The following is a 223,433-nucleotide window of genomic DNA, read 5'->3' as shown; positions in this document are numbered from 1 at the left end:
GCCGCGCTTCGGGGGCCAGCAGTTTACCGGCCAGCGCGCGCATCGCCTCGCCGCTCAGATCCCCGCCCGAGACCACCGTGAACCCCGCCGCCGTCAGCGGCGCCACCGCATCCAGCGCATCCTCGGCCGCCGCCACCCGCGGCGCATCCGCGTAACGGGCATTGCCGATCACCAGCGCCCGGTCCTCCGCCGCGGCCATCGGGGCCAGCAAAAGCGCCAGCACCCCAGCCCCCAGCGCCCCTGACCCCTGCCCCCATCGCGCGGCACGATGCCGCCCGGAAACACCCACGCCAGCGCGCAGCTTCTGGCCTGCAACCGTCAATTTCCGCATTTTGCATCCTCCCGTCGGGCGACACGCCGCCCCGTCCTGCATCTGGTCCGCAGGCCCAACGCGCGGCGCTGCGGTTTCGGTTCCCTGCCCCCCCGTTCCCATGGCGCGCCCAACAGGCGCCCGGCCCCCGTGCAACCGTGGCGGCGGGCCAGCGGCGGCGGGGCGGGTCTGCGCGCCCATGCCGCTTTCCCCCCGCCGCCGTCTGGTGCAAGACTGGCATGAATCGCCCCAACCGGAGGTTTCATGCGCCTGTTGCTTGTCGAAGACGACCCCACCGCTGCGGCCTATCTGATCCGTGGCCTGCATGAGGCCGGACACCATTGCGACCATCTGGACAATGGCCATGATGCACTGTTTCACGCCGCGCGCGAAGCCTATGACGTGCTGATCGTTGACCGGATGCTGCCGGGGCTCGACGGTCTCTCGCTGGTCAAGGCGCTGCGGGCCGCCGGGCAACGGGTGCCGGTGCTGTTCCTGACAGCACTCGGCGGGATTGAGGACCGCGTCGACGGGCTGGAAGCGGGCGGCGATGACTACCTCGTGAAACCTTTCGCCTTTGCCGAGCTGATGGCCCGCGTGCAGGCGCTCGCCCGCCGCCCGCCAGTGCAGCAGCAGCAAACCGTTTTGCAGGTGCTCGACCTTGAGATGGACCTCTTGCGCCGTCAGGTCCGCCGAGGTGGGCAAAAGCTTGACCTGCTGCCGCGCGAATTCATGCTTCTGGAGCTGCTGATGCGCCACGCGGGCCGGGTCGTCACCCGCACGATGCTGCTCGAACAGGTCTGGGAATTCCATTTCGACCCCAAGACCAGCGTCGTCGAAACCCACATCAGCCGTTTGCGCGCCAAGATCGACCGGCCCTTTGCGGTCGCCCTGCTGCACACCGTCAAGAACGCCGGATATTCCCTGCATGCGCCGGATTGAAGCCCTTCGCAGCACCCCGGTCCGGCTGGCATTGACCTTTGCCGGGCTGATGCTCAGCTCAACCATCCTTGTCGGCGCCATCGCCTATGCCACGATGAGCACGCAGCTGGCACAGCGGCAGGATCAGCATATTGACGAAACCTTCAACCTGCTGTCGGAGGCCGCGCGGGAGCATGGCAGCGCCGAACTGATCGAAGAAATCGAGGCGCGGATCAGTGCCAACCCCGAAAGCGGCAATGTCTATCAGCTTGTGGACGCCACGGGGCAGATCCGGGTGGGCAACCTTCAACGCCGCCCCAGTGACCTGCCGCCCGGCTGGAGCAGTCTGCGGGGCCAGCAACTCGGCCTGGCGTCCGACATGCAGTACCGGGTTTTTATGGGCACTGCGGGGGCGTTCACGCTGATCGTCGGCCAGGATCAGATGGAACTGCACGAACTGCGCGAAGTCTTCCTCGGCACGCTGGGATGGTCGGTTATTCTGGTGTTGTTCACTGCTCTCGCGGCCGGGCTGACGCTGGCCCGTCGGGTCCGCGACCGTATTGACGCGATCGAAACCGCCATGAGCCGGGTGGCCGAGGGCGATCTGGGGGCGCGCATCGCTCTGTCGCGGAACCATGATGACATCGACCGGCTGGGCCAGCAGATCAACGCCGCGCTGTCGCAGCTGGAGCAACATGTCGAGGCTGTGCGGCAGGTCAGCGCCGATATCGCCCATGATCTGCGCACCCCGCTGAACCGGCTGCATCTGCGTCTGGAAACGGCCCAGCGGCGGGTCGAGGCCGCGGGCCAGCCCCCTGAACTCGCGGCAGAATTGCAGGAGGCCCTGCAGGAAAGCGACCGTATCAGCGAGATCTTCGCGGCCCTTCTGCGCATCGCCCAGATCGAGAGCGGCAGCCGACGCGCGCATTTCGCGCCGCTGGATCTGGCCGAACTGACGGCACAAGTCACCGAGATCTATACCGAAGTCGCCACCGATGCCGGGATGGTGCTGCACTATATGCCCCCCGCTTCGCCACAATGGCTGGAAGGTGACCGCGATCTGCTGATGCAGCTGCTGGCCAATCTGATCGAGAACGCGCTGCAACATTGCCCGAAGGGCACCGAAATCACCGTGGCCCTCGCGCGCGACGGGCAGCAGGTGCGGCTTTCCCTCACCGACAATGGCACCGGCATCCCCGAGACGGAGCGGAACCGGGTGTTGCAGCGCCTCTATCGGTTGGAAAAAAGCCGCACCACACCCGGCTCGGGCCTTGGCCTCAGCCTCGTCAAGGCGGTGGCTGATCTGCATGGCGCCAGCTTGCGGCTGGAGGATGCCGCGCCGGGGTTGCGGGTGGAGCTGCTGTTTACAGCAGCACCCCCGGGACAGGGCCGGCCAGCGCCGGCCTCCCCGGGTCGGCCGGTTGGGTCAGCGGGTGCGGATCAGCCGCGCAGCGACCACATGGAGCCAAGCGACAGGCTGCGCAACAGGTGATGCAGGACAGCAAGGCTGGCATGGGCGATCAGATAGACCCAGACCAGATTGGCCAGTGCGAAATGCACCAACATCACCGGCATGTCGTCCGGCTCGGCCGAATGCAGCCCCAGATTGACCTGAATGAAGTAAAGCGTGCCGCTCAGCGCCATTGCCGTCATCAGCAACAGGCCCAGCCCATGCACCGCCGAAGCCAGCGGGCTGTCGATGTCCGGCTCGGGCAGGCGCAGACGGGTGATCGCTTTGAGATAATGACCGATATCGCGGAACACCGCCGCCCGGCGACTGCCCGAGAACCACGGGAACAGCGCGCCGAAGGCCGTGCCCTGACGGCGGCCCAGAATGACCAGCCAAAAGCCCAGCGCCAGCGCCATCGCCGTCAGCCCCGCATAGCGGTGCAGCTGAAACAGGGCGTCCCCGGCGGATTCCTCATCCGGGCCGTCCATCACCAGGCTGGTGACCAGCTGGGTGATGATCGCGAGGGCCAGCGCCCCGTGAAAAAACCGCGTCGCCAGATTGTGGCGCGGCGCGGTGGCATTCAAACCGTCAGTCATTGTTTTCCTCATGCACAGGCCCGTGGGGCGATAGCGGCACCCTGAGCGCGCGACCTCACCACCACCTTGCCGGGGGGTTACAAAATTGTAAGCCAAACGGTTTTATCTGGCCGTGCACGCCGTTTTCGTGGTTTTGCGGAAACATCAGGGGTCTGGTGTGCCGGGTCCCCCCTCACCGACCCTGGCGCCCGGCTGCCGCCGAGCGCCCCCAGGAAGATGTACGGAGCTTCGATGCGCCTGAGCACCCGCTACCCTTTGCTGATTGCTCTGGCGATCTTTCTCGCGCTCGCGGTGGCGATGCTTCTGCTGCGCCCGCTCCTCGCGATTGACGAGACGCGCTATGTCACCGTCGCCTGGGAGATGTGGCAGGGCGGCTCCTCGCTCGTGCCGCATCTGAACGGCGAGATTTACGGGCATAAACCGCCGCTGCTCTTCTGGCTGATCACCCTTGTCTGGCAGGGCACCGGGGTCAGTGAGACCGCCGCCCGGATGGTGGGGCCCGCCTTTGGCGCATTGGCGATCTGGCTGACCTACCGGCTGTCGCTGGCGCTTTGGCCGCGCGGCGGCGCGGCGGAGGATGGCGGCACCATCGGCACCGAGCGGGCGGGGGCGGCCGCGCTCATCCTTGCGACCGGCGGGATTTTTCTCCTCTACGGCTCGATGACCATGTTCGACACCATGCTGACCTGCGCCACGTTGATCGGCATGCTGGCGCTGGTGGCGATGCGGCGGGCGGACACCGCGCGCAGGGCGCTGCCGCAGGCGCTGCTCCTTGGCGCGGCCATCGGCTTTGGCGTCTATGCCAAAGGGCCGGTGATCCTGCTGCATCTGATGCCCGCCGCCCTTCTGATGCCGCTCTGGGCCACCGACGTGCCGCGCCCGCCGCTGCAACGCTGGTATCTGCATCTGGCGCTGGCGATCGGCGTGGCACTGGCACTGGTGGCGCTCTGGCTGGCGCCCGCACTGATCTTCGGCGGGGCGGAGTACCGCGAGGAGGTGCTCTGGCGGCAAAATGCCGGGCGGATGGTCTCGGCCTTTGATCACCGCAAGCCGTTGTGGTTCTTCCTCGCGCTCAGCCCGTTCTACCTCTGGCCCTGGGGCTGGAGCCGGGCGGCATTGTCGCGTCTGTCCCCGCTCCGGCTGATCCGCAGCGAGACCGGACGCCTGCTCAGCCTGTGGATCCTCGCGGCCTTTGTGGCCTTCAGCCTCATCAGCAGCAAACAGGCGCATTACCTGATGCCCGAACTGCCTGCCCTCGCCCTGCTTCTCGCCCCCGCCATGCCCTACCGCACCGGCCCGACGCTGCGGCGGCTGCTGCTGTTGATCCCCGCCGCCATCCTGCTTGTTGCCGGGGGCGCGCTCGCCACGGGCATCGTCTCGCCCGACCAGACCGAGGGCGTCGCCGTGCCGGTTCTGCGCTTTCTGGCCGGGGCGGCGGTCTTTGTCCTCCTCGCGCTTTTCCTGTGGCGGGCGGCAAGCGACCGCGCGGCCGTGATGCTGGTGGCCCCCGGCACCCTTTTGATGCTGCACCTTCTGGTGGCCTTGCCCAGCGGTCAGCCCATCGCCGACTGGCTTAAGGCGCATGAAGCCACCGGCATTGCACTGACCGAGGGCGATTATCAGGGCGAATTCACCTTTCTCGGCCGTCTGACGCAGCCGATGCCGGTGCTGGAAACGCCGGAGGCACAGGCCGAATGGCTGACCACCCATCCCGCCGGAGCCTTTCTGGCGCGCAACCCGCTGCCGGGGCGGACCGCCACGCAAGAGATCCGCTTTCGCGGCGCGCTCTGGCATCTTTACGCAGCAGCCCCCTGAGGATCGCCTGCGCGGGGGGGGGGAGGGCCAGCCTCCCCGCCCCTGATAAGCCCCCTCTCCCTAAAAATCTGACCGCATGAGGCAACGAATTCAGCCTTACAGCGTTGGCCCCGGAACCCGAGCCCCCATCCGGGCCCGGACCCCGAGGAGGTGCCAATGCCCGATCCGCAAACCCTGACCGCCCCTGAAATGCCGCCCCTGCTGCCGGCGAATGATCCTGCGACGCCACTGGCCGCGGTGAACGCGGATGGCGCGGCGCGGATCTGCGTCATCGCCAATGCCGCCTCGGGGCGCAACAGCCATGACGCGGAAGCCATCACCCGCGCGATGGCGGTTTTTGGCGACCGTGCCGAATTGCGGTACTGGTCTACCGACACCGATATTGCCGAAGATGTCGAACGGGCGCTGCGCGACGGGTTCGACACCATCGTCGCGGCGGGGGGGGACGGCACGGTGATGGCCATCGCCTCGGCGATGATGGGCAAGGATGCGGCGATGGCGGTGCTGCCGCTGGGCACGTTCAACTATTTCGCCCGCGGTCTCGGCCTGCCCGAGGATCCCGAAGCCGCCGCCCGGCTGATCCTGCAAGGCGGCCACCACCGCATCGCGGTGGCCACGGTCAACGGGCAGGTGTTCCTCAACAACGCCAGCCTCGGCGTCTATCCCTCGATCCTGAAAGAGCGCGAGACGACCTATGCCCGCTTTGGCCGCCACCGGATTGCCGCCTATTGGTCTGTGGTGAAAACCTTTTTGCGATTTCAGCGGCCGATGCAGGTGGTGCTGACCGCCGATGGCGTCGAAACCCGGCTGCGCAGCCCGCTGATTTTCGTCGCCCGCTCGGCCTATCAGCTGGACTTCTTCGGCCTGAAGGGCGGCGATGCGATCTCGAACGATGCTTTCGCGCTGTTCGTGGCCCGGGACCGCGGGCGGGCGGGGCTGTTTCGTCTGGCCTGGCGGCTGATCCGGCGGCAGCTGCGCCCCGGCGACGGGCTTGAACTGATCCGCGCGCGCGACATCACCATCTCCACCCGACAGAAAAGCCCGCTGATCGCCTTTGACGGCGAGAAGGGCCGGATGCGCAGCCCGCTGACCTTCAAGATCGAAACCGAGGCCCTGACCATCATCGCGCCGGAAAACCCGATTCCCGAGGCAGAGGGGACCGCCCCCGGAGACCACAGCGGATGAGGCGGCTGCTCCATCTCTCCGACCTGCATTTCGGCCGCACCCGCGCGGATCTGCTGGAGCCGCTGATCGCGCAGGTGAATGCGCTGAAACCCGATCTGATCGCGATTTCGGGCGATTTCACCCAGCGCGCCCGCATCAGCCAATATGAACAGGCGGCGGCGTTTCTGACGCGGCTGACCGCCACGGTGCTCGCGGTGCCCGGCAATCACGACACGCCGCTGGACAATATCGCCGTGCGCTTCCTCAATCCCTGGGGCCGCTACCGCCGCTATATCCACCCCGAGACCGAACCGGTCTATCACGACGAGGAACTGGATGTGGTCGGGGTGAATACCGTCAACCGGTTTTCCTGGCAGCGCGGGCATCTGTCGCGCAAAAGGCTTGACCGGGTCTGCGCCGCTTTTGGCCCGGAATCAGCGCAGACCACGCAGGTTGTGGTGCTGCACCACCCGCTGGAGCATCAGGCCGAAACCACCAAACAGCTGATGCAGGGCGCGCGCCGCGCTCTGGGCGGGCTGAGCGGCTGCGGCGCGGATATTGTCCTGTCGGGCCATCTGCACAACACCCATGTCGGGCCCTTTACCGCACAACCGGGGCTGTTGTTCGTGCAGGCGGGCACCGGGCTCTCCACCCGCGTGCGGGGAGAGAGCAACACGTTCAATTGCCTCGACATTCACCCCGGCCGGGTCGACATCACCAGCTACCGCGCCGAGGACGATCCGGTGTTTGAGCCCGCCGAGACCGGACAATTCCGGCGCCATGAGATGGGATGGTCGCGCGCCGGTTAGACGCGCGACCCGGGGGGCCGGTCTCAGGCGGCGCCATCCCAGCCCGAGATCGACTTCACATCGAGGAATTCCTCAATCCCCCAATGGCCGCCCTCGCGCGCGCGGCCCGAGGCCTTGACGCCGCCGAAGGGCGCGCCCGCGCCGCGCCGCATGCCGTTCATCTCGACCATACCGGATTTCAACAGCCGCGCCAGACGGTTACGCCGCGCGCCATCGGCTGATTGCACGTAATTGGTCAGGCCGTAGATCGTGTCATTGGCCAGTGCCAGCGCCTCTTCCTCGCTGTCAAAGGGCATCATCGACAGCACCGGGCCAAAGATCTCTTCGCGCACCACGCTCATGTCCGGGGTGACATCGGCAAAGACCGTGGGCCGAATGAAATAGCCACGGTTCAGCCCCTCGGGCCGTCCCGGACCGCCCGCGACCAGCCGCGCGCCCTCGGCAATGCCCTTTTCGATCAGCCCCTGGATCTTGCTGAACTGCACCTCGGAGACCACCGGGCCGATATGCGTGCCGGGCGAATGCGCCGTGGCCACCTGCGTTGCTTCGGCGGTCTCGCGGGCAATCTCGACCGCCTCGTCGTAAAAGCTGCGCTCAACCAGCATCCGGGTCGGCGCGTTGCAGGACTGGCCCGAGTTGTAAAAACACGACCGCACGCCGCGCTTCACCGCCTCGGCGCCCGCATCGGCAAAGACGATGTTCGCCCCCTTGCCGCCCAGCTCCAGCGTCACTTTTTTCAGCGTCTCGGCGGCGGCCTTGGAAATCGCGATTCCGGCACGGGTGGAACCGGTAAACGAGATCATCTCGACATCGGGATGCGTCGACAGCTGCATGCCCACGCCCACGCCATCGCCGTTGACCAGATTGAACACCCCGGCGGGCAGCCCCACCGCGTGCACGATCTCGGCAAAGACCAGCGAGGAGAGCGGTGCCACCTCGGAGGGTTTCAGCACCACGGTGCAGCCCGCCAGCAGTGCCGGGATCGCCTTCAGCGTCACCTGATTCATCGGCCAGTTCCAGGGCGTGATCAGCCCGACCACCCCCACCGGCTCCAGCGCGATCATGCTGCCCGGCGCGTGATCGCCGAGCGGACGGAGGAAGGTGACATCTTTGAAAGCCGTGATGAAGTTCTCGATGTGATAGGCCCCGGCCTCGGCCTGATCGTCAAAGGCCATATCCATCGGCGCGCCCATCTCCAGGCTGATCGCCCGCGCCATATCGGGCTGGCGACGGCGGTATTCCGCGAGGATTCGCGTCACCGCTGCCAGACGTTCGGCGGGCGGCGTGGCGCTCCAGCCCGGCAAAGCGGCTTTGGCGGCGGCCACGGCGGCATTGGTATCCGGCGCATCGCCGAGCGAAATCACCGCGCAGGGCTCTTCGGTCGAGGGATCAATCACCTCGCAGGGGCGCGCGAGAGTGGGCGCAACCCAGGCGCCGTTGATGTAGAAATCGGGATAGCTGAGCATGGTGTTCCTCCATTTCGCCCATAGCGTGGCATTGCCACCGGCGACAGGCAACCGGATGGGAGATAATTCCATCCATCTGCCCTGATGCCACAGATTCTTCCCGTTTTTCTGCTGCTTTAAGGCAAGGGGGTGAAACTTCGTTCTGTATCACCTAGGTTCAGCTGCGAGAACAAAGAAGGAGACCACCATGGGTCTGCGCATCAACGATACCGCCCCGGATTTCACCGCCGACTCGACCGCCGGCAGCCTCTCATTTCACGATTGGATCGGCGACAGCTACGCCATCATCTTCTCGCATCCGCGCGATTTCACGCCAGTCTGCACCACCGAATTTGGCGCCGTGGCGCAGCTGGTGCCGGAATTCGCCAAGCGCAAGACCAAGGTGCTGGGCGTTTCGGTCGACTCGGTCGCCGATCATGAGAAATGGAAGCGCGACATCGAGGCGTTCTCGGGCGCGCCCGCCGATTTCCCGATCATCGACGACAGCAGCCTGACCGTGGCCAAGGCCTATGACATGCTGCCCGCCGATTATTACCTGCCGACCGAGGGCCGCACCCCGGCGCATTCAGCCACCGTGCGCACCGTCTTCATCATCGGGCCGGACAAGAAAGTCCGCCTGACGATGACCTATCCGATGTCGGTCGGCCGCAACTTCGCCGAGATCCTGCGCGCGCTGGATGCCGTGCAGGCGACCGATGGCGTTCCCTTCGCCACCCCCGCCAACTGGGTGCCGGGGCAGGATGTGATCGTGGCCCTCTCGGTACCGACCGATCAGGCGACCGAGCGCTATGGCCAGCTGGACATCAAGCTGCCCTATCTGCGCTTTGCCAAACAGCCGAAGGCCTGAGGCCCGCCACAGAGAATCGAAAAGGGCGGCGGATCACCTGCCGCCCTTATGCGTTCTGCCCCCTGCAGATCACTCCTCCGGGGCCACGCCCTGCCCCGGCGCGAACTGCCGGTTGTAAAGGTCGGAAAAGGCGCCACCCGCCGCCATCAGCGCCGCGACGCTGCCCTCTTCCTTGACCTGTCCGGCCTCGATCACGCAGATCTTGTCGGCATCCATCACGGTTGAGAGGCGGTGCGCGATCACCACCACCGTCCGCCCCACCGAGAGCCGCGCAATCGCATCGCGCACCAGCACTTCGGAATGGGTGTCGAGCGCGCTGGTGGCTTCATCAAGCAGCAGGATCTCGGCGTCGCGCAGGATGGCGCGGGCAATCGCCAGCCGTTGCTTTTGCCCGCCCGAGAGGAAGGCGCCGTTTTCGCCCACCGGCGTCGCATAGCCCTCCGGCAGCGCTTCGATGAACTCATGCGCATTGGCCGCCCGGGCGGCGCTGAGCACATCCGCCTCGGTCGCGCCGGGACGCCCGATGGCGATATTGTCATAGACGCTGGCCGAGAACAGGAAGGTGTCCTGCCCCACAAAGGCGATCCGCTCGCGCAGCGAGGCAAAGCTCGCCTGTTTGATGTCCTGCCCGTCGATGGTGACCTGACCGCTGTCGGGGTCATACATCCGCAGGATCAGGTTCAGCAGTGTCGACTTGCCGCCCCCCGAGGGCCCGACCAGCGCCGTCATCCGCCCCGCCGGACAGGTCAGCGACAGGCCCGAGACCACGCGCTTGTCCTCGCCATAGCTGAAGGTCACGTCCTCAAAGCGGATCTCGCCCGGTCCCGGCCGCAGCGTCACCGGGTTTTCGGCCTCGCTCAGCGTATCGGGCGCGTCGAGAAGCTCGAACATCAGCCGCACCCGCGACATGTTCGCCTCAACGCTCACCCGCATCCGCGACAGGCGCTTGGCGGGCTCATAGGCCATCAAGAGCGCGGTCACAAAAGACATCAGCTCGCCCGCGGTCGAGCGGGTGCCGCCGATCATATCCACTGCCGACAGCGCCACCACCCCCGCGATCGCAAAACCCGAGAGCGTTTCCATCAGCGGCGAGGTGATCGCCTCCAGCCGGGCGACAGCATTGGCGCGCTGCTCGACATTGGCGACAGCATCATACATCCGCCGCCGCATCTGCGCTTCCAGCCCGAATGCCTTGATGATGCGGATGCCCCGCGCGGTCTCCTGCACCACTTTGATGATTTCGGCCAGCGAGGTCATCTCATGCTGCATGATGGCGCGCACCTTGCGCAGAATGATCCGCATCCCGAAGATCGAGATCGGCCCCACCACCAGCGAGACCAGCGACAACAGCGGCTGCTGATAGACCATCACCGCGATCAGCCCCACCAGCGACAACAGATCCCGCACGAATGAGGTGACGAGGATGTCGATCACCGCCCGCGCCGCCTGCGCCGAATTGGTCACCCGCATCAGAAGATCCGAGGATTCGGTAAGGTTGAAGAAAGAGACACCCTGCCGCAGCAATTTATCAAACAGCTTGCCCTGCTGTTCCGCCACGATCCGGTTGCCCGCGCGCGTCAGCGAGATTACCTGCACATAGGTGGCGATGCCCTTGATGGTGAAGATCGCCGCCACCCCCCCTGCCACCAGAAACACCCGGTTCAGGTCATCGGAATCGGTCATCGAATCCACGATGTCCTTCATGATCCAGGCGGTCCCCGCCGTGGCCGCCGCCACCACGATCATCGCCAGAATCGCCATCCCGTAGCGCGGCAATTGCTGGCGCATGCTGTCCTTCAGCAACCGCCGCATGTGCGATTCGGCCGTTCTTCCAAATAGCGCGCGCCGCATCTTGCGCAGGGTCTCTGCCATCGTGCTTTCCATTCTATTGTGGCATCGCCGTCACAATGCCCGCATCCGGCATCTGCAGCCAGGCGCGCCCTCTGCATCCCGCCAGCGGGTTGCCACATTCGCGTGCCTCAGCTTGGGGGCAAGCTACCGCCATACATCATTCCTGCACCATGGGCGTTCAAGCCCCGGCCCTTCAGCCGCTTTCTAACCGAGCCCGCCGCTGTCTGCCAGCCAGACCAGCGCACAGCGCCGTTCTGCTGCGCCCTCCGGCCCACCTGCCGCCAGCGTCGACCCGCTGCGTTGCCGTGCGGCGCGCGCGGGAGATCAATTTTCGCCTGCATGAACGGGGTCCGTCGCATCCGCGAAGCCTTCGGTGATCCGCGCCAAAAATCAACCCGCAATTGCCCCCCTGCGGAGGGCCATCCGGCAGAAACGGGGCCTGTCCTGCGCCATCGGGATGCCCCGGGACAGGTCCGTCCGGCCACAAAAAAGGCCCGGGCGAGATGCCCGGGCCTTTTCTGACATCGTGTCGAAACTCAGGCTTCGGATTCTTCTTTCGCCCGCTCCGCCGAGATTTCCTCGCCGGTTTCCTGATCGACCATCTTCATGCCGAGGCGCACCTTGCCGCGATCGTCAAAGCCGAGAAGTTTCACTTTCACTTCCTGGCCTTCTTTCAGCAGCTCGTTCGGGTGGTTCAGACGCTTGTTGGCAATCTGGCTCACATGCACGAGGCCGTCGCGTTTGCCGAAGAAGTTCACGAAAGCGCCGAAATCGACGAGTTTCACGACTTTCCCGGTGTAAACTTGGCCTTCTTCCGGCTCTGCCACGATCGAATAGATCATGTCATAGGCCTTCTTGATGCTGTCTGCATTGGCCGAAGCGATCTTGATGATGCCGTCGTCGTTGATGTCGACCTTGGCGCCCGAGACTTCCACGATTTCGCGGATGACCTTGCCGCCCGAGCCGATCACTTCCCGGATCTTGTCGGTCGGGATCTGCATCGTCTCGATCCGCGGCGCATGCGCCGAGAATTCCTGACGACCGGCGGTCAGCGCTTTCGCCATCTCGTCGAGGATGTGCAGACGGCCGTCTTTCGCTTGCGCGAGGGCCTGCTCCATGATCGCCGGGGTGATGCCCGCAACTTTGATGTCCATCTGCAGCGAGGTGATGCCTTCGGCAGTCCCGGCCACTTTGAAGTCCATATCGCCGAGGTGATCTTCGTCGCCGAGGATGTCGGTCAGCACGGCATATTTGCCGTCATCTTCCAGGATCAGACCCATGGCAACGCCGGCCACCGGTGCTTTCAGCGGCACGCCCGCATCCATCATCGACAGCGAACCACCGCAGACCGAAGCCATCGAGGACGAGCCGTTCGATTCGGTGATCTCCGACACCACACGGATGGTGTAGGGGAAGTCGGTCGCTGCCGGCAGCACGGCTTGCAGCGCGCGCCATGCCAGTTTGCCGTGGCCGATTTCACGACGACCGGGCGAACCCACGCGGCCCACTTCGCCGACCGAATAGGGCGGGAAGTTGTAGTGCAGCATGAAGTTCGAGCGGCTGTTGCCGTGCAGCGCGTCGATGATCTGCTCATCGTCGCCGGTGCCGAGCGTGGTCACCACCAGACCCTGGGTTTCGCCGCGGGTAAACAGCGCCGAACCATGGGTGCGCGGCAGAATGCCGACTTCCGACACGATCGGACGCACGGTTTTCGTGTCGCGGCCATCGATGCGGGCACCACCATTGATGATGTCGCCGCGCAGGATCGAGGCTTCCAGCTTCTTGAACGCCGAACCGAGGTTCGCATCGGCCAGTTGCTCGGCCGAGAGCGATGCCTTGGCTTTGTCGCGGGCTGCCGAGATCGCTGTGACGCGCTCTTGCTTGTCACGCAGGGCGAAAGCCGCGCGCATTTCGGTCTCGCAGGCCGCTTTCACAGCGCCGTAGAGGGCCGAGTAATCCGCCGGGGCGAAGTCAAACGGCTCTTTCGCGCATTCTTCGGCGAAGTCGATGATCATGTCGATCACCGGCTGCATCGCGTCATGGCCGAATTTCACCGCGCCGAGCATTTCGGCTTCCGACAGCTCATAGGCTTCGGATTCCACCATCATCACGGCGTCTTTGGTGCCCGCGATGACCAGATCCAGCCGCTGCTCGGGGTTCGAGCGCAGGTGGTCCATATCGGAGACTTCCGGGTTCAGCACATATTCGCCGTTGGAGAAACCAACGCGGGCCGCGCCGATCGGACCCATGAAGGGCACGCCGGAGATGGTCAGGGCCGCCGAAGTGGCAACCATGGCAACGATGTCGGGATCATTGACCAGATCGTGGCTCAGCACGGTGCACATCACCAGAACTTCGTTCTTGAAGCCGGAGACGAACAGCGGGCGGATCGGACGGTCGATCAGGCGGGCCGTCAGCGTTTCTTTTTCGCTGGGACGGGCTTCGCGCTTGAAAAAGCCGCCGGGCACTTTGCCCGCGGCATAGTATTTCTCTTGGTAGTGCACGGTCAGAGGGAAGAAATCCTGACCCGGCTTTTGCTCGCGTGCAAAGGTCACGTTGGCCATGACCGAGGTCTCGCCCAAAGTGGCGATGACCGAGCCGTCGGCCTGACGGGCGACTTTGCCGGTTTCGAGGGTGAGCGTTTCATTGCCCCACTCGATGGATTTCCGAGTAACGTTGAACATTCGATTTCCTAATCCTGCACGGGGACCCTCCCCGCGCCTGCTATGCGATCGGCCCCATTGCCGCCGCGCCCCTGTTAACTTGCGATAGACCCCGGGGCTTCGGGTTGTACGTCATAGATGGGCTAGGCCCATACATCAGATACGGCCGTTTGGGAAGCGATCTCATCGCGCCAGCCCCATACATACGGGGTTTTGATGGCCTTTTCGGCCCGCGCAAGCCGCGCCGCCGCGCCGTGGCCCCGCAGCAGACCGCGCAGGGGCCCGCATCCCGCAGAATGCCCCAAGGCCCGGCGGGCATAAAAAAACGCCCGGTCCAGCGGGACCGGGCGTTTTCATCAGCCTTGCGGCCGGATCAGCGACGCAGCGACAGGCGCGCGATCAGCGCGGTGTAGCGGCCTTCGTCTTTGCCTTTCAGATAGTCCAACAGCTTACGACGCTGGGCAACCATCATCAGAAGGCCGCGGCGCGAGTGGTTGTCTTTCTTGTGGCCTTTGAAGTGCTCGGTCAGGGTCGAGATGCGCGACGACAGGATCGCGACCTGAACTTCCGGGGAACCGGTATCGCCTTCTTTGGTGGCGAATTCTTTGATCAGACGAGCTTTTTCTTCAACGGTGATCGACATCGGGATCTCCTTAAGGTTGAGGGTGACGGCACGAGCCGGGATGTCGTCCAGCAAGGCCCATATAACACCCGCCAAGCAGGGCGGATGCGCGCGTATAGGGGGGAATCGGCGCAAAGAAAAGGATTATTGCATCAGATGCCGCCCCATTCCTGTCCTGAATCCCGATCGTCGCCCGGAACAGACGGGCCGGGAGCGGGATGGAGAGCGAGAGGAGGAGCCCATCCTGCCTGCATGGCTGAGGCGCAGACCCGCGCTGTGGCGGACGTTTGCGCCCGGAAGGCGCCCCCACCACTCGCGCATCGGCCACGCACCGGAGCCGTCAGGCTGCCTGCGCCACCTCCGGCACAACCGACGCCGCGGGGATCAGGCTGACCTGTTCGACCGTCAGATGCGCGGCATCCATCACCTCGGCCAGACGCTCGCCGTTCAGCACGATCCAGGCGGCACCCTCGGCCGTGTCCGACGGTTCGATGGTGACCACCGGGTCCTGCAGGTGATCAGCGTCATAAATCACCGCCAGATGATCCTCGTCCGGGTTGAAATCCTGAATGACCGGCGTGTCGCCCTCATGCAGCCAATCGCCCAGAACGAAGGTATCCGCGCCGTCATCGCCATAGGCCAGATCGCCGGCACCGACCATCAGCGTGTCGTCACCCGCACCGCCCGCCAGCATGTCCTGACCGTCGGTATCATGCCCCTGCGCATCCAGCACCCGGCCATCAATCAGATCATTGCCATCCTGACCAAAGAGTTCATCCTGACCGGCACCACCCGCGAGGGTGTCATCGCCCAGACCGCCCTGCAGGCTGTCGTCGCCAGCGCCACCGTCCAGCTGATCGTCACCGCTGCCGCCGAGCAAGGAATCCGCGCCGTCATCGCCGCTCAGACTGTCATCACCCATGCAGCCCGCCAACGTGTCATCCCCGGAGCCACCTTGCAGCGTATCGGCGCCGTCATCACCGGTCAGGCTGTCGTTGCCCGCGTCGCCCATCAGGCTGTCATCGCCCGCATTGCCAAAAACCACATCGTCGCCAGCGCCCGCCTCGACCGTGTCATCTCCGGCGCCCGCATCCACCTGATCGTTGCCGCCAAGTGCCGCAACCAGATCCGCATCCGCATCGCCCGACAGGATTTCGGCATCATCGGTGCCCTGCACCAGCCCGGCCTCATCGGTATCATCCTCTGCCGCGCCCGGTTCGCCCTGCGGCGCCTCGATCACCAGCTCAAGATCGTCTCCCGACAGCGGCGGCGGCGCGTCAGGATCGTCCAGCAGATCCCCCGTGCCCGAGTTGTCCGCCACGTCGTCCGCAGCATCATCTTCGGTCTTCTCGCTTTCGTCATCCGACGAATCTTGACGGCCATCGGGCATCAGACTGACGCCCAGCCCCGCCGCCAGCAGGCCCAGAATCCCGGAGAGAAACAACATTTCAGATCACCACCAAACCACCTTCACCGACAGCAACCCTAACGCGAAACCGCGATTTTGTCGCCGCGGATCGATTCGCCTGGTTAACCTTGTCATAATAGCAACAAATTCGGCTGCGCTTCCAAGCCTCTGCGCGCTGGCCCCGGCGGCAAACCCTGCCGCCCAGCGGTGCCGGATCGCGTTTCGCAAAGCCTTGTCGCCATCCGGCAGCCCGCACGGCACCGCGCGCCGCAAACCCGCCCCGCCGCAGCCCGAATCAATGACGGGCCGGGACGGGGCGCCGCGCGCGAAAACTCTCTTACAGGTTGAAAACCCGGGTCGGATGAACCTCGCCCGAACGATAACTGCCCACCGCCAGCGGACGGCCCTGATAGGAGACCCAGACCTCATCCCCAAACTCGACACCCGAGGCGATGACCATGCCAGGATTGCCGTTCTTCAACCGCACCGCCCCCTCAGTCGTCGCCTTCAGCTCGGTCAGATCGGCCAGGCCCAGCTCCAGCGGCAGCAGTTTCTCATCCAGTTCGGGCGTGCGCGCCAGCGCATCAATATCCTCAAGGCTGAGCCCCGCGCTCGCCTCAAACGGCCCCGACCATTCGCGGCGCAGCCAGGCCACATGCCCAAGGCAGCCCAAAGCCGCCCCCAGATCCCGCGCGATCGAGCGGACATAGCCGCCCTTGCCACAGACCATCTCCAGCTCGACCGTATCCGCATCGCGCCGCGCGATCAGCGTCAGGCTGTCCACCCAGAGAGGCCGCGCCACAAGGTCCATCGCCTCGCCCGCGCGCGCCAGATCATAGGCCCGCTCGCCCTCGACCTTGACCGCCGAGAATTGCGGCGGCACCTGCTGGATATCGCCGCGGAACGCTTCCAGCGCCGCCTCGATCTCGGCATCCGTCGGCCGCAGATCGGAACGCGCAATCACCTCGCCCTCGGCATCATCGGTGGTGGTCGCAGCCCCCAGCGTGACGCAAAAGCGGTAGCATTTCAGCGCATCGGTGATGAAGGGAACGGTCTTGGTCGCCTCGCCGAGCGCAATCGCCAGAACGCCGGTTGCCGCCGGATCGAGCGTGCCCGCATGGCCCGCCTTTTTCGCATCAAACGCCCAGCGGACCTTGCCCACCACAGCGGTCGAGGTGATCCCCGCCGGTTTGTCGATGATCACCCAGCCGGAGATCTCGCGGCCCTTTTTGCGTCCCATGGTCTTTTTCCTTCCTGGCGAAGGCGCCTGCTACCGCGCGGACCCGTCCGGGTCAATCGTGCGGAGCCTCTGCGGGCGCCACAACGCCGATGATCGGCCCCATCGGCACGCCAAAATCCTGCCGTCCCAGCGCCGGCACCGCGAGGCGCGAGATCGAGCCATCCAGAAACAGCGCGTTCGGCGTGTGCAGATGGTCGCGGAACAGGCGGGCGAATTGGTGGAAATTCACCGCGCGGTTCGAAATGGCGAACCAGGCCTTTTGCCCGTCGGCCGAGACGCCCACCCCGTTGCGGATGTTGAAACTGTCGCTGTCGGGCAGAAAGCGCGGGTGCAGCTGCCCATCGATCACCAGCATCGGCCCCGATTGCGTGGCGATGCGGCAGGCGGGCGCGGTTTCCTTGAAGCTGCGGCTTTCCACAACGCGAAAACCTGCCTCACCGGCACAAAACACGCCGTTTGGCAGCAGGCCAAAATTTCCCGGCCCTTCCGAGGTCACGATCGGATGGCGCTCTTTCCCCGCGTCGATAAACAGGCCCACCGGCCCGCGATCGGCGTGGTACATGCCCGCATTCATCGCAAACACCAGCCGCTCCTCAGGGGCCAGCGCCGCCGTCACCCGCTCAAACGTGCCCAAAGGCCTGCCCGCAGCATCATCGAGCCAGAGCCGCAGGTCATCTTGCAGGGAAACTTCGCAGATCGTGTAGGGAATGCCCTCATAGGCAATGTCGCGGCAGGGGCCCGTGTGACCCGTTTCCTGCGATCCGGCCGTGCCCAGCCCCATGCCAAGCACGGTCACCCCCAACAGGGATAAAAGCGCCTTAATCCTCGGCTTCATCTGCGTCGTCGGGCGTCGCCAGATCGCGCTGCACCCGCTCATCGGCGAACAGCCGCCGCGTCTCGTCCATGCGGTCAAAGGTCTCGTCGAGCTGGAACCGCAATTCGGGCGTGAATTTCAGCGTCAGCGCCTTGGCGACATGGTGGCGCAATTCGCCCGTATGCCGCCGCAGCGCCTTCAGCATTTCCTCGCCCGGGCCCCCGCCCAAGGGCGAGACAAAGGCCGTGGCCACTTTCAGATCGTTCGACAGGCGGATCTCGCCCACGGTGATCGAAATGCGGTTCAGATCGGGGTCATGCACCTCGCCGCGCATGAGAACGTCCGACAGGGTGCGGCGCATCAATTCGCCGACGCGAAGCTGACGCTGTGAAGGGCCTTTGGCCTGAGGATAACGGTTTTGTGCCATTCCCCCCATGTAGGCCAAGCCCGCGCGCCCCGCAACGGGGCTTTCATCACTTGCGCGTTGTCAGCGACAGTTTCCCCGCCCCCTTTACCCCCGGCAGACCCGCGCGCTATGCAGGGCCAGAAACACAGGCAAGCCGACGGCAAAGGGACCAAGACATGAGCGAACTTCCGGGCATCGTGATCACCGGCGTGGCAGGCCGTATGGGCCGGATGCTGGCACAGGTGGTTGCCGCCTCCGACAAGGCACGGCTGGTGGGCGGCGTCGTGCGCCCGGGCCATGCCTGGGCGGGGCAAGATCTGGGGCTGGCCATGGGCGGCACCGCCAATGGCGTCATCGTCACCGATGAGCCGCTGGAGGCCTTTGCCCGGGCGCAGGCGGTGATCGATTTCACCTCCCCCGCCGCCACATTGGAATACGCCGCCCTCGCCGCACAGGCCCGCGCCGTGCATGTGATCGGCACCACCGGCATGGAACCCGCGGATATCGCCGCCCTCGCCCCCGCCGCGCGGCATGCGGTTCTGGTGCGCGCAGGCAATATGTCGCTTGGCGTCAACCTCTTGGTTCAAATGACGAAAAAGATCGCCGCGGCACTGGATGAAGACTGGGACATCGAAGTGGTCGAGGCACATCACCGCATGAAAGTCGACGCCCCCTCCGGCACCGCCCTGATGCTCGGCGAAGCCGCCGCCGAAGGCCGCGGCATCTCCCTCGCTGACCACAAAGACTCCGGCCGCGACGGCATCACCGGCGCGCGCAAACGCGGCGACATCGGCTTTGCCGCGATCCGGGGCGGCGATGTGGTGGGCGAACATGATGTGGTCTTCGCCACCGCAGGCGAGCGTGTGGTCCTGCGCCACTTGGCCACTGACCGCGCGATCTTTGCACGTGGCGCCCTCCGCGCCGCCCTCTGGGGCCAGGACAAAAAACCCGGCCAATACGACATGCTGGACGTGCTCGGCCTGTGAACACCAAAGGGGCGCGCCTCCCGGCCCGCCCCATTGCTTCGTTCAAAATATCCCCGGGGGTTCCGGGGGCAGGCGGCCCCCGGCCTCACCACCAGGCCGACCAGATCCTCAGGCGACCAGCCGATAGCCACCCGATTCGGTGACCAACAGCCGCGCATTCGAGGGATCCGGCTCAATCTTCTGCCGCAGCCGGTAGATATGCGTCTCCAGCGTATGGGTGGTCACCCCGGCATTATACCCCCAGACCTCATGCAGCAGCACATCGCGCGCCACCACACCATCGGTCGCCCGATAGAGGAATTTCAGGATATTCGTCTCTTTCTCGGTCAGCCGGATTTTCTTTTCCTTGGCATCGACCAGAAGCTTCATCGCCGGTTTGAACGTATACGGCCCGAGCTGGAACACCGCGTCCTCCGACTGCTCATGCGTGCGCAGCTGCGCCCGCAGACGTGCCAGCAGCACCGGGAATTTGAACGGCTTGGTGATGTAATCATTGGCACCGCTGTCGAGGCCCAGAATGGTGTCGGCATCGCTGTCATGCCCGGTCAGCATGATGATCGGGCATTTCACCCCCTGCTTGCGCAGCTTTTTGCACAGCTCACGCCCGTCGGTATCGGGCAGGCCGACATCGAGCACCACCAGATCATACAGCGCGGCTTTCGATTTCTCGACCGCTTCCGCCCCCGACCCCGCTTCGAACACGTCGAAATCCTCGGTTGCCACCAGCTGCTCGGCCAAGGCCTCGCGCAGGTCTTCCTCATCATCCACCAGAAGGATTTTCTTCAAACCGGCCATGTTCACGCCCTTTCACGTCTTGTTGCGCCTAACCTGTTCCCCCGATCCGCGCAGGACAAGGGTGATGAAAGAAACCTCACGCGGACGTGTCGCAGAGCGGTCAGATGTTTCAATTTATGTCACGCAGCGCTATCTCTGAGCCGCAAGAAGGAGATGCCGATGGCTCTTGGCCCCAGTCTGACCGAACGCCTGAACCGCGCCCGCGCCGATCTGCGCATGGGCCTGCCGGTGGTTTTGCGCGGCCCTGACGGGGACTGGCTGGCCCTGGCGGTGGAGGTCCTCACCCCGGCGCGTCTCGCCGATATGGCGGCGCTCGGCCCCCTCGATCTGGCGCTGACCGCGCGGCGCGCCGAGACGCTGAAGGCCCGCGCCTATGACGGCGATCTGGCGCGCATCGCGGTGCCGAGGGGGGTGGATTGCACCTGGCTGCGCGGCCTCGCGGATCCGGCGAATGATCTGATGATGCCGATGAAGGGGCCGCTGCAGGCGCGGCGCGAAGGCTCTGCCGCGCTGCACCGCACCGCGATTCAGCTGGCCAAATCGGCGCAGCTTTTGCCCGCCGCGCTGATGGTGCCGCTGACCGGTGACGCCCCGGAAGGACTGACCTGCCTGCCCGGGGCGGAGGCAGATACACAACTGGCCGCTGCCGCCGCCCTCTTCCCCGTGGCCGCCGCGCGGCTGCCGATGGCATTTTCCGAAGCCGGCCGGCTGCATATTTTCCGCCCCGATGATGGCGGCGCCGAGCATTATGCCATCGAAATCGGCGCGCCCGCCCGCGACAAGCCGGTTCTCGCGCGCCTGCATTCGGCCTGTTTCACCGGCGATGTTTTGGGCAGCCTGAAATGCGACTGCGGCCCGCAGCTGCATGCGGCCCTCACCCAGATGGGCGAGGCGGGGGCCGGGGTTCTGCTGTACCTCAACCAGGAGGGACGCGGGATTGGCCTCGCCAATAAGATGCGGGCCTATTCCTTGCAGGATCAGGGCTTTGACACGGTCGAGGCCAATCACCGGCTGGGGTTTGAGGATGATGAGCGCGACTTTCGCATCGGTTCTGCCCTGCTGAAACGGCTGGGCTTTTCGCAGGTCCGCCTGCTGACCAACAACCCGCGCAAGGTGGCAATGCTCTCGGCCAATGGCATCGATGTGACCGAGCGTGTGCCCTTGCAGGTCGGCCTTGGCCGCCACAACGCCGCCTATCTCGCCACCAAAGCCGCCAAATCGGGGCATCTTCTGTGAGCCGCGACGACATGCGCCTGACCCCGCAGGGGCTGCTCTGGAAAGGACGCTGCTTTCCGGTCACCCTCGGGCGCGGCGGCATTTCCACCAATAAACGCGAAGGCGACGGCGCGACGCCCGCCGGGGTGCATCGGGTGCTGGGGCTGCTTTATCGCCCCGACCGGATCGCGCGACAGGCTGTGGCGAGCTGGGCGCAACCGATCCTGCCGGGCGATCTGTGGTGCGATGCCGGCGGCGATCCGGCCTATAACAGCCATGTCCGCGCGCCCTTTGCCGCCAGCCATGAGATGCTGCGCCGCGCCGATCCGCTCTATGACATCGTGCTGATCACCGACTGGAACTATCCCGATGCCCGGCCCGGCGCAGGCTCGGCGATCTTTTTGCACCAGCGCCGCCGGGCGGGTTTTCCCACCGCAGGCTGCCTCGGTTTTCGCCGCGATCACCTGCTCTGGATCGCCCGCCGCTTGCCCCCCGGAACGAGGCTGATCATCCCGCCGCTCGCCAGCGCGACACCCCGCGGCAGCCAGGCGCAAGACAAGGCCTAAGCGTAGGCGCGGGCCCCGAAGATCGCGCTGCCCACCCGGACATGCGTGGCCCCCGCCGCAATCGCCGCCTCAAAATCACCGCTCATTCCCATTGAGAGGCCGCTCAGCCCGTTGCGCGCGGCAATCTCGCCCAGTGCGGTGAAATGCGGCATGCTGGTCTCGCCCTCCGGCGGAATGCACATCAGCCCCACCACCGGCAGATCCATGCCCCGGCAGCTGGCGATGAATTCATCCGCCCCTTCCGGCAGAACCCCGGCCTTTTGCGGCTCCGACCCTATGTTCACTTGAATGAAAAGCTCGGGCGATGTCCCCCGCGCCTGCGCCAAACCCGCCAGTTTCGTGGCGAGCGAGGGGCGGTCCAGCGTATGGATCGCCTCAAACAGCTCCACCGCCTGTTTGGCTTTGTTGGTCTGCAACGGGCCGATCATATGCACGGCCACATCCGGGAAGGCGCCGCGCCAGTCGGGCCATTTGCCCGCCGCCTCCTGCACGTAATTCTCGCCAAAGAGCCGCCAGCCAGCGTTCAGCACGTCCAGAACCCGCTCGGCTGGCTGCACCTTGGAGACGGCAATCAGCTGAACAGACCCGGCGGCGCGCTCGGCCGCTACTTCTGCCACCGCAATAGCTGCCTGAATATCTGCCAAGCCCATCTTACCCTCCGGTCTGCTGCCCGCCCAAAAAGCCACAGGCTCCGTCAAATGAAAAGCCCCGGACAAAACGGCCCGGGGCAAAAGAAAAGAGCGGGCCGAAGCCCGCTCTTTCCGTAGAACCGAAGTTCCGTTCTGATATCAGAACGAGAACTTGATGCCGAAGTCGGCAACGGTGTCTGCAGCGAAGTCGGAGTCGACGATGCCGCCAGCCAGGGTCGCGCCGCCACCCAGGTCGTAGGCAGCGCCCACACCGAAGGTGTCCCAGTTCGAGCCAGCCAGATCTTCGTAGGTGTTGTAGTAGCCCGAAACGCTCAGAGCGTTGGCTTTGTACACAGCCGACAGACCGTAGGCTTTTTCGTACGACGGCGAGTCGTTGTAGTCGAAGTAGGCCGCTTTCACGGTCACAGCGCCGAAGGTGGCCGAGCCGCCCAGACCGATTTCGGTGGTCAGGCCATCGTCAGCGTAGCCGAGCGACACCGAGTAGTCGCCCATCGAGTAGGCAGCTGCCAGCGAGTAAGCAACGTCAACGCCGGTGCCTGCGCCGTCGCTCATCGAGGCGTACAGGTCAAGCGCGCCGGTCGAGTACGAATACAGGATGTTCGGGCCTTGGTTGATGTTGTTGCCGTCAGCGGTCAGGAAGTTCCACTCGTTGTACGAGGTGATCGGGCCGTAGCCAACGCCAGCCAGGTCGCCGATTGCAGCTTCCGAAGCCGAAACCACGTCGCCCATTTCGAGTTTGCCAAAGGCGCCCGAGATGTAGACCGAACCAGCGGTGCCGTTCGATGCACGGTTGCCAATTTCGTCTTCTTGGTCAACGCGGAACGAACCGCCGAATGCCAGACCGCCATCGGTTTCACCGGTCATGGTGAACTTGGCGCGCAGACGCGAGGAGAACTGCGCGTCGTTGCCGTCGTAGTAGATGCCCATACGGCCGTCGCCGGAAACTTTAACTTCAGCAGCGGCAGCGCCGGCGGTCAGTGCCAGGGCGGTGGTCGCGATCAGAAACTTTTTCATCGTTTTCCCTCGTTGTCTCTAAGGTGGGGCCCAATTCAGGGGAATCCGAATTGGGTATGCTGCTTTTTCTCGCCTCCCCCTTCTTATTGCAACGAAAACGGTCGCCGGGGCAGTGCAAGGCCCCGGCGTGGTGCAGAGTTGCCACAGTCCCCGCATCGCCCCCCGCCCCGGATCAACCGTCAAAGTGCCTGCGGCTACAGGCAAACGGGCGCAGCGCCGTCATGTTATAGAGTACGCGCGCCCGCGCGGTGCGCGGCAGTCAAAGACAGGCCACGAGCCGCCCCGCCGCGCATTTCCCGCCCCAGCCCTGGCATAATCGCATTGCCGAGGCCTGCGCGGTCGCGGGCGTTGCCTGCCGATGCCGCCGGACATCACGGCCCGCAGGGGGAGCACAGCGGCGCGTGCCCTTCGCGGTGGCTTCTCAGGAGAGCGGAGGTGAAGGCTCCCTCGCGCGGAGGATGCGGCAGGGTCTATAGCCACAGGTCATCGCCACGAACCACAACCATCTCCCGCGCACAGGTTCCGGGCGGCGCCGCAGCGGCGCGGGGCGGGTCGCAGCAAAGCAGCGTCGGCCCATCAGGGGTCCGTCGCGTTGTGGGGGTCTGGGCTTTCTAACCACCGCTGAAAGCAGCCTTTCCCCCAAAGCGCGCGGCGCATGCCCCCCGTGGCGCTAAAAACCTTGTCGCCCTCCGGGGCTTGGGCTAGACAGCAAAGACGTAGAAATGGGGGCAGTGCCGATGACCTTTGGTCGCATCTTGCGTACATCTGGAACAGTGGCGCTTATCGCCGCGCTGGCGGGTTGCGGTGGCGGCATCGGCAGCGGCAAGCTGTTTGGCAGCCGGAAGCCTGCCGCAGCAGAGCCGGCACCGCTGGCACAGCGCGGCACCGCCAAGGCGACCAACGAAGAAACCATCTGGAGCCTGTTCTCCAACGCCGCCGACCCCAACACCACGGTCGAGGTGAACAAATACCTCTGGCAGGCCTCGCTGGAAGTGCTCGACTTCTTGCCGATCCAATCGGTTGACCCGTTCACCGGCGTCATCGTGACCGGCTATGGCACCCCGCCGGGGGGCGGCCGCTCCTACCGCGCCACGATCCTGGTGCAGGATCCGGCGCTCGATGCCCGCTCGCTGAACGTGGCCCTGCAGGGCAGCGGCGGCGGCGCCGTGGCCGCCGATACCGTGCGCGCCGTCGAGGACGCCATCCTGACCCGCGCCCGTCAGTTGCGCATCCGCGATTCGAAACTCTGATCGCCGCCGGGGCGGGGCGGCACCGGCCGCCCTCGCAGCCCCCGGCATCTGTGACGCAGATCCCAACCGGCCCAACCGCCGCGCCTGACGGTTAAATGACCAAAGGCGATGGCCGCTCTCTGGACCTCTTGCCCCCGCCCGGTGTAGTCAGGCGCGGACGAATTCCGATGAGGGGCCCGAGATGTCGCGTTACGAACCCGCTGTCACCGAAGCAAAATGGCAGGAGGCGTGGCATGAGGCCGGTGTCTTCACCGCCCGACGCGACGCCGCAAAACCCAAATATTACGTGCTCGAGATGTTCCCCTATCCGTCGGGGCGCATCCATATGGGCCATGTGCGCAACTATACGATGGGCGATGTGGTCGCGCGCTACAAGATGAGCTGCGGCTTTTCCGTGCTGCATCCGATGGGCTGGGACGCTTTCGGCATGCCCGCCGAAAACGCGGCGATGGAGCGCGGCGGCCACCCCAAGGACTGGACCTACGGCAATATCGCCGACATGCGCGCGCAGATGAAGCCGCTGGGCCTGTCGATTGACTGGTCCCGCGAATTTGCCACCTGCGACCCGGAATATTACGGCCAGCAACAGGCGATGTTCCTCGACATGCTTGAGGCGGGCCTTGTCTACCGCAAGAATGCCGTGGTGAACTGGGATCCGGTCGATATGACGGTTCTGGCAAATGAACAGGTTGAGGATGGCCGCGGCTGGCGCTCGGGCGCGCTGGTGGAACGGCGCGAGCTGACCCAGTGGTTCTTCAAGATCTCGGATATGGCCGAAGAGCTTCTTGATGCGCTGGACGGTCTGAAGGACTGGCCGGAGAAGGTGCGCCTGATGCAGGCCAACTGGATCGGCAAATCGCGCGGTCTGCAATTCGGCTTTGATCTGGTGAATGCGCCCGAAGGCTTTGACACGCTCGAGGTTTACACCACCCGCCCCGACACGCTGATGGGCGCCAGCTTTGCGGGCATCTCGCCCGATCATCCGCTGGCGAAGGCGCTCGAGGCGCAAAACCCGGCGCTGGCCGCCTTCATCGCCGAATGCCGCAAGGGTGGCACCACCGAGGAAGCCATCGAGACCGCTGAAAAGCTGGGCATGGACACCGGCATCCGCGTGCGGCATCCGCTGAACCCCGAGCTGGAACTGCCGGTCTATATCGCCAATTTCATCCTGATGGATTACGGCACCGGCGCGATTTTCGGCTGCCCGGCGCATGACGCGCGCGACTTTGAGTTTGCCACCAAATATTCCCTGCCGATTCTGCCGGTGTTCGAGCCGCTGGAAGGCGCCTATCCGAAGGGCGAATACACCCCGCTGAAATCCGAGCCCGTGCGCTATATCCGTGGCTTTGCAGGCGAGACGGTGCAGACCGGCGAAGCAGCGATTGCCGCCGCCATTGCCGTGGCCGAGGAAAAGGGCTTTGGCACCGGCGTCACCAAATTCCGCCTGCGCGACTGGGGCCTGAGCCGTCAGCGCTATTGGGGCTGCCCGATTCCGGTGGTGCATTGCGCCACCTGTGGCGTGGTGCCGGAGAAGAAAGAGAACCTGCCGGTCCGCCTGCCCGATGACGTGACCTTTGACCAGCCGGGCAACCCGCTCGACCGGCACCCGACCTGGCGCGATTGCTCCTGCCCCAGCTGCGGCGCACCCGCCCGCCGCGAAACCGATACGATGGACACCTTTGTCGACAGCTCGTGGTATTACGCGCGCTTCACCGCGCCGCATGCCGCCACGCCGACCGTGGCCGAAGATGCCGCCTATTGGATGAACGTCGATCAATATATCGGCGGCATCGAGCATGCGATTCTGCACCTGCTCTATTCGCGCTTCTTCGCCCGCGCGATGCACAAGACCGGCCATCTGCCCGCCAAAGCGATTGAGCCGTTCAATGCGCTGTTCACCCAAGGCATGGTGACGCATGAAATTTATCTGACCCGCGACGCCAATGGCCGCGCGGTCTATCACCTGCCCGAGGATGTCGAAGAACTCGTGATCGGCAATCAACGGATCGTCGGGCTCAAAGGACCGTTCTGGAATATCGGAGAAGGCGACCCGGAAGGCCTAATAGAACGGCTCCGAGCGCATAACGCCTTGGTCGAAATTATCCCCTCGGCCAAGATGTCGAAATCCAAGAAAAACGTCGTCGATCCGGTGAACATCATCACCTCTTTCGGCGCCGATACCGCGCGATTCTTCGTCATGGCCGACAGCCCGCCCGAGCGGGACGTGGAATGGACCGCCTCCGGGGCGGAGGCCACGTCGAAATTCCTCGCCCGGGTGTGGCGCATCGCGCATGAAATCTCGGAAGGTGCGGGCGGCGAGGCCTCTGCCACCAGCGGCGCCGAAGATCTGGCGCTGCTGAAAGCCGCGCACAAAGCGGTGGAAGATGTTACCCGCTCCATTGAGGGCTTTGCCTTCAACAAGGCGGTGGCGGCGCTTTATGGCCTGACCAATGCGATGTCGAAGTCCAGCGCGGCCAACCCGGCCAAGCGTGATGCGATGAAGCTGATGGCACAGCTGATGGCGCCGATGGTGCCGCATCTGGCCGAAGACATCTGGCAGGTGCTGGGCGGCGCGGGCCTCGTGGTCACCGCGCCTTGGCCCAAGGCCGATCCCGCGCTCCTGGTTGAGGACAGCGTGACGCTGCCGATCCAGATCAACGGCAAGAAACGCTCGGATGTGACCGTGCCGCGCGACATGCCCGCATCCGAGGTTGAAAAACTGGTGCTGGCGGATGAGACTGTGATCAAGGTTCTGGCAGGCCAGAGCCCGAAGAAACTCATCGTTGTCCCGGGCCGGATCGTCAATGTCGTCATCTGATCGCCGCCAGTTCCTGCGCCTGAGCGCCGCCGCCGCCCTTGTGGCGACGGTGGCGGGCTGCGGTTTCACCCCTGCCTATGCACCGGGCGCAGGCGGCACGGCTTTGTTGAACCGCGTGCGGGCGGATGATCCGAAGACCCCGGATGAATTCGCGCTGACCCGACGCCTGTCCGAGCGGCTCGGCCCGGCCAAGGCCCCGGCCTACCGCCTGGCCTATGAGGTGGAAACCAAGGCCATCGGCCAGGCGATCACCCCCGACAACGCGACCACACGCTATTCGCTTTCGGGCAGCGCCAGCTACAGCCTGCGCGACGCGGAAACCGATGCGCTCTTGCTGAACGGCGATGTGAGCTCCTTTACCTCATGGTCCGCCTCGGGCTCGACCGTGTCGACCCGCACCGCCGAAGATGACGCGCATGCCCGGCTGATGCGGCTTCTTGCCGATCAGATCGTGACCCGCCTTCTGGCCACCTCCAGCTCGCTGCCCCGGTAATGCGATGAAGCTGACCGGCCCCTCTGCCAGCCGCTATTTCGCCAAACCTGACCCCGCGCGCACCGGCCTGTTGATTTTTGGGGCCGATGCGATGCGGGTGTCGTTGCGGCGGCAGGAGGTGATCGCCCAGCTGATCGGGCCGGAGGGCGAGGCCGAGATGCGGCTGGCGCGGATCCCCGCGGGCGATCTGCGCAAAGATCCCGCCGCGCTGATGGATGCGATGAAGGCGCAGGGGTTCTTTCCCGGCCTGCGTGTCGCCTTTGTCGAAGATGCGACCGAGACCACCACCCCCGCGATCAGGGCGGCGCTGGAGGAATGGCACCCGAATGATGCGCGGCTGATCGTGACGGCGGGCAACCTGACCGCCAAAGCCGCCCTGCGCAAGGTTTTCGAAGACCACGCCAATGCCTATGCCATTGGGATTTATGATGATCCCCCCTCGCGCGAAGAAATCGAAGAGACGTTGCAAAAGGCGGGCCTGACCGCCATCGACCCCGCCGCGATGACCGATCTGGTGGCGCTGGCGCGCGATCTCGACCCCGGTGACTTCCGCCAGACAGTCGAGAAGATCGGCCTTTATAAATACGGCGACAGCACGCCCTTGATCTCGGCGGATGTTGCCGCCTGCGCACCGGCGACGATTGAGGCGGGGGTGGATGACCTCCTCTCCATCGTGGCCGAGGGCCGCGCGGGGGAGTTGGGGCCGATGATGCAGCGCCTGACCGGGCAAGGGGTGAATCCGGTGACGCTCGCCATTCAATCGCTGCGGCATTTCCGGGCCTTGCATGCGGCAGCCTCGGCCCCCGGCGGCCCGGCGGAGGGGATCGCGCGGATGCGGCCGCCGATCTTTGGCCCCCGGCGCGACCGGATGCTGCGGCAGGCGCAGAACTGGGGGATGTTCCGGCTGGAAGAGGCGCTGAAGCATCTGATTGAGACCGACCTCACCCTGCGGTCCTCCAGCCGCGCCCCGGCGATGGCGGTGATGGAGCGGGCGCTGGTCCGGTTGGCGATGATGGCGCGCAAATAATCCGCCCCTCCCCGGCGGCAGCCTGCCCCGCTACCGCCGCCCCGTACCCGCCATTCCCGATGCCCCCTTCCCCGATCCCCGCCGCCCCTGATCCGCCGTCTTTGACACCACCATAGTCCGCGCGGCCCCGCCGCTCCCCGTCTGGCACCGGCTGCCAGATCCCGTCCCCTCAAGAAAACCTGCGATGCCGAGGTGCCCATGTCTGACCCCACGCCGCCCGCCCTGCCGCCGCGCCACCTTGATGCGCTGGTCATTGGTGCCGGTCCGGCGGGGCTGATGGCCGCCGAGCAGCTTGCCTGCGCCGGACGCCGGGTGCTGATCGCCGAGGCGAAACCCAGCCCGGCACGCAAATTCCTGATGGCGGGGAAGTCCGGGTTGAACCTGACCAAGGACGAACCGCTCGCGGCGTTTTGTGACGCCTATGATCCTGATTGGATCCGCCCGATCGTGGCCGCCTTCGGCCCGGCTTCGGTGATGGATTGGGCGCAAGGGTTGGGGGTGGATCTCTTCACCGGCTCGACCGGGCGGGTGTTTCCGGTGGAGATGAAAGCCTCTCCGCTCCTGCGCCACTGGCTGGCACGGCTCGCCGGTGCGGGTGTCGTCCTGCAGCGCAACTGGCGTTGGACGGGCTGGGGCGCGGAAGACGCGGAAGGCACATCCCCGGCGGCGTCCGGCCCGGGCCGCAGCTTTGTCTTTGACACGCCCGAGGGGCCGCAAACCGTCACCGCCCGCCAGATCATTCTGGCGCTGGGGGGCGCGAGTTGGGCGCGGCTCGGCTCGGATGGGGCCTGGGCACCTCTCTTGGCGGCGCGGGGGGTGGAGATCGCGCCGTTCAAACCCGCGAATATGGGATTTCTGGTGACGTGGTCAGCGCATATGGCCCCGCATTTCGGCCAGCCGGTGAAAGGCGCTGCGCTGCAGGCAGGCGGCCCGACGGGGCCGGTCAGCCGTGGAGAATTTGTGATTTCCGCGCGGGGGATCGAGGGCGGCGGCATCTATGCGCTCTCGGCTACGGTCCGCGACGGGGCCGCGCTGACGCTGGATCTGGCCCCCGGCCGCAGCCTGACCGAGATCACCGGGCGTCTTTCGCGTGGAAGGGGCCGTGATTCCCTCAGCAACTGGCTGCGCAAATCGTTGAAGTTTGATCCGCTCCGGCTGGCGCTCTTGCGCGAATGGGGCGGGCCTTTGCCCGGCGATGCGGCCGCGCTGGCGGGGTTGATCAAGGCTTTGCCGGTCCGCCATCAGGGGCCGCGCCCGATGGATGAGGCGATCTCGACCGCCGGTGGCATCCGGCGGGAGGCACTGACCGAGGGGCTGGAATTGCGGGCCCTGCCCGGCGTCTTTGCCTGCGGCGAGATGCTGGACTGGGAAGCGCCGACGGGCGGTTATCTGCTCACCGGTTGTCTTGCCACCGGGCGGCACGCGGGGCGCGCGGCGGCGGGTTTGTCTGACTGATCAGCGGCTTGCCACGATGGTCCGCGGCATCGACGGTTCAAAAGTCGATGGCGATGCCCTTTTTCTCCCAATCGCCGTAGCGGACCGGCTCCGGCCCGTTGCGGCCGCCCAGCTCCACCGGCAGGCCGGGCTCCAGCGCGGCAGCGGCGCGGCGGGCCTCGGCCTCGGCCAGAGCGCGCTGGGCGGCGGGCGGCAGATCGCGGGCGCGTTCGGCGGCAGATTGCGGTTCAGCACCGGTTTTCGGGGTCTGGTCGGACATGGGGCATTCCTCTGAACGGTGGCATTCGCAGCCCACATGATATACGGGCGCGGGATCGGCGTCACAAGCAGCGGCGCCCGAAACATTACCACGGGGGCAAGAGGCCCCTTGCACAGGATGGATACATGGGCGCGGAACAGGCTCGGACAGCAGCACTTTCTCTGGTGGCAGGCGCAGTGATCGAAGGGGTTTCCTTTGCCGATCAGATCGCGGCGGGCCAGCTGACCGGCCTGCCGGTGCAGGAGCGCGCCCGCGCCCAGCGCCTTGCCCTCTCCACCCTGCGCAACATGGGCCGCGCCGATGCGGTGCTGAAGCCGCATATGCGCCGCGCACCCCCCGCCGATATTCAGGTGCTGTTGCAGATGGCCACGGTCGAGATGCTGGTCGAGGGGTCCGCGCCGCATGGGGTGGTGAATGCCGCCGTGGCCATCGCCCGCTCGGGCGGCAAACGCACCGAGAGCTTTGCCGGTCTGGTGAATGCCGTGCTGCGCAAAGTGGCCGAGACCACGCCCGAGACCTTTGCCGCCCTGCCGGTGCCCGCCCTGCCGGGTTGGCTGCGCGGGCGGCTGATGTCGGCCTGGGGCAAGCAGATGACGATGAAGATGGAAGTGGCGCATCTGGCCGGTGCGCCGCTGGATCTGACGCCGAAATCCGGCGATCCGGCGGCTTTGGCCGAGGCTTTGGGCGGCACCGTTCTGCCCACCGGCTCGGTCCGGCTGGCGGCGCGCGGGCAGGTCTCGGATCTGCCGGGCTATGGCGCGGGCGATTGGTGGGTGCAGGATGCCGGTGCCGCGCTGGCCGCGCGGGCGCTGGCCCCGGCACCGGGCGCGCGGGTGCTCGACATCTGCGCGGCGCCAGGTGGCAAGACGATGCAACTGGCGGCGATGGGCGCCGATGTTACCGCGCTGGATATTTCCGGGCCGCGGATGGTTCGGCTGTCGGAAAACCTCGCCCGCACCGGTCTCAAGGCCCGCTGCCTCACCGATGACGCCCTGCATTGGGAACCCGACGCACCCTTTGATGCCGTGCTCCTCGATGCCCCCTGCTCGGCCACCGGCACCGTGCGCCGTCACCCCGACCTGCCCTATTCGCGCGACCCGTCCACCATCAAGCACCTGTTTGCGCTGCAGGCCGACCTTCTGGACCGCGCGCTCAGCTGGCTGGCTCCCGAGGGGCGGCTGGTCTTCTGCACCTGCTCGCTCCTGCCGGAAGAGGGCGAGGCGCAGATCACCGCCGCCCTCGCCCGCCACCGCGATCTTGAGGTGGACCGCGCGGCTGTGACGCTGCCCGGCGTCAACCCGGACTGGATTTCGGCCGAGGGCGGGCTGCGGTTGCGCCCCGACTATTGGCCCGAACTGGGCGGCATGGATGGCTTCTATATTGCCGCTCTCCGCCGACGCGGGGCCTGAGGCGGGTTTTCGGCGGTGACAGCGCCGGACACAGGGCCTATTCTGCGCCCACGGCAAGCCTCTCCCCGTCGCGGGGACCAAAAGAAGACGCCCGGAGCAGCATGGCACGACGGTCCACGGCACAAATCGCAGGCACGAATGGGAAAGTCGCGGGCAAAAGCACGCGTCTTTTCAACCGCATGCATGCTTTCATTGCCGCTGCGGGCCGCCCGGCCTCGGGCTTTGTCAGCCAGCCGGAGCCACGCACCATCGGCTCGTTTGCGCGCGGCAAACAGCTTTTGGCGGGGAATCTCCTCTTCGCGGGCTATCTGATCGAGGCCAAGGGCCGCCCGCTCTGGGATGTGCCGATGCCCGACCCCGCTTTCGAGGAGGCCCTGCACGGCGGCGCCTGGCTGGACGATCTGGCCGCCGTCGGCGATGGCCGCGCCCGCGAGATTGCGCAGGGCTGGGTGTTTGACTGGGTCGCCCGCTATGGCGGCGGGTCGGGCCCGGGCTGGACCCCGGATCTGACCGGGCGGCGACTGATCCGCTGGATCAACCACGCGCTTTTGCTGCTCAACGGGCGCGACCGCGCCCATGCCGATGCGTTCTTCCGCAGCCTTGCCCAGCAAACCACCTTTCTCAGCCGCCGCTGGTCCGCCGCCCAGCCGGGCCTGCCGCGGTTCGAGGCGCTGACCGGGCTGATCTATGCCGGGCTGGCGCTGACAGGGATGGAGCGGCATGTGGCCCGCGCTTCGGCGGCGCTGGCGCGGGAATGCGATGCGCAGATCAGCCATGATGGCGGCATCCCCACCCGCAACCCCGAGGATCTGCTCGAGGTCTTCACCCTGCTCACCTGGGCCGCCGCAGCCCTTGGCGAAGCGGGGCGCAGCCCCACCGCGCCGCATCTGGCCGCGATCAGCCGCATCGCCCCCACCCTGCGCGCCCTGCGCCATGCCGATGGTGGCCTTGCGCGCTATCACGGCGGCGGGCGGGGCCTTGAGGGGCGGCTGGATCAGGCTTTGGCCGCCGCCGGGGTGCGCGCTTTGCCCACCGACGGGCTGGCGATGGGGTTTCAGCGCCTGCACGGCGGCCGCACCACGGTGATTGTGGATGCCGCCCCGCCCCCCGCCGGGATCGCCTCGCAAAACGCCCATGCCTCGACCTTGGCGCTGGAGGTGACCTCCGGCCGCCGCCCGCTGATCGTTTCCTGCGGCTCGGGCGCCGCCTTTGGTCCCGACTGGCACCGCGCAGGCCGCGCCACCCCCAGCCATTCGGTGCTGGGGATCGAGGGCTATTCCTCCTCGCGCTTTGGCCCCGAGGGGATGCTCGGGCGCGGCAGCAAGGGCATTCTGACCGATGTGCCCACCGAGGTTTGGGTGAAAACCGAACATGCGCTGGAGGGGACCAAGATCCTCTTTGGCCATAACGGCTATGTGCCGACGCATGGGATGACCCATGTGCGCGACCTTACCCTCTCGCTCGACGGAAGGGTGTTGACCGGCGAGGATACTCTGGGCGCGATGAGTGCCAATGACCGCCGCCGCTTTGAGGTGATCATGGAGCGCTCGGGCCTGCAGGGGATTCCCTTCGACATCCGCTTTCACCTGCATCCCGATGTGGATGCCGCCCTCGACATGGGCGGCGCGGCGGTCTCGATGGCGCTGAAGAGCGGCGAGATCTGGGTGTTCCGCCACGATGGCATCGCCGATATGACGCTGGAACCCTCGGTCTATCTGGAAAAAGGCCGGTTGCGGCCGCGCGCGGCGCGACAAATCGTACTTTCCGCCCGGGTTCTGGACTTTGCCTGTCAGATTGGCTGGACCTTGGCCAAGGCACAGGATACCCCCGCCGCCATCCGCGACATTCAGCGCGAAGACCTCTCATCTGATCCTGAAACCGAATAAGGACCCTTGCCCCGTGACCGATCTCGTCCCCCTGCGCCGCGCCCTCATCTCCGTCTCCGACAAGACCGGGCTGGTCGATTTCGCCCGTGCGCTGGCCGCGCGGGGCGTCGAGATCCTGTCCACCGGCGGCACCGCCATCACCCTGCGTCAGGCGGGGCTGAGCGTGCGCGATGTGGCCGATGTCACCGGTTTCCCGGAAATGATGGATGGGCGGGTCAAGACGCTGCACCCGAAAGTGCACGGCGGCCTCTTGGCGCTGCGCGACAATGAAGAGCATCTGGAAGCGATGCGCACCCATGCGATCGAGGCGATCGATCTCCTGGTCGTCAACCTCTACCCGTTCGAGGCCACCGTGGCCAAAGGCGCCGACTACGACGATTGCATCGAGAACATCGACATCGGCGGCCCGGCAATGATCCGCGCGGCGGCCAAGAACCACGGTTTTGTCACCGTGGTGGTGGATGTCGAGGATTACAGCGCGGTTCTGGCCGAGTTGGATGCCAACGACGACCGCACCAGCCTGAAGTTCCGCCAGCGTCAGGCGCAGATCGCCTATGGCCGCACCGCCGCCTATGACAGCGCCGTCTCCACCTGGATGGCGGCTGCGATCGGCGAGGAAACCCCGCGCCGCCGCACCTTTGCCGGCACGCTGGCACAGGGCCTGCGCTATGGCGAAAACCCGCATCAATCCGCGGCCTTCTATCTGGACGGCTCGAACCGTCCGGGCGTGGCCACCGCGAAACAGCTGCAGGGCAAGGAACTCAGCTACAACAACATCAACGACACCGATGCCGCCTTTGAACTGGTGGCGGAATTTGCCCCGGCCAAGGGCCCGGCTGTCGCCATCATCAAACACGCCAACCCCTGCGGCGTGGCGCAAGGCGCGAGCCTGCTGGAAGCCTATAAACGTGCCTATGACTGCGACCGCACCTCGGCCTTTGGCGGCATCATCGCGCTGAACCAGACTTTGGATGCGGCCACGGCGGAAGAGATCTGCAAGATCTTTACCGAAGTCGTCATCGCCCCCGATGCCGATGATGCGGCGCGCGAGATCTTTGCGGGCAAGAAAAACCTGCGTCTGCTGACCACCGGCGCACTGCCGGATGTGGCGGCGGCCTCGCTTGCCTATCGTCAGGTGGCGGGCGGCATGCTGGTGCAGGGCAAAGACAACGGCCATCTGACGATGGACGATCTGAAAGTGGTGACCAAGCGCGCCCCCTCCGAGCAAGAGCTGAAAGACCTGATGTTCGCCTGGACCGTGGCGAAACATGTGAAGTCGAACGCGATCATCTATGTGAAAGACGGTGCCACCGTCGGCGTTGGCGCGGGGCAGATGAGCCGGGTGGACAGCACCCGCATCGCGGCGCGCAAGGCGCAGGACATGGCCGACGTGCTGGGCCTGGGTCAGCCGCTGACCAAAGGCTCGGTTGTGGCCTCGGATGCGTTCTTCCCCTTCGCCGACGGTCTGATCACCGCCGCGGAGGCGGGCGCCACGGCGATCATCCAGCCCGGCGGCTCGATGCGCGACGCCGATGTCATCGCGGCGGCGGATGAGGCCGGTCTCGCGATGGTCTTCACCGGCATGCGCCACTTCCGCCACTAAACCCCCACAGGATCTTTTCCGCCGGGCAGGCCTTGGCCCCCGGCGGAAATCTGACACGAAGGAAGCGCAAGATGCGGATTGCCGTCTGGGTCACCGCGGGGATCCTGATCCTCGATCAGCTGTCAAAATACATCGTCGTGCATCTGATGCGGCTGGATCAGGTCGGGCGGATCGAGGTGTTCGACCCCTGGCTGGTGTTTCAGATGGCCTGGAACCGGGGCGTCAACTTCGGCCTGTTTGCCGGGGATGCCGCGCTGATCCGCTGGGCGCTGATCGTGCTGGCGCTGGGGATCTCGGTCTGGGTCTGGATCTGGGCGCGGCGCAACCGGCTGGGCACCCTTGGTCAGGTGGCAACCGGGCTTCTGGTGGGCGGTGCCCTCGGGAATGTGATCGACCGGCTGGTCTATGGCGCGGTGGCCGATTTCCTCAACATGTCGGTGCCGGGGCTGGCCAATCCCTATTCCTTTAACGTCGCGGATGTGGCGATTTTCGCCGGGGCACTGGCGCTCGTGCTGTTTACCGGGCAAAACCCCCGTGACGCGCGCAAGCGCATAGGCTAGAACAGGGCAACGAAGATGAGGGAGCAACGCATGCGGGCGACATTCGGCATCCACGGAACGCTGTGCGCAGCGCTTCTGGCGCTGACCGCTTGTGGCGGTGGGGACAAGGTACCCAAGCTGATGTTCCTGCATTCCTCGGGCAGCGGTCCGGATGAATTCTCGATTCTGCCGACCAAGCCCCTGCAAATGCCGCCGGATCTGGCTGCCCTTCCCGAGCCGACGCCGGGCGGCAGCAACATCACCGACCCGACGCCGGTGGCCGATGCCGTCGCGGCACTCGGCGGCAAGCCTGAACTGCTGTCCCGTCCGGGCATTCCGGCGGGCGATAGCGCGCTGGTGGCGCGCGCCGGCCGCTTTGGTCAGGATGGTGACATCCGCACGACACTGGCCGCCGAGGATCTCGACTGGCGGCGCGAGCATAATGGCCGTTTTCTGGAACGTCTCCTGAAGGTAAACGTCTATTACAGCGCCTATAAACCGATGTCGCTGGACCAACATATCGAGCTGGAGCGCTGGCGTCTTGCAGGCGTGCCCACCGTCTCGGCACCGCCGGATCCCGAACTCGTTCTCAAGTGATCAACTCCGCGTCATGCGGGTTTGCACGGGCCGGGGAACGGCGTAGCTTCCGGGCATCGAACCGGAGGCTTAGATGACATCCCATCCGCTGACCCCGCTGACCGCTGTGCTGGGGCTCTGCCTTGCGCTGCCGGTACAGGCACAAACCACCCCCCTCGCCGCACCGGCCACCCCCGAGGTGACGCAGATCCCGCAAGCGCCGGAAACCGCCGAATCCGAGGCGCCGATTCCCGCCGGGCATCCGGTGACGCATTTCACCCTGCCGAACGGCCTTGAAGCGGTGGTGATCGAGGATCACCGTGCCCCGGTCGTGGTGCAGATGGTCTGGTATCGCGCCGGGTCCGCCGATGAGCAGCGCGGCAAATCGGGTGTGGCGCATTATCTTGAACATCTGATGTTCAAGGGCACCGACACATTGGCCCCGGGCGAGTTCTCGAAAACCGTCGAATCGAACGGCGGCTCGGACAATGCTTTCACCTCCTATGATTACACCGCCTACCACCAGCGCATCGCCGCTGACCGGCTGGAGCTGGTGATGAAGATGGAAGCCGACCGGATGCGGCATCTGCAGATCTCGCCCGACGATTGGCAGACCGAGCGCGAGGTGGTGCTGGAAGAGCGCGCCCAACGCACCGACAGCGATCCTTCGGCCCTGTTTGGCGAGCAGTTGCGCGCCGCACAATATCTCAACCACCCCTATGGCACGCCGGTGATCGGCTGGCGGCAGGAGATGGAGCAGATGACGCGCGATGATGCGCTGGCCTGGTATCACCGTTTCTATGCACCGAATGACGCCATTCTGGTGGTGGCGGGCGATGTGACCCCGGAAGAGGTGAAGGCGCTGGCCGAGAAATACTATGGCGCGCTGGACCCCACCCCCGATCTGGCGCCGCGTGTCCGCCCGCAAGAGCCCGCGCAGCTGGCCGAGCGGCGGCTGACCTATACCGATCCGCGCGTGCAGCAGCCCTATGTCGTGCGCAGCTATCTCGCGCCAGAGCGCGATCCGGGCGAACAGAAAAAGGCCGCCGCGCTGACCATTCTGGCCGAGGTTCTCGGCGGCAACAGCGCCACCTCGGTGCTGGGCCGCGCGCTGATGTTCGATCAGGGCAAGGCGATCCATGCCAGCGCCTCTTATGACGGCACCTCGCTGGACGACACGACCTTCAATCTGGTCGCGGTGCCCGCCGAGGGCGTCAGCCTGACCGAGCTGGAGAGCGACATGGACAAGGTGCTGGCCGATTTCCTGAAGAACGGCATCGACCCCGCACAGTTCGAGCGGATCCGCACGCAGATCCGCGCCTCGGAGATTTACGCGCAGGACAATGTCTCGGGGCTCGCCAACCGCTATGGCGAAGCTTTGGCCACCGGGCTGACGGTGCAGGATGTGGCCGATTGGCCGAATGTGCTGATGTCGGTCAGCGAGGAGGATGTGATGACCGCCGCCCGTGAGGTGTTTGACCGCCGCCGTGCCGTCACCGGCTTTCTGGAACAGGAGGCGCAGCAATGATCCGCGCGCTTTTCGTCGCCGCCACGCTCGCGCTGGCCCCCTTTGCCGTGGCCAGCCCCGCCCATGCCGTCGACATTCAGGAGGTGACCTCGCCCGGCGGGCTGAAGGCCTGGCTGGTCGAGGACCATTCGATCCCCTTCACCGCGCTGGAGGTCCGCTTTCGCGGCGGCACCTCGCTCGATGCGCCGGGCAAGCGCGGTGAGATCAATCTGATGACCGCGCTGATCGAGGAAGGTGCGGGCGAGATGAACGCCCAGGGCTTTGCCGAGGCGGCGGAATCCCTTGCCGCCGATTTCAGCTTTGACGCCGGCTCGGACACAGTGTCGGTTTCCGCCCGCATGCTCAGCGACAACCGCGACAAGGCGGTCAATCTCTTGCGCGAGGCGCTGGTCAATCCGCGCTTTGATCAGGATGCGCTCGACCGGGTGCGGGGACAGGTGCTCTCGATCATCGCCGCCGACAGCCGCGACCCGAATGCGATTGCGGGCAATGCCTTTGCGCAGCAGGCCTGGGGCGAGCATCCCTATGGCAGCGACCAGAACGGCACCGCCGAGAGCGTGAGCAAGCTGACGCGCGAGGATATGTTTGACGCCCGCGCCCGGGTGCTGGCGCGCGACCGCATCTATGTCTCGGCGGTGGGGGACATCACACCCGATCAACTGGGCAAGATGCTGGATCATCTGTTGGGCGACCTGCCCGCCACCGGCGCACCGATGCCCCCCCGCGCCGAGCTGAAACTGACCGGCGGCACCACCGTGGTGGATTTTGACACCCCGCAATCGGTGGTGATCTTTGGTGAGGCCGGGATCGACATGGATGATCCCGATTTCTTTGCAGCCTATGTCGCCAATCAGGTCATCGGCGGCGCGGGCTTTGCCAGCCGCCTGATGGAAGAGGTGCGCGAAAAGCGTGGCCTGACCTATGGCATCGGCAGCTACCTCGTGCCCCGCGATCTGGGGGCCACCTGGCAGGGCGGTTTCTCTTCGGCCAATGAAAAAGTGGCCGAGGCGATCAAGGTGACGAAAGCGGAATGGGCGAAAATGGCCAGTGGCGGTGTGACGGACAAAGAGCTGGATGAGGCCAAAACCTATCTCACCGGAGCCTATCCTTTGCGCTTTGACGGCAATGGCCGGATCGCCGACATTCTGGTGGGCATGCAGATGCAGGGGCTGCCGCGCGACTACGTCAACACCCGCAATGCCAAGGTTGAGGCGGTGACCAAGGAAGATGTGGCGCGCGTCGCCAAACGTCTTCTGAATGCTGATGCCTTGCGCTTCGTCGTGGTGGGCCGTCCGGTTGGGGTGAAATAAACGCCGCCGATCCGCCGGAACCGGGGCTGCGAATCTATGGCTCCGGTTCCGGGTTTGTGCTAATTCTGGGGGTATGAACCAGCATACCCCCAAGATACTGACCGAACGCCCGGTGATCCGGCAATTGGATGAAACCGCCGCCAACCGCATTGCGGCGGGCGAAGTGGTGGAGCGTCCGGCCTCGGCGGTCAAGGAGTTGGTGGAAAATGCGCTGGATGCCGGGGCGCGGCGGATTGATGTGGCCTATGCCGATGGCGGCAAGACCCTGATCCGCATCACGGATGACGGCTGCGGCATGACCGCCGAGGATCTGCCGCTGGCGCTGTCGCGGCATGCGACCTCGAAGATCGACGGCAGCGATCTGTTGAACATCCACACCTTCGGCTTTCGCGGCGAGGCTTTGCCCTCGCTCGGCGCGGTGGGGCGGCTCAGCATCACCTCGCGCGTGGCGGGCGAGGATGCCGCCGAGATCACCGTGGCGGGCGGCAAGATCGGCCCGGTCAAGCCCGCCGCCCTCACCGCAGGCACGGTGGTCGAACTGCGCGATCTCTTTTACGCCACCCCCGCCCGGCTGAAATTCCTGCGCACCGACCGGGCCGAGGCGCAGAGCATCGCCGATGTGATCAAGCGGCTGGCGATGGCGGAGCCCTATGTCAGCTTTACCCTGCGCGACATGTCCGGCGACAAGGCGGCCCAGAAATCGGGCGGCCGCGAGATTTTCCGCGCCGATGCCGAGCAGGGCGAATTGTTCGACGCGCTCGCCGGGCGGTTGGGCCGGGTTCTGGGCCGCGATTTCACCGACAATGCCCTGCCGATTGATGCCGAGCGTGAGGGGCTGCGCCTGACCGGCTATGCCGCCTTGCCCACCTATTCGCGCGGCGCGGCGGTCGAACAGTTCCTCTTCGTCAACGGCCGTCCGGTGCGCGACAAGATGCTGTTGGGCGCTTTGCGGGCCGCCTATATGGATTTCCTCTCGCGCGACCGCCATCCCGCCGCCGTCCTGTTCATCACCTGCGATCCCGAGCGGGTCGATGTGAACGTGCATCCGGCGAAATCCGAGGTGCGGTTTCGCGAATCCGGGCTGGCGCGCGGGCTGATCGTCACCGCCCTGCGCCATGCGCTGGCCGGGGCCGGGCACCGCGCCTCCTCCACCGTGGCGGGCGCCACTCTGGGGGCGATGCGGCCCGAGGGGATGGGTGCGGCCCTGGGCCAGACGCCCTATCAGCCCGATCTCAGCGCCCCCCGCATTTATCAGATGGACCGACCCAGCGCGGGCGCGCTCCGCAGCGCCTATGCGGCGCAGGCCCCTGCCCCGGCGCAAGCGCCGATGCCCGGCTGGGCCGAAGCCGCCCCCAGCTACCGCACCGACCCGCTCACCGGCGAGGTTTCACCCTTCAGCCCCACCGCCCGGGCCGAGGATCTGCCGCCCGTGCCACAGGGGAGCAACCACCCGCTGGGGGCCGCCCGCGCGCAGGTGCATGAGAATTACATCATCGCCCAGACCCGCGACGGCATGGTCATCGTGGATCAGCATGCCGCGCATGAACGGCTGGTCTATGAGCGGCTGAAGCGACAGATGGCGGAAAACGGCGTGGCGGCGCAGGCGCTGCTGATCCCGGAAATCGTCGAGCTTTCGGCGGGCGATGCCGCGCGGCTTCTGGATCTGGCCGAGGATCTGGCCTGCATGGGCCTGACGATCGAGGGTTTTGGCGGCGGCGCCATCGCCGTGCGCGAAACCCCGGCGATTCTGGGCGAGATCAATGCCGCCGCACTGTTGCGCGACATTCTGGATGAGCTGGCCGATCTCGGCGACAGCCAGCGCCTGCAGGCGAAAATCGAAGCGGTGCTGAGCCGGATGGCCTGCCACGGCTCGATCCGTTCAGGCCGGCAGATGCGGGCGGAAGAGATGAACGCGCTGTTGCGCGAGATGGAGGCAACGCCGCATTCGGGCCAGTGCAACCACGGCCGCCCCACCTATGTCGAGCTGAAACTGGCCGATATTGAACGGCTGTTCGGGCGCACATGACCCTGACGCCGGATCAGATTTTGCTCGGCGGCGCCATTGCGGCGGTCCTCGTGGCGCTGGTGCTGCTCCTGACCCTCAGGGCAGCGGGGCAGGCGGCGCGGATGGCCGATCCGATCCTTTTCCAGATGAACCAGCTGGCCGGGCGGGTGCAGTCGATCTCGGACGGGCAGCAGCATCTGGCGGGCGGTTTGCACCATGTCTCGGAGGCGCAGGCGGCGCAGCAAACCCGGATGCTGGCGCTGATGGAGCAACGTCTGGCCGAGGTCAGCCGCGGCATGACCGAAACGCTGCACGGCACCGCCACCCGCACCGCGCGCAGCTTGGGCGATCTGCAACAGCGGCTGGAAACCATCGACCGCGCGCAGGCCAAGATTGAGAAACTCTCGGGCGATGTGCTGGGCTTGCAGGACATCCTGTCGAACAAACAGACCCGCGGCGCCTTTGGCGAGATTCAGCTGCATGACATCGTGATCAAGGCGCTGCCCTCGGATGCCTATACGTTTCAGGCGACGCTCTCGAACGGCAAGCGCGCCGATTGCCTGATCCATCTGCCCAATCCGCCGGGACCCTTGGTCATCGACAGCAAATTCCCGCTGGAGGCCTATGAGGCCCTGCGCCGCGCGGAAAACCAAAGCCAGACGATCGAGGCGCAGCGGATGATGCGGATCGCCGTGCGGGCGCATATCCGGGCGATTTCCGAGAAATACATCGTCGAGGGCGAGACCGCCGATGGCGCGCTGCTGTTCCTGCCCTCCGAGGCGGTCTATGCGGAACTCCACGCCAATTTCCCCGAACTGGTGCGCGAGGGGTTTGCGGCCAAGGTCTGGATCGTCTCGCCCACCACCTGCATGGCGACGCTGAACACCATGCGCGCCGTGCTGAAAGACGCGCGGATGCGCGAACAGGCGGGGGCGATCCGCAAGGAACTGGCGCTTTTGCATGCCGATGTCGAGCGGCTGGGCGGAAGGGTCGAGAACCTTGACCGGCATTTCGGGCAGGCGGCGAAAGACCTCGAAGAGATCAAGATTTCCGCCGACAAAGCGGGCAAGCGCGCCCGCAGGCTGGATAATTTCGACTTTGAAGAGATCGCGCGCGAGCCGGTGGCGGCCCCGCTGCCGATGGAAACGCTTTAGGCCAGCTGGGCGTCGATGCTGCGGGTCTGATCGCTGACCACATCGCCGGTGTGCTTGGTCGCCACCGGCTCGATCAGCACCAGCTCGCATTCTGCGAGCGCCACCGGGCGGTGCATCACCCCTTTGGGGACGATGTGGAAATCGCCCGCGTTCAGGACGACCGGCCCCGCCTCATAGTCGATGCGCAGCTGGCCTTTGACCACGTGGAACATCTCATCCTCATCGTCATGCTTGTGCCAGACGAACTCGCCCAACACCTTGACGACTTTGATATATTGGTCATTCACCCGACCAACGACCTTGGGCGACCAATGCTCGGTCACCGCCTCCAATGCGGTCTGAATGTTCACGACGGGGTTCATCGGCATCTCCCTTGTTGCGGCCCGAGGCTACCCCTGCGGGCGCGCGAGGGCCAGCGGTCAGATGCGGAAAAACGGCTGCAGCATCCGCGGCACGAGGCTGCGGAACCGCAGCGGCGCGTCGGTCACCGCGAGGCAGATGCAGGGCAGGCCCGCCTCGGCCACCGGCGTATGCTCCACGCTTTCATTGGCATCCTCGACATCGCCCACGCCGTAGCGGCCGTCCTCATCGTGGAACGCGCCTTGCAGCACCAGCGTCAACTCGCGCCCGGTATGGCCGTGATCGGGCACCGCCGCCCCCGCCGGGATATAGAGCAGCCGCACCATCGCCGATCCCGCCGTGCGCAAGATCGCCTGCCGCACGCCCATGCCGAGCGGCCGCCAGCGCACCGCCGTCAGATCGCCGCCCACGTAATCCTGCACCGGGCCGGGCAAAACCCCCTGCCGGGGCGCCAGAACCGGGCGCGGCGCCGGGGCCTCCAGCCGCGACATCACCTTGTCCAGACTGTCCGCGGCCATCGGCACCGCCAGCATATCGCCCAACACGGCACCGCCCAGCGTTTCCAGCGCCCCCAGATAGGCGCGGCATTCGTCGCAGAGGCTGATATGGCTGGCCACCAGCAGGCTGAACGCCTCGTCCAATGTGCCAGCGGCATAGCCCGACAGCAGATCTTCGCTCAGATGGTGTTTGATCGACGGCATCTTCATGGTGTCACTTCATTTCATGCCGCAGCCGGTCCAATGCCAGCCGCAGGCGGGATTTGATCGTGCCGAGGGGCAGGCCGGTCTGCGCGGCAATCTCGCTCTGCGTCAGCTCGCCCCAATAGGCTTTCTCGACCAGTTCACGTTGTTTCGGCGGGAGTTGCGCCAGCGCCTGTCCCAGCTTTTCGCAGTCCTGCCGCAGGGCAAGTGCGGCATCCTGATCGGGTTCCGCCTCCGGGCCCCAGGGCAATTGCTCAGGCTCGGGGCGGCGGGCACGGCGGATCATGTCGATGCGGCGGTTGCGCGCGATGGTAAAGATCCAGGTGGCCACGCTGGCCCGCGCAGGATCATAAAGCGCCGCTTTTTGCCACAGCGTCGCCATCACATCCTGCGCGCATTCCTCGGCCTGCGGCGCAGAGGCCCCGCCCTTCATCAGGAAGGCCTTCACCCGCGGCGCGAAATGGCCAAAGAGCGCCGCAAAGGCCGCCCGGTCCTGCCGCAGCGCGATGGCGGCCATCGCCTCTTGCCAGAACGTCTCGTCAGGGGGTCTTTGCACGGATGTCCTCGGCTGTTGCGCGGCGGCCGGAGCAACCAGCCTGCCCTCAGCATAGGGGCGCCGGAGCGCCTGCGCATCCGCATTCCGCTCCCAGGGGGGCAGAACTGCGCGGAAAGGCATCTGAAGGGCTTCTGGCGACATCATGTGGCTTCTACGCAGGCAGAAGCGGTTCGGATCACCTGATTTTTTACGCCACCGCCGTGCCTGCAAAGTGATCCGGCGGCGGCAGGGCCGCGTAGCCCTAGAACGCAACCGGAGAGAATGATGCCCTTTGAGCCGAACCCCACCCCGCCCCGCCGCATTGCTGTGATTGGCGGTGGCATATCGGGCATGGCCGCGGCGCATCTTTTGGCCGGGCAGCATCATGTGACGTTGATCGAGGCGGCCCCGCGTCTGGGCGGCCATGCGCGCACCGTGATCGCGGGGAAACGCGGCGATCAGCCGGTGGACACCGGCTTTATCGTTTTCAACAAGGTGAACTACCCGCATCTGACGCGGCTGTTCGACGCGCTCGACGTGCCGGTCACCGAAAGCAACATGAGCTTTGGGGCTTCGATCGACGGCGGGCGTTTTGAATATGCTTTGCGCAATCTGAACACGGTTTTCGCGCAGAAATGGCGGCTGGCCGATCCACGCCTCTGGCGGATGCTGCGCGACATCCTGCGGTTCAATGCCAAGGGGCTGGCCACGGCCGAGGCCGGACAGAACATGACCATCGGCGAGATGCTGACGGCGCTCGGCACCGGGGAGTGGTTCCGCGATTACTACATCACCCCGCTTTCCGGCGCGATCTGGTCGACGCCGACGCGGGGCATCCTTGATTTCCCCGCCACGGCGATGATGCGCTTCTTTGACAACCACGCGCTGTTGCAGGCCAGTGGCCAGCATCAGTGGTACACGGTGCGCGGCGGCTCGGTCGAATATGTCCGCCGCCTCTCGGCCCGGCTTCAGGCCGAGGGGGTGGAGATCCGCCTCGGCGCGCCGGTCACCGGCCTCAGGCGGGATGCGCTGGGGGCGGAGATCCGCAGCGCGGGCGGCGAGTGGGAGCGGTTTGACGAGGTGGTTCTGGCCACCCATGCCGATACATCACTGGCGCTCCTCTCGGATGCGACGCCCGCCGAGACCGCGGCCCTCTCCAAGGTGCGCTATCAGCCGAACAAGATGACGCTGCATGCCGACCCGCGGGTGATGCCGAAACGCCGCTCGGCCTGGGCCAGCTGGATCTATTCCGAAATGCCCGGCCATGCCCGCGACCGCATCGACCTGACCTATTGGATGAACTCGCTGCAACCGATCCCGCAGGACGATCCTTTGTTCGTGACGCTGAACGGCAACCGCCCGCTGGATGAGGCGCTGATCTATGACGAGACCGAGTTCCGGCATCCGGTCTATGATCTCGGCACCCTCGCCGGGCAGCAGGAAGTGCGGGGCCTGAATGGTCAGAATGCCACCTGGTTCTGCGGCGCCTGGATGCGCTCGGGCTTTCACGAGGATGGGTTTGCCAGCGCGGTGGACGTGGTCGATGCCCTGGCCGCCCGCAGCCTGACCGCTCGAACGCCGGTATCGCCATGACCGCGCCGCAGCAAATCCGGGGCGAGACCTATCATGGCCGCCGGGGGGCCGTGACGCATGGGTTTCGCTACTCAGTCGATCTTCTGCGCTTTGAGCCAGAGGCTGGGGTGCCCGGGGTGCCGCTCTTTCGGCGCAATGCCCCCGCGCTGATGTCGCTCTGGGACCGGGACCATGGCGGGCCGCCGGGTCAGGGGCGCGGGGCCGCCTGGGCGCGCGAGGTGTTGGCCGAGGCGGGCCTCGGGCCTGAGACTTTCGGCGCCCCGTTGCGGCTCGAACTGATCGCGCAGCCGCGCCTGTTGGGGCATGTGTTCAACCCGGTCTCGTTCTGGCTGGGCTGGGACGCGCAAAACACGCTGCGGGTGGTGATTGCCGAGGTGACGAATACCTTTGGCGACCGGCACAGCTATATCTGCCGCGCCGGGGATCTGACGCCGATCACCCGGCACATGCGCCTGCAGGCGCAGAAGATCTTTCACGTCTCGCCATTTCAGCCCGTCTCCGGGACCTATCATTTCCGCTTTGACATCCGCCCGGATCGTCTGGGCATCTGGATCGACTACCGCGACGGGGCCGAGGGGGTTTTTGCCAGCCTGACCGGGCATCAACGCCCGCTGACCGCCTGGGGTATCCTCGGTTCGGCTTTGCGGCGGCCGTTTGGCAGCCGCCGGGTGCTCGCGCTGATCCATTGGCAGGCGCTGCGTCTCTGGCTGAAAGGCGCGCGCTACCGCAGCCGCCCCACCCCGCCGAAAGCGGAGGTCAGCGGATGACGATCTGGGCATTTCTGGCGGGCGGTGCGGCTGCCATCGTGCTGCTCATGGTACTCAGCCGCCTGCGCGGATTTGCGGCGCAGCGGCCCGCGAATTATGCCGCGCAAGCGCCCGCAATCGACATCCGGCGGCAGCTGAACGGCAGCTATTTGTGTGAAGGGGTGATCTTTGGCCCCCTCGGCCGGGTCAGCAGCCGCTTTACCGCCCGGATGCAGGCGGAATGGCAGGGCAACAGCTGCACGCTGCGCGAGGATTTCCTGTATGACGATGGCAGCCGACAGGCCCGCGCCTGGCAGTTGCATCTGACAGAAGATGGTCAGATCCGCGCCGAAGCGGCGGATGTAATCGGCAGCGGACGCGGGCAGCAATCGGGGCCGACGGTGCAGCTTCTGTATCAGCTGCAACTCCCTGCCAAAAGCGGTGGCCATGTGATGTCGGTCACCGACTGGCTCTATCTCACCCCCGGCGGCACCTTGGTGAACCGCAGCCAGTTTCGCAAATACGGCGTGAAACTGGCCGAGCTGGTCGCCACCATCCGCCCCCTGTCCCGCGAGGAGGCCGCAAGATGACACCGGATTGGAGCGGACGCCGCTATTGGCTGGTCGGCGCGAGCGAGGGCCTCGGCCGGGCCTTGGCGCAACAGATGAGCGCGGCAGGGGCCGAGCTGATCCTCTCGGCCCGCACGGCAGAGCGGCTGGAGAGCCTCGCCGCCACCCTGCCCGGCCCGGCGCAGGTCTTGCCGATGGATGTGACCGACCCGTCCTCGGTGCAGGCGGCGGTTGAGGCGGCGGGGCGGATCGATGGGCTGGTCTGGCTGGCCGGGGTCTATACGCCGATGACGGCACAGAATTTCGACCCCGAGGTCGCCGCCGAGATGATCGCGGTCAACCTTGGCGGCGCGATGCGGGTGCTGGGGCATGTGGTGCCCCTGATGCTGGCGCAGGGGGCGGGGCATCTGGTGCTGACCGGCTCGCTCTCGGCCTATCGCGGGCTGCCGGGGGCGATTGGCTATGGCGCGTCAAAGGCGGGGATCGCCTCGCTGGCCGAAAGCCTGCAAGTGGATCTGCGCGGCAGCGGCATTCTGGTGCAGCTGGCCAATCCCGGCTTTATCGAGACGCGGCTGACCGCCAAGAACGATTTTTCGATGCCCGGTCTGATGCGCCCCGACGAGGCGGCGGGGCATATCCTGCGGCTGATGCAGACGCGCCGCGCGAGCGCAGCCTTTCCCGGCTGGTTCGCGGCCTTTTTCCGGCTGGGGCGGTTCCTGCCGCAATCGCTCTGGCTGCGGCTGGTGGGCTGACGGCCCTCAGGGTTTGGGAAACATCTTCAGCCCAATCAGGATGGCCACCACGACAACCGCCCAGCCGCCCGGGCGGCTCATCAGCCAGATGCCGATGCTGACCAGCCAAAGCACCGCGCGGGTGCTGACCGTGCCCGCCGCCGAAAAAATCAGCCCCAGCATCAGCGCGGCCCGTAGCGGCGCCAGAGCGCGATGAGCAGCATCGCCCCCAGCACCGCGCCGACAAAGCCCGCCATCCAGCCGGTGATGATCAGCAAAAAGCGCAGCAACAGCCCGCCGATCAGCGCGCCGATCACGCCCAGCGCCACGGTGGTGATGACATCGGTCTGCATCCGCATGGCGCGGGTGGCGATGAAACCGGCGGCAGCGCCGATGATCAGAAGGGCTATGATGGGCATGGGGGCTCCGGAATTTGCCCCAGTCTAGCGGGCGCGGGCCGGTTTGGGGAGGGGGGCCACGCCTTCGTGTTCCGCCCGGGCATCTGCGCGGGTCAGAGCCGCTCCGGCAGCGTCAGACCGCGCAGAACCTCGGTGGCGGGCAGCGGGCGTTTGCCCTCGCGCTGCGCCTCGGTCACGGTCAGCGCGCCCGCGCCACAGGCGATGGTGAAGCCGCCCAGAACCTGCCCCGGCGCGCCCTCGCCCTCAGTCAGTTCGGCGCGCAGAAACTTCACCCGCTCGCCCGCAATCGTGGCATAGGCCCCGGGAAACGGCGAGAGGCCGTTGATATGACGCACCAATTCCGCCGCAGGCCGCGTCCAGTCAACGGCGGCTTCGGCCTTGTCGATCTTGGCCGCATAGGTGACACCCGCCTCAGGCTGCACCTCGGGCACCAGCCCCTCCAGCCCGTCGAGGGCCCGCAGGATCAGCGCGGCGCCCATCGCGCTCAGCCGGTCATGCAGGGCGCCGGTGGTCTCAGAGGCGCCAATCGGCGTCGCTTCGCGCAGCAGCACCGGGCCGGTGTCCAGCCCCGCCTCCATCTGCATGATGCAAATGCCGGTTTCCGCATCCCCCGCCATGATCGCGCGGTGGATCGGTGCCGCCCCCCGCCAGCGCGGCAGAAGGCTCGCGTGGATATTGAGGCAACCCAGACGCGGCGCATCGAGCACCGCCTGCGGCAGGATCAGCCCATAGGCCACCACCACCGCGACATCGGCGTTGAAACGGGCAAATTCCGCCTGATCTTCGGGCGATTTCAGCCGCACAGGGTGCCGGACGAGCAGGCCCAGAGCCTCGGCCTTGGCCTGCACCGGGCTCGGGCGGTCCTTTTTGCCACGGCCCGCAGGGCGGGGCGGCTGGCAATAGACGGCGACCACATCATGCTCGGCAGCCAGGGCTTCCAGCACCGGCACCGAGAAATCGGGCGTGCCCATGAAGATGATCCGCCGCCGCATGAGCCCTACTCCTTGGCGTATTTCGCCGATTTCGCCACCAGCATCCTGCGCCGCAGGGGCGAGAGGTGGTCGACATACATCTTGCCCGCCAGATGGTCGATCTGATGCTGCACACTCGTCGCCCAAAGGCCGACGAAATCGCGCTCTTCCATCTCGCCCGCGTCGTTCAGGAACCGCACCGTCACCGCGCGCGGCCGGTCCACATGCGCCGAGACACCGGGCAGGTTGGGGCTGGCTTCCTCATGTTTGCGGATCTGGACCGAGGCATGCAGCACCTGCGGATTGGCCATCCGCACCGCCTGCCCGCGCTTGTCCGAAGCATCAACGACGGCGAGTTGCAGCATGATGCCGATCTGTGGCGCGGCAAGGCCGACGCCCGGCATCGCATCCATCGTCTGCACCATATCGTCCCAGATCATCCGCACCGATTCGGTGATTTCCGAAACGGGCTCTGCGGGCTTGTGCAGCCGCCGGTCGCTGTAGGGCAGGAAAGGACGCACCGCCATCAGCCGCGCGCCATTTCGCGTTTCAGCTTTTCCATCTTGCGCGTGATCATCTGCCGCTTCAGCGGGCCGAGATAATCAATGAACAATTTGCCATCGAGATGGTCCAGCTCATGCTGCGCGCAGGTGGCCCAGAGACCGTCGAACTGCTCTTCATGGCTTTGGCCGTCCAGCCCGGTCCAACGCATCCGCACCTCTTTCGGGCGGGTCACATCGGCATATTGCTCGGGGATCGAGAGGCAGCCCTCTTCATAGACATTCGTCTCTTCCGAGGTCCAGGTGATCTCGGGATTGATCAGCACCATCGGCTGCGGTGCGGCCGATTTGTCCTTGACGCAATCCATCACGAAAAGCCGTGTGAGCACCCCCACCTGCGGTGCGGCAAGGCCCACGCCCGGCGCATCATACATGGTGGCCAGCATGTCATCGGCCAATTTGGCAATATCTTTATCAACCCCGGCAACGGGGGCGCAAAGCTTCTTGAGCCTCGGGTCGGGATGGATCAGGATCGGGCGTATGGTCATGCCGCAGATGTAGGCGAAGCCGCGCCGCCGCGCAATGATGAGATATATATTCCAGTATTGTGAGTATTTTAGGGACGCAATCCCGCGCTTGCGGAATTTACCAGAACCAGAATCCGGCATACACCTCATGTCAGGAACAAACACGCCGGACGCAACAGGACAGCTCTGATGAAAGACAATCCCGCCATGCCAGCCGCCCCCGATTTTGATGAAGTCATCGACCGTTTCGGCACCCATTGCTCGAAATGGGATGCGATGGAACCGATCTATGGCGTGCCCGCCGCCGATGGCATTGCGATGTGGGTGGCCGACATGGATTTCCGCCCGCCGCAGGTGGTGCAGGCGGCGCTGGAAAAGATGACGGCGCATGGGGTCTATGGCTATTTCGGCGATGATTCCGATTATAAATCCGCGATCCGCTGGTGGATGCAGACCCGCCATGGCTGGACGGTTGAGCCCGAATGGATCTTCACCACCCATGGTCTGGTGAACGGCACCGCGCTCTGCGTCGATGCCTTTACTGCGCCGGGGGACGGGGTGGTGCTGATGACGCCGGTCTATCACGCCTTTGCCCGCGTCATCAAAGCCGCCGGGCGCGAGGTGGTCGAGTGCCAGCTGGCGCAGACCGAGGCGGGCTATGGCATGGATTTTGCCGCCTGGGACGCGCAGATGACCGGCCGGGAGAAGATGATGATTCTCTGCTCGCCGCATAATCCCGGCGGCCGGGTCTGGACGGGCGAAGAACTGGCGGGCGTCGCCGATTTCTGCCGCCGCCACGACCTGATCCTCGTGTCGGATGAGATCCACCACGATCTGGTGTTTGGCGGGGCGAAACATCAGGTGATGGCGGTGGCCGAGCCGGATCTGAAGGACCGTCTGGTGATGATGACGGCAGCCACCAAAACCTTCAACATCGCGGGCAGCCACACCGGCAATGTGATCATTGAAGACGCGGATCTGCGCGCGCGTTTTGCCGCGCGGATGATGGCGCTCGGGATCTCGCCGAATTCCTTCGGGATGGAGATGGTGACGGCCGCCTATTCGCCGGAGGGCGCGGCCTGGGTCGATGCCTGCGTTGCCTATATCGACGGCAACCGGCAGATCTTTGATGACGGCATTGCGACGATACCGGGCCTGCGCTCGATGCCGCTGCAAGCGACCTATCTGGCCTGGGTGGACAGTGCCGACACCGGGATGCCGGTGGCGGAGTTCAACGACCGCGTGATGAAAACCGCCCGCATCGCGGCCAATGTCGGCGCCACTTTCGGGGCGGGCGGCGAAAGCTACCTGCGCTTCAACCTCGCGACGCCGCGCGCGCGGGTCGTGGAAGCCGTTGCGCGGCTGAAAGCGGCCTTCAGCGATCTGCAATAATCGGGCGGGCGGGGCCTGACGGCCCTGCCCCTGCACGGTTCAGCGGCGGGATCAATCCCGCGGCAGATAGCCTTTCGGCGCCACCTCATCGCGGGCGAAATCCAGGGCCGGGTGATCGGCCACCGCGGTCTCGCGCTTGACGGTGCACAACAGCTCTCCCGCTTCCACTTCAGAGGCCACGATCAGGCATTGCGACACATGGCGCGGCCCGTCGTACAGATCGACAAGCCCGCGCAAATGCGTGACCTGCCCGGCATCCAGCGAAAACCCCAAACGCGAGCGGGAAAGAACCCGGTACACCTCGCCCCCCGCGTGAACGCAGAGACGCGAGCGTCGCTTGGCGTCGCGGTTGCCCGCCTCATGCAGGGCTGCCAGCATATCTTTGGGCAAAAATTCCATGATCCCCTCCCGCAGGTTCCTGTCTCCTAGGATGGACCGAAAGCCCCCAAAAGCAAGTTAACGATCCAAACTTCATATGCCGCGGCGCAGCATGCGTCCTGCGGGCCACGGGCAGATGCACGCCCAACGCCAAAGGCTTTGCCCATGCGGTCTGCGCGGCGGCGAAAACCCGCCCGACCGGTTGCGCCACAGCCAAAGCTTGCTAGGCTGGCGCGAGCCGCAAAGGAGCCATGAATGCCGCAGCTTAGCCGCCGCCTGCGCCCTCTCGCGCTTTGCCTTTTCACCCTTGCCGGGGCGGCACAGGCCGACACTCCCTGTGGCGGCCCCTTTGCTGGCTTCGTCGAGGGGCTGCGCAGCGAGGCGCGCGCCGCAGGGCTGCCGGATGCGGCGATCAAGGCCTTTTTCACCGGCGTGCAGAACGCCCCCGCCGTGCTCAAGGCCGACCGCGCGCAGGGGGTGTTCCGCAAGGACTTTCTGGCCTTCTCGCGGGCGGTCATCAGCCAGAACCGGCTGACCACCGGCGCGGCCCAGGCCAAAAAGCAGGCGGGCATTCTGGCGCAGGCCGAGGCGGATTATGGCGTCGCCCCCGGGATCTTGCTGGCCTTCTGGGCGCTGGAGACGGATTTCGGCGCGGTGCAGGGCGATTTCAACACCCGCGACGCGCTGGTCACCCTGGCGCATGATTGCCGCCGCCCGAAGCTTTTTCGCCCGCAGGTGCTGGCGGCCATCGCCCTGCAGGCGCGCGGCGATTTCGACACGAAAACAACGGGCGCTTGGGCGGGCGAGGTCGGGCAGGTGCAGATGCTGCCCGCCGATATTCTGCGCAACGGGGTGGACGGGGATGGCGACGGGCATGTCCGGCTGAAGACCTCATCGGCGGATGCGCTGATGTCGGGGGCCAAGATGCTGGCCGGGATGGGTTGGCGGCGGGGCGAACCCTGGCTGCAGGAGGTGACACTGCCCGCCGATCTCGACTGGCGGCTGACCGGGCTGGAGCAGAGCCTGAGCAGCGACGACTGGGCCGCGCGCGGCGTCCGCGCCCGCACCGGCACGCTCACGCCGGGACTGCCCGCCTCCGTGCTGCTGCCAATGGGGCGGAAGGGGCCCGCCTTTCTGGCCTATCCGAATTTTCAGGTGCTGTTCGAGTGGAACCAGAGCTTTGTCTATGTGACCACGGCCGCCTATTTCGCCACCCGGCTGTCCGGGGCACCGGTGGTTGACCCCGGTACGCCCGAACCGGGGCTGACGGCTGCGGAAATGACCCGCCTGCAGGAGAAACTCGCCGCGCGTGGCCATGATGTGGGCAAGCCGGACGGTATTCTGGGCGCCAAGACCCGCGGCGCAGTGCAACGCGAACAAGAGCGCCTGAACCTGCCCGCCGATGCCTGGCCCACCCGGCGCCTGCTCGATCAGCTCTAGCCCGCGCTGCCCATCCGGGAGCGCGCCCCAAGGCCATGCGGCCATCTGCGCGCGCTGCCATCTGCGCGCGCTCAGGTTTCGCGAAAGGCCCGCGTGAAGTAATCCGTGAACGGCTTGAGGAAATAGGCCATCGGCGAGCGGTCGCCGGTGCGGAAATACACCTCGGCGGGCATGCCGGGCAAAAGCTCCAACCCCGTCAGCCGCGCGGCCTCGCCGCTGTCCAGCACCACTTCGGCCAGATAATAGCTGACCTGCGTGCGCTCATCGATCACCGCATCCGCCGAGATCCGGGTTACCGAGCCATGCAATTCCGGTGTGGTCCGGCTGGCAAAGGCGGGAAAACGCAACACGACCGGCTGCCCCAGATGCACCTCATCGACATGCAGCGGCGAGACGCGGGCGCTGACCACCAGCGGGCGGTCCTGCGGCACCAGATAGAGCACCGGCTCCGCCGCGCGCAGCACCGAGCGCGGGGTGGTCACCTGCAGCTGATAGACGATCCCCGCCACCGGCGCACGGATCTCCAGCCGCGCGATCTGCTCCACCAGCGACCGCCGCCGCTCGGCCAGTTCCAGAACGCGCGCGCCGATGTCGCGCAGCTGCGTCTCGGCATCCTCGCGCCGGGCCGCCTCCTGCCGCACCATCTCCATGTCGAGTTCCGACAGATGGTCGGTCGCCTGCGCGCGGCTGGCCGTCAGCTCGCCCAGCTGGCCCGAGAGCCGCGCCTCCTCCCGCTCAAGGCTGAGCACGCGGGTGGCCGGTGTCAGCCCCATCTCCAGCAATTTGCGCTGATCGGTCAGTTCGCGCGCGATCAGGTCAATCTGCGTTTGCTGCGCCTGTTGCTGCGCCTCAATCCCGCCGATCTGCGCCTGGCCCTGCGCGCGCCGTTGGCGCAATTGCCCCAGAATCTGCTCAAAGGTTGCGGCGCGGGCGGCGAACAGCCGTTCTTGCCCGCGCCGCAGATCCTCGGCCAGCGCGGGGGCATCATCAGCGGTCAGCGCCGCCGGGAAAGTGACCGATTTCGCACCCCTGCGCTCGGCCTCCAGCCGCCCCTGCCGCGCCAGCAGCTCATAAAACTGCCCCTCGACGATGGCGAGTTCCGATCCAAGCATGCTGCCGTCCAGCCGGATCAGCGGCTGGCCGGTGGCGACCAGATCCCCCTCCTTCACCAGAATTTCGGAAACCACGCCGCCATCGGGATGCTGGACCACCTGACGGTTCAGTTCCACCTGCACCTGCCCCGAGGCGACCACCGCCCCCGAGATCGTGCTCAGACTGGCCCAGCCGCCAAAGCCCGCCACCAACACCACCAATGTCAGCAGCCCGACCAGCAAAGGAACGCGGGCAGACACCAAGGGGACTGCGGGGTCCGAACCACTCATATCGCGCCTCCGACACCCGGCGCGCGGGCAATTTGTTCGGCATTCTGCACCATGCTGCGCAACACCTCATCGCGCGGCCCAAAGGCCCGGCGCATCCCCCCGTCGAGCACCAGCAACAGCTCGCATTCGGCAATCGCCGCCGGACGATGCGCCATGATCAGCACCGCCCCGCCCGCCGCCTTGACCCCGCGGATCGCGGCATTGAGCGCCAGGGTGCCGTCGTTGTCGAGATTGGCATTCGGCTCGTCCAAGACCAGCAGGACCGGATCGCCAAACAGTGCCCGCGCCAGCCCGATCCGCTGAATCTGCCCCCCCGACAATTGCCCGCCCGCGGGCGAGACCCGGGTGCCATAGCCGTTGGGCAGGGCCAAAATCATGTTATGCGCATCGGCCCGCTGCGCCGCCGCCACCACCGCCGCCGGATCGGCATTTTCCGACAGGCGGGCGATGTTTTCCGCGATGGTGCCCTCAAACAGGGTTACCCGCTGCGGCAGATAGCCGATCAGCCCGCCCAGAACATCGGGCGCATATTGATCCAGCGTCGCGCCATCCAGCCGGATCTGGCCCGCCGTCGGGGCCCAGACGCCGCACAGCGCGCGCGCCAAGGTGGTTTTTCCCGCGCCCGACGGCCCGATGACACCCAGCGCCTGGCCCGGTTCGAGCCGGAAGGTGAGCAGGCGCAAGGTCGCCACATTCTGCCCCGGCGGCACGATGCTGATCTGTTGCACATCAAGCCGCGCCTTCGGCCGTGGCAGACTCATCGGGGCCTGCGCCGCGGGCGTCTGCCCCAGCAATCCTGCCAGCCGCTGCCATCCCTCGCGCGCGCGCGCCACCAGCGCCCAACCGCCGACGATCTGCTCCACCGGCGCAAGCGCGCGCCCCATCAGGATTGAGCTGGCGATCATCACGCCTGCCGACAATTCGCCGCGCAGCACCAGCCAGGCGCCCATCGCCAGCATGGCCGATTGCAAAAACAGCCGGAAGGTCCGGGTGAAGACCGAAAAGCTGCTGCCCGTATCCGAGGCCGAGATGGATTCGACCAGTGCCTGCGTCCGCGCCCGCTGCCAGCGGCGGAACCCCGCCGCGCGCATGCCGAGCGCGCCGATCATCTCGGCCTCCTCGCGCAGCTGATCGGCCACCCGCTCTGCCCGGATCCCCGCGACCGTCGCCGACTGCAACGGCTCTTGCGTCATCCGCTGGTTCAACAGCGCCGTCAGCACCAGAACAGCCCCGCCGCCGAGCGCCAGCGCCCCGAGCCAAGGGTGGAACAAAAACACCGCCACAAGGAAGAGCGGCGCGAAGGGCAGATCAAAAATTGCCAACAGCACCGGAGAGGCCAGAAACTTCTGCACCACCTCCAGATCCCGCAGCGCGGCGGCGGCGGCAGGGTCTGCCCCCGGCCCGGCGCCGATATCGGTGCTGCGCCGCAGGGAGGCCGCGAAAACCCGCGCCTCGAGGCGTGCCTGAAACCGCGCCGCGACCCGCGCCATGACCCGCGCCCGGACCAGATCGAGCACGCCCATCACCGCGAACAGGAAGATCACCAGTACGAAGAGGGCGCCCAAGGTTTCAACCGAATGCCCGCCCAGAACCCGGTCATAGACCTGCAGCATGAAAAGGGGGCCGGTGAGCGCCAGAAAATTCACAAATGCCGAAAAAATTGCCACAGCCGCGAAATACCCGCGGCTTTCGGAACGCGCCCGCCGCAACTCAGCCAAACCAATTAAAAAACTGCGCTCGCGCATTCCCCCTCCAACCGGGCATCAAATCAACACTGCAGTGAAATTCAGTGTCGCGGCCTTGTATCACCGCAAAGGCCCTATTATCCCTCTATCAAATTCGCGCATGAAACAGATTAATTTCCGCCAGAGCGGATGAAATCCATTTTGTGCCGCCCCAGCCGGAAAGTACATACCCCGTGCCGCAGATGACCTTCTCGATCCGTCCGCCCCTGATGCTGGCGCTGCTCGCTTTGACAGCCTGCGCCGCACCCAACCCCTCGCAGGAGTTCAACGACCCCTATGAGGGCGTGAACAAGCGCACCCATGCGTTCAACGTGGCGGTGGACCGGGCCTTGTTCTACCGCACGCCGGAACAGCATGCCAAAGGCCTGCCCCTGCCCGGCCCGGTCCTGACCAGCGCCTCGAACTTCGCCAGCAACCTGTCGCTGCCGGGCAAGTTCCTGAACCACATGCTGCAAGGTGAGATCGAGCCGGCGGTCAAGACCACCCTCCGCTTTGCGCTGAACTCGACCCTGGGTCTGGGGGGCCTCTTTGATCCGGCAGGCTCGGATTTCGCCCTGCCCGAGGAAGACACCGACTTTGGCCAGACGCTCCATGTCTGGGGGGCGCCGGAAGGGGCCTATGTGGTCCTGCCGATTCTCGGCCCCTCGACCGAACGCGACGCGGTGGGTGAAGTGGTGGACATGGTCCTCGACCCGCTGGGCAATGTGCTGCCCTCGAAAGAGGCCCGCGCGGTGACCGGCGCCAAGGTGACCGGCAAGGTTGCTGACAGGGAATTGAATGGCGAACTCGTCGATTCAATTCTACATGGCAGCGCAGACAGCTATGCTCAGATGCGCCTACTCTATCTGCAAAACCGGCATTACGATTTGGGCATCGCAACGGAGACCCAAGACTATGACCCATACGAAGACCCCTATGGCCGCTGACCCGAACCGCCGGACGGTGCTGGGCGGTGCGCTGGCCCTCGGGGCGGCGCTGGCCCTGCCGGGGGCAGCTTTCGCGCTGACCGATGGCGAAGCCCGTGCGCTGATCGACCGGGCGGTGGGCGAAGTGAACGCTGTCATCAACTCCGGCAAGCCGGAAGCGGCGATGATTTCGGACTTTGAGAACGTGTTCGTGCGCTATGCCGACCTCGCGGTGATCGCCCAAAGCTCGCTGGGCGTTGCCGCCCGGCAGGCCACCCCGGCGCAACTGCAGGCCTATGCTGCGGCGTTCAAAGGCTATATCGCGCGCAAATACGGCCGCCGTTTCCGCGAATTCATCGGTTCGCGCATCGAAGTCACCGGCTCGAAACAGGTGAAGAGCTTCTACGAAGTCAGCTCGATCGCCTATTTCAAGAATCAGGCCCCGTTTGAGGTGCTGTGGCAGGTGTCGGACAAATCCGGCAAGAACCTGTTCTTCAACATCATCATCGAAGGCGTGAACATGCTCGCCTCCGAACGCACCGAGATCGGCGCCATGCTGGACCAGCGCCGCGGCAACATCGACGCGCTGATTGCCGATCTGCAAAAGCTCTGATCTGCCACGGTCTTGACCAAACGAGGAACGCCGCGCCCCCGGGGACGCGGCGTTTCGCTTTTGGTGCCTGCGGCCCTGAGCTGCGCCCGGCCCTGCGCGCCGCCTGTGGCGGCGCAGACCGCGCCGCGCCAAGGCAAAACCCGCCGCCGGACCTGCGCACCTGCGCAGGATCCGGGGGGTGGCGTCAGCTGTTCCCGGCGCCTTCCCCGCGACGGGAAAGGCCGTTCGTTCGGGGCTACCTGCGACGGGGGCCGAGAATATCCTCCAGCAACCGCTCAATCGGATTGCGTGAGCGTTGCGGCTCTTCGGGCATCTGGCCGCCCTGATCGCCCTGCCAGCCCTGCTGCCCCTGATCGCCCTGCGGCATCTGCTGCCCCTGAACGCCCAGATAGGGCTGGCCGGTGCTCGGATCGATGGCCACGGCACCGCTGTCGCTGCTGACCGTGGTCGTGGGCATCTGCTGGCGCCAACTTTCGGGTGTGGCCATCGGCAGCGGGCTGGGCGCCATCCCGTCCAGCACGCGCTGCATCACCGCATGCCAGATCTCGGCGGGCAGACCGCCGCCGGTCACCCCGGTCAGCGGTGCGTTATCGTCATTGCCCATCCAGACGCCGGTCACATAATCGGCGGAAAAACCGATGAACCAGGCATCGCGCGCCGCCGAGGTGGTGCCGGTCTTGCCCGCGATCTGCCAGCCGGGAATCTTCGCCCGCCCGCCCGAGCCCTTCTCGACCACCTGATTCATCATATAGATCAGCTCATGCGCGGCCTGTTCCGAGATCACCCGCTCGCCCATGCCGCCCGCCTGGCCGATCAGCGGCTGGTCGTCGCCCTTCAGCCGCAGATCAAGAATGCCATAGGGCCGCACCGAGCTGCCGCCGTTCAGGATGCCCGCATAGGCACCTGTCATCTCCAGCAGCGTCGATTCCGAGGCGCCCAGCGCCAGCGCCGGACCGCTGGCCAGATCCGAAGCGAAGCCGAAATTCTCGGCCACCTGCTTCACCGCCTCGCGGCCCACCGCCTCCTGCACCCGCACCGCGGCAGTGTTGATCGAATGCGCCAGCGCCGTGGTCAGCGTGATCGAGCCGAGGAACTCCCGCGTGTAGTTCTTGGGCGACCAGGGCCCCGAGCCGGGCACATTGATCGTCAACGGCGCGTCCAGCACCATCGTGTCGGGCGTGTAGCCCATGTCGAGCGCCGCCGCATAGATGAAGGGCTTGAAGCTCGATCCGGTCTGCCGATGCGCCTGGGTCGCACGGTTGAACGCGCCCGAGACCTTGCTTTGCCGTCCGCCCACCATCGCGCGCACCGCGCCATCGGCGGACATCACCACAACGGCGGCCTCGGCCTTGGAGCCTTCCTTGACCTTGTTCTCGAACACATCCGCCAGCGCATCCTCGGCCGCTTTTTGCAGCCGCTGGTCCAGCGTGGTGCGGATGATCACATCCTCGGTGGTGTCGGTGGTCAGGAAATCCGGGCCGCTGTCCATCACCCAATCGGCGAAATAGCCGCCCGCCCGGGCCTGCGCCGCCGCACTCAGCACCGCCGGATGCGCCAGCGCATCGGCATATTGCTTGTCGGTCAGATAGTTCTGATCGTGCATCAGCCCGAGCACCAGCGCCGCGCGGTCCTGACTGCGCTTGAGATTGGCCGTCGGCGCGTAATAGGACGGCGCCTTCAGCAGCCCCGCCAGCATCGCCGCCTCGGCCGGGTTCACATTGGCCGCCGATTTGCCGAAATACCGCTGGCTCGCCGCTTCAAAGCCGCGCGCGCCTGCCCCCAGATAGGCCCGGTTGAAATAGATGGTCAGAATATCCGCCTTGGAATATTTCATCTCCATCGCCAGCGCATAGGGGATTTCCTTGATCTTGCGCTTCACCCCGCCCGAGCGACAGTCTTCCTCATAGGCGGCTTCGGTCTTCCATTGCTTGGGATCATAGGGCACGCCGAGACAGAGCAGCTTCGCCACCTGTTGCGTGATGGTCGAGCCGCCGTTGCCCTCCAGCGGACCGCGCCCCTCGGACAGGTTGATGCGGATCGCGCTGGCGATGCCGCGCGGGCTGACCCCGAAATGCCGATAGAAACGCCGGTCCTCGGTGGCGACGATCGCGTCACGCAGATAGGGCGAGACATTGTCCGAAGTGGTCTGACCGCCAAAGGTCTCGCCGCGCCAGGCAAAGACCTTGCCCTCATTGTCGATCAGCGTGACCGACCCCCGGGTGCGCCCGTCGAGCAGCGCCGAAAGCTCGGGCAGCTGGGTGTAGAAGTAATAGCTGCTTCCCCCCAGCACCAGCGCGATCATGAAACCAACGCGCCAGCCGATGCCCCAGACCAGCCGCCAGATCATATTGACCAGCCCGACCACCAGCGCCACCAGCGGGTTGCGTTTGGGCGCCCGTTTGCGCGGGGATGCCCGTTTCACCGGCGGCTTGCGCCCGCCGCCGGAGCCGCCACCGGTTCCGCTGCCTTTGCCCGTGCCGCCGCCTGCACCACCCCCGGAGCCACCGCCCCTTTTGGGAGCAGGCTTCTGCGTCGTGCGGGCGCTTGCCGTCGTATAGCGCCTGTCTGCCACCAACGGCCCGCGCCGCTCATCCCACTGCCCCATGCGTCCATTCCGGTTCATTGCTCGATTTTGCGACAAGATACATGGCGCGTCCGTGCTTGTGGAGGGGATGCCCATCACGATTCGGTTTTCAATAAGTTTATTTTTTAGGCACTATCTGTAGTTTGTGCATTTTTTGTGCAATCAATGTCATTTCCTGCCCCTCCCCCCCCTTGGCTTTTCTTGTCACAGCCCTGTGAAACGGGCCAATTGGCCGGGTAGACAGCCCCGGGCCACGGTCAGGGCGCGCTGCCAGAGGAAGGGACAAGTCGTGAAACTCATCATTGCAGCAATCAAGCCGTTCAAGCTCGAGGAGGTGCGCGAAGCGCTCACCACCATCGGCGTGCGCGGCATGATGGTGACCGAGATCAAGGGCTTCGGCTCGCAATCGGGGCACACCGAAATTTACCGTGGCGCAGAATACGCGGTCAATTTCGTGCCGAAGGTCAAACTGGAAATCGTCGTGGCCGACGCACTGGCCGAGACCGTTGTCGAGACGATTCAGAAAACCGCCAAGACCGACAAGATCGGCGACGGCAAGATTTTCGTGATGGACGTGGACCAGGCGGTTCGCGTGCGCACGGGCGAAATCAACGACGACGCGCTGTGACGCTTCGGGTGAGGGGAAGTGAACCAATGAAAAATCTGACGAAACTTGCAAGTCTGTCCGCGCTCGCGGCGCTTGCTGCCGCCGTTCCGGCGCTGGCGCAGGACGCGGCAACCGCCGCGACCGATGCAGCCGCAGCGGTGGCCGAAGTCGCGGCGCCGACGGTCGACAAGGGCGACGTGGCATGGATGATGACCTCGTCGCTGCTCGTGCTCTTCATGCTGATCCCGGGCCTGGCGCTGTTCTACGGCGGCCTCGTGCGCACCAAGAACATGCTGTCGATCCTCATGCAATGTACCGTGATCGGTGCGATGGTCATGGTGATCTGGGTGGTCTACGGCTATTCCTTCGCTTTCGGCGGCGGCACCTCGCCCTTCTGGGGCGGCCTGGGCAAACTGTTCCTGGCGGGCGTCACCACCGACAGCCTTGCGGCGACCTTCTCTGACGGCGTGGCGATTCCGGAATATGTGTTCATCGCCTTCCAGATGACCTTTGCGGCCATCACCCCGGCGCTGTTCATCGGTGCCTTTGCTGAGCGCATCAAATTCTCGGCCGTGCTGCTGTTCTCGGCCCTCTGGGTGACCTTCGTCTACTTCCCGGTGGCCCATATGGTCTGGGACGGCGCAGGCGTGATCTTCAACATGGGCGCCATCGACTTTGCAGGCGGCACCGTGGTGCACATCAACGCCGGTATCGCCGCTCTGGTGGCCTCGATTGTGATCGGGCCGCGCGTCGGCTTCGGCAAAGACATGATGGCACCGCATTCGATGACCCTGACCATGGTCGGCGCGGCGATGCTGTGGGTTGGCTGGTTCGGCTTCAACGCCGGTTCCAACCTGGAATCAAACGCTGGTGCGACCCTCGCGATGATCAACACCTTTGTCGCCACCGCTGGCGCGATCCTGGCCTGGTGCCTGATCGAAGGGATCTTCCGCGGCAAGGCCTCGGGTCTGGGCGCCGCTTCGGGCATGGTTGCTGGCCTGGTGGCCATCACCCCGGCTTGCGGCACCATCGGTCCTGTTGGCGCAATTGCTTTGGGCGCAGTCGCCTCGGCGGTCTGTTACTTCTTCGTCTCGGTCGTGAAAAACAAATTCGGCTATGACGACAGCCTCGATGTGTTCGGCGTTCACGGCGTGGGCGGCATTATCGGCGCGATTGGGACCGGCATTTTGACCTCGCCGAGCTTCGGTGGCGTAGGTTACGAAGCATTTGCCGGTAGCATGGGCGCACAGGTAATCGTGCAGATCAAAGCCGTGGCGATCACCATCGTCTGGAGCGGCATCGGCTCGCTGATCCTGCTCTACATCACCAAGGCCATCACCGGCCTGCGGGTGGACGTGGAAACCGAGCGCCGCGGCCTCGACCTCGCGTCGCATGGCGAAAGCGCCTACCACAACTGATCCTGCCGATCGGCAGCACGGAAAAGGCCCGGAGCATCGCTCCGGGCCTTTTTCATGTCACGGGCCTGCGGTCCGGGGCCATCGTCGCCCGCAGGGGCGTCACTCCATGTGAATGGCCTCGGCAGGGGCGCTTGTCGCCGCCTTGGGGCCGCGCAGGAAGAACACGAGGGGCATCGCCGCCAGGGTCACCAGCATCATCAGCTTGAAATCATCGACATAGGAAATCATCAGCGCCTGCGCATTGACCAGAGAATCGAGGTTCTTGTAGCTGGCCAAGGGGCTGGCCGCGTTGAGCACCTGCCCCAGATTGGGGTTGAACGGGGTGAGTTGCCCGGCCAGTTCGGCATGGTTGATCTGCACATTCCGCACCAGCATCAGCGACACCACCGAAATGCCGATGGAAGAGCCGATGTTGCGCACCAGGCTGAAGAGCGAGGTGGCATCCGCGCGATAGACCGGCGCCAAAGTCGCGAAAGCGATGGTCGAGAGCGGCACGAACACCAGCCCCAGCCCCAGCCCCTGAATGACCCCGCTGAGGATGATCAGCCGCGCATCCATCTGCGGTGAGAATCCGGTCATGATCTCCAGCGACCAAGCGGTCAGGATCAGCCCTCCCACCACCAGAATCCGGGCATCAACCATCCGCACCAATTTGCCCACGATCAGCATCGAGATCATCGTCCCCACTCCGCGCGGCGCCATGACGATGCCGGTGGTGATCACCGGATAGCCAAAGATCCCCGAGAGCATCGGCGGCAACAGCGCAAGGCTGGCCAACAGGATGATCCCGATGACGAAGATGAAGACAAGCCCGGTGACGAAATTGCGGTCCGCGAAGATGCCGGGGTCGATAAAGGGCTTCTCTGCCCCTGCGATGTGCACGCCAAACACCCAAAAGCCGGTGATCGACAGCGCCAGTTCGATCCAGATCTCGACCGAATTGAACCAATCGACCTCGGCCCCCCGGTCCAGCATCAGCTGCATCGCGCCCACGCCCAAAGCCAGCATGAAAAAGCCAAAGAAGTCAAAAGCCCGCAGACGCTTCTGGATGGCGGGCAGATAGGCCGAGCAGCCCAGAAAGGCCAGAATCCCCACCGGCAGGTTGATGAAGAACACCCAGCGCCAGTTCATCGTTTCGGTCAGCCAACCGCCCAAGGTGGGGCCGATGATCGGGCCGACCATGATCCCCGCACCCCACATCGCCATGGCCGAGCCGTGCTTTTCCTTCGGGTTGATGTCGAGCAGGAAGGTCTGCGACAAGGGCACGATGGCCGCGCCGAAAAACCCCTGCAGCATGCGGAAAAGCACCATCGTCTCGAGGCTCCAGGCAACGCCGCAGGCCATCGAGGTCAGCACAAAACCCGCGACCGAGACCAGAAACACCTGCTTGCGCCCGAACCGGTCCGAGAGCCAGCCGGTCATCGGCGTCACAATGGCGGCTGCCACGATATAGGAGGTGAGCACCCAGTTGATCGTGTCCTGCGAGGCGCCAAGATCGGCCCGCATCGACGGCAGCGCCACATTGGCGATGGTGGTGTCGAGCACCTGCATGATCGTGGCCAGCATCACTGACAGCGTGATCAGCCCGCGGTGCGGGAAATCATCGCTGTCGGCGGCCGCGGTTGCGACCGCGCCGCTCATTTCCCGGCCACCTCAGTCACATCCGAGATCAGCGCCGCGAGTTTCGTCTGCCGGTGCGTGTCCACGGTCACCGTCGCCGACATGCCCGAGCGCAGATCGGCCATCGCCTCCGGCGCGCCGTCCAGCCGCAGCCGCACCGGGATCCGCTGGGTCACCTTCACCCAGTTGCCGGTGGCGTTTTGCGCGGGCAGCACCGAAAACTCCGCCCCGGTTCCGGCCCCGATCGCCTCGATCACCGCGTCAAAGCGGCGGCCCGGAAAGACGTCAAAGGTAACTTCGGCCTGTTGCCCCGGCAGCAGGTCCTCCAGCTGGGTTTCCTTGAAATTCGCCTCCACCCAGGAATCGCCGGTCTCGACCAGCGCGAAAAGCGCGGTGCCTACCGTCACATATTGCCCCGGTTTGAACGAGGCCGCCTGATAGACCACCCCATCCGCCGGGGCGCGCACCGTGGTCAGGCCCAGATCATAGGCCGCCTGATCGCGCGCCACCTGCGCCGCAATCACGCTCGGATGGTCCTCGGGCTTGATGTCGGGCGCACCGCCCAGAGCCGCCAGCGCCGCCTGCACATTCTGATGCGCGGTGCTCAGCGCCTCCTCCGCCGCCGAAGCGGTATGGCGCGCCTCATCCAGCGTGGAGGTGCTCGACACCCCCTTGCCGGTCAGCGAGACCTGCCGCTCCAGCTCGGAGGCCTCATAGGCGGCGGTATCGGCTGCGGCTTTTTCCTGCGCCACGGCCACGGCATAGGCGGCCTTCAGCTCCGCTATCCCCATCCGCGCCTGCGCCAGCGCAGCATCGGCCTGCGCCAGTGCCAGCCGGAAGGGCTCGGCATCAACGGTGAACAGGACTTCGCCCTTGTGCACATGCTCGTTGTCCGAGAATTCGACCGCCGTCACCCGGCCCGCGATTTCCGACGCGACCGAGATCCGCGCCTGCCGCAGATTGGCATTGTCGGTCTCTTCATAGCGCCCGCCGGTCAGCCAGAAATACCCGCCGCCGATTAACAGCGCGAGCGGCAGCGACAGCATCAGCCATTTGCGGGACTTCTTCTTGGGGGTGGCGGCGGGGGCGACGGTTTCAGCGGTCATGTTCGGTCTCATTCACACAAGGAGGGAGGCAGCCGGTCTCGTCGTCCGACGCCAAATTCGCGATGATGGTCTTCAGCACCCGCATCAGGACGGCGCGTTCCTCGGCGGGGATGCCGGTCTGGGCCTGTTCATAGACCCCCTCGGCGCGGCCGCGCAGATCGGTGTACAGCGCCAAAGCCTTCTCGGTCGGCACGATCACCTTGGCGCGGCGGTCCTGCGGATCGGGCTCGCGCGTGACCCAGCCCGATTCCTGCATCCGGTCCACCAGACGCGACACGGAAATCGGCTCGATCTCCAGCCTTTCGGCCAGACGCGCCTGTGTGGCCCGCCCGATTTTTGCCAGTTGCACCAACAGGCGCCATTGCGCCGATGAGAGGCCGAGATCAGCCGCAGCGGCCTCAAACCGGCGGCGGATCAGGCGGCTTGCATCATGGAGCAGCAGGCCAAGACTGTCGGGAGCGTTGTTTTTCATAAGCGCCGTATAATATAAGCAGGCTTAGCAAATCAAGCCCGATCTGAACCCCGGAGTTCAAAATGGAAAAGCCCGGAGAAACCTCCGGGCCTTTCATTTCGTATTTTAATTTCAGCCCGTCAGAGGTCTGGACGCGGATCAGGCCCCCGAAGCGATGATCGCTTTCGCCAGAATCGGCACCGTCTCGCTGTTCAGCCCGGCGATGTTCAAACGCGAGTCGCCGACCATGTAGATGGCATTGTCCACCCGCATGGTTTCCACCTGCTCGGGCGTGGCCCCCAGGCGCGAGAACATGCCGCGGTGCTTGGCGACAAAGTCAAACCGGTCGGAGTTCGACAGCTGGCGCAGCTCGGCGGCCAGTGCCTCGCGCAGGCCCAGCATGCCCAGACGCACCTCTTCCAGCTCGGCCATCCACTCCGCGCGCAGCGCCGGATCGGTCAGCACCATCGTCACCAGACGCGCGCCGTGATCGGGCGCAAAGGAGTAGTTCTGACGGTTGAGATAGGCGAGCGTGCCCTGCGTGACATCGCGCGTCGCGGCATCGGTCAGCACCATCAGAATGCCGGTCCGCTCGCGGTAGATCCCGAAGTTCTTCGAGCAGGAGGCCGCGATCATCACTTCCGGCAGACGCGATGCGATCAGCCGGGTGCCCGCCGCATCTTCGTCCAGCCCGTCGCCAAAGCCCTGATAGGCGAGGTCGATCATCGGGATCGCGCCCTTGGCCTCCAGCAGATCGGCGACCACACCCCATTGCTCCAGCGTCAGATTGGCGCCGGTCGGGTTGTGGCAGCAGCCGTGCAGCAAGACCACATCGCCCGGTTTCACCGCGCCCAGATCCTCGATCATCGCATCAAAGCTGACCGAACGGCTGGCATTGTCGAAATAGCGGTAGAGTTTGTAGTCCTGTTTCATGAAGGACAGGATCGACAGATGGTTCGGCCAGGTCGGGTCCGAGACCCAGATCGTGCAGCCCGGATTGGCCATGCGCGCCAGTTCAAACCCCTGACGGCAGGCGCCGGTGCCCCCCACCGTGGCCAGAGCCGACAAACGGTCCTTCGGATAGTCGGCACCCAGTACCATTTCCGCCATGGCGGCGTGATAGGCAGGCTCGCCCGCCAGTGCGGTATAGGTCTTGGTGGTCTCGGTTTCCCAAAGCTGCTTTTCCGCCGCCTTGATCGCCCGCATCACCGGGGTCAGGCCGGTCGCATCCTTGTAGACGCCGACGCCGAGGTCGATTTTCGTCGGGCGCGGATCGGCTTTGAACTGGCCCATCAGCGCCAGAATTTTGTCCGGCGCCTGCGGTTTGAGGGTGTTGAACATCTGAGATCACCTGCAGAAAAGCCGCGGCCCGCGCCGCGGCTGGGGGTTAAAATCGGACAAGCCCTCAGGGCTTGGCGGTGGCAACACGCAGATCGTTATACATGCCCCATTCCGCCCATGACCCGTCATAGAGCGAATGGTTGCGGTGGCCGATCCGCTCCAGCGCGAGGCTGAGAATGGCGGCGGAAACGCCCGAGCCACAGGTGGTGATGACCGGCTTGGCCAGATCCACCCCTGCCGCCTCGAATTTCGCGCGCAACGCCTCTGGCGGCAGCAAGGTGCCCTCCGGCGTGATCAGATCGCGGTGCGGCAGGTTTTTCGAGCCGGGAATATGCCCCGCGCGCAGACCCGGGCGCGGCTCGGCCGCCTCGCCGCGGTAGCGGTTGGCGGCGCGGGCGTCGACGATGTCCCAATCGCCAAGCTTGGAAGCATGCGCCACCTGCGTCACATCCTTCACCAGATGCGCCTGCCGCTGCACGGTCATGTGACGGTCGCGGATGACGGGGGGCATGTCCTCGACCGGGCGGCCCTCGGCGCGCCATTTCGGCAAGCCCCCGTCCAGCACGGCCACATCCATCTTGCCCATCAGCTTGAACGTCCACCAGACGCGCGGCGCCGAGAAAATGCCGTGGCCGTCATAGATCACCACCTGATGACCATCGCCCACACCCATCGCCCGCATCCGGCTGATGAATTTCTCGACCGGCGGCGCCATATGCGGCAGTTCCGAGCGTTGGTCCGAAATCTCGTCAATATCGAAGAAGCGCGCGCCCGGAATATGCCCGGCGTCATATTCGGCGATGGCATCGCGCCCCATGTCGGGCAGATACCAGGAGGCGTCGATCACCCGCAGATCCGGGTCCTTGGCATGCGCCGCGAGCCAGTCTGTCGAGACCAGCACCCGCGGGTCATCTGCCTTCGCGCCATCGGTTTTCGAGCTGTCCTGAGCCATCTGCGCCTCCCGCCTGTGCCTCCCCGTGCATACAAAGAGGCCCCCGGCCACGCAAGCGCAACCGGGCAGGAATTCACTCACGATTTCCGTGTTAGCGCCCGCCTCAGCGGTTGTTTTGCTTCAACAGCCGCTGGCGGTCGCGGTCCCAGTCGCGTTTCGCTTCGGTCGCGCGCTTGTCGGCGGCCTTTTTGCCCTTGGCGACGCCGAGCTTGATCTTCACCCGGCCGCGGTCGTTGAAATACATCACCATCGGCACGATGGTCATCCCCTCGCGCCCGACCGCCTGCCAGAGCCGCGACAGCTCTTTCTTCGAGACCAGCAGCTTGCGCCGCCGCCGTTCTTCATGGCCAAAGACACCGGCCTGAAAATACGGCGCGATATAGCTGTTGATCAGCCACAACTCGCCGCTCTCGATGCTGGCATAGCTCTCGGCAATGTTCGACTGCCCGACCCGGAGCGATTTCACCTCAGAGCCGTTCAGCATGATCCCCGCCTCGAGATCGCTCTCGATGGCATAATCGAATCGCGCCCGGCGGTTCTCGGCGATGGTCTTGGAATTGGGATCGTGTTTCTTGTTCATGATCGCCCCGAGATAGTGGCCCGGCGGCCCGCTGTCCAGATGCGCGGGCCGCAGGCGGTAGCATTGACCGCGTTCAGGCGCGTATTTCGGCCCGCAACGCGTCCATCAGCTTCTGCAAAAGCTCGACGCTCTTCTCATCGTGCAGTTTGCCCGCCGCATCAAAGGCCTTGTTGGCCCCCGGGATCAGGATCTCCGGCGCGGTCAGCACGCGGGCATTGAACGGGGTCAGCATCCAGCGCAGGACATACTGGCTGCGCTCGCCGCCGGCCCTTCCCGCCGCCGAGGACATGATCGCCACCGGCTTGCCCGCGAAGGCCGCCCCCGGCACCCGGCTGATCCAGTCGAGCGCGTTTTTCAGCACCCCCGGCGGGGCCTTGTTGTATTCCGGCGTCGAGATGATGATCGCATCGGCCCCGCGCACCTGATCGGCCAGACGGGTCACCACTTCCGGAATCCCCTCCGCCTCAAGATCGCCATCATAGAGCGGCAGCCGCAGGTCGGCCTCGGTGAAATCGGCGGGGGCAAACAGCCGCGCCGCTTCGCGCATCAGCATGCGGTTGGAGGAGTCGGCCCGCAATGCGCCACAGATCCCGAGAAGCTTATGTTTCGCTAGTTCATGTTCTGGCATTCAAACCTCATTCCAAATCATCCGGGCAACAGGCTTGCCCCCGCCACGCCTCCGCGCCACTCTCGCAACGCGAGAGCGGGAGGAAAAGATGCGACATGGTGGAGAAATTCTGGTTGCGGCCCTGAAAGCACAGGGGGTCGAGCGGGTGTTCTCGGTCCCGGGCGAAAGTTTTCTGGCCGCGCTTGACGCGCTGTATGACAGCGGCATCGACAATATCGTCTGCCGCCACGAAGGCGGGGCGGCGATGATGGCCGAGGCTACCGGCAAGCTGACCGGCAAACCCGGCATTGCTTTTGTCACCCGCGGCCCCGGTGCCTGCAACGCCAGCGCGGGCGTCCATATCGCGCATCAGGACAGCACGCCGATGATCCTGTTCATCGGTCAGATCGACCGCGGCCACCGCGACCGGCAGGCCTTTCAGGAGGTGGATTACCGCGCGATGTTCGGCCCGCTTGCGAAATGGGTGGCCGAGATCGACAGCACCGAGCGGCTGCCGGAATATCTCGCCCGCGCCTTTCAGATCGCCACCTCGGGCCGCCCGGGTCCGGTGGTGCTGGCGCTGCCGGAAGATATGCTCTCGGCCCGCGCCGACACGCCCGATCTGCCGCCCGCCCCCGCCCGTCCCGCCTCGGTCAGCCCGAGCGATATTACCGCGATCACCGAAGCGCTCGCCCGCGCCGAACGCCCGCTGGTGGTGGCCGGAGGCTCGGTCTGGTCGGCAGAGGCGGCGGCGGATCTGGCACGGTTCGCCGAAAACTGGGGCCTGCCCGTCGCGGTGTCTTTCCGCCGTCAGGGGCATGTCGACAACCGGCATCCGCATTACGTGGGCGATCTCGGCATCGGCATGAACCCGAAACTGGGCGCCCGGCTGAAGGACTGCGATTGCCTGCTGGTGCTGGGCGCGCGCATCTCGGATTCGATGACGCTGGGCTATACGCTGATCGACCCCGCCGCTCCGGGCAAAACCATCCTGCATGTGCATCCCGGTGCCGATGAGCTGGGCCATGTCTACCGCCCCGACCTCGCCATCGCCGCCGATCCGCGCGCGGTGATCGCCGCGCTGGCCGCCACCCCCGCCCCGCGCCGCTGGGAGGTCGAAGTGACCGCCGCCCGCGCCGATTACGAGGCCTGGCAGCAGCCGAAACCCACGCCGGGCGCGGTGAAGATGGAGGAGGTGATCCTCTGGCTCAGCCACAATCTGCGCGAGGATGCGGTGCTGACCAATGGCGCGGGCAATTACGCCGCCTTCCTGCACCGCTATTTCCGCTACAAAACCTATGCGACGCAGGCCGCGCCCACCTCGGGCAGCATGGGCTATGGCCTGCCCGCCGCGATTGCCGCGAAGCTGCAATTTCCCGAGCGGCAAGCCATCTGCCTTGCGGGGGATGGCTGTCTGCAAATGACGGTGAACGAGCTGTCGACGGCGGCGCAACACGGGGCGGCGGTGATCGTGCTGGTGGCGAATAATGGCCGCTATGGCACCATCCGCATGCATCAGGAAAAGCATTACCCTGCCCGCGTTTCCGGCACCGACCTCGCCAACCCCGATTTCGCGGCGCTGGCGCAGGCCTATGGCGGCTTTGGCGCCACGGTGCGCGAGATGGCCGATCTCGCCCCGGCTTTCGCCGCCGCCGAAGCCTCAGGTCGCTTCGCGGTGATCGAGCTGGTGCTTGACCCCGAGGCGCTCTCGACCGCGCTGACACTGAGCGAGACGCGGGCGATAGGGCTGGCCGCTACAGGAAAAAGCTGAGCACCCAAGGGGCGAGGAACGCGGTCAAGACCGCGTTCAGCCCCATGCCGATCCCGGCAAAGGCACCGGCGGTCTCATGCACCTGAAAGGCGCGCGCGGTGCCAATGCCATGCGCGGCAACGCCGGTGGCAAAGCCGCGCGCGCGCCAGTCCTTCAGCCCCAGCGCGTTCAGCATCGGCGTGACGGTGATCGCGCCGATCATGCCGGTCAGCAGCACCAGCGCCGCCGTCAGCGTCGGCGCGCCGCCCAGCCGCTCGGAAATTCCGATCGCCACCGGTGCCGTCGCGGATTTCGGCGCGAGCGAGGCGAGGATGCCCGCATCCGCCCCCAGCGCCCAGGCAATGAGCAGCGCGGAGAAGACAGCGGTGAACGAGCCCGCCACCAGTGCCGCAATCATCGGCAGCGCCGCGCGCCGCACATGGCCAAGGTTCAGCCAGAGCGGCACGGCCAGCGCCACCGTCGCGGGCCCCAGCATGAAATGCACGAACTGCGCCCCCTCGAAATAGGTTTGATAGGGCGTGCCCGTACCCGCCAGCACCAGCGCCAGAATAATCACCGCCAGCATCACCGGGTTCATCCAGGGCTTGCGGCCCGAGCGGCGAAAACCGATGTCGCCCAGCCAATAGGCCAGAAGCGTCGCGGTCAGCCACAACAGCGGCCCCTGCGTCAGATAGCTCCAGATCAGCGCCGGATCACTCATCTTCCACCTCCGCAAAGGCCGGATCTTCGGCGGGCACCGCCCGCCCCTCGGTCAACCGCGCGACGCCGGTGAAAACCAGCGCCCCCACCACAATGGCGAGCGGGGTCGAAACCACGAGCGCCAGCCCGATGGCCAAAGCGTTCACCTCCAGCTCATGCAGATGCGCCACCACACCCACCCCGGCGGGCACGAACAGAAGCGAGAGATTGGCCAATAGCCCCTGCGCCGTGGGCCGCACCAGATCCACCAGACGCGGAAACAGGCCAAAGGCCGCGACGAGGCCCAGCATGCCGAGTACCGGGCCGGGCAAGGGCAGCGCCAGCGCCCGGCTGATCACCTCTCCCGCCAGCTGAAACCCGAGCAATGTCACCAATGCGGGGATCATCATCACCTCCTGACCGCTTTTGCGCCAAACTAGGCCGCAGGGCCGCCGCGTGATAGCCCCCACCGCTGCAAGGCAGCCTTGCGTTCTGGGTCCAAGCGCTGCGGATCGCCGCCCGCCCGCGCCGGATTGACAGCGGCCCCCATTGCACGAAAAACTCGCGCCCTGTATCAGGGCCAACCCGGCCCCGCCCGGCCCGCACGCCCCACCTGCCGCCCCCCGGCCCAAAGGACCCCGCCTTGCGCTTCACCCGCCTGCGCCTCAACGGTTTCAAAAGCTTCGTGGACCCCACCGATCTGGTGATCCACGACGGGCTGACCGGCGTGGTGGGCCCGAATGGCTGCGGCAAGTCGAACCTCCTGGAGGCGATGCGCTGGGTGATGGGCGAAAACCGCCCCTCGGCCATGCGCGGCGGCGGCATGGAAGATGTGATCTTTGCCGGCGCGGCCACCCGTGGTGCCCGGCATTTCGCCGAAGTCTCGCTCTCCATCGACAATTCCGAACGGCTGGCCCCCTCGGGCTTCAATGATCAGGACACCGTCGAGATCGTGCGGCGGATCACCCGCGATGCGGGCTCGGCCTATAAGGTCAACACCAAGGATGTGCGCGCCCGCGATGTGCAGATGCTCTTCGCCGATGCCTCTACCGGCGCGCATTCGCCCGCACTGGTGCGGCAGGGGCAGATTTCGGAACTGATCAACGCGCGCCCCAAGGCGCGGCGGCGGATTCTGGAAGAGGCGGCGGGGATCTCCGGCCTTTACCAGCGGCGGCACGAGGCCGAGCTGAAGCTGAACGGCGCCGAGCAGAACCTTGTCCGGGTGGCGGATGTGGTCGAGCAGCTGGCGGGGCAGATCGGCACTTTGGCCCGGCAGGCGCGGCAGGCAGCGCGCTACCGCGAGATTGGCGTGGATCTGCGGCGCGCCGAGGGCATGCTGCTCTATCGCCGTTGGCGCGAGGCGGATCTGGCCCGCGCCGAAGCCGAAGCCGCGCTGACCGACCGCGCCCGGCAGGCGGCGATGGCCGAGGGTGCCGCGCGTTTCGCCACTCAGGCACGCGACGGACATGAGGCTGCGCTCCCGCCCCTCCGCGAGGAGGAAGCGATTGCCGGGGCGATCCTGCAACGGCTGACGCTGCAGCGTGACGCGCTCGGCGATCAGGAGGCGCGGGCGCAACAGCTGATCGAGACGCTGCAGGGCCGCATCACCCAGCTCATCCGCGACATGGAGCGCGAGGCGGGGCTGAACAAGGATGCGGGCGAAACGATCACCCAGCTCGACTGGGAAATGGGCCAGATCCTGAAGGCGACCGAGGGGCATGAGGCGCGGCTGGCCGAGGCGGCCGCGATGGCGCATGAATCCGCCGAGGTGCTGGCCGCGCGCGAAGAAGACCTGAGCCAGCAAACCGAGGATGTCGCCCGCCTCGCCGCGCGGCACCAATCGGTGCAACGTCTGGTCACCGACAGCCGCGCGAGCCTGCAAAAAACCGAGACCGAGGCGCAGCGTGCGCAGGATGCCGCCCGCGAGGCCGCCGCCGCACAATCCCGCGCCGCCGAAGACCATGCCGCCGCCGAAGAGGCGCTGGCCGAGGCGCAGGCGGATGCCGAAGAGGCCGAGGCCGCGCTTTTGGCCGCCGAAGAGGCCCGCGCCGAGATTCAGGGCCGCGAATCCGATGCCCGCGCCATGCGCTCGGAAGCCGAAGGCGAGGCCGGGGCGCTCCGCGCCGAAGTGGCCGCCCTTGCGCGTCTGGTCGAGCGCGAGGCCGCGAGCGGCAAGCAACTCCTCGATCATCTGACGGTGGAGCCGGGCTATGAGGCGGCACTGGGTGCGGCCCTGGCCGATGATCTGCGCGCGCCGGAGGTGGATGCCAGCGCCGCCTCGGGCTGGAGCGCTTTGCCCGATTATGACGACACCGCGCCGCTGCCTGCGGGGGCCGCGCCGCTCGCGCCGCATGTGGGCGCGCCCGCCGTGCTCGACCGGCGTCTGGCGCAGATCGGCCTCGTGCCCGACCGCGCCACCGGGGCGGCCCTGCAAGCGGCCCTCGGCCCCGGTCAGCGGCTGGTGACGCTGGAGGGCGACCTCTGGCGCTGGGATGGGTTCCGCGCTGGGGCCGAGGATGCCCCCTCCGCCGCCGCCTTGCGCTTGCGGCAGCTGAACCGTCTGGTGGAACTGAAACGCGACCTCGAAGAGATCGCTGCCCGCGCCGCCGGGGCGCAACAGGCGCATGAGGTGCTGACCCGCGCGCTGGCCGAGGCGGGCCATGCCGATCAAGCGGCGCGGGCTGCCCGGCGCGAGGCAGACCACCGGGTGGCGGAAACCGGCCGCGCGCTCAGCCGTGCCGAGGCCGACCGCTCGATCGCGGGCGGCAAGCTGGAGGCCGCAGAGCGCGCCGTGGCCCGCTACCGCGACGAGGCGGAAGAGGCGCAGATCCGGCTGGAAGAGGCGGAAGCGGGCCTTGAAGACCTCGACGATCTCGACGCCGCGCGCGGTCAGGTGGAACGGATCAAGCTGACGGTGGAAGCCGCGCGGATGACAATGATCACCCGTCGGGCGGGCCATGACGAGATCCGCCGCGAGGGCGACGCCCGCCTGCGCCGCAAGCAAGAGATCACCAAGGAAATCTCGGGCTGGCGGCACCGGCTGGAGACCGCCGAGAAGCGCAGCGCCGAGCTGGCCGAGCGGCGGGCCGAGGCCGAGGAGGCGCTGGCCGAGGCGCGCGAGGTTCCCGAAGACCTCGCCATCAAGCGCGAAGAGCTGAGCGAGGCCATTGAGGCCGCCGAGGCCCGCCGCGGCGAGGCCGCCGAGGCATTGCATGCCGCCGAATCCGCCCTTCGCGCCGCGCAGGAGGCCGAGCGCGAGGCCGAGCGTCTGGCCGGCGAAGCGCGCGAGGCCCGCGCCCGCGCCGAAGCCCGTGCCGAGGCCACGCGTGAGGCGCTGACCTTTGCCGCCGAGCGGATCTTTGAGGAAACCGAGACCACGCCCCCCGCTTTGCTCGACACGCTCGCCGCCGATCCCGAGGCGATGCCGGGGATTGAGGAGCTGGAAATCGACGTGGCGCGGCTGAAACGCCAGCGCGAGGCCCTGGGCGCGGTGAACCTGCGCGCCGAGGAAGATGCGCGCGAAGTGCAGACCGAGCATGATGCGCTGGTGAAGGAGAAATCCGATCTGGAGGCCGCCATCGCCACCCTGCGCTCTGGCATCGCCAGCCTGAACCGCGAGGGGCGTGAGCGGCTCTTGACCGCCTTTGAACAGGTGAACGAGAGCTTCCGTACCCTCTTCACCCATCTCTTCAACGGCGGCGAAGCGAACCTTGTGCTGGTGGAAAGCGACGATCCGCTGGACGCGGGGCTTGAGATCATGTGCCAGCCGCCGGGCAAGAAACTCTCGACGCTAAGCCTGCTCTCCGGCGGTGAGCAGACATTGACGGCTCTGGCGCTGATCTTTGCGGTCTTCCTCGCCAATCCGGCGCCGATCTGCGTGCTGGACGAGGTGGACGCGCCGCTGGATGACGCCAATGTCACCCGCTTCTGCGACCTCCTGGATGAGATGACGCGGCGCACGGATACCCGTTTCCTGATCATCACCCACCATGCGGTGACGATGAGCCGGATGGACCGGCTGTTCGGGGTGACAATGGCGGAACAGGGTGTCAGCCAGCTGGTCAGCGTCGACCTGAAGAAGGCGACAGCCCTTGTGGCGTAATATTTTTCCGCAAAAGCAGAAAATTCAGTAACTTCAGAATAAGGATTATGGAGATGGCCGGCTTCGCCGCGAAGATCGCCGAATTGGGGTTGATTTTACCGCCGGCACCTGCGCCTTCGGCCAATTACCTGCCCTATGTCCAGAGCGGTCATCACCTCTACATCTCGGGGCAGGTCAGTCAGACCGCCGAGGGGGTGATCACCGGGCGGCTCGGGGCGGATATGGATCTGGCGGCAGGGATCGTGGCCGCGCGGGCCTCGGCGCTCGCCATCCTTGCGCAACTGCACGCGGCACTGGCAGGCGACCTTGATCGCGTGCAAAGGCTGGTGAAACTGACAGGATTTGTCACTTCCACCCCGGAATTCACCCAGATTCCGCAGGTGATCAATGGCGCTTCCGATCTGATGGTGGCAGTGTTCGGCCAGCGCGGGCGCCATGCCCGCACGGCGGTTGCCGCCCCCATCCTGCCCCGGGGGGCCGCCGTCGAAATCGACGCGATATTTGAGGTGTCCTGACATGCTTCCTGCCGACTTTTGCCGCCTGCCCATCGCCCATCGCGCCCTGCACAACCGCGCCGAAGGCCGCCCCGAAAACAGCCGCGCCGCGATCCGCGCCGCCATCGCCGCGGGCTATGGCATCGAGATTGACCTGCAACCCTCGGCCGATGGCGTGCCGATGGTGTTCCACGACGAAGAGCTGATGCGGCTGACCGGCACCGCCGGGCGCATCACCGATCTGCCCGCCGCCAAACTGCGGATGCTGCGGCTGATCGGTGGCGATGAAGGCATCCCGACCTTCGCCGAGGTGCTGGAGATTGTCGCGGGTCAGGTGCCGCTTCTGGTCGAGATCAAGGATCAGGATGGCGCGCTCGGCCCCAAGGTTGGCGCGCTGGAGGCGGCGGCGACCGAGGCGCTGAAGGGCTATCAGGGCCCGGTGGCGCTGATGAGTTTCAACCCGCACTCGGTGGCGGCATTGGCGGAGCTCGCGCCCGAGATTCCGCGCGGCCTGACCACCGAGGCCTTTGTCTCGAACGAATGGCCGATCACCGATCCGGCGATCCGCGCGCATCTGGCGGAGATCGCGGATTATGACCGCGTTGGTGCCTCGTTCATCTCGCATGATGCAGCCGATCTGGCGCGGCCACGGGTGGCAGAGCTGAAGGCGGCAGGGGCGCGTATCCTGTGCTGGACGATCCGCTCGGCGGAGGCGGAGGCACAGGCGCGGACGGTTGCCGAGAACATCACCTTTGAGGGCTATCTGGCGGCACATCCGGCCTGAAACCCTGCCACTGCAGGGCAAGTCGCGGGCTTGCCCCTTGAAATCGCGCGCTTTTGCCCCACCCTGACAGGGGGCAAGGGCGACAGACAGGAAAGTGAGCCAATGCAGGATGCGGTGGAAATCACAGTGCTGTCGTCGCTGGACGAGATCACGGCCGAAGACTGGGACGCCTGCGCCGCCCCCGAATGCGCCGATGGCGGCAGGCCCTTTGACCCTTTCACCACCCACCGGTTTTTGCACGCGCTGGAGGCCTCGGGTTCCGTCGGCCCCGGCACCGGCTGGGCACCGCATCCGATGGTGGCGCGGCGTGGCGGCCAGATCATCGCCGTGGCGCCGCTGTATCTGAAAACACACAGCCAGGGCGAATACATCTTTGACCACGGCTGGGCCGATGCGCTGGAGCGGGCGGGCGGGCGCTACTACCCGAAACTGCAATGCGCGGTGCCGTTTTCGCCGGTCACCGGGCGGCGTCTCCTGTGCCGCCCCGGGCATGAGAGCGAGGGGCGGGCCGCCCTGCTGCAGGGGATGGCACAGCTGGCGGATCAGGCCGGGCTCTCCTCGGTGCATGTGACCTTTTGCACCGAGGATGAGCTGCCCAGCGGTGAGGCCAGCGATTATCTGCACCGCGTCACCCAGCAGTTCCATTGGGAGAACCGCGGCTACCGCAGCTATGACGATTTCCTCGCCGCCCTGTCGTCGCGCAAGCGCAAGGCCCTGCGCAAGGAACGCGCACAGGCGCAGGGCTTTGGCGGCACGATCCGGCAATTGACCGGGGCCGAGATCCTGCCCGAACATTGGGATGCGTTCTGGCATTTTTATCAGGACACCGGCGCGCGCAAATGGGGCCAGCCCTATCTGACCCGCGCCTTTTTCGACATTGCCGCGCAAACGCTCTCTGAGGATTGCCTCTTGGTGCTGGCCGAGCGCGACGGGCGTCCGGTGGCAGGGGCGCTGAACCTGATCGGGCGCGAAACGCTCTTTGGCCGCTATTGGGGCTGCGTCGAAGATCACCCCTCGCTGCATTTCGAACTCTGCTATCATCAGGCCATCGACTGGGCGTTGGCGCAGGGCCTGAAACGGGTCGAGGCGGGCGCGCAGGGCGAGCATAAACTGGCGCGCGGCTATCTGCCGAGCCCGATCCACTCGTTGCACTGGATCGCGCATCCCGGCTTTCGCCGCGCCGTTGCCGATTATCTCGACCATGAAATGCGGGCCATGGACGACGAGATGGAAGCGCTCACCGCCTATGGCCCGTTCCGCAAATCGACCGAGGAGGAGATGAAATGAAGATTTCGCTCAACGACACACGGCTCTCGAACCTGCTCGCCAAGGGCTGGGCGCTGACACCGAATGCCCATGGCATGACCCGGCATTGGCAGTTCGCGGATTTCACCACCGCGTTCAGCTTTATGACCCAATCGGCGTTTTTCGCCGAAAAATGGAACCACCACCCCGATTGGCGCAATTCCTATGCGCAGGTCTGGGTCACCCTGACCACACATGACGCAGGCGGCCTGACCGAACTTGACCTGAAACTGGCAGATAAGATGGAGACGATTTCATGGACCTTTCCGCATTCACAGGCTGGCTGACCGAAGAACGGGTGACGCTGGCCATCGCGCTGGCGCTGAACGTCGTCTATGCCATCGTCATCCTGATCCTGGCACTGGCCATCGCAGGCTGGGTCAAGCGCCGGATCGAGGCATTGTCGAAAAGCTATCCCCGGCTGGACGCAACGCTGTTCGGGTTTCTGGGCAATCTGGTGCGCTATCTGATCCTCGCCATGGCGGCGATCTTTGTGCTCGGGCGCTTCGGGATTCAGACCACCTCGCTGGTGGCGTTGATCGGGGCGGCGGGTCTGGCGATTGGTCTGGCGTTGCAGGGCACCCTGTCCAACCTCGCCTCCGGGGTGATGCTGATCCTGTTCCGCCCTTTCCGGGTGGGGGATTACATCGAGGCGGGGTCCGAGGCCGGGACCGTGGTGGAAATCTCGCTCTTTTACACCGAATTGCGCAGCTATGACGGGCTGCAGCTGATCATCCCGAATTCCGACATCTGGTCCTCGTCGATCAAGAATTACTCGGCCAATGCCACCCGTCTGGTCGATCTGACCATTGGCGTCTCTTATGACAGCGATCTCAAGCGCGCCGAAGAGGTGCTGGCGGGTATTGCCGCCTCCGATCCGCGCGTGCTGGCCGATCCGGAGCCCTTCATCAAGGTCAAGGAACTGGGCGACAGCTCGGTCAATTTCGTGTTCCGCGTCTGGTCGGCCCGCAGCGATTGGTGGGCGCTGAAATGCGACCTGAACCGCGCGATCAAGGATGCCTTTGACGAGGCGGGCGTTGGCATTCCCTTCCCGACGCAAACCGTCATCTACGACGGCGGCAAGACCGAGCCGCCCGCCGGGCTGCGCACGAACTGAGCGCCCCCAAACGGCCGACGCGTGGCAATTTGATGAAATCTCGTCACGAAAAAGGGCGCCCCGAGAGGCGCCCTTTTCCCTGTCTGCGGGGCGGTCAGATCGCCGCGAGCAGCGCTTCGCCGCCCGAAATTTCGCAGGTGCCGGGGCTTTCTTCGCGGTGCAGAACCTTCACTTCGCCATCTTCCACCAGCATCGCATAGCGGGCCGAACGGCCGATAAGACCGGCGGGCGGCGCCGAGAAATCCATGCCGATCGCGGCGGTAAATGCGCCCTCGGCATCGGCCAGCATGGTGATGCCCGCCTCGGTCGCGCCGGTGCTTTCGCCCCATGCTTTCATGACAAAAGGATCGTTGACCGAGAGGCAGATCACCTCGTCCACGCCCTTGTCATCGAACTTGCCCTTGGTGCGGATAAAGCTCGGCACATGGGCGGTGGTGCAGGTGCCGGTAAAGGCGCCCGGCACGGCGAAAATCACCACTTTGCGGCCCGCGAGGGTCGCTTCCAGGTCAACGGCTTCGGGACCATTCGCCCCGATCTTCAGCAGGCTGGCACCCGGCAATTTCGAGCCTTCGGAAATCGACATGTCATTCTCCCTGTCGCGTTGCGTTCCTTGGGGGGGAAGATATAGGCTCCGCGCGCAACGGCAAGGCGCGGAACGGATTTAGGGGGGCGAAATGGAAAACGCAGGCATCGTGATCATCGGTGCGGGTCAGGCGGCCGCCTCTCTCGCGGCCCGGCTGCGCAGCAAGGGCCATGCGGGCGCCATCACCATCATCGGCGCCGAGCCGCTGGCCCCCTATCAGCGCCCGCCTTTGTCCAAGGCCTATCTGCTGGGCGACATGCCGCTCGACCGGCTGTTGCTGCGCAGCGATGACTTCTGGGCCGAGCAGAAGATCACTCTGCGGCTCGGCCAACGGGTCACCGCCATCGACCCCGCGGCCAGGACGGTGACGCTGGGCGATGAGGTGCTGGGCTATGAGCAGCTGGCCCTGACCACCGGCGCCACGCCCCGCCGCCTGCCCGCCGCGATGGGTGGCGATCTGGACGGCGTGTTCACCGTGCGCAATCTGGCCGATATCGACGGGCTGAAGCCGCTGTGCCGCGCCGGGGCGGCGATGGTGGTGATCGGCGGCGGCTATATCGGGCTGGAGGCGGCCTCGGTCGCCAGCAAACTTGGGATGATGGTCACGGTGATCGAGGCCGCGCCGCGCATTCTGGGCCGGGTTGCCAGCCCCGAAACGGCACAGGCGATCCGTGAGATGCATGATGCGCACCGGGTGCGGATTCTGGAAGGCGTCGGGATCGAGGCGCTGGTGGGCAGCAACCATGTCACCGCTGTCAGGCTGGCGGGGGGCGCGGAGATTGCCGCCGACATCGTGATCACCGGCATCGGCGTCACCCCCGACACCGATCTTGCCGAAGCCGCAGGGCTGGCCTGCGAGAACGGGATTGCGGTGGACGCTTATGGGCAGACCTCGGCCCCGGCGGTCTGGGCGGCGGGCGATTGCGCCTCGTTCCCCTATGGAGCCGGCCCCTCTGGAACGGGGCGTCTGCGGCTGGAATCGGTGGGCAATGCCATCGACATGGCGGAACTCGTGGCCGACAACATGCTCGGGGCCGGGATCGCCTATGTGCCGAAACCCTGGTTCTGGTCAGATCAATTCGATGAAAAGCTGCAGATCGCCGGGCTGAACACCGGCTATGACCGCATCGTCACCCGGATCAGCGATGTGGGGCAATCCTTCTGGTATTACGCGGGCGAGCGGCTGCTGGCGGTGGACGCGCTGAACGATTCCCGCGCCTATATGGTAGGCAAGCGGCTGATCGAGGCGGGCCGCAGCCCGGACCCGATAGCAATTGCCGATCCCGCCACCGACCTCAAAGCGCTGTTGAAAGCATGAGGATCATCGGCGGCTCCGCCCGTGGCCTGAAACTCGCCGAGGTTGGTGAGGGGGATCTGGCCGCGCATTTGCGCCCCACCACCGACCGCGTGCGCGAATCGATCTTCAACCTGCTGATCAACGGCACGCATGGCAATCCACTGCCCGGCGCGCGGGTGCTCGACCTGTTTGCAGGCACCGGCGCGCTGGGGCTTGAGGCGCTGTCGCGCGGCGCGGCGCAGGTGGTTTTTGTCGAGGATGGCGCCCCGGCGCGGGCGCTGATCAAAGCCAATGTCGAGAAGATGCGGGCGGCAGACAGGACCGAGATCTGGCGCAAAGATGCGACCAAACTGGGTCCGAACCCCGGCGCAAACGCCGAGGCGCGGGCCGCGGCCGCCTTTGATGTGGTCTTTCTCGATCCGCCCTATGGCAAAGGCCTGGGCGAGCGCGCCCTGACCCATGCGATTGCCGAGGGCTGGCTGACCCCCGGTGCGATGGTGGTCTGGGAGGAAAGTGCCCCGCCGCAGGTGCCCGCCCCCTTGGTGCAGATCGACCAGCGCCGCTATGGCAGCACGGTGGTCACCCTGTGCCGGATGCCCGCCTGAGTCGGAGAGCAAGGCTCAGCCGCTCAGCAATGCTGGGGCGCCGAGCACGGCCGGGCCACGGGCCGGGGCGCGGCTGATTACCTGCCCCCCGCCCCAGCGCCTTGCCCCCGGGGACCGGACGCGATAACCCCCATGGTACCGCCACCATCTGGAGTGCCCCATGACCCCGCCCCGCATCGCTGCCGTGATCTTCGACTGTGACGGGGTGCTGGTGGACAGCGAAACCGCCTCGTTTGATTTGATTTCCGAGGATCTGGCCTCTTACGGGCTGGTGATGCCCCGCGCCGAGCTGGAACTGACCTTCCTCGGCGGCACGATGAAAAACGTCTGGGAAACCGCCCGCCGTCTGGGCGCGGCCTTGCCCGACGATTGGGTCGCGGACTTTTACGAACGCCTCTATCAACGCCTCGCGCAGGGGATAGATCTGATCGACGGTGTGATGGAAGTGGTCGAGGCGCTGGACGCGGCGGGCATTCCCTATGCGGTGGGCTCCAACGGGTCAGACCACAAGATGCAGGTGACGCTGGGCCAGCATCCGCTGCTGATGCGGCGGCTGGAGGGGCGGCTTTTCTCGGGCCAGACTCTCGGCTGCCCGAAACCCGACCCGGGCCTGTTCCTGCATGCGGCGAAGTTTCTGGGCGTTGATCCCGCCGTCTGCGCGGTGATCGACGATTCCGTGCCCGGCTGTCAGGCCGCCGTGCGGGCGGGGATGCAGGGCTATGGCTTTGCCGAGCATGACGATGGCGCGCGGCTCGCCGAAACCGGCGTCCACGTTTTTCACAAGATGGCAGAATTTCCGGGGCTGATCGGCCTGCGCTGAACAGCCCCGGTTCTGCCAAGCTCTGGGTCGGGTTGCCCTATTCCGGCGTGATCAGCTTCAGCCCGATCACCCCCGCCACGATCAGCCCGATACAGAGCAGGCGCAACAGCCCCGCAGGTTCGCCCATAAAGGCGATGCCGAGGGCGGTGGTCCCCAGAATGCCGATCCCGGTCCAGATCGCATAGGCCGTGCCGAGCGGCAGGCTGCGCAGCGCCAGTTCCAGCAGCACGACGCTGATGATCATCGCCACGATGATGCCAAGGCTCGGCCAGAGGCGCGAGAATCCATCGGCATGTTTCAGGCCATAGGCCCAGACCACTTCAAAAATGCCGGCAAGTACCAGCCAGAACCAAGCCATGCGGCCCTCCTGTCAAACTGGGGTCGTCCCCGGAAATCAGCGGATATCCCGGGTCGTCCCGGGGCCGGGTGGATCAGGCCAGAGGCTGGCCCGAACGCTTGGTGCCGGGTTCAGCCCCAGGTGGGGTGAAAGCGGCCTGCGGGCGAGAGGGTGAAAATCTCGCAGCCATCTGCGGTGACGCCAATCGAATGCTCAAACTGCGCCGACAGCGATTTGTCGCGGGTGACCGCGGTCCAGTCATCGGCCAGCACTTTCGTCTCGGGGCGGCCCAGATTGACCATCGGCTCGATGGTGAAGAACATGCCCTCTTCCAGCACGGCACCTTTGCCGGGGCGGCCGTAATGCAGCACATTCGGCGGCGCGTGGAACACCCGGCCGAGACCATGGCCACAGAAATCGCGCACCACGCTCATCCGCTGGCCCTCGACATAGCTCTGGATCGCATGGCCGATGTCGCCAAAGGTCGCGCCCGGCCGCACCGCCTCAATCCCCAGCATCAGACTGTCATGGGTGACCTGCAACAGACGCTCGGCCTTGCGGCTGAGGTTCCCCGCCACATACATCCGGCTGGTGTCGCCGTACCAGCCATCCAGGATGACCGTGACGTCGATGTTCAGAATATCGCCGTCTTTCAGCAGTTTCGGCCCCGGAATGCCGTGGCAGACCACATGGTTGACCGAGATGCAGGAGGCATGTTTGTACCCGCGATAACCGATGGTGGCCGAGACCGAGCCCAGCTCAACCACCCGACGGGTGATGAAATCATCCAGCGCCTCGGTGGTGACGCCGGGTTCCACCAGCACCGCCACCTCGTCCAGGATGCGCGCCGCCAGATGGCCAGCGGCCTGCATGCCCTCGAAATCGGCCTGTTCGTAAATGCGGATGCCGTCTTTCGTCAGACGGCCACGGGTATCGTCCACGGGCGCTCTCCTGCTTTTGGCCGATTAGATAGTCACAAATCGGCGCTTTGGCCAGTGCCGGGCTTTCCCGGGCCGCAGGGCAGCCCTATACCTTGCCACAACAGTCCTCTTTCTGCCGGAGAAACCCCGCATGTCAAACCCCCGTGCCGCCATTCTGATCATCGGCGATGAGATCCTGTCGGGCCGCACGCGCGAGGGGAACGCCTGGTATCTGGCGGGCGAGCTGACCCGCATTGGCATCGACCTGCAGGAAATCCGGGTGGTCGGCGACGATCATGCCACGATCCGCGGCGCGGTGCAGGCGCTCTCGGGCGCGCATGACCATCTGTTCACCTCGGGCGGGATCGGGCCGACGCATGATGACATCACCGCCGATGCGGTGGCCGATGCCTTTGGCGCGCCGATCTCGGTGCGCGATGACGCCCGCGCCCTGCTGGCCGCGCATTACGCCGCCCGGGGGGTGGAGTTCAACGAGGCACGCCAGCGCATGGCCCGCATCCCCGATGGCGCGACGCTGATCGACAATCCGGTTTCGGTGGCCCCGGGTTTCACCATCGGCAACTGCCATGTGATGGCCGGTGTACCGAATGTGTTTCAGGCGATGGTCGCCTCGGTGTTGCCCACGCTGACCGGCGGCGCGCCGCTGCTGAGCCAGTCGCTGCGTGTGCAGATGCCCGAGGGCGTCGTTGCAGCGCCGCTGGGCGCGCTGGCGGCGGAATATCCCGATCTCTCGATGGGCTCCTATCCCTATTCGCAAGACGGAGTGCCGGGCACCAATCTGGTGGTGCGCGGTCAGGATGCCGCCCGCATCGACGCCGCGATGACCCGCCTGCATGCCCTGTTCGGAGCCACCGCATGAGCACCGCCGCCGATCTCTTTGAGGTCATTGACGCCACCTGGCCGGCCGCACGGCTGCATGAGGTGGGCGGCTTTGTCCTGCGCGAGGGCGCGGGCGGCGGCAAACGCGTCTCGGCGGCCAGCCTGCGCGATGCGGCAGCCTTCGACACCGCCGATCTGCCGCGGGTGGAGGCGGCGCATCGCGCACTCGGCCAGCCGCCCCTCTTCATGATCCGGGCCGGGGATGACAGCCTCGACGCCGAGCTGGAGGCCTGTGGCTATGTCATCGTCGATCCGGTGACCATTTATGAAGGGTCCTTGGCGCCGTTCACTGCCGAGCCGGTGCCGCCAGTGACCGCCTTCGACATCTGGCCGCCGCTGGCGATCATGGATGAGATCTGGCTCGACGGTCACATCGGCCCCGAACGCCGGGCGGTGATGGACCGCGCCGCCTGCGCCAAAACCGGGCTGCTGGGGCGCATCGATGACCGTGCGGCCGGGGTGGGTTATGTCGGCCTGCATGCGGGCGTGGCGATGATCCATGCCCTGCATGTTCTGCCCGAATGGCGCCGCCGGGGGCTGGCACGCTATATGCTGCAACAGGCGGGCTTTTGGGCCGAGGCGCAGGGCGCCCGCGCGATGGCCCTCGTGGTCACCTGCGCCAATCACGGCGCGATCAAGCTCTATGAGAGTTTCGGCATGCAAAAGATGGGCCAGTATCACTACCGCCTGCACCCGGATCACCTCGCATGAGGCTGCGCGGTTTTGCAGCCCGGCGGGGGGGCGTGGTGCTGGCTCTCGTGGGGGTTCTGACCTGCGGGCTGGCCCATCGTGCCGCCGCGGATATGGTGCTGGTCCTGCCCACCGGCAGTGAAAACACCGCGCGCGAGGAACAGGCCGTGGGCAGCGTCCGCCTGCCGACCGGCCCCTGGGCCGCCGCGGGTTTCGCCAATGTCGTACCCGAAGGCCGGATCGTGCAAGAGGCCTGGCGCCTGCGCGGCAGCCGCGCCAGCACCTTGCAGCTCTTGATCCCGCTGCGCGATCAAATCACGGCGGCGGGCTACCGCGTGCTTTACGATTGCGCGACGGATCTCTGTGGCGGCTTTGATTTCCGCTTCACCCTCAGCTTGCTGCCCGAACCCGAGATGCATGTCGATCTGGGCGATTTCCGCTATCTGGTGGCCCGGCGCGGCGAGGGGGCGACGGCGGATTATCTGGCGCTGGTGGTCAGCCGCTCGACCGATACCGGTTTTGTGCATCTGACCCATGTCACCCCGGCCACCGCCGCCCCAGCCCCCATGGCCACCGCCGCCCCCGGTGAGACGGCGGCCGAGGCGCCCTCCGGCGCGGACGGTTCCGCCCCCGCAAACGTGTCCGCCCCCCTCCCCCCCGCTCCGGGCACCGTCACGATGGCGGATCTCGAGCAGAAGGGCAGTGTCGTGCTCGAGGATCTGGATTTCGGCAGCGGTGCGACGACGCTGGCCGATCACGCCTATCCCTCGCTTGCCGCGCTGGCGGCCTATCTTGCCGCGCATCCGGCAAGCCAGGTGACACTGGTGGGCCATACCGACACCACCGGCAGTCTGGCGACCAATGTGGCGCTGTCGCAAAAACGCGCGCAATCGGTCCGCGCCCGGCTGCTCACCCTGCCCGGGGTGACCGCCGCGCAGGTCAGCGCCGAAGGGGCAGGCTGGCTGGCCCCCCGTGCCAGCAACGAAACGGAAGAGGGCCGCGCCCGCAACCGCCGGGTTGAGGCGGTGCTGATCCCGCAGCCCTGACCGCTGGTAGCAAAAACGCAAAAAGGGGGCACAGGGCCCCCTTATTCAGATTGTCGCCCGATCTTACCAGTTGTCGGGGCCTTTGTCGGCAAAGGTATCGGCCAGAAAATCAATGAAGGCCCGCACTTTCGGCTGCGTGAACCGACCCGGCGGATAGACGGCATAGATGCCCAGCGTCTCCATCGGCAGATCCGGGATCGCCTCTTCCACCAGCCCCTGTTTCATCGCATCGGCGTAGAGAAAGCTCGGCAGATAGGCGATGCCCAGACCCGAAGTGGCCGCATGCAGCAAGGATTGCCCGTCATTCACCGTCAGCCAGCCCGCGGAGCGGACCTGACGCCGCTCGCCCGAGGGGGCGGTGATCTTCCAGACATTCCCTGCCGCCTGATTCGAATAATGCAAAAGCTTGTGCTCGTTCAGATCGTCGATCCGCATCGGGCGGCCGTATTTCTGGAAATAGGACGGCGCGCCGATCATCCGCCGCGCGGTCTCGGTCAGTTTGCGGGCGCGCAGGGTGCTGTCCTCCAGCTCGCCCACGCGGATTGCCATATCGAACCCTTCCGAGATCAGTTCAACATAGCGGTTGTTCAACACCATATTGACCGTAATATCCGGATATTCCTGCAAAAAGTCACCCAGCACCGGTGAGAGCAGATTGACACCAAAATCGGTCGCCACCGAAATCCGCAACAGCCCCGAGGGCGCCGTCTGCATCGAGGTGACCAAAGCATCCGCCTCGCCCGCATCGTTCAGCACCCGCCGCGCGCGGTCATAATAGGCCAGACCGATTTCCGTCGGGCTGACGCGCCGCGTGGTACGGTTCAGCAGCCGCGCGCCCAGACGCGCCTCCAGCGCCGAGACATGCTTGGAGACGGCGGATTTGGAAATCCCCATCTTTTTGGCCGCATCGGTAAACCCCCCCTGGTCAACCACCATGGCAAAGGCTTCCATTTCTGTGAGGCGGTCCATTCTGTATCCTTCGCAGACATGAGGTGCTGCCCCCGTGTATCGCGGCGAAATCGGGCGCAAATGCGGCCAGCGCGGGACAATGGCGGGGAATTTCGCCGGGTTGGTTAAATACCGGAAACGATGCCGCGCCCGGCCGCCGCCGCGATTCCCGCGCGCAAACCCCCGCGTGACGCGGCGTTGCGCGTGACAAGCCCGCCGCGCCCCCGCAGATTGCGGGAGGTCAGGGAGGACGCAATGACCCGATATCCGCATATGCTGGCGCCGATCACTTTGGGCGCCGTCACGCTGCCCAACCGGGTGATGATGGGCTCGATGCACACCGGCCTCGAAGAGACCGGCGACTGGAACCGCGTGGCCGAATTCTACGCCACCCGCGCGCGCGGCGGGGTGGGCCTGATGGTCACCGGCGGCATGTCCCCCAACGCGGAAGGCGGGGTGTTTCAGGGCGCCGCCGGTCTTTTCACCCCCGAAGACATCGCCCACCACCGCATCGTCACCGACCGCGTCCACGCGGCGGGCGGCCGCATCGCCATGCAGATCCTGCACGCCGGGCGCTACGCCTATAACCCCGCCTGCGTCGCCCCTTCCGCGCTGAAATCTCCGATCTCGCCCTTCGCACCCCAGGAGCTCGACGCCGCCGGAATCGAGAAGCAAATCAACGACATCACCACCGCCGCCCTCCGCGCCCGCGAGGCGGGCTATGACGGGGTTGAGGTGATGGGCTCCGAAGGCTATTTCCTCAACCAGTTCCTGGTGCGCCACACCAACCGCCGGACCGACGATTGGGGCGGCAGCTATGCCAACCGCATGCGGCTGCCGGTCGAGGTGGTGGCCCGCATCCGTGCCGCCCTCGGCCCCGATTTCCTCATCATCTACCGCATCTCGCTGATCGACCTCGTCCCTGACGGCTCCACCTGGGACGAGGTTATCACCCTCGCCCGCGCGATCGAGGCGGCGGGGGCCGATGTCCTGAACACCGGCATCGGCTGGCACGAGGCGCGCATCCCCACCATCGCCACTTCGGTGCCGCGCGCGGCCTTCAGCTGGCTGACGGCCAGACTGCGCCCCGAGGTCGGCATCCCCGTCATCACCTCCAACCGCATCAACACGCCCGAGGTGGCCGAAGCTCTCCTCGCCTCAGGTCAGGCCGACATGGTCTCCATGGCGCGCCCCTTCCTCGCCGATCCAGACTTTGTCGCCAAAGCCGCCGCAGGCCGTGCCGCCGAAATCGCCCCCTGCATCGCCTGCAATCAGGCCTGCCTCGACCATACATTCAGCGGCAAGACCGCCTCCTGCCTCGTCAATCCCCGCGCCGCCCATGAGACCGAGCTGACGCTCACCCCCGCCCGCACGCCCAAAACCATCGCCGTGGTGGGGGCGGGCCCTGCGGGCATGACCGCCGCGATCACCGCCGCCCAGCGCGGCCATAAGGTGACCCTCTTCGACCGGGCAGGGCAAACCGGCGGCCAGCTGACCATGGCGCGCGAGATCCCGGGCAAAGAGGAATTCCACGGCCTCACCACCTGGTTCGCCACCATGCTCGCCACCACCGGCGTCACCCTGCGGCTGAACACCGAGGCAACCCCCGCCCTGCTCGCCCCCTTCGATGAGGTGATCCTCGCCACCGGCGTCCTCCCGCGCGACCCGCAGATCCCCACCGAACCCGGCGCCAATGTCGTCAGCTATATCGACATCCTCACCGGCAAAGTCACCGCAGGCGCCCGGGTGGTCATCCTCGGCGCGGGCGGCATCGGCTTTGACGTCGCCGAATACCTCACCCAATCGGGCGAGAGCGCCACGCTGCACCTGGACGACTGGCAGCGCGAATGGGGTGTCGGCGATCCGGCGCAGACCGCGGGCGGCCTGACCCCCGCCGCCCCGGAGGCCCCGGCGCGTCAGGTCACCCTGCTGCAGCGCAAAGCCGAGAAACCCGGGCGTCGTCTGGGCAAGACCACCGGCTGGATCCACCGCGCGCAACTGGCCGCCCGCGGCGTCAAAATGCTCGGCGGGATGCGCTACGACGCGATCACCGCGCAGGGCGTGCAGGTGTCACAGGGCGCCGCCGGCGAAAACCCGCAGCTGATCCCCGCGGATACGGTGGTGCTCTGCACCGGGCAAATCAGCAACCGCCAGCTTGCCGATCAGCTGACCCGGCCCTACCACCTGATCGGCGGCGCGGATCTTGCCAGCGAGCTGGATGCCAAACGCGCCATCGATCAGGCCCTGCGCCTGACGCTCACGCTCTGAACCAGAACGCCTCGCCAAACCGCTTTCTTCTTGGCAAAAATACCTCGGGGGAGGCCGGGCCCCCGGGCCCGGGCGGGGGCAGCGCCCCCCCCTTTCAACCCTCGGTTTCGACGCAATGCCGCCGAAAGGCGCGTTTGAGCATATCCAGCTCCGCGCGCAGCAAATCCACTTCGGCCCGGATGTCGTCTTCCAGCGGCACCCCGGTGACAATCGTGAACTGCGTCACCCGCTCGCCCTGCGGCCCCAGCACCAGAAAGCTCTGCACGCCATCCGACAACAGCTCTGCGGGGATCGGCAGGCTCAGCTTCCAGCGCTCGGCACCGTCCTGCACCGCCTCAAGCCCCGCCAGAGGCTGCTCCTGATGCACAATGCTGACCGCGGGTTGCTCCGGCGTCTCACTGACCACCGCTTCCCAGCGCCCGGCCTTGATGCGTGACATCTCAAGTTTCATGCGCGTCCTTTCAGATCTCTGCCCGCGGGCGGCGCGACAAGGTCAGATCCCGCAGAATCACCTGATTCATTTGGGGCCCTTCAAAGATCAGATCGACCCAGGCCTTTTCCACCCGCTTTTCGTTCAGCCGCGTATAGGCCAGATCAAATTCCACCGCCTGACCAGCGCCGTTCAGCGGCACCTCCGCCACGATCTGCTCGGTGTTGGGGCCGTGTTTGACATTCAGCCGCGCGAAGATCTCCAGCGGCTTTTCCACCTCGACCACCGCCGAGAGCCGGATCACATGCGTCAGCTTCAGCCCCCGCACCGCCTCTTCGGGCAGATCCACCACCACGGACAGGTAGCTGCCATCAAAGCGGAACACATCCATCCGCAGGCCAAAGGGCGCCAGATCGGCTTCCCGCGTGTTCCGGATCTGCCGCAGCGTCAGCTCGCTGACCGTGCAATCATGAAACAGGGTGGTGCCGTCACCCATCGTGGCCCGGTTTTGCGCGGCGGCGATTCCCGCAGGCACCACAGGTCCCGACCACAATTCCGGTCGCCAGGCCCAGTCGGTGCCCAAGGGCCGATCGATCGTGTCCTTGCCGATCAGCGGCAGGGTCAGCCGTCCCTCGGCAATGTGCAGCAACCGGTCCAATTCCCGGCGGATCTGCCGCGCATCGCCCCGCAATTGTCGCAACGACGCCAAATCCAGCCGGTCCGCCAACCGCGCCGCGCGCGACCAGCGCGCCAAGGCCCGGCGCTGCACCAGTCGATCAATAAAAGTATCGCTCTGCTTGCTCATCGGAATCCGCTCGACCTTGAAGTCATTGTTTAGTCATGAAAAACAACTCTCTACCATGCTTTCATTTTGACGCCGAATCCAAAAGCCCCCTTGGCAAATAATTCTGCCAGGCTGCGGCGCGGCAGATTACTTGCTGGCGGCCGCCGTCGGGGCGGATCCGGCCTTGTTTTGCTGGGCGATCTGTTGGGCAAACTCCACCAGCAAGGCCCGCTGATCGGCATCCCCCACCGGCGCGCTCAACACCGGCAACACCGAGATCGAGACGAGATACCCCCGCACGTCGATCACGCCGCGCCAATAATCCTGCGCCACCGGGGTGCCGGTGCTGGCGGAAGTGTCGCGCAATTTCATCGCGAACAGGCCCGGCGCCGCCCGCACGCTCAGCACCTTGACCGAGGCCGATTTGCCGTCGCGCGCCAGAGCCGCCCGGCCCGGCGCGGAGCGGAAGAATTTCTCCAGCATTGCCGTGCTTTTGTCGAGCGGCTGGCTAAGCGACGCATCGGCCCGCACGGTGGCGGTCAGGACGGCGGGCTGCCGCGCGGCAGGCCCCGCCGCGACACCGCTGATTGCCGCACAGGTGCCGAAAATGGCAAAGGCCTGGCTGGAATCCGCACGGCTGCCCTCGGTGTCCAGGCAAAAACCACTGGGGGCACTCAACGTCAGGGCGCCATTCAGCGCGGGCATGCTGCGCGGGGCCGAGCCGGTCATCACGCAGCCTGCCAGGCCAAGTCCCACCAGCCCGAGCCCGAGGAGACCGCGCAGACCTGCGGTGACGGACCCCGCGCCGCTCTTCATTCCTGTGGACATGCGTTCTCGCCTCCATCCCAAAGTCCTGCCCGCGGCCTTGTGCCAAAGCGCCTCCTGCGCCGCGCCTTCCGGCGCCGGGTCGAGGCATAGGTCCCCTAAACTGCCACGCGGTTCTCCGCGGCCTATGGATTCTGTCGCTCAGGGGAATAATCGCCTCCCCCCTGCGGAGCAAGGAAGATTGCGCCAAAGGCCCCCGACGCCTCGGTGTGGCCCGGGGCCTGCCGGTGCGTGCCGATGCCGCCCACCCGGGTTTCATGCCGCCCCCTGCGGCCCTGCCGCGCGGCGCCTCCTGACAGTTTTTCAGGCTTTCGGCCCTGCCGCCCCGGCAGATCGGGCGCGGAGTGATTGCATTTCCCGGTCCCGGCGATTATCTGGGGCCAGCTTGCTACCACGCGCTGCGACAAAAGGGCTGACAGATGAACTGGATCTCGAACTACGTCCGACCCACGATCAACTCGCTGTTCTCGCGGCGCGAAGTGCCGGAAAATCTGTGGAGCAAGTGCTCGGAATGCGGCACGATGCTGTTCCACCGCGAGCTGAAGGACAATCTGAACGTCTGCACAAACTGCGATCACCATATGGCGATCAGCCCGCGCGACCGCCTGACGGCGCTGTTTGACGGCGGCATTTTCACCGAGGTGAAAGTGCCCGAGCCGATCACCGACCCGCTCGGTTTCCGCGACCAGAAGAAATATCCCGAACGTCTGAAGGCCGCGCAGAAAAACACCGGCGAAAAAGAAGCCATGGTGGTGGCCGAGGGCGAGATGGGCCGCACCCCGGTTGTGGTTGCGGTGCAGAACTTCGCCTTCATGGGCGGCTCGATGAGCATGTATGTCGGCAATGCGATCATCGCGGGCGCCGAGCGTGCGGTGAAGCTGAAGCGTCCCTTCATCCTCTTTTCCGCCGCCGGGGGCGCGCGGATGCAGGAGGGCATTCTGGGCCTGATGCAGATGCCGCGCACCACGGTGGCCGTGCAGATGCTGAAAGAGGCGGGCCTGCCCTATATCGTCGTGCTGACGCATCCGACCACCGGCGGCGTCACCGCCTCTTACGCCATGTTGGGCGATGTGCAGATCGCCGAGCCGAATGCGCTGATCGGCTTTGCCGGGGCGCGGGTGATCGAGCAGACCATCCGCGAGAAACTGCCCGAGGGCTTCCAGCGCGCCGAGTACCTTTTGGATCACGGCATGCTCGACCGGGTGACCCACCGCAAGAAACTGCGTGAAGAGCTGGTCACCATCCTGCGCATGCTGATGAAGCAGGATCCGGCGGTCGTGGCCGATCTGGCCGCGCCGAAACCGGCCGAGCCTGAGGCGAAAACCGAATAATACCGTCGCGAACGGAATGCAGGGCTTGGCCGTTTGGCGATAGGCCCGGGGGGGCCACTGGCCCCCTTTTTCGTCCCGTCCATCCTTCCCTGCCCGAACCCCAGCGGAGCCCCCGATGCAGAGCAGTTCCGATCAGATCCTCGCCCGGCTGATGACCTTTCACCCCAAGGTGATCGACCTCACGCTGGACCGCGTCCACCGTTTGCTGGCCGCGCTGGACCACCCCGAGGCCAAGCTGCCACCAGTGATCCATATCGCGGGCACCAACGGCAAAGGTTCAACGCAGGCGATGATCCGCGCGGGGCTGGAGGCGATGGGCAAGCGCGTGCATGCCTATACCTCGCCGCATCTGGCGCGGTTCCATGAACGGATCCGGCTGGCGGGGGATCTGATCTCGGAAGAGGCGCTGAGCGCGCTTCTGGATGAATGCGATGCGGCGAATGAGGGGCAGTCGATCACCTTTTTCGAGATCACCACCGTCGCGGCCTTTCTCGCGTTTTCGCGCACGCCGGCGGATTACACCTTGCTGGAGGTGGGCCTTGGCGGGCGGCTCGATGCAACCAATGTGGTGGATCAGCCCTGCCTGACCATCATCACCCCGGTCTCGATCGACCATCAGCAATATCTGGGCGAGACCCTGCCCGAGATTGCGGGCGAAAAGGCCGGGATCATCAAGCGCCGCGTGCCCTGCATTGTCGGCCCGCAAGAGGAAGAGGGGCTTGAGGTGATCGAGGCCCGCGCCGCGCGGCTGGGCGCACCGGTTCTGGCCTATGGCCAACACTGGCAGGTGCGCGAAGAGGCGGGGCGGATGGTCTATATGGATGAGCATGGCCTTCTGGACCTGCCGCTGCCCAACCTGCCCGGCCCGCATCAGATCCAGAACGCCGGGGCGGCACTGGCCGCGCTGCGCGCGCTGGGCGCGGATGAGGCGGCCTGCGAGGCGGCGGTCACCCGCGCCGAATGGCCCGCCCGGATGCAGCGCCTGCGCCATGGCCCTCTGGTCGGGATGGCCCCGGGGGCCGAACTCTGGCTCGACGGCGGGCACAATCCGGCGGGCGGCGTCGCCGTCGCGGCCACGCTGGCGCGGATGGGCAAACGGCCGACGCATCTCATTTGCGGCATGCTGAACACCAAGGACATCGCGGGCTATCTCGCGCCCTTGGCCGGAGTGGCGGACAGCCTCACCGCCGTTTCGATCCCGGATGAGGTGAACACCCTGCCCGCCGCCACCACCGCCGAGGCCGCGCGCCGTGCCGGGTTCGCACAGGTGCACGAGGCGGCGAGCGTGGCCGAAGGCCTCGCCGCGATCATCGCCGCCGAGCCGCAGGCCCGGGTGCTGATCTGCGGTTCGCTCTACCTCGCCGGGCGGATTTTGCAGCAAAACGGCTGATCCGCACCACAGCTGCCTGCCCGGGCCTTCCGGGCGGCACAGGTTCTGTGCAGCCTTGCGCCTTTCCTGAACGGCAGAATCCCCCTACCTCTGGCGCAAAGGAGTTTCACCATGTCCCAGACTTTGGCCTTTGGCCTCGATACTTTCGGTGATGTCACCCACAACGCCTCGGGCGCGCTCAGCCATGCGCAGGTGATCCGCAATCTGGTGGATGAAGCCGAGCTGGCCGACCGTGTGGGCGTTGATTTCTTCGGCCTCGGCGAGCATCATCGCAGCGATTTCGCCGTCTCCGCCCCCGAGCCGATCCTCGGAGCGATCGCCGTGCGCACCAAGCGCATCCGCATGGGCACCGCCGTCACCGTGCTCTCCTCGGACGATCCGATCCGCCTTTATCAGCGGTTCGCCACGCTCGATGCTCTCTCCGAAGGCCGGGCCGAGGTCATCCTCGGGCGCGGGTCCTTTACCGAGAGCTTTCCGCTCTTTGGCTTTGATCTGTCTGACTACGAGACCCTGTTCGAGGAGAAGCTCGATCTCTTCTCGAAACTGCTGACGCAGGAAAAGGTCAGCTGGAAAGGCAGCCACCGCCCGGCACTGAAGGCAACCACGGTCTATCCGCGCCCCGAAAACCCGATCAAAACCTGGATCGGCGTCGGCGGCAGCCCGGAATCGATCATCCGCGCCGCCAGCCACAACCTGCCGGTTATCCTCGCGATCATCGGTGGCAGCCCGGCGCGGTTCAAACCCTATGTCGACCTTTACCATCAGGCGCATGAGCAGATGGGGACCAAGGCGCAGCCGATGGCGGTGCATTCCCCCGGCCATGTCGGCCCCAGCGATCAGGAAGCCCGCGACCGCTTTTTCCCCGGCTACAAGGCGATGCACGATCATATCGGCTCCAGCCGCGGTTGGCCGCCGCTGCGGCGCGAGGATTTCGAGCGCGAGATCGAGCATGGCTCGCTCTATGTCGGCTCGCCCGAGACGGTGGCGCAGAAGATTGCGAAGACGGTGAAGGTGCTGAACGCGGGCCAGTTCAACCTGAAATATTCGGCGGGGCCGGTCAGCCATCATGCGCTGATGGATTGCATCGACCTTTACGGCAGCAAGGTCATTCCGCGCGTGCAGGAACTTCTGGCCTGATCACGGGCCCCCAAAGAACTGGGGCAGAATCGGAAAAGGCCGGGAGTTTCCCCGGCCTTTTTCAGTCGGTCTCGCGGTCCGCACCCCACGCCGCGCCCTGCATCTCGCGCAGGCGGCTGGCGGTCCGCTCAAATTCAAACGCCCCTTCGCCCTCGACATAAAGCCGCTCGGGGATGTCAGCGGCAGAACAGACCAGCCGCACCTTGGCCTCATAAAGCGCATCAATCAGCGTGACGAAACGCTTGGCCTCGTTGAAATTCTCGCTCGACAGCAGCGGCACGTCGTCCAGCATCAGCACCCGCACCGCCTCGGCGACGGCCAGATAATCGGCAGGCCCCAGCGGGCGGGCGCAGAGATCCCAGAACCGCGCGCGCCCGACACCCGCCGCATAAAGCGGCAGCTCAACCTTGCGGCCATTCACCGTCAGCACCAGCGGCTCGCCCACGGCGCCCTGGGTCAGATCGTCCCAGACCGCGGTCATTTCGGCCCGCGCCGCCGCATTCGCGGGCGAGAAATAGACCGGGCTGCCCGCCAGACGGTGCTGGCGGTAATCGGTCTCGCTCTCCAGCGACTGCACCGTCATCCATTCGCGGATCATCCCGATGAAGGGCACGAAAAGCGCGCGGTTGAGGCCGTTTTTATAGAGATCCTCCGGCACCCGGTTCGAGGTGGTGACCACCGTCACCCCCTTCTCGTTCAGATATTGAAAGAGTCGCCCCACGATCATCGCATCGGCAATATCGGTGATCTGCATCTCGTCAAAACACAAAAGCCGCGCCTCTTCGGCCACGGCTTCCGCCACCGGACGGATCGCATCCTCGACCCCGGTCTTGCGCACCTCATGCAGGCGGTGCTGGATCTCCTGCATGAAGGCATGGAAATGCACCCGGCGCTTGTGCGGAATGTCCACCGCCTCGACGAAGAGATCCATCAGCATGGATTTGCCGCGCCCGACCCCGCCCCAGATATAGAGGCCTTTCACCGCTTCCGGCGGCTTGGCGAACAGGCCAAACAACCCGCGTTTGGGCAGCGGTGCCTCCAGCGCCACCCGCACCGCCTCAAACAAGGGCAGGCAGGCACGCTGCGCCGGATCGGGGCGCAGGGTTCCCGCGGCAACGCGGGCCTCATAGATCTCGCTCAGGCTCTGTCTCATGGCCTATGCCCTAGCCTGCCCGGATCGCCTTGAAAAGCCCCGCCGCGGCAAAATCCACCTTGGAATCGCACCCAAATCGCCTTGCCTGCTTGAGCCGCCCGCCCGCATCGCATAGTTTGCACAGACCGGCGGCACCCGTCCGCCCGCTACAGGAGCCCCCAGATGACCCAACGCCTGCACCTCGTCTTCGGTGGCGAATTGGTCGATCCCACACGGACCGAATTCAAGGACCCGACCAAGATCCATATGGTCGGCATTTACCCCAATTATGCCGCCGCGCATTCGGCCTGGAAGGCCGAGGCCCAGCGCACCGTGGATGATGCCCATACCCGCTATTTCATCGCCCATCTTCACCGCCTGCGTGACGAGGAACAGCCCGCCTCGCCGACGGAAGAGCTGGGCGGCCGCAGCTAAGCCATGGCGCGCTCCGCGGCCCTGTGGCTGCATCTTCTGAGCCGTTCGCGGCTGTTCACCGGGGCGGCACCCGCCCGCCCCGGCCCGGCCTCCGCACGCCGCGAGGGGCCGCTGATCTGGCTGCATGCCTCCAGCCCCGAGGCGCTGCCCAGTCTGCTGGAACTGGGCCAACGTCTGCGCCGCCTGCGCCCCGGTCTGACGCTGCTTGCCTCGGCCGCCGCCACGCCGGAAGTGGTGCTGACCCGGATTGCCGCCGCCCAGCCGGATGCCGGGCTGACCCCGATTGCCGCCCCCCTTGAGACACGCCCGGCGATGAAGGCGCATCTGGCCCGTTGGCGCCCCGATCTGGTGGTGCTCGTCGGCTCGGACCTGCCGCCGGTGCTGATCGCCGAAACCCATGCCTCGCGCAGGCCCATCCTGCTCGCGGATGCCAAGATTGACCGCCGGATCAGCCGCCGCTGGTCCTTTCGCGGCGAGATCGAGCGCGCCGTGCTCAAGCAATTCAAGGCGCTCTATGTACAGGATCAACCCTGTGCGACCGCGCTGGCCCGGATGCGGCTGCCCGCCGAGCGGGTTTCGGTGATGGGCCGGATTTCACCGGTTACCGATCCTCTGGGCGCGACCGAAGCGGAACGTGCCGCTCTGGCAGAACTGCTGCGCACCCGGCCGGTCTGGCTCGCGATGGCGGTGCCCGAGGCTGAAGAGGAAGCGGTGCTGGCCGCGCATGAACATGCCCTGCGCCATGCCCACCGCATCCTGCTGATCCTGATCCCGGAAACCCAGGACCGCGCCGCGCCGCTGGCCGCCGAACTGAGAGCGAAAGGCTGGGATATTGCCCGCCGCTGGGCCGATGAAGAGCCTGAGGAGGATGTGCAGATCCTGATTGCCGATGATCCGGGCGAATTTGGCCTGTGGTACCGGCTGGCCCCCGTCAGCTGGATGGGCGGCACGCTGCACCCCGGCCCGCGCCCGGCGCCGGGCAGCGCGCAATTTGCCACCCGCGAGGCGCCGCAACCGGGCAGCCTGGCCCTGCCGCCTGCGCCCCTACCCGCCGAGACCGCAGAGGCCCCTCCGGGGCGCGGACGCTCGCCGCTGGAACCCGCGGCGCTCGGCTCTGCCATTCTGCACGGCCCCGGCACCGAGGCGCATCCGATGGCCTATGGCCGGCTGACCGAAGCCCGCGCCGCCCGCGCCATCGCCACGCCGCAAGCACTGGCGGATGCGGTGGCCGATCTGATCGCGGTCGACAAGGCAGCGATGCTTGCCCATAACGCCTGGGCGGTGACTTCGGGCGGCGCCGGCGTCGCCACCGCGATTGCCAAGGCCATTCTGAGCGAACTGGACAAGAGCGGTCGCGGCCAGACACCCACGGAGGAGCCGCTGCCGCACCCCGCGCCGATGCCCCCCGCCAGCCATCAACGCGGACGGGCCGCCTGATGGGCGCCCCCCGCTTTTGGTTCACCCCGCCGAAATCCCCCAACTGGCGCGCGCGCCTGCTGGCCCCTTTGGGCCAACTCTATGCGGCAGCCACCGCCCGCCGCGTTGCCCGCCCGCCAGAAGCGCGGCTGACCCTCCCCGTGATCTGCGTCGGCAATATCAATGCGGGCGGCACCGGCAAAACCCCCACCGTCATCGCCCTGGTGCAGCTCTTGCAATCGCGCGGGCAAACCCCGCATGTGGTCAGCCGCGGCCACGGCGGCCGCCTGACCGGGCCGGTCCAGGTCGACCCGCGCCGCCACAACGCCGATGAAACCGGGGATGAACCGCTGTTGCTCGCGGCATTCGCCCCCACCTGGGTCGCGCGGGACCGCGCCGCTGGCGCACGCGCCGCGGCCGCCGCCGGGGCCACGGTGATCGTGCTGGATGACGGACATCAGAACCCGGCGCTGCAAAAGGACCTGAACCTGATCGTCGTCGATGCGGCCAAAGGCTTCGGCAATGGCCGTTGCCTGCCCGCGGGCCCCCTGCGCGAACCGGTCACCAAAGGCCTCGGGCGCGCTGACCTGCTCCTCTCGATCGGCCCCGGGACGGCTCAGCAGAGTTTCGCCGCCACCTGGGCCAAAGCCATTGCACCGCTGCCACATCTGACCGGCGCCCTGAAACCGCTGGAAACCGGGATGGATTGGCAGGGCCTCCGCGTCCTCGCCTTTGCGGGCATCGGCCATCCCGAGAAATTCTTCGCCACCCTGCGCGGCCTTGGCGCCGAACTGGCCCGGGGCGAGGCGCTGGAGGATCACCAACCCTTCACCACCGCCCTTTTGCAGCGGCTGGAAACCGAAGCCCGCCTGCTCGGCGCGCAACTGGTCACCACCGAGAAAGACGCCGTCCGCCTGCCCGAACGCTTCCGCAGCCAGGTGCTCGCCTTGCCCGTCCGCCTCGAGATCGCCAACCCCGCGCCGCTCACCGAAGCACTGGCCGCCCTCGGCCTCTGACCCCGCGCCCGGCCCCCGTTTCTTCTTGGCAAAAATACCTCGGGGGAGGCGCCGCAGGCGACGGGGGCAGCGCCCCCAGACCGCCCGCGGGATCAGCGCGCCGCCAAAGCCGCCCGCACCTCGGCATCATGCTCGCCCAAGCCCGGCGACGGCCGCGCCAGCGCCAGTTCCGCGCCCGAAAAGGCCACCGGCAACCGCACCCCCGGCACACCGCCCGGCGCGATCTGAAGCCCGCGGGCGATGATCTGCGGATCGGCAAAAACATCCGCCATTTCGTTGATCGGCCCCGCAGGCACCCCCGCCGCCTCACAGCCCGCCAACAAATCCGCCCGGCTCCAGCCCGCGGTGGCGGCCGAGAGCACCTCGGTCAGCGCGTCGCGATGCGCCACCCGGTCGGCATTCGTGCGATAAGACGGGGCGGTGGCCAGCCCCGACAATTCCAGCAAATCGCACAGCCTGCCGAACTGACCGTCATTCCCGACCGCGAGGATCACATGCCCGTCCGAGCAGGGAAACACCGCATAGGGCACCAGATTGGGATGCGCATTGCCCATCCGCTGCGGCGACACGCCGGTCGCCAGATAATTCATCGCCTGATTGGCCATGATCGAGGTGGCCACATCCAGGAGCGCCATATCGACATGTTGTCCCAGCCCCGTCGTCGCCCGCTGATGCAGCGCGGCCAGAATCGCGGTGCTCGCATAAACCCCGGTGAAGACATCGGTGACCGCCACGCCCACCTTTTGCGGCTGGCCATCAGCCTCGCCGGTCACGCTCATCAGCCCGGACATGCCCTGGATGATATAGTCGTAACCCGCCCGCGCCGCATAGGGGCCGGTCTGGCCAAATCCGGTCACCGAGCAATAGATCAGCCGCGGGTTCACCGCCGCCAGACTGGCGTAATCCAGCCCGTATTTCTTCAAACCATCCAGCTTGAAATTTTCGATCAGCACATCGGCATCCGCCACCAGCGCGCGGACAAAGGCCTGCCCCTCCGGTGTGCGGAAATCGCAGGTGACCGAGCGTTTGCCGCGGTTGGTCGCGTGGAAATAGGCGGCGCAGGGCACACCATCCTGATCAAGGAAGGGCGGGCCCCAGCGGCGGGTATCATCCCCCTCCGGCGCCTCCACCTTGATCACATCCGCCCCAAGATCGGCAAGGATCTGGCCCGCCCAGGGGCCAGCCAGAATCCGCGCCAGTTCAATGACCTTCACGCCGCCCAGAGGGGTCATTTCAGCCCGCGAGCTTGGCGTCGAGAATCTTCGCCAGATCCTCATAGGACATGTTCGAGAACTTCTCGCCATTGATGATGAAGGTCGGCGTGCCCTCGATCGCATCGGCGGTGGCGTTCTTTTGATAGGTCGCCACCATCAGCTTGGCCTGCTCATTGTCAGCCAGACAGGTCTCGAGCGCCTCTTTCGTCAGCCCGGCTTTCAGGCCGATCTTGCGCAGGTTTTCCCCGATAACGCCCGGTTCACCGCCGCCCAGCCAGTCTTTCTGGGTGTCGTAGATCATATCGGCGATGGGGAAGTATTTCTCGGTGCCGCCGCAGCGGGCGACCATCGCGGCCCAGAGGCCGAACTTGTCGAAATAGACCTCGCGGAACATGAACTTCACCTTGCCGGTGTCGATGTAGTTCTTTTTCAGCTCCGGATAGACCGTCTCGTGGAAATGCGCGCAATGCGGACAGGTGAACGAGCCATATTCGATGATCGTCACTTTGGCATCGGCGGCGCCCAGCACCATATCGGGCAGCGCACCGGCCTCGCCCACGGCGCTTGCCGTCACCTCATCGGCCACAGCGGCCAGCGACAGGCCCGAGCTGGCGCTCTGGCGTTGCGCCACATAAAGGCCCAGCGCCATCAGGCCGATTGTGCCGGCGCCGCCAAGCAGCAGGGTTCTGCGGGAAATGGTCATCAGTCAGCCTTTCTTCGGAGGGAGGCGGCGTCGCGCCTCCTTGGTCAAAACGTTTTGGGCAAGCAGTTCCAGCGCAGCGCGCAGGTCAGAATCGCCCACCGGCGCGGCGGTGGCCTGAGCCTCGCGGCAAATTTCGGGATCGGGGGGCGGTTTCACCGCTTTCGGGGCGGGGGCGAATTGCGCCTGGCCCTCGGCAAAGCCGGTGGGGGCGGTTTGGGTCAGGATCACCTTGGAAATGGCATTGTAGCCATAGCAGGCGTTCACCTTGTCGCGGATAGCGGGCAACTGCATCTGCAACATCGGCGCCGCCGCCCCGGTGGTCAGCAGCGTCAGCGTGGCGCCCATCGCGCCTTTGCCGTAGCCCACCTTGACCGGACGCGCGCGGGCGGCGATTTCCTCGCCCACCACCTCGGCCCAATGGGTCAAAAGACGCGCCACCGCAAAGCCGCGCGCCTCACCCGCCGTGCGGATCCGCTCGCGCATCAGCCCGGCTGCGGGCTCAAAGCCCCGCATCCGGCGAAACGGCGTCTTGGGTGGGGTCGGCTTGGCGGCCATCTCTACCTTTTCCTTTGTCAGGCACTACTCTAGGCATGCGGGGCGGCAATGCCAATCCGGGCAGATCAAAGGGGCCATAAAGAATGCGTGACGGCGACGAGAGCCGGGCGGGTGCCGCCCTCCTCGACTGGTATGATCGCCACCACCGGGGCATGCCCTGGCGGATGCCCCCCGCCGCCAAAGCGGCAGGCGCGCGCCCCGATCCCTACCGCGTCTGGCTGTCCGAGGTGATGCTGCAACAGACCACCGTCGCCACGGTGCGCGGCTATTACGAGAAATTCACCAGCCTCTGGCCGACGGTCTCTGACCTCGCCCGCGCCGAGGATGCCGATGTCATGGCCGCCTGGGCGGGGCTTGGGTACTATGCCCGCGCCCGCAACCTGTTGAAATGCGCCCGCGCGGTGCTGAAGGATCATGGCGGCGTGTTTCCGGACAGCGCCGAGGGGCTGCGCGCCTTGCCGGGCATCGGCCCCTACACCGCCGCCGCCGTCGCCGCGATTTCCTATGACGAGCCCGCCGTGGTGGTGGATGGCAATGTCGAGCGGGTGGTCGCGCGCCTCTGGGCCGATGAAACGCCGCTGCCGGGGGCCAAGCCGGTCTTCACCGATTACGCCACCCGGCTGACCCCCGCCGCGCGGCCCGGCGATCATGCGCAGGCGATGATGGATCTCGGCGCCACGATCTGCTCGCCGCGCAATCCGGCCTGCGCGCTCTGCCCGGTGAATGACTTTTGCGCCGCGCATAAAGCAGGGATCGCCGCCAGCCTGCCGCGTAAGATGCCAAAGCCGGAAAAGCCCACGCGGCAGGGCACCGCCTATCTGGCCCGCCGCCGCGATGGCGCGGTGCTGATCGAGACGCGCCCGCCCAAGGGGCTCCTCGGCGGCATGCCCGGCTTTCCCACCTCGGGCGGGGTCGGGCCGGAGATTCCCCCGCCTCTGCCCGCCTATTGGCAAAACCTGGGCGAGGTTCGCCACACCTTCACCCATTTCCATCTGGTCCTGCAGGTGATGGTGGCCGAGGTGGGCAATAATGCCACCCCCTGGACCGGGCAGTTTGTGGCCGGGGCCAGCTTCGATCCGGCGGTCTTGCCCACCGCGATGCGCAAGGTCTGGGATCTGGCCGCCGCCGCGCCGGCACCCTAGGGTGCGACGTTGCGTCATCCCCGATTGCGCAGGGCAGTGCAGGCCGTATCATGTGGCTGAATCCTTGGAGAAAACCCGATGTCGCGCGCCCCTTTTGCCAGCCTGACCCGCGCCCTGCCCTTCTGGCTTTCGCTCGGCATGGTGCCAATGGCCGCGCTGGCCGCATATTATGGCGGCTGGGCGCTGGTGCTGATCCCGCTCTATGGCTGGGGCCTGACCTCACTTCTGGATGCGGCCTTCGGGCTGAACGGCGAGAATGCCGATCCGCTGACCCCGGGAAAGGACCTGTTCTGGTATAATGCGATCACCATCATCTGGATGCCGGTGCAGGCGATCACCCTGTTTGGCCTGATCGCCTATGCGACCCACAGCGACCACCTGAGCCTGGGGGAAAAGCTCTGGCTGTTCTTCGGCATGGGGGTGATTTCCGGCACCATCGGCATCGTTTATGCGCATGAGCTGATGCATCAGAAGAACCGGACAGAGCGCTGGCTGGGCGATCTGTTGCTGGCGATGGTGCTCTATGGCCATTTCCGGTCCGAGCATCTTCTGGTACATCACTGGCATGTGGCCACCCCGCGTGACGCGGTTTCGGCGCGCTACAACGAGGGGTTCTACCGGTTTTTCCTGCGCGTTCTGATGTCCTGCCCGAGCTCGGCCTGGCGGGCCGAGACGCGCAAACTGGCGCGCGCCGGGCGCAGCCGCTTTCACCGCTCCAACCCGTTCTGGCGCTATGGCGCGCTGCAGGCGCTGATGCTGCTGCTGGCCTTTGCGGCGGGCGGCTGGCAGGGGATCGGCCTGCTCCTGGTGCAGGCCTTTGTCGCCATCTGGCAGCTTGAGCTGACCAATTACATCGAACATTACGGGCTGACGCGCAAATATCTGGGCAATGGCAAATATGAACATGTGCTGCCGCGCCACAGCTGGAACGCCAATCACACCGCCTCGAACTGGCTGCTGATCAATCTGCAGCGGCATTCGGACCACCATTACAAACCCGACCGCCGGTTTCCGCTGTTGCAGACCCATGGCGCGGAGGAGGCGCCGCAACTGCCGCTGGGCTATCCGGCGATGGGAATCGCCGCGATGATCCCGCCCCTGTGGCGGCGGCGGATGAACCCGCGGGTGCGGGCCTGGCGGCGGCATTTCTACCCCGAGATCACCGATTGGAAGCCCTATAACAAGGGCAGCAACCCGCTGCCCGCTTCCGCCATCTGAACGGGCCTGCGCGCAAGCCCCTGTCACCGGGAATCAAAAGACCCCGCCGAATGATCGGCGGGGCAAGGTCGTGCCCGGGGCGGACCCAGGCACTGGCGGTAACCGTTAAAGTCGGAATTTGGACAGGGCGCGGATCAGTTCATTTCCGCGCGGATCTGCTGGCGCAGAATGTCGATGGGCACCAGTTTGCCTTCGCGTTTGAAATGCCAATAGGTCCAGCCGTTGCAGGAGGGGGCCCCCTCAAGATGCGCGCCGACCTGATGGATCGAGCCCTTGACGTCATTGCCCACCAGCGTGCCATCGGCCCGTACCTTGGCCTTGAAGCGGCTGCCGATCGAATAGAGTTCTTCGCCCGGACGCAGCATCCCGCGCTCGACCACCTGACCAAAGGGCACGCGCGGTTCGGCGCGTTTCGAGCCGGTAATCTCCAGCGCTTCGGCGTCGAATTTGCGCACGCGCGCCAGACGTTCGGCGGCCACAATGCGGTAGCTCTCTTCGCGCTCGATGCCGATGTAATCGCGCCCCAGCATCTTGGCGACGGCACCGGTGGTGCCGGTGCCAAAGAACGGGTCCAGCACGACATCGCCGGGATTGGTCGAGCCGAGGATGATCCGGTGCAGCAGGCTTTCGGGTTTTTGCGTCGGATGCGCCTTGTCGCCCGCCGCATCCTTCAGACGCTCACCACCGGTGCAGATCGGCAGCACCCAATCCGAGCGCATCTGCACGCCTTCGTTCAGCGCCTTCAGCGCCTCATAGTTGAACGTGTATTTGGCGCCTTCGGATTTCGACGCCCAGATCATCGTTTCATGCGCATTCGTCAGGCGTTTGCCGCGAAAATTCGGCATCGGGTTGGATTTGCGCCAGACCACATCATTCAGGATCCAATAGCCCTGATCCTGCAGCGCCGAGCCGACGCGGAAGATGTTGTGATAGGAACCGATCACCCAGATCGCGCCATTCGGCTTCAACAGGCGGCGCGCGGCGGCCAGCCATTCGCGGGTGAATTTGTCATAGACGGAAAAGCTGGAGAACTGGTCCCAGGCATCATCCACCGCATCGACCTTGGAATTGTCGGGGCGGTGCAGATCGCCTTTCAGCTGCAGGTTGTACGGCGGGTCCGCAAAAATCAGGTCGACGGAATTTTCCGGCAACGCATTCATCAACTCAATACAATCGCCGGCCAGAATTTGGTTAAGCGGAAGCTCCGCAGTCCCTTGGGACTTCGTCGTGGTTTTTGTCATCTGCGCCTCGTTACCCTTGACGGGTCTGCCTCATAGTCCCTTGCGGGGGTCCCTCTTTGGGGTCCGGTCAGTGCCGGTTTTGTGAGTGCAAAGATGAGTCATAAGGGATTCCGCGTCAAATTCTTTTTCGAATCAGTCACTTACAGAAACGTCTTGATACAAGATATTGTGTACGGGTTTGAACGAACGTCTATGATGTGGGGTAACCCCAAGATTTAGGAGCGCGGCGAGGTGATCTTTGGTCGGGTATCCGGCGTTGCGCTCCCAGCCATATCCCGGATGCTGTTGCGCCAAATCCACCATCAGCGCGTCGCGCACTTCTTTCGCCAGGATCGACGCGGCGGCGATCGAGACGGAACGCCCGTCGCCTTTCACCAAAGCCTCGGCACTGATGGTCAGGGCTTTCGGCAGCCGGTTTCCATCCACAAGCACATGATCCGGCACGGTTTTCAGCCCCGCAAGCGCCCGGCACATCGCCAGATGGCTGGCCTGCAGGATGTTCAGCGCATCAATCTCTTCGACGCTGGCATGGGCCACGCAATAGTCGGCACTGGCCATAATCTCAGCCGCGAGTACCCTGCGCCGGGCCGCAGTCAGCTTTTTGCTGTCGTTCAGACCTTCGGGGATATGCGCGGGATTCAGAATCACCGCCGCCGCCGTCACCGGGCCACAAAGCGGCCCGCGGCCCACCTCATCCACGCCCGCGACATGCATCAGACCGCGCATCTGCGCGGCCAGTTCAAAGGAATAATCAGGTTTCTCGCTCATACCGCAGGCATCGCAAGGCGGCCCCGATGATGCAACAAAAAAGGGGCCCCGGCAGGGCCCCTCTGGCGTCCGGCCTGCACCGGGAAACGCGGCCTCAGCGGCGGCTGATCCGGTAGCCGCGGTCGCTCAGGCATTGCGCGCCATAGACCGTCTCGGTGGTGAAACGACGGCGGTCATCGTGACGGTTGTCATAGCGGTTGCCCCAGCGGTCACGCCCATGATCGTCGTGCCCGCGTCCCGAATCAACCCGCACCTCGAAGGCGCAATTGTCCGGCAGGTGCCGCAACCCGGCCGAGCGGAGGCATTGCGCCGAGAGCGCTTCGCCCCGGCCGCGCACCTCGGTCACGCAATCGCGCGGCAGGATGTGGTCGCGGCGCACCACATCATGCCCGTAGCCGTGGTTCGGCACCGGGCGGTAGCCATCCCAGCCCGGGGTCGGGGCCGGCGCCGGGCGGCGGTCGGATTTGCTCGCCTCATTCAGAATCAGGCCGAGGGTGGCCGCGCCCAGCACAAGGCCCAGCACCTTCTTGTCCTTGGACCCCAGCGCCGCGGCGGGGCTGGCAATCAGGCTGGTCAATGCGAGGGCAGTGATGGCGACGGCGGTGGTGAGTTTGAATTTCATGGTCTCTCTCCCGGACGGGGGCCCCGGTGGCTCGGGGCGGTGAAGCTGATGCCCAACCCTCGGCCCCGGCGCCGCCGCCACGCAATATCACCCCCCTGCTATCGGATAACATCGCCCCAAAAGCCCTGATCAACGGCTTGTCATTGCATAACAAAGCCGCCCGGCGCAGATTTGGCGGATGAAACAGCGCATCCCCCTTCTCCTTGCGGCCCTCCTGGGTCTTGCTCAGCCTGCCGCCGCCGAATGCTTTGCCGATTACAAGGCCAAGCAGGACGATCCGTTGCGCCTGCAATACGGCGTGGCGGCGCTTCCCGATGACGCCTGCGGATCGCCCAAGGCGGCGGCCCGCGCATTGGCACCGCGTCTGGCCCAAGCGGGCTGGACGCTGCTGACCATTGTCTCCATCTTCGGCCCCGATGGGCTAGACCAAAGGAAAGACAGTGCCGGACCCAACTACCTCCGCTACTGAGGCGCTGCGTCAGGGCAGCCGCGCGGTCACCTATGGCATCATCGCCATCGTCGTGCTTCTGGGCGTGGCGGCGGTGCTGTTGTTCCTCTCGCTGCCCGATGCCAATGCGTTCAATGCAAGGGTTGAGCGGATCTTTGTCGAGAATAACGCGCTGACTGGCTCCGGTGAGGTGCGGCTTTTGGAGATTCTGGCGCAATCGGGCACAGCGTTTTCCGAAGTGCTCTCTTCCTATCGGGTGATCATCTTCATTCTGCTGGTCTTTTCCACCGCGATGCTGCTGGCGGCGATGATCTTCCTCGTCATGCTCGGCGTGATGAACCGCCGGATGACCGAGATCACCCGCGCGGGCATCGAGGTGCGCTCCCTCAGCATCTCGCGCGGCGAGAATGCGGTTTTCCTCAACGACATGGCCTTTACCCTGACGCCTGCGGCGATTGAGACGCTCTCGGTGCTGGCCGAGGCGCGGATGGATGATGACATTTTGTCGGGGGCCGAGATCGAGGCGGTGATTTCCGGCCGCGCTGCGGCGGACTGCGATGAGGCCTCCGGCGCCACAAGGATCAAGCGATTGCGGGATGGTTTGGGCAACCAGCTGGTCGCGGAACTGCTTGTCAAAAATATTGCACGAAAGGGTTATACATTGGCCGTCGCCAAGGATGCGATCCGCATGAGCTGACCTTTCACTTGCGAAGGGGGGGTGGGGGTCCTATATCGCGGCCTTACTTTCGCCGCCCCGCTTTTGCAGACCCGGAGGTTTCCATGCTTCAGACGCCGTTTTACCTGATTGATGAGGCGCGCCTTGTCCAGAACATGGAAAAAATCCGCGCGCTTTGCGACGCTTCGGGGGCCAAGGCGCTTTTGGCGCTGAAATGCTTTGCCACCTGGTCGGCCTTTGACGTGATGCGCCCCTATCTGGACGGCAGCACCTCCTCTTCGCTCTATGAGCTGCGGCTGGGGCGCGAGAAGTTCGGCAAGGAAACCCATGCCTATTCCGTCGCCTGGTCGGATGCCGAGATTGATGAGGCGATCTCCTACGCCGACAAGATCATCTTCAACTCGCTGGGCCAACTCGCCCGCTTTGGCGACAAGGCGGCGGGGATCGAGCGCGGTCTGCGGCTGAACCCGCGGTTTTCCACCAGCGGATTTGATCTGGCCGACCCCGCCCGCCCCTTCTCGCGTCTGGGCGAATGGGATATGGAAAAACTGACCGCCGTGGCCGATCAGATCTCCGGCGTGATGATCCACTACAATTGCGAAAACCGCGATTTCGCGCTGTTTGACCAGCAGCTGACCCGGATCGAAAACGAATTCGGCGATTTTCTGGCTAAGCTGAAATGGGTCAGCCTCGGCGGCGGCATCCATTTCACCGGCGAGGACTATCCGCTGATGGATCTCGCCGCGCGGCTGAAAGCCTTTTCCGAGAAATTCGGCGTGCAGGTCTATCTGGAACCGGGAGAGGCCTCGATCACCGGTGCCGCCTCGCTGGAAGTGTCCGTGCTCGACATCATCAACAACGGCAAGGATGTCGCCATCGTCGATTCCAGCATCGAGGCGCATATGCTCGACCTCCTGATCTACCGCGAAACGGCAAAATTGCCGCAAACGGGCGATCACCCCTATCAGATTGCGGGCAAGACCTGCCTTGCGGGCGACATCTTTGGCGAGGCGCGCTTTGAGGCGCCCCTGCAGATCGGCGACCGCATCTCCATCGCCGATGCGGCGGGCTATACGATGGTGAAGAAGAACTGGTTCAACGGCGTCAACATGCCGTCGATTGCCCTGCGCAGTGCCGATGGCACCATCCGGCTCGCGCGCGCGTTTGGTTACGAGGATTACCTGTCCTCGCTTTCGTGAGGGCCCTTCCGGCCCTTGTCCTCGGGCGGCAACGCCCCCTTCCCCTGTCCTGTTGAAAAGGAGACAGCAGAAGTGAAACGTAACGTGCTGATCATCGGAGCCGGTGGCGTGGCGCAGGTCGTGGCGCATAAAGCGGCGCAACATAACGACCGTTTGGGCGATTTGCACATCGCCTCGCGCACATTGGGCAAATGTCAGGCCATCATCGCCTCGGTCCACGAGAAAAACGCGATGAAAGTGCCCGGCGTGTTCGACGCTCATGCCGTTGACGCCATGGACAGCGCCGCCGTCGCCGCCCTGATCCGCAAGACCGGCTGCCAGATCGTGATCAACGTCGGCTCGCCCTTCGTGAACATGTCGGTGCTGGAGGCCTGCATCGAGACCGGGGTGGCCTATATGGACACCGCGATCCACGAGGCCCCGGGCAAGATCTGCGAAACCCCGCCCTGGTACGGCAATTACGAATGGCAGCGCCGCGACCGCTGCAAAGCCGCGGGCGTCACCGCCGTGCTGGGCATCGGTTTTGATCCCGGCGTGGTGAATGCCTATGCGCGTCTGGCCGAGGATGAGCTGTTCGACACAATCGAGAGCATCGACATCGTCGACATCAATGCGGGCAGCCATGGCCGCTGGTTCTCGACCAATTTCGACCCCGAGATCAACTTCCGCGAATTCACCGGCACGGTGTATTCCTGGCAGCAGGGTGCCTGGCAGTCGAACAAGATGTTCGAAGTGGGTCAGGAATGGGATCTGCCGGTCGTGGGCAAGCAAAAGGCCTATATGACCGGCCATGATGAGGTGCATTCGCTCTCGGCGCGCTATCCGCAGGCCGACGTGCGCTTCTGGATGGGCTTTGGCGATCACTACATCAACGTGTTTACCGTGCTGAACAACCTCGGGCTTTTGTCCGAGCAGCCGGTGAAAACCGCCGAGGGGCTGGAAGTGGTGCCGCTGAAAGTGGTCAAGGCCGTGCTGCCAGACCCGGCCAGCCTGGCACCTGACTATGTCGGCAAGACCTGCATTGGCGATGTGATCCGTGGCACCAAGGACGGTAAACCCACCGAGGTCTTCATCTACAACGTCGCCGACCACAAAGAGGCCTATCTTGAGGTGGGCAGCCAGGGCATCAGCTATACCGCCGGGGTGCCGCCGGTGGCCGCCGCCCTCCTGATCGCGGACGGCACCTGGGACATCGGCGCCATGGCCAATGTCGAAGACCTGCCCGCACGCCCCTTCCTTGAGCTGCTGGGCGAGATCGGCCTGCCCTCGCGCATCAAGGATGCCGCGGGCGACCGCCCGATCTGAGGGCCTGATCTGGGTCCCTCGCTGCGCAACCGGAAACCGGCGCCTTCGGGCGCCGGTTTTTTCACGGGCCCGTGAGCGGAACCATTCGGCACAGCCCGCGTTCAGATTGCGCGGGATGCAGGGTCATCCTCGGGGGGTGATCAAACGTGACGCAAGTGCCGTCGAAATTCAAACGCATCGGATTTGCCCCCGGCTGGGCGGTGATCGGCATTTTTCTGATCCTGGCTTTTGCCGCGATCACGCTGGCGCGCGACTTTCTGATGCCGACCACGCTCGCGATTCTGCTCTTCTTCGTGTTCATCCCCGTGCGCCGGGCGCTGGACCGTTTCGGCATCCCGCCCGCCATCACTGCCGGGCTGATCACCCTGGCGCTGTTGGGCGGGCTGGCGCTTCTCTTGACCCTGCTGATGGGCCCCGCGGGCGAGATGATTGCCAATGGCGACCAGATCCTCGCGCAACTGAACACCAAAATGGCCGACCTGCGCGGCGCGCTGCATGACGTTCAGGCCACGATCAAAACGCTGGGCGAAATGTCAGGTGGCAATGAGGGCAAGATCGTCGCCCAGACCGACTCGGGCGGTGTGCTGTTTCAGGCGATGACCCTCACCCCGGCCCTGCTCGGCCAATTGGTCTTCATGCTGTTCTTGCTGTTCTTCCTGATCTCTTCCGGCGACCTGATCTATCTCAAGATCGTGCAAAGCTTTGACACGATGCGCGAAAAGCGCCGCGCCTATGCCGCGCTGCGCGAGATCGAGGCGAGCTTGGGCAACTACCTCGGCACGATCACCCTGATCAACGCGGCCCTCGGGCTGGCAATCGGACTGGCGATGGCGGCCTGGGGCATGCCCGCCCCGGCAATGTTCGGTGTCATCGCGTTTTTGGTGAACTACATTCCCTATCTCGGTGCGATCAGCGGCACCATTCTGGCGCTGGCGGTGGCCTTGGTCAGCTTTGACGGCTTTTGGTACCCTTGCCTCACCGCCGCGAGCTATCTGGGCCTGACAACGCTGGAGGGGCAGCTGATCACCCCCTATTTCGTCTCGCGCCGGTTGCAGATGAACACGGTGGTGGTGTTTCTGGCGGTGGCGCTTTGGGCATGGCTGTGGTCGGTGCTGGGCATGATCGTGGCCGTGCCGATGCTGGTGGTGATCTCGGTGCTGTGCGAGCACATTCCGGGCTTGGAGAAGCTGGGCAATTTTCTGGCCGGGGATACCGAACCCGCCCCCGACAGTGACCCCACCCTTGCGCTGCAACCACGCGCCGATGACCTGCCCTGACCGCCCCACGCCCGGACAACGCGGCTGACGTGGTGACCCCGGATGGATTCGAACCATCGACCTGCCGCTTAGGAGGCGGCCGCTCTATCCCCTGAGCTACGGGGCCACGCGGCCCTTAATGCGCAGAATTCCGTCTGCGTGCAAGACGCCTGTGCGGCAGCGCCATCATCGGATTTGTGCGGGAAAGTGAGGGGGAGCGCTTTGGCCCACCGCCCCCCCGAGATTGTCAACGCGCATCAATTTGCTTGCAGAGCGCGTCGGCCATCCGCAGCCTTGCGGCTGTTAGCGGTAACATGACACAGGTGTAACGCTTGCACAAGCGGAACTTTTGGCGCACATCTACGTGAAGAACATCGGAGAGCCCCCGCGTGACCAGACCCCCCGTCGATCCCCGCCGTACCTTGACCCTGCGCGATGTCTCAGAAGCTTCGGGCGTGTCGGAGATGACGGTCAGCCGGGTCTTGCGCAACCGCGGTGATGTCTCGGACAGCACCCGCGAAAAGGTGCTCGAGGCGGCGAAACGGCTGGGCTATGTGCCCAACAAGATCGCGGGCGCGCTGGCCAGCCAGCGGGTCAATCTTGTGGCGATCATCATCCCGTCCCTCTCTAATCTGGTCTTCCCCGAAGTGTTGGGCGGGATCTCCGAGGAGCTGGAAGATACCGGGTTGCAACCGGTGGTCGGTGTCACCAATTACTCGCCCGAGCGCGAAGAATCCGTGCTTTATGAGATGCTGTCCTGGCGGCCCTCGGGCGTGATCCTCGCCGGGCTTGAGCATACGGCCGCCGCCCGTGCCATGTTGGAAAACGCCGGGATCCCGATAGTCGAGATCATGGATGTCGATGGCGAGGGTGTGGATTCCGTGGTGGGGATTTCGCACCGCCGCGCGGGCCGCAAGATGGCCGAGATCATCATTCGCGCGGGCTACCGCCGCATCGGTTTCATCGGCACCAAAATGCCCGAGGATCACCGCGCCCGCAAACGGCTGGAGGGGTTTACCGCCGCTTTGGCAGAGGCGGGCCTCAGCCTTGCGGATGAGGAATATTACGCCGGTGGCTCCGCGCTTCTGAAAGGGCGTGAGATGACCGAAACCATTCTCAAGCGCACGCCTGACCTCGATTTCATCTATTACTCCAACGACATGGTCGGCGCGGGCGGCCTGCTGCACTGTCTGGATACCGGCCTTGATGTGCCGGGCAGGATCGGATTGGCGGGCTTCAACGGGGTGGAACTTCTGGACGGGTTCCGCGTGAAGCTGGCCACGATGGACGCCTGCCGCCGCGAGATTGGCAAGCGCGCCGCCGAAATCATCGCCGGGCGCAGCCATTCCGATCTGGTCGGCGGTGAAGTGGTCGAGCTGACCCCGGTGCTGCAACCGGGCGACACGATCCGCAGGCTGTAAGCGCCCCCGGTTTCGGCGGGCGGGCCAGAAGCAAAATCAGGAATGAGGTTGTCGGGCGGGCAGAGGCCCTGCCGCTTTGGCGCTCACACTTTCGGGCGGAACGCTTTGATTTTGGCGGGATCGGTCTCGATCCGCCCCGCGCCGATCAGATCGAGGCAATAGGGCACCGCCGCAAACACCGCATTCAGACAGGTCGCAATCGCCGAAGGCTTGCCCGGCAAAGTGATGATCAGCGATTTCCCGGCAATGCCCGCGCTTTGCCGCGACAGGATCGCGGTCGGCACTTCCAGCAGGCTCGCGCGGCGCATTTCCTCGCCAAAGCCCGCGAGTTCCTTCTCGATCACCTCGGCCACGCCCTCGGGCGTCTCATCGCGCGGCGCGGGGCCGGTGCCGCCGGTGACCAGGATCAGATCCGCTTCCTCCCCCACCAGCCGCCGCAGCGTCTCGGCCACGCTGGCGCGGCCATCGGGGATGATGTCACGGGTGATGCTGAGGGGCGTGGTCACCACGCCCCGCAGCCAGTCTTCACAGCCCGGGCCGCCCTTGTCCTCATATTCCCCACGGCTGGCGCGGTCGGAAACGGTGACAATGGCGGCGCGGACCGGTTTCATTTCTTCGCTGCCACACGAGCATTGCGAGTGGCGATCAGCTTGAGGCGCAGCGCGTTCAGGCGGATGAAGCCTGCGGCGTCCTTCTGGTCATAGGCGCCCGCATCATCCTCAAACGTCACGTGTTTTTCGGAATAGAGCGAATGCTCCGACCAACGGCCGACGCAGCTGACCGAACCTTTGTAGAGCTTGAGCTTCACGGTGCCGGTGACATGCTCCTGGCTCTTGTCGATCAGCGCCTGCAGCATTTCGCGCTCCGGGCTGAACCAGAAGCCGTTATAGATCAGCTCGGCATAGCGCGGCATGATGCTGTCTTTCAGATGGCCCGCGCCCGCGTCGAGCGTGATCTGCTCGATCCCACGATGCGCCTCGAGGAGCAGGGTGCCGCCCGGGGTTTCATAGATGCCGCGCGATTTCATGCCAACGAAACGGTTTTCCACGAAGTCGAGACGGCCAATGCCATGTTTGCCGCCCAGTTCGTTCAGCTTGGTCAGGATCGTGGCGGGCGACATCGCCTCGCCATTGATCGCCACCGCATCGCCCTGCTCGAAGCTCACTTCGATATATTCCGGGGTATTCGGCGCCTCTTCCGGGCTGACGGTGCGCTGGTAGACATATTCCGGCGCTTCTTCGGCCGGATTCTCCAGAGCCTTACCCTCAGACGAGGTGTGCAGGAGGTTGGCATCGACCGAGAACGGCGCTTCGCCGCGCTTGTCTTTGGCAATCGGAATCTGGTTGGCTTCTGCGAATTCCAACAGCTTGGTGCGCGAGGTCAGATCCCATTCCCGCCAGGGCGCGATCACCTTGATCGCGGGGTTCAGCGCATAGGCGCAAAGCTCGAACCGCACTTGGTCGTTGCCCTTGCCGGTCGCACCATGCGCCACGGCATCCGCGCCACATTCCTCAGCGATCCGCACCAGATGCTGCGAGATCAGCGGCCGGGCGATCGAAGTGCCAAGGAGATAGAGCCCCTCATAGAGCGCATTGGCGCGGAACATCGGGAACACAAAGTCACGCACGAATTCTTCGCGCACGTCGACGATGTGGATGTTCTCTTCCTTGATGCCCAGCGTGATGGCCTTTTGCCGCGCCGGTTCCAGCTCTTCGCCCTGACCGAGGTCGGCGGTGAAGGTGACCACTTCGCAACCATATTCGGTCTGCAGCCATTTCAGGATGATCGAGGTATCGAGGCCGCCGGAATAGGCAAGCACGACTTTCTTGGGTGCGGACATCTTGGGCTCCGGTATCTGAGTTTGAGCCGGGATAGTGTGTTTTCGCCTGTATCTCAAGGGCCACAGTGGCGCGCGCTGTCAGAGAATTGTGCGGGATACAGCCATAGGCCAAGCGCGAATTTGGTTTACCGGGTCAAAACGGAGATGCTAGCGATAGGTGCATTGCTCCATGCCTGAATTGATCGGTCACATTCTATGTTCAAAAACATACTGCTCGGCATGCTGGCTGATCTGGTCCGCAGCCCGGGAACCACCGTAAAGCTCCTGCTGTTTCCGCTGCTGACTTCGGTCTTATTCCTGCTGGCCAGCATTATTCCCTTAACCATCACTATAATTGCATTGCCGAATGCCTATTCGGTAGCGACGCTTTTTTGGGGTATTTGCCTCTTTCTCGTGGCTGTATTCGGAACGCTCTGGCAAGCAGTCCTTTGGCATCGCTATGCAATTTTACTTGAGATGCCCGGACGCTTTCGGCCCCGGTGGCACGGGACCACGACCTGTCGGTTTGCGCTGCGATCGATACAGATCTATGCTCTTTCATCTGTTGCGGGCAGCCTCGCATTGATGCCGGCAATCGTCTTGCTGCATGTTATTCCGCCAGGCCTGTCGCCCCTTGCCGTCGCCATTGCGATTATAGGCGCGATATGCCTCGTGATTGTCGCGGGGGGCATTCAGCGCCTCACAATTTGCCTGCCCGCGACAGCGGTGCGCCACCCCCTTTCCCCGGGTGCAGCATGGGCCGCGACGCGTGGCCTTTGGCCAACGATGATCGGGCTGAGCGCGATGATTTGCGGCGTCGGACTGTCGATTGAACTGCTGACTGCAGAAATGCTCGCGGATTTGAACAATGGCACCTCGGGGGGTGGACCCTTCATCGGCCTTATCCTGACCGTCTGGCTGGTGATACCGCTCGTCTTCGTGGCGCTGCTTTCGGCCACCTATCGCGAAGTTCTGGGGGCGGACAACGCGGCGCACACCCCCTTGCCAGCGCCGCCGTCGCAGGGCACGACATAAGGCATGACCGCATTCGCCGAAAACGCCCGCTCCGCCACGCTTGCCCTGCGCGATCTCTTTGATCCGACGCCGCTGCAGCGCAATGACCATCTCTCGGCGAAATATGGCGCCGAAATATGGCTGAAACGCGAGGATCTGACGCCGGTGCGCAGCTACAAACTGCGCGGCGCCTTTACCGCGATGCGCAAGGTGCGGGCGGCAGATCCGGCTCAGGGGCATTTCGTCTGTGCGAGTGCGGGCAATCACGCGCAGGGCGTGGCCTTTGCCTGCCGCCATTTCGGGGTGAAAGGCACGATCTTCATGCCGGTCACCACGCCGCAGCAAAAGATCGACAAGACCCGCGCCTTTGGCGGTGCGGCGGTCGAGATCGTGCTGACGGGGGATTATTTCGACCAGACCCTCGCAGCGAGCCAGAAGTTCTGCACAGAGGCAGGGGCGCATTTCCTCTCGCCCTTTGACGATGCCGATGTGATCGAGGGGCAGGCCAGCGTTGCCATCGAAATGCTCGATCAGCTGGGCCGCGCGCCCGATCTGGTGATCCTGCCGGTGGGCGGAGGCGGCCTCGCGGCGGGTGTTACCGGGGTTCTGCGCGATCAGGGGGTGGATTTCCGCTTTGTCGAACCCTCGGGTGGCGCCAGCATGACCGCGGCGATTGCCCAAGGCGGGCCGGTGACGCTGAAAGGCGTGAACAGCTTTGTCGATGGTGCCGCCGTGGCACGCCTGGGCGCGCTGACCTATGCGCGCCTGGCCTGGGCCAAGCCTGAACAGATCCTTCTGGCCCCCGAGGACCGGATCTGCATCACCATGCTGGAGATGCTGAATGTCGAGGGGATCGTGCTGGAACCCGCAGGCGCGCTCTCGGTCGATGTCCTGCCGGAGCTGGCGGAAAGCATCCGCGGCAAGACCGTGGTCTGCGTCACCTCGGGCGGCAATTTCGATTTTGAACGGCTGCCGGAAGTGAAAGAGCGCGCGCAGCGCTACGCCGGGCTGAAGAAATACTTCATCCTGCGCATGCCACAGCGGCCGGGCGCGCTGCGGGAATTTCTGGAGATGCTGGGGCCGGATGATGACATCGCCCGCTTTGAATATCTGAAGAAATCCGCCCGGAACTTTGGCTCGGTCCTGATCGGGATCGAAACCAAAGCGCCGGAGAATTTCGCCGCCCTGACCGGGCAGCTGGATGCCGCGGGCTTTACCTACCGCGACATCACCGAGGATTCAGCCTTGGCCGAATTCCTGATCTGAACACCAGGCAGCGGCCCTCAGGCCGCCGCTTCGCCATCTTCCGCGCAGAACTCTTCAACGCGCGTCATGAACTGCGCCTTGGACTGCGCATAATTGGCGAGGACAGCGGAGACATCCACCTCCTCGGCCTGACCCGCGGCGCAAGCGCGCTCACCGGCCTGACAGAGCCTGCCAAAGGCGGCAAAGCCCAGATTCCACGCACTTCCCTTCAGGAAATGCAGGTCTTCCTCAAGCTTGGCACGGTTTTTCCCCAAACCCATGGCCACGCCTTCGACCTCGTCCAGAAACAGCTCCAGAACTTCGCTGAAACCCTCAGCGCCAATCTCGGATCGCAATTCTGCGACCCGTTCCCAATCAATCATCTCCACCTCCACCGGGTAGTCTTCCACCTTCACCACCCTCAAAGGTAGGCGCGAAATCTTTCGGAAGCTTTAACCTCTGCCGCAGCCCCCTTTGCAGCCGCAGCATCCGGCCGGTTTTCGGGCGCGAAACGGCATCATGGTTAGCGCGCTTCACCCGCTGTTAAGAATGGCGGCGTTAGATGGCAGGGCCTTTGGGCGAGTCAGCAGGTGGAGTACCAGTGCAGTCGCAGGAAAATTCATACGGCGTTGAATCGACAGAACACCCGGGCGTCGTGCGCCGGGTGCTGGTCGTCGATGACAGCCGCATGCAGCGACGCATCCTGACAGCGCAGCTGTCGCGCGCGGGCTATGAGGTGGTTGAGGCAGGCTCGGGTGAAGAGGCTTTGGCGATCTGCGAGACGATGCAGCCCGATCTGGTGCTGTCGGACTGGATGATGCCGGGCATGTCGGGCCTCGATTTCTGCCGCGCCTTCCGGCAGATGCGCCGCGACAGCTATGGCTATTTCGTCCTGCTCACCTCCAAGAACGAAAAGGGCGAGGTGGCGCTGGGGCTGGAAAGCGGCGCCGATGATTTCCTCTCCAAACCCGTCAGCGGCGATGAGTTGCGCGCCCGTCTGGCCGCGGGCGAACGCATTTTGCGCATGGAGCGCGAGCTGAAGGCCAAGAACCGGCTGGTGACCGCCACCCTGTCCGAGCTGCAGGGCCTTTACGACAGCGTCGACCGCGACCTGCAAGAGGCGCGGAAATTGCAGCAAAGTCTGGTGAAGGAACGCCACCGCAGCTTCGGCAATGCCGAAGTGTCGCTGCTCTTGCGCCCTTCGGGCCATGTCGGCGGCGATCTGGTGGGGTTTTTCCCGATCAACGCCCGCCGCGTCGGGGTTTATGGCATCGATGTATCCGGGCATGGCATCACCTCGGCGCTGATGACCGCGCGGCTGGCAGGCTATCTCTCGGGCACCTCGCCCGAGCAGAACATCGCCCTCGTGCAGACCGAATACGGGATTTATGACGCCCGCCCGCCCGCCGAACTCGCCGCCTATCTCAATGAGTTGGTGCTGGAAGAGATGCGGACCGAGAGTTATTTCACCCTGATCTATGCCGATATCGATCTGATCACCGGCCACGTCGAGATGGTTCAGGCCGGGCATCCGCATCCGGCGGTGCAGCGCGCCGATGGCTCGATCGAGTTTCTGGGGCTGGGTGGTTTGCCGGTCGGGCTGATTGATGGCGCGGAATATGACGGGTTCAGCACGGTGCTGCGTCCCGGCGACCGGCTGTTCATGATGTCGGATGGCATCACCGAAGCCGCCAACCCCGCAGGCGATCTTCTGGGCGAGATCGGGCTGAGCCGGATCATGGACCGCAACCGCAATCTGCGCGGCGCGGCCTTTCTGGAGGCCGCCGTCTGGGAGCTGTCGGACTACACCCTGGGCGAGTTCAGCGATGACGTCTCGGGGGCGTTCTTCGAGTTTGACGGAGCCAAGGAAAACGTCGACTGACCGGGCGGCGGGCCGAACCCGCGCCCCTCACGGCTCACGAAACGCTTCGCGCGATTTGTAGAGCGGTTTCAGCAAATACTGCAAAATCGTCTTTTCACCGGTCTCGAGTTCGACCGTGGCGACCATGCCGGGGCGGATCTCCAGATGCCGCTGACGTTCGGTCAGGTGGCCCAGATCCACCGTCACCGTCACCTTGTAATGCGGATCGCCATCCGGCTTGCGCTCATCCTTGAACGTATCGGCCGAGATCACCTGCACATGCCCCTGCAGTGAGCCATAGATGGTGTAATCATAGGCCGAGAGCTTGATGGTGGCCGATTGCCCCGGCTTCACATTGGCAATATCGGCGGGCTTGATCTGCGCCTCGACGAACATCTCCTCATCCAGCGGGATGATCTGCATGATCTCCTCGCCCGAGCGGACAACGCCGCCGATGGTGGTCACCGACATCTTGTTGACGATGCCGCGGAGCGGCGAGGTGAGGATGGTCCGGTCGAGCTGATCCTCGGCCAGTTTCAGCTGCTGTTTCAGCGTCGAGATCTGCGCCAGCGTGTCGGAATAGGTGCCCGCGCGTTCCAGATCATACTGGGTGGTGATGTCGTTCATCCGGCCTTCGGCATCGCGCTGGATCTTGCGCGCCCGCGTCACTTCGATCAGCGGCGCGATGTCCTTTTTCAGCATGTCCTCGAGCAGTTTCATCTCGGCGGTGGCCTGTTCGAGCACCTGCTTGGCCCCCTCGCGGCGGCTGTTGAAATCCTCCAGCCGCGCTTTCAGCAGGCCGCGTTCCGACTCAACGATATGCGGCACCAGTTGCGCCTCATCCTCGGGGACATCGAATCTCGTCTTGCCCGCCATTTCGGCCTCCAGCCGCAGGCGGCGGATGTCGAGCGCCGCGATCTGGCTTTCCAGATCATCGACCTGCGCCTGATATTGCGTGCCGTAGAGGCGACCGAGCACGGTGCCCTTGTCGACCGTATCCCCCTCGCCCACATAAAGCTCGGCCAGAATCCCGCCCTCAAGGTTCTGGATGATCTGCGGCCGCGAGGAAGAGACGATCTCGCCCGGTCCGCGCACGATCTCATCCACCGAGGCGAAACCCGCCCAGACCAGAAACACGCCGATGGCCAGAAACACCATCCAGATCGTCCAGCTCGGGCGCTTGCTGCGGTCGCTGAGCAGGCTGGGGTCCACGGTGGTCATTGCGCGCCCGCCGCTTTTGCCTTGGCCAGGTGGGCCAGCACCGCGTCGCGCGGCCCGTCCACCGCCAGGCGGCCGTTTTGCAGGATCAGCGTCCGCGCGGTCAGGCTGAGGATCGGCACGCGGTGGGTGGCAATGATCGCCGTCCGCCCCTCCAGCCAGCCATCCAGACGGCTGACCAGCGTGGTTTCCAAGGTTGTGTCCAGCGCCGCCGTCGGCTCATCGAGGATCACCACTTTCGGGTCCTGCAACCAGAGCCGCGCCCAGCCGATGCTTTGCCGCTGCCCGACCGAGAGCCCCTCGCCGCCATCGCGGATCACCAGATCGAGGCCGCGCGGATGGCCGCGCAGGAACGGCCCCAGCCCGGCAAAATCCAGCGCCTGATACATCCGGTCCTCATCCCGCTCAAGCTGGGTGAGGTTGAGGTTGTCGCGCAACGTCCCCGCGAACAGCCGCACATCCTGCGCCAGATAGCCGACACTGCGGCGCAGATCGCGCGGGTGCAGCTGGCCCAGATCCACCCCGTCGATCAGGATGCGCCCCTCGGTCGGCTCATAGACCCCTGCCAGCAGTTTCAGCAGGGTGGATTTGCCCGAGCCATTGGCCCCCAACACCGCCACCCGTTGCCCGGCGGGAATTTGCAGCCCGGAAATATCGACGCAGGCCGCCGCGTCGGCATCATAGCGGAAGGACATCTGCCGCAGCTCAAACGCGCCGCTGATCTTGTCGGCGCGCAGATAGCTGCGCCCCTCTTCCAGCATCTGCTCCGCGCCCGCGATCTCTTCCAGCCCCGCCAGCGCGCCCTTGACGTTCGACCAGCGTGCCAGCGTCGCCGAAAGCTGCGTCAGCGGCGCGAGGGTGCGCGAGGTGAGAATGCCGATGGCGATGATCGACCCCACGGTGAACTCGCCTGCGAAAACCTTATAGGTGCCGATGACCACCGCGCTGACATAGGTCACCTGCTGGATCGCCTGCGCCCAATAGGTCAGCACCGATGCGAGCTTGCGGCTTTCCGAGCTTTTCACCGCCGAAAGGGTGATCAGCTCTTCCCAGATCCGCTTGATCCGGTCCTGCCCGCGCTGGGTCGAGACGGTCTCATGCTCATAGATCGTTTCATGCAACAGCCGCCCGGCCCGCGCCGAAGCACCTTGGGTCGAGGCGGTCAGGGCGATCATCTTCTTTTGGAAAAAGAACCCCGGCGCCACCATCAGAATGGCGCCGATCAGCATCACCCAGACCAGATTGCCACCGATGCTGGCGACCAGCGCCAGAAACACGAAGATAAAGGGAATATCGGCCAAAGTGCCGATGGTGGAGGCGGTGAAAAACTCGCGCACCGAGCTGAATTCGCGCATCGCCGAGAAGAGGGCCGAGGGCGCGCGGCCCGGCGTGGCCTTCATCCCCAACAGCCGCTCCATCAGCAGCTTTTGCACCGACAGCTCGATCCGCCGCCCGGCGATGTCCATCAAACCCGAGCGGGCGAGCTTCAGCCCCATCTCCAGCACCAAAGCCAGAAAGGCGCCCAGCGCCAGCACCCAGAGCGTCGGCTCGGATTGATGCGGGATCACCCGGTCATAGACCTGCAGCGAGAAAAGCGCGACCGAAGCCGCGAGGATATTGGCCGCGAGCGAGCCCAGCGCCACTTCCGCAAAGGCCCGGCGCTGGCCAAGGAACTCGCCCCAGAACCAGTGCTTTTTCTGCTCGGTCACCCGGTGGCGTTCTTCGATCTGCCGCAGGGTTGAGCGGGCGCGGACGATGGTGCCGGTGAAATAGGGCAGGAATTCGGTCAGCGGCACTTCGGCGCGGTGATCGGCGCAGGTCTTGTCATAGACAAAAAGCGTCGTGGCCTCCTGCCCGAGCACGAGGACCAATTGGCCGCCGGACATCTGCGCCAAAGCGGGCCATTGGCCGGGGGTGGCATCGTCGATCTGCTCGACGCTGGCGGTCATCCCTGCCACGCGCAGCACGGCGGCGATATGGCTGGGCAGCACCTCCCCCGCAGGGCCACCGGTGATGGCGGCGGTGGCTTCCCCCACCGCGAGCAGCATCTGCTCGAGGATTTCAGCGGCGGGCAGTTCGGCGCCCAGCACCCCCGCATAGGCGGCGGCCAGTTCAGCCCGTGCGCGCGCACGGGCCACCGGATCCACCGCCGGGGCAGCGGGGCGGCGGGGCGCGCGGTTCAGGCTTTGGGGAGCATGCGGCGGGACATGCGGGGGGGCATTTTGCGGCTGCGGATCAGACATGCCCTGACCCGCCGTGCCCGACACATGGGCGGCGTTGATGTCAAAGGCGATGACCCGGTCAGACAATCCCCGCGCTCCGTTACCCCAAAAACACTACATCTTGCGTCGATCAGATCGACGCGCCATCCACTAGTAGACCGCGCTGCCGGGCGATTTCCAGCTTTATCAGCGCAATGTCATATTTCAGCCCGATCTCGTCGCGCTGCATCTGGGCATAGGTCTCATACATCGTCACCAGCTCCATCAGGGTCCGGCGCCCGGCGCGGTATTGCTCGGTGAACATGTCGAGGCTGGAGGCGGTCTGCCCGGTCACATCCGTGCTGCGCGCCTGCTGCGCCATCAGCGCGGTCAGTTTGCCCTGCAAAGTGCCAATGGCGCGGTCCGCCTCTTCCCGGGCCACTTTCGCCCGCGCATCCGCCGCCTCCTGGCTGGCGTCCAGCGCCGCCAGCGTGTCGAGCGTGCCCAGCCCCAGCATCTGCTCCGCCCCGATCACCAGCCCCAACGTGGGTTTGCCCTTGCCGACGCCCGCCTGCGCCGAGGCACCGGGCAGATAGGCCGCACGGGTGATCCTGGCCTGCGCCACCGCGCGCGCGCCCTCGCTCTCGGCCATCTTGACCGCCAGCGGATCGGGGGCAGCGACCGGGATGGTGATCTCATCGAGGCCCGCCACCTGATCCAGCGGCCAGCCCGCCATCGCGTTCAGCTGATTGCGCGCCAGCGTGGCGGCATCATTGTCCGTGCCTTGCCGCGCCTGCATCTCGGCCAGCTTTTGCCGGATCACCCGGGCTTCGGATTCGTCGGACATGCCGCCCTTCACCCGCTCGCCCATGATGCGGTTGTATTCCTGCATCCGGGTCACCGCCGCCATGTCGCTGCCCGCCTGATCGCGGGCTTTCAACGCGGTGATGTAGAGCTGCAGCCCGGTAAACACCCGGTCGTTCATTTCCTGCGACAGGCCGACGGCGGCCACCTCGACATCGGCCGCCGCATAGGCCCGCTCGGCCTTTTTGCGGCCATTGTCGAACAGCACCTGATCGATCAACAGGCTGCTCGCCACGCTTCCAAGACTGGAGAGGCTGAGATTGGGCCCCACCGTCGGCAGCCAGTTCTTCGACTGCGCCTTGGCGGTCAGCCGCGCCACCCGCAAATCCGCCTCGGCCGCGCTGGCAGAGCCCGCGAGCACCGAATTGGCCACCGTGCGGAACGGCCCCTGCGGCGGCAGCACCGTCCGGCGCGCCTGAAGATCCGCGATCAGGTCCGAGGCCTGCGCCGCCTGATCCTGCCGCGCCACGCGGCCCTGGGGCGCGCCTGCATCCGAAAAGGCCGACCGGCTGGTCAGCCCCAACGGCTGCATGCAGCCCGCCAGCAGCATGAGGGCGCTGCCCGCGCCGAGCAATACCCGACGCGGCCCCATCTTGCCCCGGCCCGGCCGCGCAAGGGGCGCGGCCGAGGCGGGTAAACCCCTTGAAGCGGACCAGCCTCCCATGCCGGCCTCCTCAGATGGTTACATGGGTGATGGTGTCATCCAGCAGGATATGGGTGTCGCCGAGGGTGTAGATGCTGACCGCATGGCCATCGACCACGGTGTTTTCCCCGGTATCCTGCGCCCCCAACATGGTCACCGAATCCGCCGCATCGCCGGTGATGGTGATGGTGTTGTTGTCATCGGTGATCGCCCGGATCTGTGCCTCGGTGATGGTCAGATGCGCATCGGGGGCAAAGGTCAGGTCGATGGTGCCGAAATCGAAGTGATCCAGCCCGGCCCGCGACAGATCCACATTCACCGCCGAAGTGTTGTCGACGATCAAGAGCGTGGCGCTTTCGTTATGCGCGGCATCTTCCGAGGACACGACCAGATACGAGCCGTTGGGCATGTTCTGGCCAAAGTCGATCACCGTCTCGCCCGAGAAGGGGATGTCCACTTCGGCGAAGGTGATGTTGCTCACCGTGCCCGCCGCATTGACCGCATGCACCGCGGTGACATCGTCGTCAATGTCCACACGGATGCCGCGCAAGGCCGAGGCATCGCGGGTGAAGGCCACGATATCGGGCGAATCCGGCGCGACCAGATCATAGGCAAAGCTGCCGGTCTGGCTGGCATGGTTGCCCGCCACATCGGTGGCCACGGCGGTATAGGTCATGTTGCCCTCGCCCGCCGGAAGATCGGCGGTGTGGAAGGTCACCGACCACAGGCCATCGCTGCCCGCCGTCGCCTGCGTATGCGCGCCATTGGCCAGCGTCACCTCGACCGTGGCGCCCGCCTCGACCGTGCCGCCGATCTGGAAACCGGCGCTGGCTTCGTTGATGTTCACCATATTGTCGGACGCAATCGCCCCCACTTGCGTGAAGTTGCGCACCACCGGGTCAAACACCACCGAAGAGCTTTGCGTCGCGGTATTGCCCACCGCATCGGTGGCCGAGACGCTCAGCGTCAGCGTGGTTTCCGTGGCGGGCAGGCTGCCCGCCGGGATGGTCGCCGTCCAGGTGCTGCCGGTGACGGTTGCCGCCACGCTGGCGCCGTTCGACAGGGCGACCATCACCGCAGACCCGGCTTCCACCGTGCCGGTGACCACGAGGCCGCCCGCCTCCTCGGCTTTGTTGACCACACCATCGACGCCCGGCGTCGCGGTGCCATGCGTCAGATCACGCACTTCGGTATCGACATGGATCACATGGCTGGTCGTGCCGACGTTGCCGTTCGGATCGGTCGCCGTCACGGTGACCGTGCTGTCATAGGTGCCGCGTGCGATGGTGGCGCTGGAATACCCCGCGCTCCAGTTGCCGCTGGCATCCGCCGTCACCGTGCGCGTGGTGCCCTGGAAGGTCACCGCCACCGAGGAACCGGCATCCGCCGTCCCGGTCAGCGTCACGCCGCCCGACCGCTCGAGGTTCGAGACGATGTCATCGCCCCCCACCTGACCATTCGGCATGGTCACCGTATTGGTGGTGTCCACGGCAAAATCGCGGGTCGCCGTGCTCATGTTGCCTGCGGCATCGGTCGCCACGGCGACCGCGGTGCCGGTATAGGTGCCCCCGGCGATTTCGCCCGCACCGAAGGTCACCGTCCAGCTGCCATCGGCCGCAACCGTGGCATTATGGCTGACGCCGCCCACCTGCACCGCCACGCTCGAGCCGGGCTCGGAGCTGCCGGTGAAGGTCACGCCCGAAGCGGCCTCGCTGCCGTTGACCAGATCATTGCCCGCAACCATGTCGCCCGAGAAGGCGACATGCCCGGCCGTATCCACGCGGATCGCATGGGTTTCGGTCAGCGTGTTGCCCGCCGGATCGGTGGTGGTGGCGCTGACGGTCGAGACATATTCGCCCGAGGGGATCTCGGCGGCGGCATAGGTCACGCTCCAGCTGCCATCGGCGGCCACGGTGGTGGAATGGGTCACCCCCTCCAGCGTCACCGCGATGGTCGAACCTGCGACCGACGTGCCGCTGACGGTGAAGCTGGCGTCATGCTCGGCCTTGTTGACGATGTCATCGCTGGCCACCGGGTTGAAGGTGATCGCCGAGGGGACGGTATCCACCACCAAAGTATCGGTCACCGTGGTGGTGTTGCCCAAGGGATCGGTGGCGACCACGGTCACCCCGGTCGAATATTCGCCCCCCGGAACCTCGGCCTGCGGGAAGGTCACGCTCCAGCTGCCATCCGCCGCAACGGTGGTGGTCTGCGTGCTGCCCAGCACAGTCACCGCCACGGTCGCCCCGGCCTCGCCGGTGCCGCCAATGGTGACGCCATCAACGTAATCGGCCTGGTTCTCGAGATCGCCAACCGAATTCGTGCCTTCGGTCACCGCCACATCCGGCGGGGTCATGTCGATCAGGAAATCGGGACCGTCCAGATTGGTCACCGTGCCATCCGGCGCCGTCACCACGACAACCGAAGAGTAATCGCCATCGGCCGGCAGTTCGGAACTGTCGAAATCGACGCCCCAGGTGCCGTCTTCACCAATGGTGGTGGTTTCGGTCTGATCGCCGATGGTCACCACCACGGTCGAGCCCGGCTCGCCGGTGCCGGTCACCGCGGCATGCGGATCAACGGTGTTGGTGGTCAGCGTGGTGTCATTGTTGGGGTTGTCCACTGTCGGCACAATCGGGACGCCACCGCCGCCCGGCGTGGTGTCGGTGCCACCGCCACCCGGCGTGGTATCCGTACCGCCGCCGCCCGGCGTGGTGTCGGTGCCACCGCCACCCGGCGTGGTGTCCGTACCGCCGCCGCCCGGCGTGGTATCCGTGCCACCGCCACCCGGCGTGGTGTCCGTACCGCCGCCGCCCGGCGTGGTGTCCGTACCGCCGCCGCCCGGCGTGGTGTCCGTACCGCCGCCGCCCGGCGTCGTGTCCGTGCCACCGCCGCCCGGCGTGGTATCCGTGCCACCGCCGCCCGGCGTCGTGTCCGTGCCACCGCCGCCCGGCGTCGTGTCCGTGCCACCGCCGCCCGGCGTGGTATCCGTGCCGCCGCCCGGCGTGGTATCCGTGCCGCCGCCGCCCGGCGTGGTGTCCGTGCCACCGCCGCCCGGCGTCGTGTCCGTGCCGCCGCCGCCCGGCGTGGTATCCGTACCGCCGCCGCCCGGCGTGGTATCCGTGCCGCCGCCGCCCGGCGTGGTGTCCGTACCACCGCCGCCCGGCGTCGTGTCCGTACCGCCACCGCCACCGCCGCCACCACCGCTGCCGGCAATAACGCCCGCGCCCGCGACAGCCGCACCGGCACCCCAAAGCCCCGACCCGCCCAACAGCGGCGCAAACATCGCCATGCCGGTGGTATCTTCACTGCCCGCAGGTGCGATAATCTCATCGCCCAGAACGAAGGTCAGCTGATCATAGGGGCCCCATTTTTCCGGGCCGCTGCCGCTCACCGCATGATAATCCGCATAGATCACGCCTTCAGAGCCGCTCTCCAGCGTCACTTGCGCGATCTCGCCGTCGGCGCTCAGGAAGAGCTTGTTCTCTTCACCACCCGCAGCGTCAAAAAAGCCGGACAGCGTGATCTTGCGGCCATCGACCAGCTCGACCACCAGATCAGAGCCATCGCGTTCATATTTAAGAATATTTGACTGTCTGAGATTGAGGGATATCTCGTCTCCAGAGCCGATCAGAACAAAATCACTTGCCCCATCACCCGAAACGGTACCACGCGACACACCGCCCGCAACATTGCGAACGGCAAAGTCTACCGACTTTACCATGAAACTACTCCGCCTCATAAACCGTGGCCTTTGGCCAACTTTTTTAACTGCTGCCCCAGAATTAACGCATTTGTGCCACAATTGCTAGGACTTAGGTGAGCGCCATTAAGTCCGTAAGTATGATGTGTCGGAAATGTCGCGGCGCGGAGTCGTGAAAAGCGGCGCTCAGGCGGCGCCGTGTCGCAGAAAATCACGCAAAAAGCACGAATCCCCGGCATTCGCCAGATTTTCAAGCGCCGCTTCCGGACTCATCCAGACCGCAGTATGCCCCGACTCGCGCGGCGGGCCGCGCCGCAGCACCGGACGGGCATGCCAGATGGTGCAGATCTTCTCGGCCCAGCGGTCATATTCCGGCATGAAGGTGAAGCGGCGATAGGCCCCCAGATAGCGCGGGCGCGCAATCGCCCAGCCCGTTTCCTCAAACACTTCGCGGTGCAGCGCCTGCGCGGCACTTTCGCCGCGATCAATGCCGCCGCCGGGCAGCTGAAATTCCGGCACCGGTGCGCTTTGATGGGTCAGCAAGACCTCGCCCGCCCGCGTCAAGACGGCATAGGCCCCGGGCCGAAGGATGTACCTCTGCCCCCGGACCGGCGGCTCACCAAATCTGCGCATCCTGAGTTTGCCCCTTGGGTGTGCGGTTGCGGCACCTATATAGGCGCGGTATGCCCGACTTGGGGAGCCTCAAAATTCTGGGGTCGCAAAAACCCCGAAGATGGTAAATCTGCCAATAGTCTCCTCCCCCCGGCCGCCGTTGCCGCCCTGAATGCCCCAAGGAACCCAGATGACCACGCTTTCTCAGATCGCCTGGGACGATACCGTCCTGCCTTTTCAACTCGACCGCTCGGACATCCGCGGCCGCGTCGCGCGGCTGGATGGCGTATTGGAGCAGGTGCTGGCCCAGCACAGTTACCCCGCCGTTGTCGAAGCTCTGGTGGCCGAAGCCGCCCTGCTGACCGCGCTGATCGGCCAGTCCATCAAGCTGCGCTGGAAATTGTCCCTGCAAATCAGGGGCAACGGCCCGATCCGCATCATCGCCACCGATTATTATGGCCCCGGCGAAGACGGTTCCCCGGCGCGCATCCGCGGCTGGGCAAGCTATGATAAAGAGCGCATCGACGCTGAAGGCCCGGGCTTTGAGCAGATCGGTCAGGGCTATTTCGCCGTGCTGATCGATCAGGGCGAGGGGAACCTTCCCTATCAGGGCATCACCCCCCTCGCGGGCGGCTCGCTCTCCTCCTGCGCCGAGGCCTATTTCGCGCAATCCGAGCAGCTGCCGACGCGATTCGCATTGTCCTATGGCCGCTCGCTGATGCCGGGCCGCTCGGAGCAATGGCGCGCCGGGGGCGTGATGCTGCAAACCATGCCCAAAGCCTCACCCTTTGCCGCCGCGCAGGAAGGCTCGGGCGAGGCCGGTCTGTTGCAGCCGCAGGACATTCTGGACGGCGAAGAGGGTGAGAACTGGAACCGCGCCAATGTGCTGCTGGATACGGTCGAAGAGCTGGAGCTGATCGGCCCCACCGTGCATCCGACCGACCTTCTGGTGCGGCTCTTTCATGAGGAAGGCCCGCGGGTCTTTGACCCGCAGCGGATCGAGTTTGGCTGCACCTGCTCGGAAGACAAGGTGCGCGGCTCGCTGGCGATCTATTCGGCCAAGGACATCCGCACGATGACCACGCCGGACGGCACGGTGACCGCCGATTGCCAGTTCTGCGGCCGTCATTATGCCTTTGACCCGAAGTCGCTGGGCTTTGAGGCCGAGGTGGATGCAGAGGGCAATCCCCTGCCACCAAAAGCGGATGCCAAAAGCCATGGCTGACGCTTTCGCCCCGATCCGCGCCGCGCTGGCCAGACCGGGGCGGCCCTCCTCCGATTACGACCTCAACCCCGGCATCGCCCTGCCCGAAGGGCGACAGCTGCGGGCGGCGGGGGTGCTGGTCGCCTTTGAAGAGCGGCCCGAGGGGCTGAGCCTTTTGCTGACCAAACGCGCCTCGCATCTGCGCCATCATCCGGGACAGATCGCCTTTCCCGGCGGCAAGGTTGATCCCGAGGATGCCGACCCGATTGCCGCCGCCCTGCGCGAGGCGCGCGAAGAGGTGGCGCTGGATCCGGCCAATGTCGAGGTGCTGGGGGTGATGGAGCCGCATGAGACGGTGACGAGCTATGTGGTGACGCCGGTGCTGGCGCGGATCCGCGCGCCGTTTCGCCCGATCCCGGAAGCGGGCGAGGTAGCCGAGGTGTTTTCGGTGCCGCTGCGCCATGTGACCGATCCCGCGCGCTACAGCATCGAGGGGCGGCGCTGGCTGGGCACGACGCGGCGCTATTATACGGTGCCTTTCGGCCCCTATTACATCTGGGGCGCCACCGCGCGCATCCTGCGCAGCCTCGCGGACCGTATGACATGAGCCGCGCCCCCCTTACCGGATCACCGCAAAGCAGTGCCCCCCTTTCCGGGGCATGGCTGAGCGCGCCGGGGGTGCAGCAGGTGCTGGGACTGCTGAACACCGCCGGGCATCAGGCCTATCTGGTCGGCGGCTGCGTGCGCAATGCGCTTTTGGGCACCGGGGTCTCGGATGTCGACATTGCCACCGATGCGCTGCCCGAGCGGGTGACGGCGCTGGCCGGAGCGGCGGGACTGAAGGTTGTCCCCACCGGCATCGAACATGGCACCGTCACCGTGCTGGTGGCGGGCATCCCGCATGAGGTGACCACCTTCCGCCGCGATGTGGAAACCACCGGGCGGCACGCCACCGTCGCCTTTTCCACCCGGATCGAGGAGGATGCCGCCCGCCGCGATTTCACCATGAACGCGCTCTATGCGGATGCCGGGGGCCGCGTGCTTGACCCCCTGGGCTCCGGGCTGGACGATCTTGCCGCCCGTCACCTGCGCTTTGTGGGCGATGCCGATCAGCGCATCGCCGAGGATTACCTGCGCATCCTGCGCTTTTTCCGCTTCACCGCCTGGTATGCCGACCCCGCGGAAGGCCCCGATGCCGAGGGGCTGGCCGCCTGCGCTGCCGGGGCCGAGGGGATCGAGACCCTCTCGCGCGAGCGGGTGGGGGCCGAGATGCGCAAACTCCTCGCCGCGCCCGACCCCGCACCGGCGGTGGCCGCAATGGCGGCCAGCGGTGTGCTGATGCGGACCCTGCCGGGGGCCGAAGCAAGGGCGCTGGCCCCTTTGGTGCATCTTGAGGCGGGACAGGCCCCGCGCTGGCAACGGCGGCTGGCGGTGCTGGGCGGCGCCGATCTGACGGCGACGCTGCGCCTGTCACGCGACGAGGCCCGGCAGATCGAGGACCTGCGCGACGCCATCGGCGCCCCGGACAGCGCCGCCACGCTCGGCTACCGGCTGGGCGCGGTGCTGGCCACGGATGCCCTTCTGGCGCGCGCGGCCGTGCTGGAAAGCCCGCTGCCGCCGGACTGGCAGGCGGAGGTGGCGCGGGGGGCTGCGGCAAAATTCCCGGTTTCCGCCGCCGATCTGATGCCCGATCTCGGCGGCCCTGCGCTGGGGGCGGCGCTGAAAGCGCTGGAAGCGCGCTGGATTGCCTCGGGCTTTGTGCTCTCACGCACCGAACTTCTCGCCGCAAGGTGACTTTCCCAAAGGGGGGGCGCGGCCTATATCTCAGGCATGAACAAAATGAACCGCCTGATCGATGCGTTCCGCCCGGCGGAGAGCGCCCCGCCCAACCGCCTTGGTGCCTTTTTCGTCTGGGCGTTGCGCGGCGCCTGGCCTGCGCTGTTTGGCGCGGGGGTGCTCTCGGCCCTCACCGGCTCGCTTGAAGTCATCTCGGCGCTCCTCCTCGGCTGGGTGGTCGACGCGGCCCTTTCCGCCAGCCCGGGGCAGATCTTTCAGGAACATGGGCTGCTGATCGCCGCCTTTGCGGGGTTCTATCTGATCCTGCGGCCGCTGGTCTTTGGTGCTTCCTCTGCCGCCTCCAACATCATCATCAACCCCAATGTGCTGCCGCTGGTGCTCTCAAAACTGCACCGCTGGACGATGGGGCAGTCGATCACCTTCTTTGACAATGATTTTGCCGGACGCATCGCGCAAAAGCAGATGCAGACCGCCCGCGCCGTCACCGATGTCGCCAGCGAAGTGATCAACACCGTGGCCTTTTCGCTGGCCTCGATCATCGGCTCGGTCCTGTTCCTGCTGTCCATCGACACCTGGGCCGCCGTGGCACTCGGGGTCTGGCTGGTGACCTATATCGGGCTGATCCGCGCCTTTCTGCCGCGCGTGCGGACGAAATCCGCCGCCCGCGCTTCCGCCCGCGCCATGGTCACCGGACAGGTGGTCGACACGATCACCAACATCAAAACCGTGAAACTCTTTGCCTCGGCTGAGCATGAGGACCGCGCCGCGCTGAATGCGATGATGGGCTTTCGTGAAAGGGCGCTGTCCTTTGGCGTGATCTCCTCCACCTTCCGCTTTGCGCTGACCACCCTCGCCGGGGTGCTGCCGGTGGTGCTGGTGGGCGGCGCGCTCTTGGCCTGGCAATCGGGATCGGCGAGCGAGGGCGACATTGCCGCCGCCGGGGCCATCGCCATCCGCATCGCGCAGATGACCGGCTGGGTCTCGATGTCGCTGATGAGCCTCTGGGGATCGATCGGCGAGGTCGAGGACGGGATGAACACCCTGACCCCGCCGCACGAGCTGACCGACCGCAGCGGTGCGCGGGTGCTCGGACGGGCGCAGGGCGCGCTGGCCTTTGAGGATGTGGGCTTTGCCTATGGCCGCAAAACCGGCGGGGTCGAGCATATCAACCTGAGCATCGCCCCCGGTGAACGGCTGGGGATTGTCGGTGCCTCGGGGGCCGGGAAATCGACGCTGGTGGCGCTGCTGCTGCGGCTCTACGACACGGAAAAGGGGCGGATCACGCTGGACGGCCACGATCTGCGCGACGTGACGCAGCAATCCTTGCGCCAACAGATCGGCATGGTCACGCAGGAAACCGCGATGTTTAACCGCTCGGCCCGCGACAACATCCTCTATGGCCGCCCGGAAGCGACGATGGAGGAGGTGATCGCCGCCGCCCGCGCCGCCGAAGCCCATGAGTTCATCCTGAAGCTCGAAGATCACATGGGCCGCAAAGGCTATGACGCGCATCTGGGCGAGCGGGGGGTGAAACTCTCGGGCGGGCAGCGGCAGCGGATCGCGCTGGCCCGCGCCTTCCTGAAGGATGCGCCGGTGCTGGTGCTGGATGAGGCGACCTCGGCGCTCGACAGTGAGGTGGAGGCGCAGATTCAGGAGGCGCTGCTCAGGGTGATGGAGGGCAAGACGGTGCTGGCCATCGCGCACCGCCTCTCGACCATCGCGGAAATGGACCGGATCGTGGTGATGGAGGCAGGCCGCATCGTCGAGATGGGCAGCCATGACGATCTTTTGGCGCAGAACGGCCTTTATGCCCGCTATTGGAACCGGCAGTCGGGTGGATTCATCGGCACCGATGATGATAAGGCAGCCGAAGAGCTGGCCGCCGAATAGGCGGAGGCCGGCGGTTTCGGGAGCGCAAGATGGAGCTGACGGTTCAGCGGTTGACCCTGCAGGGGGATGGCGTGGCACGCGGGACGGATGGTCCGGTCTATGTGCCGATGGCCCTGCCCGGCGAAGTGGTCACCGGCGAGATCAGCGAAGGGCGCATCGCCGCCCCGAAGATCTTGACCCCCAGCGCCGACCGCGTACGCCCGCCCTGCCCGCATTACCGGTCCTGTGGCGGCTGTCAGTTGCAGCACGGCTCGGATGCTTTCGTGGCGGGCTGGAAACAGACGGCGGTACGGCAGGCGCTGCACGCGCAGGGCATCGAAGCCGAGATCCGCGGCATCGACACCTCGCCCCTGCACTCGCGCCGCCGGGCGGTGTTTTCCGGACGGCGGACGAAAAAGGGCGTGCTTTTGGGCTTTCACGCGCGCGGCAGCGACACGGTGGTCGAGGTGCCGGGCTGCCTGATCCTGCGCCCCGAACTCATGTCGGTGATGCCCGCTTTGCGCGAGGCGACGCAGCTCGGCAACAGCCGCAAGGGCGAGATGTCCTTTACCGTAACCCTCTCCGAAGCGGGCCCCGATGTCAGCTGCAAGGGCGGCAAAGAGGCGGATGCCGATCTCATTCAGGCGCTGGTGAAACTGGCGACGCGCGCCGATCTGGCGGGGCTGAGCTATAACGGCGAAGCGATTGCCCAGCGCCGTCCGGCCACCCAACGCTTTGGCGCGGCCCGCGTCACCCCGCCCTCGGGCGCGTTTTTGCAGGCAACGGCCGAGGGCGAAGCCGCGCTTCTCTCTCTCGTGCGCGAGGCGGTCTCGGGCGCGGGGCGCATCGCCGATCTCTTTGCGGGTTCGGGCACCTTTGCGCTGCCGCTGGCCAGCGAGGCCGAAGTGCATGCGGTGGAGGGAGAGACCGCGATGATCGCCGCGCTCGACGCCGCCTGGCGCGGCACGCCGGGACTGAAGCGGCTGAGTTCCGAGGTGCGCGACCTCTTCCGCCGCCCGCTTTTGCCCGATGAGCTGGCGCGCTTTGACGCGGTGGTCATCGACCCGCCGCGCGCGGGTGCGGCCGCACAGGTGGCCGAACTGGCCCAAAGCCGGGTGCCGGTGATCGCGCATGTCTCGTGCAATCCGGTCACTTTCGCCCGCGATGCGCGGGCGCTGATCGCGGCGGGCTACCGGCTCGACTGGGTGCAAGTGGTCGATCAGTTCCGCTGGTCGGTGCATGTCGAGCTGATGGCGCGATTCTCGCGCGGCTGAGCCAACACGCAGCGCGCGCGGTTCTGCTGCCCCCGATAACGGTTCCGTGACCGCAAAGCGGGTCACAGCGCGCGTTGCGGCCTTCAGGGGCGCTAGGCAGCACAGCGATTTTGACGTAAAAGAGGGGCAATAATAAACGCAGTACCTTACAGGCCTCCTCCATGATTTTCCGACGCAGCTTCCTTGGCCTCGCGGGCCTTTCGCTCTTGTCTGCCTGCTTTCGGCGGGGAGAGGAGCTGATCCGTCTGCCCCGTTACGACGGGCCGCCGATCACGCAAATTCAAATCTACAAGGAACGCCGCATGATGTACCTGTTCTCGGAACAGGCTGTCGTGGGCAAATACAAGGTGGCGCTGGGCGGCAATCCGGTGGGGCCGAAGCGCTATGAAGGCGATGGCAGAACGCCCGAGGGGCTCTATTACATCGACTATCTCAACACGCGCAGCAGCTACCATCTGAGCCTGCGGATCTCCTATCCCAATCCGCAAGATGTGGCGAATGCCGAATCCATCGGCAAAAAGCCGGGCGGCGACATCTTCATCCATGGCGAAGCCGATGGGAAAAAGGGCCGCAATCCCGATTGGACCGCAGGCTGCATTGCCGTGACCGACGAGGAGATCGAAGAGATCTTCTCGAAAGTGCCGCTGGGCACCCCGGTGTTCATCTATCCGTGACAGGCTGATATCCGTGACGGGCCCCTGTCGGTGACAGGCCAAAGTCACAGATCCACACGGATCCTGCAGCAAAGACCGAATGCAAAAAGCCCCGGAATTTCCGGGGCTTTTTCAATGGATCAGGCGAAGGGGCGGCGGATCAGGCGAAAGGGCCGCGGGCGAGGCCCGGACCGCCGGTCTCAGCCGCCGGTGATCAGCGTCCACCAGATCTTGCCGCTCGGTTCCTGATACCAGTCAAAGCCCAGGTCCGTCGCCTCCGGGCTCAGCACCACTGCGCGGGTGTCGGGCGTGTCCATCCAGGCGGCGAGGGTTTCGCCTTCGGTCTCATAGGTCTCGGCGATATTCTCGCCCTTCACATGGCCCATGTAGCCCGCCTTCTGCGCCCGCGCGAGCGGCGAGGAGCCGTCCGAGCCAAAGTGCCAGGGGCGGTTCTGCGCGGCCATATCGCGCGAATGGATCTCGGCGGCGGCACTCAGCTGCGGGTTCAGCGCCAGCGGGCCATCGCCTGCGGCGGCGCGCAGCGCGTTGACCGAAGCCAGCATGCCTTCGGTGATCCGCGCCTCATCGGAGGGCTTGATACGGTAGAGTTGCGGCAGGGGCTTGCCATCGGGGCCCAGTTGCGGCGGCTCGGGGCTCTGGCAGCCCGCAAGGGCCAGCGCAGAAAGAAAAAGAAGGCCTTTGAGGCGTGTCATGTCAGATATCCGGATCAGGTCGGCCCGACCTTTACAGGCAAGACCCCCTCGGGGCAAACCCACAGTTTCGTGAAACAGCGCGATGACAGCAGTTTGATTTGCGCCTGCGGCATTGTCGCAATAAGGGAGGGAAAATCGCATCGGGCATCGGCATTTGGAGAAGAAGATGAGCAACGCGCGCAAAACGGGGCCGAACCGTCGGCATTTCATTGCCAGCACCGCGCTTTTGGGCGCAGGTCTGGGCGTCAGCCTCGCCGCGCCCGCCTTGGCGCAGACGGTCTATGATTCGGGCACGCAGACCGAAGACAACGCCTATACCAACATGCGCCGCAACATCTCGAGCTTCCGTGCGCTGGACTGGCAGCCCTATTTCGACAACACCAAGAACGGTGTGATCCTGGTCGACATCACCTCGCGGGCGCTGCATTTCTGGAACGAAGACCGCTCGGTCTACAAGCTCTACCCGACCTCGGTGCCGGTTTCCTCCGACCTGACGCGCAAGGGCCGCACCGAAGTGATCAAGAAAGTGGTCGGCCCGACCTGGTCGCCGACGCCCGCGATGCGCGAGCGTAACCCCGAATGGCCGGCCTTCGTGCCCGCCGGGCCGGACAATCCGCTTGGTACCCATGCGCTTTATCTGTCGTGGCAGTATTACCGCATCCACGGCACGCATGACACGCGCAAGATCGGCCGCAAATCCTCGAACGGCTGCATCGGCCTGTACAACGAACATATCCAGGAGCTGTTCGGGCTGACCACGGTCGGCACGCAGGTGCTGCTGATCTAGGATCGCAACGGTCACAACACACAAAGGGCGGGGATTTCCCCGCCCTTTTCGCATGCCATCGCCACATGTCCACGGCAGTGCGGCGCAAGAGGGTTCGATACCCTCGCACCGCATGCCCCCGGGGCTCAAACCCAGCCGGTCAGGTTTTCGCCGATCACCTCCATCAGCGCGCCGATATGGGCGGGATCGTCGTTGAGGCAGGGAATATAGGTGAAGCTCTCGCCGCCCGCATGCAGGAAGGCCTCGCGGATCTCGCCGTTGATCTCTTCCAGCGTCTCGATGCAATCGGCGCTGAAGGCGGGCGAAATCACCGCGATGTTCTTTTTCCCCTGCCGCGCCAGCTCGGCCACATGCTCGACCGTATAGGGCTTGAGCCATTCTTCGCGGCCAAACACCGACTGGAAGGTGGTGATGATCTGCCCCGGCGCCCAGCCCAACCGCTCACGCAAGAGGCGCGAGGTCTTCTGGCACTGGCAGTGATAGGGGTCACCCTCCAGCAGATAACGCTTCGGCATGCCGTGATAGCTGGCCACCAGCGCATCGGGCCGCACCGCAAGCCCGGCATAGGCCCGCTCCACCGATGCGGCCAGCGCGTCGATATAGCCCGGCCGCTCGAAATATTCCGCGACGGTGCGGCTGGCGGGCTGCCGCTTGGTGTTTTGCAGCGCGCGGAAGAACTGGTCATTCGCGGTGGCGGTCGTCGGCCCGGCATATTGCGGATAGAGCGGGAAGAACAGGATGCGGTCGCAGCCCGCCGCCACCATCCGGTCCACCACGCTTTGGGTGGACGGGTTGCCGTAGCGCATGCAGAAATCCACCATCACCCGGTCACCCCATTGCGCCGTGGCTGCCGCGCGCAGAGCCGCCACCTGATCCTTGGTGATGGTCAGCAGCGGGCTTTCATTGGCCTCGTGGTTCCAGATCGATTTGTAATTCGCCCCTGAGGCAAAGGGCCGCCGGGTCAGGATCACCAGCTGCAACAGCGGCTGCCAGAGGTAGCGCGGCAGGTCCACCACCCGACGGTCCGAGAGGAACTCGTTCAGATAGCGCCGCATCGACCAATAGTCATAGCCATCCGGCGTGCCCAGATTGGCCAGAAGAATCCCGACCTTGGCCTTGGGCAGAGCGGGGTGGTCGGCGGCGGCATGCGGGGGGCGCGCGGTGCTTACTTCGGCGGCAGTCATGTCATTTCCTGATCATTTTCGGGGAATACGGGGAACCCATGCCCGAGTTAACGCGTTTTCTCCCTGCGTCAATCTCACCTTGCAAGCAAACTGGACATCGTGAAGACCTTTATTGCCCCCCCGCCGCCGCCCGACCTGCGCCGCGCCGCGCTCTACCTCGATTTCGACGGTACGCTCGTTGACATCGCCGCACGCCCCGAAGCGGTGATCGTGCCCGACGGCCTGATGCCGCTGCTGACGGCAGTGCACAAAGCCACCGGGGGGGCGCTGGCGATTGTCTCGGGGCGCGGGGTGGATGTGCTGGAGGCCTTCTTGCCCGGCTTTCCCGGTGAGATGATCGGCAGCCACGGGGGCGAGCGTCGCGGCCATGACTCGCCGCCGCCGCCGAACCTTGGCCGCTTGCAGACCGAGCTTGCCGTGTTTGCGACCGCCGAGGGGCTGCATTTTGAACCCAAATCGCACGGCGGTGCCCTGCACTACCGCGAGCGTCCGGAAGCGGAGAGCAAAGTGCTGGACTTCGCCAGCACCCTCGCCCGCCGTTCGCCCGGCTATGGCCTGCAACGCGCGAAAATGGCGGTGGAATTGCGCCCCGCCGGGGCGTCGAAAGACGCGGCGCTGGCGCTTTTATCGGCCGAGGCGCCCTTCGCGGGGCGGCATCCCTATTACCTCGGGGATGACACCACTGATGAGCCGGCGATCGTCTGGGCCAATGCGCAGGGCGGCACCGGCATCAAGATCGGCGAGGGTGAGACCGCCACAAGGCACCATCTTGCCACCCCCACAGACGTTCTGGCCTGGCTGGCCGCAGCCGTGAAGGGGCACTGACATGGCGCGGCTGATTTGTCTGTCGAACCGCATCCCGCTTGGCCCCAACCCCTCGGGCGGGCTGGTGGTGGCGCTCGAAGATGCGCTGACCGAAACCGGTGGTCTCTGGATCGGCTCCTCGGGCGAGCCGGTCGAAGACCCGGTCGAGGCGTTGCGCCCGGTCGAGGGCGGCCCCTTCGCGCGGATGATCTTTGACCTCTCGCCGCAGGAGAATGAGGAATATTACGCGGGCTGCGCCAATTCGGTGCTCTGGCCGCTGTTTCACGGCCGCACCGATCTGATGGACATCCGCAGCGAGTTTCTGGCCGCCTATAAATCGGTGAACCGCCGCATCGCGCGGATGCTGGTGGCGATCCTGCGTCCCGATGACCGGATCTGGGTGCATGATTTCCACCTGATCCCGCTGGCGCATGAGCTGCGCAATCTGGGCGTCACCAACCGCATCGGCTTTTTCCTGCACACGCCCTTCCCGACGCCGCTTGCCATGCAGGCACTGCCGAATGGTGAGGAGATTTGCTTCTGGCTGGCCGCCTATGACCTTGTGGGGCTGCAGGCCGAGCGCGACACCCGCAATGCTTTGGCCGCCATGGTGGAACTCGGCGGCGGTACCGAGCTGGCGGGTGGGATCGCCCGCATGGGCGCGCGGCAGGTGCGCATTGCCACCTTCCCGATTGCCATCGACGCGACAGAATTTCAGAACCTGGCCGAGGTCGAATTCGACAAACTCCCGCCCGGCATCGTCAAGGCCGACCGGCGGCTGATGATCGGGGTGGACCGGCTGGACTATTCCAAAGGCGTGCCGCAACGCTTCCGCGCCTTTGGCGAGTTTCTCGACCGGCATGAGGATTGGCACCGACATGTCTCGCTGTTGCAGATCTCACCGCCGACGCGTGAGGGGGTGCAGGCCTATGACGATATCCGGGCGGAGCTGGAGCATCTGGCGGGTTCGATCAACGGCACCCATGCCGATATCAGCTGGAATCCCATCCGCTATATCCACCGCGCCGTCCCGCGCGAGATGTTGGCCGGGCTTTACCGCGCGGCGGATGTCGCGCTGGTGACGCCGCTGATGGACGGGATGAACCTCGTGGCCAAGGAATTCGTGGCGGCGCAGAACCCCGAGGATCCGGGTGTGCTGATCCTGTCGCAATTCGCAGGCGCCGCCGAGCAGATGCCCGAGGCGCTGATCATCAACCCGCATGACATTGAGCAGATGGCCACCACCATGCTGACCGCGCTTGCCATGTCGCAGCGCGAACGGATCGAGCGGCACAGCGCGCTGATGGCCGGGCTGGTGGCGCATGACGTGCATTGGTGGTCAAAGGGATTTCTGACGGCGCTGGGCTGAGGCCCGCGCCGCTCAGAGTTTGGTTTCATCCGCCCCGAGCGCCGCGGCCAGCCGGTTGACCGCCGAGCCGGGGCGCAGGGGTTTTTGCTGGCTTTCATGCGGCGCCCAACCGGCGAGATAGATCAGCTCAAAACTCGCGCGGATGCGGCCCTCGCCTTCGGGATAGGCCTCGGCATAGCGGGCGGCGGCGGCGGCGATCACCGCACGGCGGGTGGCGTGGCGCAAACGCTGACTCAGCGCATTCGCCTCGCCCATCGCGCGCAGATCGGCCATCAGATGCAGCGCATCGCGGTAGCTGACGCGGCGCAGGCTGGCATCGGCCACCGGCAGCGCAAAGCCCGCGCGCTGCAACAGCCCGCCCAGATCGCGGATCTCGCCCATCGGCAGCACGCGGGGCGAGAGGCCGCCAGAAACTGCCACCTCGGCCTCGGCCAGCACCGCGCGCAGTTCGGACAGCGTCTGCCCGCCCAGCATCACGCCGAGGAACAGCCCGTCCGGGCGCAGCCCCCGGCGCGATTGCACCAATTGCCCCACCGGATCGTTGGACCAATGCAGCCCCATCGCATGCACCACCAGATCATGCGCGCCCGGCGTCAGATCCAGCAGTTCCGCCTCGGGCACAATCGTGGCGCCCGGCAGGATCGCCAGCCAAGGCTCCGGGAAAGCGGTGATGACGGCGGCGGCGGTAAAATCGCGTTTGATATCCGCGAGCCGCTCGGCGATTTCCTCCGCCGCTTCCTCATGCAGAAATAGCGCTGGCCCGATGGCGCGCGCGCGGGCACGATTGCGGGCAAGGGCTTCACTGTCGATCAGGGGCAAGGATGTGTTCATGACATCGCTATTTAGGGAAGCCCGGCGGCGGATGCTAGGGGCGCTGCGCGGTATCCTGCCGCCGCAATGTCTGGCCTGCGGGGCAGAGGTGACCAGCGATCACGGCCTCTGCCCCGACTGCTGGCGCGAGACGGTGTTTTTGACCGGCCTTGTCTGCGACCTCTGCGGCGCGCCCTTGCCGGGCGAGGACGAGGGGCGGCCCGAACATTGCGACGATTGCCTGCGCACGCCACGCCCCTGGCGGCAAGGGCGCGCGGCGCTCCTCTATACCGGCGCCGGGCGGCGGCTGGTGCTGGCGCTGAAACATGGCGACCGGCTGGATCTGGTGCCGCCGCTCGCGGGCTGGATGGAGCGCGCGGCCGGGCCGCTTTTGGTGCCGGATCTGCTCGTGGTGCCGGTGCCGCTGCACCGCTGGCGGCTGGTCAAGCGGCGCTATAACCAATCGGCGCTGCTGGCGGCGGCATTGGCGCGCCACACGGGGCTGCGGCATATCCCTGACCTGCTGACCCGCACCCGCGCCACCCCCAGCCAGGAAGGGCGCGACCGTGAGGCCCGCTTTGCCAATCTGGAGGCGGCGATCCGCGTCACCCCCAGGCGGGCGGCGGCGCTGACCGGGGCACGGGTGCTTCTGGTCGATGATGTGCTGACCTCGGGGGCCACATTGGCGGCGGCAACCGACGCCTGTCTGGCGGCCGGGGCGCGAGATGTTTCGGTGCTGGTACTGGCACGCGTTGCGAAGGATGCCTAAATCCGTAATAGTCCCGGCCAAACAAAGGAACCCCGCATGCCGCGCGTTGAGATTTACACCACCCAGACCTGCCCCTATTGCATTGCCGCAAAAAAGTTGCTGCAATCCAAAGGTGTTAGCTATGAAGAAACCGATGTGGGCGCCGATCCCGCGATCCGCGAGGCGATGACCGCCCGCGCCGGTCGCCGCTCGGTGCCGCAGATTTTCATTGGCGGCACGCATGTGGGCGGCTGCGATGATCTGCATGCGCTGGATGCCGCGGGCAAGCTTGACCCGATGCTGGCCGCCTGAGCCATGCGCGCCGGTCTGATCCAGCTTTCCGTTTCGGACGATCCCGTGGCCAACCTGTCCGCCACCCGCGCCCTGGTGCGCGCGGCGGCGGCGGGTGGGGCGGGTTTCGTGCTGACGCCGGAATGCACCAATATCCTGTCCTCGGACCGGGCGCATCAGCGCGCCGTGCTGCAGGATCAGGCGACAGATCAGACCCTGGCCGCGTTACGGACCGAAGCCGCGGATCTGGGCATCTGGCTGTTGATCGGCAGCCTCGCGCTGAAGACCGATGACGCCGATGGCCGCTTTGCCAACCGCAGCTTTCTGATCGCGCCGGACGGCAGCATTGCCGCCAGCTACGACAAGATCCACATGTTCGACGTGGATGTCTCGCCGACCGAGCAATACCGCGAATCCTCGGGCTACCGGCCCGGCGACCGTGCGGTGCTGGCGGAAACGCCCTTTGGCACTTTGGGGATGGCGGTCTGCTATGATCTGCGCTTCCCGCAGCTTTTTCGCACGCTCGCACAGGGCGGCGCGAGCATCCTGACCGTGCCCGCCGCCTTCAACGACACCACCGGTGCTGCGCATTGGGAGGTGCTCCTGCGCGCCCGGGCGATCGAGAACGGCGCCTATGTGCTGGCGCCCGCGCAATGCGGCACCCATGCCGCGCATCAGGGCCGCGCCCGGCGGAGCTATGGGCATTCGCTGGCCGTGTCGCCCTGGGGCGAGGTTTTGGTGGATGGCGGCACCGAACCCGGCGTGAGCTATGTCGATCTCGATCCCGCCGCTGTCAGCGCCGCCCGCGCCCGGGTGCCCTCGCTGGCGCATGACCGGCCGTTCGCCGCGCCCGAAACCGGGGCGCTCTGAGATGGTCGAAGTTGCCGATACCCTCGCCGCCGCGCTGTTTTCCGAGGTCTTCATGGCCGATCAGCTGGCGCGCAACCGCATCAGCCGGGCTTTGCCCAAGGGCATGGAAATTTCGCATTTTTCCGTGCTGAACCATCTGGCCCATGCGGGTGAAGAGCGGACGCCCGCGCAGCTGGCCGCCATTTTTCACGTCACCCGCGGCGCGATGACCAACACGCTCTCCAAGCTGGAATGGGCCGGGCATGTGCATATCCGCCCCGATTGGGACGATGCGCGGCGCAAATTCGTCTCGATCAGCCCGGCGGGGAAAGCGGCGCGCGATGCGGCGCTGGCGGCCTTCATGCCGCTGATTGCCGATGTGGTGCGCGGCATCGGCACCGATAAAGTCCGTGCCACGCTGCCGGTCCTGCGCGAATTGCGCGCGCGGCTGGAAGAGCAGGATTAGGCGCGTTTGACGCTCGCGGTGACATAATTCACCGACAGATCGCGCGGCGACAGGCTCCAGGACCAGCCGAGCGGGTTGAACACCATGCCCTGACGGTCCACCGGATCGAGGCCTGCCGTGCGGATCAGCCCGTAAAGTTCGTCCGGCGTGATGAACTTCGACCATTCATGCGTGCCCTTCGGCAGCCAGCGCATCACCCATTCCGCGCCGACAATCGCCATCGCAAAGCTTTTCGGCGTGCGGTTCAGGGTCGAGCAGATCATCAAGCCGCCGGGGTTCAGCAGTTCCTGACAGGTGGTGGTGAAGCCCTGCGGATCGGCTACATGCTCGACCACTTCCATGTTCAGCACCACGTCGAACCGCTCGCCCGCCGCCGCCATCGCCTCGGCGGTGGTGTGGCGGTAATCGATGGTCAGCCCCGATTGCTCGGCATGCAGCCGCGCCACCGGGATATTGCGCGCGGCAGCATCGGCGCCGACCACCTCGGCCCCGAGACGCGCCATCGGCTCGGCCAAAAGCCCGCCGCCGCAGCCGATGTCGAGCAGACGCAGCCCGGCGAAAGGGGCCGCATCGCTGCGGTCGCGGCCGAATTCGGCGCAGATCTGGGTGACGATATAGTCAAGCCGACAGGGGTTCAGCATGTGCAAGGGTTTGAATTTGCCCGCAGGATCCCACCATTCTGCGGCCATCGCCTCAAATTTCGCCACTTCGGCGGGATCGACGGTATTCAAAGTGGCGTCTTCGGCAACGTGCGACATCGGGCGAACCTTTCTTGCATCCGGGGGCACCCTGACCGTGGCGGGCGCCTCTTTCGCGTTATATAGTCCGAGGATGGACAGAACCGCAGGGCAAAAGCGCGCATCAGGCGCCTTTCTTTACCCGATGATCGAGCCCTTCGATCAGAGGATGCTTGAGGTGGGCGATGGCCACCGGATTTATGTCGAGCAATCGGGCAATCCCGAGGGCCAGCCGGTGGTCGTGCTGCATGGCGGGCCGGGCGGCGGCTGCAGCCCGGCGATGCGGCGCTATTTCGACCCCGAATTCTACCGCGTCATCCTGTTTGATCAGCGCGGCTGTGGCCGCTCGCGCCCGCATGCGACCGTGCTGGCCAACACCACCTGGCATCTGATCGCGGATATCGAGGTGATCCGGCAGGAGCTGGAGATCGAGGATTGGCACGTCTTTGGCGGCAGCTGGGGGGCGACGCTGGCGCTGCTCTATGCCGAGACGCATCCTGACCGGGTGACGCAACTGGTGCTGCGCGGCGTGTTTCTGGCGATGCAGTCCGAGCTGGACTGGTTCTACGGCGGCGGTGCCGGGGTGTTTTACCCCGATCTGTGGCAGCGCTTCACCCAGATGATCCCCGAGGAAGAGCGCGGTGATCTGATTGCGGCCTATCATGAGCGGCTCTTTTGCGGTGATTTCGCGATTGAGGCGCGCTTTGGCCGGGCCTGGGCGCAATGGGAGAACGCGCTGGCCTCGGTGGAGTTTGACGGCATGGTCGGCGAGGCGCCGCCCGATTATGCCCGCGCCTTTGCCCGGCTGGAGAACCATTATTTCACCCACAAGGCGTTTCTGGAGGAGGACGGGCAGATCCTGCGCGACCGGCACCGGATTGAGCATATCCCCGCCACCATCGTGCAGGGGCGGCTGGATATGATCTGCCCGCCCCATTCCGCCTGGCGGCTGGCGCAGGGCTGGGCGCGCTGCGATCTGCGGCTGATCGGCGCCTCGGGCCATGCGCTGTCCGAGCCGCGGATCAGCGCCGAACTGGTGCGGGTGATGGACGCTTTGCGCGGCTGAAAACAGCAGCCTTGCGTTGCCGGGCGGTTTGGCCTATATGCCCTTCAACAGCGGCGCGGGTGAGGGAAACTTCACCGGCCCACCGGGAAAGATCAACGGGCCGCGACGGCCCGTTTTTTGTTATTGAAGGATCGGAAACATGACCGACCTGATCGCCAAGACCGCCATCGACCGGCGCCTGGCCGAGATTGTCACCCCTGCCATTGAAGGCCTGGGATACGAGCTGGTACGCATCCGCCTGATGGGCGGGCTGACCAAGACCCTGCAGATCATGGCCGACCGGCCCGAGGGCGGCATCAACGTCGATGATTGCGCCAAAATCTCCACCGCCGTCTCGGCGGTGCTGGATGTCGAAGACCCGATCGAGGATAATTATCACCTCGAAGTCTCTTCGCCCGGCATCGACCGGCCGCTGACCCGTCTGAAAGACTTCGACATGTGGGAAGGCTATGAAGCCCGCATCGAGACCGAAGGCCAGATTGACGGGCGCAAGCGGTTCAAAGGCATTCTGGTCGGCACCGAGGGCACCGAAGTGCTGATCAACATCGAAGAAGGCACCGTCGGGCTGGAGTTCGACTGGCTGGTCGATGCCAAGCTGGTGCTGACCGATGAGCTGATCGCGGAAATGCTGCGCCAGCGCAAGGAATCCGGCGTGGTCGACGAAGACATGCCCGATGACATCGAAACCGAATTCGAGACTGACACCGAATCCGACCCGTCCCCCGAATCTGACCCGTCCCAGGAGGCGTGACCCATGGCAATCACCTCAGCCAACCAGCTTGAACTGCTGCAAACGGCCGAAGCCGTTGCCCGCGAGAAGATGATCGACCCGGAGCTTGTGATCCAGGCGATGGAAGACAGCCTCGCGCGCGCTGCCAAATCGCGCTACGGCGCCGAGATGGACATTCGCGTGACCATCGACCGCAAGACCGGCCGGGCGAAATTCACCCGCGTGCGTACCGTGGTGGAAGATGAAGCGGTCGAGAATTATCAGGCCGAAGTCACGGTGAAACAGGCCAAACAATATCTGGCCGACCCGCAGCTGGGCGATGAGATCATCGACGAAGTGCCGCCGGTTGAGCTGGGCCGGATTGCCGCGCAAAGCGCCAAGCAGGTCATCTTGCAAAAGGTGCGCGAAGCCGAGCGCGATCGTCAGTTCGACGAATTCAAGGACCGCAAGGGCACGATCATCAATGGCGTGGTCAAGCGCGAGGAATATGGCAACCTGATCGTCGATATCGGTCGGGGCGAAGCCATCCTGCGCCGCAACGAGAAAATCGGCCGCGAAAGCTATCGCCCGAACGACCGCATCCGCGCCTATATCAAGGACGTGCGCCGCGAAGCGCGGGGCCCGCAGGTCTTCCTGTCTCGGACCGACCCGCAGTTCATGGCCGAGCTGTTCAAGATGGAAGTGCCGGAGATTTATGACGGCATCATCGAGATCAAGGCCGTGGCCCGCGACCCGGGTTCGCGCGCGAAAATCGCCGTGATCTCCAATGACAGCTCGATCGATCCGGTCGGCGCCTGCGTCGGCATGCGCGGCAGCCGTGTGCAGGCCGTTGTCGGCGAGTTGCAGGGCGAGAAAATCGACATCATTCCGTGGAACGCCGATCAGGCGACCTTCCTCGTCAACGCGCTGCAGCCGGCCGAAGTGGCCAAAGTGGTGATCGACGAAGAAGCCGGCAAGATCGAAGTCGTGGTGCCCGATGAGCAGCTGAGCCTCGCCATTGGCCGTCGCGGCCAGAACGTGCGTCTGGCCAGCCAGCTGACCGGGCTCGACATCGACATCCTGACCGAGGCCGAGGAATCGAGCCGCCGTCAGGCCGAATTTGCCGAGCGGACGAAATTGTTCGTCGACGCCCTTGATCTGGACGAGTTCTTTGCCCAACTTCTGGTGGCCGAGGGCTTTACCAGCCTCGAAGAGGTCGCCTATGTCGATCTGGACGAGCTGCTGGCGATCGACGGCGTGGATGATGGCACCGCTTCTGAACTGCAGGCCCGTGCCCGTGATCACATCGAAGAGTTGAACCGCAAGGCCACCGAAGCCGCCCGTGCCTTGGGCGTCGAGGACAGCCTGTTCGATTTCGACGGTCTGACCCCGCAGATGATCGAAGCGCTGGCGAAAGACGATGTGAAGACGCTGGAAGACTTTGCCACCTGCGCCGACTGGGAGCTGGCCGGCGGCTGGACCACGGTCAACGGCGCCCGGGTGAAAGACGAGGGGATTCTCGAGAAATTCGAGATGAGCCTGGAAGAAGCGCAGCAACTGATCATGACGGCGCGGGTTCAGCTGGGCTGGGTCGATCCGTCGGAACTGGCTGGCGAGACAGAAGCTGAAGACGGCGAAGAGGAGGCCGAGGTCTGAGCCTCGGAGGAAACGCGATGACGCGCGGTGGCCAAGAGAATGACAACGAAGAGCCGGAACGGCGGTGCATCGTCACCGGCGAGGTTCAGCCCAAGCCGGGGCTGATCCGCTTCGTGCTGGGCCCCGACGCGATGATTTTCCCGGATCTGGCACATAAACTGCCGGGCCGGGGGATCTGGGTCACGGCTGACCGTGAGGTGCTGGAAACGGCGGTGTCGAAAAACGCCTTTTCCCGTGCCGCACGCCAGCCGGTGAAACTGCCCGAAGGGTTGCCTGACCTGATTGAGGCGGCTTTGGCGCGGCGGGTGGTCGACCTTGTGTCGCTCGCCCGCAAGTCGGGCCGGGCGGTCTGTGGGTTTGAGAAAGTGAAAGACTGGTTGGCGCAGGGTCGTGCCAAGGTGCTGTTGCAAGCCTCTGATGGATCAGAGCGGGGCAAGGGCAAGCTTTGGACCCCCGAAGGGGGCCGTTGGTTCGGCTGTCTTACCGCGTCGGAATTGGGTTTGGCTTTTGGCCGCGATCATGCCATACACGGCGCGCTTGCGACTGGCGGACTCACCAAACGTGTAATAGTCGATGCAGCGAAGCTTACGGGCATGCGCAAGCAGGACGGCGGCGCGACCGCCGGGAAGGATACGAAGACGGTATGAGCGATACAGACGGCAAGAAACCCCTGGGTCTTGGTGGCGGACGCCCTGGTCAGGTGAAGCAGAGCTTCTCCCATGGTCGGACCAAAAGCGTTGTTGTTGAGACGAAGCGCAAGCGCGTGGTGGTGCCGAAACCCGGCGCCGCCAAAACCACTGGCACGTCCAACCCTGCGCTGGGCGATCCGTCAAAACGCCCGGCAGGCATCACCGATGCCGAAATGGAGCGCCGTCTGAAGGCGCTTCAGGCGGCGAAACACCGCGAGGCCGAAGAGGCCATTCAACGCGCCGCCGACGAAAAGGCCCGCGAAGAAGAGCGTGAGCGCCGCCGCGCCGAGATCGAAGCGAAAGAGCGTGAAGACCGCGAGCGCGAAGAAGCGCTGCGTCTGAAGGCCGAAGAAGATCAGCGCAAAGCCCGGGAAGCCGAGCTGCGTGCGCAGAAGAAAGAGGAAGTGCGCAAGCCCGCGGCTGCCGCTGCTGCCCCGGTTGATCCGGCCGCTGCAGAGGCTGCCGAGTCGCGTGCCGCAACCAAAGGCGTCACCGTGGGTGCGCCGCGCAAGACCGACCGCGAACGCGACGGTCGCGGTGCGGCGACGGATCGTGATGCCCGTGCCAAGGCAAAAACCACCGAGGATGCACGCCGCACCGGTCGTCTGAGCCTGAATGATGCGCTGCAAGGTGGCGAAGGCGGGCGGCAACGCTCGATGGCCGCCATGAAGCGCAAGCAGGAAAAGGCACGCCAAAAAGCGATGGGCTTTGGCCAGAAAGCCGAAAAGCAGGTGCGCGACGTGCAGCTGCCGGAAGTGATCGTGGTCTCGGAACTGGCCAACCGGATGGCGGAACGCGCCGCCGATGTGGTCAAGTCGCTGATGAAAATGGGCATGATGGTCTCGATCAACGAGAGCATCGACGCCGATACCGCCGAGCTGATCATCGAAGAATTTGGCCACAAAGCCGTCCGCGTGTCGGATGCCGATGTGGAACAGGTGATCGACACGGTGAAAGACAAGGACGAGGATCGCCTGCCGCGTCCGCCGATCGTGACCATCATGGGCCACGTCGACCACGGCAAAACCTCGCTTCTGGATGCGATCCGCAAGACTTCGGTCGTGTCGGGCGAAGCCGGGGGCATCACCCAGCACATCGGCGCCTATCAGGTGACGACCGAATCGGGTGCGGTTCTGACCTTCCTCGACACGCCGGGCCACGCCGCCTTTACCTCGATGCGGTCGCGCGGGGCTCAGGTGACCGATATCGTCGTGCTGGTGGTTGCCGCCGATGACCAGGTGATGCCGCAGACGGTTGAGGCGATTGCCCATGCGAAAGCGGCCAATGTGCCGATGATCGTGGCGATCAACAAGATCGACAAATACGAGGCCAATCCGCAAAAAGTGCGGACCGATCTCTTGCAACACTCGGTCGTGGTGGAAGCCATGTCGGGCGATGTGCTGGACGTGGAAGTCTCGGCCAAGACCGGTCTCGGTCTGGACAAACTGTTGGAAGCCATTTCGCTGCAGGCCGAAATTCTCGACCTGCGGGCCAACCCCGAACGCTCTGCCTCCGGCGCGGTGATCGAGGCGAAGCTGGATGTGGGCCGTGGTCCGGTGGCAACGGTTCTGGTGCAGAACGGCACGCTGAAGCGCGGCGACATCTTTGTCGTGGGCGAGCAGTGGGGCAAGGTGCGTGCGCTGATCAACGATCAGGGCGAGCGGATCGAAGAAGCGGGCCCCTCGGTGCCGGTGGAAGTCCTCGGTCTGAACGGCACGCCGGAAGCCGGTGACGTGCTGAACGTCGTCGACACCGAAGCCCAGGCCCGCGAGATTGCCGATTACCGGATCAAAGCTGCGAAAGACAAACGCGCAGCCGCCGGTGCCGCAACCACGCTGGAACAGCTGATGGCGAAGGCCAAGGCCGACAAATCGGTGGCTGAGCTGCCGATTCTGGTCAAAGCCGACGTGCAGGGTTCGGCCGAAGCGATCGTTCAGGCGATGGAAAAGATCGGCAACGACGAAGTGCGCGTCCGCGTGCTGCACTCGGGTGTTGGTGCCATCACCGAGACGGATATCGGTCTGGCCGAAGCCTCGGGCGCGCCGGTCATCGGCTTTAACGTGCGGGCCAATGCGCCGGCACGCGCCAGTGCCAACCAGAAGGGCGTCGAGATCCGCTACTATTCGGTGATCTACGACCTGGTGGATGACATCAAGGCGGCCGCCTCGGGCCTGCTGAAAAACGAAGTGCGCGAGCATTTCATCGGCTATGCGGCGATCAAAGAGGTCTTCAAGGTCTCGGGCGTTGGCAAAGTCGCCGGCTGTCTGGTCACCGAAGGCGTGGCACGCCGTTCGGCAGGCGTGCGCCTGCTGCGCGACAACGTGGTCATCCACGAGGGCACGCTGAAGACGCTGAAACGCTTCAAGGACGAGGTCAAAGAGGTGATTTCGGGTCAGGAATGCGGGATGGCCTTCGAGAACTATGACGACATCCGCAACGGCGATGTCATCGAGATCTTCGAGCGCGAAGAGATCGTGCGCAAACTCTGAGAAAAGGGGGCGAAAGCCCCCTTTTTTAATTCTGCGGCCGGGGGCGGGTTGTCGCGCGCGCCCGCCACGCTGCCCCAGTCAGGACTGACGGATGCGAGGGAGCTTCAGAGCTCCCTTTTTGCATTGCCCCACAGGGACGCGCAGCGCGTGCCTGAGAGGGGGAGCGCCGGGAAGAGCGACGGAGTATGGCGACAGGCCCGGAGCGGCTGTCAGGCATGAAAAAAGGGGGCATATGCCCCCTGAACTTCTCACTCTGCAATCCGCGGATCCGGGGCCTTTGGCCCTCGTTGATCAGGCGGCGTGCTTGTTGACCGGTGTACCCGAGTACAGACGGCTGCCCACACGCACAACGATCTTGCCGTTGTCGAGGTTACCTTCAAATGTTCCCTGAACAGAAACACTGCTTCCGATGACGATAGTGCGCAGCATGTCGTAATTTCCCCAAACCAGATTCCCTGCCCCTCAAGGTAGACTTCAATCCTTAACAAAAAGCCAATGAAAAAGACACAATCCCGCCACATTTGCGCGTTTCCGCAGCGCGGCGCGAACAAATGCCCCGGCGCAGCAATTTTTTGCGTAAAATTTTAGCAAAGATTCAGAGCCAGTCGCGCAAGATTGGTATCAGGGGTTCATCGGCAGGCGGCATCGGATAATTGCGCAGATCCGCCGCCCGCACCCAGGCCAGTTTCTGCCCCTCGCGGGGCTGAATGATGCCCTCCCACTTGCGGCAGGCAAACAGCGGCATCAGCAAATGGAACTCGGGGTAGTTGTGGCTGGCGAAGGTCAGCGGCGCCAGACAGCTCTTCCAGGTGTTGATGCCCAGCTCTTCCTGCAGCTCACGAATCAGGGCCTCTTCCGGGGTTTCCCCCGGTTCGACCTTGCCCCCCGGAAACTCCCAGAGCCCGGCGAGGGATTTCCCCTCCGGACGCTGGGCCAAGAGAATGCGGCCATCGGTATCAATCAGCGCGACGGCCGAAACCAGAAGCAGTTTCACGAGCGGTAATCCGCGTTGATGTCGATGTAGCGGTGGGTGAGATCGCAGGTCCAGACCGATTTCACGCCCGATCCAAGGCCGAGGTCCACGCCGATCACCAGCTCTTGCTGCTTCATATAGGCCGAGGCCGCAGCCTCATCATAATCCGGCGCCCGCCAGCCCTTTTCGGCCAGCACCATGTCGCCGAAGGAAATGGTGAGCAGGTCGCGCTCGGCCCGGGCACCGGATTTGCCGATGGCAGCCACAACGCGGCCCCAGTTGGCATCCTCGCCCGCAATGGCGGTTTTGACCAGCGGCGAATTGGCGATGGCCATGGCGGCGCGATGCGCGTCGGCCTCGTCGACGGCACCGGTCACCCGCACCTCAACGAATTTGGTGGCGCCTTCGCCGTCGCGCACCACCTGATGCGCCAGATCCATCATCACGCCGCGTAGGGCCTTTTCAAAATCCTTGGCCACTTTGGCGCGCAGATTGTCGATGGCCCCGGCGGTCGAGCGCCCGGTTGCGGCCACGATCAGCGCATCCGAGGTGGAGGTGTCACTGTCGACGGTGATGGCGTTGAACGTGTCATCCACCTGACGCGACAGCATCTTTTGCAGATTGGCCTGGCTGATTTTGGCGTCGGTGAAGATATAGACCAGCATCGTCGCCATATCCGGCGCGATCATGCCCGAGCCTTTGGCGATCCCGGCGATCTTGATCACGCCGCCCTCGCCTTCCACTTCGGCGCTGGCGCCTTTGGGGAAAGTATCGGTGGTCATGATCGCGCGCGCGGCCTTTTCGATGCCGTTCTGGTCCAGCGACAGCGCCAGCTCTTCGATCTTGGCGGTGATGCGCTCAAAGGGCAGCGGCTCGCCAATCACCCCGGTGGAGGAGGAGTAGACGCGGCCCGCAGGCACCCCCAGCGCCTCTGCCACCGCGCCGGTGACGGCATCCACTGCCGTCTGACCATTGCCGCCGGTAAAGGCATTGGCATTGCCCGAATTGACGATGATCGCCGCCCCGGCATTGGCGGGCAGTTTGGCCATCGCGCGGCCGGTCAGCTTGGCCTGACAATCAAGCACGCAGGCCGCGCGGGTCGAGGAGCGGGTGAAAGCCCCGGCCACAACCGAGCCCGGCGCCAGCCGCGCCAGCATCACATCGGTGCGGCCCGCATAGCGCACACCGGCCGCAGCAGAGGCAAATTCGACGCCCTGAATGACCGGCAGATCCGGGAAACGGGACGGGGCCAGCGGCGAGACCGGATTGGCCTTTTTGCCTGCCACCGGGGCCACCACTGCCTGCGGCGCCTTCAGCGCGGCTTTCAGGGTTTTCACTTTGGCCTTTTGCTTGGCCAGTTTCAGCTTCAGTTTCTTCAATCCGGCCATGGCCCGTCCCCTATCACAGCAAAAGGTGGTGCCCCGACGGGCACCACCAAAATCACGCAGCGCTGCAGCCCTGCTTATTCGCCAAAGATCGCGGTGTTCTTCAGAACCGCCGGATCGACGCCGTCAGTATTGCGCACAACTTCGGATTTCGAAACCACCTCGGTGACCTGCGCCTCGACCGCTTTCGAGCGCAGATCGCCCTCGAGCTCGGCGCGCACGTCTTCCAGCTTGGGCGCTTCGGCCAAACGGGTGTCAAAGAGCTTGATCACATGCCAGCCAAATTCGGTCTGCACCGGACCGGATACGTCGCCCGGTTTCATATCGGCCAAAGCATCGGCAAAGGGCTTCACCATCACGCTCAGCTCAAACCAGCCCAGATCGCCGCCGTTCGGACCCGAGGGGCCGGTGGATTTCATCTTGGCCTGTTCGGTGAAATCCGCGCCGCCGTCGATGGCCGCCTTGACCGCTTTGGCCTCGTCTTCGGTTTTCAGCAAGATATGGGCGGCGTGATATTCGCGGCTCGGCTCGGCGCCCGCGTATTTCGCATCATATTCCGCCTTCAGACCATCCTCGGTCACCGCCTGCGACGCGGTCTTGTCGAGCACGGCCCCCGCGAGATAGGCGCGGCGATCCACTTCCATCCGCGCCTCATCCTTGGCAGAAACCGCCTTCTCACCAATTTGTGCGAGCGCCGTTTGCTGGATCAGCTGATCGAGAATGCCGTTGAACAGCACGTCATCGGGCAGGTTCTGGTATTCCGCCGGCAGGCTGCCCCGCAGAGCAACCATCTGACCGAGAGTGATTTCCTGACCATTCACGGTGGCCATGACCTTGGCCGCGGTCATGTCTTCTGCGTGAAGCGGCAGCGCAAAGCTGAGAAGAAGGGCGGTCAGCCCGGCGAACTTGGTGGAAATCGGCATCAAAGCCACTCCTGCATGGGCCGCGGACACCCCGCGGCGTTGACACTCTGGCAGCAGGCCCTTACATCGCCAAGGGTCCTGTGGAGGCTGTGCCGCCCTTTGTTCGCAGCCGTTCTAGGCAAGCGCGCAGGTGCGGGCAAGACCGCGCTTCACACGATTTGGTCAGTCGAACCCGCGGAGAAAACATGCTGGGCCTCGGAACAGTCGCGAAAAAGGTCTTTGGCACGCCCAATGACCGCAAAGTAAAATCGATCCGCCCTTTGGTGGCCAAGATCAACGCGCTGGAGCCTGAGTATCAAAAGCTCTCCGACGATGATCTGAAGGCCCGCACGGCGGCATTCAAGGAACGGATCGCGGCGGGCGAGAGCCTGGACGCGCTTTTGCCCGAAGCCTTTGCCAATTGCCGCGAGGGGGCCCGCCGCGCGCTGGGTCTGCGCGCCTTTGACACCCAGCTGATGGGCGGCATCTTCCTGCATCAGGGCAATATCGCCGAGATGAAGACCGGCGAGGGCAAGACGCTCGTCGCCACCTTCCCGGCCTATCTGAACGCGCTGGCGGGCAAGGGCGTGCATATCGTCACCGTCAACGACTATCTCGCCAAGCGGGATGCGGAATGGATGAGCAAGGTCTATGGCGCCCTCGGGCTGACCACCGGCGTCGTCTATCCCTATCAGTCGGACGAGGAAAAGCGCGCCGCCTACCGCGCCGACATCACCTATGCGACGAACAACGAGCTGGGCTTTGACTATCTGCGCGACAACATGAAATCCTCGATCGAGGAAATGTCGCAGCGCGGGCATTTCTTTGCCGTCGTCGATGAGGTGGACAGCATCCTGATTGATGAGGCGCGCACGCCCCTGATCATTTCGGGGCCGAGCCAGGACCGCAGCGACCTCTACCGCCGTCTGGATGCCTTTATCCCCGAGCTGACGCCCGAGCATTACACGCTGGACGAAAAGGCCCGCAGCGCCACCTTCACCGAAGAGGGCAACGAATATCTCGAACAGCGCCTGACCGCCGAGGGCGTGTTGCCCGAGGGGCAGACGCTTTATGACCCGGAATCCACCACCATCGTCCACCATGTGACGCAGGCTTTGCGCGCGCATGTCCTGTTCCAGCGCGATCAGCATTACATCGTGCGCGACGATGAAGTGATCCTGATCGACGAATTCTCGGGCCGGATGATGAAGGGCCGCCGCCTGTCGGACGGGCTGCATCAGGCCATCGAGGCCAAGGAAAACGTCACCGTTCAGCCGGAGAACGTGACCCTCGCCTCCGTCACCTTCCAGAACTACTTCCGCCTCTATGAGACGCTCTCGGGGATGACCGGGACCGCCTCGACCGAGGCCGAGGAATTCCTCGAGATCTACAAGCTTGGCGTGGTGGAAGTGCCCACCAACCGCCCGGTGCAGCGGAAAGACGAGCATGACCGCGTCTACCGCACCGCCCGCGAGAAGTACGAGGCGGTGATCAAGGCGATCAAGAAGGCTGCCGAGACGGGCCAGCCGACCCTGGTCGGCACCACCTCGATCGAGAAATCCGAGATGCTGTCGGAGATGCTGAAGGCCGAGGGCATCGCCCATAACGTGCTGAACGCGCGTCAGCACGAGCAAGAGGCGCAGATCGTCGCCGATGCGGGCAAGCTGGGGGCGGTGACCATCGCCACCAACATGGCGGGCCGCGGCACCGACATTCAGCTGGGCGGCAATGTCGAGATGAAGGTGATGGAGGCCCTGGCCGCCAACCCTGAGGTGCATCCGGACGAACTCCGCGCGCGCATCGAAGCCGAGCATGCCGAGGAAAAAGCCAAGGTGCTGGAGGCCGGTGGCCTCTTCGTGCTGGCCACCGAGCGTCACGAATCGCGCCGGATCGACAACCAGCTGCGCGGCCGCTCGGGCCGTCAGGGCGACCCCGGCCGCTCGCTCTTCTTCCTCAGCCTTGAGGATGACCTGATGCGGATCTTCGGCTCCGACCGTCTGGACAAGGTGCTCTCCTCGCTCGGGATGAAAGAGGGCGAGGCGATTGTGCACCCTTGGGTGAACAAATCGCTGGAGCGGGCGCAGGCCAAGGTTGAAGGCCGCAACTTTGACATCCGCAAACAGCTCCTGAAGTTCGACGATGTGATGAACGACCAGCGCAAGGCGATCTTCAGCCAGCGCCGCGAGATCATGGAAAGCACCGATCTGAGCGATGTCGCCCGCGACATGCGCCATCAGGTGATCGACGATCTGGTGGATCAATATCTGCCGCCGAAATCCTATGCCGATCAGTGGGACAGCGAGGGCCTTGTGTTGGCCGTGCGCGAAAAGCTGAACATGGATCTGCCGCTGGTGGAATGGGCTGCTGCCGAAGGCGTCGATCAGGACGACATGCGCCAGAAGCTGGAAGAGGCGTCCGACGCCTATATGGACGAAAAGGCCGCCGTGTTTGGCCCCGAGACCATGCAATCCATCGAGAAACAGGTGCTGCTGCAAACCATCGACGCCAAATGGCGCGAGCATCTGGTGACGCTGGAGCATCTGCGCTCGGTCGTGGGTTTCCGGGGTTATGCGCAACGCGATCCGCTGTCGGAATACAAAACCGAGAGCTTCCAGCTGTTTGAAACCCTGCTCGATGGTCTGCGCGGTGATGTGACCCAGCGTCTGGCGCAGATCCGGCCCCTTTCGCCGGAAGAGCAACAGCGCATGCTGCGTCAGATGATGCCGCAGGAAGCGCAGGAGGCCCTGGCCGAGGCAGAAGCCGCCGCACAGGTCACCGCACAGGCAGCCGAGCAAAGCACGCCCGCCGTTTCGGCGGCAGCGCGCCCCGGGTTTGACCCGGCGGACCCGGCCAGCTGGGGCAATCCGTCGCGCAACGATCCCTGCCCCTGCGGCTCGGGCGAGCGTTTCAAGAATTGCCACGGCCGTCTGGTCTGAGCGCAGGCGGGCTCTTAACCGCGCCCGGCCATTGCCGACACCATCCGCAGGGGCTGCCGCAAGGCGGCCCCTGTCGCATTCAGGCCCCCGCACCGGCCGCCCAAACGTCGTTAACGGGAAAGCGCCACAGCTCTGCCCCAGCTTTGCCCCGATTGCCCGCGATGCTCGGATCCGAAGCAGTCCGGAGAGCACGATGCAACAGCCACAGAGATTCGCGATGATGGGCGCCACCCTGGTGTTGGCCCTGGCCAGCGGTCAGCTGGTGCAAAGCATCGGGCCGCGTGCTGCCCCGCAGCCGCCCGCCGCGAACCCAGCCAATTGGCGTGATGCCGATATGAGCGCGGTGGTGAACATCACGCCGACCGCGGGCAAGCAGACCCCCAGCCTTGGCGAGGCCGCCCGCCTGCCCGCCCTCTCCCTGCGCCTGCCGGTGGCCGACAGCGGCATCGTGCATGCGCCCTCGGATGCCGAGCGACATTTCGACGAATATGGCCGCCTCTGCGCCGCGCCGGTCTTGCTGTTGCAAGCTGCCGCCGACGCGATGATGCAGCTGACGCTGGACGCCCCCTGCATGGGCCAGATGCCGGTGCTGCTCCACCATGCCGGGATGGATCTCGCCCTGCGCACCGATGCGGCGGGCCGGGCGCAGATGCTGCTGCCGGCGCTGGCCAGCCCGGCCAGCGTCTCCGCCGACCTTCCCGACGGCAGCCAGATCAGCGCGGGCGTCACCGTGCCCGGACTGGACGCCGTCAACCGCGTCGCCATCAGCGGCCCAGGCACCTTCATCTTCAACGCAGCCGAGGCCACCACCGCTTTTGGCGGGGCGCCGCAGCTGCAGGGCAAGTTGATGCTTCTGGGCGAGGATCTGGGCCCCGACTATCCGATGGTGCAGCTCTACAGCGGACCCGCCGCCACCACCGATGTCAGCTTCACGCTGGAGGTGCCGGTGACCGAGGAGGCCTGCAACAGCGACCTCGCGCTCTCCAGCCTGCGCATGCAGCGGGGCGGTGCCGTGGAGGCGATGCCGATCGAGATTGCCCTGCCCGATTGCGCGGCGGTGGGCGAGGCCGTGCTGCTGCCCCTGCCCGATCTGACAAGTGCAAAGCTGTCGATGGCTCTGGCCGATACTCCGGCGAACTGACCTGCTGCGCTACAGAAAGCCCGCGCCGCGAAAGCTCAGCTCATGGCTTTTGCCGATGATCAGATGGTCGTGCAGGGTGATGCCCATCACCTCTGCCGCCGTCTGGATCTGCGCGGTCATGCTGACATCCGCCTCTGACGGGGTGGGGTCGCCCGAGGGATGGTTGTGGACGAGGATGATCGCGCTGGCGTTCAGCTCCAGCGCACGCTTGACCACCTCGCGCGGATAGACCGGGACATGGTCCACCGTGCCCCGCGCCTGCTCTTCATCCGCGATCAGCACATTCTTCCGATCCAGAAAGAGCACGCGGAAGGTTTCGGTTTCGCGGTGTGCCATCGCGGTGCGGCAATAGTCCAGAAGCGCGTCCCAACCGGACATCACCGGCCGATAAAGAACCTTGGCCCGCGCCAGACGATGTGCCGCCGCCTCCAGGATTTTCAGATCCTGCACCACCGCCTCTCCCACGCCCGGCACCTCGGCCAGCCGCGTCGCGGGGGCCGAGAGCACGCGGTTGAAATCGCCAAAGGTCTCCAAGAGCTTGCGCGCCAGCGGCTTGACGTCCTGACGCGGGATCGAGCGGAAGAGCACAAGCTCCAGCAGCTCATAGTCCGGCATCGCCGCCGCACCGCCCTGCATGAACCGCTCGCGCAGGCGCTTGCGGTGGTCCTTGATGTAAGAGGGCAGATCGCGGGACCGGTCGAGCGGCACAACCTCGGCTTCGTCGCTATCCAGATCGAACAGCGGCAGCGGGCCTTCGGAAAAGGTGCGGTTGGGTGCCATGATCGCCCCAGACTGCGCCCGCATGGTTAACGAATGGTTAACACGCCAGGGGTGACGGGGACTCGCCCTTCATCCTGCCTGCTTTGCGGCCCGGTGTCAGGGCGCCCGGCGCCAACGTCCGGCGACTGCGCCCTGCAACGGGGCCCTGTGCCCGCCCCGCCCCGCTGCACGAAATGCGGCATGAAAAAGGGCGCCAGCAAAGGCGCCCTCCAACTGCTTAGCAATCCCAAGGGATCAGGGCTTCATGCCATCCCAGAAGGTCTTGACCTTCTTGAAAAAGCTCGAGCCTTCGGGGTTGTTGTCCGCCTCGATCTTCTCGAACTCGCGCAGGAGTTCCTTTTGACGGGTGGTCAGGTTCACCGGGGTTTCCACCGCCAGTTCGATCACCATATCGCCACCGCCGCCACCGCGCAGCGCGGGCATGCCCTTGCCCCGCAGCCGCATCTGACGGCCCGACTGGCTGCCCGTCGGGATTTTCACCCGGCTGCGGCCACCGTCGATCGTCGGCACTTCCACCTCGCCGCCCAGCGCGGCCGCGGCCATGCTGACCGGCACCCGGCAGAACAGGGTCACGCCATCGCGCTGGAAGATCGCGTGGTCCTTGACCTCGATGAAGATGTAGAGGTCGCCCGCAGGCCCGCCCCGCATCCCGGCTTCGCCTTCGCCCGCCAGACGGATCCGCGTGCCCGTCTCCACCCCGGCCGGGATGTTGACCGAGAGCGAACGGTCCTTTTCGATCCGGCCCGCGCCAGCACAGGAGCGGCAGGGGTTCTTGACCACCTGACCGGCGCCGTTACAGGTCGGACAGGTCCGCTCAACGGTGAAAAAGCCGCTTTGCGCCCGCACCTTGCCCATGCCCGAACAGGTCGGGCAGGTGGTCGGCTCTGCGCCGCCCTCGGCACCCGAGCCGTTGCAGGCGGTACAGGCCGCCGAGCCCGGCACGACGATGGTTTTCTGGATTCCCGCAAAGGCCTCCTCCAGCGTCACCCGCAGATTGTAGCGCAGATCCGAGCCGCGTTGCGCCCGGCTGCGGCCGCCACCAGCGCCGCCGGGGCCCCGGCCGCCCATGAAATCGCCAAACAGATCTTCAAAGACATCGGAGAATGCCGAAGCGAAATCGCCCTGCCCCGCCGCGCCATAACCGCCACGGGCCCCGCCTGCGCTGGCCCCCATACCGCCTTCAAACGCCGCATGACCATAGCGGTCATAGGCGGCCTTTTTCTCAGGATCCTTCAGAACGTCATAGGCCTCGTTCGCTTCCTTGAACTGGGCCTCTGCCTCCGGATTGTCCTGATTGCGGTCGGGATGAAGCTCTTTCGCTTTGGCGCGATAGCCTTTCTTGATCTCGTCTGCCGAGGCGCCCCGGGCCACGCCCAGGACATCGTAGAAATCACGTTTTGCCATACCGCACCCCTTTGACAAACGCCGGAGCCGGCCCGGTTACCTCCCGGACCGGCCCCTGCCGTTTGCACGCGCTTACTTGCGCTTGTTGTCGCCCAGATCCTCGAAGTCGGCATCGACGATATCGTCATCGACATCGCGTGCACGATCTTCATCGGCATCGGAATCGCCAGCTTCGGACGCGGCCTGTGCCTTGTAGATCGCTTCGCCCAGCTTCATCGCGGCTTCTTGCAGGTTGTTGATGCCGCTCTTGATCTTGCCGGCGTCGTCGCCTTTCAGCGCTTCTTCCAGCGGGTTCATCGCGAATTCGATCGCTTCCACGGTCGAGCTGTCCACCTTGTCGCCATGCTCTTCCAAGGATTTCTTGGTCGAGTGCAGCAGGCTTTCGCCCTGGTTGCGGGCTTCCACCAGCTCTTTGCGCTTCTTGTCGCCATCGGCATTGGCTTCGGCATCGCGGACCATCTTTTCGATGTCCTCATCCGACAGACCACCCGAAGCCTGGATGGTGATGTTCTGCGTCTTGCCGGTGCCTTTGTCCTTGGCGCCCACCGACACGATGCCGTTGGCGTCGATGTCGAAGGTCACTTCGATCTGCGGCATGCCGCGCGGGGCGGGCGGGATGTCTTCCAGGTTGAACATGCCGAGCATCTTGTTGTCGGCCGCCATTTCCCGCTCGCCCTGGAACACACGGATGGTCACCGCGTTCTGATTGTCCTCGGCGGTCGAGAAGACCTGAGACTTCTTGGTCGGGATCGTGGTGTTGCGGTCGATCAGACGGGTGAACACGCCGCCCAAGGTCTCGATGCCCAGCGAGAGCGGGGTCACGTCCAAGAGAACCACGTCTTTCACGTCGCCTTGCAGCACGCCCGCCTGAATGGCCGCGCCCAGCGCCACAACTTCATCCGGGTTCACACCCTTATGCGGCTCTTTGCCGAAGAAAGCGGTGACTTCTTCCACCACTTTCGGCATCCGGGTCATCCCGCCGACCAGAACCACCTCGTCGATGTCGCCTTTCGACAGGCCCGCATCTTTCAGCGCGGCCGCACAGGGCTTCATCGAGGCTTTGATCAGATCGTTGACCAGGCTTTCCAGCTTGGCGCGGGTCAGCTTCATCACCATGTGCAGCGGCGTGCCCGAGGAGGCGTTCATCGAGATGAACGGCTGGTTGATCTCGGTCTGCTGGCTGGACGACAGTTCGATCTTGGCTTTCTCAGCGGCTTCTTTCAGGCGCTGCAGGGCCATTTTGTCTTTGGTCAGATCGACGCCATGCTCTTTTTTGAACTCATCCGCGAGGTAGTTCACGATGCGCATGTCGAAGTCTTCGCCGCCGAGGAACGTGTCCCCGTTGGTCGATTTCACTTCAAAGAGGCCATCGTCGATCTCGAGGATGGTGATGTCGAAAGTACCGCCACCAAGGTCATAGACCGCGATGGTTTTGGTTTCTTTCTTGTCGAGGCCGTAAGCCAGCGCCGCTGCGGTCGGCTCGTTGATGATGCGCAGCACTTCGAGGCCCGCGATCTTGCCCGCGTCTTTCGTCGCCTGACGTTGCGCGTCGTTGAAATAGGCCGGAACCGTGATCACCGCCTGGGTGACGGTTTCACCCAGATAGGACTCGGCGGTCTCTTTCATCTTTTGCAGGATCACAGCCGAAACCTGCGCGGGCGAGAATTTGTCGCCCTTCACATCGACCCAGGCATCGCCATTGCCGCCATCAACGATGGCATAGGGCACCAGCTTGCGGTCTTTTTCGACTTCTTTATCGGTCACGCGACGGCCGATCAGACGCTTGACGGCGAAGATCGTGTTGGTCGGGTTGGTCACCGCCTGACGTTTGGCGGGCTGGCCGACCAGACGCTCATTGTCGGTGAATGCGACGATGGAGGGGGTCGTGCGCGCCCCTTCGGAGTTCTCGATCACGCGGGGTTGCGCGCCGTCCATGATGGCGACGCAGCTGTTGGTGGTCCCGAGGTCGATCCCGATCACTTTGGCCATGTTAATACCTCTTCTTACGGCGATATGGCGGGGTGCGGGTCCCATCAGGCCCCCGTCCCCCTATCCCAGGGTTTCGGTTGTCATGTTCCTGCACGGGGTCCGGGTTTCCGGAGGTCCGCACCGGCTTCTGGCGGTATATAGGGACCGGAATTTGTCCCTGCAAGCGCCCTGAACCCAAGGAATGCGTCGCATTCGGCGAAACTGTGCTTCTGCCGCCCCGGATCGGCCCCAAGCCGCCCCCGCTGCCGCATTCCGGAAATCCAACGCCGGGGGTGGCCCCTGCGGCCGGTCGCGGCGTAGGATAGGTCTCCGCCCCGCTCTGGGGAGAAGGCCGCGCCCATCTGCGGGCTGATCCCGCTGGCAGACCGCAGATGCGCTTGCAACATTTCGGGCAGGGTCGCCGCACGATGTGCCGCGCGATCCACCCGATGAAAACCCGGATGAGCCGCGATGACTGAGACCCCGCCCCTGACGCCACCGCCCCCCACCACCACCCTGCGCGGTGCCCGCTTTTACGAAGGATATCTGGATCCTGCAGCGCAGCAGGCGCTGGTGGTCACCCTGCGGGGGCTGGTGGCTGCCGCGCCGCTGTTTTCGCCCGTCACCCCGTCCGGCAAGCCGATGTCGGTGCGGATGACCTCGGCGGGGCGTTTCGGCTGGATCGCCGACCGCACCGGCTATCGTTACGGGCCGACGCATCCGAACGGGCAGCCCTGGCCCGCCATCCCCGAGAGCATCCTGAACATCTGGCGCGCCCTGTCGGGATCCCCGCGCGAGCCGGGCTGTTGCCTGATCAACTTTTATGGGGCCGAGGCACGGATGGGCCTGCATCAGGACCGCGACGAGGCGGATTTCACCCAGCCCGTCGTTTCGGTCTCGCTCGGGGATGATGCGCTGTTCCGCATCGGCAACGCCACACGCGGGGGCAGCACGCAAAGTCTCTGGCTGCGGTCGGGCGATGTGCTCGTCATGGGCGAGACGGCGCGGCTCTGCTATCACGGGGTCGACCGTATTGCCCCCGGCACCTCGACCCTTCTGGCGCAGGGCGGGCGGATCAACCTCACATTGCGCGTGGTGGATTAGACCACAGGCCGGATCAGCGCTTTGCCCCCCAGGACAGCGAAGCATGTTGCCGGGTGTAGAATTCGCCCATCAGCCCGATCATCAAAATCGTCAGCCCGACGAGGAACGGGTAGAGGATGTTGGAGTAATGCGGGTTGTAATTGATGAAGGCAAAGCCGCGCGCCTGATCGATGATGTGGAACAGGGGGTTCCAGTCAAAGATGTGCAGCATCTTGGCGCTCAGGGCATTGGCGACAAACATCTTGCCCGAGGCGATCATGTTGGCGCGGCTGTAGACAGCCTGCAAGACCCCGACCACGCTGGGCGACCAGGGCTTTGCCGCCACAATCACCGTGCCCACCGCCACCCCGGTAAACCAGGCGAGGATCAGCATGCCGAAGACGCCGGGCCAGTTCTGAATTTCAACCGGTGCCCAGGTCACATCATAAACGAACAGCACCAGCGAGATGGAGAGCACCTGGATATAGAGCGCGCCCAGTGCCGCCGACGCGATGGAGATGGCGGTGTTCATCGGCGAGTGTTTCATCATCGCCGAGGTCGGCCCCTCGGCCCCCGCCACCGCGCCCAACGCCTTGGTGTGGGTCATGAAGATGAAGATGCCGGTCATGATATAGATGACAAAATCACCGCGGATCGAATTTCGCCGCATGCCCAGAATGTCATACATGACATAAAAGCCCGCGAGCAGAACCACGGTCTGCATCATGTTCATCATCAGCCCCATGATCGCATTGCCATGGCTTTTGCGGATCGAGCGGACCGTGGAGTGATAAATCAGCTCAAGAACAGCAAACCCGGAGCCGAGGGTCGAGTTACTGCGGGCAGCGGTGAACATCTGGACGAAATCCTCTGACTCATGCGCGACGGACGACGCAAGGTGGCGATTCTCGCCCGGAAAACTTGCTGTTCCCTTGACGGGGCATCATAAGAGAGAAAAGGGCCGATTTCAATTGGCGCTCCCCGTATTGCCAGGAGTGAGAAACATGGATTTTGACCGTCTTGTCCCCATCATGCGCAAGTTGGCGCTGGAAGCGGGCGACCGCATTATGGAAATTTACAACGCCCCCGATTTTGAGGTGCGCTCGAAATCCGATGACAGCCCGGTGACCGCCGCGGATGAGGCCGCCGATGCGTTGATTTCGGCCGGGCTCCGCGCCGCCTTTCCCGACGAAGTGCTGATCACCGAAGAGCAATCGGCGACGCATGACCTGACCGCCGCCAGCTTCCTGATCGTCGATCCGCTCGACGGCACCAAGGAATTCGTGCAGCGCCGCGGCGATTTCACCGTCAACATCGCCTATGTCGAAAACGGCGTGCCGTTGCGCGGGATCGTCTATGCCCCCGCCAAGAACCGGCTGTTCTACACGCTGGCCGATGGCCGCTCGGTTGAAGAAAAAGGCAGCTTTGACAAAGAGATGCCGGGTGAGCTGACCCCGATCACCGTCTCGCGCCCCGACAATCGCGGGCTGATGGTCGTGGCGTCGAAATCGCACCGTGATGCGGCCACCGATGCCTATATCGGCCAATATGCCGTGGCCGACATGACCTCGGCAGGCTCGAGCCTGAAGTTCTGTCTGGTGGCCACCGGCGAGGCGGATCTTTATCCCCGCCTGGGCCGCACGATGGAATGGGACACCGCGGCGGGCGATGCCGTTCTGCGCGGTGCCGGCGGGGAAATGGTCCAGTTCGAGGATCACGCGCCCTTCGTCTATGGCAAGCCCGGCTTCGCCAATCCGTTCTTTATCGCCTATGCTCCGGGCGTGCTGTTGGCCAAATAATGTCAGTTCTGATCGTCATTCCCGCCCGCTACGCCTCCTCCCGCTACCCGGGCAAACCGCTGGTCGCGCTGACGGGCGCCACAGGCGTCTCCAAAACCCTCATCCAGCGCAGTTGGGAGGCGGCGATGGCGGTTTCAGGTGCCGCGCGGGTGGTGGTGGCCACCGATGATTCGCGCATTGAGGCCGAGGCGCTCGGTTTTGGCGCCGAGGTCGTGATGACCTCGGAGGATTGCCAGAACGGCACCGAGCGTTGCGCCGATGCCTATACCCGGCTGGGCGAAACCTATGACATCGTGGTCAACCTGCAGGGCGATGCGCCGCTGACGCCCGCCTGGTTCATCGAAGAGCTGGTGGCGGGTCTGCGCGCCGATGCCGGGGCCGAGCTGGCCACTCCGGTGCTGCGCTGCGAAGGGGCCATGCTCGCCTCGCTGCGGGCCGACCGGATGGCGGGCCGCGTGGGCGGCACCACGGCGGTGTTTGGCGCGGGCAACCGGGGGCTTTATTTCTCCAAGGAGGTGATCCCCTTCACCGCCGCCCCCTATGCCGCCGAAGCGCCGACCCCGGTGTTCCACCATGTTGGCGTTTATGCCTACCGGCCCGAAACCCTGCTGGCCTATCCGACCTGGACCATGGGGCCGCTGGAAAAGCTCGAGGGGCTGGAACAGCTGCGCTTCCTCGAAAACGGCCGCGCGGTGCTCTGCGTTGAGGTGGAGTCGCGCGACAGGCAGTTTTGGGAGCTGAACAACCCCAATGACGTCGCCCGGATCGAAGGGATGATGGCCGAGATGGGGCTGGAATGACCGGGGGCGCCCCGGCGCCACTCTCGTCCGGGCCGGGTGAACCGGCTCTGCCACGGGCCCAGTCTTCGGTCCAGTCAGGGGCACAGTCAGGGGCACAGTCAGAGGCACAGTTTCTGGCACAGTCACGGGCCAGTGTCATCGTGGTCTCGCGGCACCGGCCTGCCGCACTCGCCCGCTGCCTGACTGCGTTGCGGCAGCTCGACCACCCCGACTTTGAAGTCGTGGTGGTCGCCTGCCCGGCGGGCGCCGATGTCGCCGCGCGCTTTCCCTGCAAGGTGATTCCCTTCGACGTTGCGAACATCTCGCAGGCCCGCAACCTCGGGCTGGCCGCGGCCGCCGCACCTTTGGTCGCCTTTATCGACGATGATGCGGTGCCCGAGCCGACCTGGCTGTCGCGCCTGCTGGCCCCCTTTCAGCACCCCGCCGTGATGTCATCGGGCGGATATGTGCGCGGGCGTGACGGGCTGCGGTTCCAGTGGCGCGCGCGCTGGTGCAACCGCTGTGGCGAGAGCTTTGATCTCGCGCTGCCCCCTCTGCCGAGAGGCGACACCGCCCATCTGCTGCCTGCCCCGCCGGATGGAGCGATCCGCACCGAGGGGACCAATTGCGCCTTTCGCGCCGACGCGCTGGCGGCGATCGGCGGGTTTGATCCGGGCTATGCGTTCTATCTCGATGAAACCGATGTGAACCTGCGGCTGGCGGCCGTCCCGGGTGCGCTGACCGCCATTGTCCCCGCGGCGCAGGTGCATCATGGCTTTGCCGAGAGCCGCCAGCGTCGCGCCGACAAAGTGCCCCGGACGCTGCATGACATCGGCGCGTCCTCAGCGCATTTCTGGGCCAAACATACCCCCGATGCAGACCGCGCCGGCGCCCGGAAGCGGCTGTGGCAGGCGCAGTTCAACCGCCTGATTCGCCATATGGTGACCGGAGCACTGGAACCGCGCGAGGTCGCGCCGCTGATGCGGACACTCGCCGCAGGTTTGAACGCCGCGCCGCCCCCTGCACCGCCCCCCGGCACCGCCGCGACAGCCACGGCAACATCCGGAAATCCCGCGCCCTTCATGCCTTATCCTGCGGTGGCAGGACGGGGTCTGGTGCTGACCGGGCGTCCCGCGCAGGAAAAAGCCTTGCGGGCCAGGGCCGCATCCGCCGCAGCGCAGGGGCAGATCGTGACCCTGATAATCCTGTCGCGGTCGCGCCGCCGGTTGCAGCAGCGCTTTCTGCCCGAGGGTTTCTGGATGCTTTCAGGGGGAATCTGGGGGCGCTCGGCACAAACACGCCGATCCCGCGCGTTCACTTTCGCCCAAAGAATCGCCGTTGAAGTCCTAAATTTACGGCAGAACCGCCCCATTTCATGATGTTCAAGCACAATCACGGGGAACGAAGCCCATCGTTGCCTCCTTTTTCGACTTTCCTACCAATGACAATTTGGCGTTCTTGCGATAGAGAACCGCAAAGGGTCTAATATGCCCGTCAATACTGTGCCCTCCCCGGGCCGATACCCATAGGTGTGATATGCAACGTAAGGTAACGAAGGCTATTTTTCCCGTGGCAGGTCTGGGAACGCGCTTCCTGCCCGCCACCAAGTCGATCCCGAAAGAGATTCTGACGCTGGTCGACCGCCCCCTGATCCAATACGCCATTGATGAAGCCCGCGATGCCGGTATCGAAGAATTCATCTTCGTGACCTCCCGCGGCAAAGGGGCGCTGGAAGATTACTTCGACCATTCGCACGAGTTGCAGAGTTCGCTGGAAAAATCCGGCAAGACCGAGCTGCTGAAGATCCTTGAGGCCACCAATATGGCGTCGGGCGCCATCGCCTATCTGCGCCAGCACAAGGCGCTTGGGCTGGGCCACGCCGTCTGGTGCGCCCGCCGCCTGATCGCCAACGAGCCGTTCGCGGTGATCCTGACCGATGACGTGATTGCGGCTGAAAAGTCCTGTCTGCAGCAAATGGTCGAGGCCTATCAGGAAACCGGCGGCTGCATGGTGGCGGCGATGGAAGTGCCGATGGAGAAGACCTCGTCCTACGGTGTTCTGGATGTTTCCGAAGACATGGGCTCGATCGTGCGCGCCCGTGGCATGGTGGAAAAGCCGAAGAAAGAGGACGCGCCGTCGAACCTGGCGGTTATCGGCCGCTACATCCTGACGCCGCAAATCATGGAAAACCTGCACAATCAGGCCCCGGGTGCGGGCGGCGAGATTCAGCTGACCGATGCCATCGCGCAAGAGATCCGCGAAGGGCGTGACGTGTTCGGCTTCCGCTTCCGCGGCCAGCGTTTTGATTGCGGCACCAAGGCAGGTTTCCTGCAGGCGACCGTCTCCTTCGGTCTGGCGCGTCCGGATCTGCGGGATGAGTTTGCCCAGTTCATCGCAGACATCACCATGTTGCAGAACGCAGCCGAGTAAGCGCCGGTGGCAAAGCATGTTCTGGTCACCGGGGGGGCGGGCTATATCGGCTCGCACGCCTGCAAGGCCCTGAAGGCGGCGGGCTATGTGCCCGTCACCTTCGATTCGTTGATCACCGGCTGGCAGGATGCAGTCAAGTTTGGCCCCTTTGAAAAGGGTGACCTGCTGGACCGCGCCCGTCTGGACGCGGTTTTTGCCAAATGGCAGCCGGTCGCGGTGATGCATTTCGCCGCCCTCAGCCAGGTGGGCGAAGCGATGAAAGAGCCGGGAAAATACTGGCGCGGCAATGTCACCGCCTCGCTGACGCTGATCGAAGCGGCGGTGGCGGCGGGCTGCATGGATTTCGTCTTCTCCTCGACCTGCGCCACCTATGGTGACCATGACGGGGTGCTCCTGAACGAAGAAACGCCACAGACGCCGCTGAACTCTTATGGCGCCAGCAAACGCGCGATTGAGGATATGCTGAAGGATTTCGGCGCGGCCTATGGTCTGCGCTCGGTGATCTTCCGCTATTTCAACGTGGCGGGAGCCGATCCGGAGGCGGAGGTGGGCGAATTCCATCAGCCCGAGACGCATCTCATCCCGCTGATGCTGGATGCGATCGAGGGCAAACGCCCGGCGCTGACGGTGTTTGGCACCGATTACCCGACACCGGACGGCACCTGCATCCGCGACTATGTGCATGTGATGGATCTGGTCGATGCGCATGTGCTGGGGCTGCAATGGCTGGAGGCGGGCAAAGGCAGCCGCGTCTTCTGCCTGGGCACCGGCAACGGCTTTTCGGTGCGCGAGGTCATTGATTCTTCCCGCGCCGTCACCAACCGCGAAGTGCCCATCGTCATCGGCGACCGCCGCGCGGGCGATGCGGTGCAGCTGGTCTCAGGCTCGGCCCGGGCGCTGGCCGAGCTTGGCTGGAAGCCCGAGCGCTCGACCATGCCGCAGATGATTGCCGATGCCTGGCGCTGGCACCAAACAGGCCATTATGAGGGCTGAGGCCACATGCCGCCGCTGACGGGCCCGACGCGCCTGCTGGACATCACACGTCTTGTCTCGCGGCTCGGTCTTGGCCCGATGACCGGCGTTGATCGGGTGGAGGCGGCCTATCTGGCCGAACTGTCCGGGCGCTTGGATCCGCTCCTGCTGTTGTGCCGAACCAGCTACGGCTATCTGCTGCTGCCGAAAGAAGCCGGGACGCTGCTCTTGTCCTGGCTGTCCGAAGAGACCGCCCTGCCCGCGAAAGCCGGATGGATTGACCGGCTGCGCCGCCGCGACACGCCCCGCGCACGGGCCGAGGCGGGCCTGCGCGCGCAGGCGCTGTCGCGCTGCAGCCATTCGGGGCTGCGGGCCACCCTTGCCCGTTGGATGCCGGCGGGTGGTACCTATTTCAACGTCGGTCACAGCAACCTGTCCCAACGGCATCTGGCGCAACTGGCCGGCGTGCCGGACCTCGAAATACGGGTGATGATCCACGACACGATCCCGTTGGATTACCCGCAATATTGCCGGGCGGATGAGGCACGGCGGTTCGATCACCGGTTTCAGAACGTCCTGATTTACGCCGATGTGATCCTGTGCAACTCGGAGGCGACGGCGGCAGATGTCAGCCGCCATGCAGAGGTGCTGCACAGCCCGCTGCCCAGGCTGGTCATTGCCCATCTGGGGATCACGCCACCGCAGCCCGATCCGCACACCATCTGCCCGTCGCGGCCCTATTTCGTGGTTCTGGGCACCATTGAACCGCGCAAGAATCACGCCTTGCTGCTGGATGTCTGGGAAGAGCTGGCCCGCCGTCTGCCAGAGACAGAGCGTCCCGACCTCCTCATTCTGGGGCGGCGGGGCTGGAACAACGACGCGGTTTTTGCCCGGCTGGATGCCTGCCCGCTCAGCGTGCATGAACGGGCGGGCATCAGCGACGCGGCCGTTGCCGCATTGCTCGCGCGCGCGCGCGGCCTGTTGATGCCGTCACATGCCGAGGGATATGGCCTGCCGATGCTGGAGGCCGCCGCCGTTGATTGCCCCGTCATCGCCTGCCCGCTGCCCGCCACGCTGGAGCTGTTGGGCGACTATCCCGTTTACCTTGAGCCCGAAGATATATATTCTTGGTTGGAAACAATAATCAGCATGAGCAGGCCGGAAACAACCGGCCCGGACGCCAAGAACGATGAGGAGAGCGGGAACAGGCCGCGCATTGTTATTCCAACGTGGACAGAGCATTTCAATCTTGTCTTAAATCAGACGTGAGAAACCTGTCCCGGGCAACAGTGCCGGGTCCGCGGAGATAGGGACAGAGTGAGCATCTGGGAAAGATATCGCCTGCGTCTCAAACGCAAGCGCCTCTTGGTTCGCGCCTTCCGCAAGAGGCGCGAGCTGAAACCGGCTGCGCTGCGCCTGTCCCAGATCCGCCGCAACGACATTCTGGTCTTTGCCACCCTGCGCAATGAACGCATCCGCCTGCCCTATTTCCTGCGCTATTACCGCGATCTGGGGGTGAACCACTTCCTGATCGTCGAAAACGGCTCGGATGATGGCAGCCGTGAATATCTGGCCGAGCAGAGCGATGTTTCGCTCTGGACCGCCCATGCCAGCTACAAGAAATCCCGCTTTGGCATGGATTGGATGAACTGGCTCTTGCTGCGCCATGGCCATGGCCATTGGTGCCTGACCGTCGATCCCGATGAGTTCTTCGTCTATCCGTTCAGCGACACCCGCCCGATCCGGGCGCTGACCGATTGGCTGGACACCTATGAGATCCGCGCCTTTCCGGCGATGCTTCTGGACATGTACCCCAAAGGCCGGATCGACGCGCAGCCCTACCGCGAGGGGCAGAACCCGTTCGAGATTGCCTGTTGGTTCGACAGCGGCAATTACACGATCACCAAGAACAGCCTCTATCAGAACCTCTGGGTGCAGGGCGGCCCGCGCGCCCGCAAATTCTTTGCCGACACCCCGGAGGAGGCGCCGTCGCTGAACAAGATCCCGCTGGTGAAATGGGACCGCAGCCATGTCTACCTGAGCTCAACCCATATGCTGCTGCCGCGCGGCCTCAATCAGGTCTATGACGAATGGGGCGGTGAAAAGCCCTCTGGCTGCCTGCTGCACGCCAAATTCCTGTCGCCTTTGACCGAGAAGGTCAGCGAGGAACTGGACCGGCAGGAGCATTTTGCCGGATCGCGCGAATATATCGCCTACAGCGCGGCACTGACGACGGATCCCGACCTCTGGTGCAAGTGGTCGGAGCGTTACATCAACTGGCGTCAGCTTGAGATTCTCGGGCTGATGTCGAAAGGGAACTGGGCTTAGGAGCGGATGTCGGTCGGGTTCATCATGATGTGTCATACGGCTTTGGACCGGGCTGCGCAGGTGGCGCGGCACTGGGCCGAGTCCGGTGCGCCGGTGGTGATCCATGTCGACAGCCAGGTCTCGGCCCCCGATTACGCGCGGCTGACCCGGGCGGTGGCCGATCTCGACACGATCAGCTTTTCACCGCGTTTCCGCTGCGGCTGGGGCACCTGGTCGCTGGTGGCGGCCAGTCAGGCCGCGGCCGAGCAGATGCTGGCCCGCCATGCCGAGGTGCGGCATGTCTATCTCGCCTCCGGCTCGTGCCTGTCGCTGCGGCCCGTCGCGGAACTCGTCGACTATCTCGACGCCCGCCCCTGGACCGATTTCATCGAAAGCGTCACCACCGCCGATGTCGGCTGGACGGTCGGCGGCCTCGACACCGAGCGGTTCACCCTGCGCTTTCCCTTCAGCTGGAAAACCCAGCGCCGCCTGTTTGACCGCTATACCGCGCTGCAACGTCGCGTGGGCTTTCGCCGCCGCATCCCGGAAGGCCTCGTGCCGCATCTGGGCAGCCAGTGGTGGTGCCTGACGCGGCAAACGCTGAGCGCGATCCTGACCGACCCCGACCGGCCCACCTATGACCGCTATTTCCAAAAGGTCTGGATCCCGGATGAGAGCTATTTCCAGACGCTCGTCCGGCTCTATGCCACCAATATCGAAAGCCGGTCGCTGACGCTGTCGAAATTCGATTTTCAGGGAAAGCCGCATATTTTCTACGATGACCACCTGCAACTCCTGCGGCGGTCGGATTGCTTTGTGGCGCGCAAGATCTGGCCGCGCGCGGACCGGCTCTATCAAACCTTCCTGCGGCCCAGCCCCTCCGAGGAGCCGCGCGCCGAACCCAACCCGGCCAAGATCGACCGGCTGTTTTCCAAGGCCGTCGAGCGGCGTACCAAGGGACGGCCCGGCCTCTACATGCAAAGCCGCTTTCCGCAAAAGGACCGCGAGAACGGCAAGACCTCGGCACCCTATTCGGTGTTTCAGGGGTTCTCCGACCTTTTTGAGAATTTTGAGGGCTGGCTGTCGAAGGCGGTGGGCGCGCGGGTGCATGGGCATCTGTTCGGCCCGGAGGGCGCGGAGTTCACCGGCGGCGAGCAGGTGTTCAACGGCGGGTTGATCTCGAACCCGGTGCTAAGGGACTACAATCCCCGGGCTTTTCTGACCAATGTGATCTGGAACAGCCGGGGCGAGCGGCAGTGTTTCATGTACGGGCCGCGCGACACGCAGAAAATCAACTGGCTGATGGCCACCGATCCGAATGCGCAGATCTCGGTGATCACCGGCGCCTGGGCGGTGCCCCTGTTCCGCGCGAATGAGAATTTCGCCACCATCCGGCGCGAAGCGGCGCGGCTGCAGAAAATCGAGGTCGATCAGCTGGTGATCCTGCGCTCGATGTATGTGAAGGCGCGGGTGCGGATCTGGACGATGGCGGATTTCATCGACAATCCGATGGAGCCCCTGCAGACCATCATCGACGAAATCAGCCCGCGCGCCACCCGCCGTCTGACCGAAGCGCCCAAGATGATGGACCTCTCCGGGTTCGGTCAGTTCCTGCAGAATTTGAAGAATCAGGGCATGCAGCCCCGTTTGATGGGCGATTTCCCAACCGGAGACGATCCGCGCCCGAGCACGACCCGTCGCGGTCGCCCCTATCTGGTGAAGTGAGACCTGAATGGCCCGACCCTTTGACAGCTTTGTCATTTTTGCCGAAATGCGCACCGGATCGAACCTGCTCGAGGCCAGCGTCAACGCCCTGACCGGGGTCACCTGCCACGGCGAGGCGTTCAATCCGGCGCTGATCGGCTATCCCAAGCGCAGCGAACTCCTCGGGATGACGATGGCCGAGCGGGATGCCGATCCGATGGCCCTGCTCGCGCGGATCCGCAAGGCGCCGGGGCTGAACGGCTTTCGCTATTTCCACGACCATGATCCGCGGATCCTGCAGAAGCTCCTGAACGACAAGCGCTGCGCCAAGATCATCCTGACCCGCAATCCGGTGGAAAGTTATGTCAGCCTGAAAATCGCCCGCGCCACTGGCCAGTGGAAGCTGGGCGATGCCCGCCACCGCAAGGAGGCGCTGGCCGAGTTTGACGCCGCCGAGTTCGAAGCGCATCTGGACCAGCTGCAAAGCTTTCAAAAGGTGCTGATGCATGGGATGCAAAGCACCGGCCAAACCGGCTTTTACATCGATTATGAGGATGCCCGCGATCTGGCGGTGCTGAACGGTTTGGCCGAATGGCTGGGGGCCGAGGGCCGGATCGATGCGCTGCCCGAGGGCCTCGTGCCGCAGAACCCCGAAGCGCTCGACCGCAAAGTAGCGGATCCTGCGGCGATGGAACGCTCGCTGGCGCGGCTTGATCGTTTCAACCTGTCGCGCACCCCGAATTTTGAACCGCGCCGGGGTCCGAATGTGCCCGGCTTTGTCGCGGCGCGCGCGGCGGGGCTTCTCTATATGCCGATGAAACCCGGTGCCGACGCGGGTCTGCGCGACTGGCTGGCGGGCTTTGGTGGGCTGGAGGAGGGGTTTTCGCAAAAGACCCTGCGCCAGTGGAAAAAGACGCATCCCGGCCACCGCAGCTTTACCGTGCTGCGGCACCCCCTGATGCGGGCGCATCACGCGCTGGCGCTGCTTCTGGAGCGCGACTGGCAGGCCGATCTGCGCGCCGTGCTGCGCGACCGGTACAAGCTGCCCTTGCCGCCCGAGGGCAAACCTGCGCCGAAAGATCTCGCCGATTATGCCGCCCTGCTATTGGCCTTTCTGCGCTTTCTCAAGGCCAATCTGGCTGATCAGACCAGCCTGAAGGTCGAGCCGGTCTGGGCCAGCCAAACCGCGCTGTTGCAGGGTTTTGCGCAGTTCGCCTTACCCGATCTGATCATCCGTGAAGACCGTCTGACCGAGGATCTGGCCTATCTGACGCGCACCATCGGGATAGAGGCCCCCAGCCTGCCCGCGCTTGACCCCGACACCGCCGCCGTCCCCTTGGCGCAGATGGTCACCGAGGAGATGCAGGCCGCCGCCCGCGACGCCTATGCCCGCGATTTCATGCTGTTCGGCTTTGAGGATTGGCGCCCCTGAGGTCAGAGCCGCTGCCGCCATGCAAAAGGCCGGCCCCTCGGGGACCGGCCTTTTTAATTTCCATCCTGCGCGGCAGTGTCAGGCGGCCTGCACGCCATGCGCCTCGGTCAGCATCGCATGCAGCGCGGCGGGATCGGTGTTGGCGCGCAGCTTCACGCAGGTTTCGGCGTTGCGCATCGTGCGCGACACCAGCGCCAGCGCTTTCAAATGCTCAACCCCGGAATCCTTCGGCGCGAACAGCGCAAAGACCAGATCCACCGGCAGCCGGTCGACCGCGTCAAAATCCAGCGGCCGTTCCAGACGCAGGAAAACGCCCACCACACGGTCCAGCCCGTGCAGCCGCGCATGCGGCAGAGCCACGCCATGCCCGACGCCCGTGGGCCCCAGGCTTTCGCGCTCTTGCAGCGCATCCACCGTCTGGGTCGCATCCAGCCCGTAGGCTGAATGCGCGATTTCCCCAAGATCCTGAAAGAGACGTTTCTTGGAGGTCACGGTCGCCATGACCTTGACGGCATCCGGTTGGAGCAGATTCGAAAGTTGCATTCGGCCTTACGTTTCCGCGCCCATGCCGGGCACTTACTTGATGTTGCGCGGGTCGATCCAGCCGACATTGCCATCATCACGGCGATGCACGACGTTTACGCCCCCATGTTTCTCATTGCGGAATACCAGCATCGGCACCCCGGACAGCTCCATCTGCATCACGGCTTCGCCGACCGAGAGCGTCTGCACCTTCGTCTCCATCTCGGCGACGATGATCGGCTGCAGGCTATCGGGTTCGAGCGCTTCAGTGCTGTCATCCGCGGCGAGCACATACATGGGCTCAGAGCCGAATTCAACCGGTTCGGGACGTTCGCGGTGGTGATCCTTCAGCCGACGCTTGTAGCGGCGCAGCTGCTTGTCCATTTTCTCCCGGCAGGATTCAAAGGCCGCATAGACTTCGGTGGCATGGCCCTTGGCCGCGGCGGTCAATCCGGTCGAAAGATGCACCGTCGCTTCACAGAGGTATTCATGCGCCGAACGCGAAAAAATCACCATCGCATCCGTCGGGCGACCGGCATATTTCTCAAGCGTTCCGCCCAGCTCGGTCTTCACATGGCTTTGCAGCGCATCGCCGACATCGATCTGTTTGCCACTGATCTGGTACCGCATGGTTCCTCCTTCAGGTAGATGGACTTCGCCCAGCAGCACATGTGCCGGGTTTCAGTCCGGTTAACGCGGGATGGGCCCCCAAAGGTCCGCACTGCCAATATTTTTCCGTCTCGGAAGCGGTCCGGCGGGCGCGGCAGGTCAAGGGGGCAATGGTCATGCATTTGTCTTATTTGGCGTCAGAGAGACGTTGAATGTCAACGTCTTCCTTTTCACCTGTGCATGAGCGCAGAGCGGTTCAAGGCCCCGGCGGCGGCAACCGCAGCCCGGGGCCGATTTTCGCTCATTGAGAATTTCAGAGGCTTAGCTGCTGCGGAAGGTATCGCCCAGATAGACGCGGCGCACATTGTCATCTGCGATAACTTCGGCGGTGGTCCCCGACATCAGCACATGGCCGTCGTGCAGAATATAGGCACGGTCGACGATCTCGAGGGTTTCACGCACATTGTGATCGGTGATCAGCACCCCGATTCCCCGCGACTTCAGCTGATGCACCAGCCCGCGAATCTCGCCCACGGCGATCGGATCGACCCCGGCGAAGGGTTCATCGAGCAACAGATATTTCGGATCGGCGGCCAGACAGCGGGCAATTTCCACCCGTCGGCGTTCGCCGCCCGACAGCGCCAGCGCCGGTGCTTGCCGCAGATGCTGGATCGAGAAATCGCCCAGAAGCTCCTCCAGCCGCTCGCGCCGCTTGTGCGGATCGGAGACGGTGATCTCGAGCACGGCGAGGATATTGTCCTCGACCGACAAGCCGCGGAAGATCGAGGCTTCCTGCGGCAGATAGCCGATCCCCAGCCGCGCGCGCCGGTACATTGGCAGCGCGGTCACATCGCGCCCGTCGATCAGAACCTGCCCGGCATCGGGGGTGATCAGCCCGGCAATGTTGTAAAAGCAGGTGGTCTTGCCCGAGCCGTTCGGCCCCAACAGCGCCACCACCTCGCCGCGCGCCAGCGTCATCGACACGTCACGGATCACCAGACGCCGCTTGTAGCTTTTGCGCAGGCCGATGATGCGCAGGCCGCCGGTGTCCGGCGCCTCCACCATGGCCGTGGATGCTTCGGGAACGGTCGTCATCTCCATCAGTTGCCGCCCGCCGGTTGCAAGGTGGTGCGCACCCGGCCCACCATCTGTCCGGTGCCGGTGTTCAGATCCACCACCAGTTTCTGCCCGGTCAGCGTGTTGCCGCCCTGCGTCAGCAAAACATTGCCGGTCATCACCACTTCGCCGCTGTCGACGCTGTAGACCGCCTCCTGCGCCTCGGCGGCATCGGTGGCATTGACCAGCGTGACCCCGCCCGAGGCCTCCAGCCGGTCGATCTTTTTCTGCCCGCCGTCAGCCTCGGGCGCATAGATCACCTTGACCGTCGCCGCCGAGATTTTCATCTCGCCCTGCACGATCACCACATCACCGGTAAACACCGCGCTGCCATCGGCCTGGCTGACGGTCAGTTGATCGGCGTTGACCTCGACCGGCGCCTTGGCATCGGCCCGCATGCCGCCAAAGGCGATCTGCTGCGCCCCGGCAGCAAGCGGCGCAAGCGCCAGACACAACAGGGACAGGGTAAGAAAACGGCGCATGTAAACCTCAATTCTACGGTCGATATATCAGTTTGACGCCGTCTTTGAAAACCAGAAGCTGCGTGTGATCGGGGCCGGTGGTCGTGAGTTCCATCGCGCCTGCGTTCAATTTGCCCATCGGGGCCACACCGGCGACGGCACCGGGGGCGATCAGGCGGGTTTCATTGGTGTCGGCCTGAAGATGATCCGTGGCCAGCACATAGCCCTGCGAGGTGGTCACGGCCACTCCGGCCGACAATTCGATCTTCCCGGTTTCGGGATTGATCTGCGCCTGATTGGCCGACAGATCGGCCCGGCTGCCGTCGGGCATGTCCAGCCGCCCCACGAGATTGACCGCACTGGCCCCTGCCGCGCCGCCGGTATCGGGGCGGGCCTCCGCCGCGCGCAGGCTGATCGCGGCACCATCCTTGGTCATCGCGGAAAACTCGGGCTTGGTCAGCCGCGGCTCCCGCGCCATTTGCTGCACATCGACCTCGGCAAAGGGAATCGCCGCATCCGGATCAATACGGTTCGACAGCAGGAACAGCGTTGAGAGCAGGCCAAGCGCGGTCAAGGGCAGCAATACCTTGAGCCAGGCCACCAGCCGCGAATGGGCGTTATCAAAACTGCTGTGCACCGCGCCCCCCCCCTCAGACCACGCCCGCGCGCAGGCAGTCATGGATCTGGATAAAGCCCGCCGGACGGCCGCCCGCGGCCGGGTCCAGCACAAAGAGGCAGGTGATCTTGCGCGCATTCATCACCGCCACCGCCTTTTCGGCCAGCTGATCGGGGGCAATCGTGCGCGGGTTGCGCGTCATCACTTCGGCCGCCCGGTGATCCAGCAACCCCTGCATGTGCCGCCGCAAATCGCCGTCGGTGATGATGCCGACCAGCGCGCCCTCTGGATCGGTGACGCCAACCACGCCAAAGCCCTTTTGGCTGATGGTCAGCAAAGCCTCGGACATCGGCGCATCCTCGGCCACCAGCGGCATGTCGTGATGCATGAGATCCGCCACTTTCGACAGCCGCGCGCCCAGTTTGCCGCCCGGATGAAAGGTGCGGAAATGTTCGGGCGTGAACTGCCGGTGCTCCATCAGCGCCACGGCCAGCGCATCGCCCAAAGCCAGCGTCATCGTGGTCGAGGTGGTCGGCACCACGCCGGTGCCACAGGCCTCCGGCGCCTGCGGCAGCACGATCGCCACATCGGATTGCTGCAGAAGGGTTGAGCCCGCACGGCTGGCCACCCCGATCAGCGGAATCGTGAAGCGGCGGGTATGGGCGATGATGTCCGACAGTTCCGGCGTTTCGCCCGAATTCGAGAGCACCAGCACCACATCATCCGGCGTCACCATGCCCAGATCGCCGTGGCTCGCCTCGGCTGGATGCACGAATTGCGCGGGCGTGCCGGTGCTGGCCAGGGTCGCGGTGATCTTGCGCCCGACATGGCCGGATTTGCCCATGCCCGAGACAATCACCCTGCCGCGCGCCCCCAGGATCAGCCCGACGGCGGCGGCGAAACTGTCGCCCAGCGACTCGGCCAACAGATCCAACGCCCGCGCCTCGATCCCGATCACCCGCCGCGCGGCGGCGAGCAAGGTCTCGGCATCCGCCGGAACGCGCGTACGGTCAGTGGTTGAAAATGTCATTCACGTCACTCCAGCCCATCAGGTCCAGCTGGGCCCGCACCGGCAAAAAGTCGAAACACGCCTGCGCGAGCGCGGTCCGGCCTTCGCGCTCCAGACGGCGCATCAGCTCGGTCCGCAGCTTGTGCAGATAAAGAACGTCAGAGGCGGCATAGTCGAGCTGGGCATTGGTCAATTGATCCGCCCCCCAATCCGAGGTTTGCTGCTGCTTGGAAATATCCGCACCCACCAATTCCTGCACCAGCTGCTTGAGCCCATGGCGGTCGGTAAAGGTCCGCACCATGCGCGAGGCAATCTTGGTGCAGAAAATCGGCGCCGTCACCACGCCAAAGGCATTATAGAGCGCGGCGACATCGAAACGGGCGTAATGAAACAGCTTGGTCACCGCCGGATCGGCCAGCAAGGCCTCGAGCCGGGGCGCGGATGTCTGCCCTTTGGCGATTTGCACCAGATGCGCATTGCCGTCGCCCGAAGAGAGCTGCACGAGGCAGAGCCGGTCACGCCGCGGCTCAAGCCCCATCGTTTCCGTATCAATCGCGACCACCGGGCCAAGGTTGAGCCCTTCGGGCAGGTCATTCTTGTAAAGATGAACCGTCACATCAATTTCCTTCCTGCCGAACCGCGCCCGACCGGTGATCCGCACCGGTCCCGAAGGTGAAACGCGGCCGTCTCGCGGTATCGGGCGCTTATACGCGCTCAGGGGCAGCATGCAAAGCACAGGCCCGCCGTCCGTTTTGCAAAGTGATTCGCTTTTCCCGGTGCCGCACCGCAGGCCCCAGGGACAAGGCCGCCGGACCGGATGCCTGCTGGCGGCATTTCGACGGCAGCATTCCTGGGAAATGATGAAAAAATCACCGATGCGGCAGCGCAAAACAGAAAAAAGCCGCTGTGTCGGTTGGTAGTCCGAAACAGCGGCTTTTTCTCAGGCGTAACCGATCTAGGATCGGTTGGCCGACTTGGTGCCCAGGAGAGGACTCGAACCTCCACGCCTTGCGGCACACGGACCTGAACCGTGCGCGTCTACCAATTCCGCCACCTGGGCAGGTGTCGTGGGGGCTATCTACGGCCCGGCACAGGGAGTGTCAACGGCCTGTTTCAAGATTTTTATACAAGCATGTAAGAAAGTTGGTTTTGCCTTTACCCAAAAGGGGCTTGGGGCTAATCAGGGACCATATTTTCGGGAACGGAAGGCGACGCTCATGTCGAAACTTGTCACCATCTACGGCGGCTCGGGCTTTGTCGGGCGCTACATCGCCCGTCGTATGGCGAAAGAGGGCTGGCGCGTGCGCGTCGCCGTGCGTCGTCCGAACGAGGCGATGTTCGTGCGCCCCTATGGCGCGGTCGGCCAGGTAGAGCCTGTCTTGTGCAACATCCGCGATGACGCCTCGGTGCGCGCTGCGATGCAGGGTGCGGATGCGGTGGTCAACTGCGTCGGCCTTTTGGCCTGCTCGGGCAAAAACAATTTTGCCTCCGTGCAAAAAGAAGGCGCCGCCCGCGTGGCCGCTCTGGCCTCTGAGCTCGGGATTGGGCGGCTGGTGCACATCTCGGCCATCGGGGCCGACAGCGCCGCCGCCAGCGAATATGCCCGCACCAAGGCTGACGGCGAGGCTGCGGTGCTTGCCGCCTATCCCGGCGCGATGATTCTGCGCCCCTCGATCATCTTCGGCAACGAAGACCAGTTCTTCAACCGCTTCGCCGGAATGACCCGCATGGGTCCGATCCTGCCGGTGGTGGGCGCCAACACCCGCTTCCAGCCGGTCTATGTCGATGATGTGGCCCGTGCGGCGGTGGCAGGCGTCCTCGGCACCGCGCCCGCGGGCATCTATGAGCTCGGCGGTCCGGACCAGAAAACCTTCCGCGAACTGATGCAGGACATGCTGGCGGTGATCCTGCGCCGCCGCCTGGTGGTGAATGTGCCGTTCTTTGTCGCCCGGCTGATCGGCGGCGGCTTTGATCTGTTGCAAACCGTGACCGGCGGCCTCATCGCCAACAAGGTCCTGACCCGCGATCAGGTGGCCGGCCTGTCGGTGGACAACCTCGTCAGCGCGGATGCCAAGGGCCTCGGCGATCTGGGCATCAACCCCACCCCGATGGCAGCCGTATTGCCGGATTACCTCTGGCGGTTCCGCCCGACCGGGCAATATGACGCAATCAAGGCTTCGGCCAAGAATCTGAGAAAGCATCCGTAAATGGCCGATACAACGCTGATCGCCGCTGCCCTGGGTATTCTCGAGGGCCTGACGGAGTTTATCCCGGTCTCATCGACCGGGCATGTGCTCCTCGCCGGGCATTTCCTGGGCTTTGAAAGCGCGGGCAAGGCCTTTGAGGTGGTGATTCAGCTGGGGGCGATCCTCGCCATCCTGTTGATTTACGCCAAGCGGCTGATCAGCGTTTTCGCCGCCGCGCCGCATGATCCGGCGGCGCGGAAATTCATCCTCTCGATCCTGATCGCCTTCCTTCCGGCGGTGGTGATCGGGGTGCTGGCGCATGATTTCATCAAAACGGTGCTGTTCGAGACGCCGATGCTGATCGCCGTGATGCTGATTCTGGGCGGCATCGTGCTGGTGCTGGTCGACCGCCTGCCGCTGAAGCCGGTGCATGAAGATGCGATGCGCTTCCCGCTCGGCATGTCACTGAAGATCGGTTTCATCCAATGTCTGGCGATGATTCCCGGCGTCTCGCGCTCGGGTGCCACCATCGTCGGCGCCCTCGCCATGGGGGCCAGCAAACGGGCGGCTGCCGAGTTTTCCTTTTTCCTGTCGATGCCGACCATGGCCGGAGCCTTTGCCTATGATCTCTACAAGAATCGCGACGTCCTCGACGCCTCGGCTCTGAACGAGATCCTGATCGGCTTTGTCATGGCCTTCATCTCGGCGATCATCGTGGTGCGCTGGCTGCTCGGCTATGTCAGCAAGCATGGCTATGCGCTGTTCGGCTGGTGGCGAATCATCATCGGTACGGTGGTTTTGCTGGCGCTGGCCGCAGGTTACTGAGTGATAGGTACGCCGCACTGACCTAATTTCGTCGGAAATTTTCGCGACACGCCTTCAGATTGCGAAAAAACCGACAATTAGGTCAGCTTAGCTGACTTTTATTTCCGGGCGACCCCATGTAGCACTACGCCAGAACAACCCCGCAGGGAGGCGCAGCCATGGCTCAGCAACGCATGCTCAAATTCGTGAACACCGCGAAAGAGACTCCGGAGAAACGCGAAGCGACCCTGCGCAAGCAGGACTTCGACGAGATCTATCGTCAATACGCGACGCAGAAAGCGGAAGAGCAGGCGAGCCGCTGCAGCCAATGTGGCGTGCCCTATTGTCAGTCGCACTGCCCGCTGCACAACAACATCCCGGACTGGCTGCGCCTGACCGCCGAAGGGCGTCTGCAAGAGGCCTATGAGATCAGCCAGGCCACCAACACCTTCCCCGAGATCTGCGGCCGCATCTGCCCGCAGGACCGTCTGTGCGAAGGCAATTGCGTCATCGAGCAGTCGGGCCACGGCACTGTCACCATCGGCTCGGTCGAGAAATACATCACCGACACCGCCTGGGCGGAAGGCTGGGTGAAACCGGCGGCACCTTTGGCCGAACGCTCGGAGAGCGTGGGCATCATCGGCGCGGGCCCCGGCGGCCTTGCGGCGGCGGACCGGCTGCGCCGGGCGGGCGTTCAGGTCACCGTTTATGACCGTTATGACCGCGCGGGCGGCCTGCTGACCTATGGCATCCCCGGCTTCAAGCTGGAGAAAGATGTCGTGATGAAGCGCATCGATCAGCTGGAACAGGGCGGTGTCAAATTCGTGCTGAACGTCACCGTCGGCGTCGACATGTCCTTTGACGAGATCCGCGCCAAGCACACCGCGGTCATCATCGCCACCGGCGTTTACAAAACCCGCGACATCGAGGGGGCCAATGCCAAGGGCATCCTGCGCGCCATCGACTATCTGACCGTCTCGAACCGCCTCTCCTTCGGCGACAGCGTGCCGGAATTCGACAGCGGCGAAATGAACGCCGCGGGCAAGCGCGTCGTGGTCATCGGCGGCGGCGACACCGCGATGGACTGCGTGCGCACCGCGATCCGTCAGGGCGCCACTTCGGTGAAATGCCTCTACCGCCGCGACCGCGCCAACATGCCCGGCTCGCAGCGCGAGGTGCAGAATGCCGAGGAAGAGGGCGTGGAATTCGTCTGGCTGGCGGCCCCCAAGGGCTTCCACGGCGATCCGGTCACCGGCGTCACCGTGCAGCGGATGCGTCTGGGCGCGCCGGATGCGACCGGCCGTCAATCCCCCGAGATCATCGAGGGCGGTGATTACATCGAAGAGGCCGATCTGGTGATCAAAGCCTTGGGTTTCGAGCCGGAAGAGTTGCCGAAGCTCTGGGGCACCGACGGGCTGGAAGTGACCCGCTGGGGCACCGTGAAGGCCGATTTCAAGACGCATCAGACCAGCCTGCCCGGCGTCTATGCCGTGGGTGACATCGTGCGCGGTGCCAGCCTCGTGGTCTGGGCGATCCGCGATGGCCGCGAGGCCGCCGATGCGATGATCAACGGCTTTATGAACCTGGCGGTTGCGGCGGAGTGATCCGTCGCGCGGGGGTGACATGCCCCCGACCGCTCTAACGCCCCGGCGGATGCGCCGCCCGGGCCCCCGACCCCCTCAGGCAGGACACCGGACGTGGCGAAAGCAAGACTAGTGGCAGGAACTGTGGCGGTGCTGTTCAGCGCCCTGCCGCTTCATGCCGAGGTTTTCACCCCGCCCGCGGGCTGCACGCTGACGGTGACCGTGCAGTCGCGCCAATGCACGGTGGCCAATTATTACAGCTGCGCTGATGCGCCGGGGGATCAGTGGATTTCCTATGCCGACGGCACCGGCGAGTTTTTCGTCAGCCGCATCGACAGCGAAACCCGCTGGATCGAATCCTATAGCCGCGACACCGGCAAGACCGACAGGCTCTCGCCGGACTCGGCCGATAACGCCAGCTTCTCGGAACTGCTGCAAACCGGCCGGGATGACTACGATTTCATCACCTCCTCGACCAGCGGTGAAGATCGGCGCTACGTCGGCTATGATCTGCTGGCCGGCGGGCAGGTCACCATTGACGGCGTGCCGCTCGAGCGTTCGGAATTCGACCTGACCACCTTTGACAGCGCGGGCAATTTCATCTCGCGCCGGCATGGGCAGCAATACATCAGCCGCAGCCTGCGCAGCTTTTTCTCGGACAGCGAAGATTTCGAGAATGCCTATGGCGATGCGGTGCATACCGAAGGGGCACCCGTCCTCTTTGAATTCCCTGGTGAGCCGGGCTTTGGCGCCACCAAACCGATTTATGATTGCGATGTGCTGATGACCTCGGCCCCCGCTGACCCCACCACGATCCGACCCACTCTCTGAGGAGGCACTGACATGACCGAATTCAACCAAGACTGGGTTGCTGCCGAAGAGGCGAAGCGCCAATGGATGGATCAAAACAGCCTCTACAAGACCGAGGATGAGCATTCGTCCTGCGGTGTTGGCCTTGTGGTGGCGATCAACGGCACGGCGAGCCGCAAAGTCGTGCAGAACGGCATCGACGCGCTGAAGGCGATCTGGCACCGCGGTGCCGTGGACGCCGACGGCAAAACCGGCGACGGCGCGGGCATCCATGTGCAGATCCCGGTGCCCTTCTTCTATGACCAGATCCGCCGCACGGGCCACGAGCCTGACATGGGCAAGCTGATCGCCGTCGGCCAGATCTTTCTGCCGCGCACCGATTTTGGCGCGCAAGAGCGCTGCCGCACCATCCTCGAAACCGAGGTGCTGCGGATGGGCCACTATATCTACGGCTGGCGCCATGTGCCGGTGAACGTCGAATGCCTGGGCGAAAAGGCCAATGCGACGCGCCCCGAGATCGAGCAGATCCTGATCCGCTGCGAAAAGGACATCGACGAAGAGCAGTTCGAGCGCGAGCTGTACATCATCCGTCGCCGGATCGAGAAAGCGGCGGCTGCCGCGCAGATCTCGGGCCTCTACCTCTGCTCGCTCTCCTGCCGCTCGATCATCTACAAAGGCATGATGCTGGCCGAGCAGGTCGCCGTCTTCTACCCCGACCTTCTGGATGACCGGTTCGAGAGCGCCTTTGCGATCTATCACCAGCGCTATTCGACCAACACCTTCCCGCAATGGTGGCTGGCGCAGCCGTTCCGCATGCTGGCGCATAACGGCGAGATCAACACGCTGAAAGGCAACGTCAACTGGATGAAGAGTCATGAGATCCGCATGGCCCATTCCACCTTTGGCGACGCGGCCGAGGACATCAAACCGATCATCCCGGCGGGCACCTCCGACTCGGGCGCGCTCGATGCGGTGTTTGAGGTCATGGTGCGCTCGGGCCGCTCGGCGCCGATGACCAAAACCATGCTGGTGCCGGAGGCCTGGTCGAAATCCACCACCGACATGCCGAAGGCATGGCAGGACATGTATTCCTATTGCAACGCGGTGATGGAGCCCTGGGATGGCCCGGCGGCGCTCGCTATGACCGATGGCCGCTGGGTCTGCGGCGGTCTGGACCGCAACGGGTTGCGCCCGCTGCGTTATGTCGTCACCGGTGACGGCCTGCTGATCGCGGGCTCCGAGGCGGGCATGGTGCCGCTGGATGAGACCCGCGTGGTCGAGAAAGGCGCGCTCGGGCCGGGGCAGATGATCGCCGTCGACATGCGCGAAGGCAAACTCTACCACGACCGCGAGATGAAAGACCGCCTGGCCAACAGCCAGCCCTTCGGCGAATGGATCGAAAAGGTGGTCAACCTTTCCGAGATCATGCGCGACGTGCCGGAAAAGGCGCTGTTCAGCGGCGCGGAACTGCGCAAACGGCAGATCGCGGCGGGCTATTCGCTGGAGGAGCTGGAGCAGGTTCTGGCGCCGATGGCCGAAGACGGCAAAGAGATGATCGCGTCGATGGGCGATGACACGCCGCCGGCGGTGCTCTCCTCGGTCTACCGTCCGCTGTCGCATTTCTTCCGGCAGAACTTCTCTCAGGTCACCAACCCGCCGATCGACAGCCTGCGCGAAAGCCGGGTGATGTCGCTGAAAACGCGGTTCGGCAACCTGAAGAACGTGCTCGACGAGGACAGCAGCCAGACCGAGATCCTGCTGCTGGAAAGCCCGTTCATCGCCAATGCCGAATACGAGCAGATGCTGAAGCAATTCGCGGGTTCGGTGGCGGTCATCGACTGTACCTTTGCCGATGGTGCCGATCAGGAAGCGCTGCGCACCGGGCTGGAGCGCATCCGCGCCGAGGCCGAAGATGCCGTGCGCTCGGGCGCCAACCACATCGTGCTGACCGATGAGGCGCAATCGGCCGAGAAAATCGCGATGCCGATGATTCTCGCCACCTCGGCGGTGCACAGCTGGCTGACCCGCAAGGGCCTGCGGACCTTCACCTCGATCAACGTCCGTGCGGCCGAATGCATCGATCCGCATTACTTCGCGGTGCTGATCGGTTGTGGCGCCACCACGGTGAACGCCTATCTCGCGCAGGATTCGGTCGCTGACCGCATCGGGCGCGGGCTGATCGAAGGCAGCCTTGAAGATGCCATGCGCCGCTACCGCGACGCGGTGGATGCGGGCCTGTTGAAGATCATGTCGAAAATGGGGATTTCGGTGATTTCCTCCTATCGTGGCGGTCTGAACTTTGAAGCCGTGGGTCTGAGCCGCGCGATGGTGGCCGAGTATTTCCCGGGCATGCAGTCGCGCATCTCCGGCATCGGTCTGCACGGCATCCAGCGCAAGCTGGAGCAGGTGCATGCGCGCGGCTGGAAAGGTGGCCAGGACATCATGCCGATCGGCGGCCTCTACAAGGCGCGTCGCTCGGGCGAGAAACACGCCTGGGAAGCGCAGACGATGCATGTGCTGCAATCGGCCTGTGACCGTGCCAGCTATGATCTGTGGAAACAGTATTCGGCGCTGATGCGGGCAAACCCGCCGATCCATATCCGCGACCTGCTGGACATCAAATCGCTCGGCAAACCGGTGCCGCTGGAAGAGGTGGAAAGCATCACCTCGATCCGCAAACGCTTTGTCACGCCGGGGATGTCGCTGGGGGCGCTCTCGCCCGAAGCGCATAAACTGCTCAACGTGGCCATGAACCGCATCGGCGCGAAATCCGACAGCGGCGAGGGCGGCGAAGATCCGGCGCATTTCGTGCCGGAGCCCAACGGCGACAACCCGTCGGCAAAGATCAAACAGGTGGCTTCGGGCCGGTTCGGTGTCACCGCCGAATATCTGAACGCCTGTGAAGAGCTTGAGATCAAAGTGGCGCAGGGGGCCAAACCCGGCGAAGGCGGCCAGCTGCCGGGCATGAAAGTGACCGATCTGATCGCCCGTCTGCGGCATTCGACCAAGGGCGTGACGCTGATTTCGCCGCCGCCGCACCATGACATCTATTCGATCGAAGACCTCGCGCAGCTGATCTATGACCTCAAGCAGATCAACCCGCGCGCCAAAGTGACGGTGAAGCTGGTCGCCTCTTCCGGCGTCGGCACCATCGCGGCGGGCGTGGCCAAGGCGAAAGCCGACGTCATCCTGATCTCGGGCCACAACGGCGGCACCGGGGCATCCCCCGCCACCTCGATCAAATACGCGGGTCTGCCGTGGGAGATGGGTCTGACCGAGGCGCATCAGGTTCTGGCGATGAACAAGCTGCGCGACCGGGTGACGCTGCGCACCGATGGCGGTCTGCGGACCGGTCGGGACATCGTCATGGCCGCGATGATGGGCGCCGAGGAATATGGCATCGGCACCGCCGCGCTGATCGCGATGGGCTGCATCATGGTGCGTCAGTGCCAGTCGAACACCTGCCCGGTGGGCGTCTGTACGCAAGATCCGGCGCTGCGGGCCAAATTCACCGGCTCGGCGGATAAGGTGGTCAACCTGATCACCTTCTACGCCCAGGAAGTGCGCGAGATCCTCGCCTCCATCGGCGCGCGCTCGATGGATGAGGTGATCGGCCGGGCGGATCTGTTGACGCAGGTGTCGCGTGGCTCGGCGCATCTCGACGATCTCGACCTCAACCCGCTGTTGATCACCGTCGATGGCTCGGAAAAGATCGTCTACGACCGCTCGAAACCGCGGAACTTCGTGCCCGACACGCTGGATGCCGAAATCATCCGCGATGGCGCGCGCTTCTTTGAAGACGGCGAGAAGATGCAGCTGAGCTATGCGGTGCGCAACACGCACCGCACCATCGGCACCCGGGCCTCGAGCCATATCGTCAAGAACTTCGGCATGCGCAACAATCTGCAGCCGGACCATCTGACGGTGAAACTGACCGGTTCCGCCGGGCAGTCGCTGGGCGCCTTCGCCTGCCGCGGGCTGAAGATCGAAGTGTCGGGCGATGCCAATGACTATGTCGGCAAGGGCCTGTCGGGCGGCACCATCGTGGTACGGCCGCCGATGGCCAGCCCGCTGGTCGCGGCCGAGAACACCATCATCGGCAACACCGTGCTTTACGGTGCGACCGAGGGGTATCTCTTTGCGGCGGGCCGTGCGGGCGAGCGTTTCGCGGTGCGGAACTCTGGCGCGACGGTGGTGGTCGAGGGCTGCGGCACCAATGGTTGTGAATATATGACCGGCGGTGTGGCGATCATTCTGGGCCGTATCGGCACCAACTTCGGTGCCGGGATGACCGGGGGCATGGCCTATCTCTATGATCCGGAAGGCATGGCGCTGGAGTATATCAACCCGGAAACGCTGGTGACCTGTGCGGTGTCGCATCCGCATTGGGAAGCGCAGCTGAAGGGCCTGATCGAGCGGCATGCAGCCGAGACCGGCAGCTTGAAAGCCACCAAGATCCTGCAGGATTGGGCCGAGACCAAGGGCAGCTTCCTTCAGGTCTGCCCGAAGGAAATGCTGATCCATCTGCCGCATCCGCTGACGGTGGAAGCACAGGCCGTGCCCGCCGAATAAGATCGGGCCGCGCCCCACAGAACGACAGACGGGCCCTTCGGGGCCCGTTTTCATGCGCGGTGCTTTGCCGCCCGGGACAAGGCTGCGCCGATGCCCCTCTTGACCCGGGGGCGGGCGGCATGACTTATGGCCACATGGCACGCAAGACCTCTCCCGCATCCAAAGGCCGCTCTGGCCGCGCCCGCGCATCCGTGCCGCGGATTGCCCTGCGCGATCTCACGCCGCGCGCCCTCCTGCGGCGGGCGCTGTTCTGGCTGACCCGGGCGGCGCTGGCCTATGCGGCGCTGATCCTTGTGCTGATCCTGCTCTATACCTTCATCAATCCGCCGATCACGCTGACCATGCTCTCCGAGCGCCGCGAGGTCGGCGTGCTGGTACATGACTGGGTGGACGCCGATGAGATGGCCCCGGCGGTCTTGCGCGCGGTGGTCGCGGCCGAGGATGCCAATTTCTGCGAGCATTGGGGTTTTGACATGCGCGCGATCCGCGCGGCGATTGATGCAGGATCCAACCGCGGCGCCAGCACGATCAGCCAGCAGGTGGTCAAGAACGTCTTTCTCTGGCAGGGCCGCAGCTGGCCGCGCAAGGCGCTGGAGGCGATGATCACCCCGGTGGTCGAGCTGGTCTGGTCCAAGCGGCGGATCCTTGAGGTCTATCTGAATGTGGCCGAATTCGACACCGGCATCTTCGGCGTCGAGGCGGCGGCCAAGGGCTATTTCGGCGTCAGCGCCGACAAGCTGACCGCCCGGCAATCGGCATTGCTGGCCGCCGTGCTGCCCGATCCGAAGGGCCGCGACGCGGCGCATCCGACCGCCTATCTCAACCGCCGCGCCGCCTCGATCACCGATGGGGCGGCAACAATCCGGGCCGATGGCCGCGCGCAGTGTTTCGGCGAAGACTGACCGACGACCGCCGCGCGAAAGGATGGCTGCCGCCTCCCCCCATTGATCCTGCCCGCCCCGGGGGCTATCACAGGTTAAATCCCCTGTCCTCCGGAGCCAGAACCCGCGCCATGACCCGTCTTTACCACGTCGCGCTCTCGCCCTTTTGCCGCAAGGTACGTCTGACCCTCGCCGAGAAACGGATCGAGGTGGAGCTGGTCGAAGAGCGCTACTGGGAGCAGAGCGTGGAATTCCTGCGCCGCAACCCGGCGGGCAAGGTGCCGGTGCTGAAATACGACAACCGGACCTTCTCTGAGAGTCAGGCGATTTGTGAATATCTGGAGGAAACCATCCCCTCGCCGCCGTTGATGCCGCGCGACCCTGACGGGCGCTATGAGGTGCGGCGGCTCTGCGCCTGGTTCGACGACAAGTTCAACACCGAGGTCACCGCCAAGATCATGGGCGAGCGGGTCTGGAAAAAGGTGATGAAACAAGGTTACCCCGACAGCAAGAACGTGAAATCCGGCCTGTCGGCGGTGAAATTCCACCTGGATTACATGGGCTGGCTGCTGGATCAGCGGCGCTGGCTGGCGGGCGATGCGATGACGCTGGCGGATTTCACCGCCGCCGCGCATCTGAGCTGCCTCGATTACATCTCGGATGTGGACTGGGACCGCTCGTCCAACGTCAAGGATTGGTACGCCAAGATCAAATCGCGGCCGGCCTTCCGCTCGCTTCTGGCCGATCAGATCCCGGGGCTGCCGCCGGCACCGCAATATGCCGAGCTGGATTTCTGAGATCCGGGCCGCGGGATTGCACGGCGGCGGGGGGCTGTCTGCCCCCCGTGCCCCCCGAGGATATTTGCAATCAGGCAAAGGGGGCGCGGCATGGAGGGACTGAAAGACCTGCTGATCGCGCGCGCGCTGGAGGAAGGCTTCTCCAAGGCGCGGGTCTGTCGGCCGGATGCGGTGCCCGAACTGGCCGCGCGGTTGGCGGAATTTGTCGCGGCGGGGCGTCACGGGCAGATGGGCTGGATGGCCGAGCGGATGCATTGGCGCGGCGCGCCGGATGCGCTCTGGCCCGAGGCGCGCTCAGTGATCATGCTGGCCGAGGTTTATACGCCCGAGAGTGATCCGATGGCGGTGCTGGGGATGCCGGAGCACGGGGCGATCAGCGTCTATGCGCAGGGCAAGGACTACCATGATCTGGTCAAGCGGCGGCTGAAGCGGCTGGGGATCTGGCTGATCGAGGCCGCGAAAAAGCGGGGCGATGCGGCGGAGATCAAGGTCTTCGTCGATACCGCGCCAGTGATGGAAAAACCGCTGGCACAGGCGGCGGGTCTGGGCTGGCAGGGCAAGCACACCAATCTCTTGGCGCGGGATCTGGGCAGCTGGTTCTTTCTGGGGGCGATTTTCACCACGTTGGAGTTGGAACCGGATCTGGCCGAGGTCAGCCATTGCGGCAGCTGCACCGCCTGCCTTGACGTCTGCCCGACAGCGGCGTTTCCGGCGCCCTATCAGCTCGATGCGCGGCGCTGTATTTCCTATCTGACCATCGAGCACAGGGGGCCGGTGGACCCTGAGTTGCGCGGCCTGATGGGCAACCGGATCTATGGCTGCGATGATTGCCTGGCCGCCTGCCCCTGGAACAAGTTTGCCGCCGAGGCGCGTGAGATCGGCTATGCCGCGCGGGAAGCCGATCCGCCGCTGTTGGCCGAACTGTCGCAGCTGGATGATGCGGGCTTCCGGGCGCGCTTTGCGGGCAGCCCGATCAAGCGGATCGGGCGGGACCGGATGGTGCGCAATGTCCTCTATGCCATTGGCAATTCCGGGCAGGCGGCGCTGGCGCCCGCCGCCACCGCCCTGACCTCTGATGCCGATCCGACGGTGGCCGAGGCGGCGCGGTGGGCACTGGCGCGGCTGACGTCCGCCGCTCTGTCCGACGAAGATTAAGCGCGCGGCCTCCATGGTGCCCGGATGTCACGCGCCGCGTTCCCCCCGCAGATCTTATCACGGGCGCCATCACCTGTGCCTGTCTGATCTGCCGCCGCAGCAAGGAACAGGCGTTGCGGCAGAGCAGACCGTGGTCCTGAAGTCTGGTGGCTGACGCTGGCGTTGGGGGGGGGGGAATGCGGGTGCGGAAATCGGCGCAGAGGCTGATGCGGCGCATGGTGGCGCGGCATATCGGTGTTCTGACGGTTATAGCGCGTCCGTACCGGCTTGCGCCTCAGGGGGCCAGGAAGAGGCCTGGGCTTGAAGGGCCGTGGTGAGGGGCATCTGACAGCGCCGACGGAACCCGCATAGCCCGCCTTTTCGCGGCGCTTCGGACCCGGGACGGTCAGGCGGCGCCCAGCCGGTCGCGCAGCGCAGCGATATCGGCCTGCAATTGCCGCAAGGCTGTCAGATCCAGCCCGGTTGCCGTCTGGATGCAGGCCGGAATCGTCGCGGCCTGCGCGCGCAACCCCTCTCCGGCGGCGCTCAGCACGATGCGCACCTGACGCTCGTCCTGAGCATCGCGTTGGCGGTGGATCAACCCGACCGTCTCAAGCCGCTTCAACAACGGGGTCAGCGTGTTGGATTCCAGATGCAGGCGCGCGCCCAGTTGTCCGACGGTCTGCCCCACGGCAGGCGCCGCCGCCGCAGGCGGTTCCCACAGCGCCAGCATCACCAGATATTGCGGATAGGTCAGCCCCATCCCTTCCAGCAATGGCTTGTAGACCCGGGTCATCGCGTGACTGGCGGAATAGAGCGCAAAGCACAGCTGCGTTTCGAGGGGGAGTGTCTGATCCATGCGTTGAATGTATATCGCACGCGATTGTTTCGCAAGCGCTTGACTTCATGCCCCCGTTCACATATCAATCGTACACGATTTAATCTTATGCGACTGAAAGGACTCACGATGTCGGTAAATGTGCTCTACAAGACCGCAGCCAAGGCCACGGGCGGCCGCGATGGCGCCTCCAGCACGCTGGACGGCAGCCTCTCGGTGAAACTGGCGACGCCGAAGGAACTGGGCGGCAACGGTCAGGGGAACAATCCCGAGCAGTTGTTCGCAGCGGGCTATGCGGCCTGCTTCCTTGGCGCGATGAAATACGTGGCTTCGCAGGATAAGAGCGTGCAGATCCCCGCCGATGTCGCGGTGACCGCGCATGTCGGCATCGGGCCGCGCTCGGATGGCGGGTTTGGCCTGCAGGTTTCGCTTGAGGTATCGCTGCCGGGCATCGCGCCGGAGGCCGCCGAAGCCTTGTTTGAGAAAACCCACAAGGTTTGCCCCTATTCGCACGCCACCCGCGGCAATCTCGACGTGGCCACCACGCTTGTCTGACCCTGCCCCGGCAGCGGCCGCAGTATTTTCTGCCGCTGCCGGGCATATTTGAGGGTTTCATTCGCCGCCGCGCGGGCTAGGGTCAGCGCATGAATCCTTTGCGCGGCATCACCCTCAAAATCTGTTCGGTCATGGTTTTCATCGCCATGTCCTCGCTGATCAAATCCACAGCGGCCACGATTCCGCCGGGCGAAGCGGTCTTCTTCCGCTCCTTCTTTGCGATTCCGGTGATCCTGGTCTGGCTTTGGTGGCGCAAGGAACTGGGCACCGGCCTGAAGGTTGCCGCCCCGATGGGCCATGTCTGGCGCGGCGTGGTCGGCACCACCTCGATGGGTCTCGGCTTTGCCGGGCTGGGCCTGCTGCCGCTGCCGGAAGTGACGGCCATCGGCTATGCCGCACCCCTGCTCACGGTTATTCTGGCGGCCATGTTTCTGGGCGAAGAGGTGCGGGCCTTCCGCCTGACCGCCGTGGCGCTGGGTCTCGTTGGGGTGGTCATTGTGCTTTCGCCGCGGCTGACCGCGCTGGGGAATGCCAGCGACCGCGAGGCTTTCGGCGCCATGGTGGTGCTGGGGGCCGCGCTCTGCGCCTCGCTCGCGCAGGTCTTTGTGCGCAAACTGGTTTTCTCCGAGAAGACCAGCGCCATCGTGTTCTGGTTCTCGATCACCTCCACCGGCATGTCGCTGCTGACGATCCCCTTTGGCTGGGCCTTGCCCACGGGCGGCGAGGCCGGTCGGCTGATTGCCGCCGGGCTGTTGGGCGGGCTCGGCCAGATCCTGCTGACCTCCTCCTATCGCCATGCAGATGCGGGGGTGATCGCCCCGTTCGAATATGCCTCGATGATCTTTGCCCTTGGAATCGGGTACTTTTTCTTCGGCGAAGTGCCCACTTTGGTGATGCTCGCCGGGGCGGCGCTGGTGATTGCCGCCGGGGTGCTGATCATCTGGCGCGAACGTCAGCTGGGGCTGGAGCGCACCCGCCAACGCAAGGCGATGACCCCGCAGGGGTGAAACGCGCCCGCTTTCGTGCTATAGTCTTTTGGACCCATCTGGGCTTTGGAGGAGGATGACATGCAAAGACATCTGCTTGACCATAAACGACTCGTCTCCGGCGGCACCCGCTTGCGCCGCTATGTGGAACTGTTGCAGGGGCAGACGCTGCACCCGGCCATTCAGTCGCTGCGCCAGCGCGGCACCGAGAAAATGACCGTGCAGAACCGCCGCGCCGTTGAATATATGCGGATCGCCCGCGGCCGCACCGTCTGATCTGACAGCCCAAATTGACAGTCAAAGCCCCGGCCGATGCCCCCGCAAGGGCACCGGCCGGAAAACATTTCAGGCGCGGACAAAGGCCTCATAGGCCCCGACCACCCAGCGCGTCAGCTCGCCCACCGTGTAGCGATGCGGCCCGATCTCGGCCACCGGCGTGATTTCCGCCGCCGAGCCGGTCAGCCAGCATTGCTCAAAACCCGGCAATTCCTCGGCCAGAATATGCCGCTCGCGCACTTCCACCCCCTTGTCGCGCAACAGATCAATCACCGTCTGCCGGGTGATCCCGTTCAGGAACGCATCCGGCAGCGGCGTGTGCACCACGCCGTCTTTCACAAAGAACACATTGGCGCTGGTCGCCTCGGCCACAAAGCCGCGATAGTCGAACATCAGCGCATCCGAGCAGCCTTTGGCCTGCGCCGCATGTTTCGACATCGTGCAGATCATATAGAGGCCCGAGGCCTTGGCATGGCAGGGAATCGTCTCCGGATCCGGCCGTTTCCAGCGCGAGATATCCAGCTTGGCGCCCTGCATCTTGGCCGGGCCGTAATAGGCCCCCCATTCCCAGGCCGCGACCGCCATCCGCACCGGATTGCCCGCCGCCGCCACGCCCATCTCGGGGCCCGCACCGCGCCAGGCGATCACCCGCAGATAGCCGTCTGTCAGGCCATTGGCCGCCAGCACCGCCTCTTTCGCGGCCATGATCTCCTCCACGCTATAGGGGACCGGCATGTCGAGCAGGTCACCCGAACGCCGCAGCCGCTCGGCATGTTCGCGCGATTTGAAGATGCGGCCGCCATAGGCACGCTCGCCCTCAAACACCGCCGAACCATAGTGCAGCGCATGCGTGAGCACATGCACCTGCGCCTTGCGCCAGTCGACCAGCGCCCCGTCCATCCAGATCGTCCCATCGCGGTTTTCAAAACTTGCCGACATGATACCTCCTTCGGCGCGCATATAAATTTTCATTAATTTCGCCAATAAGTCCATTTCGGACATATTATTGCGCAAAATCACGAAACGGCTACAGATTGATTCTTGGAAAGTCAACAAGGCTGACGTAAATTACCCCCAGCTGAAAGGGGAAGTGATGGCAGATATCGGAGCAAGTGCGGCGGGCGGCGAGAGCCTGCTGTTTTTGACGGATGAGCAATTGCGCAAGGGCATCGAGGCGATGTTCTTCGCCTACCGCGGCTTTACCTCGCAGCCGGACATGATTCTGGATCAGCACGGCTATGGCCGCGCGCACCACCGGGCGTTGCACTTCATCAACCGCCAGCAGGGGCTGACGGTGAACACCCTGCTGACCGTTCTCGGGGTGACCAAGCAAAGCCTGAACCGGGTGCTGCGCACCTTGATCGAGGATGGTCTGGTTGATAACCGGGTGGGGCGGAAGGACAAACGCGAACGCCATCTTTTCCTGACCGAGAAAGGCGCGGAACTGGAACGTCTGCTGTCCGAGGCGCAGCGCAGCCGCATGCGCGCGGCCTATCGCGCGGCGGGCCCGCAGGCGGTTGCCGGGTTCCGGCAGGTGCTGGAAGCGATGATGGATCCCGACCTGCGCCGCCACTACCAGATGTTGAAGGACGCCTGACATGACCGGCTCTGCCCCCACCAGCCCGCATTTGCTCATCGTTGACGACGACGAGCGCATCCGGGGTCTTTTGCAAAAATTCCTGATCCGGAACGGTTTCCTGGTGACCGCCGCCCGCGATGCGGCGCAGGCCCGCCGCCTCTTGGCGGGGCTCGAATTCAACCTGATCGTCCTTGACGTGATGATGCCGGGCGAGGACGGTCTGACGCTGACCCGCGATCTGCGCAAGCGGATCACCACCCCCATCCTCCTGCTGACCGCCCGGGGCGAAACCCGCGAGCGGATCGAAGGGTTGGAGGCGGGCGCCGATGACTACCTCGCCAAGCCCTTTGAGCCGAAAGAGTTGTTGCTGCGAATCAATGCCATCTTGCGGCGCGTGCCCGCCCTGGTCGAAACGGGGCCGAAGTTCCTCAGCCTCGGGCCGCTGCGCTACGATCAGGACCGGGGCGAGCTGTGGTCGGGGGAAACCCCGTTGCGGCTGACCGCGACCGAGGCGGCACTGATGCGGATTTTTGCGGGCCGCGCGGGCGAGGTGGTCAGCCGCACCGATCTGATCGACGAGCTGGGCCGCGACCGTGACCGCGACGCCACCGCAGAGGCGGGCGGGCAGGACCGCGCGGTGGATGTGCAGATCACCCGCCTGCGCCGCAAGATCGAGCCGGACCCGCGGGAGCCGCGGTTTTTGCAAACCGTCCGCGGGCTGGGCTATATGCTGTGCCCCGAATGACCCCGGCGCGCCCCGCCACCGGGCGCCCAGCCTGTGACCCCCACGCCGATCACCGCCGCTCACAACCGCGCGAAGGAACGGGGCCTTTGCGCAACAGGGTGGAAACCCGTGAAAATCCCGGGCCCTGCGCGCTATTGTCTGCTGGACGCACGGGGATGTGATTGCTACAAGCCCCGTCACAGGCAGTGCTTTCGCACGGCCCGACTAGTCGTATCGGCCTGACCCAAGGCCCGGGAATGGAGAAAACTCGTGTCCCACGCAGAAGATCACGCAGGCACCCGGAGGGATTTCCTCTACTACGCCACCGCCGGGGCTGGGGCCGTCACTGCCGGCGCCGCCGTTTGGCCGCTCGTCAACCAAATGAACGCTTCGGCGGATGTGAAGGCGCTGTCCTCCATTTACGTCGATGTTTCGGGCATGGAAGTCGGCACCCAGCTGACGGTGAAATGGCGCGGCAAGCCGGTGTTTATCCGCCGCCGCACCGCCAAGGAAATTGAAGAGGGTCGCGCCGTCAATCTCAGCGATCTGGTCGACGGCAACGCTGAAAACTCGAACCTGGCCGCCGACGCACCGGCAACGGACGAGAACCGCACCCTGGATGAAGCCGGCGAATGGCTGGTGATGATGGGCGTGTGTACGCATCTCGGCTGCGTGCCGCTGGGCAATAACTCGGGCGATTTCGACGGTTGGTTCTGCCCCTGCCACGGCTCGCATTACGACACCGCCGGCCGGATCCGCAAAGGCCCCGCGCCGCGCAACCTGAACGTTCCGGTGGCCAAGTTCACCGACGCCACCACGATTCTGCTGGGCTGAGGAGCAACCCATGGCTGGTATTCCGCACGACCATTACGAGCCCAAATCGGGCGCCGAACAGTGGCTGCATAAGCGGCTCCCGATTGTCGGGCTGCTCTATGACACCCTCATGATCCCGACGCCGAAGAACCTGAACTGGATGTGGATCTGGGGCATCGTCCTGACCTTCTGTCTGGTGCTGCAAATCGCGACCGGCGTGGTTCTGGTGATGCATTACACCCCGCATGTCGATCTGGCCTTCGCCAGCGTCGAGCACATCATGCGCGACGTGAACGGCGGCTACATGCTGCGTTACATGCACGCCAACGGCGCCTCGCTGTTCTTCTTTGCCGTCTATCTGCACATTTTCCGCGGCCTCTACTACGGCAGCTACAAAGCACCGCGCGAGATCACCTGGATCGTCGGCATGGTGATCTATCTGTTGATGATGGGCACCGCTTTCATGGGCTATGTTCTGCCCTGGGGCCAGATGTCCTTCTGGGGCGCGACCGTGATCACCGGCCTCTTCGGCGCGATCCCGGGCATCGGCGAATCGATCCAGGCCTGGCTCCTGGGCGGGCCCGCCGTGGACAATGCCACGCTGAACCGTTTCTTCTCGCTGCATTACCTCCTGCCCTTCGTCATCGCCGGTCTGGTCGGCGTGCACATCTGGGCCTTCCACACCACCGGCAACAACAACCCGACCGGGGTTGAAGTGCGCCGCACCTCGAAAGCCGATGCCGAGAAGGACACCCTGCCCTTCTGGCCGTATTTCGTGATCAAGGATCTGTTCGCGCTGGCGGTCATCCTGACCATCTTCATCGCGGTGGTGGGCTTCATGCCGAACTACCTCGGCCACCCGGACAACTACATCGAGGCGAACCCGCTGGCGACGCCCGCGCATATCGTGCCCGAATGGTATTTCCTGCCCTTCTACGCCATCCTGCGTGCCTTCACCTCGGACGTCTGGGTCGTGATGTTGGTGAACTGGGTCACCTTCGGCATTGTCGACGCGAAATTCTTCGGCGTGCTGGCGATGTTCGGCGCGATCGCGGTGATGGCGCTGGCACCCTGGCTCGACACTTCCAGCGTGCGCTCGGGCAAATATCGCCCGATGTTCAAATGGTGGTTCGCATTGCTGGCGATCGACTTCGTCGTGCTGATGTGGGTGGGCGCCATGCCGACCGACGGGATCTACCCCTATATCTCGCTGATCGGCGCCACCTACTGGTTTGCCTATTTCCTGGTGATCCTGCCGCTGCTGGGCATTGTCGAAAAGCCGATGCCGACCCCGGCCACCATCGAAGAAGACTTTGCCGCGCACTACCCCACCAAGACCACTCCGGCCGAGTAAGAGAGGACCGAGACCATGAGAAAGTTTATCGTCTCTGCCGTCGCGGCGCTCGCGCTGTCTTCGGGGGCAGCCTTGGCTGCCGAGACCGCGCATATCGAAGACTTCGCCTTCAGCTTTGAAGGCCCCTTCGGTAAATTCGACCAGCACCAGTTGCAGCGCGGCCTGCAGGTCTACACCGAGGTCTGCTCGGCCTGTCACGGGCTGAAATTCGTGCCGATCCGCTCGCTCTCGGATGAGGGCGGGCCGGAACTGCCCGAGGATCAGGTGCGGGCCTATGCGGGTCAGTTCACCACCGTGGACAAGGAAACCGGCGAGGATCGTCCCTCGGTGCCCGCCGACCATTTCCCGCATTCCTCGCTGAGCAACGCCCCCGACCTGTCGCTGATGGCCAAGGCGCGCGCCGCCTTCCACGGCCCCTATGGTCTGGGCATCAGCCAGCTGGTGAACGGCATCGGCGGCCCGGAATACATCCACGCGATTCTGACCGGCTATACCGGCGAGCAGAAGGACGAGGCGGGCACGACCTATTACGAGAACCACGCCTTCTCGACCGGCTGGATCGCCATGCCGCCGCCGCTCTCGGATGATGCGGTGACCTATGCGGATGGCACCCCGGCCACGGTTGAGCAGATGTCAGAAGACGTTGCCGCCTTCCTGATGTGGACCGCCGAGCCGAAACTGATGGCGCGCAAGCATTGGGGTTTTGTCGGCGCGCTGATGCTGACGCTGCTCTCGGTGCTGCTCTATCTGACCAACAAGCGGATCTGGGCGCCGCACAAGGGCAAACACGTCTGATCTGTCAGACAGGACCATCTGAAAACGCGCGCTCTTCGGAGGGCGCGTTTTTTTATGGGCTGAGGGCGGGAGAAAGAGGGGGCGCTGCCCCCGCCCTGCGGGCTCCCCCGAGGTATTTCGGCCAAGAAGAAAGCGCGCGGTCAGCCGAGATAGGCGGCGAGGGCCGGGGGTGGGTTGTCGAGGAGGGGGCCGGTGGGTACGGGGGGGGCCACGCGGCCCTCGGCGACCAGCACGGCCTGCGGGGTGAGCACGCGGGCATCTTGCGGATCATGGCTGACCATGAGGAGCGTGGTGCCCTGTTCATCGGCGAGTTCGGCGACGAGGGCGAGCATTTCGGCCTTCAGCGCCGGGCCGAGGGCGGCGAAAGGTTCGTCCAGCAGCAGGATCGGGCGGGCGCGCAGGAGTGCGCGGGCGAGGGCAACGCGGCTTTGCTGGCCGCCGGAAAGCTGGGCGGGTTTGCGCGCCTCGAGCCCGGCGAGGCCGGTACGCTCGAGGGCCTGGGCGATGCGCTGCCTGTCTGCGGCAGTGAGGCGCAGAGAGGGGCTGATGCCGAGCCCGATGTTCTGCGCCAAGGTCAGATGCGGGAAGAGGTTCTGGTCCTGAAACAGGATAGACAGCGGGCGGGCGCCGGGCGGAACCGGGCTGAGGTCTGCGCCTTGCCAGAGAATGCGGCCGCGTGTTGGCGCCAGAAAGCCTGCGATTGCCGAGAGCAGCGTGCTTTTGCCCGCACCGGAGGGGCCGATCACTGCCGTGCGGCTGCCGGGGGCCAGGCTGAGATGGGCCTCCAGCGTGAAATCGTCTTGCTGAAGGAAGAGCTGGTCAAGGGTCAGCATGGCGGCCCGCCCGGTCAAAGAGGAAGAAGAGAAGGAAGGACAGGGCCATCAGCACCAAAGCGGTGGCAGCGGCATCGGTCCCGCGATAGGCGCCCATCTGTGCGAAGAGAAGATAGGGCAGAGTGGCCGCGCGGCCATCGCCAAAGAGGGTGATCACCCCCAGATCGCCCATCGACAGCGCCGCCGAGAGGCCCGCCGCAAAGCCCAAGGGGCGGGCGAGGCGCGGCAGCGTGATCCGGCGCAGGCGCGCGAAGCCGGTGAGGTTCAGCGAGGCCGAGAGGCGGCCGAAATCGGCCTCAAGGCTTTGGGCGGCGGGCAGCAGAATGCGCAGGGCAAAGGGCAGGGAAAGCGCCGCATTCACCATCAGCGTCACCGGCAGCGCCATGGCCGCCGGGCTGACCAGCGGGCGCAGGAGGAGAAAGAGCCCGGTGCCGAGGACGAGGGGCGAGGCGACGAGCGGCAGCATCGCCGCCGCCTCCATCAGGCCACGCGGCGGGGCGTTGCGCGCGATGCCCAGTGCCAGCGGCAGGCAGAGCGTCAGCATCAGCGCCGTCGAGCCCAGCGCCACCCAGAGCGAGCGTTGCGCGGCAGGCCAGAGCGCCGGGTCAAGATCGCCCAGCCCGGGCAGGCCCTTCAGCACCACCGCCGCCAGCGGCAGGATGAGGAGGAGCGCGGCCAACGTGATCGCCAACGCGTCCTCGGCCCCAGCCATCCGCCCGGGCGGCACCGGCACCACCGCATAGCGGTCCAGCCCGGCGCCAAAGCCGCTGGGCAGGCGCACCCAGGCCGTCAGGGCCAGCGCGGCGAGGCAGGTGGCCACCTGCACGAGGCCGAGGCTGGCAGCGCGGCCCAGATCGAAATCGAAACGAAAGGCCTGATAGATGGCGAGTTCCACCGTCGTCGCCCGCGGCCCGCCACCCAGCGTCAGCGCCACGGCAAAGGAGGTGAGGCAGACGAGAAAGATCGCAAGGCAGGCCCCCGGCAGCACCGCGCGCAGCATCGGCCGCTCAAGTTCGCGCGCCATGTCGCGCGGCGCGAGACCGAGCGAGAGGGCCAGACGGAACCGCTCGGCCGGGATTGCCTGCCAGCCTTGCAGCACCATGCGCGTCGCCAGCGGCAGGTTGAAGAACACATGCGCGAGGATCACCCCCTGCGCGCCATAGATGCTGAGCCGCGGCAGCCCCAGCGCCGCCAGCCCGTCATTCAGAACGCCCGCGCGGCCAAAGATCGCCAGCAGGCCCATCACCGCCACGATCACCGGCAGGATGAAGGGCGCGCCGAGAAGGGCCACCAGCGCGCCGCGCCCGGGAAAGCGCCGCCGCGCCAGCGCCCGCCCCACCGGCACCGCCAGCGCCACCGAGATCAGCGCCGAGAGCGCCGCCTGCCAAAGCGTGAACCACAGCGCCGAAAGATCCGCGCTGCGCAGCGCCGAAAGCCCCCCGGCCCGCCATGTCACCGCCCCCAGGGTGCCGAGCACCAACAGGGCAAGCGCAAGCGCCGCGGCCCAGGCGAGCCACGGCGCGGGTTGTTGCCAGGGGTGAGGGCCTAGCCCCCGAAGGCGGCGAGCCATTCGTCCAAAGCCGGTTGCCGCAGGGCCTCGGCCTCATCCTCTGTATAGAACAGTGTCTTCGCCGGGCGCGGCAGTTTGGCGAACCCCTCTGGCAGGTCCTCGGGCTTGAAGCGCGCAGGGTAGGACCAGTTGGCGGTGGCGATCATCCCCTGGAAAGCATCCGACAGGATGTAATCCATGAATTTCTGCGCCAGTTCGGGGTGTTTCGAGGTTTTCAGCTGCGCCGCCACCTCGGTCATGAAGTAATGCCCCTCCGGGAAGATCGCCGCGACCTTGGTATCGTCCTGCTCGGCAATGATGTGATAGGCGGGCGAGGTGGTGTAGCTCAGCACCATATCCGCCTCACCATCGGTGAACATGCCATAGCTTTCCGACCAGCCCTTGGTCACCGTCAGCACATGCGGCGCGAGTTTCGCCCAGGCCTCGGGGGCCTTGTCGCCGTAAACCGCCTTGACCCAGAGGAGCAGCGCCAGACCCGAGATTGAGGAGCGCGGATCCTGAATGACGATTTTCAGATCATCGGGCGCGTTCAGGAGTTCATCAAAGCTTTTCGGCGGGTTGGCCAGCTTGGTGCGGTCATAGATGAAGGCCGTCTCGCCCCAATTGAAGGGCAGGAAAGTGTCATCGGTCCAGCTGATCGGCAGCGTCAGCGTGCTGGTATCCTGCCCATGCGGTGCGAAAAGGCCGGTGGCGCGGGCGCGGGCGGTGACATCGGTGTTCAGCCCGATCACCGCATCCGCCTCGGTCTTGTCGCCTTCCAGCAGCAGGCGAGGCAGAATATCACCCGCGACAAAGTTCAGATCGCAGGCGCAAATCTCCTCAAAGCCCTTTTCGATCTGCGGCCCCGGACCCCATTCCGAGGTGAAGTAATCGGGCGCATAGACAGTGAGTATGGGCTTTTCGTCGGCCAGCGCAGCGCCGGAGGACAGCAAAAGACCCGCAAGCATCAGAGTGTATTTCATCAGTCTCTCCAATGGCTGACGGGCGGGGTCAGGCCGGGGAGATCCCGGATACCTTCCCTCCGCCGGTCTTAACCGGTTCAGGTTCTACGGGTTCGCAACGCGCATCTCAGCCCTGTTGCCAGAGCACCCCGAGGTGGGGCGTACCATAGGCCAAGATGGGCGTTGCGCAAGGGGAAACCGGGGCGAAAGCTGGCGCTTGCCCGGGGGAAAACGCTTGAGAAGCAAGGGGCGCGCGGCTATGCCGGGGGCAAAGGAGACCCCGGATGAGCTATAACACCTTTGGTCATATGTTCCGCGTCACCACCTGGGGCGAAAGCCACGGGCCGGCACTGGGTGCCACGGTGGATGGCTGCCCACCGGGGGTCGAGATTTCCGAGGCCTTCATCCAGCAGTTTCTGGACAAGCGCCGCCCCGGGCAGAACAAGAACACCACCCAGCGGCAGGAACCCGATGCGGTCCGGATTCTCTCGGGCGTGTTCGAGGGGCGCACGACCGGCACACCGATCCAGCTGATGATCGAAAACACCGATCAACGGTCCAAGGATTACGGCACTATCGCGCAGCAGTTCCGCCCGGGCCATGCCGACATCACCTATCACCAGAAATACGGCATCCGTGACTATCGCGGCGGCGGCCGCTCCTCGGCGCGCGAAACCGCGGCGCGGGTGGCGGCGGGCGGCGTGGCGCAGGCGGTGCTGCGGCATCTGGTGCCGGGGCTGAAGATCACCGGCTATATGGTGCAGATGGGTGAAAAGCACATCGACCGGTCGCGCTTTGATGCCGCCGAGATTGACCGCAACGACTTTTTCATCCCCGATGCCGGGTCGGTTGAGGCCTGGGGCGATTACCTGCTGGAGATCCGCAAGGCGCACAGCTCGGTCGGCGCGATGATCGAAGTGGTCGCTGAGGGCGTGCCGCCGGGCCTTGGCGCGCCGGTCTATGCCAAGCTCGACACCGATCTGGCCGCCGCGATGATGTCGATCAACGCGGTGAAAGGCGTCGAGATTGGCGAGGGGATGGCCGCCGCGCTGCTGACCGGGGTGCAAAATGCCGATGAGATCGTGATGGGGCCGGAGGGGCCGGAATATCTCTCGAACCATGCGGGCGGGATTCTGGGCGGCATCTCCACCGGTCAGCCGGTGGTGGTGCGTTTCGCGGTCAAGCCGACCTCGTCGATCCTGACCCCGCGCCGCTCGATCAACACGGCGGGCGAAGAGGTGGAGGTGGTCACCAAGGGCCGCCATGACCCCTGCGTCGGCATCCGGGCGGTGCCGGTGGCCGAGGCGATGATGGCCTGTGTGATCCTCGATCACCTGCTCCTGGATCGTGGTCAGACCGGCGGTCTGCGCGGCGAGATCGGCTGAGCAACGGGGCTAGCCCGGCGTCCGCGCCCGCATCTGCGCGATATAGTCGCGCAACAGGGGGACGCGGCGGGGGCGAAAGCTATCCTCGCTCAGCGCGATAGTCTGCATCCGCGGGGCGAGGAACATCCGGAAATCCTGCCGCACCGTGCACCACGACAGCAGGGTCTGATTCTGGTCCTGAAAATACAGCGCCAGTGGCCAGATGCGCCGCTGGCTGATCTGGCCCGCCGCATCACAATAGGTCAGATCGAGCGCCCGCTCCTCCCAACAGGCCTGCCGGAGCAGCGCCATATCCACCGGCGGCTCGGGTAACCGCCGGGCGCGGTAGGTGCCCAGCACCGCATGCAGCGCCTGCATCTGCTTGGCCTCGGGCAGACTGCCCGCAATCTTGGCCAGCGCGCTTTCTCCGGCGGCGGCCAGTCCCGGATCGCCCAGAAACCGCAGCCCCGCCATTCCCAACACCAGCGCCTCAATCTCCAGCCGGGTCAGCGTCTGCGGCGGCAGCGCGGGGTCTTCGGTGAGGGTATAGCCATAGCCCGCCGCGCCATCGATCAGCGCGCCACCCGCCCGCAGCGCGTCAATATCGCGGTAGAGCGTGCGCGGCGAGACGCCGGTTTCCGCGGCCAGCCGGGCGGCCGTGACCGGGGCGGGCAAGCGGCGCAGCGCCTCCAAAAGGCGAAAAAGACGATCAGCGCGGGCCATGACATCCTGACAGGTTTTGACAGGAGCACCCTGCCATAAAGCCTGCAGGAAATCACCAACCCCGGAGGATCAGATGATCACCTTGTACCACGCCCCGCAAAGCCGCTCGTCCCGCCTCGTCACGCTGATTGATGAGCTGCAGGCCCCGGTCGAGATCAAGACCGTGCAGATCCGCCGCCTTGGTCAGGAGACCAGCGGGCCAGACCCGAAAAACCCGCATCCCGAGGGCAAAGTGCCCTTTCTGACCGATGGCGACAGCCATATCCGCGAAAGCGCCGCGATCATCCTCTACCTCACCGACAAATTCCCGCAGGCGGGCCTTGCCCCCCTGCCCGGCGCGCCGAAGCGGGGGGAATATCTCAGCTGGCTCTTCTGGTATCAGGGCGTGGTCGAGCCGCTGCTGATCTGCCGCTATACCGGGCTGACGCATCCCGCCTTCACCAGCAGCTGGCGCGATGAGACGGCAATGGCCGACCGCCTGTCAGAGGCGCTGAGCAAAGGCCCCTATCTCTTGGGCGAGCGCTACAGCGCCGCCGACCTCCTGCTGCACTCGCCCTTTGCCTGGATGCCCGCCGCCACCCCTGATCGCCCGGAGATCCACGATTGGGTGGCGCGTTGCGCGGCGCGCCCCTCGCTGGCGCGCACGCAGGCCCATGATGCCGAGGCGATGGCCGGGGCCTGAGGCCCACGCGAAACGGTGGTTGCGGGTCAGACCGCAGCCACCGACAGGCCCATGTCCAGCATCGCCTGAATGTCGGCTTTCTTGGTGCCCGCGACGATCCGCATCAGCTCCTGATCGCCCTTCAGAAGCAGCAGAGTCGAGCGGCGCGGGATGTTGCGCGACGTGGTCACCGCGTCTTTCTTCCAGGTATCCCAGTCGACATTGATGAAGGTGATTTTCTCGGCATAGGCCGGATTCGCCTCGGTCAGCGCCGCCAGCACCCGCTGTTGCGCGGCGCAGGTGGTGCACCAGGTGGCGTGGTAATCCACAAACACCACCTCGCCCCCCTTCAGCCGCTCTTCAATCAGGCCCGGCGTGTAGTCGAGCATGGTCGCGGCGGCCCGTGCGGCAGGGGCAAAGACCAGCGGCGCGGCCAAGGTCACACCGGCAGTCATCAGCATAAAATCACGACGTCTCATCGCAGATCTCCTTTAGAGTGATATGGACAGGTCTTGCAGCCAGTAGGGAAGATAGGTCACGGCGAGGCCCTCAAGCCATTGCAGCGCCCCGGTGAGAATTGTCAGCGCCACGAGGACAAAGACCGCCCCCATCAGCGGCCGTGCCCGGCGGGCCAGCGCCGCCGCCCGCGCGCGGTTGCGGGCGAGCATGCCGCGCAGCCCATAGGCCAGCGCCAGCATCACCGAGGCGGTGCCCGCCGAAAACATCAACATGATGGCAAAGGCCCGCATCAGATCCTCGCCCTGACTGGCCAGCGCGATCGCGCCACCCAGCGTCGGGCCGATGCAGGGGCTCCAGGCCGCGCCCAGAAGCGCGCCGCCCAGGGCCTGCCCCGGCAGACCCATCGTGTTGGTGGTATCAATGCCTGCGTCCGCGCGGGCGGCAAAACCCGCCGTCGCCGCCTGAAACCGGGCCTGCAAGGGCGGCGCGAGCAGTACAAGGCCAAAGCCCAGCATCAGCACCGCCCCCGCCTGCAGCAAAATATCCTGATCCAGCCCCAGCGCCGGGCCGAGCGCCGCGAAAGCAAAGCCGAAAATCGTGAAGGAAGCGGCCATGCCCGCCGCCAGCGCCACCGGCCCCGCGCGGTGCCGCCCCAGCGAGCTGGCCAGCACGATGGGCAACACCGGCAGAATGCAGGGGTTGATCAGGGTCAAAAGCCCCGCCACATAGGCCAGTATCAGATCCATCCCACAGGCTCCCTTCCCTTATCCTTACGAGGGAAGGCCGCGGTTGTTTCAGTCTGCGTTGATCACGAAGTCGTGACAGGCTGTTTCGAGAGCTGCACGGCGAGAATACCGGCGGTGATGATGGCAACACCGATCAGATCCATCGTCCCCAGCTTCTCGCCCAGCAAAAGCGCCGCCACCGCCACCCCGAAGAACGGGTTGAGGAAGTGGAACGTCGCCGCCTTGATCGCGCCGATCCGCCCCACCAGCAGAAACCAGACCCAGGTGGCCAGCACGCCGGGCACCAAAGTGGTATAGGCGAAAGCGCCGATCAGCCGCGGGGTCCAATGCACCGCCCAAGGCTCAAAGATCACCGCCGCGACAGCCAGCACGGCCGAGCCCACGAACATCTGCAGCCCGACGATCATCATCACATTGCCGCCCCCCGCCGCCGAGCGGACCGAAAGCGTCGCCACCGTCAGCGCCAGCGCGCCCGCAAAGCAAAGCGCCATGCCGGTCAGGTTCACCCCGCCCTCCAGCCGCGCGCCCATGATCAGCGCCACGCCCAGCACCCCGGCCGCGAGGCCCGCGAGGCCCAGCGGGCGCAGCTTGGCCCCGCGGATCAGCCAGCCAAAGAACGCCACCATCAGCGGCATGGTCGAGGCGATGATCGAGGCCAGCGAGGCCTCGATCTGTCGCATCGCGACGAAATTCAGCCCGAGATAAATCGCGTTCTGGCAGAGGCCAAAGATCAGCGTGGCACGCCATTGCGCCCGGCTCAGCCGCCAGCTTTGCCCCATCATCCGCGCCAAAGCGACGCCGATGATGCCCGAGATCAGAAAACGGAAGGCCAGCGCGGTCAGCGGCGGCGCGTCGGCCACGATCATCCGCGCCGAGGTGAAGGCCGAGGACCACATCAGCGCAAAGGCCAGCCCCATGAAAATTGCGCGCAGATCCATGCTGGCTTCCCTTCCCCTGCGGAAAATCGGCGGGCGCCCGAACCGGCCCCCAACGGGGTAGATCACGCCCCGCGCAAAAGGAAAAGGGCCGCCCAAGGGCGACCCGATCCAAAATCCCGTTCCCCCGGAAGGGAGGGGAGATCACTCAGACGTTGACGCTGTCTTTCAGCGACTTCGCAATGGTGACTTTCACTTGCTTGTCAGCGGCTTTGGTCATGGTCTCGCCCGTTGCCGGGTTGCGGACCTGACGCTCCGGACGGGCGCGGCACGACACTTTGCCGATGCCCGGAAGGGTCACGGCGCCGCCTTCGGCGACTTCTTTGGTGACAACTGCGGCAACGGCGTCCAGCGCGGCGGTGGCAGTTTTCTTGTCGGTGCCCATTTCTTCGGCCAGAGCGGCAACAAGCTGGGTCTTGGTCATCGGTTTCGACATTTTCTGTCTCCTCTCATCGCCCCGTTGTACAGGGTCATGTGGGCCGTCGTTTCGGCGTACCGCGTTGCTACACACGGTTTTTCGGGGTGAATCAAGCGGTTTTCGATCTTGCAGGCCGCTTTTCGCCGCGTCAGAGGAAGGCCGTTTCCTCAAAGCTACGCAACTTACGGCTGTGGATGCGTTCCAGCGGCATTTCGCGCATCTTTTCCATCGCCCGAATCCCGATCAGCAAATGATTGGCAACCTGCGTGCGGTAAAACTCGGTCGCCATGCCCGGCAGCTTCAACTCGCCATGCAGGGGCTTGTCCGAGACACACAGCAGCGTGCCATAGGGCACCCGGAAGCGGAAACCATTGGCGGCAATCGTGGCGCTTTCCATATCCAGCGCCACCGCGCGGCTTTGACTCAGGCGCTGCACCGGGCCGGAATGGTCGCGCAGCTCCCAGTTGCGGTTGTCGATCGTGGCGACGGTCCCGGTGCGCATGATGCGCTTCAGCTCAAACCCGTCGAGCTGCGTGACCTCGGCCACCGCCTCTTGCAGCGCAATCTGAATCTCGGCCAAAGCCGGGATCGGCACCCAGACCGGCAGATCGTCATCGAGCACATGATCTTCGCGCAGATAGGCATGGGCGAGGACGAAATCGCCCAGAGACTGCGAATTGCGCAGCCCCGCGCAATGGCCCACCATCAGCCAGGCATGCGGACGCAGCACGGCGATATGGTCGGTGGCGGTTTTGGCATTCGACGGCCCGACCCCGATGTTGACCAAGGTAATCCCCTGCCCGTCGGCGCGCTTCAGGTGATAGCTCGGCATCTGCGGCATCTTCGGGAACAGCGGCATCGGCTGATCGCCGCGGGTGATCACCGAATTCCCCGGCCCGACGAACTCGGTATAGCCCGAGGCGGGATCCGCCAGCATCCGCCGCGCCACCGCCTCAAATTCATCGACATAGAACTGGTAGTTGGTGAAAAGCACGTGATTCTGGAAATGCTCGGGCAAGGTCGCGGTATAATGCGCCAGCCGCGCCAGCGAGTAATCCACCCGTTGCGCGGTGAACGGCGCCAGATGCATCGAGCCATCGGGGTTCGGCCCCGCCGTTCCGTTGACGATATCGTCGTTGGTGGTCGAGAGATCCGGCACGTCGAACACATCGCGCAGCGGGAAATCCAGCACCCCCTCCTGCGGCACGTTCACGCCCGGATTGGCGGCCACCGCGAAATGCACTGGAATCGGCGTCGCCGACCAGCTGACCTGCACCGGCACCCCGTGATTCTCGATCAGCAGGCCCAACTGCTGGCGCAGGTAATTGCCGAACAGATCCGGCCGCGTGATCGTGGCCATATAGGTGCCGGGCAGCGGCACATGGCCGAACGCCAGACGGCTGTCGGCCTTGGCATGGCTGGTGGTGGTGATCCGCACCTCGGGGTAGAACGCCCGGAACCGCGCGGTGGGCTGGGTGCCACTCAGGGTTTCATTGAACTTTTCCACTAGAAAGCTGGTCGCCTCGGTGTAGAGCGCCTGCAAAGCCGCCACCGCTTCGCGTGCGTCGGTAAAGGCGCGGGGGGCACCGCCTTGCGGGGTGAGAATCGGCAAATGGTCTGTCGCGCTCATTCAAATAGATCCGTCAGTTGAAATGTCGTCACATCCACCAGCCCGAGGTCCGAGATCCTGAGTTCCGGGATCACCACGAGGGCCAGCAGCGAATGCTGCATATAGGCATTGTTCAGCGTGCAGCCGCAGTCGGCCATCGCCTGCACCATCCGGCCCGCCGAGGCTGCCACCTCGGCCGCCGGCGCATCCGACATCAGCCCGGCGATGGGCAGCGCCACATGCGCGAGCTCCACCCCGTCCTTCCAGACGGTGATGCCGCCGCCAAGTTCGCCCAGCCGGTTCGCCGCTGCCGCCATCATCGCGCGGTCGGTGCCGACCACGATCATATGGTGGCTGTCATGCGCCACGGTCGAGGCCATGGCCATCCGCCCCTTGTAGCCAAAGCCCGAGACGAAACCATTGACCACACCGCCCGTGCCCCGGTGCCGCTCGACCAGCGCGATCTGCGCGAGGTCGCGGGCGGGATCAGGCTCCACCCGCCCCTCGGCCACCGGCATCTCGGCGGTCAGCGCCTTGGTCGGGGCCTGATTCTCGACCACGCCGATCACCCGGGCGGTGACCTTATTGGCCCCCTCCGGCGCGGAAATCTCGAAATCCGCCGCACTCAGGGTCTTGCCCAAATGAACCGTCGCCCGTGCCGCCTCTGGCCAGTCGTAATGCGGGCACTCGACCAGCAATTTGCCATCCCGCGCCACGGTCACCCCGCGCGCGATCACCTGCTCGACCGGCAGTGTCACCAGATCCGAGGTTAGGATCATATCCGCCCGCCGCCCCGGGGTGATCGAGCCCAGCTCGCGCTCCAGCCCGAAATGCGTCGCGGTGTTGATCGTGCACATCTGCAGGGCCACCAGCGGATCGCAGCCGCAGGCGATGGCATGACGCAGCACGCGGTTCATATGCCCCTCTTCGACCAAAGTGCCCGAATGGCAATCATCGGTGCAGAGGATGAAGTTGCGCGGATCGAGGCCCTTCTCGGTCACCGCCGTGATCTGGGTTTCCACATCATACCAGGCCGACCCCAGCCGCATCATCGAGCGCATGCCCTGCCGCACCCGCGCGATGGCATCCGCCTCGCAGGTGCCCTCATGGTCATCAGCCGGGCCACCCGCGACATAGGTGGCAAAGGGCTTGCCCAGATCCGGGCTGGCGTAATGCCCGCCCACCGTCTTGCCCGCGCGCTGGGTGGCGGCAATCTCGGCGAGCATTTTCGGATCGGCATGGATGACGCCGGGAAAGTTCATCATCTCGCCCAGACCGACGATGCCGGGCCAGGCCATCGCCTCGGCCACATCCTCGGGGCTGATCTCATAGCCCGTCGTCTCCAGCCCGGGGGCGGAGGGCGCGCAGGAAGGCATCTGGGTGAAGATGTTGACCGGCTGCATCAGCGCCTCGTCATGCATCATCCTGACCCCCGCGAGGCCCAGCACATTGGCAATCTCATGCGGGTCGGTGAACATGCTCGTCGTGCCATGCGGGATGACGGCGGCGGCAAATTCCGCCGGGGTCAGCATGCCGCTTTCGATATGCATATGCCCGTCGCAGAGGCCCGGGATCATATAGCGCCCGTTCGCCTCGATCACCTCGGTGTCAGGGCCAATCGCATGGCTCAGATCCGGCGCGATGGCGGCAAAGCGCCCGGCCACCACGGCCACATCATGGCCCGGCAGCACTTCGCGCGTGTGGACATTGACCCATTGACCACCGCGTATCACCAGATCGGCGGGTGCCCGCCCGGAGGCGACGGCAATCAACTGCGGCGCGGCCTCGGGCCAGGACTTCAAAGAATTCATCGTTTCCATGCCGAAATCTGCCACCCCCTTGTGGCGCGCGCAAGTGACCTTGTGATGACAGTTCCCGCGCGCTCCGGTTCTCGCCCGGCGGCCCGATGCCATTGCCCGCAGCGGGCGCAGGGGCTATCTCTGGGGGAAAGGAGCCCATGATGCCCGATGACCTGCCCGCCGCCGCCAAACCCCTGATCACCATCACCTATTGCACCGGTTGCAATTGGCTCTTGCGGGCGGGCTGGCTGGCGCAGGAACTGCTCTCGACCTTTGGCGAGGATCTGGGCGGCGTCACCCTGATCCCCGGCCATGGCGGCGTGTTCCGCATCACCGTGGGCGATACGCAGATCTGGGAGCGCAAGGCCGATGGCGGCTTTCCCGATGCCCGCGCGCTGAAAACGCGGCTGCGCGATGTGATCGAACCGGGGCGTGATCTGGGGCATCTCGACCGCGCCACAAAGGAGGCCGGGGCATGAGCACGCTTCTTTCCCTCGGCCACGGCTATTCCGCCAGCGCGCTTGGACGCCAGTTGACGGCGCAGGGCTGGCGCGTCATCGGCACCACCCGCAGCCGCGCAGACGCCTTGGCGGCAGAGGGGGTAGAGCCGCTGATCTGGCCCGGCAGCGATCTGGCCCCGGCCTTGGCGGCGGCGACGCATCTCCTGATCTCGGTCGCGCCGGATGGCAGCGACAATGGCGGCGGCGATCCGGTTCTGGCGCAGGAGGCCGAGGCGATCCGCGCCGCCGCGCCGCATCTGGCATGGGTCGGCTATCTCTCGACCACCGGGGTCTACGGCGACCATCAGGGCGGCTGGGTGGATGAGGACACCCCGCTGACCCCCGGCACCGCCCGGGGCCGCGCCCGGGTGCGGGCCGAGGCGGCTTGGCAGGCTTTGGCCGCCGAGTGTGGCCTGCCGCTGCACATCTTTCGCCTCGCCGGGATCTATGGCCCCGGGCGCGGCCCCTTCCGCAAGGTGCGCGACGGCAGCGCGCAGCGGGTGATCAAGCCCGGCCAGCTGTTCAGCCGGGTGCATGTCGAGGATATCGGACAGGTGCTCGCGGCCTCGATCGCGCAGCCGCATCCCGGCGCCATCTACAATGTCTGCGACAATGACCCCGCGCCGCCGGAAGATGTGCTGACCTATGCCGCCGAATTGCTGGGTGTAGATCTGCCGCCTGCGGTCAGCTGGGATGAGGCCGAGATGACGCCGATGGCCCGCAGTTTCTACGCCGAATCCAAGAAAGTGCGGAATGACCGGATGCTGCGCGAGCTGGGCATCACCCTGCGCTATCCGGACTACCGCGCCGGGTTGCAGGCGCTGATGAAACTGCCCGACTGACGAAAAAGGCCCCCGAGGGGCCTTTGGCTTGCGTCCCTCGGGCGGAGGGTCAGCGCAGGCTGGCGCGGGTCATCTTGATGGTGATCACCATCAGCACCAGCCCCAGCACCGACAGCCCGGCCCCGACATAGCCCGCGCTTTGCAACCCATAGCCCGCGCTGAGCGCCAGCCCGGCCAGAAACGGCCCCAGTGCATTGGCGAAATTGAAGGCGGAATGGTTCATCGCCGCCGCCATCGTCTGCGCCTTGCCCGCCACATCCATCAGCCGCGTCTGGATCAGCGAGCCGAGCGAGCCCATGCAACCGACGAGGAACAGATAGGCCGCCATGCCGGTCATTGAGGCCATCACAAAGGCGAAACCCGCATAGAGGAAGATCGACAGCGCCACGATGACCACCGGCGCCTTGTCCGGCCAGCGGTCGCCCGCATAGCCCATGACCATGGTGCCGACCGTCAGACCCAGCCCGAAGATCACCAGATAGACCGGGATCAGATCCGGCGAGACCTGCGTCACCTGCAACAGCGTCGTCGTGGCATAGGTGTAAATCGCGAACATGCCGCCAAAGCCCACCGCCGCCGTGCCCAGCAGCATCCAGACCAGCGGCCGCCGCAGGGCATCCAGCTCGGAGAGGAGGTTGGCACTGCGGTCGCCCGCATCGCGCGGCGCAAACAGCGCAATCAGCCCCGAGGTGGTCAGCGCCAGCACTGCCACCAAAGCATAGGCCCAGCGCCAGCTGAGATATTCGCCCATCACATTGGCCATCGGCACGCCAATGGTGGTGGCAATCGTCAGCCCCAGCATGATCGTCGCCACCGCCCGCGTCCGCTTATGCGCCGGCACCAGCCCCGCGCCCACAATCGCCGCCACGCCGAAATAGGCGCCATGCGGCAGCCCCGCCGCAAAGCGCGCGAGCAGCAAGAGCCCATAGGAGGGCGCCAGCGCCGTCATCAGATTGCAAAAGCCATAGGCCAGCATCAGCACGATCAGGAGCCGCTGCCGCGACAGCCGCGCCGAGGCCATGGCGATCAGCGGTGCGCCCACCACCACGCCCAGAGCATAGGCCGAGACCGCATGCCCCGCCTGCGTCTCGTTCAGCCCCAGCTCGGCCGCGTAATAGGGCAAAAGCCCCATCGAGGCGAATTCCGAAGTGCCAACGGCGAAACCACCCATCGCCAGAGCAAAGAGCACGAGAGCGGTGCTGCTCACCCGGTCAACGGGCTGCGGCGGACATACGGTGGCGTCAGCGATGGGCGGCATTGGGGGAAGGCTCCAACGGTCCGGAACATCCCTGACCTCGCGGACAAAATGCCGCATCGCGGCGATAGCGGCAACAACGCTTGTGCGGAGGCGGCTGAAAAGCACCCATGCAAGAAACGCAAGGCTCGGCGCCCGGGCAGCACTCTCTGCCTGCCCTGCCCTGGACCGAGGGGTATTCTTGCCCGCCGCCTGGGCGCCGCGGCACTCGTTCGGCCCGGACTTCTCCGCGACTTTCCATCCCTCCCGAAGGGCACAAGCCTCCGTTGCACAGACATCCGGCACCGGCCCCGCAATACCCGCCCGCCGGGATCATCCCGCGGCGCAGGCGTCAGGACCGCCCGCGCTCAGGCGAGCGTGCCGGTGCTCCGGCGTGCGACGGCAACCCCCAGAACTTCCAGCACTTTCGCCTCGATCTGCGGCGCATTCATCCCGGCGCTCGCATACATGTCTTCCGGGCTGGAATGGTCGATGAACGTGTCGGGCAGCACCATCGAGCGGAATTTATAGCCGCGGTCAAACAGCCCCTCTTCCGCCAGAAACTGCGCCACATGGCTGCCAAAGCCGCCCACCGCGCCCTCTTCGATGCAGATCAGCGCCTCATGCCCGGCCACCAATTGCCGGATCAGATCACGGTCGAGCGGTTTGACGAAACGCGCATCGGCGACGGTGGGGGCCAGCCCGCGCGCCGCCAAAGCCTCGCGCGCCTTCAGCACCTCGGCCAGACGGGTGCCATAGGAGAGAATCGCCACGCGCCCCCCCTCGGCGACGATGCGGCCACGGCCAATCTCCAGTGGCGTGCCGCGCTCGGGCATCTCAACCCCCATCCCCTCGCCGCGCGGATAGCGGAAGGCAGAGGGGCGGTCGTCCAGCGCCGCAGCGGTGGCGACCATATGCATCAGCTCGGCCTCATCCGCCGCCGCCATCACCACCATCCCCGGAAGATTGGCGAGGAAGGCCACATCATAGGCCCCGGCATGGGTGGCACCATCCGCCCCCACCAGCCCCGCGCGGTCGATGGCAAAGCGCACCGGCAGCCGCTGGATCGCCACATCATGCACGATCTGGTCATAGCCGCGCTGCAGGAAGGTGGAATAAAGTGCGCAGAAGGGCTTCATCCCCCCCGCCGCAAGACCCGCAGCAAAGGTCACCGCATGTTGCTCGGCAATACCCACGTCAAAGCACCGGCGCGGGAAACGCTCGGCAAAGAGATTGAGCCCGGTCCCGTCTGGCATCGCCGCGGTGACCGCGACGATCTTGTCATCGCGGCTGGCCTGATCGACCAAGGCGCGGGCAAAGACCGAGGTATAGCTCGGCGCGTTCGAGGGTGCCTTGACCTGCGCCCCGGTCACCAGATCGAATTTCGCGGTGGCATGGCCCTTGTCGGCCGCGCGTTCGGCGGGGGCATAACCCTTGCCCTTTTTCGTCACCACATGGATCAGCACCGGCCCCGTCGCCCGCGCCTTCAGCGTGCGCAAGAGCGGCAAAAGCTGGTCGAGGTCATGGCCATCCACCGGGCCGACATAGGAAAACCCCAGCTCTTCAAAGAGCGTGCCGCCCACGGCCATGCCCTTGAGCATTTCCTTGGCCCGCCGCGCGCCCTCTTGCAGGCTTTCGGGAAGCAGGCTGACGGCCCCCTTGGCGGCGGCTTTCAAATCCTGAAACGGCCCCTCGGCATAAAGCCGGGTGAGATAGGACGACAGCGCCCCCACCGGCGGCGCGATCGACATTTCATTGTCGTTCAGCACCACGAACAGCCGCTTGCCGAGATGACCGGCATTGTTCATCGCCTCAAAGGCCATGCCCGCCGACATCGCGCCATCGCCGATCACCGCAATCGCATCGCCGGGGTCGCCGCCGAGTTCCCGCGCCATGGCAAAGCCGACCGCCGCCGAGATCGAGGTGGAGGAATGCCCGGCCCCGAACGGGTCATAGGGGCTTTCGGACCGCTTGGTGAAACCCGAGAGCCCGTCCTTCATCCGCAAGCTGCGGATGCGGTCGCGCCGCCCGGTGAGGATTTTATGCGGATAGCATTGGTGGCCGACATCCCAGATGATCTTGTCGCGCGGCGTGTCAAACACCGCATGCAGCGCCACGGTCAGCTCAACCACCCCCAGCCCCGCGCCCAGATGCCCGCCGGTGACCGAGACCGCCGAGATCGTCTCGGCGCGCAGCTCATCGGCCAGGCGGTGCAGATCCCGGTCGCTCAGCGCCTTCATATCGGCGGGCAGATGCACCCGGTCGAGAACCGGGGTCTTGCTGGGCAGGTGGCTGGTCGGTTGCTCGGTCATGGCTGCCCCCCGGGGCGGATGGCTGTGGGCCAGATTGTGGGCCGGATCAGGTTAGGCCAATTCAGTTCTGGCGCGAAATAACGAAGCGCGCCGCTTCCCGCAAGCTTTCCGCCGCCGGACCATAGGGCGTCAACGCGTCACAGGCGATGCTGGTCAGCTCCGCCGCCCGCGCCCGCGCGCCCTCCAGCCCCAGAAGCGAGACAAAGGTCGCCTTGCCCGCCGCCGCATCCTTGCCCAGCTTTTTGCCGGTCAGGGCCACGTCGCCTTCCACATCAAGGATGTCGTCCGCGATCTGAAAAGCAAGGCCCAGCGCCTCGGAATAATCGCGCAGGGGTTTCGGATCGGCCCCCGCGAGAAGCGCCCCGGCGGTGGCGGCAAAGCGGATCAGCGCGCCGGTCTTGCCCGCCTGCAAGGCGGTGATCTGCGGCAGGGTCAGCGGCGTCGTTGCCGTTTCCGCCGCAATATCAAGCGCCTGACCATAGACCATGCCCGAAGCGCCCGAGGCTTCGGCCAAAGCCGCCACCAGCGCCAGACGCCGCTCTGGCGCGCCCAGCGCCGGATCACAGCAGAGCTGAAACGCGAGTGTTTGGAGCGCATCGCCCGCCAGAACAGCCGTCGCCTCGTCCCATTTGACATGCAGGGTCGGCAGGCCCCGGCGCAGATCATCGTCATCCATACAGGGCAGATCATCATGCACGAGGCTATAGGCATGCAACGCCTCAACCGCCGCCGCCGCCGGCAGGGCTGCCGCGGCGCTCACCCCATGCAGGGCGGCGGATTCCAGTACCAGAAAGGCACGCAGGCGTTTGCCGCCCGTTGCGGCATAGGCCATGGCGTCGCGCAGATCACCGGCGGGCTGTGTGGCAATCGCCGCATCCAGTGCTTGCTGGACCTGCTGCTGCACCGCAGCCAGACGCGCCGGAAACATCACAGACCCTCGACGCTCTGCACGCCACTGGGTTGGCCGTTCTCGCCCAGGGTGATTTTCTCCACCCGTTCTTCGGCGGCTTTCAGCTGCTTTTCGCAATGCGCTTTCAGCGCCGCACCACGCTCATAGAGCGCGATGGATTGCTCCAGCGTCACCTGACCGGATTCCAGATCGCGGACCACCTTTTCCAAAGCACTCATCGCGTCTTCGAAACTCATCGCGGCAAGTTCGGTCGCAAGATCGGTCATTGGGCTCTCCTCATGGCTGCCGCCCCTTCATACGTCCCCGCGCCGCGCAATTCCAGCCGCGACCATCGCCGCGCCGAGTTCAAGGGCGCCGGGCGCCATATCGGCGGCCTGCATCGCGCGGCCCGCCGCCTCCTGCACGGCGGGCGGCTTGTTCTGGCCCAGCTTCCAGGTGCTCTGCACATCCTCGACATGCAGGACAAAGGGGACAATCATCCGCATCAGGCGCGCCGTCGCCTCCGGGTCCATCTTGTCCAGCGTCCAGGGAGTTTTCGGCAACAAGCGCCGCTCAAATTCCGCCGAAAGACGGTCAAGCACGCCGCGCAGGGCCGCCTCCGGCAACCGCTCGACCCGGCCGCGCAGATGCACGGCGAGGTAGTTCCAGGTGGGCACCTGATCCGGCAGCCCGTACCAATCGGGCGAGACATAGGCCTCGGCGCCCGACACCGCGAGCGCCGCTTGCCCCGGCTCCTTCAGCGCCGCCACGATGGGGTTGGAGCGCACGAGGTGAAACTCGATCCGCCCCGCCTCCGGCGCCGCCGCAAAGGGGATATGCGCCAGAAGCGGCGCGGCGGTGCCATTCACCGAGAGGATGCCGAAGCCACGTTCCAGCGCGAAGGCCAGCGCTTCGGCCTGCGGGTGGTCGCGGTAGATCGGGTTCGGGTGCATGGCGCCACCTGTGTTGAGAGGGTCTCCGGCTCAGGCCAGCAAATGGCTGCCGTCATGCCCCAGAATGCGGGCGGTCAGGATGCTGCCCTCCGGCATGTCGCGGTCAAAGGAGACCTCGGCAAAGCCCTCGGTCCGGCCCAGACGCGGGCCTTCGGTGAGGATGCGGTGCTCTTGCCCGACCTGCGCCGTCAGATGCCGCTCAAGCGCCGCCTGCCCCGCCGCGCGCAACCGGGCGGCGCGCTCCTTGATCGCCGCGCCATCCACCCGGGGCATCCGCGCCGCGGGCGTGCCCTTTCGGGCGGAATAGGGAAAGACATGCAGGAAGGTCAGGCCGCAATCCTCGACCAGTTTCAACGAGTTCTGGAACATCTCTTCAGTCTCGGTCGGGAAACCGGCGATGATGTCCGCGCCAAAGATGATGCCGGGGCGCAGGGCGCGTGCCTCTTCACAGAACCGGATCGCATCGTCGCGCAGATGGCGGCGCTTCATTCGCTTGAGAATCATATCATCGCCCGCTTGCAGGCTCAGATGCAGATGCGGCATCAGGCGCGGCTCGGTCGCGATCGCCTGCATCAGATTGTCATCCGCCTCGATACTGTCGATCGAAGAGATTCGCAGCCGCGCCAGATCCGGCACCAGCTTCAGGATCCGCATCACCAGATCGCCCAGCCGTGGCGTCGCGGGCAGATCGGCCCCCCAGGAGGTGAGATCGACGCCGGTCAGCACCACCTCGTTAAAGCCGCGGTCGACCAGCCGTTTGATCTGATCCACCACCACCCCGGCGGGCACCGAGCGGGAATTGCCACGCCCATAGGGGATGATGCAGAAGGTGCAACGGTGATCACAGCCGTTTTGCACCTGCACATAGGCGCGGTGGCGGCCGAAACCGTCGATCAGATGGCCCGCGGTCTCTTTGACCGACATGATGTCATCGACCTGCACCTTTTCAGTGGCGCCAATGAAATCCGGGCCGCCAAAGCCCAAAGTGCCAAAGCCGGGGGCGCGCAGCTCTTCGCCAATGCTGCCCCAGGTTTCCGCCTGCATTTTCTCATGGTTGCCAATGACGCGGCCCACTTCCGGCATCGCGGCAAAGGTCTCGGGCTCGGTCTGCGCCGCGCAACCGGTGACGATGATCGTGGCGCCCGGATTCTCGCGGCTGAGGCGGCGGATCTCCTGCTTGGCCTTGCGCACCGCCTCGGCGGTCACCGCGCAAGTGTTGACGACCACGGCGTTTTCCACACCCGCCGCCGCCGACAGTTCCTTCATCGCCTCGGTCTCATAGGCGTTGAGGCGACAGCCCAGAGTGGCAAAGACCGGCGGCTTCATGCGTGTGCCGCCAGATAGGCGGGCGACAGAACCCCGTCAAAGACATGCGCGGTGGGGCCGGTCATCCAGACGCCATCTTCGCGCCAGTCGATCTCGATCTCGCCGCCATCCATTTCGATCCGCACGGTTTTGCCGGTCAGCCCGCGCAGATGCGCCGCCACCGCCGTTGCACAGGCCCCCGAACCACAGGCAAGGGTGATTCCCGCGCCGCGCTCCCAAACCCGCATCCGCAGATGATCGGGGCCGAGCAGGCTGACAAATTCCACATTGGTCGCCTGCGGGAACAAAGGATCATGCTCGATGGCGCTGCCGCGCGCGGTCACATCCTCGGCCTCGGCATTCGCGACGAAGAACACGCAATGCGGATTGCCCATGCCCACCGCCATCGGCACGCCGGGCAGCGGCAGATGCGTGACATCCATCGCCCCGGACAGCGGCACCTCGGCCCAGTCGAGCTGCGGATGCCCCATATTCACCGACACGAGGCCATCGCCCCGCCGCAGCGCGTGCAACAGCCCGCGCCGGGTGCGCAGGGTCACGGCGGTCTGCCCGCTTTGTGCCATCACATAATCCGAGACACAGCGCGTGGCATTGCCACAGGCACCGGCCTGACTGCCATCGCTGTTCCAGAAGGTCAGCGCGAAATCGGCGTCATCGGCGTGGCCAATCTCGGCCAACTGATCGAATCCCACACCGCGATGCCGGTCGCCCAAAGCCCGCGCCAGCGCAGGCGTGACCGCACCGTTCCCCGCACGGGTATCGATGACCACGAAATCGTTGCCGAGTCCGTGCATTTTCATGAAGGGCAGGCCCTGAGGGAAAATCGCTTGTTTCATGGGCTGCGATATACGCCCGATCCCAAGAATTTGCCAGTGGGGGAAAATTTTCGCAGATTATCTCTTGACCCCACCGGGCGGGGTTTATAGAGAGCGCCCATCGGATCGGTCGTGACGCTGCATCGCAAGATGACATAGGCACGACAGAGACGGTACCAGCCCGCGAAGATCGCTTACGGGTTGAGGACATAGCGAAAATATCGCTGCGTCGAATGATGATGAGAGCCGGTAGCTCAGTTGGTAGAGCAACTGACTTTTAATCAGTAGGTCCTGGGTTCGAGCCCCAGCCGGCTCACCATCATTCCCGCTTCCTCCGACTGCAACAAACCCGTCAGGCCCGCATCGTTTCGCCGGGGTGACCCGCAGTTGTGCGACCGCCCGACACCCCCCTGCCACACGCCCCTTGCCGCCGCACCGATGGCCGTGACCTGTCATTTTCGCCGCCGCCTTCCTATATCCAGTCCTTGCAACCTCGGGAGTCGCTGAAACGCCTGCGCCTGTTCCGTGACGTCACTCAGTGCCAGTTGGACAAACTGAACTGCGGAGTCTATAGTTCGCGCTGTAAGGAGTAATTATGAGTCATCCATCCATCCGTAAGGGCCGCAAATACGATCAGGTGCTGGAAGGCGCCCGGACAGTCTTTATGCGCGACGGGTTTGAGGGGGCCAATGTCGATGACATCGCCCGCGTGGCGGGTGTCTCAAAGGCGACTCTGTACAGTTACTTCCCGGACAAGAAGCTGTTGTTCATGGAAACCGCCCGCAAGGAATGCCTGCAGCAGGCCAATGAGGCGGTCGAGATTTTTGATGTCGACGCCCCGGTCGAGCAGGTTCTGCTGGGCGCGGGCCAACGGATCGTTTCCTTCATCACCTCCGAGTTCGGGCGGCGGATGTTCCGGATTTGCGTGGCGGAATGTGAGCGTTTTCCGACACTTGGCCATCAGTTCTATGAATCGGGCCCGCGCCTTTTGCGCGACCGGCTCTCTGCCTATCTGCGGCATGCCAGCGAAAAGGGTGAACTGGTGATCGAAGATTTCGATCTGGCCGCCGAGCAATTCGCCGAGCTGTGCAAGGCGGATCTGCATGCCCGAATCCTGTTCGGGATCGAAGAATGTTGTCCGAATCGCGACGGCAAACGTGCCGTGGATGGTGCGGTTGAAATGTTCCTGGCCCGCTATGGCGCGGGCACAGCTTCCGCGCAAAAGGCGGGGCAAAAGGCGGCTGTCAGCCTCTGACCGCCGCCCCGGCTTCAGGCCAGATCGCGCACGATCAGCTGGGTGCCCGGCCCCTGTTTCACCTCGAATCGCCCGGTTTTCTTGATCAGATCCGAGAGTTTTGCCGCGCCATAGCTGCGCGAATCAAAATCCGGGTTGGCCTGACTGATGAACTGGCCGATCTGGCCCATCGAATACCAATCCTCATCGCCGCCAATCGCCCGCATCGCCGCCACCACCAGCGGAATAACATTCTTCGCCGGTTCCTTGCCGCGCGGTGAGGTCTCTTCGGTGCGCGTCACATCGCCCCGCGCCTCAGCCGGCTCCTCGCTCCCCAGATTCTCGACATAGATGAAGCGTTTGCAGGCCATACGGAACGCCTCGGGCGTCTTCTTCTCCCCGATGCCATAGACATCGAGGCCCTGCTCGCGGATCCGTGCCGCCAGCCGGGTGAAATCACTGTCAGAGCTGACCAGCACGAAACCGTCGAACAGCCCCGAATGCAGGAAATCCATTGCCGAGATCACCAGACCGATGTCGCTCGCGTTCTTGCCCTTGGTATTGGCGAATTGCTGATCGGCCACCAGGCCCAGCGCCGCGACCTTTTCGGCCCATTTGTTCAGCCGCTGCGCCGACCAGTCGCCATAGATCCGGCGCACACTGGCCTCCCCCAGCGAGGCAATCTCTTCAAAGATCGCCTCGGCATAGCCCGCAGGCACATTATCTGCGTCGATCAGCACACAGAGACGGGGCGCGCGGGGTTCAGCCATCGGGTTTCCTTCCGGGTCATTTTCTTCGTTGTGACAGAAGCCGCGTCCCGGCGAAAGCCCGCAGAAAGGCGCGGAACCGACCGGGGGCCGGTTCCGCAGGGTCAGATCAGAACACTACG

At 65.2% G+C, this 223,433-nt stretch carries 213 protein-coding genes, 3 tRNA genes and 1 riboswitch (2 of these 217 running past the window's edge); of the genes, 117 read left to right on the top strand and 99 right to left on the bottom strand.

Annotated elements, in window-relative coordinates; genetic code table 11:
- Positions 1–331, bottom strand: the beginning of a protein-coding gene (locus tag ACEN2S_RS04415) for a peptidoglycan-binding domain-containing protein (protein WP_441862874.1). Its footprint begins 1,292 nt before the window's first position; the window shows 331 of its 1,623 coding nt (coding positions 1–331); the start codon lies at positions 329–331; its stop codon lies off the left edge, out of view.
- Between the two features lie 243 nt (positions 332–574).
- On the opposite strand from ACEN2S_RS04415, the gene ACEN2S_RS04410 reads away from it, so the two are divergent.
- Complete coding sequence (locus tag ACEN2S_RS04410) at positions 575–1,252, top strand: response regulator (RefSeq protein WP_441862872.1); 678 nt, start codon at positions 575–577, stop codon at positions 1,250–1,252.
- Positions 1,239–2,723, top strand: coding sequence for a sensor histidine kinase (locus ACEN2S_RS04405; RefSeq protein WP_441862869.1), 1,485 nt, complete (start codon positions 1,239–1,241; stop codon positions 2,721–2,723). Before ACEN2S_RS04410 ends, ACEN2S_RS04405 begins: the two co-directional genes overlap by 14 nt.
- Here ACEN2S_RS04405 and ACEN2S_RS04400 read toward each other — a convergent pair.
- A complete protein-coding gene (locus ACEN2S_RS04400) occupies positions 2,672–3,277 on the bottom strand; it encodes a cytochrome b/b6 domain-containing protein (protein WP_441862866.1) in 606 nt (201 codons plus the stop codon). The genes ACEN2S_RS04405 and ACEN2S_RS04400 overlap by 52 nt on opposite strands.
- A gap of 231 nt (positions 3,278–3,508) precedes the next feature.
- On the opposite strand from ACEN2S_RS04400, the gene ACEN2S_RS04395 reads away from it, so the two are divergent.
- The 3 genes from ACEN2S_RS04395 (at position 3,509) to ACEN2S_RS04385 (ending at position 7,065) form a co-directional block, all read left to right on the top strand.
- Positions 3,509–5,092, top strand: a complete 1,584-nt coding sequence (locus tag ACEN2S_RS04395) for an ArnT family glycosyltransferase (protein WP_441862863.1) — start codon at positions 3,509–3,511, stop codon at positions 5,090–5,092.
- Positions 5,093–5,248: 156 nt separating this feature from the next.
- Positions 5,249–6,277 carry a diacylglycerol/lipid kinase family protein gene (locus ACEN2S_RS04390; protein WP_441862860.1) on the top strand — a complete coding sequence of 343 codons (1,029 nt, stop codon included), beginning with the start codon at positions 5,249–5,251 and terminating at the stop codon, positions 6,275–6,277.
- Positions 6,274–7,065 (top strand): metallophosphoesterase family protein, encoded by a 792-nt coding sequence (locus tag ACEN2S_RS04385; RefSeq protein ID WP_441862857.1) that lies wholly within the window; start codon positions 6,274–6,276, stop codon positions 7,063–7,065. Before ACEN2S_RS04390 ends, ACEN2S_RS04385 begins: the two co-directional genes overlap by 4 nt.
- Positions 7,066–7,088: 23 nt before the next feature.
- Here the strand turns inward: ACEN2S_RS04385 and ACEN2S_RS04380 are convergent, their stop codons facing one another.
- Positions 7,089–8,531, bottom strand: a complete 1,443-nt coding sequence (locus ACEN2S_RS04380) for an aldehyde dehydrogenase family protein (RefSeq protein WP_441862932.1) — start codon at positions 8,529–8,531, stop codon at positions 7,089–7,091.
- A gap of 187 nt (positions 8,532–8,718) precedes the next feature.
- On the opposite strand from ACEN2S_RS04380, the gene ACEN2S_RS04375 reads away from it, so the two are divergent.
- Positions 8,719–9,378, top strand: a complete 660-nt coding sequence (locus tag ACEN2S_RS04375; protein ID WP_441862855.1) for a peroxiredoxin — start codon at positions 8,719–8,721, stop codon at positions 9,376–9,378.
- Between the two features lie 69 nt (positions 9,379–9,447).
- Here ACEN2S_RS04375 and ACEN2S_RS04370 read toward each other — a convergent pair whose 3' ends face one another.
- The 7 genes from ACEN2S_RS04370 to rbfA form a co-directional block, all read right to left on the bottom strand.
- Positions 9,448–11,250: an ABC transporter ATP-binding protein gene (locus ACEN2S_RS04370; RefSeq protein ID WP_441862853.1), complete on the bottom strand. Its 1,803-nt coding sequence runs from the start codon at positions 11,248–11,250 to the stop codon at positions 9,448–9,450.
- 515 nt (positions 11,251–11,765) lie between these two features.
- Positions 11,766–13,913 (bottom strand): polyribonucleotide nucleotidyltransferase, encoded by a 2,148-nt coding sequence (pnp, locus tag ACEN2S_RS04365; RefSeq protein WP_441862851.1) that lies wholly within the window; start codon positions 13,911–13,913, stop codon positions 11,766–11,768.
- A gap of 352 nt (positions 13,914–14,265) precedes the next feature.
- Entirely contained in the window at positions 14,266–14,535 is a 270-nt protein-coding gene (rpsO, locus tag ACEN2S_RS04360; RefSeq protein WP_441862849.1) for a 30S ribosomal protein S15, read from the bottom strand.
- Between the two features lie 319 nt (positions 14,536–14,854).
- On the bottom strand, positions 14,855–15,961 hold the full coding sequence (locus ACEN2S_RS04355) for a calcium-binding protein (RefSeq protein WP_441862847.1): 1,107 nt from the start codon (positions 15,959–15,961) through the stop codon (positions 14,855–14,857).
- A 298-nt stretch (positions 15,962–16,259) separates the two neighbouring features.
- Positions 16,260–17,162: a tRNA pseudouridine(55) synthase TruB gene (gene truB / locus ACEN2S_RS04350; RefSeq protein ID WP_441862844.1), complete on the bottom strand. Its 903-nt coding sequence runs from the start codon at positions 17,160–17,162 to the stop codon at positions 16,260–16,262.
- Positions 17,163–17,214: 52 nt separating this feature from the next.
- On the bottom strand, positions 17,215–17,943 hold the full coding sequence (locus ACEN2S_RS04345) for a phosphodiester glycosidase family protein (protein ID WP_441862928.1): 729 nt from the start codon (positions 17,941–17,943) through the stop codon (positions 17,215–17,217).
- 37 nt (positions 17,944–17,980) lie between these two features.
- Positions 17,981–18,403 (bottom strand): 30S ribosome-binding factor RbfA, encoded by a 423-nt coding sequence (gene rbfA / locus ACEN2S_RS04340; RefSeq protein ID WP_441862842.1) that lies wholly within the window; start codon positions 18,401–18,403, stop codon positions 17,981–17,983.
- A gap of 155 nt (positions 18,404–18,558) precedes the next feature.
- Between rbfA and dapB the strand changes: the two genes are divergently transcribed.
- Positions 18,559–19,368, top strand: a complete 810-nt coding sequence (gene dapB / locus ACEN2S_RS04335; RefSeq protein ID WP_441862840.1) for a 4-hydroxy-tetrahydrodipicolinate reductase — start codon at positions 18,559–18,561, stop codon at positions 19,366–19,368.
- 108 nt (positions 19,369–19,476) lie between these two features.
- Here the strand turns inward: dapB and ACEN2S_RS04330 are convergent, their stop codons facing one another.
- Entirely contained in the window at positions 19,477–20,163 is a 687-nt protein-coding gene (locus ACEN2S_RS04330) for a response regulator transcription factor (RefSeq protein ID WP_441862838.1), read from the bottom strand.
- 159 nt (positions 20,164–20,322) lie between these two features.
- Between ACEN2S_RS04330 and ribA the strand changes: the two genes are divergently transcribed.
- Together ribA and ACEN2S_RS04320 are read left to right on the top strand one after the other, a co-directional pair.
- Positions 20,323–21,399: a GTP cyclohydrolase II gene (ribA, locus tag ACEN2S_RS04325; protein ID WP_441862836.1), complete on the top strand. Its 1,077-nt coding sequence runs from the start codon at positions 20,323–20,325 to the stop codon at positions 21,397–21,399.
- Positions 21,400–21,410: 11 nt separating this feature from the next.
- Positions 21,411–21,944 carry a L,D-transpeptidase family protein gene (locus ACEN2S_RS04320; RefSeq protein ID WP_441862926.1) on the top strand — a complete coding sequence of 178 codons (534 nt, stop codon included), beginning with the start codon at positions 21,411–21,413 and terminating at the stop codon, positions 21,942–21,944.
- Here ACEN2S_RS04320 and ACEN2S_RS04315 read toward each other — a convergent pair.
- Both ACEN2S_RS04315 and ACEN2S_RS04310 read right to left on the bottom strand, forming a co-directional pair.
- Positions 21,941–22,594: a YggS family pyridoxal phosphate-dependent enzyme gene (locus ACEN2S_RS04315; RefSeq protein ID WP_441862834.1), complete on the bottom strand. Its 654-nt coding sequence runs from the start codon at positions 22,592–22,594 to the stop codon at positions 21,941–21,943. The two genes, ACEN2S_RS04320 and ACEN2S_RS04315, sit on opposite strands and share 4 nt — an antisense overlap.
- A 138-nt stretch (positions 22,595–22,732) precedes the next feature.
- The gene (locus ACEN2S_RS04310) at positions 22,733–23,608 is read right to left on the bottom strand and encodes a porin (RefSeq protein ID WP_441862832.1); all 876 of its coding nucleotides are present in this window, start codon (positions 23,606–23,608) and stop codon (positions 22,733–22,735) included.
- A gap of 737 nt (positions 23,609–24,345) precedes the next feature.
- On the opposite strand from ACEN2S_RS04310, the gene ACEN2S_RS04305 reads away from it, so the two are divergent.
- The 5 genes from ACEN2S_RS04305 to ACEN2S_RS04285 all read left to right on the top strand — a co-directional run bounded on the left by ACEN2S_RS04305 (position 24,346) and on the right by ACEN2S_RS04285 (position 30,651).
- The gene (locus tag ACEN2S_RS04305) at positions 24,346–24,858 is read left to right on the top strand and encodes a DUF3576 domain-containing protein (protein WP_441862830.1); all 513 of its coding nucleotides are present in this window, start codon (positions 24,346–24,348) and stop codon (positions 24,856–24,858) included.
- 181 nt (positions 24,859–25,039) lie between these two features.
- Complete coding sequence (gene leuS / locus ACEN2S_RS04300; RefSeq protein ID WP_441862828.1) at positions 25,040–27,676, top strand: leucine--tRNA ligase; 2,637 nt, start codon at positions 25,040–25,042, stop codon at positions 27,674–27,676.
- Positions 27,663–28,169, top strand: coding sequence for an LPS assembly lipoprotein LptE (lptE, locus tag ACEN2S_RS04295; protein WP_441862826.1), 507 nt, complete (start codon positions 27,663–27,665; stop codon positions 28,167–28,169). The genes leuS and lptE overlap by 14 nt, the downstream gene beginning before the upstream one ends.
- A gap of 4 nt (positions 28,170–28,173) precedes the next feature.
- Positions 28,174–29,196, top strand: coding sequence for a DNA polymerase III subunit delta (gene holA / locus ACEN2S_RS04290; RefSeq protein WP_441862824.1), 1,023 nt, complete (start codon positions 28,174–28,176; stop codon positions 29,194–29,196).
- 198 nt (positions 29,197–29,394) lie between these two features.
- Entirely contained in the window at positions 29,395–30,651 is a 1,257-nt protein-coding gene (locus tag ACEN2S_RS04285) for a TIGR03862 family flavoprotein (protein WP_441862821.1), read from the top strand.
- A gap of 37 nt (positions 30,652–30,688) precedes the next feature.
- On the opposite strand, the gene ACEN2S_RS04280 is transcribed toward ACEN2S_RS04285, so the two are convergent.
- Positions 30,689–30,910 (bottom strand): DUF1674 domain-containing protein, encoded by a 222-nt coding sequence (locus tag ACEN2S_RS04280; RefSeq protein ID WP_441862819.1) that lies wholly within the window; start codon positions 30,908–30,910, stop codon positions 30,689–30,691.
- 125 nt (positions 30,911–31,035) lie between these two features.
- Here ACEN2S_RS04280 and ACEN2S_RS04275 point away from each other — a divergent pair, with 125 nt between their 5' ends.
- The 9 genes from ACEN2S_RS04275 (at position 31,036) to ACEN2S_RS04235 (ending at position 42,920) form a co-directional block, all read left to right on the top strand.
- Positions 31,036–32,319 (top strand): RsmB/NOP family class I SAM-dependent RNA methyltransferase, encoded by a 1,284-nt coding sequence (locus ACEN2S_RS04275; RefSeq protein ID WP_441862817.1) that lies wholly within the window; start codon positions 31,036–31,038, stop codon positions 32,317–32,319.
- 101 nt (positions 32,320–32,420) lie between these two features.
- A complete protein-coding gene (locus ACEN2S_RS04270; RefSeq protein WP_441862815.1) occupies positions 32,421–34,205 on the top strand; it encodes a heparinase II/III family protein in 1,785 nt (594 codons plus the stop codon).
- Between the two features lie 13 nt (positions 34,206–34,218).
- Complete coding sequence (gene purH / locus ACEN2S_RS04265; RefSeq protein ID WP_441862813.1) at positions 34,219–35,808, top strand: bifunctional phosphoribosylaminoimidazolecarboxamide formyltransferase/IMP cyclohydrolase; 1,590 nt, start codon at positions 34,219–34,221, stop codon at positions 35,806–35,808.
- 71 nt (positions 35,809–35,879) lie between these two features.
- Positions 35,880–36,368: a signal peptidase II gene (gene lspA, locus ACEN2S_RS04260; protein ID WP_441862811.1), complete on the top strand. Its 489-nt coding sequence runs from the start codon at positions 35,880–35,882 to the stop codon at positions 36,366–36,368.
- A 30-nt stretch (positions 36,369–36,398) separates the two neighbouring features.
- Complete coding sequence (locus tag ACEN2S_RS04255) at positions 36,399–36,944, top strand: DUF3035 domain-containing protein (protein ID WP_441862809.1); 546 nt, start codon at positions 36,399–36,401, stop codon at positions 36,942–36,944.
- Positions 36,945–37,017: 73 nt separating this feature from the next.
- Positions 37,018–38,451: a M16 family metallopeptidase gene (locus ACEN2S_RS04250; RefSeq protein ID WP_441862807.1), complete on the top strand. Its 1,434-nt coding sequence runs from the start codon at positions 37,018–37,020 to the stop codon at positions 38,449–38,451.
- The gene (locus ACEN2S_RS04245; protein WP_441862804.1) at positions 38,448–39,761 is read left to right on the top strand and encodes a M16 family metallopeptidase; all 1,314 of its coding nucleotides are present in this window, start codon (positions 38,448–38,450) and stop codon (positions 39,759–39,761) included. Before ACEN2S_RS04250 ends, ACEN2S_RS04245 begins: the two co-directional genes overlap by 4 nt.
- Positions 39,762–39,834: 73 nt before the next feature.
- Positions 39,835–41,787 carry a DNA mismatch repair endonuclease MutL gene (gene mutL / locus ACEN2S_RS04240; protein WP_441862802.1) on the top strand — a complete coding sequence of 651 codons (1,953 nt, stop codon included), beginning with the start codon at positions 39,835–39,837 and terminating at the stop codon, positions 41,785–41,787.
- The gene (locus ACEN2S_RS04235; protein WP_441862799.1) at positions 41,784–42,920 is read left to right on the top strand and encodes a DNA recombination protein RmuC; all 1,137 of its coding nucleotides are present in this window, start codon (positions 41,784–41,786) and stop codon (positions 42,918–42,920) included. Before mutL ends, ACEN2S_RS04235 begins: the two co-directional genes overlap by 4 nt.
- Here ACEN2S_RS04235 and ACEN2S_RS04230 read toward each other — a convergent pair.
- From ACEN2S_RS04230 to ACEN2S_RS04220, 3 genes are read right to left on the bottom strand one after another with little or no spacing between them, the layout of a single operon-like run.
- Complete coding sequence (locus ACEN2S_RS04230) at positions 42,917–43,282, bottom strand: cupin domain-containing protein (RefSeq protein ID WP_441862796.1); 366 nt, start codon at positions 43,280–43,282, stop codon at positions 42,917–42,919. The two genes, ACEN2S_RS04235 and ACEN2S_RS04230, sit on opposite strands and share 4 nt — an antisense overlap.
- A gap of 57 nt (positions 43,283–43,339) precedes the next feature.
- Complete coding sequence (locus tag ACEN2S_RS04225; RefSeq protein WP_441862793.1) at positions 43,340–43,987, bottom strand: ChrR family anti-sigma-E factor; 648 nt, start codon at positions 43,985–43,987, stop codon at positions 43,340–43,342.
- A gap of 4 nt (positions 43,988–43,991) precedes the next feature.
- Positions 43,992–44,498 (bottom strand): sigma-70 family RNA polymerase sigma factor, encoded by a 507-nt coding sequence (locus ACEN2S_RS04220; RefSeq protein ID WP_441862924.1) that lies wholly within the window; start codon positions 44,496–44,498, stop codon positions 43,992–43,994.
- Between the two features lie 303 nt (positions 44,499–44,801).
- Between ACEN2S_RS04220 and ACEN2S_RS04215 the strand changes: the two genes are divergently transcribed.
- The 4 genes from ACEN2S_RS04215 to ACEN2S_RS04200 are packed head-to-tail and all read left to right on the top strand — an operon-like array spanning position 44,802 to position 48,176.
- The gene (locus ACEN2S_RS04215) at positions 44,802–46,109 is read left to right on the top strand and encodes an NAD(P)/FAD-dependent oxidoreductase (protein WP_441862790.1); all 1,308 of its coding nucleotides are present in this window, start codon (positions 44,802–44,804) and stop codon (positions 46,107–46,109) included.
- Positions 46,106–46,876, top strand: coding sequence for a DUF1365 domain-containing protein (locus ACEN2S_RS04210; protein WP_441862788.1), 771 nt, complete (start codon positions 46,106–46,108; stop codon positions 46,874–46,876). Before ACEN2S_RS04215 ends, ACEN2S_RS04210 begins: the two co-directional genes overlap by 4 nt.
- The gene (locus tag ACEN2S_RS04205) at positions 46,873–47,445 is read left to right on the top strand and encodes a DUF3833 family protein (protein ID WP_441862785.1); all 573 of its coding nucleotides are present in this window, start codon (positions 46,873–46,875) and stop codon (positions 47,443–47,445) included. The genes ACEN2S_RS04210 and ACEN2S_RS04205 overlap by 4 nt, the downstream gene beginning before the upstream one ends.
- Positions 47,442–48,176 (top strand): SDR family NAD(P)-dependent oxidoreductase, encoded by a 735-nt coding sequence (locus tag ACEN2S_RS04200; protein WP_441862782.1) that lies wholly within the window; start codon positions 47,442–47,444, stop codon positions 48,174–48,176. Before ACEN2S_RS04205 ends, ACEN2S_RS04200 begins: the two co-directional genes overlap by 4 nt.
- A gap of 6 nt (positions 48,177–48,182) precedes the next feature.
- Here ACEN2S_RS04200 and ACEN2S_RS04195 read toward each other — a convergent pair whose 3' ends face one another.
- The 5 genes from ACEN2S_RS04195 to def (ACEN2S_RS04175) all read right to left on the bottom strand — a co-directional run bounded on the left by ACEN2S_RS04195 (position 48,183) and on the right by def (ACEN2S_RS04175) (position 50,593).
- The gene (locus ACEN2S_RS04195) at positions 48,183–48,338 is read right to left on the bottom strand and encodes a hypothetical protein (RefSeq protein ID WP_441862780.1); all 156 of its coding nucleotides are present in this window, start codon (positions 48,336–48,338) and stop codon (positions 48,183–48,185) included.
- Entirely contained in the window at positions 48,338–48,574 is a 237-nt protein-coding gene (locus ACEN2S_RS04190; protein WP_441862778.1) for a GlsB/YeaQ/YmgE family stress response membrane protein, read from the bottom strand. Before ACEN2S_RS04190 ends, ACEN2S_RS04195 begins: the two co-directional genes overlap by 1 nt.
- A gap of 92 nt (positions 48,575–48,666) precedes the next feature.
- Positions 48,667–49,566: a methionyl-tRNA formyltransferase gene (gene fmt, locus ACEN2S_RS04185; RefSeq protein ID WP_441862775.1), complete on the bottom strand. Its 900-nt coding sequence runs from the start codon at positions 49,564–49,566 to the stop codon at positions 48,667–48,669.
- Positions 49,567–49,571: 5 nt separating this feature from the next.
- Entirely contained in the window at positions 49,572–50,072 is a 501-nt protein-coding gene (gene def / locus ACEN2S_RS04180) for a peptide deformylase (RefSeq protein ID WP_441862772.1), read from the bottom strand.
- The gene (def, locus tag ACEN2S_RS04175) at positions 50,072–50,593 is read right to left on the bottom strand and encodes a peptide deformylase (protein WP_441862769.1); all 522 of its coding nucleotides are present in this window, start codon (positions 50,591–50,593) and stop codon (positions 50,072–50,074) included. The genes def (ACEN2S_RS04180) and def (ACEN2S_RS04175) overlap by 1 nt, the downstream gene beginning before the upstream one ends.
- A 168-nt stretch (positions 50,594–50,761) precedes the next feature.
- Between def (ACEN2S_RS04175) and ACEN2S_RS04170 the strand changes: the two genes are divergently transcribed.
- The gene (locus ACEN2S_RS04170; RefSeq protein WP_441862766.1) at positions 50,762–51,964 is read left to right on the top strand and encodes a MalY/PatB family protein; all 1,203 of its coding nucleotides are present in this window, start codon (positions 50,762–50,764) and stop codon (positions 51,962–51,964) included.
- A 51-nt stretch (positions 51,965–52,015) separates the two neighbouring features.
- Here ACEN2S_RS04170 and ACEN2S_RS04165 read toward each other — a convergent pair whose 3' ends face one another.
- Positions 52,016–52,363, bottom strand: coding sequence for a hypothetical protein (locus ACEN2S_RS04165; RefSeq protein ID WP_441862763.1), 348 nt, complete (start codon positions 52,361–52,363; stop codon positions 52,016–52,018).
- Positions 52,364–52,597: 234 nt separating this feature from the next.
- Between ACEN2S_RS04165 and ACEN2S_RS04160 the strand changes: the two genes are divergently transcribed.
- A complete protein-coding gene (locus tag ACEN2S_RS04160; protein ID WP_441862760.1) occupies positions 52,598–53,782 on the top strand; it encodes a lytic murein transglycosylase in 1,185 nt (394 codons plus the stop codon).
- Between the two features lie 71 nt (positions 53,783–53,853).
- Here ACEN2S_RS04160 and ACEN2S_RS04155 read toward each other — a convergent pair whose 3' ends face one another.
- Both ACEN2S_RS04155 and ACEN2S_RS04150 read right to left on the bottom strand, forming a co-directional pair.
- The gene (locus ACEN2S_RS04155) at positions 53,854–55,164 is read right to left on the bottom strand and encodes an HlyD family type I secretion periplasmic adaptor subunit (RefSeq protein WP_441862757.1); all 1,311 of its coding nucleotides are present in this window, start codon (positions 55,162–55,164) and stop codon (positions 53,854–53,856) included.
- A complete protein-coding gene (locus tag ACEN2S_RS04150; protein ID WP_441862754.1) occupies positions 55,161–56,909 on the bottom strand; it encodes a type I secretion system permease/ATPase in 1,749 nt (582 codons plus the stop codon). The genes ACEN2S_RS04155 and ACEN2S_RS04150 overlap by 4 nt, the downstream gene beginning before the upstream one ends.
- On the opposite strand from ACEN2S_RS04150, the gene ACEN2S_RS04145 reads away from it, so the two are divergent.
- The 3 genes from ACEN2S_RS04145 to ACEN2S_RS04135 are packed head-to-tail and all read left to right on the top strand — an operon-like array spanning position 56,791 to position 58,427.
- Entirely contained in the window at positions 56,791–57,042 is a 252-nt protein-coding gene (locus ACEN2S_RS04145; protein ID WP_441862935.1) for a hypothetical protein, read from the top strand. The genes ACEN2S_RS04150 and ACEN2S_RS04145 overlap by 119 nt on opposite strands.
- Before the next feature lie 49 nt (positions 57,043–57,091).
- Positions 57,092–57,835 carry an MlaA family lipoprotein gene (locus ACEN2S_RS04140; RefSeq protein ID WP_441862922.1) on the top strand — a complete coding sequence of 248 codons (744 nt, stop codon included), beginning with the start codon at positions 57,092–57,094 and terminating at the stop codon, positions 57,833–57,835.
- Positions 57,804–58,427, top strand: a complete 624-nt coding sequence (locus tag ACEN2S_RS04135; RefSeq protein ID WP_441862751.1) for an MlaC/ttg2D family ABC transporter substrate-binding protein — start codon at positions 57,804–57,806, stop codon at positions 58,425–58,427. The genes ACEN2S_RS04140 and ACEN2S_RS04135 overlap by 32 nt, the downstream gene beginning before the upstream one ends.
- A 235-nt stretch (positions 58,428–58,662) precedes the next feature.
- Here the strand turns inward: ACEN2S_RS04135 and ACEN2S_RS04130 are convergent, their stop codons facing one another.
- Positions 58,663–61,032 (bottom strand): transglycosylase domain-containing protein, encoded by a 2,370-nt coding sequence (locus ACEN2S_RS04130; protein WP_441862920.1) that lies wholly within the window; start codon positions 61,030–61,032, stop codon positions 58,663–58,665.
- A gap of 268 nt (positions 61,033–61,300) precedes the next feature.
- On the opposite strand from ACEN2S_RS04130, the gene ACEN2S_RS04125 reads away from it, so the two are divergent.
- Together ACEN2S_RS04125 and ACEN2S_RS04120 are read left to right on the top strand one after the other, a co-directional pair.
- Positions 61,301–61,639 (top strand): P-II family nitrogen regulator, encoded by a 339-nt coding sequence (locus ACEN2S_RS04125; protein WP_441862748.1) that lies wholly within the window; start codon positions 61,301–61,303, stop codon positions 61,637–61,639.
- A 26-nt stretch (positions 61,640–61,665) separates the two neighbouring features.
- Entirely contained in the window at positions 61,666–63,036 is a 1,371-nt protein-coding gene (locus ACEN2S_RS04120) for an ammonium transporter (RefSeq protein WP_441862745.1), read from the top strand.
- Between the two features lie 99 nt (positions 63,037–63,135).
- Here ACEN2S_RS04120 and ACEN2S_RS04115 read toward each other — a convergent pair whose 3' ends face one another.
- The 7 genes from ACEN2S_RS04115 to ACEN2S_RS04085 form a co-directional block, all read right to left on the bottom strand.
- Positions 63,136–64,677, bottom strand: a complete 1,542-nt coding sequence (locus tag ACEN2S_RS04115; protein WP_441862742.1) for a DHA2 family efflux MFS transporter permease subunit — start codon at positions 64,675–64,677, stop codon at positions 63,136–63,138.
- Complete coding sequence (locus tag ACEN2S_RS04110; RefSeq protein ID WP_441862739.1) at positions 64,674–65,762, bottom strand: HlyD family secretion protein; 1,089 nt, start codon at positions 65,760–65,762, stop codon at positions 64,674–64,676. Before ACEN2S_RS04110 ends, ACEN2S_RS04115 begins: the two co-directional genes overlap by 4 nt.
- Entirely contained in the window at positions 65,752–66,234 is a 483-nt protein-coding gene (locus tag ACEN2S_RS04105) for a MarR family winged helix-turn-helix transcriptional regulator (protein WP_441862736.1), read from the bottom strand. Before ACEN2S_RS04105 ends, ACEN2S_RS04110 begins: the two co-directional genes overlap by 11 nt.
- 138 nt (positions 66,235–66,372) lie before the next feature.
- On the bottom strand, positions 66,373–67,554 hold the full coding sequence (locus ACEN2S_RS04100; RefSeq protein WP_441862734.1) for an amino acid aminotransferase: 1,182 nt from the start codon (positions 67,552–67,554) through the stop codon (positions 66,373–66,375).
- Positions 67,555–67,618: 64 nt separating this feature from the next.
- Complete coding sequence (sseA, locus tag ACEN2S_RS04095) at positions 67,619–68,506, bottom strand: 3-mercaptopyruvate sulfurtransferase (protein ID WP_441862731.1); 888 nt, start codon at positions 68,504–68,506, stop codon at positions 67,619–67,621.
- Positions 68,507–68,609: 103 nt separating this feature from the next.
- A complete protein-coding gene (smpB, locus tag ACEN2S_RS04090; protein ID WP_441862728.1) occupies positions 68,610–69,086 on the bottom strand; it encodes an SsrA-binding protein SmpB in 477 nt (158 codons plus the stop codon).
- A gap of 73 nt (positions 69,087–69,159) precedes the next feature.
- Positions 69,160–69,714 carry an NADPH-dependent FMN reductase gene (locus tag ACEN2S_RS04085; RefSeq protein WP_441862725.1) on the bottom strand — a complete coding sequence of 185 codons (555 nt, stop codon included), beginning with the start codon at positions 69,712–69,714 and terminating at the stop codon, positions 69,160–69,162.
- Positions 69,715–69,802: 88 nt separating this feature from the next.
- Here ACEN2S_RS04085 and ACEN2S_RS04080 point away from each other — a divergent pair, with 88 nt between their 5' ends.
- Positions 69,803–71,464 carry a thiamine pyrophosphate-binding protein gene (locus tag ACEN2S_RS04080; protein WP_441862722.1) on the top strand — a complete coding sequence of 554 codons (1,662 nt, stop codon included), beginning with the start codon at positions 69,803–69,805 and terminating at the stop codon, positions 71,462–71,464.
- On the opposite strand, the gene ACEN2S_RS04075 is transcribed toward ACEN2S_RS04080, so the two are convergent.
- Together ACEN2S_RS04075 and ACEN2S_RS04070 are read right to left on the bottom strand one after the other, a co-directional pair.
- Entirely contained in the window at positions 71,448–72,164 is a 717-nt protein-coding gene (locus tag ACEN2S_RS04075; protein ID WP_441862719.1) for an LrgB family protein, read from the bottom strand. The two genes, ACEN2S_RS04080 and ACEN2S_RS04075, sit on opposite strands and share 17 nt — an antisense overlap.
- Positions 72,157–72,549 (bottom strand): CidA/LrgA family protein, encoded by a 393-nt coding sequence (locus ACEN2S_RS04070; protein WP_441862716.1) that lies wholly within the window; start codon positions 72,547–72,549, stop codon positions 72,157–72,159. The genes ACEN2S_RS04075 and ACEN2S_RS04070 overlap by 8 nt, the downstream gene beginning before the upstream one ends.
- A gap of 236 nt (positions 72,550–72,785) precedes the next feature.
- Here ACEN2S_RS04070 and smc point away from each other — a divergent pair, with 236 nt between their 5' ends.
- The 6 genes from smc to ACEN2S_RS04040 all read left to right on the top strand — a co-directional run bounded on the left by smc (position 72,786) and on the right by ACEN2S_RS04040 (position 79,944).
- Entirely contained in the window at positions 72,786–76,244 is a 3,459-nt protein-coding gene (gene smc, locus ACEN2S_RS04065; RefSeq protein ID WP_441862713.1) for a chromosome segregation protein SMC, read from the top strand.
- Between the two features lie 53 nt (positions 76,245–76,297).
- Complete coding sequence (locus ACEN2S_RS04060) at positions 76,298–76,759, top strand: RidA family protein (protein ID WP_441862711.1); 462 nt, start codon at positions 76,298–76,300, stop codon at positions 76,757–76,759.
- Positions 76,746–77,522, top strand: coding sequence for a glycerophosphodiester phosphodiesterase family protein (locus tag ACEN2S_RS04055; protein ID WP_441862708.1), 777 nt, complete (start codon positions 76,746–76,748; stop codon positions 77,520–77,522). Before ACEN2S_RS04060 ends, ACEN2S_RS04055 begins: the two co-directional genes overlap by 14 nt.
- 102 nt (positions 77,523–77,624) lie before the next feature.
- Entirely contained in the window at positions 77,625–78,809 is a 1,185-nt protein-coding gene (locus ACEN2S_RS04050; protein WP_441862705.1) for a GNAT family N-acetyltransferase, read from the top strand.
- Positions 78,806–79,114 (top strand): 4a-hydroxytetrahydrobiopterin dehydratase, encoded by a 309-nt coding sequence (locus tag ACEN2S_RS04045; protein ID WP_441862702.1) that lies wholly within the window; start codon positions 78,806–78,808, stop codon positions 79,112–79,114. The genes ACEN2S_RS04050 and ACEN2S_RS04045 overlap by 4 nt, the downstream gene beginning before the upstream one ends.
- On the top strand, positions 79,084–79,944 hold the full coding sequence (locus ACEN2S_RS04040; RefSeq protein ID WP_441862699.1) for a mechanosensitive ion channel family protein: 861 nt from the start codon (positions 79,084–79,086) through the stop codon (positions 79,942–79,944). The genes ACEN2S_RS04045 and ACEN2S_RS04040 overlap by 31 nt, the downstream gene beginning before the upstream one ends.
- Before the next feature lie 94 nt (positions 79,945–80,038).
- On the opposite strand, the gene ACEN2S_RS04035 is transcribed toward ACEN2S_RS04040, so the two are convergent.
- Positions 80,039–80,527 carry a peroxiredoxin gene (locus ACEN2S_RS04035; RefSeq protein WP_441862696.1) on the bottom strand — a complete coding sequence of 163 codons (489 nt, stop codon included), beginning with the start codon at positions 80,525–80,527 and terminating at the stop codon, positions 80,039–80,041.
- A 91-nt stretch (positions 80,528–80,618) separates the two neighbouring features.
- On the opposite strand from ACEN2S_RS04035, the gene ACEN2S_RS04030 reads away from it, so the two are divergent.
- The 3 genes from ACEN2S_RS04030 (at position 80,619) to ACEN2S_RS04020 (ending at position 83,249) form a co-directional block, all read left to right on the top strand.
- Positions 80,619–81,845: an NAD(P)/FAD-dependent oxidoreductase gene (locus ACEN2S_RS04030; protein ID WP_441862693.1), complete on the top strand. Its 1,227-nt coding sequence runs from the start codon at positions 80,619–80,621 to the stop codon at positions 81,843–81,845.
- A complete protein-coding gene (rsmD, locus tag ACEN2S_RS04025; RefSeq protein WP_441862691.1) occupies positions 81,842–82,429 on the top strand; it encodes a 16S rRNA (guanine(966)-N(2))-methyltransferase RsmD in 588 nt (195 codons plus the stop codon). The genes ACEN2S_RS04030 and rsmD overlap by 4 nt, the downstream gene beginning before the upstream one ends.
- A gap of 160 nt (positions 82,430–82,589) precedes the next feature.
- Complete coding sequence (locus tag ACEN2S_RS04020) at positions 82,590–83,249, top strand: HAD family hydrolase (protein ID WP_441862688.1); 660 nt, start codon at positions 82,590–82,592, stop codon at positions 83,247–83,249.
- Between the two features lie 37 nt (positions 83,250–83,286).
- On the opposite strand, the gene ACEN2S_RS04015 is transcribed toward ACEN2S_RS04020, so the two are convergent.
- The gene (locus ACEN2S_RS04015; protein ID WP_441862685.1) at positions 83,287–83,607 is read right to left on the bottom strand and encodes a DMT family transporter; all 321 of its coding nucleotides are present in this window, start codon (positions 83,605–83,607) and stop codon (positions 83,287–83,289) included.
- Positions 83,608–83,717: 110 nt separating this feature from the next.
- The gene (map, locus tag ACEN2S_RS04010; RefSeq protein ID WP_441862682.1) at positions 83,718–84,527 is read right to left on the bottom strand and encodes a type I methionyl aminopeptidase; all 810 of its coding nucleotides are present in this window, start codon (positions 84,525–84,527) and stop codon (positions 83,718–83,720) included.
- 130 nt (positions 84,528–84,657) lie between these two features.
- Between map and ACEN2S_RS04005 the strand changes: the two genes are divergently transcribed.
- Genes ACEN2S_RS04005 through ACEN2S_RS03995 form a run of 3 tightly spaced genes read left to right on the top strand, consistent with a single transcriptional unit; the run spans position 84,658 to position 87,142 of the window.
- Entirely contained in the window at positions 84,658–85,386 is a 729-nt protein-coding gene (locus ACEN2S_RS04005; RefSeq protein WP_441862680.1) for a competence/damage-inducible protein A, read from the top strand.
- A complete protein-coding gene (locus ACEN2S_RS04000) occupies positions 85,383–86,117 on the top strand; it encodes a GNAT family N-acetyltransferase (RefSeq protein WP_441862677.1) in 735 nt (244 codons plus the stop codon). The genes ACEN2S_RS04005 and ACEN2S_RS04000 overlap by 4 nt, the downstream gene beginning before the upstream one ends.
- A gap of 35 nt (positions 86,118–86,152) precedes the next feature.
- The gene (locus ACEN2S_RS03995; RefSeq protein ID WP_441862674.1) at positions 86,153–87,142 is read left to right on the top strand and encodes an OmpA family protein; all 990 of its coding nucleotides are present in this window, start codon (positions 86,153–86,155) and stop codon (positions 87,140–87,142) included.
- A 63-nt stretch (positions 87,143–87,205) separates the two neighbouring features.
- On the opposite strand, the gene ACEN2S_RS03990 is transcribed toward ACEN2S_RS03995, so the two are convergent.
- Positions 87,206–88,111, bottom strand: coding sequence for a LysR family transcriptional regulator (locus tag ACEN2S_RS03990; RefSeq protein WP_441862671.1), 906 nt, complete (start codon positions 88,109–88,111; stop codon positions 87,206–87,208).
- A 234-nt stretch (positions 88,112–88,345) separates the two neighbouring features.
- On the opposite strand from ACEN2S_RS03990, the gene ACEN2S_RS03985 reads away from it, so the two are divergent.
- On the top strand, positions 88,346–90,358 hold the full coding sequence (locus tag ACEN2S_RS03985; protein ID WP_441862668.1) for an oxidoreductase: 2,013 nt from the start codon (positions 88,346–88,348) through the stop codon (positions 90,356–90,358).
- 94 nt (positions 90,359–90,452) lie between these two features.
- Here the strand turns inward: ACEN2S_RS03985 and ACEN2S_RS03980 are convergent, their stop codons facing one another.
- From ACEN2S_RS03980 to ACEN2S_RS03970, 3 genes are all read right to left on the bottom strand, one after another.
- The gene (locus ACEN2S_RS03980) at positions 90,453–90,797 is read right to left on the bottom strand and encodes a hypothetical protein (protein ID WP_441862665.1); all 345 of its coding nucleotides are present in this window, start codon (positions 90,795–90,797) and stop codon (positions 90,453–90,455) included.
- 22 nt (positions 90,798–90,819) lie between these two features.
- On the bottom strand, positions 90,820–91,593 hold the full coding sequence (locus ACEN2S_RS03975) for a DUF6478 family protein (protein ID WP_441862663.1): 774 nt from the start codon (positions 91,591–91,593) through the stop codon (positions 90,820–90,822).
- Positions 91,594–91,719: 126 nt separating this feature from the next.
- Positions 91,720–92,400 carry a hypothetical protein gene (locus ACEN2S_RS03970; protein ID WP_441862660.1) on the bottom strand — a complete coding sequence of 227 codons (681 nt, stop codon included), beginning with the start codon at positions 92,398–92,400 and terminating at the stop codon, positions 91,720–91,722.
- Positions 92,401–92,816: 416 nt separating this feature from the next.
- Here ACEN2S_RS03970 and accD point away from each other — a divergent pair, with 416 nt between their 5' ends.
- The 3 genes from accD to ACEN2S_RS03955 all read left to right on the top strand — a co-directional run bounded on the left by accD (position 92,817) and on the right by ACEN2S_RS03955 (position 96,255).
- The gene (gene accD / locus ACEN2S_RS03965; protein ID WP_441862658.1) at positions 92,817–93,728 is read left to right on the top strand and encodes an acetyl-CoA carboxylase, carboxyltransferase subunit beta; all 912 of its coding nucleotides are present in this window, start codon (positions 92,817–92,819) and stop codon (positions 93,726–93,728) included.
- A 115-nt stretch (positions 93,729–93,843) separates the two neighbouring features.
- Complete coding sequence (locus ACEN2S_RS03960) at positions 93,844–95,118, top strand: bifunctional folylpolyglutamate synthase/dihydrofolate synthase (RefSeq protein WP_441862655.1); 1,275 nt, start codon at positions 93,844–93,846, stop codon at positions 95,116–95,118.
- Between the two features lie 111 nt (positions 95,119–95,229).
- Positions 95,230–96,255 carry an LLM class flavin-dependent oxidoreductase gene (locus ACEN2S_RS03955; protein WP_441862652.1) on the top strand — a complete coding sequence of 342 codons (1,026 nt, stop codon included), beginning with the start codon at positions 95,230–95,232 and terminating at the stop codon, positions 96,253–96,255.
- A 61-nt stretch (positions 96,256–96,316) separates the two neighbouring features.
- On the opposite strand, the gene zapE is transcribed toward ACEN2S_RS03955, so the two are convergent.
- Positions 96,317–97,408, bottom strand: coding sequence for a cell division protein ZapE (zapE, locus tag ACEN2S_RS03950; RefSeq protein WP_441862649.1), 1,092 nt, complete (start codon positions 97,406–97,408; stop codon positions 96,317–96,319).
- A 162-nt stretch (positions 97,409–97,570) separates the two neighbouring features.
- Here zapE and ACEN2S_RS03945 point away from each other — a divergent pair, with 162 nt between their 5' ends.
- From ACEN2S_RS03945 to lpxK, 3 genes are read left to right on the top strand one after another with little or no spacing between them, the layout of a single operon-like run.
- A complete protein-coding gene (locus tag ACEN2S_RS03945) occupies positions 97,571–97,822 on the top strand; it encodes a DUF4170 domain-containing protein (RefSeq protein ID WP_441862647.1) in 252 nt (83 codons plus the stop codon).
- A 3-nt stretch (positions 97,823–97,825) separates the two neighbouring features.
- Positions 97,826–99,259 (top strand): 3-deoxy-D-manno-octulosonic acid transferase, encoded by a 1,434-nt coding sequence (locus ACEN2S_RS03940; protein ID WP_441862644.1) that lies wholly within the window; start codon positions 97,826–97,828, stop codon positions 99,257–99,259.
- Entirely contained in the window at positions 99,259–100,254 is a 996-nt protein-coding gene (gene lpxK / locus ACEN2S_RS03935) for a tetraacyldisaccharide 4'-kinase (RefSeq protein WP_441862642.1), read from the top strand. Before ACEN2S_RS03940 ends, lpxK begins: the two co-directional genes overlap by 1 nt.
- A gap of 92 nt (positions 100,255–100,346) precedes the next feature.
- Here lpxK and ACEN2S_RS03930 read toward each other — a convergent pair whose 3' ends face one another.
- Genes ACEN2S_RS03930 through ACEN2S_RS03920 form a run of 3 tightly spaced genes read right to left on the bottom strand, consistent with a single transcriptional unit; the run spans position 100,347 to position 102,726 of the window.
- Positions 100,347–101,486: a CaiB/BaiF CoA transferase family protein gene (locus ACEN2S_RS03930; RefSeq protein ID WP_441862639.1), complete on the bottom strand. Its 1,140-nt coding sequence runs from the start codon at positions 101,484–101,486 to the stop codon at positions 100,347–100,349.
- 1 nt (position 101,487) lies between these two features.
- Positions 101,488–102,171 carry a DsbA family protein gene (locus ACEN2S_RS03925; RefSeq protein ID WP_441862636.1) on the bottom strand — a complete coding sequence of 228 codons (684 nt, stop codon included), beginning with the start codon at positions 102,169–102,171 and terminating at the stop codon, positions 101,488–101,490.
- Between the two features lie 3 nt (positions 102,172–102,174).
- Positions 102,175–102,726, bottom strand: coding sequence for a DUF721 domain-containing protein (locus ACEN2S_RS03920; protein WP_441862634.1), 552 nt, complete (start codon positions 102,724–102,726; stop codon positions 102,175–102,177).
- A gap of 83 nt (positions 102,727–102,809) precedes the next feature.
- Here ACEN2S_RS03920 and mutY point away from each other — a divergent pair, with 83 nt between their 5' ends.
- Both mutY and ACEN2S_RS03910 read left to right on the top strand, forming a co-directional pair.
- Positions 102,810–103,868, top strand: coding sequence for an A/G-specific adenine glycosylase (mutY, locus tag ACEN2S_RS03915; RefSeq protein WP_441862631.1), 1,059 nt, complete (start codon positions 102,810–102,812; stop codon positions 103,866–103,868).
- 78 nt (positions 103,869–103,946) lie between these two features.
- A complete protein-coding gene (locus tag ACEN2S_RS03910; RefSeq protein ID WP_441862628.1) occupies positions 103,947–105,086 on the top strand; it encodes an alkane 1-monooxygenase in 1,140 nt (379 codons plus the stop codon).
- 134 nt (positions 105,087–105,220) lie between these two features.
- Here the strand turns inward: ACEN2S_RS03910 and ACEN2S_RS03905 are convergent, their stop codons facing one another.
- The 3 genes from ACEN2S_RS03905 to ACEN2S_RS03895 all read right to left on the bottom strand — a co-directional run bounded on the left by ACEN2S_RS03905 (position 105,221) and on the right by ACEN2S_RS03895 (position 107,717).
- Entirely contained in the window at positions 105,221–106,327 is a 1,107-nt protein-coding gene (locus tag ACEN2S_RS03905; RefSeq protein ID WP_441862625.1) for a site-specific DNA-methyltransferase, read from the bottom strand.
- A gap of 132 nt (positions 106,328–106,459) precedes the next feature.
- Complete coding sequence (locus ACEN2S_RS03900) at positions 106,460–107,095, bottom strand: ribonuclease HII (protein ID WP_441862622.1); 636 nt, start codon at positions 107,093–107,095, stop codon at positions 106,460–106,462.
- A 94-nt stretch (positions 107,096–107,189) separates the two neighbouring features.
- A complete protein-coding gene (locus tag ACEN2S_RS03895; RefSeq protein ID WP_441862619.1) occupies positions 107,190–107,717 on the bottom strand; it encodes a hypothetical protein in 528 nt (175 codons plus the stop codon).
- Positions 107,718–107,895: 178 nt separating this feature from the next.
- Between ACEN2S_RS03895 and ACEN2S_RS03890 the strand changes: the two genes are divergently transcribed.
- The 5 genes from ACEN2S_RS03890 to ACEN2S_RS03870 all read left to right on the top strand — a co-directional run bounded on the left by ACEN2S_RS03890 (position 107,896) and on the right by ACEN2S_RS03870 (position 112,622).
- Positions 107,896–108,186 (top strand): hypothetical protein, encoded by a 291-nt coding sequence (locus ACEN2S_RS03890; protein ID WP_441862616.1) that lies wholly within the window; start codon positions 107,896–107,898, stop codon positions 108,184–108,186.
- The gene (locus ACEN2S_RS03885; protein ID WP_441862613.1) at positions 108,158–108,862 is read left to right on the top strand and encodes a hypothetical protein; all 705 of its coding nucleotides are present in this window, start codon (positions 108,158–108,160) and stop codon (positions 108,860–108,862) included. The genes ACEN2S_RS03890 and ACEN2S_RS03885 overlap by 29 nt, the downstream gene beginning before the upstream one ends.
- A gap of 83 nt (positions 108,863–108,945) precedes the next feature.
- Positions 108,946–110,040, top strand: coding sequence for a carboxynorspermidine decarboxylase (gene nspC, locus ACEN2S_RS03880; RefSeq protein WP_441862610.1), 1,095 nt, complete (start codon positions 108,946–108,948; stop codon positions 110,038–110,040).
- 72 nt (positions 110,041–110,112) lie between these two features.
- On the top strand, positions 110,113–111,345 hold the full coding sequence (locus tag ACEN2S_RS03875; protein ID WP_441862607.1) for a saccharopine dehydrogenase family protein: 1,233 nt from the start codon (positions 110,113–110,115) through the stop codon (positions 111,343–111,345).
- A 146-nt stretch (positions 111,346–111,491) separates the two neighbouring features.
- Positions 111,492–112,622, top strand: coding sequence for an AI-2E family transporter (locus ACEN2S_RS03870; RefSeq protein WP_441862604.1), 1,131 nt, complete (start codon positions 111,492–111,494; stop codon positions 112,620–112,622).
- Between the two features lie 30 nt (positions 112,623–112,652).
- On the opposite strand, the gene ACEN2S_RS03865 is transcribed toward ACEN2S_RS03870, so the two are convergent.
- Positions 112,653–112,728, bottom strand: a tRNA-Arg gene (locus ACEN2S_RS03865).
- Between the two features lie 262 nt (positions 112,729–112,990).
- Between ACEN2S_RS03865 and ACEN2S_RS03860 the strand changes: the two genes are divergently transcribed.
- Positions 112,991–114,022 (top strand): LacI family DNA-binding transcriptional regulator, encoded by a 1,032-nt coding sequence (locus ACEN2S_RS03860; protein WP_441862601.1) that lies wholly within the window; start codon positions 112,991–112,993, stop codon positions 114,020–114,022.
- Between the two features lie 83 nt (positions 114,023–114,105).
- Here ACEN2S_RS03860 and mog read toward each other — a convergent pair whose 3' ends face one another.
- Together mog and ACEN2S_RS03850 are read right to left on the bottom strand one after the other, a co-directional pair.
- On the bottom strand, positions 114,106–114,633 hold the full coding sequence (gene mog, locus ACEN2S_RS03855; RefSeq protein ID WP_441862598.1) for a molybdopterin adenylyltransferase: 528 nt from the start codon (positions 114,631–114,633) through the stop codon (positions 114,106–114,108).
- Positions 114,630–115,862, bottom strand: a complete 1,233-nt coding sequence (locus ACEN2S_RS03850; protein WP_441862596.1) for an argininosuccinate synthase — start codon at positions 115,860–115,862, stop codon at positions 114,630–114,632. Before ACEN2S_RS03850 ends, mog begins: the two co-directional genes overlap by 4 nt.
- 195 nt (positions 115,863–116,057) lie before the next feature.
- Here ACEN2S_RS03850 and ACEN2S_RS03845 point away from each other — a divergent pair, with 195 nt between their 5' ends.
- Together ACEN2S_RS03845 and ilvA are read left to right on the top strand one after the other, a co-directional pair.
- A complete protein-coding gene (locus ACEN2S_RS03845) occupies positions 116,058–116,876 on the top strand; it encodes a hypothetical protein (protein ID WP_441862593.1) in 819 nt (272 codons plus the stop codon).
- 3 nt (positions 116,877–116,879) lie between these two features.
- Positions 116,880–118,121, top strand: coding sequence for a threonine ammonia-lyase IlvA (gene ilvA, locus ACEN2S_RS03840; RefSeq protein WP_441862590.1), 1,242 nt, complete (start codon positions 116,880–116,882; stop codon positions 118,119–118,121).
- Positions 118,122–118,138: 17 nt separating this feature from the next.
- Here ilvA and ACEN2S_RS03835 read toward each other — a convergent pair whose 3' ends face one another.
- Positions 118,139–118,483, bottom strand: a complete 345-nt coding sequence (locus tag ACEN2S_RS03835) for an Hpt domain-containing protein (RefSeq protein WP_441862917.1) — start codon at positions 118,481–118,483, stop codon at positions 118,139–118,141.
- 272 nt (positions 118,484–118,755) lie between these two features.
- Between ACEN2S_RS03835 and ACEN2S_RS03830 the strand changes: the two genes are divergently transcribed.
- Positions 118,756–119,982, top strand: coding sequence for a PP2C family protein-serine/threonine phosphatase (locus ACEN2S_RS03830; protein ID WP_441862915.1), 1,227 nt, complete (start codon positions 118,756–118,758; stop codon positions 119,980–119,982).
- A 27-nt stretch (positions 119,983–120,009) separates the two neighbouring features.
- Here the strand turns inward: ACEN2S_RS03830 and ACEN2S_RS03825 are convergent, their stop codons facing one another.
- The 5 genes from ACEN2S_RS03825 to ACEN2S_RS03805 form a co-directional block, all read right to left on the bottom strand.
- Positions 120,010–121,182, bottom strand: coding sequence for an HlyD family efflux transporter periplasmic adaptor subunit (locus ACEN2S_RS03825; protein ID WP_441862587.1), 1,173 nt, complete (start codon positions 121,180–121,182; stop codon positions 120,010–120,012).
- Entirely contained in the window at positions 121,179–123,488 is a 2,310-nt protein-coding gene (locus ACEN2S_RS03820; RefSeq protein ID WP_441862584.1) for an ATP-binding cassette domain-containing protein, read from the bottom strand. The genes ACEN2S_RS03825 and ACEN2S_RS03820 overlap by 4 nt, the downstream gene beginning before the upstream one ends.
- A gap of 43 nt (positions 123,489–123,531) precedes the next feature.
- Positions 123,532–124,908, bottom strand: a complete 1,377-nt coding sequence (locus ACEN2S_RS03815; RefSeq protein WP_441862582.1) for a TolC family protein — start codon at positions 124,906–124,908, stop codon at positions 123,532–123,534.
- A 10-nt stretch (positions 124,909–124,918) separates the two neighbouring features.
- Positions 124,919–128,611 carry an Ig-like domain-containing protein gene (locus ACEN2S_RS03810; RefSeq protein ID WP_441862579.1) on the bottom strand — a complete coding sequence of 1,231 codons (3,693 nt, stop codon included), beginning with the start codon at positions 128,609–128,611 and terminating at the stop codon, positions 124,919–124,921.
- A gap of 165 nt (positions 128,612–128,776) precedes the next feature.
- Complete coding sequence (locus ACEN2S_RS03805) at positions 128,777–129,133, bottom strand: NUDIX domain-containing protein (RefSeq protein WP_441862577.1); 357 nt, start codon at positions 129,131–129,133, stop codon at positions 128,777–128,779.
- Positions 129,134–129,392: 259 nt separating this feature from the next.
- Between ACEN2S_RS03805 and hslO the strand changes: the two genes are divergently transcribed.
- The 6 genes from hslO (at position 129,393) to ACEN2S_RS03775 (ending at position 136,020) form a co-directional block, all read left to right on the top strand.
- Complete coding sequence (gene hslO, locus ACEN2S_RS03800) at positions 129,393–130,427, top strand: Hsp33 family molecular chaperone HslO (protein WP_441862574.1); 1,035 nt, start codon at positions 129,393–129,395, stop codon at positions 130,425–130,427.
- Positions 130,420–131,013, top strand: coding sequence for a CoA pyrophosphatase (locus tag ACEN2S_RS03795; RefSeq protein ID WP_441862571.1), 594 nt, complete (start codon positions 130,420–130,422; stop codon positions 131,011–131,013). Before hslO ends, ACEN2S_RS03795 begins: the two co-directional genes overlap by 8 nt.
- Positions 131,010–132,200: a CCA tRNA nucleotidyltransferase gene (locus ACEN2S_RS03790; RefSeq protein ID WP_441862568.1), complete on the top strand. Its 1,191-nt coding sequence runs from the start codon at positions 131,010–131,012 to the stop codon at positions 132,198–132,200. Before ACEN2S_RS03795 ends, ACEN2S_RS03790 begins: the two co-directional genes overlap by 4 nt.
- Positions 132,201–132,236: 36 nt before the next feature.
- Positions 132,237–134,093, top strand: a complete 1,857-nt coding sequence (locus ACEN2S_RS03785; RefSeq protein ID WP_441862566.1) for an ABC transporter ATP-binding protein — start codon at positions 132,237–132,239, stop codon at positions 134,091–134,093.
- Between the two features lie 29 nt (positions 134,094–134,122).
- Entirely contained in the window at positions 134,123–135,346 is a 1,224-nt protein-coding gene (locus ACEN2S_RS03780) for a class I SAM-dependent RNA methyltransferase (protein ID WP_441862564.1), read from the top strand.
- Between the two features lie 161 nt (positions 135,347–135,507).
- A complete protein-coding gene (locus tag ACEN2S_RS03775; RefSeq protein ID WP_441862561.1) occupies positions 135,508–136,020 on the top strand; it encodes a L,D-transpeptidase family protein in 513 nt (170 codons plus the stop codon).
- A 179-nt stretch (positions 136,021–136,199) separates the two neighbouring features.
- On the opposite strand, the gene ACEN2S_RS03770 is transcribed toward ACEN2S_RS03775, so the two are convergent.
- Positions 136,200–136,712, bottom strand: coding sequence for a CAP domain-containing protein (locus ACEN2S_RS03770; RefSeq protein ID WP_441862559.1), 513 nt, complete (start codon positions 136,710–136,712; stop codon positions 136,200–136,202).
- Positions 136,713–136,878: 166 nt separating this feature from the next.
- Here ACEN2S_RS03770 and ACEN2S_RS03765 point away from each other — a divergent pair, with 166 nt between their 5' ends.
- The gene (locus ACEN2S_RS03765) at positions 136,879–137,499 is read left to right on the top strand and encodes a L,D-transpeptidase (protein WP_441862556.1); all 621 of its coding nucleotides are present in this window, start codon (positions 136,879–136,881) and stop codon (positions 137,497–137,499) included.
- A 125-nt stretch (positions 137,500–137,624) separates the two neighbouring features.
- Here the strand turns inward: ACEN2S_RS03765 and hemH are convergent, their stop codons facing one another.
- Positions 137,625–138,683, bottom strand: coding sequence for a ferrochelatase (hemH, locus tag ACEN2S_RS03760; RefSeq protein WP_441862553.1), 1,059 nt, complete (start codon positions 138,681–138,683; stop codon positions 137,625–137,627).
- A 99-nt stretch (positions 138,684–138,782) separates the two neighbouring features.
- Here hemH and otsB point away from each other — a divergent pair, with 99 nt between their 5' ends.
- Complete coding sequence (gene otsB, locus ACEN2S_RS03755) at positions 138,783–139,508, top strand: trehalose-phosphatase (RefSeq protein ID WP_441862550.1); 726 nt, start codon at positions 138,783–138,785, stop codon at positions 139,506–139,508.
- 1 nt (position 139,509) lies between these two features.
- Positions 139,510–140,856 (top strand): alpha,alpha-trehalose-phosphate synthase (UDP-forming), encoded by a 1,347-nt coding sequence (locus tag ACEN2S_RS03750; RefSeq protein ID WP_441862547.1) that lies wholly within the window; start codon positions 139,510–139,512, stop codon positions 140,854–140,856.
- Between the two features lie 12 nt (positions 140,857–140,868).
- Here the strand turns inward: ACEN2S_RS03750 and ACEN2S_RS03745 are convergent, their stop codons facing one another.
- Entirely contained in the window at positions 140,869–141,687 is an 819-nt protein-coding gene (locus tag ACEN2S_RS03745; RefSeq protein WP_441862544.1) for an SAM-dependent methyltransferase, read from the bottom strand.
- Here ACEN2S_RS03745 and ACEN2S_RS03740 point away from each other — a divergent pair.
- The 4 genes from ACEN2S_RS03740 to ACEN2S_RS03725 are packed head-to-tail and all read left to right on the top strand — an operon-like array spanning position 141,686 to position 144,020.
- A complete protein-coding gene (locus ACEN2S_RS03740; RefSeq protein WP_441862541.1) occupies positions 141,686–142,435 on the top strand; it encodes a double zinc ribbon domain-containing protein in 750 nt (249 codons plus the stop codon). The genes ACEN2S_RS03745 and ACEN2S_RS03740 overlap by 2 nt on opposite strands.
- 36 nt (positions 142,436–142,471) lie before the next feature.
- Positions 142,472–142,726 (top strand): glutaredoxin 3, encoded by a 255-nt coding sequence (grxC, locus tag ACEN2S_RS03735; RefSeq protein ID WP_441862538.1) that lies wholly within the window; start codon positions 142,472–142,474, stop codon positions 142,724–142,726.
- Between the two features lie 3 nt (positions 142,727–142,729).
- Positions 142,730–143,575, top strand: coding sequence for a carbon-nitrogen hydrolase family protein (locus tag ACEN2S_RS03730; protein WP_441862535.1), 846 nt, complete (start codon positions 142,730–142,732; stop codon positions 143,573–143,575).
- 1 nt (position 143,576) lies between these two features.
- Positions 143,577–144,020, top strand: coding sequence for a MarR family winged helix-turn-helix transcriptional regulator (locus ACEN2S_RS03725; protein ID WP_441862532.1), 444 nt, complete (start codon positions 143,577–143,579; stop codon positions 144,018–144,020).
- Here ACEN2S_RS03725 and ubiG read toward each other — a convergent pair.
- A complete protein-coding gene (gene ubiG / locus ACEN2S_RS03720; RefSeq protein WP_441862530.1) occupies positions 144,017–144,778 on the bottom strand; it encodes a bifunctional 2-polyprenyl-6-hydroxyphenol methylase/3-demethylubiquinol 3-O-methyltransferase UbiG in 762 nt (253 codons plus the stop codon). The two genes, ACEN2S_RS03725 and ubiG, sit on opposite strands and share 4 nt — an antisense overlap.
- A 73-nt stretch (positions 144,779–144,851) precedes the next feature.
- On the opposite strand from ubiG, the gene pip reads away from it, so the two are divergent.
- The 5 genes from pip (at position 144,852) to infB (ending at position 151,366) form a co-directional block, all read left to right on the top strand.
- A complete protein-coding gene (gene pip / locus ACEN2S_RS03715) occupies positions 144,852–145,823 on the top strand; it encodes a prolyl aminopeptidase (protein ID WP_441862527.1) in 972 nt (323 codons plus the stop codon).
- Between the two features lie 139 nt (positions 145,824–145,962).
- Positions 145,963–146,574, top strand: coding sequence for a ribosome maturation factor RimP (gene rimP / locus ACEN2S_RS03710; RefSeq protein WP_441862525.1), 612 nt, complete (start codon positions 145,963–145,965; stop codon positions 146,572–146,574).
- 3 nt (positions 146,575–146,577) lie between these two features.
- Positions 146,578–148,188, top strand: coding sequence for a transcription termination factor NusA (nusA, locus tag ACEN2S_RS03705; RefSeq protein ID WP_441862522.1), 1,611 nt, complete (start codon positions 146,578–146,580; stop codon positions 148,186–148,188).
- A gap of 17 nt (positions 148,189–148,205) precedes the next feature.
- A complete protein-coding gene (locus tag ACEN2S_RS03700) occupies positions 148,206–148,835 on the top strand; it encodes an RNA-binding protein (protein ID WP_441862519.1) in 630 nt (209 codons plus the stop codon).
- Positions 148,832–151,366: a translation initiation factor IF-2 gene (gene infB, locus ACEN2S_RS03695; RefSeq protein ID WP_441862516.1), complete on the top strand. Its 2,535-nt coding sequence runs from the start codon at positions 148,832–148,834 to the stop codon at positions 151,364–151,366. The genes ACEN2S_RS03700 and infB overlap by 4 nt, the downstream gene beginning before the upstream one ends.
- A 291-nt stretch (positions 151,367–151,657) precedes the next feature.
- Here infB and ACEN2S_RS03690 read toward each other — a convergent pair whose 3' ends face one another.
- The 4 genes from ACEN2S_RS03690 to ACEN2S_RS03675 all read right to left on the bottom strand — a co-directional run bounded on the left by ACEN2S_RS03690 (position 151,658) and on the right by ACEN2S_RS03675 (position 154,647).
- Entirely contained in the window at positions 151,658–151,795 is a 138-nt protein-coding gene (locus ACEN2S_RS03690) for a hypothetical protein (protein ID WP_441862513.1), read from the bottom strand.
- Positions 151,796–151,961: 166 nt separating this feature from the next.
- Entirely contained in the window at positions 151,962–152,360 is a 399-nt protein-coding gene (mutT, locus tag ACEN2S_RS03685) for an 8-oxo-dGTP diphosphatase MutT (RefSeq protein ID WP_441862510.1), read from the bottom strand.
- Positions 152,357–153,727 carry a bifunctional glutamate N-acetyltransferase/amino-acid acetyltransferase ArgJ gene (gene argJ, locus ACEN2S_RS03680; protein ID WP_441862508.1) on the bottom strand — a complete coding sequence of 457 codons (1,371 nt, stop codon included), beginning with the start codon at positions 153,725–153,727 and terminating at the stop codon, positions 152,357–152,359. Before argJ ends, mutT begins: the two co-directional genes overlap by 4 nt.
- 74 nt (positions 153,728–153,801) lie before the next feature.
- Positions 153,802–154,647, bottom strand: a complete 846-nt coding sequence (locus tag ACEN2S_RS03675) for a peptidylprolyl isomerase (RefSeq protein ID WP_441862506.1) — start codon at positions 154,645–154,647, stop codon at positions 153,802–153,804.
- A gap of 185 nt (positions 154,648–154,832) precedes the next feature.
- On the opposite strand from ACEN2S_RS03675, the gene secA reads away from it, so the two are divergent.
- A complete protein-coding gene (gene secA / locus ACEN2S_RS03670) occupies positions 154,833–157,562 on the top strand; it encodes a preprotein translocase subunit SecA (RefSeq protein WP_441862503.1) in 2,730 nt (909 codons plus the stop codon).
- 193 nt (positions 157,563–157,755) lie between these two features.
- A complete protein-coding gene (locus ACEN2S_RS03665) occupies positions 157,756–158,703 on the top strand; it encodes a hypothetical protein (RefSeq protein ID WP_441862500.1) in 948 nt (315 codons plus the stop codon).
- A 9-nt stretch (positions 158,704–158,712) separates the two neighbouring features.
- Here the strand turns inward: ACEN2S_RS03665 and radC are convergent, their stop codons facing one another.
- The 3 genes from radC to dnaK form a co-directional block, all read right to left on the bottom strand.
- Entirely contained in the window at positions 158,713–159,483 is a 771-nt protein-coding gene (gene radC / locus ACEN2S_RS03660; protein ID WP_441862498.1) for a RadC family protein, read from the bottom strand.
- A 234-nt stretch (positions 159,484–159,717) separates the two neighbouring features.
- On the bottom strand, positions 159,718–160,887 hold the full coding sequence (dnaJ, locus tag ACEN2S_RS03655) for a molecular chaperone DnaJ (RefSeq protein WP_441862495.1): 1,170 nt from the start codon (positions 160,885–160,887) through the stop codon (positions 159,718–159,720).
- 72 nt (positions 160,888–160,959) lie between these two features.
- The gene (gene dnaK / locus ACEN2S_RS03650) at positions 160,960–162,876 is read right to left on the bottom strand and encodes a molecular chaperone DnaK (protein WP_441862493.1); all 1,917 of its coding nucleotides are present in this window, start codon (positions 162,874–162,876) and stop codon (positions 160,960–160,962) included.
- A gap of 450 nt (positions 162,877–163,326) precedes the next feature.
- Between dnaK and ACEN2S_RS03645 the strand changes: the two genes are divergently transcribed.
- Positions 163,327–163,959: an alpha-ketoglutarate-dependent dioxygenase AlkB family protein gene (locus ACEN2S_RS03645; protein ID WP_441862490.1), complete on the top strand. Its 633-nt coding sequence runs from the start codon at positions 163,327–163,329 to the stop codon at positions 163,957–163,959.
- A 13-nt stretch (positions 163,960–163,972) separates the two neighbouring features.
- On the opposite strand, the gene ACEN2S_RS03640 is transcribed toward ACEN2S_RS03645, so the two are convergent.
- Positions 163,973–164,794 (bottom strand): ABC transporter permease, encoded by an 822-nt coding sequence (locus ACEN2S_RS03640; RefSeq protein WP_441862487.1) that lies wholly within the window; start codon positions 164,792–164,794, stop codon positions 163,973–163,975.
- 148 nt (positions 164,795–164,942) lie between these two features.
- On the opposite strand from ACEN2S_RS03640, the gene cysQ reads away from it, so the two are divergent.
- From cysQ to ACEN2S_RS03595, 9 genes are all read left to right on the top strand, one after another.
- Positions 164,943–165,737 carry a 3'(2'),5'-bisphosphate nucleotidase CysQ gene (gene cysQ, locus ACEN2S_RS03635; RefSeq protein WP_441862484.1) on the top strand — a complete coding sequence of 265 codons (795 nt, stop codon included), beginning with the start codon at positions 164,943–164,945 and terminating at the stop codon, positions 165,735–165,737.
- A complete protein-coding gene (locus ACEN2S_RS03630) occupies positions 165,737–166,537 on the top strand; it encodes a 3-deoxy-manno-octulosonate cytidylyltransferase family protein (protein ID WP_441862481.1) in 801 nt (266 codons plus the stop codon). The genes cysQ and ACEN2S_RS03630 overlap by 1 nt, the downstream gene beginning before the upstream one ends.
- 140 nt (positions 166,538–166,677) lie before the next feature.
- The gene (locus tag ACEN2S_RS03625; protein ID WP_441862479.1) at positions 166,678–167,895 is read left to right on the top strand and encodes a glycosyltransferase family 2 protein; all 1,218 of its coding nucleotides are present in this window, start codon (positions 166,678–166,680) and stop codon (positions 167,893–167,895) included.
- 157 nt (positions 167,896–168,052) lie between these two features.
- Complete coding sequence (galU, locus tag ACEN2S_RS03620; RefSeq protein ID WP_441862477.1) at positions 168,053–168,946, top strand: UTP--glucose-1-phosphate uridylyltransferase GalU; 894 nt, start codon at positions 168,053–168,055, stop codon at positions 168,944–168,946.
- 6 nt (positions 168,947–168,952) lie between these two features.
- Entirely contained in the window at positions 168,953–169,939 is a 987-nt protein-coding gene (gene galE, locus ACEN2S_RS03615) for a UDP-glucose 4-epimerase GalE (protein WP_441862474.1), read from the top strand.
- A 6-nt stretch (positions 169,940–169,945) separates the two neighbouring features.
- Positions 169,946–171,187 carry a glycosyltransferase gene (locus tag ACEN2S_RS03610; protein WP_441862472.1) on the top strand — a complete coding sequence of 414 codons (1,242 nt, stop codon included), beginning with the start codon at positions 169,946–169,948 and terminating at the stop codon, positions 171,185–171,187.
- 48 nt (positions 171,188–171,235) lie between these two features.
- Positions 171,236–172,246, top strand: a complete 1,011-nt coding sequence (locus ACEN2S_RS03605; protein WP_441862469.1) for a glycosyltransferase family 2 protein — start codon at positions 171,236–171,238, stop codon at positions 172,244–172,246.
- 6 nt (positions 172,247–172,252) lie between these two features.
- Positions 172,253–173,950 (top strand): DUF5927 domain-containing protein, encoded by a 1,698-nt coding sequence (locus ACEN2S_RS03600; protein ID WP_441862466.1) that lies wholly within the window; start codon positions 172,253–172,255, stop codon positions 173,948–173,950.
- Positions 173,951–173,957: 7 nt separating this feature from the next.
- Positions 173,958–175,361 carry a nodulation protein NodH gene (locus ACEN2S_RS03595; RefSeq protein ID WP_441862463.1) on the top strand — a complete coding sequence of 468 codons (1,404 nt, stop codon included), beginning with the start codon at positions 173,958–173,960 and terminating at the stop codon, positions 175,359–175,361.
- A gap of 78 nt (positions 175,362–175,439) precedes the next feature.
- On the opposite strand, the gene ACEN2S_RS03590 is transcribed toward ACEN2S_RS03595, so the two are convergent.
- From ACEN2S_RS03590 to ACEN2S_RS03555, 8 genes are all read right to left on the bottom strand, one after another.
- Positions 175,440–175,904 (bottom strand): PTS sugar transporter subunit IIA, encoded by a 465-nt coding sequence (locus ACEN2S_RS03590; protein WP_441862461.1) that lies wholly within the window; start codon positions 175,902–175,904, stop codon positions 175,440–175,442.
- A gap of 33 nt (positions 175,905–175,937) precedes the next feature.
- Positions 175,938–176,513 carry a ribosome hibernation-promoting factor, HPF/YfiA family gene (gene hpf, locus ACEN2S_RS03585; protein ID WP_441862459.1) on the bottom strand — a complete coding sequence of 192 codons (576 nt, stop codon included), beginning with the start codon at positions 176,511–176,513 and terminating at the stop codon, positions 175,938–175,940.
- A 300-nt stretch (positions 176,514–176,813) separates the two neighbouring features.
- Complete coding sequence (gene lptB / locus ACEN2S_RS03580; RefSeq protein WP_441862913.1) at positions 176,814–177,557, bottom strand: LPS export ABC transporter ATP-binding protein; 744 nt, start codon at positions 177,555–177,557, stop codon at positions 176,814–176,816.
- Between the two features lie 35 nt (positions 177,558–177,592).
- Positions 177,593–178,090, bottom strand: a complete 498-nt coding sequence (lptA, locus tag ACEN2S_RS03575) for a lipopolysaccharide transport periplasmic protein LptA (RefSeq protein WP_441862457.1) — start codon at positions 178,088–178,090, stop codon at positions 177,593–177,595.
- Between the two features lie 13 nt (positions 178,091–178,103).
- Positions 178,104–178,706, bottom strand: coding sequence for a hypothetical protein (locus ACEN2S_RS03570; protein WP_441862455.1), 603 nt, complete (start codon positions 178,704–178,706; stop codon positions 178,104–178,106).
- A gap of 13 nt (positions 178,707–178,719) precedes the next feature.
- A complete protein-coding gene (locus tag ACEN2S_RS03565) occupies positions 178,720–179,715 on the bottom strand; it encodes a KpsF/GutQ family sugar-phosphate isomerase (RefSeq protein WP_441862453.1) in 996 nt (331 codons plus the stop codon).
- On the bottom strand, positions 179,696–180,310 hold the full coding sequence (locus ACEN2S_RS03560) for a ribonuclease D (protein ID WP_441862450.1): 615 nt from the start codon (positions 180,308–180,310) through the stop codon (positions 179,696–179,698). Before ACEN2S_RS03560 ends, ACEN2S_RS03565 begins: the two co-directional genes overlap by 20 nt.
- 359 nt (positions 180,311–180,669) lie before the next feature.
- Positions 180,670–180,754 (bottom strand) — tRNA-Leu (locus tag ACEN2S_RS03555).
- 157 nt (positions 180,755–180,911) lie between these two features.
- On the opposite strand from ACEN2S_RS03555, the gene ACEN2S_RS03550 reads away from it, so the two are divergent.
- The 8 genes from ACEN2S_RS03550 to queG all read left to right on the top strand — a co-directional run bounded on the left by ACEN2S_RS03550 (position 180,912) and on the right by queG (position 192,482).
- A complete protein-coding gene (locus ACEN2S_RS03550) occupies positions 180,912–181,901 on the top strand; it encodes a complex I NDUFA9 subunit family protein (RefSeq protein ID WP_441862448.1) in 990 nt (329 codons plus the stop codon).
- Entirely contained in the window at positions 181,902–182,705 is an 804-nt protein-coding gene (locus ACEN2S_RS03545) for an undecaprenyl-diphosphate phosphatase (RefSeq protein ID WP_441862446.1), read from the top strand.
- Between the two features lie 158 nt (positions 182,706–182,863).
- Entirely contained in the window at positions 182,864–184,288 is a 1,425-nt protein-coding gene (locus ACEN2S_RS03540; RefSeq protein WP_441862444.1) for an NAD(P)-dependent oxidoreductase, read from the top strand.
- A gap of 93 nt (positions 184,289–184,381) precedes the next feature.
- Positions 184,382–185,098, top strand: a complete 717-nt coding sequence (locus tag ACEN2S_RS03535; RefSeq protein WP_441862442.1) for a hypothetical protein — start codon at positions 184,382–184,384, stop codon at positions 185,096–185,098.
- Between the two features lie 12 nt (positions 185,099–185,110).
- Positions 185,111–189,649: a glutamate synthase large subunit gene (gene gltB, locus ACEN2S_RS03530; protein ID WP_441862440.1), complete on the top strand. Its 4,539-nt coding sequence runs from the start codon at positions 185,111–185,113 to the stop codon at positions 189,647–189,649.
- Positions 189,650–189,768: 119 nt separating this feature from the next.
- Entirely contained in the window at positions 189,769–190,551 is a 783-nt protein-coding gene (mtgA, locus tag ACEN2S_RS03525; RefSeq protein ID WP_441862437.1) for a monofunctional biosynthetic peptidoglycan transglycosylase, read from the top strand.
- Positions 190,552–190,661: 110 nt separating this feature from the next.
- On the top strand, positions 190,662–191,327 hold the full coding sequence (gene fzlA / locus ACEN2S_RS03520; protein ID WP_441862435.1) for an FtsZ-binding protein FzlA: 666 nt from the start codon (positions 190,662–190,664) through the stop codon (positions 191,325–191,327).
- A gap of 90 nt (positions 191,328–191,417) precedes the next feature.
- Complete coding sequence (queG, locus tag ACEN2S_RS03515) at positions 191,418–192,482, top strand: tRNA epoxyqueuosine(34) reductase QueG (RefSeq protein ID WP_441862432.1); 1,065 nt, start codon at positions 191,418–191,420, stop codon at positions 192,480–192,482.
- 385 nt (positions 192,483–192,867) lie between these two features.
- Here queG and ACEN2S_RS03510 read toward each other — a convergent pair whose 3' ends face one another.
- Positions 192,868–193,320, bottom strand: coding sequence for a MarR family winged helix-turn-helix transcriptional regulator (locus tag ACEN2S_RS03510; RefSeq protein WP_441862430.1), 453 nt, complete (start codon positions 193,318–193,320; stop codon positions 192,868–192,870).
- Positions 193,321–193,428: 108 nt separating this feature from the next.
- Here ACEN2S_RS03510 and ACEN2S_RS03505 point away from each other — a divergent pair, with 108 nt between their 5' ends.
- The 3 genes from ACEN2S_RS03505 (at position 193,429) to ACEN2S_RS03495 (ending at position 195,116) form a co-directional block, all read left to right on the top strand.
- A complete protein-coding gene (locus tag ACEN2S_RS03505; protein WP_441862427.1) occupies positions 193,429–193,854 on the top strand; it encodes an organic hydroperoxide resistance protein in 426 nt (141 codons plus the stop codon).
- 89 nt (positions 193,855–193,943) lie between these two features.
- Entirely contained in the window at positions 193,944–194,861 is a 918-nt protein-coding gene (locus ACEN2S_RS03500) for a DMT family transporter (protein WP_441862425.1), read from the top strand.
- Between the two features lie 60 nt (positions 194,862–194,921).
- Complete coding sequence (locus ACEN2S_RS03495; RefSeq protein ID WP_441862422.1) at positions 194,922–195,116, top strand: hypothetical protein; 195 nt, start codon at positions 194,922–194,924, stop codon at positions 195,114–195,116.
- A gap of 69 nt (positions 195,117–195,185) precedes the next feature.
- Here the strand turns inward: ACEN2S_RS03495 and ACEN2S_RS03490 are convergent, their stop codons facing one another.
- Positions 195,186–196,055, bottom strand: coding sequence for a branched-chain amino acid aminotransferase (locus ACEN2S_RS03490; protein ID WP_441862420.1), 870 nt, complete (start codon positions 196,053–196,055; stop codon positions 195,186–195,188).
- A 154-nt stretch (positions 196,056–196,209) separates the two neighbouring features.
- Here ACEN2S_RS03490 and ACEN2S_RS03485 point away from each other — a divergent pair, with 154 nt between their 5' ends.
- The 5 genes from ACEN2S_RS03485 to ACEN2S_RS03465 all read left to right on the top strand — a co-directional run bounded on the left by ACEN2S_RS03485 (position 196,210) and on the right by ACEN2S_RS03465 (position 200,381).
- A complete protein-coding gene (locus ACEN2S_RS03485; protein ID WP_441862418.1) occupies positions 196,210–196,713 on the top strand; it encodes a MarR family winged helix-turn-helix transcriptional regulator in 504 nt (167 codons plus the stop codon).
- Between the two features lies 1 nt (position 196,714).
- Entirely contained in the window at positions 196,715–197,440 is a 726-nt protein-coding gene (locus ACEN2S_RS03480) for a response regulator (protein WP_441862416.1), read from the top strand.
- A gap of 249 nt (positions 197,441–197,689) precedes the next feature.
- Positions 197,690–198,253: a ubiquinol-cytochrome c reductase iron-sulfur subunit gene (petA, locus tag ACEN2S_RS03475; protein ID WP_441862414.1), complete on the top strand. Its 564-nt coding sequence runs from the start codon at positions 197,690–197,692 to the stop codon at positions 198,251–198,253.
- Positions 198,254–198,263: 10 nt separating this feature from the next.
- Positions 198,264–199,586, top strand: coding sequence for a cytochrome b (gene petB, locus ACEN2S_RS03470; protein WP_441862412.1), 1,323 nt, complete (start codon positions 198,264–198,266; stop codon positions 199,584–199,586).
- A 15-nt stretch (positions 199,587–199,601) separates the two neighbouring features.
- Positions 199,602–200,381: a cytochrome c1 gene (locus ACEN2S_RS03465; RefSeq protein WP_441862410.1), complete on the top strand. Its 780-nt coding sequence runs from the start codon at positions 199,602–199,604 to the stop codon at positions 200,379–200,381.
- 140 nt (positions 200,382–200,521) lie between these two features.
- Here the strand turns inward: ACEN2S_RS03465 and thiQ are convergent, their stop codons facing one another.
- The 3 genes from thiQ to thiB are packed head-to-tail and all read right to left on the bottom strand — an operon-like array spanning position 200,522 to position 203,746.
- Positions 200,522–201,214, bottom strand: coding sequence for a thiamine ABC transporter ATP-binding protein (gene thiQ / locus ACEN2S_RS03460; RefSeq protein WP_441862408.1), 693 nt, complete (start codon positions 201,212–201,214; stop codon positions 200,522–200,524).
- Positions 201,201–202,784, bottom strand: coding sequence for a thiamine/thiamine pyrophosphate ABC transporter permease ThiP (locus tag ACEN2S_RS03455; RefSeq protein WP_441862406.1), 1,584 nt, complete (start codon positions 202,782–202,784; stop codon positions 201,201–201,203). Before ACEN2S_RS03455 ends, thiQ begins: the two co-directional genes overlap by 14 nt.
- On the bottom strand, positions 202,760–203,746 hold the full coding sequence (thiB, locus tag ACEN2S_RS03450) for a thiamine ABC transporter substrate binding subunit (protein ID WP_441862404.1): 987 nt from the start codon (positions 203,744–203,746) through the stop codon (positions 202,760–202,762). Before thiB ends, ACEN2S_RS03455 begins: the two co-directional genes overlap by 25 nt.
- Positions 203,747–203,783: 37 nt before the next feature.
- Positions 203,784–203,887: riboswitch (TPP riboswitch) on the bottom strand.
- A gap of 122 nt (positions 203,888–204,009) precedes the next feature.
- On the opposite strand from thiB, the gene aroC reads away from it, so the two are divergent.
- Positions 204,010–205,110 carry a chorismate synthase gene (aroC, locus tag ACEN2S_RS03445; protein ID WP_441862402.1) on the top strand — a complete coding sequence of 367 codons (1,101 nt, stop codon included), beginning with the start codon at positions 204,010–204,012 and terminating at the stop codon, positions 205,108–205,110.
- 9 nt (positions 205,111–205,119) lie between these two features.
- Here the strand turns inward: aroC and ACEN2S_RS03440 are convergent, their stop codons facing one another.
- Positions 205,120–205,812: a helix-turn-helix transcriptional regulator gene (locus tag ACEN2S_RS03440; protein ID WP_441862400.1), complete on the bottom strand. Its 693-nt coding sequence runs from the start codon at positions 205,810–205,812 to the stop codon at positions 205,120–205,122.
- Positions 205,813–205,885: 73 nt separating this feature from the next.
- Between ACEN2S_RS03440 and ACEN2S_RS03435 the strand changes: the two genes are divergently transcribed.
- Positions 205,886–206,494, top strand: coding sequence for a glutathione S-transferase family protein (locus ACEN2S_RS03435; RefSeq protein ID WP_441862397.1), 609 nt, complete (start codon positions 205,886–205,888; stop codon positions 206,492–206,494).
- Positions 206,495–206,520: 26 nt separating this feature from the next.
- Here the strand turns inward: ACEN2S_RS03435 and ACEN2S_RS03430 are convergent, their stop codons facing one another.
- From ACEN2S_RS03430 to ade, 6 genes are all read right to left on the bottom strand, one after another.
- On the bottom strand, positions 206,521–206,952 hold the full coding sequence (locus ACEN2S_RS03430) for a thioredoxin family protein (protein WP_441862395.1): 432 nt from the start codon (positions 206,950–206,952) through the stop codon (positions 206,521–206,523).
- A gap of 12 nt (positions 206,953–206,964) precedes the next feature.
- Positions 206,965–207,678: a cytochrome c biogenesis CcdA family protein gene (locus ACEN2S_RS03425; protein ID WP_441862392.1), complete on the bottom strand. Its 714-nt coding sequence runs from the start codon at positions 207,676–207,678 to the stop codon at positions 206,965–206,967.
- 62 nt (positions 207,679–207,740) lie between these two features.
- Positions 207,741–208,616, bottom strand: coding sequence for a DMT family transporter (locus ACEN2S_RS03420; RefSeq protein WP_441862389.1), 876 nt, complete (start codon positions 208,614–208,616; stop codon positions 207,741–207,743).
- A gap of 145 nt (positions 208,617–208,761) precedes the next feature.
- Positions 208,762–209,049 carry an HU family DNA-binding protein gene (locus ACEN2S_RS03415; protein WP_441862386.1) on the bottom strand — a complete coding sequence of 96 codons (288 nt, stop codon included), beginning with the start codon at positions 209,047–209,049 and terminating at the stop codon, positions 208,762–208,764.
- Positions 209,050–209,179: 130 nt separating this feature from the next.
- A complete protein-coding gene (locus ACEN2S_RS03410) occupies positions 209,180–210,661 on the bottom strand; it encodes an AMP nucleosidase (protein ID WP_441862383.1) in 1,482 nt (493 codons plus the stop codon).
- On the bottom strand, positions 210,658–212,451 hold the full coding sequence (gene ade / locus ACEN2S_RS03405; RefSeq protein WP_441862380.1) for an adenine deaminase: 1,794 nt from the start codon (positions 212,449–212,451) through the stop codon (positions 210,658–210,660). Before ade ends, ACEN2S_RS03410 begins: the two co-directional genes overlap by 4 nt.
- A gap of 149 nt (positions 212,452–212,600) precedes the next feature.
- Here ade and ACEN2S_RS03400 point away from each other — a divergent pair, with 149 nt between their 5' ends.
- Together ACEN2S_RS03400 and ACEN2S_RS03395 are read left to right on the top strand one after the other, a co-directional pair.
- Positions 212,601–212,918: a SelT/SelW/SelH family protein gene (locus tag ACEN2S_RS03400; RefSeq protein WP_441862378.1), complete on the top strand. Its 318-nt coding sequence runs from the start codon at positions 212,601–212,603 to the stop codon at positions 212,916–212,918.
- The gene (locus tag ACEN2S_RS03395; protein WP_441862375.1) at positions 212,915–213,781 is read left to right on the top strand and encodes an SDR family oxidoreductase; all 867 of its coding nucleotides are present in this window, start codon (positions 212,915–212,917) and stop codon (positions 213,779–213,781) included. Before ACEN2S_RS03400 ends, ACEN2S_RS03395 begins: the two co-directional genes overlap by 4 nt.
- Before the next feature lie 49 nt (positions 213,782–213,830).
- On the opposite strand, the gene ACEN2S_RS03390 is transcribed toward ACEN2S_RS03395, so the two are convergent.
- The 7 genes from ACEN2S_RS03390 to dapF form a co-directional block, all read right to left on the bottom strand.
- Positions 213,831–214,988: an MFS transporter gene (locus tag ACEN2S_RS03390; RefSeq protein WP_441862372.1), complete on the bottom strand. Its 1,158-nt coding sequence runs from the start codon at positions 214,986–214,988 to the stop codon at positions 213,831–213,833.
- Positions 214,989–215,383: 395 nt separating this feature from the next.
- Positions 215,384–217,327: a 1-deoxy-D-xylulose-5-phosphate synthase gene (dxs, locus tag ACEN2S_RS03385; RefSeq protein WP_441862369.1), complete on the bottom strand. Its 1,944-nt coding sequence runs from the start codon at positions 217,325–217,327 to the stop codon at positions 215,384–215,386.
- Between the two features lie 61 nt (positions 217,328–217,388).
- On the bottom strand, positions 217,389–218,255 hold the full coding sequence (locus ACEN2S_RS03380) for a farnesyl diphosphate synthase (RefSeq protein ID WP_441862366.1): 867 nt from the start codon (positions 218,253–218,255) through the stop codon (positions 217,389–217,391).
- Positions 218,255–218,503 (bottom strand): exodeoxyribonuclease VII small subunit, encoded by a 249-nt coding sequence (locus tag ACEN2S_RS03375; RefSeq protein ID WP_441862363.1) that lies wholly within the window; start codon positions 218,501–218,503, stop codon positions 218,255–218,257. The genes ACEN2S_RS03380 and ACEN2S_RS03375 overlap by 1 nt, the downstream gene beginning before the upstream one ends.
- Before the next feature lie 27 nt (positions 218,504–218,530).
- A complete protein-coding gene (locus ACEN2S_RS03370) occupies positions 218,531–219,169 on the bottom strand; it encodes an FMN-binding negative transcriptional regulator (protein ID WP_441862361.1) in 639 nt (212 codons plus the stop codon).
- Positions 219,170–219,199: 30 nt separating this feature from the next.
- Positions 219,200–220,495 (bottom strand): tRNA (N(6)-L-threonylcarbamoyladenosine(37)-C(2))-methylthiotransferase MtaB, encoded by a 1,296-nt coding sequence (mtaB, locus tag ACEN2S_RS03365; RefSeq protein WP_441862358.1) that lies wholly within the window; start codon positions 220,493–220,495, stop codon positions 219,200–219,202.
- A complete protein-coding gene (gene dapF / locus ACEN2S_RS03360) occupies positions 220,492–221,331 on the bottom strand; it encodes a diaminopimelate epimerase (protein WP_441862355.1) in 840 nt (279 codons plus the stop codon). Before dapF ends, mtaB begins: the two co-directional genes overlap by 4 nt.
- Before the next feature lie 222 nt (positions 221,332–221,553).
- Here dapF and ACEN2S_RS03355 point away from each other — a divergent pair.
- Both ACEN2S_RS03355 and ACEN2S_RS03350 read left to right on the top strand, forming a co-directional pair.
- Positions 221,554–221,629: transfer RNA gene (locus ACEN2S_RS03355), tRNA-Lys, on the top strand.
- A gap of 276 nt (positions 221,630–221,905) precedes the next feature.
- A complete protein-coding gene (locus tag ACEN2S_RS03350; RefSeq protein WP_441862352.1) occupies positions 221,906–222,565 on the top strand; it encodes a TetR/AcrR family transcriptional regulator in 660 nt (219 codons plus the stop codon).
- 14 nt (positions 222,566–222,579) lie between these two features.
- Here the strand turns inward: ACEN2S_RS03350 and ACEN2S_RS03345 are convergent, their stop codons facing one another.
- Positions 222,580–223,314, bottom strand: a complete 735-nt coding sequence (locus tag ACEN2S_RS03345; protein WP_441862349.1) for an NYN domain-containing protein — start codon at positions 223,312–223,314, stop codon at positions 222,580–222,582.
- Between the two features lie 106 nt (positions 223,315–223,420).
- Positions 223,421–223,433, bottom strand: partial view of an S-(hydroxymethyl)glutathione dehydrogenase/class III alcohol dehydrogenase gene (locus ACEN2S_RS03340; protein ID WP_441862346.1) — the end only. The gene runs 1,118 nt beyond the window's last position; 13 of the gene's 1,131 nt are visible here — the last part of the coding sequence; its start codon lies off the right edge, out of view; it ends in the stop codon at positions 223,421–223,423.

Origin of the sequence: Phaeovulum sp. W22_SRMD_FR3, assembly GCF_052113705.1 — a bacterium.
Lineage (GTDB): Bacteria > Pseudomonadota > Alphaproteobacteria > Rhodobacterales > Rhodobacteraceae > JBGQOG01.
This window is presented reverse-complemented; position numbering and strand designations above follow the sequence as displayed.

Excerpts from the sequence above, each read along its gene's own strand:
- ACEN2S_RS03960 (WP_441862655.1), top strand. The coding sequence starts at position 93,844 with ATGCAGAGCAGTTCCGATCAGATCCTCGCCCGGCTGATGACCTTTCAC.
- ACEN2S_RS04085 (WP_441862725.1), bottom strand. The coding sequence starts at position 69,714 with ATGCCAGAACATGAACTAGCGAAACATAAGCTTCTCGGGATCTGTGGC.
- ACEN2S_RS03440 (WP_441862400.1), bottom strand. The coding sequence starts at position 205,812 with ATGGCCCGCGCTGATCGTCTTTTTCGCCTTTTGGAGGCGCTGCGCCGC.
- lspA (WP_441862811.1), top strand. The coding sequence starts at position 35,880 with ATGCGGATTGCCGTCTGGGTCACCGCGGGGATCCTGATCCTCGATCAG.
- ACEN2S_RS03540 (WP_441862444.1), top strand. The coding sequence starts at position 182,864 with ATGGCTCAGCAACGCATGCTCAAATTCGTGAACACCGCGAAAGAGACT.
- ACEN2S_RS03920 (WP_441862634.1), bottom strand. The coding sequence starts at position 102,726 with ATGGCCGCCAAGCCGACCCCACCCAAGACGCCGTTTCGCCGGATGCGG.
- thiB (WP_441862404.1), bottom strand. The coding sequence starts at position 203,746 with ATGAAATACACTCTGATGCTTGCGGGTCTTTTGCTGTCCTCCGGCGCT.
- ACEN2S_RS03980 (WP_441862665.1), bottom strand. The coding sequence starts at position 90,797 with ATGTCACGCATCAAGGCCGGGCGCTGGGAAGCGGTGGTCAGTGAGACG.
- thiQ (WP_441862408.1), bottom strand. The coding sequence starts at position 201,214 with ATGCTGACCCTTGACCAGCTCTTCCTTCAGCAAGACGATTTCACGCTG.
- ACEN2S_RS03455 (WP_441862406.1), bottom strand. The coding sequence starts at position 202,784 with ATGGCTCGCCGCCTTCGGGGGCTAGGCCCTCACCCCTGGCAACAACCC.
- ACEN2S_RS04030 (WP_441862693.1), top strand. The coding sequence starts at position 80,619 with ATGGAAAACGCAGGCATCGTGATCATCGGTGCGGGTCAGGCGGCCGCC.
- ACEN2S_RS03740 (WP_441862541.1), top strand. The coding sequence starts at position 141,686 with ATGACATCGCTATTTAGGGAAGCCCGGCGGCGGATGCTAGGGGCGCTG.
- nspC (WP_441862610.1), top strand. The coding sequence starts at position 108,946 with ATGCTTCAGACGCCGTTTTACCTGATTGATGAGGCGCGCCTTGTCCAG.
- ACEN2S_RS04000 (WP_441862677.1), top strand. The coding sequence starts at position 85,383 with ATGAGCACCGCCGCCGATCTCTTTGAGGTCATTGACGCCACCTGGCCG.
- ACEN2S_RS03630 (WP_441862481.1), top strand. The coding sequence starts at position 165,737 with ATGTCAGTTCTGATCGTCATTCCCGCCCGCTACGCCTCCTCCCGCTAC.
- ACEN2S_RS04375 (WP_441862855.1), top strand. The coding sequence starts at position 8,719 with ATGGGTCTGCGCATCAACGATACCGCCCCGGATTTCACCGCCGACTCG.
- ACEN2S_RS04310 (WP_441862832.1), bottom strand. The coding sequence starts at position 23,608 with ATGAAAAAGTTTCTGATCGCGACCACCGCCCTGGCACTGACCGCCGGC.
- ACEN2S_RS04110 (WP_441862739.1), bottom strand. The coding sequence starts at position 65,762 with ATGACCGCTGAAACCGTCGCCCCCGCCGCCACCCCCAAGAAGAAGTCC.
- ACEN2S_RS03745 (WP_441862544.1), bottom strand. The coding sequence starts at position 141,687 with ATGAACACATCCTTGCCCCTGATCGACAGTGAAGCCCTTGCCCGCAAT.
- galU (WP_441862477.1), top strand. The coding sequence starts at position 168,053 with ATGCAACGTAAGGTAACGAAGGCTATTTTTCCCGTGGCAGGTCTGGGA.
- ACEN2S_RS04080 (WP_441862722.1), top strand. The coding sequence starts at position 69,803 with ATGCGACATGGTGGAGAAATTCTGGTTGCGGCCCTGAAAGCACAGGGG.
- ACEN2S_RS03730 (WP_441862535.1), top strand. The coding sequence starts at position 142,730 with ATGCGCGCCGGTCTGATCCAGCTTTCCGTTTCGGACGATCCCGTGGCC.
- ACEN2S_RS03610 (WP_441862472.1), top strand. The coding sequence starts at position 169,946 with ATGCCGCCGCTGACGGGCCCGACGCGCCTGCTGGACATCACACGTCTT.
- ACEN2S_RS04385 (WP_441862857.1), top strand. The coding sequence starts at position 6,274 with ATGAGGCGGCTGCTCCATCTCTCCGACCTGCATTTCGGCCGCACCCGC.
- ACEN2S_RS03845 (WP_441862593.1), top strand. The coding sequence starts at position 116,058 with ATGTTCAAAAACATACTGCTCGGCATGCTGGCTGATCTGGTCCGCAGC.
- ACEN2S_RS04225 (WP_441862793.1), bottom strand. The coding sequence starts at position 43,987 with ATGAAGATGCCGTCGATCAAACACCATCTGAGCGAAGATCTGCTGTCG.
- ACEN2S_RS03510 (WP_441862430.1), bottom strand. The coding sequence starts at position 193,320 with ATGGATCAGACACTCCCCCTCGAAACGCAGCTGTGCTTTGCGCTCTAT.
- ACEN2S_RS04200 (WP_441862782.1), top strand. The coding sequence starts at position 47,442 with ATGACACCGGATTGGAGCGGACGCCGCTATTGGCTGGTCGGCGCGAGC.
- ACEN2S_RS03480 (WP_441862416.1), top strand. The coding sequence starts at position 196,715 with ATGACCGGCTCTGCCCCCACCAGCCCGCATTTGCTCATCGTTGACGAC.
- ACEN2S_RS04370 (WP_441862853.1), bottom strand. The coding sequence starts at position 11,250 with ATGGCAGAGACCCTGCGCAAGATGCGGCGCGCGCTATTTGGAAGAACG.
- lptB (WP_441862913.1), bottom strand. The coding sequence starts at position 177,557 with ATGGTGGAGGCGCCGGACACCGGCGGCCTGCGCATCATCGGCCTGCGC.
- ACEN2S_RS03420 (WP_441862389.1), bottom strand. The coding sequence starts at position 208,616 with ATGGATCTGCGCGCAATTTTCATGGGGCTGGCCTTTGCGCTGATGTGG.
- accD (WP_441862658.1), top strand. The coding sequence starts at position 92,817 with ATGAACTGGATCTCGAACTACGTCCGACCCACGATCAACTCGCTGTTC.
- ACEN2S_RS03985 (WP_441862668.1), top strand. The coding sequence starts at position 88,346 with ATGACCCGATATCCGCATATGCTGGCGCCGATCACTTTGGGCGCCGTC.
- ACEN2S_RS04190 (WP_441862778.1), bottom strand. The coding sequence starts at position 48,574 with ATGCCCATCATAGCCCTTCTGATCATCGGCGCTGCCGCCGGTTTCATC.
- hslO (WP_441862574.1), top strand. The coding sequence starts at position 129,393 with ATGACCACGCTTTCTCAGATCGCCTGGGACGATACCGTCCTGCCTTTT.
- nusA (WP_441862522.1), top strand. The coding sequence starts at position 146,578 with ATGGCAATCACCTCAGCCAACCAGCTTGAACTGCTGCAAACGGCCGAA.
- ACEN2S_RS03810 (WP_441862579.1), bottom strand. The coding sequence starts at position 128,611 with ATGGTAAAGTCGGTAGACTTTGCCGTTCGCAATGTTGCGGGCGGTGTG.
- ACEN2S_RS03425 (WP_441862392.1), bottom strand. The coding sequence starts at position 207,678 with ATGGATCTGATACTGGCCTATGTGGCGGGGCTTTTGACCCTGATCAAC.
- ACEN2S_RS04220 (WP_441862924.1), bottom strand. The coding sequence starts at position 44,498 with ATGGCCGCCATCGCGCTGCGGCAGGACCGGGCGGCCTTTGCGGCGCTC.
- ACEN2S_RS03975 (WP_441862663.1), bottom strand. The coding sequence starts at position 91,593 with ATGAGCAAGCAGAGCGATACTTTTATTGATCGACTGGTGCAGCGCCGG.
- ACEN2S_RS03905 (WP_441862625.1), bottom strand. The coding sequence starts at position 106,327 with ATGACAAAAACCACGACGAAGTCCCAAGGGACTGCGGAGCTTCCGCTT.
- ACEN2S_RS04390 (WP_441862860.1), top strand. The coding sequence starts at position 5,249 with ATGCCCGATCCGCAAACCCTGACCGCCCCTGAAATGCCGCCCCTGCTG.
- gltB (WP_441862440.1), top strand. The coding sequence starts at position 185,111 with ATGACCGAATTCAACCAAGACTGGGTTGCTGCCGAAGAGGCGAAGCGC.
- dxs (WP_441862369.1), bottom strand. The coding sequence starts at position 217,327 with ATGACCGAGCAACCGACCAGCCACCTGCCCAGCAAGACCCCGGTTCTC.
- ACEN2S_RS04170 (WP_441862766.1), top strand. The coding sequence starts at position 50,762 with ATGAAAGACAATCCCGCCATGCCAGCCGCCCCCGATTTTGATGAAGTC.
- hpf (WP_441862459.1), bottom strand. The coding sequence starts at position 176,513 with ATGCGGTACCAGATCAGTGGCAAACAGATCGATGTCGGCGATGCGCTG.
- ACEN2S_RS04050 (WP_441862705.1), top strand. The coding sequence starts at position 77,625 with ATGCAGGATGCGGTGGAAATCACAGTGCTGTCGTCGCTGGACGAGATC.
- ACEN2S_RS03495 (WP_441862422.1), top strand. The coding sequence starts at position 194,922 with ATGCAAAGACATCTGCTTGACCATAAACGACTCGTCTCCGGCGGCACC.
- zapE (WP_441862649.1), bottom strand. The coding sequence starts at position 97,408 with ATGAGACAGAGCCTGAGCGAGATCTATGAGGCCCGCGTTGCCGCGGGA.
- ACEN2S_RS04165 (WP_441862763.1), bottom strand. The coding sequence starts at position 52,363 with ATGGAATTTTTGCCCAAAGATATGCTGGCAGCCCTGCATGAGGCGGGC.
- ACEN2S_RS03395 (WP_441862375.1), top strand. The coding sequence starts at position 212,915 with ATGAGCACGCTTCTTTCCCTCGGCCACGGCTATTCCGCCAGCGCGCTT.
- ACEN2S_RS04405 (WP_441862869.1), top strand. The coding sequence starts at position 1,239 with ATGCGCCGGATTGAAGCCCTTCGCAGCACCCCGGTCCGGCTGGCATTG.
- ACEN2S_RS04135 (WP_441862751.1), top strand. The coding sequence starts at position 57,804 with ATGACCCATACGAAGACCCCTATGGCCGCTGACCCGAACCGCCGGACG.
- mutL (WP_441862802.1), top strand. The coding sequence starts at position 39,835 with ATGAACCAGCATACCCCCAAGATACTGACCGAACGCCCGGTGATCCGG.
- ilvA (WP_441862590.1), top strand. The coding sequence starts at position 116,880 with ATGACCGCATTCGCCGAAAACGCCCGCTCCGCCACGCTTGCCCTGCGC.
- ACEN2S_RS04275 (WP_441862817.1), top strand. The coding sequence starts at position 31,036 with ATGGGCGCGGAACAGGCTCGGACAGCAGCACTTTCTCTGGTGGCAGGC.
- leuS (WP_441862828.1), top strand. The coding sequence starts at position 25,040 with ATGTCGCGTTACGAACCCGCTGTCACCGAAGCAAAATGGCAGGAGGCG.
- lpxK (WP_441862642.1), top strand. The coding sequence starts at position 99,259 with ATGGGCGCCCCCCGCTTTTGGTTCACCCCGCCGAAATCCCCCAACTGG.
- ACEN2S_RS04330 (WP_441862838.1), bottom strand. The coding sequence starts at position 20,163 with ATGGCCGGTTTGAAGAAAATCCTTCTGGTGGATGATGAGGAAGACCTG.
- sseA (WP_441862731.1), bottom strand. The coding sequence starts at position 68,506 with ATGGCTCAGGACAGCTCGAAAACCGATGGCGCGAAGGCAGATGACCCG.
- fzlA (WP_441862435.1), top strand. The coding sequence starts at position 190,662 with ATGACCCGTCTTTACCACGTCGCGCTCTCGCCCTTTTGCCGCAAGGTA.
- queG (WP_441862432.1), top strand. The coding sequence starts at position 191,418 with ATGGAGGGACTGAAAGACCTGCTGATCGCGCGCGCGCTGGAGGAAGGC.
- ACEN2S_RS03490 (WP_441862420.1), bottom strand. The coding sequence starts at position 196,055 with ATGTCGGCAAGTTTTGAAAACCGCGATGGGACGATCTGGATGGACGGG.
- ACEN2S_RS03505 (WP_441862427.1), top strand. The coding sequence starts at position 193,429 with ATGTCGGTAAATGTGCTCTACAAGACCGCAGCCAAGGCCACGGGCGGC.
- ACEN2S_RS04410 (WP_441862872.1), top strand. The coding sequence starts at position 575 with ATGCGCCTGTTGCTTGTCGAAGACGACCCCACCGCTGCGGCCTATCTG.
- ACEN2S_RS03590 (WP_441862461.1), bottom strand. The coding sequence starts at position 175,904 with ATGCAACTTTCGAATCTGCTCCAACCGGATGCCGTCAAGGTCATGGCG.
- ribA (WP_441862836.1), top strand. The coding sequence starts at position 20,323 with ATGGCTCTTGGCCCCAGTCTGACCGAACGCCTGAACCGCGCCCGCGCC.
- ACEN2S_RS03815 (WP_441862582.1), bottom strand. The coding sequence starts at position 124,908 with ATGGGAGGCTGGTCCGCTTCAAGGGGTTTACCCGCCTCGGCCGCGCCC.
- ACEN2S_RS04020 (WP_441862688.1), top strand. The coding sequence starts at position 82,590 with ATGACCCCGCCCCGCATCGCTGCCGTGATCTTCGACTGTGACGGGGTG.
- ACEN2S_RS04075 (WP_441862719.1), bottom strand. The coding sequence starts at position 72,164 with ATGAGTGATCCGGCGCTGATCTGGAGCTATCTGACGCAGGGGCCGCTG.
- ACEN2S_RS03790 (WP_441862568.1), top strand. The coding sequence starts at position 131,010 with ATGAGCCGCGCCCCCCTTACCGGATCACCGCAAAGCAGTGCCCCCCTT.
- ACEN2S_RS03380 (WP_441862366.1), bottom strand. The coding sequence starts at position 218,255 with ATGTTTCCGGCGCGTCTGGCTGCGGTGCAGCAGCAGGTCCAGCAAGCA.
- ACEN2S_RS03500 (WP_441862425.1), top strand. The coding sequence starts at position 193,944 with ATGAATCCTTTGCGCGGCATCACCCTCAAAATCTGTTCGGTCATGGTT.
- ACEN2S_RS03765 (WP_441862556.1), top strand. The coding sequence starts at position 136,879 with ATGAGCAACGCGCGCAAAACGGGGCCGAACCGTCGGCATTTCATTGCC.
- ACEN2S_RS03725 (WP_441862532.1), top strand. The coding sequence starts at position 143,577 with ATGGTCGAAGTTGCCGATACCCTCGCCGCCGCGCTGTTTTCCGAGGTC.
- ACEN2S_RS03750 (WP_441862547.1), top strand. The coding sequence starts at position 139,510 with ATGGCGCGGCTGATTTGTCTGTCGAACCGCATCCCGCTTGGCCCCAAC.
- ACEN2S_RS03665 (WP_441862500.1), top strand. The coding sequence starts at position 157,756 with ATGCAACAGCCACAGAGATTCGCGATGATGGGCGCCACCCTGGTGTTG.
- ACEN2S_RS04395 (WP_441862863.1), top strand. The coding sequence starts at position 3,509 with ATGCGCCTGAGCACCCGCTACCCTTTGCTGATTGCTCTGGCGATCTTT.
- ACEN2S_RS04115 (WP_441862742.1), bottom strand. The coding sequence starts at position 64,677 with ATGAGCGGCGCGGTCGCAACCGCGGCCGCCGACAGCGATGATTTCCCG.
- ACEN2S_RS03595 (WP_441862463.1), top strand. The coding sequence starts at position 173,958 with ATGGCCCGACCCTTTGACAGCTTTGTCATTTTTGCCGAAATGCGCACC.
- ACEN2S_RS04035 (WP_441862696.1), bottom strand. The coding sequence starts at position 80,527 with ATGTCGATTTCCGAAGGCTCGAAATTGCCGGGTGCCAGCCTGCTGAAG.
- ACEN2S_RS04320 (WP_441862926.1), top strand. The coding sequence starts at position 21,411 with ATGCGCCTGACCCCGCAGGGGCTGCTCTGGAAAGGACGCTGCTTTCCG.
- ACEN2S_RS03825 (WP_441862587.1), bottom strand. The coding sequence starts at position 121,182 with ATGACCACCGTGGACCCCAGCCTGCTCAGCGACCGCAGCAAGCGCCCG.
- ACEN2S_RS04195 (WP_441862780.1), bottom strand. The coding sequence starts at position 48,338 with ATGCTGGGGCTGATTTTTTCGGCGGCGGGCACGGTCAGCACCCGCGCG.
- hemH (WP_441862553.1), bottom strand. The coding sequence starts at position 138,683 with ATGACTGCCGCCGAAGTAAGCACCGCGCGCCCCCCGCATGCCGCCGCC.
- ACEN2S_RS03645 (WP_441862490.1), top strand. The coding sequence starts at position 163,327 with ATGACTGAGACCCCGCCCCTGACGCCACCGCCCCCCACCACCACCCTG.
- ACEN2S_RS03990 (WP_441862671.1), bottom strand. The coding sequence starts at position 88,111 with ATGGACCGCCTCACAGAAATGGAAGCCTTTGCCATGGTGGTTGACCAG.
- lptE (WP_441862826.1), top strand. The coding sequence starts at position 27,663 with ATGTCGTCATCTGATCGCCGCCAGTTCCTGCGCCTGAGCGCCGCCGCC.
- infB (WP_441862516.1), top strand. The coding sequence starts at position 148,832 with ATGAGCGATACAGACGGCAAGAAACCCCTGGGTCTTGGTGGCGGACGC.
- ACEN2S_RS04015 (WP_441862685.1), bottom strand. The coding sequence starts at position 83,607 with ATGGCTTGGTTCTGGCTGGTACTTGCCGGCATTTTTGAAGTGGTCTGG.
- ACEN2S_RS04100 (WP_441862734.1), bottom strand. The coding sequence starts at position 67,554 with ATGTTCAACACCCTCAAACCGCAGGCGCCGGACAAAATTCTGGCGCTG.
- ACEN2S_RS04160 (WP_441862760.1), top strand. The coding sequence starts at position 52,598 with ATGCCGCAGCTTAGCCGCCGCCTGCGCCCTCTCGCGCTTTGCCTTTTC.
- ACEN2S_RS04255 (WP_441862809.1), top strand. The coding sequence starts at position 36,399 with ATGCGGGCGACATTCGGCATCCACGGAACGCTGTGCGCAGCGCTTCTG.
- ACEN2S_RS03675 (WP_441862506.1), bottom strand. The coding sequence starts at position 154,647 with ATGCCGATTTCCACCAAGTTCGCCGGGCTGACCGCCCTTCTTCTCAGC.
- def (WP_441862769.1), bottom strand. The coding sequence starts at position 50,593 with ATGACCATACGCCCGATCCTGATCCATCCCGACCCGAGGCTCAAGAAG.
- secA (WP_441862503.1), top strand. The coding sequence starts at position 154,833 with ATGCTGGGCCTCGGAACAGTCGCGAAAAAGGTCTTTGGCACGCCCAAT.
- ACEN2S_RS03835 (WP_441862917.1), bottom strand. The coding sequence starts at position 118,483 with ATGATTGATTGGGAACGGGTCGCAGAATTGCGATCCGAGATTGGCGCT.
- holA (WP_441862824.1), top strand. The coding sequence starts at position 28,174 with ATGAAGCTGACCGGCCCCTCTGCCAGCCGCTATTTCGCCAAACCTGAC.
- ACEN2S_RS04105 (WP_441862736.1), bottom strand. The coding sequence starts at position 66,234 with ATGAAAAACAACGCTCCCGACAGTCTTGGCCTGCTGCTCCATGATGCA.
- ACEN2S_RS03910 (WP_441862628.1), top strand. The coding sequence starts at position 103,947 with ATGTCGCGCGCCCCTTTTGCCAGCCTGACCCGCGCCCTGCCCTTCTGG.
- radC (WP_441862498.1), bottom strand. The coding sequence starts at position 159,483 with ATGGCACCCAACCGCACCTTTTCCGAAGGCCCGCTGCCGCTGTTCGAT.
- ACEN2S_RS03415 (WP_441862386.1), bottom strand. The coding sequence starts at position 209,049 with ATGTCGAAACCGATGACCAAGACCCAGCTTGTTGCCGCTCTGGCCGAA.
- ACEN2S_RS03925 (WP_441862636.1), bottom strand. The coding sequence starts at position 102,171 with ATGACCATTTCCCGCAGAACCCTGCTGCTTGGCGGCGCCGGCACAATC.
- ACEN2S_RS04045 (WP_441862702.1), top strand. The coding sequence starts at position 78,806 with ATGAAGATTTCGCTCAACGACACACGGCTCTCGAACCTGCTCGCCAAG.
- ACEN2S_RS03350 (WP_441862352.1), top strand. The coding sequence starts at position 221,906 with ATGAGTCATCCATCCATCCGTAAGGGCCGCAAATACGATCAGGTGCTG.
- ACEN2S_RS04235 (WP_441862799.1), top strand. The coding sequence starts at position 41,784 with ATGACCCTGACGCCGGATCAGATTTTGCTCGGCGGCGCCATTGCGGCG.
- truB (WP_441862844.1), bottom strand. The coding sequence starts at position 17,162 with ATGGGACGCAAAAAGGGCCGCGAGATCTCCGGCTGGGTGATCATCGAC.
- ACEN2S_RS03780 (WP_441862564.1), top strand. The coding sequence starts at position 134,123 with ATGGAGCTGACGGTTCAGCGGTTGACCCTGCAGGGGGATGGCGTGGCA.
- ACEN2S_RS03795 (WP_441862571.1), top strand. The coding sequence starts at position 130,420 with ATGGCTGACGCTTTCGCCCCGATCCGCGCCGCGCTGGCCAGACCGGGG.
- ACEN2S_RS04120 (WP_441862745.1), top strand. The coding sequence starts at position 61,666 with ATGAAAAATCTGACGAAACTTGCAAGTCTGTCCGCGCTCGCGGCGCTT.
- ACEN2S_RS04070 (WP_441862716.1), bottom strand. The coding sequence starts at position 72,549 with ATGATCCCCGCATTGGTGACATTGCTCGGGTTTCAGCTGGCGGGAGAG.
- ACEN2S_RS03640 (WP_441862487.1), bottom strand. The coding sequence starts at position 164,794 with ATGTTCACCGCTGCCCGCAGTAACTCGACCCTCGGCTCCGGGTTTGCT.
- ACEN2S_RS03600 (WP_441862466.1), top strand. The coding sequence starts at position 172,253 with ATGTCGGTCGGGTTCATCATGATGTGTCATACGGCTTTGGACCGGGCT.
- ACEN2S_RS04210 (WP_441862788.1), top strand. The coding sequence starts at position 46,106 with ATGACCGCGCCGCAGCAAATCCGGGGCGAGACCTATCATGGCCGCCGG.
- ACEN2S_RS03690 (WP_441862513.1), bottom strand. The coding sequence starts at position 151,795 with ATGCTGCGCACTATCGTCATCGGAAGCAGTGTTTCTGTTCAGGGAACA.
- ACEN2S_RS03375 (WP_441862363.1), bottom strand. The coding sequence starts at position 218,503 with ATGACCGATCTTGCGACCGAACTTGCCGCGATGAGTTTCGAAGACGCG.
- ACEN2S_RS03775 (WP_441862561.1), top strand. The coding sequence starts at position 135,508 with ATGATTTTCCGACGCAGCTTCCTTGGCCTCGCGGGCCTTTCGCTCTTG.
- ACEN2S_RS03700 (WP_441862519.1), top strand. The coding sequence starts at position 148,206 with ATGACGCGCGGTGGCCAAGAGAATGACAACGAAGAGCCGGAACGGCGG.
- mutY (WP_441862631.1), top strand. The coding sequence starts at position 102,810 with ATGCGTGACGGCGACGAGAGCCGGGCGGGTGCCGCCCTCCTCGACTGG.
- rimP (WP_441862525.1), top strand. The coding sequence starts at position 145,963 with ATGACCGACCTGATCGCCAAGACCGCCATCGACCGGCGCCTGGCCGAG.
- ACEN2S_RS04245 (WP_441862804.1), top strand. The coding sequence starts at position 38,448 with ATGATCCGCGCGCTTTTCGTCGCCGCCACGCTCGCGCTGGCCCCCTTT.
- cysQ (WP_441862484.1), top strand. The coding sequence starts at position 164,943 with ATGGATTTTGACCGTCTTGTCCCCATCATGCGCAAGTTGGCGCTGGAA.
- ACEN2S_RS03345 (WP_441862349.1), bottom strand. The coding sequence starts at position 223,314 with ATGGCTGAACCCCGCGCGCCCCGTCTCTGTGTGCTGATCGACGCAGAT.
- dapB (WP_441862840.1), top strand. The coding sequence starts at position 18,559 with ATGAGCGAACTTCCGGGCATCGTGATCACCGGCGTGGCAGGCCGTATG.
- ACEN2S_RS04130 (WP_441862920.1), bottom strand. The coding sequence starts at position 61,032 with ATGGGGCAGTGGGATGAGCGGCGCGGGCCGTTGGTGGCAGACAGGCGC.
- rsmD (WP_441862691.1), top strand. The coding sequence starts at position 81,842 with ATGAGGATCATCGGCGGCTCCGCCCGTGGCCTGAAACTCGCCGAGGTT.
- lptA (WP_441862457.1), bottom strand. The coding sequence starts at position 178,090 with ATGCGCCGTTTTCTTACCCTGTCCCTGTTGTGTCTGGCGCTTGCGCCG.
- ACEN2S_RS04230 (WP_441862796.1), bottom strand. The coding sequence starts at position 43,282 with ATGAACCCCGTCGTGAACATTCAGACCGCATTGGAGGCGGTGACCGAG.
- dapF (WP_441862355.1), bottom strand. The coding sequence starts at position 221,331 with ATGAAACAAGCGATTTTCCCTCAGGGCCTGCCCTTCATGAAAATGCAC.
- smpB (WP_441862728.1), bottom strand. The coding sequence starts at position 69,086 with ATGAACAAGAAACACGATCCCAATTCCAAGACCATCGCCGAGAACCGC.
- argJ (WP_441862508.1), bottom strand. The coding sequence starts at position 153,727 with ATGGCCGGATTGAAGAAACTGAAGCTGAAACTGGCCAAGCAAAAGGCC.
- mtgA (WP_441862437.1), top strand. The coding sequence starts at position 189,769 with ATGACTTATGGCCACATGGCACGCAAGACCTCTCCCGCATCCAAAGGC.
- ACEN2S_RS04205 (WP_441862785.1), top strand. The coding sequence starts at position 46,873 with ATGACGATCTGGGCATTTCTGGCGGGCGGTGCGGCTGCCATCGTGCTG.
- ACEN2S_RS04060 (WP_441862711.1), top strand. The coding sequence starts at position 76,298 with ATGGCCGGCTTCGCCGCGAAGATCGCCGAATTGGGGTTGATTTTACCG.
- ACEN2S_RS03945 (WP_441862647.1), top strand. The coding sequence starts at position 97,571 with ATGACCCAACGCCTGCACCTCGTCTTCGGTGGCGAATTGGTCGATCCC.
- dnaJ (WP_441862495.1), bottom strand. The coding sequence starts at position 160,887 with ATGGCAAAACGTGATTTCTACGATGTCCTGGGCGTGGCCCGGGGCGCC.
- ACEN2S_RS04150 (WP_441862754.1), bottom strand. The coding sequence starts at position 56,909 with ATGCGCGAGCGCAGTTTTTTAATTGGTTTGGCTGAGTTGCGGCGGGCG.
- ACEN2S_RS03970 (WP_441862660.1), bottom strand. The coding sequence starts at position 92,400 with ATGTCCACAGGAATGAAGAGCGGCGCGGGGTCCGTCACCGCAGGTCTG.
- ACEN2S_RS04280 (WP_441862819.1), bottom strand. The coding sequence starts at position 30,910 with ATGTCCGACCAGACCCCGAAAACCGGTGCTGAACCGCAATCTGCCGCC.
- ACEN2S_RS04140 (WP_441862922.1), top strand. The coding sequence starts at position 57,092 with ATGACCTTCTCGATCCGTCCGCCCCTGATGCTGGCGCTGCTCGCTTTG.
- ACEN2S_RS04315 (WP_441862834.1), bottom strand. The coding sequence starts at position 22,594 with ATGGGCTTGGCAGATATTCAGGCAGCTATTGCGGTGGCAGAAGTAGCG.
- fmt (WP_441862775.1), bottom strand. The coding sequence starts at position 49,566 with ATGCGGCGGCGGATCATCTTCATGGGCACGCCCGATTTCTCGGTGCCG.
- pip (WP_441862527.1), top strand. The coding sequence starts at position 144,852 with ATGGACAGAACCGCAGGGCAAAAGCGCGCATCAGGCGCCTTTCTTTAC.
- ACEN2S_RS04040 (WP_441862699.1), top strand. The coding sequence starts at position 79,084 with ATGGACCTTTCCGCATTCACAGGCTGGCTGACCGAAGAACGGGTGACG.
- ACEN2S_RS03900 (WP_441862622.1), bottom strand. The coding sequence starts at position 107,095 with ATGAGCGAGAAACCTGATTATTCCTTTGAACTGGCCGCGCAGATGCGC.
- def (WP_441862772.1), bottom strand. The coding sequence starts at position 50,072 with ATGGCGGTGCGTCCTTTCCTGCCCTACAGCGACCGGCGGCTGCACAAG.
- ACEN2S_RS03895 (WP_441862619.1), bottom strand. The coding sequence starts at position 107,717 with ATGAAATTCAAACTCACCACCGCCGTCGCCATCACTGCCCTCGCATTG.
- rpsO (WP_441862849.1), bottom strand. The coding sequence starts at position 14,535 with ATGTCGATCACCGTTGAAGAAAAAGCTCGTCTGATCAAAGAATTCGCC.
- ACEN2S_RS03370 (WP_441862361.1), bottom strand. The coding sequence starts at position 219,169 with ATGCACCCGAACCCGATCTACCGCGACCACCCGCAGGCCGAAGCGCTG.
- ade (WP_441862380.1), bottom strand. The coding sequence starts at position 212,451 with ATGAATTCTTTGAAGTCCTGGCCCGAGGCCGCGCCGCAGTTGATTGCC.
- mtaB (WP_441862358.1), bottom strand. The coding sequence starts at position 220,495 with ATGAAGCCGCCGGTCTTTGCCACTCTGGGCTGTCGCCTCAACGCCTAT.
- rbfA (WP_441862842.1), bottom strand. The coding sequence starts at position 18,403 with ATGGCACAAAACCGTTATCCTCAGGCCAAAGGCCCTTCACAGCGTCAG.
- ACEN2S_RS03400 (WP_441862378.1), top strand. The coding sequence starts at position 212,601 with ATGCCCGATGACCTGCCCGCCGCCGCCAAACCCCTGATCACCATCACC.
- ACEN2S_RS03890 (WP_441862616.1), top strand. The coding sequence starts at position 107,896 with ATGAAACAGCGCATCCCCCTTCTCCTTGCGGCCCTCCTGGGTCTTGCT.
- ACEN2S_RS04155 (WP_441862757.1), bottom strand. The coding sequence starts at position 55,164 with ATGAGTGGTTCGGACCCCGCAGTCCCCTTGGTGTCTGCCCGCGTTCCT.
- ACEN2S_RS04380 (WP_441862932.1), bottom strand. The coding sequence starts at position 8,531 with ATGCTCAGCTATCCCGATTTCTACATCAACGGCGCCTGGGTTGCGCCC.
- ACEN2S_RS03485 (WP_441862418.1), top strand. The coding sequence starts at position 196,210 with ATGGCAGATATCGGAGCAAGTGCGGCGGGCGGCGAGAGCCTGCTGTTT.
- petB (WP_441862412.1), top strand. The coding sequence starts at position 198,264 with ATGGCTGGTATTCCGCACGACCATTACGAGCCCAAATCGGGCGCCGAA.
- ACEN2S_RS04005 (WP_441862680.1), top strand. The coding sequence starts at position 84,658 with ATGTCAAACCCCCGTGCCGCCATTCTGATCATCGGCGATGAGATCCTG.
- mog (WP_441862598.1), bottom strand. The coding sequence starts at position 114,633 with ATGAAACCGGTCCGCGCCGCCATTGTCACCGTTTCCGACCGCGCCAGC.
- ACEN2S_RS04215 (WP_441862790.1), top strand. The coding sequence starts at position 44,802 with ATGCCCTTTGAGCCGAACCCCACCCCGCCCCGCCGCATTGCTGTGATT.
- ACEN2S_RS03410 (WP_441862383.1), bottom strand. The coding sequence starts at position 210,661 with ATGAGCGCGACAGACCATTTGCCGATTCTCACCCCGCAAGGCGGTGCC.
- ACEN2S_RS03955 (WP_441862652.1), top strand. The coding sequence starts at position 95,230 with ATGTCCCAGACTTTGGCCTTTGGCCTCGATACTTTCGGTGATGTCACC.
- ACEN2S_RS04400 (WP_441862866.1), bottom strand. The coding sequence starts at position 3,277 with ATGACTGACGGTTTGAATGCCACCGCGCCGCGCCACAATCTGGCGACG.
- aroC (WP_441862402.1), top strand. The coding sequence starts at position 204,010 with ATGAGCTATAACACCTTTGGTCATATGTTCCGCGTCACCACCTGGGGC.
- ACEN2S_RS03930 (WP_441862639.1), bottom strand. The coding sequence starts at position 101,486 with ATGACCCCTCTGGGCGGCGTGAAGGTCATTGAACTGGCGCGGATTCTG.
- ACEN2S_RS04250 (WP_441862807.1), top strand. The coding sequence starts at position 37,018 with ATGACATCCCATCCGCTGACCCCGCTGACCGCTGTGCTGGGGCTCTGC.
- grxC (WP_441862538.1), top strand. The coding sequence starts at position 142,472 with ATGCCGCGCGTTGAGATTTACACCACCCAGACCTGCCCCTATTGCATT.
- ubiG (WP_441862530.1), bottom strand. The coding sequence starts at position 144,778 with ATGTCGCACGTTGCCGAAGACGCCACTTTGAATACCGTCGATCCCGCC.
- ACEN2S_RS03435 (WP_441862397.1), top strand. The coding sequence starts at position 205,886 with ATGATCACCTTGTACCACGCCCCGCAAAGCCGCTCGTCCCGCCTCGTC.
- ACEN2S_RS03545 (WP_441862446.1), top strand. The coding sequence starts at position 181,902 with ATGGCCGATACAACGCTGATCGCCGCTGCCCTGGGTATTCTCGAGGGC.
- ACEN2S_RS03940 (WP_441862644.1), top strand. The coding sequence starts at position 97,826 with ATGGCGCGCTCCGCGGCCCTGTGGCTGCATCTTCTGAGCCGTTCGCGG.
- ACEN2S_RS04270 (WP_441862815.1), top strand. The coding sequence starts at position 32,421 with ATGGCACGACGGTCCACGGCACAAATCGCAGGCACGAATGGGAAAGTC.
- ACEN2S_RS04285 (WP_441862821.1), top strand. The coding sequence starts at position 29,395 with ATGTCTGACCCCACGCCGCCCGCCCTGCCGCCGCGCCACCTTGATGCG.
- ACEN2S_RS03550 (WP_441862448.1), top strand. The coding sequence starts at position 180,912 with ATGTCGAAACTTGTCACCATCTACGGCGGCTCGGGCTTTGTCGGGCGC.
- ACEN2S_RS03465 (WP_441862410.1), top strand. The coding sequence starts at position 199,602 with ATGAGAAAGTTTATCGTCTCTGCCGTCGCGGCGCTCGCGCTGTCTTCG.
- ACEN2S_RS03770 (WP_441862559.1), bottom strand. The coding sequence starts at position 136,712 with ATGACACGCCTCAAAGGCCTTCTTTTTCTTTCTGCGCTGGCCCTTGCG.
- ACEN2S_RS03850 (WP_441862596.1), bottom strand. The coding sequence starts at position 115,862 with ATGTCCGCACCCAAGAAAGTCGTGCTTGCCTATTCCGGCGGCCTCGAT.
- ACEN2S_RS03785 (WP_441862566.1), top strand. The coding sequence starts at position 132,237 with ATGAACAAAATGAACCGCCTGATCGATGCGTTCCGCCCGGCGGAGAGC.
- dnaK (WP_441862493.1), bottom strand. The coding sequence starts at position 162,876 with ATGGCCAAAGTGATCGGGATCGACCTCGGGACCACCAACAGCTGCGTC.
- ACEN2S_RS04305 (WP_441862830.1), top strand. The coding sequence starts at position 24,346 with ATGACCTTTGGTCGCATCTTGCGTACATCTGGAACAGTGGCGCTTATC.
- ACEN2S_RS04345 (WP_441862928.1), bottom strand. The coding sequence starts at position 17,943 with ATGGGGCTGGGCACGGCCGGATCGCAGGAAACGGGTCACACGGGCCCC.
- pnp (WP_441862851.1), bottom strand. The coding sequence starts at position 13,913 with ATGTTCAACGTTACTCGGAAATCCATCGAGTGGGGCAATGAAACGCTC.
- ACEN2S_RS04355 (WP_441862847.1), bottom strand. The coding sequence starts at position 15,961 with ATGTTGTTTCTCTCCGGGATTCTGGGCCTGCTGGCGGCGGGGCTGGGC.
- ACEN2S_RS03430 (WP_441862395.1), bottom strand. The coding sequence starts at position 206,952 with ATGAGACGTCGTGATTTTATGCTGATGACTGCCGGTGTGACCTTGGCC.
- ACEN2S_RS03565 (WP_441862453.1), bottom strand. The coding sequence starts at position 179,715 with ATGACATTTTCAACCACTGACCGTACGCGCGTTCCGGCGGATGCCGAG.